Source organism: Agrobacterium sp. CG160-95 (assembly GCF_053521725.1).
Window position 1 is genome coordinate 685,882 of the sequence record NZ_JBNWDU010000002.1, and the last position, 228,024, is coordinate 913,905.

Here is a 228,024-nt window from a genome sequence, read left to right on the forward strand (position 1 = left end):
CCTGGCGATGCATTCAGACGTGGCAAGCCGCGCGGCCTCCTCGGCAATAGCGCTTTCAATGATGCAGCGCGCCTGCAGGATTTCGAAGGGGCCGTGCGCGTCCGGTGCGGGCGACTTTGCCTTGTTAGCCGTGCGGGACGTGTTCACATAAACGCCCGAACCCATGCGGATATGGATATGGCCTTCCACTTCCAAAACGATCAGTGCTTCCCGCACCGTCGGGCGGGACACGCCAAAACGTTCCGCCAGATCGCGTTCCGCCGGCAGGCGCTGACCGTCCGTCAGTTCCCCGCTCTCGATAAGCAAGCGAATTTGTTCCGCGACCAGCCTGTAGAGGCGGCGCGGCTCCAGAGCCACAAACATGATGTCCTCCCAGCGCGAAAGTCTCCCCCCTTCGCGCAAGCGGTAAGATGGTCTTACCAATTTTATTAGGTAGGATTTATGCGGTGCTGTCAATTGGCCGCTAGAGGAAAACTACACGGCGAAAGACTGGAGACCGGTGCGGCAGGCTCAGCGCAATGGATTGGATTTTACGAAACGTGATTGATCCTCGGGACAGACCCGAGGATGACACCGCATGTTTGGATCGGCTTTTCAGCCCTTGTTACTTGTGAGCTTCAAGCCGCCGTCGTCGCCGATGGTGACGTCCAGCTCACCGTACCCACCGATCGAAAGGTGCGGCGTTTCGATGGGATGCGAATGAGTGGCGTTAATGACCACGACCGTTGCGCCCATGCTTTCCCCCGCCAGAATGCCGGCGGGCGCATCTTCGAAGACGACGCAGTCTTCAGGTGCGACGCCGAGCTTCGCAGCAGCCTTTCTGTAACCCTCCGGGTCAGGCTTGCCGTTCACAACGTCCTCGGCACAGATCATCACTGGAGGCGGGGTGAGGCCTGCCGCAGCCAACCGGAGTTCGGCAAGGGCGCGGGCGGCGGAGGTGACGATAGCCCATTTTCCGGCCGGCAATTTCTCAAGAAATGCGGCTGCCTGCGGAATCTGGAGGATGCCGTCAACATCGTCCATTTCCTTTTGCAAAAGCATATCCGCCTGTTCCTGGATATCGAGGCCGGGAACTGCCTCGCGACGCACAACCTCGGATGCGCGCATGCCATGGATGCGCTGCAGGAAAGCCTCCGGCTCTATCCCGTTGTCTACGGCCCATTCGCGCCAGACCCGCTCCACCACCGCAATGGAATTCAGCAGCGTTCCATCCATGTCGAACAGGAAGGCGCCATATTCGCGCGAGGAGATCTGGGCGGTCGCCGGGACTTTGCTGTGCATCGCATTCTTCCGTTGGATGTGTCGGGTTGGCCTCGTGTCTATAGCATCGGCAGGCATAACGGAATCGTTTTTCCGCTCATCAAGCAAATGGCGACCCATCCGCCAGTGGCAGACATCGTGCCGGAATCGGGCAGTTTGCACGGACTGCGACTCGGGGCATGGTCAGGCAGGGGAGGCGGCGTCCGCATACGGTCATGCGGGCGTCAGGTTGCAGCAAGGATCAACTGCTATTGTGAGTTTTCGAAAGAAGTCAAAGTTCGCAAAATCAAAAGCTAAACGGAGCTTATGAATGTTGTGCATGAGATTTTTCGCAGCGGAATTCTCTTAACGAAACCGTCGTTTAAGGGGTGTTGTTAACCATTTGTTAACCATATTCGAGGTACCTAATTGTCAACGATTTGTTTACCAAGATGACCAAAGTGCTAACAGACCAGCGTTCGATCCGTATCAAAGGCCGCTCCTTCCTCGCGGTCGTTCTGTCCCCTGAAGCTCCGCTCGATCAATGGCTGGAACGGCTGGATGATCTTGCTGCACGTTCGGCCGGGTTCTTCCTTTCGCGTCCGGTGGTTCTGGATGCGTCTGAACTGTCGCTGGACAAGGCAGGGCTGAAGGCTCTGCTGGCAGCGCTGACGGAACGTAATGTCGGCATCATGGGGATCGAAGGTGTTCGCCCCTCGATGATCGAGCCGGGCATGCCGCCGTCGCTGAAGGGCGGAAAGCCCGCTTCAGATGTCGAGGTCGAGCCCGTCGCCATCGCTGCCGAATTGCCGGAAGAAAAGCCGCGCGCTTCGGGCGAGGTTCGGGCCGTGGTCCAGTCGCTGGTCATCAACGAGCCGGTGCGCTCCGGCCAGTCGATCATGTTCCCCGAAGGCGATGTGACCGTCATCGGTTCGGTCGCCTCGGGTGCGGAAATCATCGCGGGCGGGTCGGTGCATATTTACGGGGCGTTGCGCGGTCGTGCCATGGCCGGTTCGCTTGGCAATGTCTCGGCGCGCATCTTCTGCCGCAAGCTGGAAGCGGAGCTACTGGCAATCGACGGCGTCTACAAGGTTGCCGAGGACATTGACGACAAGCTGCGCGGCCAGCCCGTTCAGCTGTGGCTGGAAAACGATACGATAAAGGCCGAAAAACTTGGCTGACGACATAGAGAAAACAACACAGGAACAGGAGAGCCGTATGGGGAAGGTAGTCGTTGTTACTTCCGGCAAGGGCGGGGTTGGCAAGACCACCTCGACCGCAGCGCTTGGCGCCGCATTGGCGCAGAACAAGCAGAAGGTCGTGGTTGTCGATTTTGACGTCGGACTGCGTAACCTCGATCTCGTCATGGGTGCTGAACGCCGGGTGGTTTACGATCTCGTCAACGTCATCCAGGGCGACGCCAAGCTGACGCAGGCGCTGATCCGCGACAAGCGCCTTGAGACGCTGTTCCTGCTGCCCGCCTCGCAGACACGCGACAAGGACAATCTGACGCCCGAAGGCGTGGAATGGGTCATCGCCGAGTTGAAGAAACATTTCGACTGGGTCATCTGCGACAGCCCGGCCGGTATCGAACGCGGCGCGACGTTGGCCATGCGCCATGCGGATGTGGCCGTCGTGGTCACCAATCCGGAAGTCTCCTCGGTGCGTGACAGTGACCGCATCATCGGCCTGCTCGATTCCAAGACGCTGAAGGCCGAACGCGGCGAGCGCATGGAAAAGCACCTGCTTCTGACGCGCTATGATTCGGCCCGTGCCGAGCGTGGCGACATGCTGAAGGTCGACGACGTTCTGGAAATCCTCTCCATTCCGCTGCTCGGTATCATTCCCGAAAGCACGGATGTGCTGCGTGCTTCCAACGTCGGTGCACCGGTTACGCTCGCGGATGCCCGTTGTGCACCTGCCATGGCTTACTTCGACGCTGCCCGCCGCCTGTCAGGCGAGGACATTCCGGTGGTCATTCCGGGCGAAAAGCGGGGTATCTTCTCCAAGATCTTTGCTAGGAGGGCTGCATGAGCATTTTCGGCCTGTTCCGTAAACAAAAGTCGGCACCGCTTGCGCGCGAGCGACTGCAGGTGCTGCTTGCCCACGAAAGGGCGTCGTCGGGAACCGATCTCGTCGCCGTCCTCCGGGAAGAAATTCTCGCCGTCATCGCCAAGCATGTACAGATCGATAACGATCGGGTGCATGTGAAGATGGATCGTGACGAGCATGTCTCCATACTGGAGATCGATGTCGAGATACCGTTGAGCGCCGACCTGCGCGCCGCGTGATGTTTTCTCCGAATACCGCCGCCCCTTGCAGGGCGGCGTTTTTCTTTACTCTGCCGTCGTATCGACCGGCATTCTAAATGCCTCGGCCAGATCGTCGGGAAGCGGGCGCTTGAGGTTTATGCCGTTCGGCGGGATCGGCGCGTTGAACCACTTGTCGTAGATCGCGTTGATTTCGCCGCTTGCATAAATTTTCCCAAGGGCTTCGTTGACGGCGTTCTTGAAGGCGGTGTCGCCCCGTCGGAGCATCAGGCCATAGGGCTGTGGTGGGGCGAGATATTCGTTCGAGATGGAATAGTCTTCGGGCTTGCCCGTTTCAGCGACGAAGGACCTCAGAAGAATATCGTCCATGACGAAGGCCGAGGCTCGATCTTCCGTCACCATGTCGAAACTGCCTTCCGTACTGTCATTTTGCAGGACGGCGATGTTCAGTCCCAGTTTGCGGTTAAGCACATTCAGCTGACTGATATTGATCGTTCCCGTCGTCACCACCACGGTTCGCCCGGCAAGATCGCTGACGCTTGTCATGTTGCTTGATTTCAGGGCGACATAACGCGTGCCGGTGATGAAGTGGCTGTAGGAAAACCAGACGGCCTTGCGTCTTTCCTCCGTATTCGTACTCGCCACGCATTCCATGTCGATTGTGCCGTCATTGAGAAGCGTGATGCGGTTGCTGGGGGTGCGCTTGACGAAATCGATTTTCAATTCCGGCAGGCCCAACTTCTTCTTGATGGAATCCGCCACCTTCAGGCACAGTTCGATGCTGTAACCGATCGGCTCCGGACCAATTCCCATATAGGAAAAGGGAAGATTTCTGTCGGCAAAGCCGAGCCGGATGGTGCCGGTTCTGGCAATGGTTTCGAGTGTAGGCGGTTGGGTCTCGTCGGCGGCTGCAATGGTGGGTAAAAGACTAAAAACCCCAAGCATGAGCCACAATGTCGATCTCTGCATCGCGCATCTCCAGCCAAAATTATCTGTCAAAACATTTTCATAAAATAGAGTTGGGGTTTTTACGCCCTCAGTCCCGGTATTCGCTCGGATGGTCATAGGCTTGTTTCAAGGAGGCGGTCATCGGCAGGTTCAGGTTCATGCCATTGGGCGGAATGGGTTTGGTGAACCATTTTTCGTAAAGGCCGTGAATGGTGGGACCGGTGAAGATCTGCCGCAGGCTTTCGTTGACCGCCGCCTTGAAGGCCGGGTCGTTGCGCCGAAACACCAGGCCGTACGGTTCGGGTGCGCTCAGCGTTTCGTCCGAGAGCGCGTAGAGGTCGGGATTCTCCGATGTTGCCGCCAGCGCCGCCAGCAATATGCCATCCATGACGAAAGCAGAGGCCTTGCCGGCAACGACGAGTTCGAAGGCTTCCTCATTGGTTTTCGTGGGCATCACCGAGATATTTAGGTTCTTTTCGCGGTTCACCGCATTCAGCTGCTCGATGTTGACCGTGCCGGAGGCGGATGTGACGGAGCGTCCGGCCAGATCGGCAAGGCTCTTTAGATTGTCCTGTTTACGGGAGAGAAATTGCGTCGCGGTCATGAAATTCGGATAGGAGAAATCCACCATTTTCCGACGTTCGCTGTTGTTGGTCGTCGCCGCGCATTCAATATCGATCTTGCCGCTACGGACGAGAATGAACCGCGTTGCGGGCGTGGCCTTTACATATTCAATGTCGAGTTTGTCCAGCTTCAGTTGCGTGCGGATGTCCTCGCTGATCGCACGGCAAAGATCAGTCGAGAAGCCGGTCACTTCTCCGTCGGGCAGCTGATAGGAAAACGGCGGTTCGGCCTCACGATAACCGATGCGGATTTTCGCGGTCTTGGCAATCTGCCGAAGCGTATCGCCTTCGCCGGCGGCCTGCACCGGAGCTGTGGGGATAAAGCATGTGAGGAAAAGGCAAAATACTGAAATGCGCATTTTATGTCCTTTTGGCTGTCAGCCGCGTTCTCAAATCGCTTTTTGTGGCGGGTAATAGGTTTCCTGCATCGGTCGTCCGACGTCGCTATATTCGTCGTTTCCGGTTTGGGCGATGACGGCACGGTTCTTGAGTATCCGGGCAAGCGGCGCCGGCTCGGCAAAATAATAGCCCTGTGCCTCGTCGCATCCGGAAAGCTTGAGGGCCTCGACCTGTTTCTTGTCTTCCACGCCCTCGGCGGTGACTTTCAGGCCGATCTGTTCTGCCATGTCGATGATGGTGTTGACGATGGCCGAGCACATTGGATTTTCCGGCAAGCCGGAAACGAATTCGCGGTCGATCTTGATCTTGTCGAAGGCAACATGCGTCAGCGTGCTCAACCCGGCATAACCGGTGCCGAAATCATCAAGCACGAGGCGGACGCCCATTTCCTTCAGCAGCTTTAAAGCCCTGGCGCTGTTGTCGCGCTCCAGCATTGCCGTTTCCGTCACTTCAAGCTCGAGCCGCTCGGCCGGGAAGCCGGAGGCTTTCAGCGCGCCGTCAACGATCGGGACAATATCGTCATTGCAAAGCTGCACGGCGGAAAGATTGACGGCAAGTCGGATATCCCTGGGCCAGGTCATGGCGTCCATGCAGGCCTGCGCCAAAACCCATTCGCCCAGAGGTTTGATGAAATTGTTTTCTTCGGCAAGCGTTATGAAGCGATCCGGCGTGATGATGCCAAGCTTGCTGTGCCGCCATCTGGCAAGGGCCTCGTAGGCGACAATGCGGCCGCTCTCCAGATTGACCACTGGCTGGTAGTACAGCTCGAATTCGTGGTTCTCGAGCGCGGATTTCATGTCTATTTCGAGCGCGTGCTTGTGCTGCGCCGCCATGTCCATGCCGGGCTCGTAAAAGACAAAAAAGCCGCATCCCATGGATTTCGCCCGGTAGAGACCAAGGTCCGCATGTTGCAGAAGCTGGGTCGCGGAGTTGCCGTGATCGGGAGCGCAGGCGATGCCGATGCTGGTATCGACGCTGATATGGCTGCCTTCGAGGCTGAAGCTGCGCGAGACCGCGTGCACCACGCGCTTTGCCAGCGCGCCCGCATCCTCGCGACAATTATCGCTCACCGCCTGTATGATCGCAAATTCGTCGCCGCCGAGCCTGCTCACCATGTCGTTTTCACCGAGCACGGAGGAAATCCGCGAGGCCACGGCCACCAGCAGGGCGTCGCCTGCCGCGTGTCCCAACGTATCGTTGACGGCCTTGAAGCGGTCGAGATCGAGCAGCATGACGTTGAACGGCTGGCCTGACGTGGAAAGATGTTCGAGACGGTTCTCCAGCGTCTTCATCAAGAGCACGCGGTTGGGAAGCCCCGTCAGCGCATCATGATGGGCCATATGTTCCAGTTGCTGCGCCATGTCGCGTATCTGCCTGAGCCGTCCACGTTCCAGAACGGCCTCCCGCAGGGTTTCGATGGCGGTGGCCATGTCGCCGATCTCGTCCCGTCGATCCTGAAACGGCGTGACGACATCGGTTTCCTCACGGGCGATCCTGAGTGTCGCCTGCACCAGCGCCGGAACGGGTTTCAGAAAATGCCTGGCAATCAGCGTCACGAGAACGCCGGTGACGGTCAGAACAACGATCAGGGCGACGAGCGAATTGTAGATGAGCTTGCGCTGCGCGCCATAAAGCGCGTCCGAACCGCCGATGCTGACGGCGACCGCGCCAATCGGTTTTTTCGTTTCCGTGCTGATGATCGGCAACAGGCCGATATAATGGCTGGAATCGCCAATCGTCGCAAAGCCGGTGGCAAAACGCGCGGCGACCGCATCTCTGGAGAAGATGGGATCGGTGGCAATCGGTTTTTCGGCGTCGTCGGTGGCGTTGTCGAAGGCCGCCGCGATTTGACGGAATCCGGAATCGGCCTCATCGTAGCGGAATAGCCAGACGGCATTCTTGGTCTGCGCACCGATGAGGGCGAGAACGTCGCTGGGGTTGAAGCCCGTAACGAGGATGGAAGCGTCGTCGCCAATCGGTTTGTCGGTCAAGATGCCGTTCACCTGTCCGTCCGTGTCGGCGGTGACGCTAACATAGGTATAGATGCTGCGCAGGGTGGCGCTGGCAATCTGTGAATTGACGCGGGCCTGGTTGAGCCATTGCTCGCTGGCTGCGGCAACGAACATGTACCAGCCGACGAGCGCCCCGATGCTGTAGGAAAAGATTACGCCGCCGAGAAATATCAGGGTTATCTTGCTGGCGAGCGAACGCCGCCGCGAAAAGCGGCCCGGTACCGGCTGCGTCGTTGAGCGAAGCGTGTCACCGGTTTCAGTCTGTCTATCTATCCCCCGATAGGCAGTCTCTTCCATTCGCGATATTCCCCCGCGATGTCGCGTTATGATTGTTTTATGGAATTTTTATAGGGCATGTATTTCAATGGTGTCTGCTAAATAATTCAACAAAGTTTAGATGCGATTAAGAATTAATCCGTCTTTTTATAGTCGACGCTTATATAAGGCGCCGAAAATATGTACCTCAGGTTGAAATATTCGATGGCTTGTGATGGGACATCGACGCCAAATACGCCGATGCATTGGGCCCCCTTTTCGCGCTCATCAACCGGGCTTTATGGTTGCAATGGTACCGCGATTGACCTTGCCAAGCTGCCGATAAACGGCATGTTGTGCGTAACATGCCGGTTTCAGGGAACATATCATGGCTCACAAGGGCAAAAACATCGCGCAGCTTTCCATTCTCATCCAGAGCGGCCATCTTGATCCGCGCGCCTTGGCGGAAGAGACCCTTGATGCAATCGGGAAATCGGAAGACCGGGCGATCTTTGTCGGCTTGACGGCGGAGCGGGCCATGGCAGAGGCGGAAGGCGCCTTGAAACGCATTCGCGAGGGTCGATCCTGCGGCGTGCTCGACGGCATTCCGGTCGCCTGGAAGGACCTTTTCGATCTCGAAGGCACTGTGACCACGGCTGGATCGACGGTGCTTTCGAATGATGCGCCTGCGTCCCGTGACGCGGATGTGGTGAGCGCGCTGAAGGAGGCCGGGATGGTCTGCATCGGCCGTACCAATATGAGCGAGTTCGCGTTTTCCGGCCTTGGCATCAACCCGCATTACGGAACGCCGCGCAATCCCGCTTCCACGGATGGCCACCGGCTGCCGGGCGGCTCTTCTTCCGGCGCGGGTGTCGCGGTTGCGGCCGGCCTGGTGCCGGTGGCAATCGGTACGGATACCGGCGGATCGGTGCGCATTCCCGCCGCCTTCAACGGTGTGGTGGGGTACAAGGCGAGCCGCGGCCGTTACTCGATGCGCGGCGTCTATCCGCTGGCTAAAAGTCTCGATTCGCTCGGCCCACTCACTCGCACTGTGCAGGACGCTGTGTGGGTAGATGCCGCCATGCGTGGCAAGGCGGCTGTTGATGCGGCGCGCGCGTCTCTGTCCGGCTTGTCGCTCGTCGTGCCGGAAACAGTGTTTTTCGATGGTATCGAGGAGGGCGTCGCGGTCGCTTTTGAGCAGGCAGTGGAACGGCTTTCCCGGGCCGGCACTTCTGTACGGCGGCAGGCATTCCCGGTCTTTTCGCAATTATTCGATCTTATCAAGGAAAAGGGTGCGCTGGTAACGGCGGAAGCCTTCGCCCTGCACAAGGCGCGGCTGGAAGGTGCTGATGCGGCTCGCATGGACCCGCGCGTGGTTGCGCGAGCCAGACTGGGCGCGAATATCTCCATGCCGGATTACATCGCCATTATCGAGGCGCGCGAACGCATGACGGCGGCTTTTTCGGGCATGATTGGCAAGAATGAGCTGCTGATATCGCCGACATTGCCTCATGTCGCGGCCAAGGTCGCACCGCTTGTGGAGAATGATGAGACCTTCTTTGCCATGAATGCCAAGACCCTGCGCAACACCCAGATCGGCAACTTCTTCGATCTCTGCGGCGTTTCCATTCCCTGCGGCACGGGTGAGGCGGGCATGCCCGTTGGCCTGCTGCTATCAGGCCTGCACGGCACGGATGACCACGTTCTGGGTGTGGCGATGGCTGCGGAAGAGATTATCCGGGGCTGATGATAAAGAAAAAGGCGGCCTTGTTTGGCCGCCTCTCAATGCACGCTTTAACGTGCCGCCCAGTTGGCGCCGCGGCGGAACATGGTTTTCATCTGCGGCACGGAAAACTCCTTGGCCTGATGGCCGAGCGCCGAATAGAAGACGCGGCCCTTGCCGTATTTGCGTTTCCAGACCACCGGCATCACTACACCGTTGATCCACCAGGCGTGGTCGCCGGTGAATTTTGTCGTCGCCAGCACCTCGTTGGAGGGATCGACATGCATGTAGTATTGCTCCGATGTGTAGGGGAAATCGGAAATTCCCTCCATCAGCGGGTCGTCGGGGCGGGTGATGTTGACGTGATAGTCGATGATATTGCCGGGATGGGCGACCCACTGGCCGCCGATCATGAACTGGTACTCGACGCAGTCGCGGAAACTGTCGCCTGCACCACCGTGAAAGCCGGCAATGCCGACGCCGTTTTCGACGGCGGCGGTGAGATTCTTGATCTCTTCCTTCTCGATCTTCGACATTGTCACGATCGGCACGACAAGGCTCAGATCATGCACGGAAGGATCGGCGAACGCCTCCGTGCTGTGTTCGACATAGACCTTGAAACCATCCTCTTCGAGAATGTCCTTGACGATGGTGGCGCATTCCTGCGGCTCGTGGCCGCTCCAGCCGCCCCAGACGATGAGTGCTTCGCGCATTTATTTCCTCCTCGGGATTATTTGCCGAGCTGGCCGTCGACCAGCGAAGTTTCAAGGGGAGCAGGGCGCTCCACCTCGGTGGTGATGGAAACGGTGGTGCCGCTGTCCGATGCCGTCTGGAAGGCTTCCATGACCTCCAGCACGTGCAAGGCAAGATCGCCATTGGCGCGGTGCGGGCGGTTTTCGCGGATCGCATGGGCCATGTCGGCCACGCCGATGGAGCGGTAGTTGCCGTCAGCATAGGGCGAAGACAGTGCCTGCGGCTCGAACTGGCCGCCCTTTTTCAGCAATTGCACCTCACCGCCGAAATGATTGGGGTCGGGCACGATCAATGTGCCTTCCGTTCCGTAGATTTCCAGCGGTACATGTTTGTGGCCCGCCACATCAAAGCTCATGCCCACCTGCACCACCGCGCCGTTCTTGAATGCCAGCACGCCGGAAACATGGGTGGCGACATGGACTGGGATTTTCTCGCCATTCTTAGGTTCGCTGGTGATGAGGCGTTCGTTGCGCGGCGCGATGGCGAAACCTGCCACCTTGGCGACCGGGCCGAACAGGTTGACGAGATCGGTGATGTAATAGGGTCCCATATCCAGCATCGGCCCGCCGCCGACTTCGTAATAAAAGGCGGGGTTGGGATGCCAGCGCTCATGGCCGGGGCACATGAAGGTAGCCGTTCCGCCAACCGGCTGGCCGAGCACGCCTTCGTCTATCAGGCGGCGCGCGGTCTGGTGCCCGCCGCCGAGGAAAGTGTCCGGTGCCGAACCGATGCGCAGGCCCTTTGCCTTTGCCGCGTCCGCAAGCCGTTTACCCTCCGCGAAATTGATGCCGAGCGGCTTTTCCGAATAGGCATGTTTTCCCGCCTCAAGTGCGCGTAGGCCCACCTCCACATGCGCCTTGGGAATCGTCAGGTTGACGATGATTTCCACGGAGGGGTCATACAGAAGTTCGTCGATACTTCTTGCCTGAAAGCCGAACTCGTCTGCCCGCGCTTTTGCTGCCTCCTCGTTCATATCCGCCAGTCCGCGAATGTCGAGAATGGGAAACGACGCCATCGCCTTGAGATAGGCGCTGGAGATGTTGCCGCAGCCGATGATGCCGATACCGACCTTGTTCATGTGATTTCCTCCCGTAAATCAGAAATGCCTAAGCCCACTCTCAACCTTGCCGGCTAGAGCGCCGGCCCTGTCGTGTTCCATGGCGATTCGTAAAGCTCGTAAAGTGCGACAGCTGCCGCCCCCTGCGCCCACAGTTCGTCGCTTGCGACGTCGAAAACCAGCTCTGCGACGCCTGCCAGCGATGGCGGCACGGCGGCGTTGTAACTGTCGCGGATGCTGGCAATGAAGGGCTCTCCGAGCTCGAGACTGGAGCCGGTGATGATGACCCGTGGCGGCGCAAACAGCGTGACGATATTGGCAAGCGTCAGGCCAAGGGCTGCACCGGCGCGCAAGGCTGCCGCTATAAGATCGTTGTCTTCCGCCGCAATCAGCGCATGGGCATGCTGCATGCCGCGACCAAGCCGGATAGCTTCTGCAAAACGCCCGTCCACGGGGCGGGAACCGAGAATGGCGTTCTCGCCCGCCTGGCTCGCCAGCCGCACGGTTCCTTCACTGGCAAGGCCGATCACGAGGTCGCCGAGATTGTGGCTGAGGCCGCCTGCACCACGAAACAGCTGGTTTTGATGCATCACGCCAAGCCCAAGTGTCTGCTCGAGCGAGATCAGCACCATGTCCTCCAGATCGCGCGCATGGCCGAACCAGTGATGGGCAAGCGTGATGGCGTGGGCGTCGCTTTCGATGATGGTGGGGGAATTCAGCCGTGAGGTCATTTCCTCGGCAAAATCGACGTTCACTTCCCGCAGGATAGGGCTGCTGCGGATCCTGCCGGTGCGATGTTCGATGACGCCTGGCAGGCCAAGGCAGACCATGTCCACATCTTCCAGCGACAGTCCGGCATCGACCACGCAACGCCGCACCCCGTCTTCCACCAGATCGGCAATGACGCCGATCGGTTGGCGGTCTACACGGATCGGCAGGGCGAGGGTGGACAGCACGTTGCCGCAAAAATCGGTGACGACGAAGACCATGCGGCTTGCCGCAATCTTGGCGCCCACCACGCGGGCCGCATCCGGGTTCAGCTCCAGCATCACCCGCGGCCTGCCGCGTGCGCCCTCCGTGCGGATATCGCCGATATGGCGGGTAAGGATAAGCCCGTCATCGAGCAGCGATGCGGTGATGGCCGATACGGTGGTGGTGGAAAGCTGCGTTCTTTCGCTGATTTCCACCCGGGAGATCGGTCCGTGGCGGCGGATGCTGTCCAGCACGCTTAGCCGGTTGATCGCGCGCATCAGTTCTGGGTCTGCGGTCTTCATGGGTTCCTGCTGCGATCAATGCCGGTTCGAAAACCAATTTATGTCGGATTGCGGATTAAATAACGGTGTCAGGGAGGGGTGTGTCAAGCCGTTCGCTCAAAAAATCGGCATGGCGCCTTGACAATGAGCGAGTGCTAAGGTGAATTAATCCGCATTGGGGAATAAATGAGGAAATCCCCGAGGGAGGATCACGATCATGACGATTAGGCACGCAGGCGCAAGCCTGAGCGGCAGGCTGATAGGCTTTGCCACAACGACAAGCATTGCTCTCATGCTCGGCGCCGCAAGCGCCTCGGCCGCAACGGTCGTTAAATGGATGCATGTGGAGTTGGACCCCAAAGCCGTGGCCGTCTGGGAGGAGATTGCCAAGGAATATGAGGCCAAACATCCTGACGTGGACGTGCAACTGCAGTTTCTGGAAAACGAGGCGTTCAAGGCAAAATTGCCTACCCTGCTGCAGTCCAACGACGTTCCCGATTTCTTTTATAGCTGGGGCGGCGGCGTCCTTGAGGAACAGTCAAAAACCGGCGCACTCAAGGATTTGAGCGAGGTTTTCGATGCCGATGGCGGCAAGCTGCGGCAGGCCTATAACGCGGCGGCAATCGACGGCCTCTCCTTTGACGGCAAGGTCTGGGCAGTGCCCTACAAGGTCAGCCTCGTCAGTTTCTTTTATAACAAGGAGCTGTTTGCCAAGGCGGGCGTAAAGGCGGAAGACATCAAGACCTGGGACGATCTCGGCGCCACCGTCAAGAAAATCAAGGCAGCCGGTATCGTTCCGATTGCCGGTGGTGGCGGTGAAAAATGGCCGATCCATTTCTACTGGAGCTATCTCGTCATGCGCAATGGCGGGCAGAGCGTGTTCGACGCCGCCCGCAAGGGCGAGGGTGAAGGCTTCATGGATCCCTCCATCATCAAGGCGGGCGAGCAACTGGCCGAGTTCGGCAAGCTCGAACCCTTCCAGCCCGGCTATCTCGGCTCCACCTGGCCCCAGGCGCTCGGCGTCTTCGGTGACGGCAAGGCCGCGATGATCCTGGGCTTTGACAATACTGAAGCCAACCAGCGCAAGAATGCCGGTGACGGCAAAGGCCTTGCGGCAGACAATATCGGTCGCTTCGCCTTTCCCGCCGTCGAAGGTGGTGCTGGCAAAGTCACTGACACGCTGGGCGGTCTGAATGGTTGGGCAGTCACGAAAAACGCTTCCAAGGAAGCGATCGATTTCGCGACCTTCCTGACCAGCAAGGAAAGTGAAGAAAAGATGGCGGCTGCGGGCATGATACTGCCGGTTGCGACGGGTGCGGATGGAGCGGTCAAGAACCCGCTGCTGGCGGATTCGGCCAAGCAGCTTGCAAGCTCTACCTGGCACCAGAACTTCTTCGACCAGACACTGGGCGCTGCCGTTGGCCGCGTGGTCAACGATGTCTCCGTCGAAATCGTTTCCGGCCAGATGAGCGCCGAAGAGGGTGCCAAGCAAATTCAGGATGCTTTCGAGCTTCGCTGATTTCGGTTCCATGACGGCGCCGCGCGGGACGCGGCGCCGCAGTATCTGCCTGAATGAAAGCGGATAGAGATGACGGATATTTCCATGACTTCTGCGTCCATACCGGCGCGCGGCGCGTCGAAGACGAAGCGCAAGCAAAGCTCAGTCGCGCATGACCGTGCGCTGACCCTGCTGGTCTTCCTTCCGCCCGCATTGCTGCTCTTTACCCTGTTCGTCATCCTGCCCATGGGCGAGGCGGCATGGTACAGCCTTTACCGCTGGAACGGTTACGGCACGCCGACCGATTTCGTGGGCTTGAAGAATTTCCAGGTCCTGTTCGGCAATGCCGCCTTTTCTCAGGCTCTGCTCAATAACGGCCTCATCATCCTGATTTCCGTGCTGATCCAGATCCCGCTGGCGATCTGGCTTGCCATGATGCTGGCGCACCGCCTTCCGGGCGTCGTTGCCTTTCGGCTGGTTTTCTTCCTGCCCTATGTCCTTGCGGATGTCGCGGCCGGCCTGATCTGGCGCTTCGTTTATGATGGCGATTACGGCCTTTTCGCTGCCATCTCCAATTTCTTCGGCTTCGCCAATCCTTACGTGCTGGCCGACAAGGATGTGGCGATCTACGCCGTGCTTGGCGTCATCGTCTGGAAGTATTTCGGTTTCCACATGATGTTGTTCATCGCCGGCCTTCAATCCGTCGACAAGAACGTGCTGGAAGCTGCCGAAATCGACGGCGCCTCCGGCTGGCAGAAGTTTCGATACGTCACCTTGCCGATGCTCGGCTCAACGGTGCGTCTGTCCGTCTTTTTTGCGGTGATCGGCTCGCTACAGCTGTTCGACATGATCATGCCGCTCACCGGCGGCGGTCCGTCCAACTCCACGCAAACCATGGTCACCTTTCTCTACACCTACGGCGTCATGCGCATGCAGGTGGGGCTTGGCAGCGCGGTGGGTGTCGTTCTCTTCGTTATCTGCGTGACGCTCGCCTTCGGTTACAAAAGGATTTTCATGCGCCATGACTGAACCATCCACTTCCGTCCGCATGCCGCTGCAAACAAAGCTCTATCTTTATATATCGCTGAGCCTGATAGCGGCCATCGTGCTCATCCCGCTTCTGACGACGGCGCTTGGCGGCTTCAAGACGCTGGGGGATCTGCGCGTCAACCCGTTCGGCTTGCCAGCCGAGTGGCAATGGGCCAATTACGGCGATATCCTCTTTGGCAAACGCTACTGGCTGCAGATATTCAATTCGCTGGTGATTGCGCTGTTGACGGTCTTTTTGACGCTGACCGTCTCGGCCATGGCCGCCTTCACCTTTGCGCATGTGAAGTTCTTCGGCTCTTCTTTCCTGCTGAATTACTTCCTGCTGGGACTGATGTTCCCGGCGGCGACCGCCATCCTGCCGCTGTTCATCCGCATCCGCGATCTCGGTCTGCTCGATACCTATTGGGGCGTGGTTCTGCCTCAGGTGGCTTTCGGGCTCGGCATGAGCATCCTTCTGTTTCGCAATTACTTCCGCAATCTGCCGGAAGAATTGTTTCAGGCCGCTTTCGTGGATGGTTGCGGCTATCTGCGCTTCTTCTGGCACATTTCGATGCCGCTCTCACGACCCATCGTGGCGACGGTTGGGATCGTTTCCTTCGTCGGCAGCTGGAACAGCTACATTCTGCCGCTGATTATGCTGAACTCGGAATCGAAATATCCCTGGCCACTCGGCATCATGGTCTATCGCGGCGAATTCGGCACGGAATGGCAGCTCGTGCTCGCCTTCATCACGCTGACGATCCTGCCGACCGTCATCGTCTTCTTCCTCGCACAGAAACACATCATCGCGGGCCTGACGGCCGGTGCCGTCAAATCGTGACTTGAAAGGAGCAAAACATGGCTTCCGTCGAACTTAGGGATATCCGCAAGTCCTATGCCTCGCTCGATGTCATTCACGGCATCTCGCTCGATATAACCGATGGCGAATTCATTGCGCTGGTCGGGCCTTCGGGCTGCGGCAAATCTACCCTGCTGCGCATGATCGCCGGGCTGGAGGAAATCACCGATGGGGATATCCTCATTGGCGGCACCGTCGTCAATTCCATGACGCCGCGCGAGCGCAATATCGCCATGGTATTCCAGTCCTATGCGCTTTATCCGCATATGACGGTCGCCGAAAACATGGGCTTCAACCTGAAGCTTGCCGGGCAGCCGAAAAACGTCATCGATGAGCGCGTGGCGGAAGCCGCACGCATGCTCGATCTCGGCAAGCTTCTGGACCGCAAGCCCTCGCAGCTTTCTGGTGGCCAGCGCCAGCGCGTCGCCATGGGCCGCGCCGTGGTGCGCAACCCGGCCGTCTTCCTGTTCGATGAGCCGCTGTCAAATCTGGATGCCAAGCTGCGCGTGCAGATGCGTAGCGAAATCAAGGCTCTGCATCAGAAAGTCGGTACGACCTCCATCTACGTCACCCATGATCAGATCGAGGCAATGACGCTGGCCGACCGGGTGGTGGTGCTCAATCACGGCCGTATCGAGCAGCAGGGCACGCCGCTCGAACTTTATAAGACACCTGCCAATCTTTTCGTTGCCGCCTTCATCGGCTCGCCGGCCATGAACCTCATCGAAGGCGTGGTCGACGGCGAGGGCGATCAACCTGCCGCCCGGCTGAAGGACGGGACGGCGATCCGCATTGCCGCCTCAAGAAATGTCAAGCGCGGCCAGTCGGTGACGATCGGATTGAGACCGGAACATATCGGTTCGACCGTCGGCGGCGATATTTCGCTGTCCGGCAGGACGGTGTTGGTCGAGCCGACAGGCGCGCAGACGCATGTGGTCTTCGAACTGGCGGGCGATCAGGTTACGGCGGTGGTGGATGGCGAGCAACTGGTCAAGGTCAACACCCCCTTTGCCGCCACCGTGCATCACGAGCGTGTACATGTGTTCGACAGGGCAAGCGGTCTGGCGCTTTAGACGTGTTTCGTTTTTTAGTGGAATAACGAAATTCTCTCGCTCCCCGGCATTTGGGGCTTGTCTGAAAATTATGAGCGGTTAGCTTGGCAAATTGGGAGCCAAAGCGGTTTTACCGCTGAACTGTATCGATACAGGAGGAGATTTTTATGAAAACGATCAAGGGACCGGGTCTTTTTCTCGGTCAGTTTGCCGGTGATGCTGCGCCTTTCAATACATGGGACGGCATTACCAAATGGGCGGCAGAAAAGGGTTATGCCGGCGTGCAGGTTCCCACCTGGGCCGGGCAGTTGATCGATCTGAAAAAGGCTGCGGAATCCAAGGATTATTGCGATGAATTTGCGGGTGTCGCCCGCCAGAACGGCATCGAGGTAACCGAGCTTTCCACCCATTTGCAGGGCCAGCTGGTTGCCGTTCACCCCGCCTATGACGAAGCCTTCGATGGTTTTGCAGCACCTGAAGTGCGCGGCAATCCGAAGGCTCGCCAGCAATGGGCGGTGGAACAGGTGAAGCTTGCCCTGAAGGCTTCGAGAAATCTCGGCATTAACGCACATGCGACCTTTTCGGGTGCTCTTGCCTGGCCCTTCATCTATCCGTGGCCGCAGCGCCCGGCCGGTCTGGTGGAAACCGCCTTTGACGAGCTGGCAAGACGCTGGACGCCGATCCTCGATTACGCCGATGAGCAGGGCGTGGATGTCTGCTACGAAATCCATCCCGGCGAAGATCTGCATGATGGCGTGACTTTCGAGATGTTCCTGGAGCGTGTGAAGAACCACAAGCGCGCCAACATGCTCTACGACCCGTCGCATTATGTGCTGCAATGCCTTGATTATCTTGACAATATCGACATCTACAAAGACCGTATCAAGATGTTCCACGTCAAGGACGCTGAGTTCAATCCGACCGGCCGCCAGGGCGTGTATGGCGGTTATCAGGGTTGGGTCAACCGTGCGGGCCGCTTCCGCTCGCTGGGTGACGGGCAGGTGGATTTCGGTGCGGTATTCTCGAAAATGGCTGCCAGTGATTTCGACGGATGGGCAGTGGTTGAATGGGAATGCGCGCTGAAACATCCTGAAGACGGTGCCCGGGAAGGGGCCGAGTTCGTCAAGCACCATATCATCCGCGTCACGGAAAAAGCCTTTGATGATTTCGCATCTGCCGGCACCGATGATGCGGCCAACCGGCGCATGCTTGGGCTTTAAAAGCATTTCCAGGAAAAGTGTGAAGCCGTTTTCCGTGTGGGAATGCGCTTAGAAAATGCCGAGGAGACATTATGGCTATTGAAGGAAAGACAACCGACAAGGCGAACACGCGGATTCGCCTGGGCATGGTGGGTGGCGGTTCGGGTGCATTTATCGGCGGCGTTCACCGCATGGCCGCGCGGCTCGACAACCGCTTCGATCTCGTGGCCGGGGCCTTGTCCTCGACACCGGAAAAATCCCTCGCCTCCGGCCGCGAACTCGGGCTTGCTCCAGAGCGTTGCTATGGGTCATTCGAAGAAATGGCAGAGAAGGAAGCGCTTCGCGAGGATGGTATCGAGGCGGTAGCGATCGTCACGCCCAACCACGTACATTATCCTGCGGCGAAGGCGTTTCTGGAACGCGGCATCCATGTCATCTGCGACAAGCCGCTGACCTCCAATCTGGAAGATGCCAAAAAGCTGAAGGACGTGGCGGACAAGGCGGACGCACTATTCATCCTCACCCATAACTACACCGGTTATCCTATGGTGCGGCATGCGCGTGAACTGGTGGAAACCGGTGCGCTCGGGAACATCCGCCTGGTGCAGATGGAATATCCGCAGGATTGGCTGGCTGAGCCGTTGGAGCAGACCGGTGCGAAACAGGCCGTCTGGCGCACCGATCCGGCGCAATCCGGTGTCGGCGGCTCCACAGGGGATATCGGCACCCATGCCTATAATCTCGGCTGCTTCATTTCCGGTCTGGAAGCCGATGAACTGGCAGCGGATGTACATACCTTCGTGGAAGGTCGCCGTCTGGACGACAATGCGCATGTGATGCTGCGCTTCAAGCCAAAGGACGGCAAGCAACCAGCCAAGGGCCTGCTTTGGTGCAGCCAGGTGGCTGTCGGGCATGAAAACGGGCTGAAGGTCCGCGTTTACGGCGACAAGGCAGGCATCGAGTGGACGCAGGCTGATCCGAACTATCTCTGGTTCACGAAGCTTGGCGAGCCGAAACAGCTCATCACCCGCGGCGGTGCTGGCGCCGGTGCCGCGGCCGCGCGTGTCACGCGCATTCCCTCGGGCCATCCGGAAGGATATCTCGAAGCCTTCGCGACCATCTATACCGAAGCGGCACACGCCATCGAAGCCCGCCGCACCGGTTCGGAGCTCGACAAGGCGGTCACCTATCCGACCGTCGATGACGGTGTCAAAGGCGTTGCTTTTGTCACCGCCTGCATCGAATCCGGTAAAAAGAATGGCGGCTGGGTGAAGCTGTAAGATCGACATGGCGTCGCGGCGCATTTCTTCTCCCTTGGGGGGAGAAGGGCCGGATGAGGGGGCAAGCTCTCGGCATATCTCTGCCTGCTTCCCCTCACGACCCACCTGAAGACGTGATCAATTTGCGCGTGTCATCTGCTGCTGCATTCGTTCAGTCACGGGGCAACCGTCCTGTATTCTCGTCCAGGATGAGACGTTGAGTTTCATTTCGCAGCGCGCGAGATAGGAGCCGCCATCGACCCTCAGGCAGGATGTCTGGCCGAGTTCGAACATGACACCGCGATTTCGGCATTTGCAATTGTGGGCATCCGCCAAGGTGGGGATCAGGGCCAGGGCTAGACCAATTACGAGCACTCCAAAACGCATGGCTGAGGCTCCAAAAGACAGGCCACCAGATTATACCTGTCCGACGGTATAGTCAAAACAGCCACCTTCAACGATGCGCACCGCAAGGCCATAACAGGCTCGAACTCTCCTGCTTTCACCCGATCAAAATCGCCCTGATATCATTCACATTCGTCAGCGTCGGACCGGTAACGACAAGGTCGCCAACCGCCTTGAAGGCGGTGTAGCTGTCGTGTCCCACCAGCGACTGGCGCGGATCGGCACCGGCGTTGCGCATACGCGCAAGCGTATCGGGCGTCACCAGTGCGCCTGCCGCATCCTCAACGCCGTCTATGCCGTCGCTATCGCCGGCAATGGCCCAGATACCGTCTGCACCCTTCAGCGTCAGTGCAAGGCTCAGCAGAAATTCCGTGTTGCGCCCACCCTTGCCGGCCAGCCCTTTGCCGATCGTCACCGTGGTTTCTCCGCCGGAAAGCAGCACGGCCGGGCCTTTGACTGGCAGGCCCTTGCGGCTGGCGGAGAGGGCGATACCCGCCATCACCGCGCCGACATCCTTTGACTCGCCCTCCAGCGAATCCCCGAGGATGAGCGGCGTAAGGCCAAGCCTCACCGCCTCGTCCGCCGCCGCCTGTAGGGCGAGCGAGGGTGTCGCGATCAGCCTGATGTCCTCTTCTATATCGCCTGTCTTCGGCGTTTCCTCGCCCTTTTCCAGCACTTTGCGCACATTCTCGGGAAGATCGAGCGCATAACGGGAGACGATTTCCCGCACATTGTTGATATCGCTCGGATCGGCAACCGTGGGGCCGGAAGCGATTTCGGAGGGATCGTCGCCCGGTACGTCTGAAATCAACAGCGAAACCACTCTGGCCGGTTTGGCGGCCAGCGCCAGTCGTCCGCCCTTTATGCGGGAGAGGTGCTTGCGCACGGCATTCATCTCGGAAATCGTCGCACCGCTGGCGAGAAGCGCGCGGTTGACGGCCATCTTGTCCGCAAGCGTCATGCCTTCGGCAGGTGCGACCATCAGTGCCGAACCGCCGCCGGAAATTAGCGCGATCACCATGTCGTCTGCGGTCAGCCCTTCAACGGCGGCAAGAATGCGTCTTGCCGCTTCCGCACTCATGTCGTCGGGCACGGGATGGGAGGCCTCGATGATTTCGATGCGCCCGGCCGGAACGGCATGACCGTAACGGGTTACGACGATACCGGAGAGGTTCACATCCGCCCAGGCCTTATCAAGCGCTGCGGCCATGGCAGCCGAGGCCTTGCCCGCGCCTACCACCACGCACCTGCCCTTGGGCGGGGAAGGAAGATGATGTTGCAGCACCTTTGCGGGATCGGCACTCGCCACTGCCGCCATAAATATGCGGTTGAGGGCGTCTTTTGCGCGGAGATCGTTCCATGCGGTCATAGGTTCATACTCCGATCCAAAGGAAGCCGAGCGCAAACAATGCCGGCAAAGCCTGAATGAACAGGATTTTCATATTGGCGGTAATGGCGCCGAAAATGCCGGCTATCAGGACACAGGTGAGGAAGAAGACCTTGAAACTCAGTCTTTCATCGCCCTGCGTGAGCCCATAGATCAATCCGGCTGCCAGAAAACCATTGTAAAGCCCCTGATTGGCGGCAAGCACCTTCGTCTGTCGCGCAAAATCCGCAGAGAGGCCGAAGGCCTTGCGGCCGGCCGGCTTTTCCCACAGCAGCATTTCCAGAATGGTGATGTAAACATGGATGGCCGCAACCACGGCAATCAGAATGCTGGCGATCATCGGCGGTTTCCTCCAAACCCTGATGTCCGGCGCGTCAATTATCCGCAAAAAGGGAGAGGCCGACCGGATAATCCGTTTTAACGGTGGTACACATGGCCGCAAGGCCATAATCCCTCTCTTCCCGCGCAAACCTGTTGAAGAGCCGCACAGCATTGCTTGACTCTTTGCTGAAATAAGAACAAAACAGGAACAATAAAACTGAAAAACCGGAATTGAAACCTGTCATGCCATGCAAAAGCGCGCGGAACAGTTGCTCGTTGTCGAAGAGCTGCGTGAAAGGCTGGAAAGGATCGGTGGCGGTCCTCACCGCCTGCACGAGGCCTTGCCTTTCGGCGTGGATGCCATCGATCACCATTTGCCTGGAGGCGGGCTGAAGCTCGGTTGCCTGCATGAGGTGAGCGGCGGCGGCAATGGCGCCGCCGATGGTGCGGCAGCGGCGCTTTTTGCGGCCGGTGTGGCAGCAAGGCTGTCCGGCAAGGTCTTATGGTGTGTTACCCGCAGGGATCTGTTCATGCCGGGATTGACGCAGGCGGGCCTGTCGCAGAACCGCGTCATCATCGTCGAATGCCGCGATGAGAAAGGCGTGCTCGACTGTTTCGAGGAAGGCTTGCGCTGCAACGGTTTTGGCGCCGTGATGGGCGAGCTTGCGAAGTTGCCGATGAATGCCTCGCGACGGTTGCAACTGGCGGCGGAAACCTCTGGTGTCACCGGCATCGCCATTCGACGCTTCCGGCGCCCGGCCGATGCGGCGTTGTTTGGCGAGCCGACGGCCGCTGTAACCCGCTGGCGTGTCTCTGTCCGGCCATCTTCGCCCCTGCCGGTGCCGGGGGTCGGCAGGCCACGCTGGTTTCTGGAACTTTTGCGATGTCGCGGCGGCCAAAGCGCTGCATTTGAAGTGGAAGCCTGTGATGCAAAGGGTCGTCTCGCTTTACCTGCCGACATGGCCGACGGATCGCTACCGGCGTCTTTCGGGGCAGAACGCGCCGCCGGTTGAAAAGCCGCTGGTCATGATCGGCCGTCAGGGCAGCCGCCGCCTGGTGCTGGCGCTGAACAAGGCAGCAAAGGCGGCGGGCATCCGGCCCGGCACACCCGTCAGCAAGGCGCAGGCTTTGGTGCCGGATCTCGTTGTCGAGGATATGGATGCGGCGGCGGATGCCCGCGCCCTGCAACAACTCGCTTTTCATTTCCTGCGTATCTATGCCCCGATCGTCGCCGCAGATCCGCCTGATGGGCTGGTGCTGGATACGGCAGGTGCGGACCATCTGCACGGCAATGAGACGCTGATGTTGAGCGGCATGGTGAACTGCCTGCATACCGCAGGCTTCGCCGCCCGCGCTGCCATTGCCGATAGCTGGGGGGCGGCCCATGCGCTTGCCCGGTTTGGCCGTGAGGAGATCAGCATCGTATCGCCGGGCGGGCAGCGGGCTGCGATCAGCGGGCTGCCGCTGGTGGCGCTCAGGCTGGAGGAGCGTATCGTTTCCGGATTGAAGGTGCTCGGTTTTCGCACCATAGGCGAACTTGCCGAGGCTCCACGGGCGCCGTTGACCCTGCGTTTCGGCCCGGAAGTGGTCAGGCGGCTCACCCAGGCTTTCGGCGAGACTGGCGAACCTATCGAGCCGGTGCGCATTGCCGAACTGGTGGAGGTGCGCCGCGCCTTTCCCGAGCCGATCGCGGCGGCGGAGACAATTGCCCGCTATGTGCAAAAGCTGGTTGCTGAGCTTTGCGTCTCGCTGGAAAAGCGCGGCCTTGGCGCACGTCGCGTCGATCTGGTGCTGCACCGGGTGGATAGCGGCTTGCAGGCCGTGCGGGCCGGCACCTCCAGACCGGTGCGTGATGCCAAACAGCTTGTCCGGCTTCTGACCGACCGTATCGACACCATCGATCCCGGCTTTGGCATCGAGATGATGGTGCTGACCGCCACCCATGCCGAGCCGCTTGTCGCCGCGCAGGCCCGGTCCTCGCTTCTGGAGGAAGGGCGTGCGGAAATCGCCGATACGGTCGATGTCATCCTCAATCGTGGCCACAGGGTATATCGTTATGCGGCGGTGGCAAGCGACGTGCCGGAACGTTCTCTTGCCAGCGTTGCGGCGCTGGCACCTGAGGATACGCTCGGCTGGCCTTGCCACTGGCCGCGCCCGGTCAGGCTTTTTGCAAGGCCGGAACCCATCGAAACTCTGGCGCTGCTTCCGGATCATCCGCCGCGTTATTTCATCTGGAAAGGCGTGCGCCATAATGTGCGGCGCGCTGATGGGCCGGAACGGGTGTTTGGCGAATGGTGGAAACGCGACCGCGAAAAGGCCGCCGTGCGCGATTATTTCACTGTCGAAAACGAAAGCGGCGAGCGTTTCTGGATTTTCCGCTCCGGTGATGGCGAACATACCGAGACGGGCTCGCAGGGCTGGTTCATCCATGGGGTCTTCGCATGAGCACGCCGCGCTATGCCGAGCTTCAGGTGACCACGCATTTCTCCTTCCTGCGCGGTGCAAGTTCCTGTGATGAACTGTTCGAACAGGCAAAAAATCTCGGTATCGAGGCACTCGGCATAGTCGATCGCAATAGCCTTGCGGCCATTCCCCGCGCTTATGAAGCGGCCGATAATCATGGCATCCGGCTCGTCATCGGCTGCCGGCTCGATCTGGATGACGATCTTTCCGTGCTTGTCTATCCCATGGATCGCCCGGCTTACGGGCGGCTTTGCCGGCTGCTTTCCGTCGGCAAGAAGAGGGGTGGCAAGGGTAAGTGTCGGCTCACATGGGACGATCTCGTAGCTTATGGCGAAGGCCTTATCGTGGTGCTGCTCGCCGATCTGGCTGACGATCTCTGCGCGCTTCGCCTGCGCCGGTTGAAAGCTGCTTTTGCTGACCGGGCCTATATGGCGCTGAGCCTGCGAAGACGACCCAACGACCAGATGCGGCTTTTCGAATTGTCGAATATGGCTGCAGCCGCTGATGTGCCGACTGTTGTTACCAATGACGTGCTGTTTCATGTGCCCGAGCGTCGCATGCTGCAGGATGTCGTTACCTGCATCCGGCACAATTGCACCATTGACGAGGCGGGTTTCCGGCGCGAGCGGCATGCCGACCGCTATATGAAGCCGCCTCAGGAAATGCACCGGCTGTTTGCTAGCTACCCGGAAGCACTGGCCCGCAGCCTCGAAATCGCGAAGCGTTGCACCTTTTCGTTGAAGGAGCTGGTCTATCAATATCCTGAAGAGCGCAGCCTGCCGGGGCTGACGGCGCAACAGGCGTTGGAAAAGCTCGTCTGGGAAGCGGTGCCGGGGCGTTATCCGGATGGTCTGCCGGAGAAGGTTGAAAAGGCGCTGCATCATGAGTTGGATGTTGTCGGCAGATTGCAATATGCGCCCTATTTCCTGACCGTGAGTGCTATCGTCCGACAGGCTCGCAAAATGGATATCTTGTGCCAAGGACGCGGTTCTGCGGCAAACTCGGTTATCTGTTTTGTACTTGGTATCACTGCCATTGATCCTGCTCGTTTCAGCAATCTCGTCTTTGAACGTTTTGTTTCCGAAAACCGGGGTGAACCGCCTGACATCGATGTGGATTTCGAGCATCAGCGTCGTGAGGAGATTATTCAATGGGTCTACAAAAACTATGGCCACGATAAAGCGGCGCTTTGTTCAGTCGTCACCCGCTACCGTGGTCGAGGGGCATTGCGAGATGTTGGTAAGGTACTAGGTCTGCCGGAGGATTTGACCAAACTTCTGTCCTCGCAAGTCTGGCGCTGGAGCGAAGGAGTGGGCGAAAAAGAGGTGAAGGAACTGAACCTCAATATGGAGGATCGTCGCCTTAAACTGGCTTTCGAGCTTGCCAACCAGCTTGTTGGCACACCGCGCCATCACAGCCAGCATCCGGGCGGCTTCGTACTTTCCCATGATAGGCTGGATGAGCTCGTGCCAATTGAACCAGCCGCCATGGACGGTCGACAGATCATTGAATGGGATAAGGACGATATCGATATCGTCCGGTTCATGAAAATGGATTGCTTGGCGCTTGGAATGCTTTCCTGCATGAAGCGTGGCTTCGACCTGCTGGAGGCTCGTACAGGAGAAAAATACGATCTTGCCGCGATGCCACCGAATGATCCTGCAACATTTGCAATGATCCAAAAAGCCGACACGTTAGGCACTTTCCAGATCGAAAGCCGGGCGCAGATGTCGATGTTGCCGCGTTTGAAGCCTGCCGAATTTTACGATCTTGTTATTCAGGTCGCTATCGTTCGTCCCGGTCCCATTCAGGGAGATATGGTCCATCCATATTTGCGGCGCCGTCAGGGAAAAGAGCCCGTTCGATATGAAAAACCAGAGCTTAAAAATATTCTCGAAAAGACGCTGGGTGTCCCGCTATTCCAAGAGCAGGCCATGAAGATTGCCATCGACTGCGCCGGTTTTTCTCCCGGCAAGGCGGACCAGTTGCGCCGCGCGATGGCGACTTTCAAGAATGTCGGCACGATCTCCAAGTTCCAGCAGGATTTGATCGATGGCATGGTGGAACGCGGCTATGACGAGGACTTCGCCAAACGCATCTTCAAACAGCTAGAAGGGTTCGGCAGTTATGGTTTCCCGGAAAGCCACGCGGCGTCCTTCGCGCTGATTGCCTATGCTTCCGCATGGCTGAAGTGCCATCATCCGGATATTTTCTGTGCCTCGCTTCTGAATTCGCAGCCCATGGGCTTTTACGCCCCGGCGCAGATCGTGCGCGATGCGCGCGATCATGGGGTGGAGGTTCGCCCGGTTTGCGTCAACAACAGCCGTTTTGATTGCACGCTGGAGCCCACGGGCAAGAAGAATGCGAATGGTAAAGAGCGCTACGCCGTGCGGCTTGGCCTGCGCATGGTGAAGGGGCTTTCCAACGATCATGCAGCAAAAATCGTCGCCTGCCGTCAGGATCGCGATTTCGTTTCCGTGGACGATCTCTGGCGGAGGGCAGGTGTTCCCGCCGCTGCCCTAGTCTGTCTCGCCGAAGCCGATGCATTTCTGCCGTCGCTGTCGCTTTCCAGACGCGAGGCGCTGTGGGCCATCAAGGCGTTGCGGGATGAGCCGCTGCCGCTTTTTGCTGCCGCTGCCAGTCGGGAAAACGCTGTGGTGGATGAGCTTTCCGAACCCTCCGTCGCGCTGCGGCCCATGACTGATGGCGGCGAGGTGGTGCAGGATTATGGTCATGTGGGGCTGACCCTGCGCGAACACCCCATGTCCTTCCTGCGGCGCGATCTTTCCCGCCGGCGCATCGTCAGCTGCGCGGAGGCGGTGCGCGTCCGTGATGGAACGTGGCTGGAAACGGCGGGGCTGGTTCTGGTGCGCCAGCGCCCAGGCTCGGCAAAGGGAGTGATCTTCATGACTCTGGAGGATGAGACGGGTATTGCCAATGCGGTTCTGTGGGTAAAGACCTTCGAAAAATACCGGCGCGTGGTGCTTTCCGCCGGGATGGTCGGCATTTACGGCAAGATCCAACGGGAAGGCGAGGTGGTGCATCTGGTCGCACACCGGCTGACCGATCTGTCAGAGGCGCTGGCAAGCGTGGGTGAGCGCAACCACCCCTTTCCTCTGCCGCATGGGCGCGGCGACGAGTTCCACCACGGTATTCCGCCGGACGATCATCGCAACATCAGGAAACGCCCACCGCCTGCGACCCAGGATGGAGATGAGGTGGAGCGGATAAAGGTCATTTCCCGCAATTTCCATTAGAGCATTTCCAGTAAAAGTGCGTAGCGGTTTTACGTCCAGAAAATGCGTAAAAACAAAGAGATAGAGCGCGTCCAAAGATTCTGTTTAAGCCGGACGTGCTCTAAGATGCGCTCTATGCCGCATCTTCCAGACCAGAGGTGTCCTTCCTGCGGAACTGGCTGGGCGGCGCGCCGATCACGCGTTTGAAGGCGCGGCTGAAGGATGCCTCGGAATCGTAGCCGAGCTTTTCCGCCGCCAACGTGACACGCATACCCTCGCGCAGCCACAGTCGCGCCTGATGCATGCGTATGCGAACGACATAACGGGCTGGGCTTTCACCCACCACACGGGTGAAGCGTTCTGCAAAACTCGAGCGGGATGCACCCATCAGGGAGGCAAGCTCTTCCACGCTCCAGTCTTTCTCGGGGGTAAGGTGGATCGCTGCAAGCACCCGTCCGAGTTCGGGATTGCGCACGGCGGCAAGCCAACCGCTGGAATCGCCGCAACCATATTCTACCCATGTGCGGATCAGTGTTGCCGTCAAGACATCGGCAAGCCGCGCCAGAATGCCACCGGCACCAACGCGGTTCAGTTCCACTTCGCGCGCCATGGCTTCCAGGAGATGCGGAATGGCCGGATCGCTTTTGGCGAGATCGCTGGTCAGCATCACATCCGGCATCAGTTGCAAAAGCGGATGCAGATTATCCATGTTGAAACGCATCGAGGCGGTAAAGGCTACCGTGTCGCCGCCGGCACCGGCACATTCCATGTCGAAAATGCCCTGACACACTTCCTTTTTACCGAACCGGTCGAAGAGGGCAGGCGTTACATCCTCGCCGCTGCCCAGCACATGGGCGTGGCCACGGGGAAGAAGCACTGCATCGCCGCACGTAAGCGTCAGCCATTCTCCGGAAGGTTTGCGTAATTTTGCCTGGCCCACGCCGATAAAATGAAACCGCGCCGCCTCCTGCTCGGGAAAGGCCGTCGCCCAGGGCGTTGCCATGCGGCAGCGGCCATATTCCACGCCGTCAAGCCGCAGACCACGCAGCATTTCCGTCAATGCATCATTCATGGCAACTCACAAATTCGGACGTTTGGTTAAGGAATGCGGATTTTTTAGCATGGAAACGCCGAGCTGTCACGCGTAGCTTACGACCATCGATTTGTGAGGCGACGCACCGGGCTCCCACCGGCTTCATCGTTTTGCCATTCCGTTTCAGGGCTCGTTCCCAGAATGCGCATCAGGAGATTTTCATGAATAACCGAACAATCAACGAACTTGAATATGCACCACACAGACAAGAGCCGGATGCGAAGTGGGCGGCGGTGGTTTCGCTTTCGCTTGGTGTCTTCGGGCTGGTAACGGCGGAATTCCTGCCGGTCAGCCTTCTGACGCCACTGTCGACCGATCTCTCCATCAGCTCCGGCATTGCCGGCCAATCCATCACCGTCACGGCACTGGTCGCAGCGGTTGCCGGTCCCGGCGTCGTCATCGGCACGCGCAGCATTGATCGCCGGTGGACCCTGCTTGGCCTCACGACGTTGCTGATCATTTCCAGCACATTGGCCGCTTTTGCCAACGGTCTTTTCATGCTGTTTACATCGCGCGTTTTGCTCGGCATCGGCCTCGGCGGCTTTTGGGCCATGTCGGCGGCGCTGGCGCTAAGGCTTGTTCCGCTGGATAAGATGCCGCGCGCCATGGCCATCATCCTAACCGGCGTTTCGGTTGCCACCGTTTGCGCAGCCCCTGTCGGAGCGTGGATCGGCGCGACGCTTGGCTGGCGTGCGGCCTTTGCCGTCGCCGGCGTGCTGGGTGTCATCGCACTTGTCGTGCAGTTGCTCACCGTTCCCTCGCTGCCGCCGGCCGGTGCGCCCGGCCTGTCCACCATGTTCCGGCTATTGCAGCGCCCGCAGGTCAGGATCGGCCTTCTGACGACGCTATTCATCGTTGCGGGTCACTTCGCCGGCTTCACCTATGTTCGCCCCTTCCTCGAAGACGTGCCGCAGCTTGGCGTCGAAGCGATCTCGCTCGTTCTTCTGGCTTACGGCGTGGGCGGTTTTTTCGGTAATCTCTTCGGCGGCTTCCTCGCCGAGAAGAACACGGCATGGGCCGTGACATTTGCCGCCACCCTGATTGCCGCATCCGCTTCCGTGCTGGTGATTGCCGGTGCATCTCCCGTTGTCGCTGGCTTTGCCATTGCCTCCTGGGGTTTCGCCTTCGGTGCGCTTCCTGTCAGCGTGCAGAGCTTCATCACCCGCGTCGCCTCAGACGAGGCCGAAAGTGCGGGCGCGTTGCTGCTCACCACCTTCCAGATCGCCATTTCCAGCGGCGCTGTTCTGGGCGGACTGCTGATCGACCTTCAGGGTGCGACGATGGTCTTCGTTTTCGTCAGCATTGCAGCACTCCTCGGCGCATCGCTCATGGCATCGCGCCGTGGCGTGGTGCCGCAGATTGAAGCGTCGCAGGGGTAAGATACTTGCCGGAAGGAAAAGGACCCGCATCCGTGCGGGTCCGAATTTTATGATGAAAAGCCACCCCCTCCGTCATGCCGGCATCAGGCCGGGGGTGACAGAAGGGATGTCTATAGGCTTTTCGCCCTCAAGGTGTCTTGATTGCCTTTCGCGTCCGGTCCTTGCCGACCTCGATTACATGGCGCATGGCTTTCACGGCGGCGTCCGCATCACGGGCGGCGATGGCGTGCACGATCCGCAGATGGTTTGCGGCGATCTCGGCGATGGTTCCGGGCGACGAGGCCGGGGACGAAAGCTGGAATGAGATCGCAAGGGCGGCTTCGATCAGCCCGCTTGCCGAACGCATGAAGGGATTGCCGGACATGTGCGCCACGGCGAGGTGGAATTCGAGATCGACCTTGGCGATGGTTTCCGGCGTATGCTGCGGATTGTCGAACTTGGCGGCAATCACATAAAGGGAAACGATATCGTCATTCGATGCCTGAAGCGCGGCAGCTGCCGCTGCCGCCGGTTCGAGCGCGAGGCGGATTTCCGCCAGATGTGTCACGAATTCCTGGTCTATTCCGGCTTCGCAGCGCCAGCCCAGCACATCCGGGTCAAAGAAGTTCCAGCTCGAACGGTCGAGAACGCGGGTGCCGACCTTTGCCTTTGGTTCGACCAGCCGCTTGGCCGCCAGCGTCTTCATCGTCTCGCGCAACACGGTGCGCGAGACCCCGAAACGGAGCGACAGTTCGGCATCGTTAGGCAGCAGGGATCCCTCCGCAATCCTGCCCGAGACGATGGCGCTGCCGAGTTCGGAGACCACATGCGCGTGGCTGTTCCGGCGTTTTCGCCCGCTTATCGTCGTTTCGAGCAGCCCCAATAAAGCCTCCGTGTTGGTTATGCCGGATGTGGTCCGGCCAGTCTCCTGTTTGAATACCAGATGATTGCGCGCTGCAACACGATGAAGACAAAAAGCAGCACGCCAATAACGATTTTGGTCCACCAGGATGACAGGGTTCCGTCAAAAACGATGTAGGTCTGGATCAACCCCTGGATCAGCAGTCCGACGAAGGTTCCCGCCACCAGCCCCATTCCACCCGTTAGAAGCGTTCCGCCAATGACAACAGCTGCAATAGCGTCCAGCTCCACGCCCACGGTCGCCAAGGAATAACCCGATGAGGTGTAGAGCGTGTAGACGATGCCGGCGAGGCCGGACAGGAACCCGGAAAGTGCGTAGATGCCGATTGTCGTTGTACCGATCGGCACACCCATCAGTTCGGCCGATTGCGGGTTACCGCCAAGTGCATAGACATTGGCGCCGAAGCGGGTGCGGCTGGCAATCAGCATGCCGGCGGCAAAGACGAGAAGCATGACAATAGCAAGTGCTGTCAGCCTGCCGCCGCCGGGAAAGCGGAAATAAAATCCCTGTATCGCATCGATGAAGGGATGCGAGATCGGTACGGATTGCGTCGAGATCAGATAGGCCGCGCCACGCGCCAGGAACATGCCCGCCAATGTCACCACGAATGGCGGGATCGACAGGAAGCGTATCATCGCCCCCATCATGCAGCCGAACAGCGTCGAGATCACGAGCACGATGGCGAAGGCCAGCAGCGGGTGAATATTATAGGTGCCGACCATGACAGCTACGAAAACGCTGGTGAAGGCGATGACGGAGCCGATGGACAGATCAATGCCACCCGACAGGATCACGAAAGTCATGCCAACGGCAGCGATGCCGAGAAAGGCATTGTCGGTCAATAGATTGCCGATCACCCGTGTCGACAGGATCGCCGGATATTGCAGCACGCAGAGAAGATAGGCGATGAGGAAGATCGTCAGTGTGGTGAGGAACGGAAGATTGCGGCTGTGGATCATCGCGCGGTACCTTCCTTGGTCATTCCGTTGGCGGTGGCCGGTTTTGCGTGTGGCTTTGGCGTTTTGACAAAGCCCAGAACCGCCATGATTGCCGGCGATTGCAGTGTCAGTACCACCATGATGATACCAGCCTTGATGATGAGGTTGAATTCCGGCGGGAAACCGGAGACCAGAATGCCGGTATTGATGGTCTGGATGATGAGCGCGCCGATCAGCGATGCGGTGATGGAGAAGCGGCCGCCATTCAGCGATGTACCACCGATCACCACCGCCAATATGGCGTCCAGTTCCAGCCACAGCCCGGCATTGTTGGCATCCGCGCCGCGAATGTCGGCGGTCACGATCATGCCGGCGATGGCCGCGCAGAGACCGGAAACGGCGTAGACGAAAAACAGCAGGAAGCGTGCCCGCACACCGGCAAGTGCCGCCGCGCGGCGATTGATGCCGGTTGCCTCAATCAGAAAGCCGAGCGCGCTCTTGCGCACCAGAAGGCCGATTACCAGCGCCGCCGCCAACCAGATGATGACGGGCAGGGGAATGCCGGCGAAGGAGCCGGAGCCGATGGCGGAAAAGCTGTCGTCGTTGAAGGTGAGAATGACACCTTCGGTGATGAGCTGGGCGATGCCGCGCCCCGCCACCATCAGGATCAGCGTGGCGATGATCGGCTGGATGTCGAGAAGGGCGACCAGCACCCCGTTCCACAGGCCGCAGGCAATGCCAACAGCAAGCGAGATGGCGATGACGGTTGGGATGGAATGGCCGTTGCTGATGAGTGTTGCCGCCACCGCGCCACAAATGGCGATAACAGCACCGATCGACAGATCGATGCCCTTGGTAGCGATCACCAGCGTCATGCCAATCGTCAGGAGCGCCACGGGTGCGGCACGCACGAGAATATCCATCAGACTGCCGTAAAGCCTGCCGTTCTGGAACGAAACATGCAGAAAGCCCGGCGAAACGATTGTAATCGCTGCCAGAATGACGAAGAGGGCGATCAGTTGGGGAGCAAGCCTTTTCAGGCGCCTTGTCACAGCCACCATCATGCCGCCTCCGTTCTGGCCGCATCCGCAATTGCCCGCATGATGTTGTCGGCCGTCACCTCGCCGCCCTTCAATTCGCTGACATGCCGGCGGTCGGACAGCACGACGACCCGGTGGGCAACGGCGGTCAGTTCTTCCAGTTCGGACGAGATGACGACGAGCGACATGCCCTCGGTGCAGAGTTTTTCGATCATTTTGAGGATTTCCGCATGGGCGCCGATATCGATACCACGGGTCGGCTCATCGAGGATCAGAAGCCGGGGATGGGTTGCAAGCCAGCGCGCCAGAATGGCTTTCTGCTGGTTGCCGCCGGACAGGAATTTTATCGGCCGGTCAGGATCGGCCGGGCGGATGTCCAGCGATTTGATGAAGCTTTCGGCCAGTTCCACCTTCTGCCGGCGCGAAAGCGGCCGCGCCCATCCCTGGCGGGCCTGGAGAGCCAGAGCAATATTGTCGGTCACGGAAAAGTCGCCGATGATACCGTCAGTCTTGCGCTCCTCCGGGCAGAAACCGAACCCGGCCGTGATTGCGGCTTCAGGCGAAGAAAGAGCGATGGTCTTTCCGTCTATCGTGGCCTTGCCGGTATCGGGCTTGTCGATGCCGAACAGCAGGAAAGCCGTTTCCGTTCGTCCCGACCCCAAAAGACCGGCGACGCCGACGATCTCTCCCGGACGAATGCCGAGGTCGAAGGGGGCGATGCTGCCGCGTTTGCCGTACCCCTCGAAACGGATCGGCGGTTCGCCCTCGGCAACCGTGTCGTCAGTGGCCTGATGCTCGTGGGTGATGTGCTGAAGCTCGCGACCAAGCATCATCGCAATGAGTTCGGACCTCGGCAGGTTGCCGATGTCGCGCGTGCCAACGAGGCGGCCGTTGCGCAGAACCGTCACCCGGTCGGCGATATCGTAGACCTGGTTTAGGAAGTGGGTGATTATGACGATGCCGATACCCCGCGCGCGCAAGTTCCGCAGCACACCGAACAGCATCTCGACCTCATGGGCATCGAGGCTGGCGGTCGGCTCGTCCAGCACCAGCACCTTGCCGGAAAGATCGACGGCGCGGGCAATGGCGATGATCTGGCGGATAGCCACGGAATAGCTGGAAAGCAGGGCGTTGACGTCGATCGAAAGCCCGTATTGGGACAGCAGCGCCTGCGATTGTCTCTGCATCGAGGCTCTGTCAATGAGCCCGAAGCGATGCGGTTGGCGGCCGAGAAAGAGGTTTTCGGCAACGGTCAGATTTTCGAGAAGGTTTACTTCCTGATAGACGGTGCCGATACCGAGGGCCTGCGCTTCGCCGACATTGGTGGGCGATATCTCGCTACCTTCCAGAAAGATGGAGCCGCTGTCGCGGTGGTAAACGCCGGTCAGTATCTTGATGAGTGTTGATTTCCCCGCGCCGTTTTCGCCGAGAAGCGCGTGAATTTCACCGCGCCCGAGCGAAAAATCGACGCCGTCCAGCGCCGTTATCCCGAGAAAGGATTTACCGATGGCGCATGCTTCCAGAAGTGGTGCCGTTTCGGACATTGCGCAGGCCCTGCATGAAAGAAGCTGTGACGGAGCGGCACGCATGACATGCCGCTCCTTCCGAAGATAAGGGGTCTATTAGTAACCCAGACCCTTCTTCGCCTCGTAGACCTTCATCGGGTCGTCAGACGCTGTGTAGAGCTTGGATTCGGTCTGAATCCACTTCGCCGGTGCCTTTTTGTCTTTCAGATAGGCTTCGAGAGCGTCGAAGGCAGGACCGGCCATGTCAGGTGTCAGTTCCACCGTCGCATTGGCTTCACCGGCGGCCATGGCCTTGAAGATGTCAGGTACGGCATCGATGGACACGACCTTGATGTCGGATCCCGGCTTCAGGCCGGCTTCCTTGATCGCCTGGATCGCGCCGACGGCCATGTCGTCATTGTGAGCGTACACGGCACAGATATCCTTGCCGCCGCCTTCGGCCTTGATGAAGCTTTCCATCACTTCCTTGCCCTTGGTACGGGTGAAGTCACCCGTCTGTGAGCGCACGATCTTGATGTTCTTGTGCGAAGCGATGGCTTCTTCGAAGCCCTTTTTACGGTTGATGGCGGGCGAAGAGCCGGTCGTGCCCTGCAATTCGACAACCTTGCAGTCCTTCGCGCCGACATCCTTGACGAGCCAGTCGCCGGCAACCTTGCCTTCGTGAACCTGATCCGAGGTGACCGCGGTCAGGTAAAGATCATCCGGCGCTTCGATCTGGCGATCGAGCAGGATGACAGGAATTTTTTCTTCCTTTGCTTCCTTCAGCACGGCGTCCCAGCCGGTTGCGACGACAGGTGCGATCAGGATTGCATCGACGCCCTGCGCGATGAAGCCGCGAACGGCCTTGATCTGGTTTTCCTGCTTCTGCTGTGCGTCGGCGAATTTCAGCGTAACGCCGCGCTTTTCGGCCTGCTGCTTGGTGACAGTGGTTTCAGCGGCGCGCCATCCGGATTCGGAGCCGATCTGCGAGAAGCCGACGGTCAGCGATTGTGCGGAAACACTGGATGCAAGGCATGCGGAAACGGCGACAGTGATTGCCGCAAGAGCTTTTCTCATCTTATCCTCCCAGAAATGATGTCAGCGTGACGACGTCACTATGAGCATATAGTAATACTCTTGAAAAGGGGTTTTTTAGCGGATTTCCAATTCACGTCATGCCGATTTTATGGAGTTGCAGCATTAAACAGTTATAAATCAATGGCTTATTGTGTATATTCTAATTTCTGCGCCGCGCAAAACTCGCCCGTAATATCGTCTGATCCGGCTTGACAGGCCGCGCCGCTATCTAATAGTAATACAAATAAGCAAGTCAGGTCGTGACGGAATGTGGGGCCTCGGGGTCAGTTACAATCCGGCAAGGCAGGGAGGGAAGAGGCCATTGCGCAACGTCGGTATGGTCGTAAACACCGAAAAATATTCGGCTAAAGCTGAAGAACGGCTCCAGGTCACTCGTCTGGCGCTCGTCTGTCGGTTATGCGTGCTTCCGAGAAGCTGATTCCATTTTCCTTGCGCACAACATAAGCTTGTCGCATTTCGTAATATTTTACCGTTGGCCACTTCCGGCTGGAGACCGCATCATGACCAAATCCGACAATCTGCCCGCAACCCAAGGCAAGCTTCGTTCGCGCGCGTGGTTCGATAACCCCGCAAACGCTGATATGACCGCGCTTTATCTCGAGCGTTACATGAACTTCGGTCTCAGCCAGGCCGAGCTTCAGTCCGATCGCCCTATCATCGGCATCGCGCAGACCGGCTCGGACCTTTCGCCCTGCAATCGCCACCATCTGGAGCTGGCGCATCGCCTGCGCGAAGGCATTCGTGAAGCGGGCGGCATTGCCATTGAATTTCCGGTGCATCCGATCCAGGAAACCGGCAAGCGCCCGACGGCGGGTCTCGATCGCAACCTCGCCTATCTCGGCCTCGTGGAAGTGCTTTACGGCTATCCGCTCGACGGCGTTGTTCTGACCATCGGCTGCGACAAGACCACGCCTGCCTGTCTTATGGCGGCGGCCACCGTCAACATTCCGGCCATCGCTCTTTCCGTCGGCCCCATGCTGAACGGCTGGTTCCGTGGCGAGCGCACCGGTTCCGGCACCATCGTCTGGAAAGCGCGTGAACTGCTGGCCAAGGGCGAAATCGATTATCAGGGCTTCGTCAAGCTCGTCGCTTCTTCCGCACCTTCCACCGGCTATTGCAACACCATGGGCACGGCGACGACGATGAACTCGCTTGCCGAAGCACTCGGCATGCAGCTGCCCGGCTCGGCCGCCATTCCGGCGCCTTACCGCGACCGTCAGGAAATCTCCTATCTCACCGGCCTTCGCATCGTCGAAATGGTCAAGGAAGACCTTAAGCCTTCCGACATCATGACCAAGGATGCCTTCATCAACGCCATCCGCGTCAACTCGGCCATCGGTGGCTCCACCAACGCGCCGATCCATCTGAACGGCCTAGCACGCCATGTCGGCGTTGAACTGACGGTCGATGACTGGCAGACCTACGGTGAAGACGTGCCGCTGCTCGTCAACCTGCAGCCGGCCGGTGAATATCTCGGCGAGGATTATTACCATGCCGGCGGCGTTCCGGCTGTCGTCAACCAGCTGATGACCCAGGGGCTCATCATGGAAGACGCCATGACCGTGAATGGCAAAACCATCGGCGACAATTGCCGTGGTGCCATCATCGAAGACGAAAAGGTCATCCGTCCCTATGACCAGCCGCTCAAGGAGCGCGCCGGTTTCCGTGTTCTGCGCGGCAACCTGTTCTCCTCTGCCATCATGAAGACGAGCGTGATCTCGGAAGAATTCCGCAAGCGTTATCTCTCGAACCCGAACGACCCGGAAGCCTTCGAAGGCCGTGCCGTGGTGTTCGACGGTCCGGAAGATTACCATCACCGCATCGACGATCCGTCGCTGAAGATCGACGCCAACACCGTTCTCTTCATGCGCGGTGCCGGTCCGATCGGTTATCCGGGTGCGGCAGAAGTGGTGAACATGCGTGCGCCTGACTATCTCTTGAAGGAAGGCGTCAATTCGCTGCCCTGCATCGGTGACGGCCGCCAGTCCGGCACGTCTGGCAGCCCGTCCATCCTCAACGCTTCTCCGGAAGCAGCGGCAGGCGGTGGTCTGGCCATCTTGCAGACGGGTGACCGCGTTCGTATCGATGTGGGTCGTGGTAAGGCCGACATCCTGATTTCCGGCGAGGAACTGGCCAAGCGTTACGAAACGCTCTCCGCCGAGGGCGGCTTCAAGTACCCCGATCACCAGACGCCATGGCAGGAAATCCAGCGCGGCATCGTCAGCCAAATGGAAACCGGCGCGGTTCTGGAACCGGCCGTGAAGTATCAGCGCATTGCGCAAACCAAGGGTCTGCCGCGCGACAACCACTAAGGCAGGGCCGTTTACGGCTCTTTGATGGAAAGGGCTTTGCCCTTTCCATCGTCATGCCCGGGCTTTGTCCAGAGCATCTGCAAATATTTGATTGTTCGAGATTTTGTAAATCCTCGGGTCAAGCCCGAGGATGACGTTGCATGTTTAAAGTGTACGTCACGGATCGACTGTTTCACCGTGTTTAAGGCTACGCTGAACACATTTCGGCTCAAGGCCGCAGGACGGGAAAACGACGTTTCAACCGCCCCGTCAGCCTGCGCTTAAAAAATCAAATCACAGGATAAAGCGACCAGAAGAACAGTTCGTATTCCTGATCACGGTCGTCATCGTTGGACTGGTCGTCCGGTCTGCGTGGCGTCCTGTCCTGCAAATCCTTCTCGACCCGCTCGTTTATGGCGGGCGTTCTTCGGCCGATGCCAAAGAGGTCAAAGGAGAGCATGTTGAACCCTGCTACCATGGCCATTTCCCTTCTTCACGCGAGTTAACAGTGCGTTAAGTTTCGCGCGTTGCCATGATTTCGTCAAGATTGACCAAGGAATTTGTCTACCATTTTTAACAACAATGGCGTGACTGACGTTCCGCCAGCACCCGATTTCGCGCAACGAACGTTTATCGGCGCTGTCAGAGACCCTTCGAGGAGGTGCCGGAATAGCTTTTTTCGGCCGCTTCCAGCGCGGAATCGGTATCTGCGGCATGGCCGAGGCTTCTCAGGGCGCTTGAAACAGCGGTGATATTGGCTTGCACCGAATCCTGGTTGGCGCGCCGGCCGGTGTGATTGAGCCTTATCAGCCGTTCCGCACCGGGACCGACACCGCCCGAGACATCCGCACCTTGCTCCCTGGACGCAGCCGCCAGAAATGCGCCGGCATCCACCGTGTCCGGCAAGATCGCTGTCGAAACCAGAGCAGACGCGTCAGTCTCCTCCACCCACGTCGACATGCCAAGGGCCCTGATGCCGTTACGAGTAGCTGTCGCCGCTCGTTCGTGGCGTTCATTGGCGGATGCCAGACCCTCTGCCTCTATCCGGTCGAGCGCCGCCTCCAGCGCATAGAATTCCAGCGGCGCAGGTGTTCCCGGGAGCGCGCCGCGGCCGGTATCGAGCCAGAGTTTCTTCTGGTCGAGAAGTGAAAGCATGGAGTTCTCAGGTGCATTGCCATGTGAAAGAAGTTTCCAGGCACTTTCGCTGACGGAGATGGCGGATAAGCCCGCCGGGCCTGCCAGCGCCTTTTGCGGGCCGATGACCGCAATATCTATGCCGAGCTGGTCAACCTCGAAGGCATGGCCGCCGATGGAAGCGACGGCATCGACGACCGTGACGACGCCTCTGTCTTTGGCGAGCGCGGCAATGGCGGGCAGGGGGTTGAGAATGCCGCTTGCGGATTCCGCGTGCACGATAGCGAGAAGATCAAAACCTGGCCCTTCGTCCAGCGCTCTCTCGACCTCGTGAAGTGATATCGGCTTTGCCGGAGCGGTGGTCAGGTTGCGAACCGTTGCGCCGCCACGCTCCAGCCAGCCCCCAAACCACGCGCCATAGGGACTAGTGACGATATTGAGCGTTCTCAGACCAGGCCGCGCGAGGCTGGTGGCCGCAGCTTCAAGCGCAAGCACTGCTTCCGCCTGTACCAGAAGCACATCGTTATTCGTGCCCATCAGCGCCGCCAGCCGGTCGGCGAGAGCGGCGTAACGGTCTGCTGGAAAGGCGGGCGGGTCGAGCAGCAATGCGTAATCCGGGGCGGGCATGTCTTATCCTTGCGTGGTGATGGTCAGGCGCGGCGCAGCCTCGATCAGGGTTCTGGCGGTCGAGGATTGCGGCGTGGAAACGATGTTTGCTGTCCTGCCGATCTCGACGATCCGACCCGCCTCCATGATGGCGACGCGGTGGCAGACGGCGCGGATGACCGCGAGGTCGTGGGAAACGAAAACACAGGCGACGGCCGTCTCTCGCTGTATTTCGACCAGCAGTTCGAGAATTTGCCTGCGTACGGAGACATCGAGCGCTGAAACGGCCTCGTCCAGAATGAGAAGGGGTGGTCTGAGTGCGATGGCTCTGGCAATTGCGACGCGCTGCCGCTGGCCGCCGGAAAGCTCGAACACCGAGCGGCCGGCATAGCTGGCGGGCAGCCCGACTCGCTCGAGAAGGCGGCGGATTTCCGCCGGGCGTTCGCGTTGTTCGACGATGCGATGAATACGCAGCGGTTCGCCTATGGCATCCTCGACGCTGGCGCGCGGGTTGAACGCGCCATGCGTATCCTGAAACACCATCTGCATATGCCGCCGCGCCGCGCGCAGTTCGCCGCCATCAAGCGCCAGCCAGTCGCGATTTTCGAAACGGACCGTGCCTTCGTCGGCCGGGATCAGCCGCATCAGGATGCGTGCCAGTGTCGATTTTCCGCAGCCGGAGGGGCCGGCAAGCCCAAGCGTCTCGCCGGGCTGAAGCGAAAAGGATATATCGGACAGTGCTTCCACCGTGCGTGCGCCTGTCCGGTAGGTTTTCGAGAGGTTCTCTACGCTCAGAAGGGCTTCGTTCATGATGCGGCCTCATTGATCAGAGGCGGTGTCGAAAGGTCGAGATAGTCGGAGAGCAGTGCGCGCGTATAGTCGTGCGCAGGCGCGGATAACACCCGCCTGATGGTGCCGTGCTCCACCAGCCGTCCGGCATGCAGAACGGCGATCTCGTCGGCAAGGCCGGAAGCAAGACCAATATCATGGGTGATGAAGACCAGCGTTCTTTCTTCTTCACGCACCAGCCCATCCAGCAGTGCGGCAATGGCGGCCTGGCTTACCGTGTCGAGCGCGCTTGTCGCCTCGTCGGCGATCAGGATTGCGGGGTGCGCGGCAATGGCGGCTGCAATCGCCACACGCTGTCTTTGCCCGCCGGAAAGCTGGTGCGGATAGGCGCCGAGGAGATGGGTGGGATGCGGCAACCGCACCCGTTCCAGAAGATCGCGGGCAAGATCTCGTGCCTGCTTCCATGAAAGGCCCAGATGCCGGACAGCGCCTTCCGCCACCTGTTCACCGATGGTGAGAACCGGGTTCAGCGTCGCACCGGTATCCTGAAAAATATAGCCGATATCGCGACCCGGCTGCGGCCTGTCTGTGAAAAGACCGCTGTCGCGGCGCCAGGAAATATCGCCGGAAACCCGTGCGCTCACAGGCAGGAGCCCGGCAATCGCCTTGGCGAGCGTCGATTTGCCCGAACCGCTTTCGCCGATGATCGCCAGCCTTTGTCCCTGCCGGATCGTCAGCGAAATATCCTGCAGCGCCGGTCCGTCGCCGGCCGCATAGCGGACGCTGAGATCGTCGATCCTGCAGAGTGCATTGCCGCTCATGGCGTTTCTTTCCTCGTCGCCATCGCTTTGTTGATTCCCTCCGCGAGAAGATAGACGCCGAGAACCGTGACCAGAAGACCGATGCCGGGGATGACGGAGAGAAACGCCGCCGAGCGCAGGACGTTGCGTCCTTCCGCGATCATCGAACCCCAGGTGACGATATTCGGATCGCCGAGGCCGAGGAAGGACAATGCCGCCTCGGTTAGGATAGCGGCGGCGACTATGATGGCGGCGAGCGCCAGAACCGGCGGCAGCGCATTGGGAAGTATTTGCCGAAACGCGATCTCCAGCGGATACATGCCGATGGCGCGGGCGGACTGCACGTAATCCCGCTCGCGGATACTCAACACCTGCGCCCGCATCAGCCGCGCTGGATCCGCCCAGGCGCCAAGCGCAATCGCAAGGATGACGATGGGCATGGATGGGCCGATGGTGCTGACGAAGGCGAGCGCCAGAAGGAAATTCGGCACGATCTGGAAGGCGTCGGTAACACGCATCAGCGCCTCATCCACTAGGCCACCGGCAAATCCGGCAATTGTGCCGACGACGGTGCCGATCATGAGGGCGGCAGCGGCAGCGCCGATGCCGACGAGCAGGGATGCCTGCGCACCGTGGGCAAGTCCCGCCAGTACATCGCGGCCCAACCGGTCGGTGCCGAGGGGGAAGGCGGCGTCGGAGAAGGGCGCGATGAGCGGCTGACCGACGATCGACAGCGGGTCACCGGGAAACAGAAGGGGAGCGGCGAGCGCCGTCACAGCTAGCAGTGTCAGGATGATGGCACCTGCCACACCTTCGAAACTGCGCAGGAGCCGGAGGGTGAAACTCATGTCTGTTGCTCCCCGCTGCCGATGCGCGGATCGAACACGGCATAGAGAATATCAACGACGAGATTGATCAGGATAACGAAAACGGCGCTTGTCAGAATAATGCCCATCAAGAGCGGTGTGTCGCGGCCGCTGACGGCTTCCTGCGCAAGCCGGCCAAAACCGGGAATCGCAAAAACGCTCTCGATCACCACGCTGCCGCCGAGCATGGTAGCCGCTTGCAGGCCAAGAACGGTGACGAGGGGCAGTGCGGCGTTGCGTGCGACATGGCGCAACACGATCCGCCGTCTCGAAAGCCCCTTGGCCTTGGCGAAGAGCACGAAATCCAGCGGCCAGACCGCCGCCATGGCAGTACGCATGACGCGCAGGAAAAGCGCCAGATAGATCAGCCCGAGACTGGCGACCGGCAGGACAAGATGGCGGGCAATATCGAGCGCCCTTGCAAATCCCTGTTTTCCGGATGCGATGGTTTCGATGCCGGATGTTGGCAGCCACCTCAGTTGCACGGCAAAGATGATGGCGAGCACAAGGCCGAGCCAGAAGCCCGGCGTGGCGTAAAGCGCCAGCGACAGGGCCGAGAGTACCCGGTCGGTCAACCCGCCGGGACGGGCGCCCGCCAGGATGCCGAGCGCGGTGCCGGTGATGAAAGCAAGTGCGGTGGCACTGCCCATCAGGAGCAGCGTGTTCGGCAGCCGTTCGAGTATCAGCCCCAGCACCGGTCGGTCAAACGCAAGCGACCAGCCGAAATCAAGTCGCAGCACCGAGCTGGCGTAAAGCCAGAAACGGGCCAACACCGAACCGTTCAGACCATATTGCTCGCGCAGGGCATCCCGCAGTCCGGCGTCGCCGCCGCCGATGGAGACGAGATAGGCGTCAACCGCGTCACCGGATGCGTTTTCAAGCAGCACGAAGGTAAAGACCAGAACGATCAGCAGCACTGGAATGGCGCTGATCACCCTTCGCCGTAGCAATGTCGCCGCGCGCCTCACGGCGCTTCCTCAGGTGCCGACCACCGTATCCGCCCAGTTGGAAACGGCCCAGCGTGGATTGCTGGCGACGTGTTTGACAGTATCGCGCGCAACCGTGATGAAACCCCATTCGGCGACATTGATCAGCGGCAGATCGGCGGCGACCTGCTTCTGGAAATCCTTGTAGAGTACCGTGCGGGCTGCCGTGTCCACGGTTTCCGCCGCCTTGTCGATCAGTGCATCGAGCGCCTTGTTCTCATAGCCGCCCTGATTGGAGAAGCCGACGCCGGCAGGAATGCCGGAGCGAACGAGAATGGTGGTGGAGATCGCCGGATCGCCACGGAAGACCGGGGGCGCGATGGCGAGATCGAAGGCATGGTCGGTATAGACGGCCTTCTGGTGCGCGGCGGCATCATTGTTGACCAGCTCAGCATCGATGCCGATTTCCTGTAGCGCCTGGCGAAGATAGGAACCGAATTGCTTGGTTTCATTGAAGTAAGGCGCCGGCAGAAGCTTCAGTGAAAATCGCGTTCCGTTCGCTCCGCGTGCATAACCCGCCTCGTCCAGCAGGGCGTTCGCCTTGGCGACGTCGAAATCGTATGTCTCGACGTCTCCCGTGTAAAACTGGGGTGCATTTTTCGGTACGGGGCCGGTCGATGCTGTGGCGTAACCGAGGAAGACCTTGTCGATGACGAATTTCTTGTCGATGGCGTGGGCGATCGCCTTCCTGACCTTGAGGTCGGCCAGCTCCTTGCGGCGGTGGTTAATTTCCACGACGAGCTGATAGGTGAGGGCTTCGTAACCCTCCGGGATGACCTTGATGCCCGGCTCCTTCGCGATGCGGGCAAGATCGGCAAGCGGCACGGCGGAAAAGGCAGCGAGGTGGATTTCTTCGGCTTCAAGCGCAGAAGCGGCGCCCGCCCGGTCGGGCAGAACGCGATAGATGATCTCATCGAGTTGCGGCTGGTTCTTGCCCCAGTAATTGGGATTGCGAGTCAGGCGGTAATATTCGCCGGGCTTATATTCCGCAAAAACGAAAGGTCCGGTGCCGACTGGTTTCGTATTGGCCGGATTGGTGGCGATATCGTTGCCTTCATAAAGATGTTTCGGCACGACGCTGGTGACAACCGGCAAAGCGTTGCGGATGAGCTGGAAGGGTGTCGGCTTGGAGAAGCGGAAAATGGCCGTGTGGTCATCAGGCGTATCCACTTTTTCAAGATTGGCAAAGACCAGCCGCCCAAGGTTTTGCAGCGGCTTCCAAACAGAAAGTGCGGAAAAGGCCACATCTGCAGAGGTGAAGGGTTTGCCGTCATGCCAGGTCACTCCTTCGCGCAGCTTGAACGTGGCACTCAAACCGTCCTCCGATCCATGCCATTCCGTCGCAAGCCTTGGTTCCAGCCCGTCCCTGCCATTGAAGGAGGCTTCCGCCAGCGGCTCAACGATCTTGCTCGAGATATAGAACACGCCGTTGGAGGCAACGATGGCCGGGTTGAGGTTCTTCGGCTCCGAATCGGCCGCAACGATCAACCGCCCACCGGGCTTTGACTGCTGCGCGGCGGCAATGCCCGCAAGTCCGGTGGTTGCGGCAAGAAGGAGCGAGGTTTTGAGAAGCGAGCGGCGGGACAGGTGGACAGGCGACATGAGGTTCACTCCGGAATGAGGGCGGGCGGGCCTTTCCGCTGGGCCGCGGCCTGCTCGATCTTAAGACTGCAACCGCAGCAGTGTCCACGTTAATTCACGGGCTTTACAGCAATGATTTTACGTTGCGCGACCGCTTGCGGAAACAATATGCTTCAAGGCGCCACTCCCCTTTTCTTAAGCCGCGCCCGTTGCCGTAAAACGGCGATGAAAAACTGATTTAACGCAATAAATATAGAGGCTTGGAGTGCCGATTCCTTGCTGGTGTATGTCACGTCTCACCTGTGGCTAAAGCGAAATTCTGCCTGCGTGACCCGGTTTGGAAAGGGGTAATTAACCTTTATTTTCTATTTCAGGGAGACCGAAATATGTACGTTTATGATGAGTGTGCACGCTGCCATGAGCTTCTCCCGATCCAGATTCCAGAATTCGTCCAATAGCGTAGGGGAGGGGAGCGATAAGGCTCGTCATGCCGGCGGCAAGGCCGTTGCCGGTCAGGACCAGGCCGCGGCAATGAAGGCGGGTGTTGTGCCCCGGCCGAATGCCGATGTCAGTGCTGCCGACGCCATCGAAGGCCGCGCTGAAATGCCGGGCTGGCAGAATGCTTTCGTGCTTGGCCCCAATGTGCGTTTCACCCGCACGCCGGAAAGCGCCTTTAGCCGGCGCATGCCGGTTGAGACGCCGCATCTTGCGGAAGAGGAGGCACCCGCCGACATCCTGTCTGAAACTGCCGAGCCTGAGATGGTCGTGCAGCCGGAGGCTACTGTACAGGAGCCTGCACTTGCGACGGTGGTAAAGTCGCCGGAGCCGCGCATTCAACCGCCACGCATGCCGTTTCTGCCGCAGCCGCCGGATGCGCGGGGCGCAAGGGCGCTGACCTACAAATTGCGACTGGAGCTTGCGCGCAAACAGGCGGAAGAAGCCGCTGCAGCAGCGCTGATGCCGCCTCAGCCGGTTGATGCAGCCGCCGTCTTCGAAGCGCCGGTACCGGGAACCGATTCACCTGTTCAGCCGCTGCCCGCCGCGTCGGTCGCATCTGCCGAACAGGTTGCAACGCCGCAGGCATCCATTCCCGCCTTTGCCGCCCATCTGCCGGATGAGCTTTTCTGGGAAGTGATGACGCTCGATCTGCCGGATGACGCCGGCGAAGGCCTTCCCGCATCTGCGCGCACCGTTCTCGCAAACCCGTTGCTGACAGCGCCTGCGATTGCCCCGACGCTGGCATCCGCATCTCCGGCCGCTCCGGCAATCCGGCTTTCGGCCGTACCGCCGGTCATCAGGATTCCGGGTGGTTCAGCGATCAGGCTTTACCGCGAAATCGGCGTGCATCATCCTGCAATTCCAGTCCCAACTCAGGTCGTTGAACCAGAGATCGTTCCGCAGCCGGTCGTGGAGACGGTCGCAGTTGCTGAGCCGCAGAGACCTGTTGAGCAGGTTCAGCTGGCGGAAAGAGTCCTTGCCGAGCCGCGTTTCACGCCCCGCGCGCCCATCCAGGCCTCGCAGCCGATGTTCCGGGAAGCGCCGGTCTTTGCAGACGGCGAATATGAATACCCCTCCATCGATCTTCTGCAGCAGGCCCGCGTCCAGCAGACCACGACCATGACGCCAGAGGCGCTCGAGCAAAGCGCCGGCCTGCTGGAAAGCGTGCTGGAGGATTTCGGCATCAAGGGCGAGATCATCGATGTGCGCCCCGGCCCAGTTGTGACGCTTTACGAATTCGAGCCCGCCCCCGGCGTGAAGTCCTCGCGCGTTATCGGCCTGTCGGACGATATCGCCCGCTCGATGTCGGCACTCTCGGCGCGTGTCGCCGTCGTGCCCGGCCGCAATGTCATCGGTATCGAGCTTCCCAATCCGGTGCGCGAGACGGTCTATCTGCGCGAGCTTATCGAAGCGACCGATTACAGCGAGACCCGCCAGAAGCTGGCCCTTTGCCTTGGCAAGACCATTGGCGGCGAACCTGTCATCGCCGAACTGGCGAAGATGCCGCATCTGCTCGTTGCCGGTACCACCGGTTCGGGCAAGTCGGTCGCCATCAACACCATGATCCTGTCGCTGCTCTACCGGTTGAAGCCGGAGGAATGCCGGCTGATCATGGTCGATCCCAAGATGCTTGAGCTTTCGGTCTATGACGGCATTCCGCATCTTCTGACCCCTGTCGTCACCGATCCGAAGAAGGCGGTCATGGCACTGAAATGGGCCGTACGCGAAATGGAAGACCGCTATCGCAAGATGTCGCGTCTCGGTGTGCGCAATATCGACGGTTACAACGCAAGGGCCGCTGCCGCCCGCGCCAAAGGGGAGACGGTGTTCTGCAACGTGCAGACCGGCTTCGACCGCGCAACCGGCGAAGCTGTCTACGAGCAGGAGGAAATGGACCTCACCGCCATGCCCTATATCGTCGTCATCGTAGACGAGATGGCCGACCTGATGATGGTCGCAGGCAAGGAGATCGAAGGCGCGATCCAGCGCTTGGCGCAGATGGCGCGCGCTGCCGGTATCCATCTCATCATGGCCACCCAACGCCCCTCGGTCGATGTCATCACTGGCACGATCAAGGCCAACTTCCCCACCCGCATTTCCTTCCAGGTGACCTCGAAGATCGACAGCCGCACCATCCTTGGCGAACAGGGTGCCGAACATCTGCTCGGCCAGGGCGACATGCTGCACATGATGGGTGGCGGCCGCATCTCCCGTGTCCACGGTCCGTTCGTGTCGGACGAGGAAGTGGAAAAAGTCGTGGCGCATCTGAAGACCCAAGGTCGGCCTGAATATCTCGGCACCGTTACGGAAGACGCCGACGAGGCTGACGACGAGGCGGAAGAGGAAACGGCGGTCTTCGACAAGACATCGATGGGCGACGACGATAGCGACGATCTCTATGAAAAGGCCGTTAAGGTGGTGATGCGCGACAAGAAATGCTCCACCTCCTATATCCAGCGCCGCCTGTCGATCGGATACAATCGTGCCGCCTCCCTGGTCGAGCGTATGGAGCAGGAAGGCATTGTCGGTCCCGCCAACCATGTCGGCAAGCGCGCCATCATCGCCGGTGAGCGCGACACCTACGAGGCGATTGGCGGCGACGACTGATTGATCCATTCGGGGCGCGATATTCGATTGCAAAAACGCGCCCCGTGACTAGCTTGTGCGGCATGGATTCTGGAATCGGGAGGTTCCCCTGATGTCGCACAGCAATGAAAATGTCACCGTCCTCGCAAGGCTGGATGAACTGGAGCGGTTTTGCCGTTCCGTTTTCCTGGCTGTCGGCACCGATGATGAAACCGCCGATGCGGCGACCCGCGCCATGATGCATGGCACACGGCTGGGCGTAGACAGCCACGGCGTTCGGCTTCTTGCTCACTACATCGCAGGACTTGAAGGCGGGCGTCTCAATCCGCGGCCGCAGATCAGCCGCGTGTCCGGTTTCGGCGCGGTGGAGACGATCGATGCCGACCATGCCCATGGCGCCCGCGCTACCTATGCGGCCATGGACAGCGCCATGGCGCTTGCTGGGAAATTCGGCATCGGCGCCGTTGCGATCAGGAATTCCTCGCATTTCGGCCCGGCCGGCGCTTACGTGCTGGAGGCGGCGCGGCAGGGGTATATCGGCATTGCCTTTTGCAACTCCGACAGTTTCGTGCGCCTGCATGACGGCGCGATGCGTTTCCACGGCACCAACCCCATTGCAGTCGGCGTGCCGGCAGCCGATGACATGCCCTGGCTTCTGGACATGGCCACCAGCGCCGTGCCCTATAACCGAGTTCTGCTTTACCGCAGCCTGGAACAGCAATTGCCGGAAGGAGTTGCGTCTGATGGCGACGGTATCGACACGCAGAACCCCAATGCCGTTGAAATGCTGGCTCCGCTGGGCGGTGCCTTCGGTTTCAAGGGAGCGGCGCTTGCGGGAATGGTGGAAATCTTTAGCGCCGTTCTCAGCGGCATGAAGCTCAGTTTCGATATCGCCCCAATGTCGGGGCCAGATTTTTCCAAGCCGCGCGGGCTTGGGGCCTTCGTCCTAGCGTTGAAGCCCGAAGCCTTCCTTGAGCGCGAAGTGTTCGACGAAGGCATGAAACGCTATCTCGAGGTACTGCGGGGATCGCCAGCGCGGGAGGACTGCAAGGTCATGGCGCCGGGCGATCGGGAATGGGCGGTAGCGGCAAAGCGGGAGAGGGAAGGCGCGCCTGTCGATCCCGTCACGCGTGCTGCGTTTTCGGAACTTGCGGCAAAATTCTCGATCATTCCGCCAGCATATCACTAAGACGGGGCCTGTCGGTGACGGCGGCTTGCCACCGCCATCGCATCATCAGGCGGGGCGCTGTAGCATTTTGGGCTGCGGGTAGGGGGTAGTCGCCACGTTCAGCCTTTCGGCGACGACCGGGCGTCCGATATAATAACCCTGCGCATAATCGATCTCTAGCTGGCGCACGAGCCTCAGCTGCTCTTCCGTCTCCACGCCTTCGATCAGGATCTTGTGGCCGCGATTGCGGATGAGACGGATCATGTCCTGCAACATCGCCCGGCCGCGGGGTGTCTTGCTGTCATGCAGGAAGGAGCGGTCAATCTTTACGGTATCGAAATCCGTCATCCGCAGCCAGGAAAGGCCCGCAAATCCGGTTCCGAAATCATCCAGCCATATATTGATGCCGAGCGTCTTCAGATCGTTCAGACAGCGTAATACATCCGAATGCATCTCCATATCCAGACCCTCGGTGATCTCGAAGGCCAGCCTGCCGCCGCCAATCCCCGCCTCAACGAGGATCGCTGCGACCGAAGTGGCAAAACCAGGATTCTTCAGCTGCATCGGCGATACGTTGACGCTGACCACCGATACCTTGTCATCGGCGAGTATCTGCCGGCAGGCGGTCTTTATGGTCCAGAGACCGAGCTCCATTATCGTGCCGGTGCGTTCGGCAATCGGGATAAAGGTGCCGGGCGAAACGGAGCCACCGTCGAGCAGGCGAAGCCGCATCAACGCTTCGGCTCCTGCCGTCTCGTTGGTCGATATGTTGAGGATCGGCTGATAGACGAGAGAAACGAGGTTTTCCGCGACAGCGATTTTCAGAAGTGCGGCGATATTTTCGGTTTCGTCGCTGGTCTGCGGATCGTCCGGATCGAACAGCTTCATGCAATTGCGGCCATTGGCCTTGGCGATATAAAGCGCCCGGTCGGCCTCGTTGATGATCTTTTCGAGCTTGCCATCCGGATTGGGACGGGTGAAAGACGCGCCAATGCTGACGGTGACGATGAAGGTTCCGTCCCGGCGCTGATCGTGCGAAAGCGACAGGTCTTCGACGGTGTGGCGGATGGTTTCGGCAAGCTCACCCACCTGCTGTCTGGACTTGAACGGAGCGAGTACGATGAACTCCTCACCGCCATAACGGCCGATGGAGGCGCCATGGTCGATGATCGCGTCCTGCAGGGCGTTGCCCACTGTCACGAGGCACTTGTCGCCTTCCTGGTGGCCGTAGCGATCATTGTATTTCTTGAAGAAATCCACGTCGATCAGAAAGACGGCGAAACCTTCCCCCTTCTTGCTCCAATTGTCCCACAACAGGCGCAGATGCTGGTCGATGGCGCGGCGGTTCTGCAGGCCTGTCAGGGAATCGGTATTTGAAAGCCGCAACAGCGCCTGCCCGCGCTCGTCCGCCGCTTTCTGCTGGGCCTTGGCTTCCAGTGCGTTGAGAAAGACGTGGTAGCGTTCCCGGTTCAGGTTCCAGTTCACGTAAGAGGTGAAGACGAAGCAGGAGATATAGAAGGTGCCGAAAGCGAGCTTGTAGAACGCATCTTCGGGAAACTGCGTCGCCGCCAGAAAGTAGGTGACGAGAATGATGCCCGATGACACGAGCGAAAGATGGAAGCGGAAGGTGAAAAACAGATTGGCGCCCATCATGAAAATCGCCCCGAAAACCATGTAATAGGACATGTTTTCGAGATTGTCGGTCAAGAGCGAGGGCACAAGCCAGCCAATATAGCCCATGACGAGCGCAGTGGCGCAGGTGAGGTCAAGTGCTGCGGTGCTCGCGCCCATGCGCAATTGAATTTCGAGCGTCAGCAGGGACGTCAGGACGACGATAACTCTTGCGATTATGGTGTAAAAGGCGACGTCGGGCACCAGAATGATGTCGGTAATGGCAAATAGCAGATAGATGAAAACAGCCGTCCACAGGCCCCGCCTGATCGAACCCCGGCGGCTACGCTCACCTTCCTGCTGGTAAAGGGCAAGAAGTTCATCAGAAAACCGGGCGTCCGGCCGCCGATATTCTTGCTGTCCACTCACCTCGCCTAACGTGTGCTTCATGCACTTTCCCATAGTGTTGCGTATACTTTATCAAGTAACTGCTTATTCGACCTTTGCGTGTACTTTCACGCTAAGCGCGATTTCCTGCCGATTTCTCTCCATGCGGGCGGAAACATGAAAAGCAAGAGCGCATCATACGCTCGCAACATTAAGTTTCACTAAATCGCGTATCCGCTTTCTCCTCCGGTCCACGAGTGTGACCAAAAAAATACGCTAATAAACTAATGTATCCCTACACTGCTCAAAAATCGAAAGCGAGTGGCCTTCCGTCTGCCAGAAACGTATAGTTAACAATGTGTTAATACTGGAGGCTGAAGTGAGGCAGGTAAAGAAAAGAAATCTGGACGGGGCAAGTCTGATCACTCCTGATACTGTCGCAAAAGAGATTTTTGCACGGAAAACGGAAGCGTTCGATGAGCATTTCGCAGTTGCGAAAGCAGAGATCGCGATCATTCTCGAATTGGCACAACAGCAGTTCGAAAATGGTGTTTCAGCACATGAGATAATACATCGAACGGCAGGCGCACTGCATGGCCTGCGCGAAAAGCTCCACTCAAGCGTGTGGGCTGAACTGATTCCCCTGGTGCAGAATCACTCCGTGTCGGACTATTTTCTGGAAGATCCCTTCACGCGCTGGTCGTTCGAAAAGCCGCGGGGCTATTCGGGCGATGCGCAGCTTCTCGACTTCATCTACGGTCACGACAGCGTTGCCGATAAGGTGAAGAACGCAACGCCGCTTGGCGCGGCTCTCTACAATTATACGAAGGACGCCAGTTCCTCGGTCGCTGTCCGCGAGCGGCGGGATTTGCTGACCCGGTTTGTTGACGAGACTGCGGCCCGGCATGGAAGCGAAACGGAAATCCTCACCATTGCATCGGGACATCTGCGCGAGGCGGATGCATCCGTGGCCTTGACAGAGGGCAAGATCCGGCGCTGGGTGGCGCTCGATCAAGATCCCCTGAGTGTCGGTTCCGTTGCCCGCGATTTCAACGGCAGCTGCATCGAGGCGATTGACGGTTCGGTGCGTGACATCGTCCTGCGTTCGCATGAGCTCGGCAAATTCGATCTGGTATATGCCGCCGGTCTTTACGATTACCTGAACGACAAGGTGGCGATCAAGCTCACGCGGCGCTGCATGGAGATGCTGAAGCCCGGCGGAATGTTCCTCTTCGCCAACTTCTCCGAAGACATTGTGGTCGATGGCTACATGGAGACCTTCATGAACTGGGCGCTGCTGTTGCGTTCGAAGGCGGATATGTGGCGGATCGTCAACGCCAGCGCCGATCCCGCAAGTATCGAGGCGGAGGTATTTTTCGGCGAAAACCACAATATCGTCTATGCCACGATGCGCAAAAAGGCCTGAGCCCAACCTCATTTCGCATGTCCGCGCGAAATAGGCCGCCCGCATTTTACCATGCGGGCGGCAAGGCTTGTGCACGCCAATAATTATTTGATTAAACGTCGCTACAGGCCTAAGAATTCGCGCGAAATGCGTTGCAGAATGGAATGGCTGAAATGAAGAAATATTATTCGGATATGGGCGGTCTGCCGGGGCAGACGGAACTGCTGTCGAGCAAGGCTGTTTTCAAGACTGCCTATGCGGTCATCCCCAAAACCGTCATGTCCGATATCGTGACGAGCGTGCTCCCCCACTGGACAGGGACCCGGGCCTGGATCATCGCCCGGCCGATGACCGGTTTTTCCGAGACTTTTGCGCAATATATCGTTGAAGTGCAGCCCGGCGGCGGCAGCGAGCGGCCGGAGCCGGACGCAAGGGCGCAAGCGGCGATCTTTGTCGTTGATGGTGAAATGACCGTGGAGTTTGAGGGCGTGCAGCATGCATTGCGGACCGGCTCCTTCGCCTTCCTGCCCGCCGGCTCGCGCTGGCAGCTGCGCAATTCCGGCACGGCACCGGTCAAGTTCCACTGGGTCCGCAAGGCGTTTCAGGCGGTGGACGGGCTGGAGCTGCCGCCGGCTATCTTCACGCATGAAGATGAACACGCTCTGTCGGCGATGCCCGATACGAACGGCAAATGGGCGACTACCCGGTTTATCGATCCCGACGACGTGCGTTACGACATGCACCTCAACATCGTCAGCCTGGAGCCGGGCGCTACCATTCCTTTCATGGAAACCCATGTCATGGAGCACGGTCTTTACGTGCTGGAAGGCAAGGCGGTTTACCGGCTGAACGAGGATTGGGTGGAAGTGCAGGCGGGTGATTTCATGTGGCTGCGCGCTTTTTGCCCGCAGGCTTGCTATGCAGGCGGGCCGGGCCGTTTCCGCTACCTGCTCTACAAGGATGTGAACCGCCACGTGAAGCTCTGGTAACGGGCGGAATCTTGGCGAAACCGAGATTTATCGCGCAATCCGTTGGCTTGCGCGATAAAGGCTTGCGTTGGATCGAATATCCCTAATAAATCCAGATATGCGGTCAGTCATCGCTGTCTCGCACGATTTCGGCATTCGGCATCCGCCCTTATTATCCTGAAGAAGACTGCCCGTATGATTGAAACGATCGATACCAATATCTTCAATCTTGCCCCTGTGGCGATGTGGATCGAGGATTTCAGCGAGGTGAAAAGCCAGTTCGACATCTGGCGGGCGCAGGGCGTCGAGGATATCCGGGCGTTTTTGCTGGAAGATCTGTCGCGGGTGGCGGCGTGCTCGCAAAAAATCCGCGTCGTTCAGGTTAATGCCAAGACACTTGAACTGTTCGAAGCGCGGGACAAGGCGCATCTGATCGATAATCTGCACCGGATTTTCCGCGATGACATGCTTGAAAGCCATGTGAACGAGCTTTCCGAGCTTTGGGCTGGAAAAACAGAATTCATCAGCAACGCCGTCAATTACTCGATTGGCGGAAAGCGGCTGGATATCCAGCTGCGCGGTGCGGTCATACCCGGCTACGAACAGACACTCGGGCGGTTGCTGCTGACCACAGAGGATGTGACGGAACGTGAGGAGGCTCGCCGCAAGGAGCTTTTCAACCGCCGTTATGCTGAAGGCATGTTCCAACATTCGCCCGTTTCCCTGTGGGTGGAGGATTTCAGCCGGGTTCGGCGTCTGATCGAGGAGGTCAGGGAACGCGGCATCATCGACTTCCGGGTGTTCATGGATGTGCATCCCGAATTCGTGCGCCAATGCATGAGCGAAATCCGCGTGATCGACGTCAACCGGGCAACACTTGACCTGTTTTGTGCGCCGGACCGCCAGGTTCTGTTGCAGCGGCTTGGCGATATTTTCCGGGGTGAAATGGAAAAGCCCTTCCGCGAACAGCTGATGGAGCTGTGGAACGGCAATCTTAACCATCATCGCGAAGTGGTGAACTACGCGCTGGATGGTTCAGAGCGGCACGTGCTGCTGCATTTCTCCGTTTTTCCGGGCCACGAACGCGACTGGTCACTGGTGCAGGTGGCGCTGACTGATATTACGGCGCGGAAAAAGGCGGAAGCCTATCTCGAATATCTCGGCAAGCACGATGTGCTGACCAAGCTGCACAATCGCGCCTTCTATTCGGACGAAATGAACAGGCTGGAACGCAGCACGATCCGGCCCGTTTCGGCCATCGTCATCGATCTCAATGGCCTCAAGGACGCCAATGACAAGCTCGGGCACGACGCAGGCGACGCGCTGTTGCGGCGCCTTGGCGAAGTCCTGAACGGTGTCGTTACTGCGCCGAACCATGCTGCGCGCATTGGCGGTGATGAATTCGCGATCCTTTTGCCCGGCGCAGACAAGCAGATCGCCGCGGCGATGGTGGATACCATTTACGAACTGCTGAAGATCAACAACCAGTTCTACTCCAATGCGCCGCTTAGTCTTTCGCTGGGCGTGGCAACCAGCGAGGCCGGAGAGACAATGGAATCGCTGGTGCGCCGTGCAGACATGCATATGTACGAGCAGAAAAACGCCTATTACGCCGCGATGCGCAACAGGTCTGCCGACAACAGCGATACAACGAAGGCCTCCCCGCAACCGGAAGCCAGCTCCCTGAAGCGCCTTCTCTAGCCACAGGCATCCCGTGTGTGCCTTGCCTCACTGAGGATTTCCAACGCTCTGTGGGACCATGGCCGCCTATTTTTTAGCCTTTAGGCACCATCGTCCTGGTCAAATTTGAGTGTATTCTAAAAGACCAGCGAAATTTGCTTTACGTACCTCAAAACGGACGTTAGCTTCTTCCCAAGAGCTTTGGGAGGAGTTCGTGCATGATGATTTCAAGTAAAATCGAGGGGCAAGATCCGTTCATTCGCACCGGGTACCGGTGACGACACATGGCTTTTGCTGAGGAATCTCCAGATCAGGTCCTTATACGGACTGTCGGGTTGTCCAAGTCTTTCGGTCCCGTCCAGGTTCTGAAGGATATAGAGATTGCCGTGCGCGCCGGTGAAGTTCACGCCATCATTGGCGAGAACGGCGCTGGTAAATCGACGTTGATGAAACTGCTTGCGGGCAATGAGAAGCCTTCGAGTGGGGAAATCAGGATCGATGGCGAGGCAGTTACGCTGAGCGGACCTGTCGACGCCGAACATCGCGGCATCGTTCTCGTGCATCAGGAAATATTGCTGGCCCCGGATCTGACGGTGGCTCAGAACATCTATCTGGGCCGCGAATTATGCAAAGGCCCGATGATGGACGACCGCGCCATGCGTGCCGGCGCCCTGAGGGCTATCGCCGATCTCGGCGGTACGATCGATCCCGATGCCGTCGTCGGCAGCCTGTCGATTGCCCAGCGCCAGCTGGTGCAGATAGCCCGCGTTCTGCTCGTGCCGCATCGCGTCGTCATTTTCGACGAGCCGACCGCAAGCCTCACGCCCATTGAAACCGATGCGCTGTTGAACGTTATCAGGGACATAAGGGCAAAGGGCGTGGCCGTGCTCTATATTTCGCACCGCCTGCCGGAGGTGAAGGAGATTGCCGACCGTGTGACCGTTCTGCGCGATGGCAGGTTGGTCGGCTCCCACCCGATATCGGCGCTTGAGCCCGCCGATATGGCGCGGTTGATGGTGGGACGCGATGTCGCCAAGCTCTATCCGGACAGGAACGCCGGCGGCGAGCACGAGCCTGTCTTGCAGGTGGAGCATTTCACCGTTCCCGGCTATGCGCAGGATGCCGGTTTCAGCCTGCGAAAGGGCGAAATCCTCGGTTTTGCTGGTCTCGTCGGCGCGGGCAGAACGGAGCTTATGGAGGGCGTGCTTGGCCTGCGTCCAGGGCGGGGGACGATCCGCCATCTCGGAAAGCCTGTGCATTTTGCAAAGGCGGAAGACAGTCTGAAGGCCGGTATCGTTTATCTGAGCGAGGATCGGAAGGGCAAGGGATTGCTGCTGACGAAGGACTTGCGGGTCAATCTCACACTCGCCTCGCTGAGGAAATTCAGCCGCCTGTTCCAGATCGATATCCGTCGAGAGAAGGCAGCGCTCGATGATGCGGTGCGTGATTTCGATATTCGCACGGGAAGTAAGGACTTGCTCGCGGGCCAGCTGTCCGGCGGTAACCAGCAAAAGCTGCTGCTCGCCAAGATGATGCTGCTCGATCCATCGATCGTCATCATCGACGAGCCAACACGCGGCATCGATATCGGCACCAAGGAACAGATCTACCGTTTCATAGCAAAGCTTGCAGACGAGGGCAGGTCGATCATCGTCGTGTCTTCGGAGATGCCGGAACTGATCGGCATCTGCGACCGCGTCCTTGTAATGCGCTCCGGCAGGATCGTCGGCGAGGTGACGGGGGAACGCATGACCGAAAACGATATCGTGGCACTCGCGACTGGCGTGCACACGCAGGAATTCGCTTGAGGGCTGATGTCCCGGCAGATTGGCCTGAAGAAAAGACAATTGAGGGGAAATATGACTGAGGCCGCACTTGATAACGGCAAAACGCCGAAGACCTCGAAAGACTGGGACCTGCGCGCCGTTGCGCCCTTTGTGGCGCTGGCTTTGCTGCTGGTTCTCGGCGCCGTCGCCAATCCGAATTTCATCGGCATCGACAATCTGCTGAACGTGGTTACCCGCAGCGCCTTCATCGCCATCATTGCGCTCGGCGCCACATATGTCATCACATCCGGCGGACTTGATCTCTCCGTCGGCGCGATGGTGGCTTTCGTTGCCAGCCTGATGATCCTGTTCATGAACAGTGGCGTTATTGCCAATCCGCTGGTGATGCTACTGGCCGCCATGGCGCTGGCTATCGCCATCGGCGCCGCTTGCGGGCTTGCAAACGGCCTCATCACCACCATCGGCCGCATCGAGCCCTTCATCGCCACGCTCGGCACCATGGGCATTTATCGTGGGCTGACCACCTGGCTGTCGCAGGGTGGCGCGATCACGCTGCGCAACCCGGAAATCCAGACGCTTTATCGCCCGGTCTATTTCGGCAATGTGATCGGTGTGCCGGTGCCGGTCATCGTCATCTTCGTCACTGCCGCCATCGCCGCTTTCGTGCTTTACCGTACCCGTTACGGCAGGCATCTGACGGCGGTAGGTTCCAGCGAGGATGTGGCGCGTTACTCCGGTATCTCGGTCGCTCGAGTCCGCACGATTGCCTACGTGGTTCAGGGGCTTTGCGTCGCCGTTGCCGTCCTGCTTTACGTGCCGCGTCTTGCCTCCACTTCGGCCACTACAGGCATGTTGTGGGAGTTGCAGGCCATCACCGCCGTCGTCGTCGGCGGCACGGCGCTACGGGGTGGTGTGGGCCGCATCTGGGGTACGATTTGCGGCGCCTTCATTCTGGAAATCGTGGGCAACATCATGATCCTGTCGAACTTCGTCAGCGAATATCTGATCGGTGCCATTCAGGGCGCGATCATCATCATCGCCATGCTGGTGCAGCGTTCGCTCAGCCGCAGATAGCCGGACGATCGATGAGACATCTGGCCGCGCAATCTGGGGCATGCGCGGTTTAAACAGGAGGAACGCCCCGGTCTTGGGAGGAAATAGACTATGCGTAGAAAATTCATCGGCGTGGCATTTGTCGCGCTGGCTGCCGTTCTTGCGGGTTCTGCCCATGCGCAGGAGAAGAAGGTAACGATCGGGGTATCCATTCCGGCGGCCGACCACGGCTGGACGGCGGGCGTCGTTTACCATGCCGAACGGGTGGCAAAGCTTCTGATGAAGGAGCATCCGGGTCTGAACGTCATCGTCAAGACCTCGCCGGATGCCGCCAACCAGGCAAACGCGCTTCAGGATCTTGCCGTGCAGGGGCTGGACGCATTGGTCGTGCTGCCGTCTGATCCCGATCCGCTCGTCAACGCCATCAAGGAGATCAAGGACAAGGGCACCTTTGTCGCGCTCGTCGACCGCGCGCCGAGCGTCAACGACAATTCGATCCGCGATCTCTACGTTGCGGGTAACAATCCGGCACTCGGACAAGTGGCAGGCGAATACATCAAGAAAACCACGCCTGATGCGGAAGTGGTGGTCATTCGCGGTCTGCCGATTCCGATCGACCAGCAGCGCCAGGATGGTTTCGACAAGGGTATTGCCGGCTCCAGCGTCAAGGTTCTCGACCGCCAGTACGGCAACTGGAACCGCGACGACGCCTTCCGCGTGATGCAGGACTACCTGACCAAATACAAGAAGATCGACGTGGTCTGGTGTCAGGACGACGACATGGCGGTTGGCGTGCTGGAGGCAATCCAGCAGGCGAAACGCACCGATATCAAGTATATCGTTGCTGGCGCCGGTTCCAAGGACATGATCAAGCGCGTAATGGACGGCGACAAGCTAATTCCGGTCGACGTGCTCTATCCGCCGGCGATGGTGGCGACCGCCATGCAGCTTACGGCAGGTCATTTTTACGATCAGGTGCCTGTTGCTGGCGAGTATATTCTCGACGCTACGCTCATCACCAAGGACAATGCCAAGCAGTTCTACTTCCCGGATTCGCCGTTCTGATAAGCCGTTTCCGGCTAAGCAACGCCCGCTGAAAGGCAGGCGTTGCATCCGCACTCCTGCACCCCGGACCAGATTCGGGGTGCAGCGCGATCAGGTCGTTGATCGCGATAGAGTCCTTCATAGCGCGGGCGCGCCGCGGCTCGATGCCGGATTAAATACGGCATGACGAGGGGAAGGTCGGCGGAAACTATACCGCTCCCCCGCTCTTCATCCATTTTTCCTGAACCACGCCGAGAGATAATCCACGAAGCTGCGCACTTTGGCGGGAAGGTAACGGCGGTGGGGGTAGACGGCATATATGCCGCGGTCTTTGGAAATATAGTCGTCGAACAGGGTCACAAGCTCGCCGGACTGGATGAAGGGTCTTGCAATGAAGTCCGGCACCATGGCGATGCCAAGCCCTGCGCGGGCGGCCCGGAGTGTCGCCTGCGGGCTGTTCACCTCGATCGGTCCACTGATGGTAACGGAGTTCGAGCCGCCATCCGCTTCAAGATAACGCACGGTGTTGTGGAAGCGGGTGTTGGTGTCGATGATGAAGGGCACGCGGGAAAAGTCCTGCGGACCATTGAGCGGGCCGTGTCTGGCGACAAAATCCGCCGTCGCCACTGCATAGACCCGGAAATCGGAGATCTTGCGGGCGATGAGGCCTGAATCTTCCAGACGCGTTATGCGAATCGCAAGGTCGAACCCTTCCTCGATCAGATCGACGAATCGGTCATCGGCGACGATTTCCAGAGACAGTTCCGGATTTTCCTTGGCGAAATCGATGAGGCTCTGGCCAACATCGGCGTCGATGAAGGTGCGCGGAACGGATATTCTGAGCTTGCCCTTCAGATCGGCATTCTTCTCGCGCACCAGATCGGCGAGGTTGTCGATCTCCTTCAAAATGTCGGAGGCGGTGCGATAATACGTATGGCCGGCCTCCGTCAGCGAGAATTGCCGGGTGGTGCGGTTGAGAAGCAGTGCACCGAGATCATCTTCCAGTTCCCGGACATATTTGGACAAAAGCGCTTTGGAACGCCCTGTCTTGCGGGCAGCGGCGGAAAAACCCTCCGCTTCGACAACGTCGATAAAGGCGCGGATGCGGGTGAGCGTGTCCATGAAAATCCTCCGGTTCGTTCTATATAATTGAACGCTGAGCCGTGACTGTTCAACCCGCAAAATGGTTGCCGAAAAAATCCGCTATATGGTGAAAAAATCCTCTTGATTATGACGGCGAATATTCTTATCTCCCGTGCTGCCCAAAGTCGCACGTGCCCATGTGTGTCCGCCGAGTCCTCGATGTGGTGAGGAGTTCGGTAAGGTACCTGGAACTAACCCCTCCAGTCGCTATTCCGGCCAACCGGGAAATGCGAGGACATATGAAGCAACGACGGTGCGGGCCTTTCTGGTTCTCTGCCGGCTTTCCATCAGCCGGGGTACTGAAGAGGCACACCATCATTGCCTGAAGTGCGGTCGGGTCATTCCCTCCAATCGATGGCAGACAAAGCCGAATGATGCTCTGGCAGGGCGTCATTCATATTTGCGCCTTGAGCGTATGCTATCGATTCTGCGCCTCCACCGGCTGATTCGTATGCATATCTCGAGCGTCCTTTGTCCTCCGGATTTTCCGGAGCCGGTTTTATAGGGAATATATCGATGACGACTGCACGCATTCTCGATTTCATCAAGACCCGACGTCCCGAAGGCCCTTGCCTCGTCGTCGACCTCGACGTCGTGCGCGACAATTTCAACGCGTTCCGGCATTCCCTGCCGAACAGCGCGATCTACTATGCGGTCAAGGCAAACCCGGCTCCCGAAATCCTGAAGCTGCTTGCTTCGCTCGGCTCGAACTTCGATTGCGCCTCCGTGGCTGAAATCCAGATGGCGCTTGATGCAGGTGCAACGTCCGACCGGATCTCGTTCGGCAACACCATCAAGAAGGAACGCGATGTCGCCCGCGCTTACGCGCTCGGCATCGATCTCTTCGCCGTCGACAGCCATGAGGAAGTCGAGAAGGTTGCCCGTGCCGCTCCTGGCGCGCGCGTGTTCTGCCGCGTGCTGACGGACGGTGAAGGTGCCGAATGGCCGCTGTCGCGCAAGTTCGGCTGCGTACCGCAGATGGCTGTTGATGTTCTGGTCTACGCACATCAGCTGGGCCTCGAATCCTACGGCGTTTCCTTCCATGTCGGTTCGCAGATGATGAATCTCGACGCATGGGATGCAGCGCTGGGCGATGCCAAGCGCGTTTTCGCTTCGTTGTCCAAGCAGGGTATTCACCTGCAGATGGTCAATATGGGCGGTGGTTTCCCGACCAAGTACCTGCGCGACGTTCCTGCTGCCGAAGAATACGGCCAGGCTATCGACACGGCGCTGCGCAAGCACTTCGGCAACCAGATCCCGAAGACGATCATCGAGCCGGGCCGTGGCATGGTGGGTAACGCTGGCGTCATCAAGGCGGAAGTTGTTCTCGTGTCGCGCAAGTCCGACAACGACAACCATCGCTGGGTGTTCCTCGACATCGGCAAGTTCGGCGGTCTCGCCGAGACGATGGATGAGGCTATCCGCTACCCGATCCGCACCGAGCGCGATCAGGACGAGATGGAGCCTTGCGTTCTGGCCGGTCCGACCTGCGACAGCGCCGACGTGCTGTACGAAAAGAACATGTACCCGTTGCCGGTCTCTCTGACCATCGGCGACGAGGTTCTGATCGAAGGCGCAGGTGCCTATACGACGACCTATTCGGCGGTTGCCTTCAACGGTTTCGAGCCGCTGAAAGCCTACGTCATCTGATCCGAACGCCGCCCGCTGAGTAAGGCGGCGTCTCGAACAAGCTTCCGTTCCGGCTTTGCCGATTGTGCTGTTGCGCAAATCCCTGCTTGCTGCTCCTCTTCCAGCCGAGGAAAGCGTGTCGGCGGGCCGGAACGGCTCCACCATTTTTGATCAAGGGCCGCGTGTGGGCGGTTGTGTGATGGAGGGCCGAGAGATGGCCGCTCTTCTGAATTCGGTACGTGCATTTTTCACCCCGCAGACATTTCATGTCGATCAGGAAAATCCGGGCGATGTCGTTGCCCGTGAAAACCTGCTCGACCGCGCCATGGGCGCTGGCCGCCGCCGCAAGTCTTCCGAAAAGCTGCGCGCCGGCCGCGTGCCAGCGGAAGGTCTGGCGCTCGTTGCCCGTGACGAGGACGGCCATGTCATCGGCACGGTGCGCCTGTGGAATGTCGAAGCTGGCATTTCGCGCGAAGGCCGCGCTGTCGAAGCGCTGCTGCTTGGCCCGCTTGCGGTTGATGCTGCCCATGAGGGCAAGGGCATCGGTTCGGCGCTGATGCGTGCGGCAATCTCCGAGGCAACCAAACGTGGCCATGGCGGCATTCTTCTGGTCGGCGACGCCGCCTATTATGAGCGCTTCGGCTTTTTTGCCGATAAGGCCCAGCACCTGATCATGCCTGGCCCGTTCGAGCGCAGCCGTTTTCTGGCGCTTGAACTCAAAGCCGGCTGGCTGGAAGGTGCGGCTGGTATGCTGGTCGCAAGCGGCCGCAGGCTCTCTGCCTGAGACGAGCCCTGTCACTGATATGAAACCCCGGCTTATTGCCGGGGTTTTTCTTTCTACCCTGTGGCCTGGCGGACGGCCTTTGATTGCCGATAATTTCCGAACATCTCTTGCGCAGTAGAATTTGCGGGTATATACCCGAGACAAATGCCAAACGATAGTTGTCACTGCATCCTGCTGCGCAAAGCATCCCGTAAGGTCTCGTCCTATTACGATGAGGCGCTGGCGCCGCTTGGCGTCAATATCGGCCAGTTCAGCCTGTTGCGGAACATCAACCGCATGGCGCCGGTGTCGCTCACCGATCTCGCCGCGCGGGTAGAACTGGACCGCTCTACCGTTGGCCGTAATACCAAGGTGCTGGCCCGGATGGGGCTGGTGGCCATCGGCCATGGCGAGGATCAGCGCGAAGCGATGCTGACTGTGACGGAGCAAGGGCAGGAGATACTGAAAACAGGCGCGCCCCTCTGGGACGGAGTACAGGACGAAATCGAGGCCAGGCTTGGCCCGGAAAAGACCGCTCAATTGCAGGAACTACTCGCAGCCCTGTAATTTTTTTGATGATAAAACGGGTATCTGCCCGCAATACAGGGTATATACCCGTAAAATTTCGGCCGCTGGCCGCTGGAAAGGGATTTTGAACATGCTCTCCACACGCCTTGCCAGCTGGATGGCCGACAGAAACATACATTATGGCTGGCTTGTTGCCGCAACCACCTTTTTGACGATGCTGGCAACCGCCGGCGCGATGGGATCGGCCGGGGTGATGATCCAGCCGCTGCATCAGGAGTTCGGCTGGGATATTGCCGATATTTCATCTGCCATGGCGGTCAGGCTGGTGCTCTTCGGCCTGCTCGGGCCCTTTGCCGCTGCCTTCATGAACCATTTCGGTATTCGCCAGGTCGTGTCGACGGCCCTTGCGCTGATCATGGGCGGCATCGTCGCCTCGTTCTTCATGACTGAGGTGTGGCAGCTGTTGCTGTTATGGGGCGTGGTGATCGGTGTTGGCACCGGCATGACGGCACTGGTGCTGGGCGCGACCGTGGCATCGCGCTGGTTTTCAAAGCGCCGGGGACTGGTGATCGGCCTGATGACGGCCAGTAACGCCACCGGCCAGCTGGTTTTTCTGCCTTTGCTCGCGGCACTGACGGAGGCCTATGGCTGGCGCACCGCGCTGACGCTATCCGTTGCGGTGATTGCGATCGCCATGATTCTCGTGCTGCTCTTGATGCGTGACCATCCCGCCGATGTCGGCCTGCCAGCCTATGGCGAGACGGTGGTGGTAAAACCGCCGAAACAGGACCACAAGTTTCTTGCAACACTGGCATCCCCGATACTGACGTTGAAGAGCGTGTCCGGAAACCCGGTTTTCTGGGTGCTTTTCGGCACGTTCTTCGTCTGTGGACTTTCCACCAACGGCCTTATCCAGACACACTGGATTTCCATCTGCGGTGATTTCGGCATGGCGGCGGTCACGGCGGCCGGCACGCTGGCTTTGATCGGCATTTTCGATTTCTTCGGCACCATCTTCGCCGGCTGGCTTTCCGACCGTTTCGACAATCGCTTCCTGCTCTTCTGGTTTTACGGTCTGCGCGGGCTGTCCCTGATCTATCTCTCCTTCTCGGGCTTCAGCTTCGTGGAGCTGTCGGTCTTCGCCGTATTTTACGGGCTGGACTGGGTGGCAACCGTGCCGCCAACGGTGAAGCTTGCCGCTGAGAGTTTCGGCCGCGAAAAAGCGGGCCTGGTTTTCGGCTGGGTGTTTGCGGGGCATCAGTTGGGGGCCGCCACCGCTGCCTTTGGCGCAGGTTTCTTCAAGAGCGACTTCGACACATACATGCCCGCACTGCAGATTGCCGGCGTGATGTGCATGATCGCTGCTGTCTCGGTACTGCTTCTCAAAAAGCCTGGTTCCGCGACTTTGGCACCGCAGGCCGCCTGAGATTGCAAAGGAGAAGGCTTGTGAAACAGGCCAACTTCCGACTGCCGGGCCCGCTATTTTGACCGTTGTCATGGCTATCCGTTGCGTATTTGTCACACCAAGCACCGGCTAGCTGCCCTGGCTTATCGTTCGCCTTTCGGTTTGATCCATCTCAATCCGCTCACCTCTCCCTTGGCGATAGTGGCCGTAGCGGCTGCGGCAAGCGAGGATTCGCGAATGCCCGCCGCCATCAGCCGGTTTCCCGGGCTTGCCCGGCTGCGGCGCGCGATAGGAGAGATGGAATGACGAACAGGAAGAAAAAAACCGCCTTGCTTGCCAGTGTGACGGTGAGCGTCGCGGCGATGCTGATGTCGGCCAACGCGATGGCGGCAGATCTGGCCCCGCCGGCACCAGCCCCCACCGCTGAAGAGGCGATTGCGGCGGCGAGCCCATGGATGCTGCGCGTGCGTGGTCTCGGGGTCATTACCCATGACAGCGGCAGCGTTGACGGTGTGCCGGGTGCAGGTCTCTCCTATTCGGATACGGTCATTCCTGAACTCGACATCAGCTATTTCTTCACCCCGAATATCGCTGCCGAACTCATCCTCGGCACCACATACGCCAAGATCAACGGCGAGGGTGTGCTGGCCGGCACGCCGGTGGGCAAGACATGGTTGCTGCCGCCGACGCTGACCCTGCAATATCACTTTACTGATTTCGGCGCCTTCAAGCCCTATATCGGCGCGGGCGTGAACTATTCGATGTTCTACAACCAGTCCGAAAAACCCGGCTTCAGCAATCTTGATGTCAAGAACAAGTTCGGCGCGGCCGTGCAGGTGGGTTTCGACTATATGCTGGACGAACATTGGGGCGTGAACTTCGACGTGAAGAAGATTTTCCTGAAGACCGACTGGACCGCAGAACTTGGCGGCACGCCAATCAGTGGCAAAGCGAAACTCGATCCCTGGTTGATCGGTGCGGGTATCACCTATCGCTTCTGACCCCTTGGCCTCGCGCCGTCGCTGCCTTTGACGGGCGGCGCTTTCTGAGCTATATGGACGGCCACGGGCAGAAGAGCCCCGGCCGTCCGCAGGCGTTTACGCCCTTGGTGAAGCTCTTTTTGGAATAACGGTCATCCCCATGTTTTGCATGTCGTCGATGGCAACGCGGACCCCTTCGGAAAAATACGGCATGCGCATGTTGGAGAACCGTTATGAACGTGTCCAAACCGCTTCCCGCGCTTGAGGGATTGAAAGAGCAGGCAAAACGGCTGCGCGCCGCCCTTGAAGGGCAGGGGCAGGCAATCACCCATTCAAAGGCGCTTGAACTCATCGCCGCGCAATATGGCTTCCGCGACTGGAACACCCTGCATGCCACGGCGGGAAACCGTCCCGCATTCAATCCCTATCTTCTTGGTTCGCGGGTGGAAGGCCTCTATCTAGGCCAGCCCTTCGTGGCCTCCGTTCTGGGCGTGCAAACGCTAGGCGGCGACCCGGAACGCTACCGGCTGACCCTGCATCTCGACGATCCCGTGGATGTGGTGACCTTCGAAAGCTTCTCGGCTTTCAGGAAGCGTATCCACTGCAATATCGATACGTCCGGACGCACGGTGGAGAAAACCTCCAACGGTAGGCCACAGGTTGAGCTGGTCTGGTAGTCCGAGCACCCGCCGAGAGGCGGGTGTCTCCTTGTCCTTCGTAAGACCCTAAATCCGCTTCCCCGCCGCATCGAACAGATGGAAGTCCTTCGTCTGGGCGGCAATCCGCAGGTTCTCGCCGATACCAAGCTGCGAGCGGCCGGGAACGCGGAAGACGATGGTGGTGCCGTCTGTGAAGGAGCCATGCACGTAGCTTTCCGCGCCCACCAGTTCCACGGCGTCCACCCGCACGGTGCCAGTGAAAGCGGCATCGGGAGCTTCTGTTTCCGCGAGCGTGATGTCTTCCGGACGGATGCCCAGTGTTGCGGTGGTTTGCGGCAGCGCGCCTGATCCATTCACCGACCACCCGGATGCACCGTTAGCCGATGGGGTGCCGTAGGGCAGGAGGTTCATGGAGGGCGAACCGATGAAGGTGGCGACGAAGGTGGTGGCCGGTTTTTCGTAAAGCTCGATCGGAGTGCCGATCTGCTCGATGCGGCCGGCATTCAGCACCACGAGGCGGTCGGCCAGCGTCATGGCTTCCATCTGATCATGGGTTACGTAGACGCTGGTGGTGGCGAGAGAACGTTGCAGGCGGCGGATTTCGACGCGCATCTGCACGCGCAGCTTGGCATCGAGGTTGGACAGCGGCTCATCGAACAGGAATGCGGCGGGCTTGCGCACGATGGCACGGCCCATCGCCACGCGCTGGCGCTGGCCACCCGAGAGCTGGCGCGGCCTGCGCTCCAGATATTGTTCGATTTCCAGCGCCTTGGCTGCCTCGGTGATACGCCGGTCGATCTCGTCCTTCGGCGTGTTGCGGTTCTTGAGGCCATAGGCGAGGTTCTGCCGCACTGTCATATGCGGGTAAAGCGCGTAGTTCTGGAACACCATGGCAATATCTCGGTCTGACGGTTCGAGATCGTTGACGACGCGGTCGCCGATGACGATCTCACCGCCCGATATGCTTTCCAGCCCGGCGATCATGCGCAGCAATGTTGATTTTCCGCAGCCGGAGGGGCCGACCAATACGATCATCTCGCCATCGGCTATATCCATCGATACGCCCTTGATGGCGTCGACATTGCCGCCGTAAACCTTGCGGACGTCTTTCAGCGCAATTTTTGCCATTACTTCTCGGTCTCCACCAAACCTTTGACGAACCAGCGCTGCATCAGCACCACAACGATAATCGGGGGGATGATGGCGAGGATCGCCGTCACCATCACATAATTCCAGGGCGTCGAAGCGTCGGTGAAATCCACCATGCGCTTGAGGCCGATGATGATCGTGTTCATCTTGGCGTCGTTGGTCACGAGCAGCGGCCAGAGATACTGGGTCCAGCCATAGATGAACAGGATCACGAAGAGAGCGGCGATATTGGTTTTCGACAGCGGCAGCAGAATATCGCGCATGAAACGGAACGGCCCTGCATTGTCGATACGAGCCGCCTCGACCATTTCGCCGGGAATGGTCAGGAAAAACTGCCGGAACAGGAACGTCGCCGTCGCGGACGCCATCAGCGGAAGCGTCAGTCCCGCATAGGTATCGATAAGCCCGAGGTCGACGATGACCTTGTATGTGGGCAGGATGCGCACCTCGACCGGCAGCATGAGCGTGATGAAGATCATCCAGAAGAAGCCCATGCGAAATGGAAAACGGAAAAATACGATTGCGAAAGCCGACAGGAAAGAAATGACGATCTTGCCGATGGCAATGGCGAGCGCCACCACGAAGCTGTTGAACAGCAGCCGTTCAAGGCTGACGCCGACCACTCTTTCGACGCCGCCGACCATGGCATCTGTATAGTTTTCACCAAGATGGTCGCCGGGCAGCAGCGACATCGGTGGGCGAATGATGTCATTCGACGTCATGGATGACGCGATGAAGGTGTAGTAGATCGGGAAGGCCACGATGATGATGCCGAGAACCAGCATCAGATGGGCGATCACGCGGGCGACCGGGCGATTTTCAATCATCAGGAAATCCTCAGCCGTAGTGCACGCGCTTCTCGACGAAGCGGAACTGGAAGGCGGTCAACGCAATGACGATCACCATCAGGATGACGGATTGCGCGGCGGAAGAGCCGAGGTTCAGGTTAACGAAGCCATCATTGTAGACCTTGTAGACCAGTGTTTCTGTCGCCTTGGCAGGGCCGCCGCCAGTAACTGCGTGGATGATGCCGAACGTATCGAAGAAGGCATAGACGGTGTTGACGACCAGCAGGAAGAATGTTGTCGGCGCCAGCAGCGGGAAAACGATGGTCCAGAAGCGCCGCGAACCGCGTGCGCCGTCAATGGAGGCCGCCTCCAGCAATGATTTCGGAATTGCCTGCAAGCCTGCGACAAAAAACAGGAAATTGTAGCTGATCTGCTTCCATGCGGCGGCTGCGACCACGAGCAGCATGGCCTGATTGCCGTTGAGCAGCGGGTCCCACATGATGCCGTTGCGGCGCAGGATATAGGAGAAGGTTCCCATGGCCGGATTGAACATGAACAGCCAGAGCATGCCAGCGACGGCGGGTGCCACAGCATAGGGCATGATCATCATGGTGCGGTAAAAACCCTTGCCGCGCACCACGCGGTCTGCCGCCGTTGCCAGAAGCAATGCCAGCCCCATCGAGACGAGTGCGGTCAGGACGCTGAAAATGACCGTGACGTGCAGCGCGTTCAGATAGCTTTCATCCGAAAGTACGGCGGAAAAATTGGCCAGCCCGACGAAATTGCTGTTCAGCCCGAAGGCATCCTCGCGCATGGTCGACTGGTAGAGCGCCTGACTTGCGGGCCAGAAGAAAAAGATCACCGTCAGGATGATCTGTGGCGCGACCAGCAGATAGGGCAGGATCTTGTTGGGGAATACGACGCTTTGCACGGCGATCTCCTGATGAAATGGGAATACCGCCCGCACCGGGTAAGGATGCGGGCGGGGGCAGGGATCGTTTAGTTGCCGGTTGCCTGCTTGATGGCCGCATCACCGCGCGTGACAATCTTGTCGAGTGCGGATTTCGCGTCCTGCTTGCCGGCCAGCATCGCCTCGAACTCTTCGTTCATGATGTCGCGGACCTGCGGCAGGTTCACGAGGCGCACGCCCTTGGAGTTTTCTGTCGGTGGCTTGCCCATCATCTGCAGAAGCGGCGTTTCGCGGCCGGGATTCTTGTCATAGAAGCCGGATTTCTTCGTTTCCTCATAGGCCGCGATCGTTACCGGCATGTATCCGGAGACCTGATGCAGACGAGACTGGATCTTGGTCTGGGAAAGGAAATGGAAGAACTCGGCCACACCTTTATATTCGGCATCGCTCTTGCCGCCGAAGACCCAGAGGCTCGCGCCGCCGGGAATGGTGTTCTGCGGACCATGACCCTCGTAATAGGGAAGCTGGCCGATACCGTAATTCATGCCAGTCTTGATGATATCGCCAAGGCCGCCGGAGGATTCGGTAAGGATGCCGCATTCGCCGGACATGAACAGCTGCTTGGCTTCCGAAGTGCGCCCGCCGTAACGGAAGACGCCGTCTTTCGCAAGGTCGGCAATGGCCTGGAAGTGTTCGACGAAGAGCGGCGCGTTGACGGCAAGCTTCACATCGGTGCCGCCCAGCCCGTTTTCATTGCTGCCATAGGAGACGTTGTTCCATGCGGCAAAGTTTTCGGTCTGGATCCAGGTCAACCATGTTGAGGTGAAGCCGCATTGGGCAGCACCGCTTGTCTTGATCTTCTTGGCAGCTTCGAAAACCTCCGGCCAGGTCTTCGGCGGATTTGCCGGGTCAAGGCCTGCCTTCTGGAAGGTGTCCTTGTTGTAATACAGGATCGGTGAGGACGAATTATAGGGGAAGGACAGCATGGTGCCGTCAGGCTTGGAATAATAGGCGACGATGCCGGCCAGATATTCGTCCTTGTTGAAGGTGTAGCCACCTTCCTTCAGTACTTCCGCCACCGGTTTGATTGCGCCGGCAGCACCCATCATTACGCCGGAACCGGCGTCGAAGACCTGAATGATCGCCGGCGGCTGCTTGGCGCGGAAGGCCGCAATGCCTGCATTCAGGGTTTCCGGATAGGTGCCCTTGAAGACGGGCATGATCTTGTAGTTTGTCTGGCTATCGTTGAACTCTTTCGCGAGCGCGTCCACGACCTCGTTATTGGCGCCGGTCATGGCATGCCACCACTGAATTTCCGTCGCGGCGAACGCGTTCGATGTGACAAAAAACGAAAGCGCAGATGCCGCAGCAAGACGGTAGCTGAGTTTTTTCAAGGCGATTCCTCCCATTTTAAAAACAGTAAAAGATACAGCCCCTTATTGCAGCCTATCCTCCTCGATATAGCTGCGGGCGAGCTTTTCTGTATTAGCGGCCTGATTTAAAGCGAACTCTAATGAAAATGCAATAGATGGTGGAACGAAAAAAACGAAAGTGAATGAAACGGTTTTATTATTCCATTTTGGGTCCGCTTTGGTTTTTTCGTGTGCTTGTGTGCATGGCTCGGGACGGGATACCGGAAGCAGTCTGCGGAGGCCATGTTCAAGAGCAATTCCTAACAAGAGGTATTGATATGTTATTACATTACGTATTAAGTCTCTCCAAGATTTGTTGCTTAAAGGTGCGGATGTGTTCGGAATGAAGCGGAAGAAGGCGGTTGCACCAGAAGACGTCTCGTCCGTCACCCCATCCACCGGAACGGTGCCTGTCACACTGCTTACCGGCTTTCTGGGGGCGGGCAAGACCACGCTTCTGAACGAGCTTTTGAGCGAACCGGAAATGCGTGGTGCCGCCGTCATCGTCAACGAATTCGGTTCGGTGCCCATCGATCACGGCTTGGTCCGCACCGGTTCGGAGCGTTATTTCAGGACCACGACCGGCTGCATCTGCTGCACCGCCACCAGCGATATCCGCACCTCGCTTTACGAGTTGCATCTGGCCTTTCTGGAAGGGGTGGTGCCGGAAATATCTCGTGTCGTCATTGAAACCACCGGCCTTGCCGATCCTGCGCCGATCATCAACAGCCTGATTCCCGGCGGTACGCCTGCCGCCGGCCTGCGCGACCATATCGTCGCCCGCCACTTTCATCTCTCCGGTGTCGTTACTGTTTTCGACATTACCTCCGGCCAGGCGATGCTCGACAGTTTCATCGAGGGCTGGAAACAGCTTGCCTTTGCCGATCACATTGTTTTGACCAAAACCGATCTCACTGACGGGGCGGAGATGGGCTGTGAGAGCCTCTCCGATCTCAATCCTGCCGCGCGTCTGCATGACCGCAACGCGCGCGACTTCAATCTGATGTCGCTGTTTGCGCCGGCGGATTATTCGTTACGCAACAAGCCGGAAGACGTAACGGGCTGGCTTGCCGCCGACAGGCTGAGCCTGCATGCGGCGCACGGGCACGATATCAATCGTCATGGTGCGGGGGTCGAGGCGTTCGATTTGACGTTCGATGGGGCTTTCGATCCGCAGGCGATCGTTACCTTTCTCGAACTCGTCACCAGCAATGTGCATTCCGGTCTTCTGCGGCTCAAGGGAATTTTCGGTGCTACGGATGATCTGGACCGTCCAGTGGTCGCCCATGCCGTGCAGCACCGGCTTTATCCGCTGAGCCGTCTTGAAAGCTGGCCAGATGGCATCCGTGCAACCCGTGTTGTCCTCATCGGCATGGATATGCCGCAGCAGCCGATCCGCGATCTTTTCGAGGCATTGGCCTCGCAGGCAGCAAGAAAGGTTTCCCGATGACGGCAAGAGCAAATCCGCTTGCACGCAGCGGCTCTGCGATAGTCTCTAAGGCCCGTCTTCTGAAACACTGGACGCGGGAACTGCTTGCCCTCCGCGAAGACGAGATCGTTTCCGTCAACGAGATTGCCTGCGTACAGCCGGATTGCCCGCCGAAGGAAACGGTAATCCTCGTTTTGTCCGCATCCGGCAAAACCCGGCAATTCTCAATTCACCAGGCGCTGCTGGATATAGAGCGTGATGATATCGTCAGAGCCGTCGCCGCCAATCCTCCGTAAGGCCGTCTGTATCGAACGCCATGGCGCTTGACGACAGGTGTCGTCATCCGGCACTTCAGGAGCAGCGGGATTCGCTAAAGGTGAAGGGTACGGAATGGCCGATCTGGCGGTATATGCGGGTTTGTTTCTGACGGCTTTTGTCGCGGCAACCATCCTGCCCATGCAGTCGGAGGCCGCACTTGCCGGCCTGATCCTTTTGAAGTCCCAGCCGGTCTGGCTGCTGGTTACTGTTGCCAGCGCCGGCAATGTCGCCGGATCCCTCGCCAACTGGCTGCTCGGCCGTGGCATCGAACGCTTCCGGCATCGGCGGTGGTTTCCTGTGGGGGAAGCCGCGCTGCAACGTGCCCAGAACTGGTACAGGCGTTACGGCAAGTGGTCGCTGCTGCTCAGCTGGGCGCCGCTTATCGGCGATCCGCTGACGGTTGCGGCCGGCATCATGAAGGAGCCGCTGCCGGTCTTTCTTTTGCTTGTTACCATTGCCAAGGTTGGGCGTTATCTTGTGCTGACGCTGGTGACACTGAATTTTCTTTGAATTGCGTTGCCGATACCTTCTCCCCGGCGGGGAGAAGGCGAAAGAGGCATGCACTGGTCAAAAAGGTCGGAGTTGAGAACCAATCAAGCCGCCTGCCGGTCCCAGCTGGCGAAGGGGTCGGGCAGGTGTCGCCATGCGTCCGGGGTGAAGGCATCTGTGTCAATCAGGCATGCATCGAGCTGCGCGCGGATGCGCGCTTCGCTCATGGGATCGGAACCGATGAAGACGATTTCCTGCCGACGGTCGCCAAAGACCGGGTCGAGATAGGGCTTCATCATGTCGAGGAACTGCTGCTCGCGCGGCCATTGCTCGCTCGGCACGGCGGACCACCAAAGGCCCATCTTGCCGGTGCGCACCAGTGCGCCGGCCTGGCTTATCTCGCCGACATAAGCTGGCCGCGTGGCCAGCCAGAAGAAGCCTTTGGCGCGCACCACACCGGGCCAGGCGCGGTCGATAAAACGTTGGAACAGCACGGGATCGAAAGGCTTCCTGGCGCGGTAAACGAAGGAGCGGATGCCATATTCCTCGGTTTCGGGAATGTGGTCCTTGAAACCGTGCAACTCCTTGAACCACAGCGGGTGTTCTTCGGCCTTGGCGAAATCGAAGCGGCCGGTGCCCAGCACCTCCTTCAGTTCCACCTTGCCGAAATCGGCCTCAATGAGTTTCGCATCCGGGTTCAGCCCGACGATGATCTTGCGGGCGGCGTCCCGCTCATCCGGCGTGGCAGTGCCGATCTTGTTGAGGACGACGACATCGGCAAATTCGATCTGCTCGACCAGGAGGTCTACGATGGTTCGGTTGTCGCCTTCGCCTGCCGTCTCACCACGGTCGGCAAGAAAGTCAGAGGAACCGTAGTCGTTGAGAAGATTGGCGGCATCCACCACCGTTACCATCGTGTCCAGATGCGCGACATCGGAAAGGCTGCGACCGTTTTCATCGCGAAAATCGAAAGTGGCGGCCACTGGCAGCGGCTCGGCGATGCCGGTGGATTCGATCAGCAGATAATCGAACCGGCCCTGCTCGGCGAGCGCGCGTACCTCATTCAGAAGGTCGTCGCGCAGCGTGCAACAGATGCAGCCATTGGTCATTTCCACAAGCTGTTCCTCGGTGCGCGAGAGATTGGCGCCGCCATCTCGCACAAGCGCCGCATCGATATTGATCTCGCTCATGTCGTTGACGATCAACGCGACCCGCAGACCGTCGCGGTTGGCGAGAATATGGTTGAGAAGCGTTGTCTTTCCGGCACCAAGAAAGCCGGAGAGGACAGTGACGGGAAGTTTTTTCGACATGCGGGCCTCGTTTTATTAGCGGTGGTAGCGTGGGAGTCATCGTCGTCACGACTTGCGGTAGAGAACGACGGGGCTGGTGGTCACATCGCTTGTTGCGTGTAACGTAATAACATTACATAAGCGCAACGTGTCAACTGGCTTTAGGAAGATTGCTTGCCGGATGCTTCCTTCGGCTTGTCCTTGGAATCCAGAACCTGGCACGACCATACCCCCGAGGTGATCCTGGAGGTTTCGTCCAATGTGAGATGGAGCCTACCTTTCCGATAGTTAATGTTATTTCATTACATATTTGTTTGACGAATGTAATAACATTACATATGAGGGGGTCATCAAATGACATCATGCCCCGGAGGGATCGATGAACGATCCGTGCCTTGCCTTTAAAAATCTGACACTCGGATATGCCGGCCGCGCGGCGGTGCATCATCTGGATGGCGATATTGCCAAAGGGTCGCTCACGGCGGTGATCGGCGCCAATGGGTCGGGAAAATCGACGCTGATGAAGGGCATCGCCGGCATTTTGAAGCCACTTGGCGGTGAATGCCGGGTTACTCCAGGCGTTTCCGTCGCCTATCTACCGCAGCAGTCTGAACTCGACCGTTCCTTTCCGGCACAGGTGCGCGATCTGGTCGCGCTTGGTCTCTGGCCCAAACGCGGCCTGCTCGCTCGCCATCGCCAGTCGGACCGGGCGGCCATGGCCCATGTGCTGGAAGCGGTCGGACTTTCCGGCTTTGAAAAACGCAATATCGATTCACTCTCCGGCGGCCAGATGCAGCGCGCCCTTTTTGCCCGCGCCATGTTGCAGGATGCGCAGCTGATTTTGCTGGATGAGCCCTTCAACGCTGTCGATGAGCGCACCGTCGCCGATCTAATGGTGCTGATCAAAGCATGGGTTGCCGAGGGGCGCACGGTTCTGGCCGTTCTTCATGACTACGAGCTGGTGCGTCAGCATTTTCCGCAAACGCTTCTGCTTGCCAGACGGTTGGTGGGCTTTGGCCCGACACGGGAGGTTCTAAGGCCCGAAATGATGCAGCAGGCACGACGGTTTCACGAGGCATGGGACGGCGACGCCCCATGGTGCGAACCCGCAGCAGCGACGGTGAACGCCGACCTGGCGGAAAAGCCGCAGGATTTCCACAAACACTCGCAGGCGCATTCGCATATCCATGTCTGATTTATTCATCGAGCCATTCATCCAGTATGTCTTCATGCAGCGTGCGCTTGCCGGTGCCTTGATCCTTGCTGTCAGTTGCGGGCCGGTCGGGGTGTTTCTGATGCTGCGCCGCATGAGCCTGACGGGTGATGCCATGTCGCACGCCATTTTGCCGGGGGCGGCGGTGGGCTTTCTGTTTTACGGGTTGGAGATTTTGCCGATGACCATCGGCGGGCTGGTCGTCGGTCTTCTGGTGGCACTGGGTGCCGGTGCGGTTTCGCGCTTCACCATCCAGAAGGAGGACGCCTCGCTTGCAGCCTTTTACCTCATTTCTCTGGCACTCGGCGTGCTGCTCGTCTCCTGGCGCGGCTCCAGTGTCGATCTCATGCATGTGCTTTTCGGCACGGTGCTGGCACTGAACAATGAAGCGCTCGGCCTCATCGGCGGTATCTGTGTCGTCACACTGACGGTGATGATGGTTTTCTGGCGCGCGCTGCTGGCGGAATGCCTCGATCCCCTGTTTCTGCGCTCGGTCAGCAACTGGGGGAGCCCCGTGCACTTCCTCTTCCTCGCCATCGTCGTCCTCAATCTGGTCGGCGGGTTTCAGGCGCTCGGAACCCTGCTTTCGGTTGGCCTGATGATGCTGCCCGCTGCCGCCAGCCGCTTCTGGTCCAATCGCGTCGCGCCAATGTGCTTCATCTCGATCGGCATCGGCATGGTCTCGTGTTTTGCAGGCCTGCTTCTGTCCTATCACGCGTCGCTGCCATCAGGTCCGGCGATCATCCTGTCCGCAGGCGTCATCTATGTCCTGTCCATCGTCGTCGGCACACGCGGTGTGCTTCGCGATCTTCTCGGTTCCGGTCGTCACAGAACGGCCTGAAAACAGCGTTTGAAAAAAGGAGAACCCTTCATGTTCCAAACCCTACGTCTTGCTACCTGCGTAAGCCTTCTCTCCCTTTCCCCAGTCCTGATGGCGCAGGCTTCTGCGGCTGAACTCAAGGTCGTGGCCAGCTTCTCGATCATTGCCGACTTCGCGAAGAATGTCGGCGGCAACCGCGTCGAAATCACCACGATCGTCGGACCTGACGGCGACGCGCATGTTTACGAGCCGCGCCCGGCCGATGCCGTTGCCGTCAGCAAGGCGGATGTTGTGCTGGTGAACGGCCTTGCATTCGAAGGCTTCCTGAAGCGGCTGATCGATACCAGCGGCACAAAGGCGCCGGTGGTGGAGCTGACAAAGGGCGTGAAACCCCTCAGGATTTCCGACGAGCCAGCCGGTCACGCACATCCGGAAGCCGAGGAAGAGGCGGGTCACGACCACAAGGCAGAGGAAGCGCATGACCATGAGGGACACAATCACGGTGAATTCGATCCGCATGCCTGGCAGTCAATCAAGAATGCGGAAATATACGTGAAGAACATCGCTGGCGCATTTTGCGAGGTCGACAAGGCCGGTTGCGCAACTTACACCGCCAATTCACAGGCCTATATCGCCAAGCTCGCGGCTTTGAACGAGAAGGTGAAGACCGAGATCGCCGCCATTCCGCCGGAAAAACGCAACATCATCACCTCACATGATGCCTTCGGTTATTTCGAGCATGCCTATGGTCTCGAATTCCTGGCGCCGGAAGGTATCTCGACGGATTCCGAAGCGTCTGCCGCCGACGTCGCCAAGCTGGTGGATCAGATCAAGCACGACAAGGCTTCGGCGATCTTCGTCGAAAACATCACCGACAAGCGGTTGATGGACCAGATTGCCAAGGAAACCGGCCTGAAAGTTGGCGGAACGCTTTATTCCGACGCGCTCTCGACAGCCGACGGCCCGGCCGCAACCTATATCGATATGGTCAACCACAACATCGATACCATCAAGTCGGCCGTGCTTAGCCAGTAAGAAGACAAAACGGGCGAGGGTGGCACCAGCCACCCTCAGACACCTGACTAACGTATCCCCACACTCGATGTCATCCTCAGGCCCATTCCGAGGATCCAGTCACGTATCGTAAAATCAATAGCTGGCAGATGCTCGCGATAGGCCCGAGCACGACGGAGGAGAAGTTTTTTCCTTCTGTCCTAGGCCCTACGGTCGATTGTGCCGTCTCGCAAATTTTGCCCAGCCGGTAAGCCTTCTCCAGCGTTACCAACGCCCAAATCTCTAATTTCCTTCTATTTTTCCCCGAATACGCGGTTCAACAGGGATGTGATCTCCCTGTTTAGGCTGCTTGCGTTCCCCGTTGACAATCGATCAGCCGTTTGAAATGGTAAGATGTCAGACCAATTCAAAGGGTAAGTCTTGGATAGATCCAGCCGCGAACTGATGCAGCCTATTCCACCCAGCGACCGTGTGCGCCAAGTCGAGGCGGCACTCTCCGATTACGTCGAGAGGGCGGGACTGAAGGCTGGAGATCGGTTGCCGGCCGAGCGAGAGCTGATGGTGGCGCTGGGTGTCGGCCGTTCCACCATTCGCGAGGTCATCCGTAAGTTTCAGGCGCTGGGCGTTATCGACAGCCGCAAGGGCAGCGGCAATTATCTGCTTAAGCCGATTTCCGCCGCAACCGTGCATATGCCTATCTCCATCGATGCCGAAAGCCTGCGCGATGCGTTGTTGATGACGTTGGAAGTCCGGCGTGGCATCGAGGTTGAGGCCTCGATGGCTGCGGCGCGCCGGCGCACGGTGGAGGATATCGCCACGATGGAAGCGCGGCTCGATGAGATGGAGCGGGTGCATCTGGCTGAAGGCACGTCCGGCAAGGCCGACCTTGCCTTCCACCTCTCCATCTATGACGCCACGCATAATTCGCTGTTCAAGCAGCTGCTCGAGCAGATGCGCGAAGGTTTCGAACGTTTCTGGCTGAAGCCTTTCGACCGGCCGGACTTTGCAAGCCGCTCCTTCCCCTTTCACCGCACGCTGTTCAACGCCATCGCCGCCGGCGATGCGGAGACCGCCCGTGAAGAAACACTGAAAATCCTCGCTGTCGTCGAGGAGGATATCAAGGACATGTCGAAATGAACCAAGGCAACGATCTCTTCGATCCCGCCTCCCTGATCGTCGCCCATGACGAGACCCACGCTTTCGAAGCTGTGGTGCCGCCCCTTGTGCAGACTTCGCTTTTCACCTTTTCCAGCTACGACGAAATGGTTTCCACCTATCGCGGCGAAAAGGTGCGGCCGGTCTATACGCGAGGGCTCAACCCGACCGTCAGGATGTTTGAGGAAATGCTGGCAAAGCTTGAGGGCGCGGAAGATGCGCTTGGCTTCGCCAGCGGCATGTCGGCCATTTCCTCCACCGTTCTCTCCTTCGTTTCGCCGGGTGACCGCATCGTCGCGGTGCGCCATGTCTATCCCGATGCGTTTCGCCTGTTTGGCACCTTCATGAAGCGCATGAATGTCGAGGTGGTCTATGTCGACGGCCGCGACGAGGCGGCGGTTGAAAGGGCTATGCCCGGCGCGAAGCTCTTCTACATGGAAAGCCCGACCAGCTGGGTGATGGAGGCCCATGATGTCGGTGCGCTCGCCGCGATCGGCAAGCGCCATGGCGCCGTCACCGTCATCGATAATTCCTGGGCAAGCCCTGTCTTCCAGCAGCCGATCTCGCTCGGTGTCGATCTCGTCGTGCATTCGGCGTCGAAGTATCTCGGCGGGCACAGCGATGTGGTCTCCGGCGTGGTTGCCGGTTCAAAGGCAATGATCGACCGCATTCGTGCAGAGACCTATCCCTATCTCGGTGGCAAGATGTCGCCCTTCGATGCGTGGTTGCTCATCCGCGGCTTGCGCACCCTGCCGCTGCGCATGAAGGCGCATCAGGCATCGGCGTTGGATATTGCCAGCCGCCTGCAGGCGCTCGATGTGGTGGAAAAGGTTTGCCATCCGGGATTGGCGAACCGCCTGCCGCCCGGCCTCAACGGTACGTCCGGCCTGTTTTCCTTCATTTTCAAGGAAGGGGTGGATGTGCGCGCTTTTGCCGACCGCCTCAAACTTTTCAAACTGGGTGTTTCCTGGGGTGGGCATGAAAGCCTGATCGTCCCGGGTGAAGTGGTGCTTGAACAGAAGGCGCAGCCAAACTCCGCCCACACGTTCGGCATCAGCGCGCGTTCCGTGCGCCTGCATGTCGGACTGGAGGGCACAGAAGCGCTCTGGAACGATCTCGAACCCGCGATCAAGGCGGCCTCGGCCGTCTGACGCGTCTTAAAACTGACGACAAAAAGGGGAGAACGACATGAAAAAACTGGTAGCAGCAGCAATCTTTACCGCCCTGATGACCGGAACGGCGCTGGCGGATACGACCTTGAAACTGGTCGAGGTCATTACAAGTCCCGAACGGACGGAAACGCTGAAGGGCATCGTCTCGAAGTTCGAAACTGCCAATCCCGGCACCAAGGTGGAGATCATCTCGCTGCCCTGGAGCGAGGCCTTCCAGAAATTCGCCACGATGGTCTCCGCCGGCGATGTGCCTGATGTCATGGAAATGCCTGACACCTGGCTTTCGCTTTATGCCAATAACGGCATGCTCGAAAGTCTCGAACCCTACCTCGCCAAATGGGAATACACCAAGGGTCTGAGTGAACGCACGCTGGAACTCGGCCGTGACGTGAAGAACACGGCCTATATGCTTCCCTACGGCTTTTATCTCCGGGCCATGTTCTACAACAAGAAACTGCTGGAACAGGCTGGCGTGAAGGAGCCGCCGAAGACGCTCGACGAATTCGCCGATGCCTCCAAGAAGGTCGCAGCACTTCCCGGCAAATACGGTTATTGCCTGCGTGGCGGGCCGGGCGGACTTAACGGCTGGGTCATGTTCGGCGCGTCCATGGCGGGATCGAACGAGTTCTTCACCAAGGACGGCACCTCCACCTTCGACAGCCCTGGCTGGGTGAAAGGCCTGACCTATGTGATCGATCTCTACAAGAACGGGTTGGCACCGAAAGACAGCGTCAACTGGGGCTTCAACGAGATCGTCGCGGGCTTTTATTCCGGCACCTGCGCCTTCCTCGATCAGGATCCGGACGCCCTTATCGCCATTGCCCAGCGCATGAAGCCGGAAGATTTCGGCGTCATGACCATGCCGAAGGGACCTGACGGCAAGACCTTCCCGACCATCGGTTTCGCCGGCTGGTCGATCATGTCGGCATCCGCCAACAAGGACCTCTCCTGGAAACTGGTCGAGACGCTGGAAGGGCCGGAAGGCAATATCGAGTGGAACAAGAAGACGGGTGCGCTGCCGGTGCACAAGTCGGCGGAGAAGGACCCCTTCTACGCCAGCGAGCAGTTCAAGGGCTGGTTCGACGAACTGGCGGACAAGAACGCCGTGCCGACGAAGATGCCGACCTATCTTGAGGAATTCGCATTCTTCAAGGATTCACTGGTTATCAAGACATCGCAGGAAGCGCTTCTTGGCGATATCTCACCGGAAGACCTCGCCAAGCAATGGGCTGACTATATGACAAAGGCGCAGCAGAAGTTCCTCGCCTCCAAATAAACCACACGGTTGGCCGCGCGAGGTTTGAACCCGCGCGGCCGTTCTTGCGGGCTGTCACAAACGGCAGGCCCCATTTCAAAACGTGCGGACCGGCTGGCCAGAAGCGTTAGAAAAACCTGTCCGCCCCGCCGTCCGATCAGGAGCGATCAATCATGTCCTATGCCCATGGCGCCGGACCCGTGGCCGCGCGCAACCGCGCCGGCAAGCCGGCAATGCAGCGTTTTGCCGACTGGGCCGAACCCTGGCTCTATAGTGCGCCGGTTCTCGTGCTCATTGTTGCCGTCATGCTGGTGCCGCTGGTGCTCGGCCTGTCCTATGCGTTTCGCGACGTGCAGCTGCTCAATCCTTTTTCCGGCGGTTTCGTTGGCTTGAAACATCTGGAGGCACTGTCGCAGGATGCGGCCTTTTACCGGGCGCTGAAAAATACGCTGTGGTGGACGGGGGCTTCGGTATTCCTGCAGTTTTTCTTTGGTCTCATTCTGGCGCTGCTGCTGGACAAGCCGTTCGCGGGCAGGGGGCTGGCCCAGGCGCTGGTGTTTCTGCCATGGGCCGTGCCAACCTTTCTTGCCGGTCTCAACTGGGCGTGGCTGTTCAATCCGGTCATAGGACCGTTGCCGCACTGGATGGTCTCGCTCGGGCTTCTCTCCGCGCCCAACAATATTCTTGCCGATCCGCAGCTTGCCATGTGGGGGCCGATCATCGCCAATGTCTGGTGGGGCATTCCTTTCTTCGCCATCACATTGCTTGCCGCACTTCAGGCGATCCCGCGTGATCTTTACGAGGCCGCTTCCATCGATGGAGCAAACCCGTTGCAGCGCTTCACCTCCATCACCCTCCCATTTCTCGCACCCACCATCGCCATCACCGTTTTGCTGCGCACCGTCTGGATCGCCAATTTTGCCGATCTCATCATCGTCATGACCAATGGCGGACCGGCAGACCGCACCCAGATCGTTGCGAGCTACATCTTCACGCAGGCCTTCCGGCGGCTTGATTTCGGTTATGCCTCGGCCATCGCGCTGGTACTTCTGGTGCTGCTTCTGGCCTATTCCATGCTCATCGTGCTCCTGCGCCAACGCCTTATCGAGAAGGACTGACCGATGACATCAAGGATATTCCTCACCCTTGCCCATCGCCTGGCGATCCTCGCCTATATCGTCTTTGCGCTGTTTCCGCTGTTCTGGCTGCTCAAGGTCTCGGTCACGCCGAATGACCTGCTTTATAGCGAAGGCGTGCGAATGTGGCCGTCGCACGCGACGCTCGATCATTATCGATATGTCATAGAAAACAGTGCCTTCCCGACATTTTTTAAGAACAGCGTCATCGTTGCCGGCTCCACGGCACTTGCCGTGACGGTGCTCTCGTCACTGTCCGGTTATGCGCTGTCGCGGTTCCGCTTCAAGGGCAAATACTGGATCGTGGCGCTGATGCTGATTACCCAGATGTTTCCGCTGGTCATGCTGGTCGCGCCGATCTTCAAGATGCTGTCGCCGCTCGGCCTCACCAACAGCCTGACGGGTCTCGTCATCGTCTACACCGCCTTCAACGTGCCGTTTGCCACTTTCCTCATGCAGTCATTCTTCGACGGTATTCCGAAGGATCTGGAAGAGGCGGCGATGATCGACGGGGCAAGCCGCTTCACGGCATTCCGCCAGATCATCCTGCCGCTGACATTGCCGGGCATCGCTGCGACGCTGGGCTTCGTCTTCACCGCCGCGTGGAGCGAGTTGCTGTTTGCGCTGATGCTGATTTCGGGCAACCAGAGCGCCACATTCCCGGTCGGGCTGTTGACCTTCGTTTCAAAATTTTCCGTCGATTTCGGGCAGATGATGGCGGCGGGTGTTCTGGCGCTCATTCCGGCCTGTCTCTTCTTCCTGCTCATTCAACGTTATCTCGTGCAGGGCCTGACGGCCGGCGCGGTGAAAGGATAATCCCATGGCTTCCATCGAGCTGAAGAATGTCGGCAAGACCTATGGCGACCTTGCGGTCCTGCACGGGGTCGATCTGAAGATCGAGGACGGCGAATTCATCGTCCTCGTCGGCCCTTCCGGCTGCGGAAAATCGACACTGCTGCGAATGATCGCCGGTCTGGAGGAGATTTCAGCGGGCGAATTGACCATCGACGGTGAGCGCGTCAACGACCGCAAGCCGAAGGACCGGGATATCGCCATGGTGTTCCAGTCCTATGCGCTTTATCCGCATATGAGCGTCGCCGACAATATGAGCTACAGCCTGCGCCTGCGCCGCAGCACCAAGGAAACAATCGCGGCGGCCGTTGCCGGTGCTTCGGCGAAACTCGGTCTCGATCCCTATCTGGCACGCCGTCCGAAGGCGCTTTCCGGCGGCCAGCGCCAACGCGTCGCCATGGGCCGGGCCATCGTGCGCCAGCCTAAGGCCTTTCTGTTCGATGAGCCACTCTCCAACCTCGATGCACGGCTTCGCGAGCAGATGCGGGCCGAAATCAAGCGCATGCATGCTGATCTTGGCGCTACCTCGGTTTATGTCACCCATGACCAGATCGAGGCGATGACGCTTGCATCCCGTATCGTCGCGATGAATGCCGGCCATGTGCAGCAGATCGGCGCACCGCTCGATCTCTACGATCGCCCAGCCAATCTGTTCGTCGCTGGTTTTATCGGTTCGCCGGGCATGAATTTTCTGGAAGGACGGCTCGGGCGGGAGAATGGCGGTAGTTTCGTCGTGCTCGGCGATGGCACACGCCTCGAACTCGGCCGCGACGTGAAGCTTGCCGATGGTGAGCCGGTCACACTCGGTATCCGGCCGGAACATGTCACCGTCTCGCCTGCGGATGGTGCTGTCGAGGCGACCGTCGATCTCGTCGAGCCGACGGGTCTCGGCATCATCCTGCACCTGACCGTGCATGGATTGCCCTTCAAGCTGTTTTCGTCTGATCGGGCGCTGTTGCAGCCGGGCAAGTCCATGCGGGTCGGTTTCCCGCAGGAACGGCTTCATGTTTTTGACCGAAACGGTGTCAGGATCGACGAGGCCTGAACTTAAGGCGTCATATCGCGATGCCCTTGTCATCGAACCTGTGGATTTTGGCATCATCTGGTGTGATGAAGACGGTATCGCTGTGTTTGCATTCGAATTCACCGTCGGTTCTGGCGGTGATGGGGCCGATGCCGGGGACGTCGAGGTGGAGGAAGGTGTCGGAGCCGAGATGCTCGGCGACCGTGACCTTGCCCTGCCACAGGCCGGTTTCTTTCGACAGCGTCAGGTGCTCGGGCCGCACGCCGGCGGTGGTCGCACCCTTTTGCCGGGCGTAATCGCCGGTCACCAGGTTCATGCGCGGCGAGCCGATGAAGCCGGCGACGAAGAGGTTGGCGGGCGAGCGGTAAAGCTCCATTGGTGAGCCGACCTGCTCGATATTGCCGCGGTTGAGGACCACGATCTTGTCGGCCATGGTCATGGCTTCCACCTGGTCGTGGGTGACGTAGATCATCGTCGTCTTCAGCGTGTTGTGCAGCTCGGAGATTTCCAGCCGCATGGTGCCGCGCAGCGCCGCATCGAGGTTGGAGAGCGGCTCGTCAAACAGGAACGCCTTCGGTTCGCGCACGATGGCGCGGCCGATGGCGACGCGTTGGCGCTGGCCGCCGGACAGTTGCGAGGGCCGGCGTTCGAGATAATCGGTGAGGTTGAGGATACGGGCGGCATCGTCGACCTTCTTGTCGATGACGGCCTTGTCGAGTTTGGCCATCTTCAGCGGGAAGGCGATGTTGTTCCTGACACTCATATGCGGATAGAGCGCATAGGACTGGAACACCATGGCAAGGCCGCGCTCGGCCGGGGCCTTTTCGGTGGCGTCGTTGCCGTCGATGACTATTCTGCCGCCGGAGACGTCTTCCAGCCCGGCAATCAGGCGCAGCAGCGTTGACTTGCCGCAGCCGGACGGGCCGACGAAGACGACGAACTCGCCGTCATGGATATCGAGATCGATCGACGGGATGACTTTTGCCTCGCCGAAGAGCTTGGACACGTTCTGAAGGGAAATGCTGCCCATTATTGTCGTTCCTTATTTCACGGCGCCAAAGGTGAGGCCACGCACGAGTTGTTTCTGCGAGAACCAGCCAATGACGAGAATGGGGGCGATCGCCATCATCGAGGCGGCCGAGAGCTTGGCCCAGAACAGCCCCTGCGGTGAGGAGAAGGAGGCGATGAAGGCCGTCAGCGGTGCCGCATTGGTGGTCGTCAGCCGGATGGTCCAGAAGGATTCGTTCCAGGCAAGAATGACGTTCAGGAGCAGCGTCGAGGCAATGCCCGGAACCGCCATTGGGGTCAGTACATGTACGATCTCGTTCCAGAGCGAGGCACCATCCATGCGGGCTGCCTCGAGGATCTCGCCGGGGATTTCGCGGAAGTAGGTATAAAGCATCCACACCACGATCGGCAGGTTGATGAAGGTGAGCATGACGGTCAGCCCAATGCGGGTATCGAGCAGGCCGGCATTGCGGAAGATCAGGTAGATCGGCACCAGCACCGCCACCCCCGGCATCATCTTGGTGGAGAGCATCCACATCAAAATGTCCTTGGTGCGTTTGGTCGGCGAGAATGCCATGGCCCAGGCGGCGGGAATGGCGATCATGAGCGCGATGATCGTCGAGCCGAGCGACAGCACGACCGAGTTCATGAACGGCTTGAAGTAATCGCGCTGGGTCTGCACGGTGATGTAGTTTTCGAGCGTGCCCGAGGGAATGAGGCTGAAGCCTGCGATCGCCTCCGGCTCGGTCTTGATCGAGGTGAGGAAGGCGTAAAGGATCGGGAAGAACAGCAGCAACGCCACGGCCCATGCCGCGATGGTGAAGCCGATCTTTGCGCGTGTCGTTGTCTTGCGGGCCATGATCGCTTCTCCTTAACGGTCGAGGTTCTTGCCGACGGCGCGCATCAGGAAGATGGCGACGATATTGGCGAGCACGACGGCGATGATGCCACCGGCCGATGCGCCGCCGACGTCGTAGCCCAGAAGCGCCGTGCGATAGATGAGGAAGGCAAGGTTGGTCGAGGCATAGCCGGGGCCGCCATTGGTGGTGACGAGGATTTCCGCGTAAACGCCGAGCAGGAAGATCGTCTGGATGAGGATGACGACGGTGATGGCGCGGGCAAGATGCGGCAGCGTCAGGTAGATGAAGCGGTTGATGAAGTTGGCGCCATCCATCTCGGCCGCTTCCTTCTGCTCGCCATCGAGCGACTGCAGGGCGGTGAGCAGGATCAGCGTTGCAAAGGGCAGCCATTGCCAGGCGACGATGATGATGATGGAGAGCAGCGGAAACTGCGCGAACCAGTCGACCGGCTGCAGGCCGAAGAAGCGCGACAGATCGGCAAGCACGCCGTAACCGGGATGCATGATCATGTTCTTCCACACCAGCGCCGCAACAGGCGGCATGACGAAGAAGGGCGAGATGATCATGATGCGCACGATGCCCTGACCGAAGATGTCCTGGTCAAGCAGAAGCGCAATCGCAATACCGCCGATGACGGTGATCAGAAGCACGCCGCCGACGATGGCAAGCGTGTTGAAGATCGACTGGAAGAAGGCCGGATCGGTGTAGAAATACTGGTAATTGAACAGGCCCGCGAAGCTGACATTGGCAGGGTTGAGGAGATTGTAGTTCTGGAACGAAAACCACAGCGTCATCGCCAGGGGCACGATCATCCACACCAGCAAAAGCAGCACCGAAGGCGCAAGCATAACCCGCGCCAGACCGCTCGTGTTTCGTGTTGCCATTGGTAGTCCCCTCCATGACCGATACCCGCAACGTCTCCGCCGGGGCATCCGAATTTAACTTGACGATTGTCTTAGCCGCGACCTTCGCCCGTCGCCGCATGGTAGGTTGCCAGCACCTGATCCACCGCGGCGATCAGAACCTCCTCCATATCCTTGCCTGCAACCGTGGCGAGCGGCAGCTCGCCGAGGTATTGGCGCAGCAGGGTTTCGGGAATTGTCTTCCCGTCAAGCGCCTTATGCAAGGCGGAAACGGCTGCGAGCGCCTCGGGCCTTGTCCAGTAATAGCGAATGCGGTCGCTGTAGCTGTAGTGACGCTGCAATCTGAGCGTGATGTCATCACCATGGTAATGACCCTGCCAGTCGCCGGGCGCGCCGAGCATCAGCTGTTCCATGGTCCGCGCCAGCGGCCGGTCGCCATAGTCGCCGACCATCTCGGATGCGATCATATCGAGAGCGTAGAGTGCTTCGCGGTAAGCGAAGGTCAGCCCCGGACCGACTTTCAGGATCGGATATCCGTCGCGCACAAGGGCGCCAAGCGCTGCTCTCGTTTGATAATCCGTCGAGTGTGCCTCAAAGACCAGTTGCGGTTCGCCGTCGAGTACGGCGCTGAGCGCCGTGGCCGCATCCGGATTGTAAGCGACGACATTGTCGCTGCCGAATTCCACGCCGGGCTGCACGACAAAGGCGATGACCCGTTCGAACGCATCGGAAAGACCGTGCTGCGCGAATATCTCACGGTGCAGGTCAATGGTCGTGCGCGCCGCCTGCGGCTCGGTGGGTGCCACCGTGTCGAGCACGTGATCGGCGCCGCCCGGCACCGGCACTTCGGTGCCGAGAATGTAAAGCGGTTTTGGCAGGCCCGCCTCGGCGGCTGCCTTTTCGGCGACAGCCGCGAGTTTTGCCGCGCGATTGGCAATGATCACGTCATCCAGTGCGGCCGGCTCACCGGCGCAGCCCATCGACGCATCCAGATGAATCTTGCGAAAACCGGCTGTGACATAGGCTTCGACCATGGTGGCTGCTTTTGTCAGCGCGTCCTCGGCTTTTTCCTTGCGCCAGGGATTGGGACCGAGATGATCACCGCCGAAAATCAGGAGCTCGCCGGGCAGTCCTTCTTCCTGCGCAATGCTGTTGACGAAGGTAACGAAGTCGCGCGGCGTCATGCCGGTATAACCGCCGAGATGATTGACCTGGTTGCAGGTGGCCTCGATCAGCACGGCTGTTTGACCGGCAGCGGCGCGGCGGATTGCGGCGCGCAGGACAACGGGGTGGGCAGAGCAGACCGAAGTGATGCCTGCCGGCTTGCCGGCACGGCGCGCGGCGGCGAGATTTTCCAGAATGGCGGTCATAGGACTTCCTCCGACAATAGCGCGGTCATGAAGGCGTCAAGTTCGGCAAGGCTGGCAGCGCCTTCCATGGGGCCGCGCTTTATGACGTTGTGCGCGCCGGATGCATTGGCATAGGCGAGCGCTCTTTCGGGATGCATGCCGAGGCGGCGGCAGGTGAGGTAAGTTGCGCCGAAACAGTCGCCGGCGCCGGTCGGATCAATTTCCGAGACCGTCAGTCCGGGGGCGTCGATGCGGCCATAGGCGCGGCTGAAGTGGCTGGCGCCTTGCGCGCCGCGCTTCAGCACGATCTCGCCGATACCGGAGGCGAGGAGCTTTTCTATCGCTGCGTCCTCGTCATCCAGACCGGAGGCAGCTTGAAGTTCTTCGCCGGAAGGCAGCAAAAGGTCGGTGACATCAAGGAGATCATCGATCAGCTTGCGGCCCTCGTTACCCTGCACCAGTTCCTTGCGGATGTTCGGATCGAAAGACACCGAGCCGCCGCGCGCCTTGACGCTTTTGATCGCCTCGAGAATGATCTCGCCGATACCGGCAATCGCAAACGCCGATCCCATGACGTGCACATGGCCCGCCTGTTCGATGAGAGCCTGCGCCTTATCAGTCATGTGCGTTTCGCGCGCTGCCGAATGGGCAATGTTGAAAACGAAATCCCGTGCGCCGTTTTCCCTGTAGCGGACAAAAGCACTGCCGGTCGGCCGGTCCGCAATGGTGGCGATGGCCGATATGTCCACGCCGTCACGGCGCAGCCGCTCGATGTTGAGGCGGCCGAAATCGTCATCGCCAACAGCCGCGATAATGCCGGCGCTGCCGCCGCAACGCGCGACCTGATCGATGAAAATGGCGGGCGCGCCGCTTGGAAAGGGGCCGATCAGCGTTTGCGGCTCGAGAAAGCCGTCGCCCACTGTCGTCGCCATGATTTCCACGAGGATTTCACCCGCCGTAATGGTCGGGCCTTTCGCGTGCGGCGCCAGTGCGGATACCTGCCTCATCGTCTCCTCCATATGCATTCGGCTCCCACCTTTCCGGTGGGTGCAAATCCCCGGCGTCCCGGCTCTGTTATTTTCCGGATATCAGTTAAAATTTACGCGCGTCAAGATATTTTTTGATGATACTTTTGTTGCGATGCAGCAAGTAAAGCTGATCATACAATTATTTTTGATGACATTATCGACTTTAAAACAGCGAGTTATAGCAATATATCCAAGAGTGCTCACGTCACAGTCTATTTTTGGATGTTGACAAATGGCGCGATTTTGCGAGATAAAAATTTACGCATGTATTGTTATGCGTGGACATCCGTAAAGGAGGAGCGGGTCTCATGAGCAAATTCATTGGAATTCTGTCGTCGTCTGTGGTTGGAGCGGGCCTTTTGGCCGGACTTGCGCAGGCGGAAGAAATCAACATCGCCACCGTCAACAATGGCGACATGATCATCATGCAGAAGCTTTCCAGCGCCTGGGAGAAGGAAACAGGAAACAAGATCAACTGGATCGTGCTGGAAGAGAATGTTCTGCGCGAACGCGTCACCACCGATATCGCCACCAATGGCGGCCAGTTCGACATCATGACCATCGGCGGTTACGAAGCGCCGATCTGGGGCAAGCAGGGCTGGCTGGCTCCGGTCGATGATCTCGGCGACGATTACGATTACGCCGATCTGCTCGATCCGATCAAAAAGGGCCTGACGGTGGACGGCAAGCTCTATGCCGTGCCGTTTTATACCGAAAGCTCGTTCACCCTTTACCGCAAGGACCTGTTCGACGCGGCCGGCCTGAAAATGCCTGATAATCCGAGCTACGACCAGATCAAGGACTTCGCGGCCAAGCTGACGGACAAGTCGAAACAGCAATATGGCATTTGCCTGCGCGGCAAGCCTGGCTGGGGCGAGAACATGGCTTTCCTCGGTACCATGATCAATACCTATGGTGGACGCTGGTTCGACATGGACTGGAAGCCGCAGCTGACGAGCGAGCCGTGGAAAAAGGCGATCTCGGATTATGTTGCGCTGATGACCTCCTACGGCCCGCCCGGTGCGGCCACCAACGGCTTTAACGAGAACCAGACGCTGTTCGCATCCGGCCATTGCGCCATGTGGATCGACGCCACCTCGGCTGCGGGACGTATCTACGATCCCAAACAGAGCCAGGTTGCCGACAAGACCGCTTTCACCCGTGCTCCGGTAGAGGCAACGCCGAACGGATCGAGCTGGTCGTGGTCATGGAACCTTGCAATTCCGAACACCACGAAGAAGCTCGAAACCGCCAAGTCATTCGTTAAATGGGCGACCTCGAAGAACTATGTGAAGACGGTCGGCGAAAGCGAAGGCTGGGTCGCCGTGCCGCCCGGTACGCGCAAATCCACCTATGATCTGCCAGAATACAAGAAGGCCGCACCCTTTGCGGATACGGTGCTGAAAGCCATCATGTCCGCCGATCCGTCGAAGCCGACAAAAGATCCGGTTCCCTATACCGGTGTGCAGTTCGTCGCCATACCGGAATTCCAGTCGATCGGCACGATTGTCGGCCAGCAGATTGCGGCAGCACTCTCCGGCCAGCAGACCGTCGATACGGCGCTCGAAGGCGCCCAGAAACAGGTCGAGCGTGACATGACCCGCGCGGGCTACATCAAGTAGCCGCGTCCTCCCGGCGTGCCGCCCGTTCGTCACTTTGGCGGCGGGCGGCATGGGTGGGGCTGGCGCACCCGCCGCCCTCATTCCTGTGCTTGTCACAGGAATCCAATCAGCCCAAGCCCTTGGCTGAAAAGGACTCTCTCGCCACGCAGACGCGCGTCGGCTGTATTCCTGTGACAAGCACAGGAATGAGGGGAGTGAGAAAATCGCATCTAACACAAACGCGCATGGCCGAGTTCATCCATTACCCGCCATGCATCACGGAGATCGACATGAGATTGAAGAACAAGGTCGCGCTGATTACCGGCGCCGCCCGCGGCATCGGCCTTGGTTTTGCACAGGCTTTCGCCGATGAGGGTGCAAAGGTCATCATCGCCGATATCGATATTGCCAGGGCGACCGCTTCTGCAGCCGCTATAGGCCCATCCGCCAAGGCCATCCGTCTGGACGTGACTGACCTTGGTCAGATCGATGCGGTTGTAAAGGCGGTCGATGAGGAATTCGGCGGCATCGATATTCTCGTCAACAATGCCGCGATCTTCGATATGGCGCCGATCAACGGCATTACCGAAGAGAGCTATGAGCGGGTTTTTGACATCAATCTCAAGGGGCCGCTTTTCATGATGAAGGCCGTCTCCAATGTCATGATCGCGCGTGCGCGCGGCGGCAAGATCATCAATATGGCGAGCCAGGCCGGTCGGCGCGGTGAGGCGCTCGTCACGCTTTATTGCGCTTCCAAAGCGGCGATCATTTCCGCCACGCAGTCGGCGGCGCTGGCGCTCGTCAAACACGGCATCAACGTCAATGCGGTTGCGCCGGGTGTCGTGGATGGCGAGCATTGGGAAGTGGTCGATGCGCATTTCGCCAAATGGGAAGGCTTGAAGCCGGGTGAGAAGAAGGCGGCGGTGGCCAAATCCGTGCCGATCGGCCGTTTCGCCACGCCTGATGACATCAAGGGCCTTGCAGTTTTCCTCGCCTCTTCCGACAGCGACTATATTCTCGCCCAGACATATAATGTCGACGGCGGCAACTGGATGAGCTGAAAAGCCGGAGATGACCATGCGTGCGATTCAATTCGTCGAGAAGGGACGAGCCGTGCTTACGGACGTGCCCGTCGCCGATCTGCCGCCGGGGCATGCCCTTGTCCGGGTCAAGGCTTCGGGGCTGTGCCATACCGATATAGACGTGCTGCATGCGCGTTACGGTGACGGTGCCTTTCCCGTCATTCCCGGCCATGAATATGCCGGCGAAGTTGCGGCGGTGGCGGCAGATGTCACAGGCATCAAGGTCGGCGACAGGGTTGTCGTCGATCCCAATCTGCCCTGCGGCACCTGCCCCAGTTGCAGGAAAGGGCTTACCAACCTTTGCAGCACGCTGAAGGCCTATGGCGTTTCCCATAATGGCGGTTTTGCGGAATTCAGCGTGGTGCGCGCCGACCAACTGCATGGCATAGGTTCCATGCCCTATCACGTGGCAGCACTTGCCGAACCGCTCGCCTGCGTCGTCAACGGCATGCAGAGCGCGGGCATTGGCGAGAGTGGGTCGGTGCCGGGCAATGCGCTTGTTTTTGGCGCCGGCCCCATCGGCCTGCTGCTCGCCCTGTCGCTGAAATCACGAGGCATTGCGACGGTGACGATTGCGGACATCAACGAAAGCAGGCTGGACTTCGCTGAAAGTCTTGGACTTCAGACGGCGGTTTCCGGGTCTGAGGCGCTGCTGCGGCAACAGAAGGCGTTCGATTTCGTGGCGGATGCGACCGGCATCGCAGCTGTTGCGGAAGCAATGATCCCGCTGGTCGCGGATGGCGGCACGGCGCTGTTTTTCGGTGTCTGCGCGCCCGATGCCCGTATCTCGGTTGCGCCTTTCGAAATCTTCCGGCGGCAGCTGAAGCTTGTCGGCTCACATTCGCTGAACCGCAACATACCGCAAGCGCTTGCCATTCTGGAAACGGATGGCGATGTCATGGCGCGGCTGGTGTCGCACCGGCTGCCGCTTTCGGATATGCTGCCGTTCTTTATGAAAAAGCCGTCCGATCCGGCCACGATGAAAGTGCAATTTGCAGCCGAATGATCGTTTGGCCGTTGATAACCGTATTCGACCGGCTTTTCGTGCGAAGGCCGGTCGATATAGAGTACCACATGTAATATTTCATGGGGGCAAGCACTTTGGCCAAATCTATCAGGACGATGGAAGAGTTCTCGGAATTCGTCGGCCTTTCCCGCCCGACTGTTTCGAAATACTTCAATGATCCGGCCTCGGTCCGCAAGAAGACGCGGGATGCCATCGAGGATGCGCTGAAGAAATCGGGCTTCCGACCGAATATCTTCGCTGTCAACCTCAACCGCCGCCGCTCCAATATCATCGGCATCATTATTCCCAACTCAACCGACCCGTTCTACATGGCGCTGACGAGCCGTATCGAACTCATCGCCAACGAGGCGGGGTTCCTTGCCTTCGTGCTGTCGTCCGACGGCAAGGCGGAAATCGAGGATCGGGCCATCCGCACCTTCAAGTCGATGAATGTCGCGGGCGCCATCATCGCTCCGCTCGGCGTCAAGTCCCATCGCGCCACGCTAGAGCAGCTGGCGGCCAGCATACCGATCGTCTATGTCGATTCTCCACTCGACGAAACCTCGGCCTTCGTCGGCACCGACAACCGCCAGAGCGTCGGGCTGATGGTGGATTATCTCTGCCGTTCGGGCGAGCCGCCCTGTTTCTTCGACATGCCGCAGGTAAATACCAACGCCGCAACGCGCCGCACGGCCTATGAGGAGGCGATGCAGCGTCTTGGTTTCGAGCCGCATGTCATCGGTGTTCCCGGCACCGTAACCTGGGATTTCGAGCGTTTCGCCTTTGATGAAGCGACCCGGTTGCTGGATGGAGCAGGGCATTTGCCCTCGCGCACTATTTTATGCGCCAATGACCGTATCGCCTTCGGGGTCATCGCCGCCGCCTTCCAGAAGGGCATCAGGGTCGGCCATGGCACGGATTACGATCTCAGGGTCGCCGGCCATGACGATCATCCGCTTTCGCGTTATGCCTGCCCGCCGATTACTACGGTGGCGCAGAATTACAACGAGATCGGCAGGCTATCGATCGAACTTCTTCTGCAGAAGTTGAACGAAGAGGCGGATGACACGACACGGATGCGCGAGCGCATTCTCCTCAGTGCCGATCTGATGCTGCGCAAATCAGCTTGATAGTTTGTTAGAAAAATTAAAAGAAAAATCTGTTTTTCTAAATAGAACTAATATTTGAACGCTCCTAGTCTGTTCCCAGGGTTGCTTTGGGAGGCGACCGCGGGAGCCGGCGCAAGTGTGTGCCGGGATCCGGGAGGAACGCAGAAACGTCATGTCTTCGGTGCCGCGAGGGTTAACCCTTCGTAGCCTCGGTATCGCATGGCCTTCGCCGGGCTGACTGGGCACTCTCGCCAGCAATTTCCCCAGCGAAGGATGTCAAAACATGAATCTATATTCTCTTCTGTCGCAGCGCGCAGCCGGTGGCAAGCCCGTCAGGGTGGGTCTCATCGGTGCCGGCAAGTTCGGTTCCATGGTTCTGGCGCAGGCGCAGCGCATCGCCGGTTTCCACATGGTCGCCGTCGCTGATCTCAATGTCGGCAAGGCGCGGGAATCGTTTGACCGCGTCGGCTGGCCGAAGGAGCGTTATGACGCGACGAGCTGCGCCGATGCGCTGAAGAGCGGCAAGACCTATGTGACTGACGATGTGAACGAACTGTTCGCCTGCGGCGAGATTGAATGCGTGATCGAGGCGACCGGCCATCCGCTGGCTGGCGCGCGCCATGCGCTCGGAGCCATCGACCACAACAAACATGTCGTCATGGTCAATGTGGAGGCCGATGTGATGGTCGGGCCGATCCTGGCCGAAAAAGCGAGGGCCAAGGGTCTTATCTACTCCATGGCTTACGGTGACCAACCGGCCCTGATCTGCGAATTGGTCGATTGGGCACGCGCCACCGGCTTCGAGGTCGTTTCCGCCGGCAAGGGGATGAATTTCGAGCCGCGTTACCGGTATTCGACGCCTGATACTGTCTGGAGCTACTTCGGCTGGACTGACGAGGAAGTGGCCAAGGGCGACTTCAATCCGAAAATGTACAATTCATTTACCGACGGCACCAAGGCGGCGATCGAAATGGCGGCGGTCGCAAACGGCACGGGGCTGGATTGCCCGGATGACGGTCTGGCCTTCCCGCCCGCCGGCCTGCACGATCTCGCCCGCGTCTTTCGCCCCGCTGCCGATGGCGGCCGCATGTCGCGCTCCGGTCTCGTGGATATTGCCGCAAGCCAGGAGCCGGATGGTCGCGAGGTGTTTAATAACATCCGTTACGGCGTTTTCGTCACCTTCAAGGCGCATAACGAATATGCCCGCGCCTGCTTCAAGCAATATGGACTGCTGACCGATCCTTCGGGCTGGTACGCCTCCATGTGGCGTCCGTTCCATATCATCGGTCTGGAAACCTCGATCAGTGTGCTGTCCGCGGTGCTGCGCAACGAGGCCACCGGTTGCTCGAAGGAGTTCCGCGGCGATGCGGTTGCGACGGCCAAGAAGGACATGCAGCCCGGCGAAATGCTTGACGGCGAGGGCGGTTACGCGGTCTGGGCCAATGCCATCCCTGCCACCCGCAGCCTCGACATCAAGGCGCTGCCGATCGGCCTTGCCCATAATGTCAAGCTGAAGCGCGCCATCAGGAAGGACCAGATCGTCAGCTTCGACGATGTGGAACTGGTGAGCGACCTGGATGTGGTGAAGCTTCGCCAGGACATGGAAAACCAGTTCCGTCCGCAAAAAGACGCTGCGGCGTGATGGACGGAGAACGGGACATGCCGAATGGAGCTTTCGTGGTAATCGCGGAATTCCGGGTCAAGCCTGACGCGATGGATGCCTTTCTTAACGCAGCGCAAGATGATGCCACCCATTCGGTTCAGGATGAACCGGGTTGCCGCCAATTCGATGTGGTGCGGCCGGAATCCGGAAACAACGTGGTGTTCTATGAGGTCTATGACAGCCGCGAAGCTTTCGACGACCATCTGAAAACACCCCATCTCGACCGGTTTCGCGAGGCGTTTCCCGCCCTCATCGAAGAAGAGTTGCCGGTTCGTTTCCTCAACCGGCAATGGATTTGAAGGGTGGAAAAAATGCAGGACATCCGCGAAATCGCTGTCATCGGAACGGGCATCATGGGTGCACCCATGGCGGCGCGTCTGGCTGAGGCCGGTTTTTCCGTCAAGGCCTGGAACCGCAGTGCTGAAAAAGCTGCGGTTCTGGCGGCAAAGGGCGTGCAGCCGACGGCCACGGCTGCCGAAGCTGTAGCCGAAGCCGATGTCGTGCTCTGTATGCTGAGTTCCGGGCCGGTCTGCGACCAGGTTCTGCTCGGCGCCTCGGGTGTCGTTTCCACCATGAAGCCTGGTGCATTTCTGCTGGTGATGAGTTCGATTCCGGTCGACAGCGCACGGGAACAGGCGGAGGCGGCAAAGGCTCATGGCGTCGCTTATGTCGACGCACCGGTTTCCGGCGGTGAAAAGGGGGCGACTGAGGGAACGCTCGCCATCATGGCCGGCGGTGAGCAGCGGGACGTGGACGCATTGCGGCCACTCCTCAATTGCCTCGGCCGCGTCACCCATGTCGGTCCGGTGGGCTGCGGTTCATTGGCCAAGCTGGCCAACCAGCTGATCGTCGCCTCGACGATCTGCGCCGTAGCGGAAGCTTTGACGCTGGTTGAAGCGGGGGGAGCCGACCCGGCGCAGGTGCGCCAGGCTTTGCTTGGCGGTTTTGCCGAGTCCACCGTCTTCCGCCAGCACGGCAAACGCATGGTGGAAGGCGATTTCCGCCCCGGCGGGCCGGCGAAATATCAGCTGAAGGATACGTCCACGGCGCTGGCTTTCGCCAAGAGCCGTGGCCTGAAATTACCGGTCGGCGAGGAGGTTGACCGGCTGTTCCGCTCCATGGTCGAGCATGGCGCGGGCGAGCTTGATCACAGCGGTGTGATCCTTGAAGTTAAACGCATGAATGCGTTCGGAGGAACGCTCGAAACTGTTTAGAGACAACAACGGGAGGAACACATGAAAATTTCAAAACTTTACGGGCTGGCTCTTGCCGCCACCATGCTTGTTGCATCGATCGCGCAGGCGGAAACGCTCACGCTTTCGACGCCGGATTCCGATACGTCGGAAATCACGCTCGCGGCCAACAAGTTCGCCGAGATTGTTTCGAAGAAGACCGACGGCAAGCTCAAGATCAAGGTGTTTCCGAACGGCACGCTTTATGGCGGCGATCCTTCGGCGGGCGTCAAGCAGCTGGCCGGCGGTTCGCTCGACATGCTCTTGAACTCGACATCGCTTTACGCAGTGTTCAATCCGAAATTCACGGCCATCGCCATTCCCTATCAGTTCCGCGATATCGACCAGTTGCGCGTCTATCTCGACAGCGATCTTGGCAAGGAGCTTTCCGGCGATCTGAGCAAGATCGGCATTCTCGGGCTCGATCTCTGGTCTCGGCCGTTGCGCCAGATCACCAACTCCAAGGCGCCGATCAAATCGCCTGCCGATCTCAAGGGCATGAAGCTGCGTGTGCCGAACAATCCGCTCTGGGTCGAATTCTTCGGCACCATGGGTGCTGCCCCGACGCCGATGGCCTTTGCGGAAGTCTATAACGCGCTCCAGCTGAAAGTCGTCGACGGGCAGGAAAATCCGGTCAACGTGCCTGTCAGCGCCAAGCTTTATGAAGTGCAGAAATACCTGACGATCAGCAACCACATCGCTGACGCCTGGGTGCTGGGCATGAACCCGGCCCGTTTCGAAGGCCTCGACGAAGGCTTCAAAACGGCGTTGAGGGACGCGGCCACGGAAACCGAGGCGTGGAAAGCCGAGAACGATGCTGCCGATATCGACAAGTCGCTCGCAACGCTGAAGAAGAACGGCATGGAGGTCAACACGCTGACCGATGACGAGCGCAAGGCTTTCGTGGCTGTCGCGACTGGTCTTTCGTCAAAATTCTCCGCCCTCGTGAAAGATCAGGCGTTTTTCGACAAGACGCAGGCTTTCCTCAAGACGAACTGACGCCGCCAGTGAAAGGAGGGCCGGGGTTGCACCGATTAGCAACCCGGCCGCTCCCATCGTCAGCAAGGGTTGCCTTGCCGTCGCGGCAGGGTGGCATTCGTTTTACCGGATATCCGGTTTCAGCAGTGGAAGGGTATTGTCATGCGCGATACGAAACCGTCGGTGCTCGGCACCATCGTCAAGGTCATCGCTGATGTCGCCGCCGGGGCGGCCTGTTTCGGTATTCTTGTCGTCGTTCTTCTCCAGGTCATTGGCCGCCTCATCGGCAGCCCTCTTCCCTGGACCGAGGAGGCGACGCGCTTTCTCTTCATCTGGATGGTGTTCCTCGGCCTTGCCGCCGGTTTCCGCACTGTTGAAAGCGCGCGGGTCGTGGTGTTTCTGGTGCTGTTCCACCGCCTGTTCACGCGGTTGGCGGTGCCGATCTATGTCGGTTCTTCGGTGTTCTTCTTCGGCATGATGGGCTGGACGGGCTTCACCCTGGTGCGCCAGCAGATCATGATGAACGAGACCGCCGCGACCTTGCCCATCCCCATGTGGACCATCGGCATGGTTCTGCCTGTCTCGGCCGTCATCGCCGTGCTGGCCATCATCGAATCGCTGCGCAGCAGGCGGGACCTGATCGCGCTCCCCGAGATCGGTATCCCCGCGGACGAGATCGCCCACGCCGATATCTCTATTTCAGCAGGACATTGAGCCATGTCGGTCTTTCTTCTCATCGCTTTTTTCGGTCTCAGCATGCTGGGTGTGCCGCTCGCCATCGCTTTGGCGCTCGCCAGTGTCGGCACGCTGTGGCTCTTCACCTCCATGCCCATGGACCTTCTGTCGCAGACGATGTTCTCGTCGATGAACTCTTTCCTTCTCGTCGCCGTGCCACTCTTTATTCTGGTCGGTACGGTGATGGAGCGCGGCCGTGTGGCGGAGCGCATCTTCGATTTCGCCGAGGCGATGGTCGGCTGGCTTCCCGGTGGACTTGGTCACGTCAACGTCATTTCGTCGGTCATCTTTTCCGGCGTCTCTGGCTCCTCAGTCGCCGATATCGCCTCTGTGGGCGCAATCGAAATCAAGGCTATGGAGCGACACGGATTTCCAAAGGGTTATGCCGTCGGCATGACGCTCTGCACCTCCACGCTCTCTTCCATCATCCCGCCGTCGATCCTGATCGTGATTGCAGGTTCCATCGCCAATGTGTCGATCGGTACGCTGCTCATTGCGGGTCTGGTGCCTGGCCTCTTCATCGCCTTCGCTTTTCTTGTCTTTAACCACTTCTATTCGGTGCATTACGGCTACAATCCGCCGACGCCCTTCAATTTCCGTCTGGTTATCGTCACCGGCCTTCGCGCCATCCTGCCAATGCTCACGCCGCTGATCCTCATCATCGGTATCGCCAGCGGCCTGTTCACGCCGACGGAAGCCGCGGCCATCGCGGTTGTTTATGTGGCCGTATTGGGTGTGCTGGTCTTTCGCACGCTGCCGGTTCGCGAATTGCCGGAAATACTGATCTCCACGGCCCGCATTTCCGGCACCATCCTGTTCATCGCCGCCACCTCGCAGCTTGCCGCCTGGGTCTTCACCTTCGACGGCCTGCCGGAACAGGTGGCCGAGCTTTTGAAGGCGATGAACCTTGGGCCGATGTCGGGCATGCTGGTGATCTTCGTTTTTCTGCTGATCATCGGCATCTTCATGGAGGCTATCCCTGCCATGTTCATCCTCATTCCGGTGCTGATGCCGCCGGTGGAGGCGCTGGGCATCGATCCGATCCACTTCCTGATCGTGACTGTCATGACGCTGACACTTGGCCTTGTGACGCCGCCGGTCGGGGTCTGCCTGTTCGCGGCAGCACAGGTGGCGAACATGAAGATCGAAGACGTCATTCGTGGTTCGCTGGCGCCGATGACGGTGCTGACGCTCGCCATATTCGCACTCGTGCTTTTCCCGGTGCTGACGCTCGGGCCGATACGGTTGATGGGTCTTTATTGAGACTGAAACAGGAAGCCTGAAGCATCAGACAACGCGACGGGCACGCCACTCGTCGCGTTGTTTTCGCATCCACTCCAGAAACAGCGTCACTTTTCTCTGACGCAGGTGGGAATGCGGGCAAACGATCCATTGCGTGACGAGCTTGATGCGGGGCGCATCGGCCACGGCCGGGATCAGCATTCCGCGTTGCAGTTCCTGCTCCATCATCAACGTGCTTTCCAGCGCCACGCCGATGCCCAGAACGGCGGCGTCGATGGCCATGTGGCTGCGATCGAACAGAACGCGACGCCAGCGCTTTTCAGCCGTCACGCCGGAAAGCGGGAACCAGTGGTTCCATTGCGCCTGCGCCTTGACCGAGTGGATAAGCCGCTGGTTCTGCAAATCTTCGGGCAGGAATGTACCGGCACCGGGCATATCCGGTGAACAGACCGGCAGGAACTCCTCTTCCACGAGCCCTTCCACAAACAGGCCCGGCCAGCGGCCATCGCCATGGCGCAGCTCTATGTCGACAAGCTCCTGCGAAAAATCGGTCGGCTCGTTGGTGCCGTCAAGGCGCACTTCCAGTTCGGGATGCTCCTCCAGAAAGGAGCCGAGACGCGGCAGCAGCCATTTGTTGGAAATGGTCGGGGTTGCCCTGATTGTCAGCGTGGTCACCGAGCGGAAGCCGCGAATACTGTCGGTGGCATCGCTGATCTGCTCGATCTGTGCGGTGATCATCGAGAAGTACCGCTCGCCCGCCTCCGTCAGCGTCACCTTGCGGCCGGTCCGCGCCATCAGCGTCGTGCCAAGCTGGCCTTCGAGCAACTGGATCTGCTGGGAAACGGCTGAAGGCGTCACGCTCAGCTCTTCCGCCGCCCGCGAAATGCTGCCCGCCCTTGCCGCAGCATGAAAGACGAGGATCGATTTTATCGGTATCTGCATGTGGCTGGTCTTCGCTCAACGAATTACGGCAGTCACCGTGATTATCACAGGTGACTGCCGTGACGAAACGCTTGAGAGCGAAGGGTCTTTACCGGTGGCTCGGCAACTTTGGCAAAAGCACGGTCAACAGGCCGAGCAGCGGCAGGTAGGAGCAGATGCGATAGACAAACTCGATGCCTTCCTTGTCCGCATAGATCCCGAGAACCGCGGCCCCGATGCCACCGAAGCCAAAGGCGAAACCGAAGAACATGCCGGCGATGAGACCAACGCGCCCGGGTACCAGTTCCTGCGCGAACACGACGATTGCCGAGAAGGCGGAAGAGAAGACGAAGCCGATGACGACGACGAGAACAGTCGTCCAGAACAGGTTCGCATAGGGCAGCATCAGCGCGAAGGGAATGACGCCGAGGATCGAGAACCAGATGACGACGCGCGAGCCGAAGCGGTCGCCGATCGGGCCACCGAAGAAAACGCCCGCCGCAGAAGCGCCAAGGAAGAGGAACAGCAGAACCTGCGCATCCTGCACGCCCAGCCCGAACTTCTCGATGGTGTAGAAGGTGAAATAGCTGGAAAGGCTAGCGAGATAGGCGTTCTTGGTGGCGGTCAAAACCACCAGCACGGCAAGCGTCATCATCACGGTGCCGCGTGCCAGCGGAAGTGCGCGGCTGGCCGGAGCCTTGCCGACATTCGCGCGGCGGTGGCGGGTATACCAGACGCCGACCCAGGACAAGACGGCAAAGCCCATCAGCGCGATCAGTGAGAACCAGCTGAGGCTGGCTTGACCGAACGGGATAACGATGAAGGCGGCCAGCAGCGGGCCGATGGCCGTGCCTGTATTACCACCAACCTGGAAGAAGGACTGTGCCAGACCGTGGCGACCACCGGATGCCAGACGGGCAACGCGTGACGCCTCCGGATGGAAGATCGCCGAGCCGACACCGATCAGGCAGGCGCCGATCACGAGCACCTCGAAGCTGTGAGCGAATGCGAGCGTGATGAGGCCGGCACAGGTGGAGAGCATCGCGACTGGCAGGGAGAAAGGCATGGGCCAGCGATCGGTCACCATGCCGACGACCGGCTGCAACAGCGATGCCGTGACCTGAAAGGCGAAGGTGAGCAGCCCGATCTGCATGAAGTCGAGCGCATAATTGGCCTTCAGCAGCGGATAAAGCGACGTCAGTAGCGATTGCATGATGTCGTTGAGCATGTGGCAGAAGCTGGCTGCTGCAATAATTGAAAACGCCGTGCGTTGCGGGCTGAACCCGGTGCTGGTGACGGTGGCCATGATGTATCCTCTCCAGATTCCCCGCGAGAGACGGGAAACGTGTCTTTATTTCTTCCCGCTTTTATTCATATTGTTTCTGGCCTGCTTTCGTGTTCTGGACGAGTTTCTTTGTGAATGGGCCAAATGGCAAAAATCAAATCGCTAAAACCCGCCCGTCTGGCGGATGACGACCATGAGCGCAGCCTGAAATTGATCGACGGCACCAACGAGCCGGTGCTGGCGCTTCACCGTGCCTATCCGACAGGACACCGTACCCCGGTCCACAGCCATGGCCGGGTGCAGATATGGTGCGCACGCCAGGGCGTCGTGCTGGTCAGCACCGCCGCAGGGCGCTGGATGATACCGCCCGGTCACGGGCTTATCATTCCAGCCGGGCTGAAACATGAGGCTGAGATCATCTCAACGGTGGAGATGCATTCGATCTACGTTCACCCCGATCTGTTTCAAGCCGGGGCCCCAAGGGTGGTGGAAATTACCGCCCTTGCCTCCAGCCTGATTTCGGAATTGCTGGGCGAGGAGTTGCAACCCGCCGCTTTTCACCGGCAGGGACTGGTGCGGGCGCTTCTGCTCGATGAGGTCAACCGTCTGCCGGAACGCCCGCTGGGATTACCCTTTCCCGATAACCAGCGTCTTGCCGGTCTTTGCCGCGAGTTCCTGAAAAAGCCTGTGGCCAGAGTGGAAATCGATGACTGGGCCGCCGCCATGGGCATGAGCCGGCGCTCCTTTACGCGGTTATTTCGTAAAGAGTTGGGGGTGAGTTTTGTCACCTGGCGCCAGCAGGCCTGCATTTTTGCGTCTTTGCCGAGGCTTGCCGCGGGCGAGGCGGTGACCAATGTGGCGTTGGATGCCGGTTATGAAAATATTCCGGCTTTCACCACCATGTTCCGGCGAATGCTCGGCAATTCGCCCCGCGCCTATCGCAAGGCGGCAGGTCAGCGCAGTGCCGGCTACTCCGATTTTGAAGAGGCGGAAAATTAAGCCGCCGTCGCGCGCATATCGCGGCGGAAATCGGAAGGCGACATGCCGGCGATCTGACGAAACGCCTTGTTGAAGGCACTGACGGAGCCGAAGCCGCTTTCCATGGCAATCTGCAGAATATTGTCCTTGCCGTTCATCAGCATCGCCTGGGCGCGGGAAAGCCTGAGCAAGGTCAGATATTTGATCAGCGTCATGCCGGTGGATTTGCGAAACAGGTTCATCGCATATTTCGGATGAAGCGAGGCGGCGCGGGCAATTTCGGTCGCGTCGATGTCGTCTAGAAAATTGGCGGCAATGAAATCGCACATGCGCACCACGCCGATTGAGGGCGCCATGCTCTCGTCGTTCTCTTCCCGTTTGCCGCTGACGGCGGAGGATATGACGGTATAGGGCTCGAGGAACATGCGCTCCACCCGCAGCAGCAATTCCTCCACCGCATGCTGCGCCTTGGCCGGATCACCCGAAGTGACGTAACGGAACCAGCGGCCGAAATTTTCCTCGTCGGCCCGGTCCGTCTGCGCACTCACCATCGTTGCGCCGCCCATCAGCAGGCTGGAAACCGCAGCCGGCAGCCGCATGCGGAAAAAATGGACGAGCGGCAGATGCGCGCCCGCATAAATCGAATCATCGGAGGAACGGTCCATCTGGTGCGGCTGGCCGCCCCAGAAAATGCACATCTGGCCGGCATCGAGCGAAAGGTCGTGGTCGCCCATCCGGTAATGTACGGATCCCGACATCACATAGTTCACCTCCACCTGCGCATGCCAGTGCGGCCTGAGCATGATGGGCGGGTGGTTGTAAAAAAGCTGGAGCGTGGTCGGCATGCCTTCGATGCTGCTTGCACCCGGCTGGTAGAAGGCTCTTTCGGCAATCTTACTTTCCGCCAAATCGATGTTCCCTTTGTACGAGACAGATTTCCTGCCGCCGGTAATGTGCCCATGTTCGCTAAAGAACGGCAATTGAAAAAAGGGAGGTTTTCAATGTGCTTTAAATTTCTTGGCGCGTCGACGGCTCTGGTGCTCCTTGCGGCACCGGTAATGGCGCAATCCGAGACCTTAACCATCTGGAGCTGGAATGTCGCCGCATCGGCGCTTAAATCCACTGTCGAAGGGTTCAACAAGCAAAATCCTGACATCAAGATTGTTGTTGAAGACCTTGGAAACGATCAGGTTTTCGACAAGACGCTGGCGGCTTGCGCAGCGGGTGGCGACGGCCTCCCGGATATTGTAACGGTCGAAAATTTCGAGGCGGAACTGTTCTGGAGCCGGTTCCCGGATTGTTTCACGGATTTGACTGCACTTGGCTATACGCCTGAAAAACAGGCGCTTTTTCCTGACTTTAAGCGCACGGAACTGGAGGTCGATGGCGTAGCTTATGCGGTGCCTTGGGATTCGGGTCCGGTGGCCGTTTTTTACCGGCGCGATTTCTACGAAAAGGCTGCTGTCGATCCGGCCACCATCAAAAGCTGGGATGATTTCATCGCGGCTGGCAAGAAGGTCATGGCCGCCAATCCCGGCACCGTGATGGCGCAGGCCGATTTCAACGGCGACAGCGAGTGGTTCCGCATGATCGCCAACGAGCAGGGATGCGGTTACTTTTCGACCGACGGCCAGAACATCACCATCAACAAACCTGCCTGTGTCGCGACGCTTGAAAAGATCAAGCAGATGAAGGATGCCGGCATCATCACGGCTGCGATCTGGGATGAGAAGATTCAGGCCAATACTGCCGGCAAGGCCGCGAGCCAGATGTATGGCGCCTGGTATGAAGGCACGGTTCGCTCCGGCTCTCCCGGTCTTTCAGGCAAGTGGGGTGTCTATATGATGCCGAGCCTTACGCCCGACGGCCCGCATGCAGCCAATCTAGGTGGCTCTTCGCTGGCAATAAGTTCGGCGTCCAAGCACAAGGAAGCCGCCTGGAAGTACATTGACTACGCGCTGACCACCAATGAGGGGCAGGTGACGATGCTGAAGTCCTTCGGCCTCGTTCCCTCGCTTCTCTCCGCCATCGATGATCCTTTCGTCAAGGAAAAGCAGCCCTATTGGGGTGGGCAGGCGGTCTGGACCGATATTCTGGCGACCCTGCCGAAAATCGTGCCCAGCCGTGGCACCGCGTTCCAGTCGGATGCAGATGCGATCTACAAGGCGACGCAGACCAAATATTTCGCGGGTGGTTATACCGATGCGAAAGCAGCTCTCGACGATGCCGCAAAGCAGATCGAAACGGCCACGGGGCTGCCGGTCGCGGAATGAAGCTCTCGGATGGCCGGCCTTGCGGTTTAGCATGACCGGCCTCTCCAAGCTTTCCAACCATCGCATCTGGAGGTCGTCATGCCGTCAAGGAACAGGATCGCTTATGCGTTCCTTGCGCCCTATCTTCTGATTTTCGCGACGTTCTGGGTCTGGCCGATCGTCAGCTCGTTCATGCTGTCGTTTCAGAACACCCGCATCAATCCCTGGCGGTTTGCGCCCTCCATGAACTGGGGGAGGCTGGTCTCCGATCCGGCGTTTTATAACGCGCTCTACAATACGCTCATCATTCTGGTCATTCAGGTGCCTGTCATGATCGCGCTTGCGACCGTCATGGCGGTACTTCTGAACTCGCCACTGTTGAAGGTACGCCCGCTTTACCGTTTTGCCTTCTTCGCACCCGTCGTCGTCGGAGAAGTCGCTTATGCGGCAGTTTTCCGGCTGATGTTCAGTGCCGATTTCGGCATCATCAACAAGCTCATCACTTCCGTTGGCCTTTCGCCCATCTCGTGGTTCGACAATGCCAATGCGGCCATGGCGCTGGTCATCATCGCCGTCACATGGCGCTGGGCGGGGTATAACGCCATCATCATTCTGGCCGGCCTGCAATCCATCCCCGGCGATGTCTATGAGGCGGCGACACTGGACAAGGTGAACAAGCGGCAGCAGTTCTTCCACATCACACTGCCGCTGTTGAAACCCATCATCCTTTTCTGCGTGGTCCTGTCCGTCATCGGCACCATGCAGCTTTTTGCCGAGCCTTTCCTCATCACCAACAGGGGTGGGCCGGGCGGCGGTACGGAAACGCTGGGGTTGTTCCTTTACCGGCAGGGCTTCACTTCGCTCAATTTCGGCTACGCCTCAGCCATCGCCTACACCATGGCGGCGCTCGCCATCGCCATTTCGCTTCTTAATCTCTGGGTCGGGAGGGAGCCGAAATGAGATCGAAATCCAGATCGCTTCTCTGGCAGAAGATCGCGCTGCATGCGACGCTGACGCCGCTTGCCCTCATCTGGCTATTTCCGCTGTGGATGATGTTCGTGTTCTCGACTATGCCTGATTTTGGCATTTTCAGCCCCGACATCGTGCTCGTCCCGTCCACCAATTTCATCGAGAACTTCAAAAACCTTCAGGCGGATACCAACTTCCTGCGGGCGATGTTCATATCGATCACCGTTGCGGTCATCTATACGGTTTTCTCGGTGTTTCTGACCTCCATGGCGGGCTGGGCGCTGGCGCGCTATCGTTTTGCCGGACGCTCGGTGGTGATCGCCATCATTCTCGGCACCATCACCTTGCCTTTTGCAGTTGTCGTCATTCCCCAGTTCATCATGGTGGCGCGCGAATTCAAGCTCGCCAACACCTGGGTGGCACTCATCGTGCCTCCACTGTTTAACTCGCTCGGCGTGCTGTTCATGCGGCAATCCTTTTCCATGATGCCAACGGAGCTTTTCGATGCGGCAAGGGTCGAGGGCGTCAAGGAATGGCAGATATTCCTGCGCATTGCTCTGCCATTGGCGCGCCCCACCATGGCGGCGCTGTCCATCATCCTCTTCCTCGCTTCCTGGAATAATTATCTCTGGCCGCTGCTGATCAACTCCCGCCCGGAAATGATGACCGCACCCGTGGCACTTGGCACCCTCATCGGGCTCACCAAAGTGTCATGGGGCGGCATCATGGCCGGTGCAGTTCTGCTCACCGCACCCATTCTCATCGTTTTCGTGGCTTTGCAGCGCCACTTCATCGCCGGCATTTCCGCCGGGGCAGTCAAGTAAGGGGAGAGACCGCATGGCGGAACTTTCGCTCAAGAATGTCGTAAAGCGCTACGGTGCGCTGAAAGTCATCCATGGTGCAGATCTCGATATTGCCGATGGCGAGTTCGTGGTCTTCGTCGGCCCGTCCGGCTGTGGCAAATCAACGCTTCTGCGTATGATTGCGGGGCTGGAGGATATATCGGGCGGCGATATCAGTATCGGCGGCAGAACGGTCAACGATGCCGATCCGGCCGATCGCGGCATCGCCATGGTGTTTCAATCCTATGCGCTTTATCCGCACATGACGGTTGCCGAAAACCTGTCCTTCGGCCTCAGGATGAACGGTAATCCCAGGGCCGATACGGAAAAGCGTGTCAGCCGCGCCGCCGAAATCCTGCAGATCAACGAGTTGATGGAACGCCGGCCAAAGCAGCTTTCCGGCGGGCAGCGGCAGCGTGTCGCCATCGGCCGCGCCATCGTGCGCGAACCGCAGGTGTTTCTGTTCGACGAGCCCTTGTCGAACCTCGATGCGGAACTTCGGGTGCAGATGCGGGTGGAAATCTCGCGGCTGCACAAGCAGCTTGGCACCACGATGATCTATGTCACCCACGACCAGACCGAGGCGATGACGCTGGCCGACAAGATCGTGGTTTTGAGGGCGGGCAATATCGAACAGGTTGGTGCCCCGCTCGATCTTTATGACGACCCCGCCAACCGTTTCGTTGCCGGTTTCGTCGGTTCGCCGAAGATGAATTTTCTGGAGGCGACCGTCATCGGTACGGGTGGACAAAGCGTCACGCTGTCGCTCGACAGCGATCCTGCCGTGCGGCTGACCCTGCCGATCAAGGACCGGCTCGATGAGGGAAGCAAGGTCTCGCTCGGTATCCGGCCCGAACATTTTGCTGATGTCGGGCAGGGCGATGCCGATCTCACCGTCCACGTCGATGTCGCCGAGCACCTCGGCAATACCAGCTATGTCTATGCCCGTACGGAAGGCGGTGAGCAACTCGTCATCGAGCGGCCGGAATCGCGAGACGTCGCCAATCGTGACCGGCTGACGGTCGGTCTTTCCGCCCGCAAGGCATTTCTTTTCGACAGTCAGGGCAATCGCCTGCGCTGAACCCTTTCCCAAGCACGCAAGTCAAGACGAGGATTTCATGACGACCGACCAACCGATCCGCTGGGGCATTATCGGCCCGGGCACCATCGCCAAGACCTTTGCGGACGGCATTGCCCATTCCCGCACGGGTAAGCTCGAGGCTATCGCCACCCGCAATCCGGACAAGCCCGGCCTTGCTGACGCCTTTCCCGGCGCGCGCATCATCCACGGTTACGATGCGCTGCTTTCCGATCCCCATATCGACGCCGTCTATATCGCCACGCCCCATACCGGCCATGCGGAATGGGCGATCAAGGCGATCCGTGCGGGCAAAAACGTGCTGGTGGAAAAGCCCATCGCGCTTTCCGCCTATGACGCCGACGCCATTTTCCACGAAGCGAAAAAAGCTGATGTCTTCGCGGGCGAGGCGTATATGTACCGCCTGCATCCGCAGACGGCAAAACTGGTAGAGTTGATCAGGAACCGCGCCGTTGGCGATATCCGCATCATCCGCTCCAGTTTCGGTTTTAACATGGGGTCTTTCCGTGCCGACCATCGTCTGTTTTCCAATGAGACGGCAGGCGGCGGCATTCTCGATGTCGGCGGTTATCCCGTATCCATGGTGCGGCTGATTGCCGGTGCAGTCGATGGAAAACCCTTTGCTGAACCCGAAAAGATTGTAGGTGCGGCCCATCTCGGCCAGTCGGGCGTCGATGAATGGGCTTCGGCCGTTCTGAAATTTTCGAACGGTATCGTTGCCGAAGTCTCCTGCTCGATCATGGCAGGCCAGGACAATGTGCTGCGCATCATCGGTTCGGAAGGCCGTATCGAAGTCAAGGATTTCTGGTTCGCCGCCGGCCACAAGGGTGGCACCGGCCGGATCGATATTTTCAGGGGCGACAAGGTCGAAACCATCGAATTGCCGGAAGACCGTTGGCTCTATTCCTTCGAAGTCGATGCGGCAGGTGAGGCGATAAGGCAGGGCAAGCAGGAATTCGGCGCGCCCGGCATGGGCTGGGCCGACAGTCTCGGCAATCTACGTGTCATGGACCAGTGGCGTGCCGCCGTTGGCCTGGAATACAGCGTCGAAAAAGCAACTTCTCGCATCACGAATATTGCCGGTGGCAAGGTTGTGGCAGGCAATGCGGTTCCGAAGCGGCAGATACCCGGCCTCACCAAACCCGCTTCGGTGGTTGCGCTCGGTTTCGAGTTCTTCCCCAATTTCGCCTCCGCGTCCCTGACGCTCGATGCCTTTTATGAGGCGGGCGGCAATCTGTTCGATACGGCTTATGTCTATGGCGGCGGCAAGACGGAAGCCATATTCGGTGACTGGCACACCAGCCGCAACGTGCCGCGCGAAGAAATCGTGCTGATCGGCAAAGGCGCGCATTCGCCCCTCTGCTATCCGGACATGATCGCCAAGCAGCTCAACCAGTCGCTGGAGCGTCTGAAGACGGATTATGTCGATGTCTATTTCATGCATCGTGACAATCCCGACGTGCCGGTCGGCGAATTTGTCGATGCGATGGATGCCGAAGTCCGGCGTGGTCGCATTCGGGGCATTTTTGGCGGATCGAACTGGACGCGCGAGCGTATGGACGAGGCCACCGCCTATGCGCAAGAGAACGGCAAGCAGGCGCCGGGCGCACTTTCCAACAATTTCTCGCTTGCCGAAATGCTCGATCCCATCTGGGCGGGGTGTGTGGCGGCATCGGACGATGAGTGGAAGGTATGGCTCCAATCCCGCCAGATCCCGAATTTCGCCTGGTCGAGCCAGGGGCGCGGCTTCTTCACCGACCGGGCGGGGCGGGACAAGCGAGATGACGAGGAAATCGTCCGCGTCTGGTATTCCGACCGCAACTTCGACCGCCGCGACCGGGCGATCGAGCTTGCCCGGAAACTCGGCCGCCATCCGATCCACATCGCGCTCGCTTATGTCATCGCCCAGCCTTTTCCGGTCATTCCGCTGATCGGGCCGCGCAACATTGCCGAACTGGAGGACAGCCTTTCTGCGCTGGATATCAAGCTGACGGCTGAGCAGGTTAAGTGGCTGGAGGCGTGACACGACACGAGACGGCGGGTTTTCCGCGGTCTCCGGATGGATGATAAAGTCGGCTACCTCTCCTGCGTCATGCCGGGCTTGACCCGGCATCCGGCCACGGTGTGCCAGCGCCGTGGCCGGAGTCTTTTGCAATCAAGGAATTGACCGTGCTGGACCCCGGACCTCGTCAGGGTGACGGAATGCGGATGCTGTGGTGGTGCTAAAGCACTGTTTTATAGAAGGACTATCCCCAACCTCCTACCTTATCTTGTTTTCTTGCTTCTTTCTCTCAGCAGCCGCTGATAAATCGGGATCTTGATATTATTGCGCCCGCCTGAAAACACGGCGGGTGAAACAATCTACCGGGGTTCTTATGGGCGATATCGATCGAGGCCGTGCGCAGCAGTTGATGGGTGAGGCGGGCATGGATGCGCTGGTGCTTTTCCAGCCCGAAGCCTTCCGTTATGCGGTTGGAGCACATGCGGGCGTTGCGACGATGTGGGGCAGGGCGGGGTCGGCGATTGCGCTTGTCCCAGCCGATGCTGCGTCCGGGCTTGCCGCCGTCGTCAGCGATCACGCCGCACCTCTTGTCGAGAAGGCCGCGCCTGATGTCGATCTGCGCCGGCATCGCATCTGGATCGATATGGTCGATATGTCGGGTGTCGAAAACGTCTCGCAGGTAGACGGTGCCTATCGCCGAAACAATTCCGGCGGACAGAGGCCGGAGACATTCGATCGCGCCGCCTGCTTTGTTTTGCTGGCCGACCTTCTGCAGGAACGCGGGCTGTCTGCGGCGCGTATCGGTGCCGATCTCGAATTCATGCCGGCCGCCGATTTTTCGGCTCTTCGTGAGGTGACGCCCGCTGTGACCTGGGTTGATGGCTCGACGGTGCTGAAACGTCTGCGTGCGGTGAAATCCGTGCGCGAGATTGAACTTCTCAGGCGGGCCGCAGCGGCCGCTGAGGCCGGGCTGGTCGAGATGGCGGCGGCCGTGCGGCCGGGCTTGGCGCTCAGCCAGCTTTCCAACGCGTGGAAAGCCGGCGCTCAGTCGCATGCCCTGAAGTCGGGTTTTTCGCTTAGCGGCCATTGGGACTATATATCGGTCGGTCCGGCCCTGTCGGATATGACGGCGGTCGTCGCGCCCGGTGCCCTGATCAAGGCCGATGTTGGCACGCTGGTCGATGGTTATTCGTCGGATGGCGCGCGGACGTTTTCATGGGGTGCGGTCTCTCCGCTCGCGGCCAATATTTTCAAAGCGCTGGAGGCAGCTTTTGCCAGCGGGCTGGAAGCGATTCGTCCCGGCAATACATTCGGTGCGGTGCACGCCGCCATGCTGGCTTCGATGCGCAAAGACGGATTCAGCGAATATTATCGCGGTCATTTCGGCCATTCCGTCGGCGGCGGCGTGGGCATCGAGGAATGGCCGTTTTTTTCCCATGACAATGAGGAGGTCATTCTTCCGGGCATGGTCGTGGCACTTGAAGCGCCGTTTTACGGCGAAGGTCTAGGCGCGCTGATGATCGAGGACCAGTTTCTCGTTACCACAGCAGGGGCAGAGTGCATGAACAGCCTGCCACGCACCCTGCGGGATTTGTCCCGGGCCTGAGGCCGGCCAGGTTCAGAGAAAGTCGTCGCGGCGCGGGGTGAAGCAGTCGATCAGCTCGCCCTCTTCCAGGCAGAGGCAGCCGTGCTCGACATGGCCGGGAATGATGAGGCTGTCGCCTTTCTGCAGGTCGTAGGCTTCGCCATCGCGGTAAAAGCGGAAACTGCCGCTGGCGACATAGGTGGATTGCACATGCGGATGGTTGTGCAGCTTGCCTTCGGCGCCGGTCTTGAAGCGGAACGAAACCACCATCAGCTCCGGCGCTTCGGAAAGCACGGTGCGTTCAACACCATCGTCGGGTGAAACGGTGGGGAATGTCGGAAGCTGCTGCATGTCGTTCTCCTCGGTCATGCGATGTCGTTCAAGCTTGAAATTCAGCGCGGCGCGCGCAGCATGGCGCGGTAACGCGTCTGGCTGCTTTTCAGGTGGTGGCGCATGGCGCTTCTTGCCGCCTCTTCGTCGCCGTTCTGTATAGCAATCAGGATCGCTTCGTGCTCACCGACAAGCCGGTTGAGGTCAGCGGGTGAAAGCACGGTTTCCTTGCCGTTTTCGGCAACGGCGCGGCGCGGAATGAGCGTGGGGCCAAGCACCTGTAGAAACTCGCTGAAGCGCGGATTGTTGGTTGCGTCGGCAACGGCCAGGTGAAAAGCGAAGTCGGCCTCTGCTGTCGGAATGCCCTTGGCGGCGCTGGCGCGGAAGGCATCGAATGCTTCGATGATTTTCTCCTCCTGCGCCGGGGAGCGGCGAACGGCGGCAAGACCGGCGGCATCACCCTCCACGGCGGTGCGCAGTTCGAGCATTTCGATCAGGGACGAGACGCGGGCAAGATCGACATTATGGAACGGCCGTCGCTCGACAGGCGCTGGCTCCAGCACGAAGACGCCCGCACCCTGACGCGGCTCGACCAGCCCGTCGGACCTCAGTGAGGCGATGGCCTCGCGCACCACGGTGCGGCTTACGCCGAATTCCTGCGTCATCTGCGCTTCGGAAGGCAGGCGCTCGCCTGTCTTGTAACGGCCCTTGGCGATCTGGCTGCGGAGCTCCTCAGAAACCTTCATCACAAGCGTCTTGGCTTGCGGAGCTGCCGGTTCGGAGGTTATCGCTTTTGTCATTGTCATCGCCGTTCTAAAAAAGGGTGCAGGTTAGCGTCCGGTATTCCTCGATACGTCATTCGCGGTCCGGCTTGCAATCCCGCTGCACGCGCAGGAAAGACCGGTTATCATGCCTGTCGGTCCCGATTGGCATTTCAAGTCGCCTTGAAGATCGGATTGTCGATGAAAACGCCGCCCTGAAAACGCGCCACCGCATCTTTAGGGTCTGGTTGCGGTGTTGTCTCGGCAATGTGCTGCCGGAAAGTCTCGGCGTTGTCCTTCGGTTTCCAGCCAAGCCAGCCGAGGTGGGAATTGTCCCACCAGCCCGCGTCATTGGCCGATGCGCCCCAGATGACCGGGCAGCCGAGCACCGGCGCGCGGAAAACCGCCTCGATCAGCGATACGAAATCATCCTGCGAAAACCAGGTCGACAACATGCGGTGATTTTGCGGTTCCGGCGTGCAGGAGCCGATGCGGACCAGCGCCGTTTCCTGGCCGAATTTTTCGAAATACATGCGGGCGAGGCTTTCGCCGAAACATTTGGACACGCCGTAAAGACCGTCCGGCCGGAAGGGAACGTTGGGGCCAAGCCGCTCTGTCTGGGAATAATAACCGATCGTGTGATTGGAGCTGGCGAAGACGATTCGCGGCTGCCCATGGGCGCGGGCCGCCTCATAGAGGTTATAAAGCCCGATGATATTACCGTGAAGGATCTGCTCGAAAGGCCGCTCCACCGATATGCCGCCAAGATGGACGATGCCGTCACAATCGGCGACCATCGCATCGACGGCGCTGGCGTCGGCCAGATCGCATTGCACGCATTCCTCGTTCGGTCCGGCAGGATCGAGCGGCGAAAGATCGGCAAGACGCAATATCTCGGCCATGGGTGCGAGGCGCTTGCGCATGACGCGGCCGAGCTGGCCAGCCGCACCTGTAACAAGAAGCCGTTTCATTGCAATTCTCCCTAAACGAATGGACTGCGGATCATCGAGGCTGCGGGAAACCCCATTCAACGTCTCCGGCGTGGTCGAGATATCCAGGTTCCTCTTGACCTTGTCATACAGATCGTACAAAAAGCGGATAACATATATTATGTCCTATACGCAACAATCATGAAGGATGAGTTTGATGCTGACCGTCGAAACAAGGCAGGCCGTCAACCCGGAATATGCAAAAACGCTCGATACCGAAGGGCTTCGCAAGCATTTCCTCGCCAACGACATGTTCCGTTCCGGCGAAATCAGGCTGATCTATACCCATTACGACCGTTTCGTCATGGGCGGCGCGGTGCCTGATGGTGCCCCGCTGATGCTGGACAAGGTCGAGGAAACCAAGACGCCGTCGTTCCTTGACAGGCGCGAGATGGGCATCGTCAATATCGGCGACACCGGCACCGTCAACGCTGGTGGCGAGACGTATACGCTCAATCGTGGCGACGTTCTGTATCTCGGTGCGGGCAGCGGTGCGGTGACCTTCGATGGCGCGGGCCGGTTCTACATCACCTCATGCCCGGCGCATCGCAGCCTGCCGGCAAAGCTCGTCAGCCTTGCCGACAGCAAGGAGGTCAAGCTTGGTGCGACCGAGACCTCCAACAAGCGCACAATCAACCAGTTCATCCACCCACTCGTCATGGAAAGCTGCCAGCTGGTGCTCGGCTATACGACGCTGGAGGACGGCTCCGTCTGGAACACCATTCCGTCGCATATTCATGATCGCCGCATGGAGGCCTATCTCTATTTCGGCATGGATGAAAAGTCGCGCGTTCTGCACCTGATGGGTGAGCCGCAGGAAACGCGGCATCTCTTCATTTCCAACGAAGAGGGTGCCATTTCTCCGCCCTGGTCGATCCATTCCGGCGCTGGCATCGGCTCTTACACGTTCATCTGGGCCATGGCTGGGGACAATGTCGATTATACCGACATGGACTTCATTCAGCCGGGGGATCTGAAATGAAAAATCCCTTTTCGCTTCAAGGGCGTAAGGCGCTGGTGACGGGTGCCAATACGGGGCTTGGTCAAGCAATCGCCGTCGGCCTCGCCGCGGCCGGCGCGGAAGTTGTCTGCGCCGCCCGCCGCGCGCCGGACGAGACGCTGGACATGATCGCGAAGAACGGCGGCAAGGCCGCCGCATTGTCGATTGATTTTGCCGATCCACTCGCCGCCAGGGACAGCTTTGCCGACGCCGGTTTCGATATTCTCGTCAACAATGCCGGCATCATTCGCCGCGCCGATTCCGTGGAGTTTTCAGAGCTCGACTGGGATGAGGTGATGGACGTCAATCTCAAGGCGCTGTTTTTCACCACGCAGGCCTTCGCCAAGGAATTGCTGGCGAAAGGTCGTCCGGGCAAGGTAGTCAATATCGCCTCGCTACTGTCGTTTCAGGGCGGCATCCGCGTGCCGGCTTATACGGCGGCGAAGCATGGCGTTGCGGGTCTGACCAAGCTTCTGGCAAATGAGTGGGCCGCGAAGGGCATCAACGTCAATGCCATTGCGCCCGGTTACATCGAAACCAACAATACCGAGGCGTTGCGGGCGGATGCTGCCCGCAACAAGGCCATTCTCGAGCGTATCCCGGCAGGCCGCTGGGGGCATTCTGAAGACATCGCCGGGGCGGCGGTTTTCCTCGCCTCGCCGGCGGCCGACTATGTGCATGGCGCCATCCTCAATGTCGATGGTGGCTGGCTGGCGCGCTAATGCGCGCCGGTTTTCAAAATTCATCATATAACTTGTATGATGACTTGTTGACAAATATGCGGCAAGCGGTTTAGGTGGCTTCCAGTCAGTGAACTTGCAGAGGAATACGGATTATGAACCCTGAACAAATCAAGGCGGCGCTTGGCTCCGGCCTGCTCTCCTTCCCGGTAACGCATTTTGATTCCGAGGGTCGTTTTGCGGCCGATAGCTACAGGGCGCATGTCGAATGGCTTGCCGGTTACAAGGCGCCGGTGCTGTTTGCCGCCGGCGGTACGGGCGAGTTCTTCTCGCTGAAGCCGGATGAAATCCCTGCTATCGTTTCGGCTGCCAAGGAAGTGGCCGGTGAAACGGCAATCGTTTCCGGCTGCGGCTACGGCACCGAGGTTGCGGTTGATATTGCACGCTCGGTGGAAAAAGTCGGTGCTGATGGCATCCTGCTTCTGCCGCATTACCTCATCGATGCGCCGCAGGAAGGCCTTTACGCGCACATCAAGAAAATATGCCAGTCGGTCGGCATCGGCGTCATGGTTTATAACCGCGACAATTCGGTGCTTCAGGCGGATACGCTGGCGCGTCTCTGCGATGAGTGCCCGAACCTCGTCGGCTTCAAGGACGGCACCGGTGATATCGGTCTCGTTCGCCAGATCACCGCCAAGATGGGTGACCGCCTGATGTATCTCGGCGGCATGCCGACGGCGGAACTGTTTGCCGAAGCCTATCTCGGCGCCGGTTTCACGACCTATTCCTCGGCCGTCTTCAACTTCGTGCCGGGCCTTGCCAACGAGTTCTATGCGGCGCTGCGGGCCGGCGAGCGCGCCACCTGCGAACGCATCCTGACGGAATTCTTCTATCCGTTCATGGCGATCCGCAATCGCGCCAAGGGTTACGCTGTCTCCGCCATCAAGGCTGGCGTTCGCCTGCAGGGCTTTGATGCGGGTCCGGTGCGCGCGCCGCTGAAGGATCTGACGAATGAGGAAATCGGCATGCTCGATGCCCTGATCGGCACGCACAAGCGCAAGGTGTGATCAAGGTATAACGGGAGGGGAACGATGAAGATCACAGCGGTGCGCACGCATCTGCTCGAACATCGGCTGGCCACGCCGTTTGAAAGCGCATCCATGCGCTTTGACCGGCGTGCCCACGTTCTGGTCGAAATCGAATGCGATGACGGGACCGTCGGCTGGGGCGAATGCCTCGGTCCGGCGCGACCGAACGCCGCCGTGGTTCAGGCCTATTCCGGTTGGCTTATTGGCCAGGATCCCCGCCAGACCGAAAAGATCTGGGCTGTGCTTTACAATGCCCTGCGCGACCAGGGCCAGCGCGGCCTCAGCATTACAGCCCTGTCCGGCATCGATATAGCGCTGTGGGATATCAAGGGAAAGCATTACGGCACCTCCATCTCCATGCTGCTCGGCGGGCGCTGGCGCGAAAGCGTGCGCGCCTACGCCACCGGCAGCTTCAAGCGTGATGGGGTCGACCGCATCTCCGACAATGCCAATGAGATGGCTGAGCGCCGTGCAGAGGGTTTTCACGCCTGCAAGATCAAGATCGGTTTCGGCATCGAGGAGGATCTTGCGGTCATTGCCGCCGTGCGCGAAGCGATCGGGCCGGATATGCGGCTGATGATCGACGCCAATCACGGCTATACCGTTACCGAAGCCATCGCGCTCGGCAATCGTGCGGCTGAATACGGCATCGACTGGTTCGAGGAGCCGGTGGTTCCCGAGCAGCTCGATGCCTATGCGCGCGTGCGGGCAGGCCAACCAATCCCGGTTGCGGGAGGCGAGACCTGGCACGGGCGTTACGGCATGTGGCAGGCGCTTTCCGCCGGTGCCGTGGATATTCTCCAACCAGACCTCTGCGGTTGCGGCGGCTTTTCCGAAACGCAGAAGATTGCCACGCTTGCCACGCTGCACGGCGTGCGCATTGTGCCGCATGTGTGGGGCACGGGCGTGCAGATCGCCGCTGCCCTGCAGTTCATGGCCGCGATGGTGCCCGATCCGGTGCGGGTAAACCCCGTCGAGCCGATCATGGAATTCGATCGGACGCATAATCCGTTCCGTCAGGCCGTGCTGCAACAGCCGGTAGAGGCGGTGAACGGTGTCGTCGCCATTCCCGATGGTCCCGGTCTCGGCATCGAGATCAACCGCGACGCACTCGTTGAATTCAGGATGCCACAGCCATGAGCGAACTTGTCAGAAAACTAAGCGGGACACCGCCGCAGCCAGCGTTTCCGAAAGGGGCGGTCGATACTCAGATGCATATGTATCTGCCCGGATATCCAGCCTTGCCGGGTGGGCCGGGCCTGCCTCCGGGTGCGCTGCCGGGGCCTGAGGATTATCGCCAGCTCATGCAATGGCTCGGCATCGACCGCGTCATCATCACCCAGGGCAACGCCCAACAGCGAGATAACGGCAACACGCTGGCCTGCGTGGCAGAAATGGGCGAGGCAGCCCGCGCGGTGGTGATTATCGATGAGAAGACGACTGAAAAGGACATGGAACGACTTGCCGCTGCCGGTGCCGTGGGCGCCCGTATCATGGATTTGCCTGGCGGCGCGGTGAACCTATCGGAACTGGAAGCGGTGGATCAGCGTGCCCATGCGGCCGACTGGATGGTGGCGGTTCAGTTCGACGGCAATGGGCTTCTCGATCATTTGCCGCGCCTTGAAAAAATCCGTTCGCGCTGGGTCTTCGACCACCATGGAAAATTCTTCAGGGGTATCGACACGGATGGCCCGGAAATGGCGGCACTTTTGAAGCTCATCGATCGCGGCAATCTCTGGTTCAAGTTTGCCGGTGTTTATGAAAGTTCGCGCGACGCCTGGCCCTATGAAGATGTTGCAGCCTTTTCGCGCCGTATCGCTGCCCATGCTCCGGAGCGGATCGTCTGGGGGACGAACTGGCCGCACAATTCGGTCCGTGAGACGGCTGCCTATCCGGATGATGCCCGCCTTGCGGAGCTCACACTCGGCTGGCTGCCGGACGATGCGGCCCGTCACCGAGCGCTGGTGGAAAATCCAGAAGCCCTGTTCAAGCTGCCGCCACTCAAGGCGGTGTAGTTTCAATTCGGGATAGTTGGGGAAAGGGAGGTCCCCATCATCCTTTGCAGATGAAAGGTCTTTGCATGCCGGCCCGGATGGGCGTGAAAAATTCGGTCCGTTAGCCTTGGAGGGGTGGGGCCGTTGTTACAACGGAGGAGGAAGAAATGAAAAAGATTGCAAGTATGATGTGCATCGCGATGGGGGTCGCGCTGTCAGGCGTTTCCGCCAAGGCGCAGGAAATCACCCTGCGCTCGGCCGATATTCATCCCGACGGTTATCCGACGGTTGAAGCCGTGAAATATATGGGCGAACTTCTGTCGGAACGCTCCAATGGCCGCATCAAGGTGCAGGTCATGAACAATTCGGTTCTCGGCGGTGAGAAGGATACCATCGAGCAGACCCGCTTCGGCGTCATCGACATGAACCGCGTCAACGCTGCGCCTTTCAACAATCTCGTCAAGGAAACCACCGTTCTCGGCCTGCCTTTCCTGTTCCGTTCGACGGAACACATGCACAATACCGTTGACGGCCCGATCGGCGATGAGGTTCTGGCAGCTTTCGAACCGCACGGCCTGATCGGTCTTGCCTTTTACGATTCCGGTGCGCGTTCCTTCTACACAACCAAGAAGCCCATCGAAAAACTGGCGGACCTGAAGGGCCTCAAAATCCGCGTGCAGCAATCGGATCTGTGGATATCGATGATGCAGGCGTTTGGCGCCAACCCTACGCCGATGCCGATGGGCGAGGTTTACTCCTCGCTTGAAACAGGCGTTGTCGATGGTGCGGAAAACAACTGGCCGTCCTACGAATCCGCCCGTCACTATGAAGTGGCGAAGAACTATTCGCTGACGGAACATTCCCTCAATCCGGAAATCCTCGTCATCTCCAAGATTTCCTATGACAAGCTGTCGCCGGAAGATCAGAAGCTGCTGCGTCAGGCAGCCAAGGATTCCGTTGGCAAGATGCGTGAATTGTGGAGTGCGCGCGAAAAGGCCTCGGAAGAAAAAGTACGCGCCGGTGGCGCCAACGTCATCAAGGTCAATAAGGAAGAGTTCGCCGCCGCGATGGGGCCGGTCTACGACAAGTTCGTCACCGATCCGAAAATGAAAGACCTTCTTGAGCGGGTAAAAGCCGTCAAGTGACATAGGGAAAACCGGCTCTGGCAACAGGGCCGGTTTTCTTTTGTCGTCATTGGTCTGAGGTTGGAGGAGGAAGGCAAATGCGAAACTTCATGCGGGCGATCCGCCCATTTCTCGGCGCGCTCAGCCGTGCGTCACTTTACATCGCCGGCGTCGGCATGGTCGCCATGACCCTTATCGTCGGCTGGCAGGTGTTTGCCCGTTATATCCTGAATGATTCACCAAGTTGGTCCGAGCCGCTGTCGCTTCACCTTATGTCATGGTTCATCATGCTGGGGGCGGCGGTGGGCGTGCGTGAAAGCGTGCATCTGGGGCTGGATATTCTGCGCTATATGATGCCGCCGCGCATACAGGCGGCGATGGACCTGACCAGTCTGGCACTGATCTTCTTTTTCGGGGTTGGCATGTGCTGGTACGGAACCGTCCTCTCTGCCGGAACATGGACGGCGACGATCCCTGTTCTTGGATGGCCGGGCGGCATGGATTTCTTCCCGCTGATCGGTGGCGGTTTTCTGATCGCGCTGTTTGCAGCCGAACGCTTTATCGATCTCGTCATCGGCGAGGAAATCGCGGCGGATGTGTTTGTGCAGGAGGCCGCGTAAATGGCTTACACTATCCTCTTCGGTGTCTTCACCCTTCTGATGCTGATCGGTACGCCGATTGCGTTCTGCCTCGGCATTGCCTCCTTCGCCACCGTTCTTTATCTCGGCCTGCCGCCCATCGTGGTCTTCCAGCAGATGAACTCCGGCATGAACGTGTTTGCGATGATGGCGATCCCGTTCTTCATCTTCGCGGGTGACCTCATGGTCCGCGGCGGTATAGCCCATCGTCTGATCCGTTTTGCGGCCGGTCTTGTCGGTCATCTGCGCGGCGGTCTGGGGCAGGTCAACATCGTCGCTTCGACATTGTTCGGCGGCATTTCCGGCTCGGCTGTCGCCGACGCCTCGGCCGTTGGTGGCCTGATGATCCCGCAAATGGCCAAGCGCGGTTATGACCGGGATTACGCCGTCAACGTCACTGTCAACGCCGCCATCATCGCGCTGATGATCCCGCCTTCGCACAATATGATACTTTATTCGATCGCGGCGGGTGGCAATGTTTCGGTGGCCGATCTCTTCACCGCCGGCATCATTCCAGGCCTGCTGCTTGCTGCGGCCCTGATGGTCACCGCCTATATCGTCGCGCGGCGCAAGGGTTACCCGTCCGAGCCGTTTCCCGGCTTTTCGAAGCTGATGTATTATCTTCTGGCGTCCTTTCCCGGCATTCTGTTGATCGGCATCATCTTCGGCGGCGTTCGTTCGGGTATCTTCACCGCGACGGAGAGTTCCTGCATTGCCGTTCTCTATGCCTTCCTTGTCGCCATGCTTGTCTATCGTGAGCTGGACTGGAGCGGTTTCGTGGAGGCGGTGATGGGGGCGGTTCGTACGACAGCGATGGTTCTGCTCGTCATCGGCACGGCTGCGTCGTTCGGCTGGTTGATGGCGTTCCTGCAGGTACAGACACTGATGATCGCGACAATCAGCGCGATTTCGGACAATCCGATTATCGTGCTTCTGGTCATCAACGTCATTCTGCTCTTGCTCGGCACTTTCATGGATATGGCGCCTATGGTCATCATTTCTACGCCGGTGCTTCTACCTGTCGTGAAGGCCTTCGGCATCGATCCCGTGCATTTCGGCGTTGTGATGATCCTGAACGCCGGTATCGGTCTCAATACGCCGCCGGTCGGAACGGTGCTCTTCGTGGGATGTGCGGTTGGCGGCATAACGATACGGGAAGCGATGCGAACGATCTGGCCGTTCTTCGGCGCCAGCATAGCCGTGCTGCTCGCCGTCACCTATATTCCGTCGCTTTCACTCTGGCTGCCGTCACTATTCCGGTAGTTCCAAAGCTTTATCGCAAGAAGGCCCCGCTATGCCGGGGCCTTTTCCATTTCGGTGGCAAGCAGCCTCTGCTGTTCGTGCTCGTCAAACGCCATCAGATTGCCGTGCCTGCTGCGGCGTATCCTGTTCATGTGGTCGCGGGGACTCAACCCCAATGTGCGCTTGAACATCCGCGAAAAATAATAGGGATCTCCATATCCCACTTCTGCCGCCGCAGCCGCAACTGAAAGCCCGGCTTCAAGAAAATGCATGGCACGTTCCATGCGTTTGAATTCCTGATATTTCCTCGGCGTGCGCCCCACCCGTTTCTGGAACTCACGCAGGAAATAGTCGCGATTATAGGGGGCTGCGTCGGTCGCCCTTGCGGCGATTTCAGGGTCGAGCGGATTGGCGGAAATCATCGTGATCGCTTTCATGACAGCCAGATCCAGGGCTTCCGCACCTTCCGGCTGGAAACTCGGACGGTCAACCCATCCGAGAAATGCATCATCGATAAATGCGATCAGCAACACCATGAACAGGTGATGCTGGCCAAGCGTGACAGAGGAGGGGGGAGCGCTCTGCCGATAGTGGCGCACCAGCGGCTCCAGCAGCGGCCAGCGGCTCAGCGAAAGTTTCGGCTTGAGGTCCATCTGCGCGACAAGGTTGTGGCGACCGTAAATATCCAGCGTGAAATGCTGTGCCACTCCCCGATAGGTGACGGCCTGTTCATTCCAGCCGATAAAATGCTGCCCCCTGAAAATCAGCATGGCGTCGCCAGGCTCCAGCACCCGTGCTTCACCGTCCACGAGATAATGCCCGCGACCCTCCAGGCAGATAATGAGATCGTCCACCTGATTGGATTTGTCGATCTGCCAGGTGCGGGAGTGCTCCATCTTGATCGTGGCGCGCGTGAGATTAAGCGTGAGCGCCGCAGGCGGAACGGACGAGAGAATGCCACCTTCGATTTCGTCCATCTTTTTCCTCGTCTTTGTTAATTCACCTTGGCTTGGAAATTTGGTTTTGTCACCTCACAAACTGCTAATGCGCGCCGTATCAATGAGGGAGGAGATCGGCTGCGGCGAGAAATCGCGCCATCATGCGCCCGCCGTCAGCCGTTCCGGGAGAATCACTTGCACGAAATTGTATTCTGTTATCCGCGCCTTTCCGGGGTGGGGGAGGAGCGTCATGAAATCTAATCGCTTCCTCGGGCTGGGATATCTGACGCCCTACATCATCGGACTTCTGGTTTTCACGGCGATCCCGTTTCTGGGTTCCCTGTATCTCAGCTTCACCCGCTACGACCTGATGAGTGACCCCACATGGGCGGGACTGGCCAATTACGAGCGGCTCTTCACCCGTGATCGCACGTTCATGAAATCCCTGAACGTCACCCTGTTTTATGTGTTTCTGACGGTGCCGTTGAAGCTTGCCTTCGCGCTGTTCATCGCAGCGATACTCAATTACAAGCTGCAATTCATCAATTTTTTCCGCACCGCCTTTTACGTTCCGTCCATCCTCGGCGGTTCGATCGCGATTGCGGTGCTGTGGCGCTACATCTTCGCCAGCGAAGGGCTGGCCAACATGGCGCTGGCGGCAATCGGCTTGTCGCCGGTGGACTGGTTTGGCGATCCCGCCAATGCGCTTTTTACAATCACGCTGCTGCGCTGCTGGCAGTTCGGTTCGGCCATGGTGATCTTTCTCGCCGCGCTGCAATCCATCGACAAGTCGCTTTATGAGGCAGCGGCAATCGACGGCGCAGGAAAGGTAAAGACGTTCTTCTTCATCACCCTGCCGCTTCTGACGCCGGTCATCTTTTTCAACCTGATCATGCAGATGGTTCAGGCATTCCAGGAGTTTAACGGGCCTTACATCATCACCCAGGGCGGGCCGTTGAAGTCTACCTATCTGCTGCCTCTCTATATTTACGATGAGGCTTTCAAGAAGTTCAACATGGGCTATGCCTCCGCCATCGCCTGGGTTCTTTTCACCATCATCACCGTGCTGACCCTCGTGGCCTTCTGGTCCTCGAAAAAGTGGGTCTATTACGCCGGCGACAAGCGGAATTGATGCCATGACCGATATCGCAACCTTAAACGACATGCAGGCCGCCCGCCGGGCAAGGCTCCGGCTGTTATCGACCTCTGTCCGGTACACGCTGCTGTTCGCGGTCGGCTTCATCATGCTCTATCCGCTGATCTGGCTGGTCGGCGCAAGCTTCAAGACCAATTCCGAGATTTTTTCCGGCGCAGGTTTCATTCCTGAGACTCCAACACTGGACGGTTACATCCGCGGCTGGGAGACCTCCACGCCCTACACCTTCGGCCGGTTTTTCTGGAATTCGTTCCTGATCATCCTGCCGAAGGTCATCGGAACGGCGATTTCCTGCACCATGGCGGCCTATGCCTTCGCGCGCTTCGATTTTCCGCTGAAGAAGATCCTGTTTGGCTCGGTCATCGCCATCCTGCTTTTGCCCAATGTCGTAACCCGCATTCCGCAATATATCCTGTTCCGTGACCTCGGTTGGCTGGATAGTTTCCTGCCGCTATGGGTTCCCTCGGCACTAGCCGGTGATGCCTTCTTCGTCTTCATGCTTGTGCAGTTCCTGCGCTCGCTGCCCTCGGATATGGAGGAAGCCGCCCGTGTGGATGGCGCCAACAGTCTGCAGACGCTGGTCTACATCGTCGTGCCGATGCTGGCCCCGGCGCTGATCTCGGTCTGCCTTTTCCAGTTCATGTGGACGATGAACGACTTTCTGGGACCGCTGATCTACCTGTCCTCGGTCGATAAATATCCGGTGAGCCTGGCGCTCAAACTCTCCATCGACACCACCGAAGCCTTCGAATGGAACCGCATCCTGGCGATGTCGGTGCTGACGATCGCGCCTGCGCTCGTCGTGTTTTTCGCGGCGCAACGGTATTTCATTGAAGGGATCTCGTCTGGCGGGGTCAAGGGCTGAAAATGGCAAGCGTTCAACTTAAAAATCTCGAGAAAGTCTATGGCGGCAGCTTCAAGGCCGTGCACGGCATCAATCTCGAAATCGAGGACGGCGAGTTCATGGTCTTCGTCGGCCCGTCCGGCTGCGCCAAATCCACCACGCTGCGCATGGTGGCGGGGCTGGAGGAAATCACCGGCGGTGAAATCCTCATCGGAGATCAGCGCGTCAACGACCTGCCGCCCGGCAAGCGCTCCATTGCCATGGTGTTCCAGAACTATGCGCTCTATCCGCATATGAAGGTGCGCGGCAATCTTGCTTTCGGCCTCAAGATTGCCGGTGTTGCCAAGCCCGAGATCGAGAAGGCAATCGACAATGTCGCGCGCATTCTCGAAATCGAACCCTTGCTGGATCGCCTGCCGAAACAGCTTTCCGGCGGGCAGGCGCAACGTGTTGCTTTGGGCCGTGCCCTCATCAAGAAACCGGGCGTGTTCCTGTTCGATGAGCCCCTTTCGAATCTCGATGCGAAGCTGCGCGCTTCCATGCGTGTGCGCATTACCGATCTGCATCGCCAGCTGAAGGCGGAGGGCCTGTCTTCGACCGTCGTCTACGTGACGCACGATCAGACGGAAGCCATGACCATGGGCGACCGTATCTGCGTCATGCAGGCCGGGCGCATCATGCAGGTCGCCACGCCGAAGGAACTCTACAACCGGCCCGCCAATCTGTTCGTCGCCGGTTTCATTGGCATGCCGGAAATGAACCTTGTGGATGTGGCGATCGACGGGGCGGAGTTCGTCATCGGCGGGCAACGTCTTCCGATAGGCGACCATCTGGAAAAGCGGCTTTCAGCCAGACCGGCGGACGCCGTCATCGGCATCCGTCCGCAGCATCTTTCGCTTGCCGGTGAGGCCGATGGGCCGGCGCTGCAGGCGAAACTGACCAACGCCGAATTCATGGGGCACGAGGTCTATCTGCATGCCGATCTGGGCGGACAGAAGCTCGTGAGCGTGGTGGGAGCAGCCGAATTCGAGGCGCTTGGGCGCGACGGCATTCTGCGACTGAAGCCGGACCCCGAGAAGCTGCATATTTTCGACAAGGCCGATGGCCGCAATGTCTCGCTGTGAGGAGGGGACGAGCGTGCCTGATTTTTCGAGGAGGAGAAGAACAATGAAGATGACGACGATGACGAGAACAATGGCGATGCTGGCCGGTGCTGCCTATCTGGCCACGGTGGCTGCGCCTGCGGCGGGTGCCGCGGAACTGCGTATGTCGTGGTGGGGCGGCGAAAGCCGTCATGTCGCCACTCAGAAGGCGATTGCCGCCTGCGGTGAAAAATACAGCCACACGGTCAAAGGTGAGTTTACCGGCTTCGATGGATATCTGGAAAAACTGACCACGCAAATGGCAGGCAAGACGGAGGCTGATATCGTTCAGGTGAACTGGCCATGGCTGCCGCTGTTTTCCAAGAATGGCGAAGGTTTTGCTGATCTGCGTCAGCTGAAACCTCTCGATCTTTCGCAATGGGCCGAGACGGATCTGGAAGCGGGTTCTATGAACGGGGTGCTTCAGGGCCTTTCAGTCTCCACCACAGGCCGCGTGTTTTTTTTCAACGCCACCACCTTCGAGAAGGCTGGTGTTGAAATCCCCAAGACATGGGATGAATTCTTCACGGCAACAAAAACCATCAAGGAAAAGCTCGGCAAGGATCATTACACCTTCAATGCCGTAAAGGAGACTGCCCAGCTTCTCGTGACACTCGCCGTGGTGCAGAAAACCGGCAAGGATCTGGTCGACCCCAAGACCAACCGTGTCGCCTGGACGCCGGAGGAACTGGCGGAAGGCATCTCGTTCGTCGGCAAGCTGGTGGAAACCGGCTCCATTCGCTCCCAGAAAGAGGAAGCGGCCGATGGCAACGTCAATCTTTATGAAAAGCCGTCCTGGTCCGAAGGCCGTATCGCTGGTTCCTATGAATGGGATTCAACCTATTCGAAATATGCCGATCCCCTGAAGGATGGGCAGGTGCTGAAACCCGTGCCGATGCTGAAGCTCGCCGATGCCGTAACGGAAGGCGTTTATCGCAAGCCTTCCATGGTCTTTTCTATCTCGAAAAACTCGAAGAACCCTGAAGCGGCAGCGCAAATCCTGAACTGCCTGCTGAACGAGCCTGAGGGCATCGATGCGCTTGGGACGTCTCGCGGCCTGCCTGCTTCCAAAGCTGCGGCGCAGCGTCTGGGCGACAAGGGTGAGCCGGAAGTCCGCGCCGCCAATGCCATCGTCATGGCGGCATCGGGACCGGTAGTTTCGCCCTTCAACGAACATCCGGAAATCCGCTCCGGCTTCATCGATACGCTCGAGGAATATGCCTATGGCCAGCTGACGGCGGAAGAGGCGGCTGAGCAGATGATCGATACCACCAACGACGTTCTGGCCAAATTCGATTGACGACAATGGCCCGCCGCCCCTGCGGCGGCGGGCTCTTTATCCGGTTGCCGGGTGACATGGGCATTCCAGCCGATTGTTTTGGCGGGGCATGCACGAACAACGAGAAACGAGCATGAACGAACCCTCTATCATCGCGCTTTCGGCGCGAACGGCGGCGCTTTGCCTCGCCGTACCCGGTGCGCGATATCACCTGCCGCAGACGGCATGGCGGCTGACTTCGCAAGATGGTGATTTACGAACCGGAAAAACCGCCACCGTGGTGACGCTGCTGCATGATCTGCGTCCAGATACGCGTTATGTGTTCGAAGCGGATGGGTTCGCAAGCCTGGAGTTCAGGACAGCGCCCTGCGCGGGGCTTGTCGAGGCGACGGCATTTTCGCTGACGCCGGATATTGCGCTTGACGACGAAGCCGGCGCACGCGCCAACGCCCGCGCTCTGGAAGAGGCAGTTGCCGCCGTGCCTGCGGGCGGCACGTTGCGATTTGCTGCCGGCCTCTGGACAGCGTTTCCCGTGCGGTTGAAAAGCGACATGACGTTTCATCTTGCGGAAGGGGCCGTGCTGCGCGCACCCTCCACCCGCAATGGCTGGCCGATCCTGCCTGCCCGCGATGAGACGGGCCGCATGCTCGGCAGTTGGGAAGGGCTACCGGATGCCTGTTTCGCTGCGCCGGTCCATGCCATCGGCGCAGATAATCTCGTGATCGAAGGCACAGGCGTCCTCGATGGTTCCGGCGACAGAGGCGACTGGTGGAGCTGGCCGAAAGAAACCCGTGACGGCGCGCGCCGACCGCGCGGCCTGCATCTCGTCTCCTGCCGCAATGTCGGGCTTTTCGGTTTCACCATTCGCAATGCACCGTCCTGGACGGTCCATCCACAAGGGTGCGAGACCCTGACAGCGGCGGGTCTCACAATCAGCGCTCCGCATAACAGCCCCAATACCGATGGTTTCAACCCGGAAAGCTGCCGCAACGTGACGATATCAGGCGTGCGCTTTTCAGTGGGCGACGATTGCATTGCTGTGAAGGCAGGCAAACGCGGGCCGAACGGCGAGGACGACCATCTGGCGGAAACACGCGGCGTCAGCGTGCGCCATTGCCTGATGGAGCGCGGCCATGGCGGGCTGGTGATCGGCTCGGAAATGTCGGGTGGCGTGCATGACGTAACCGTAGAGGACTGCGACATGGTTGGCACGGATCGCGGCTTGCGTCTCAAGACGCGGCGGGGCCGTGGCGGTTCAGTCAGCGATATCACCATGCGCCGCGTGTTGCTGGATGGCGTGCATACCGCGCTTTCCGCCAATGCCCATTACCATTGCGATGCCGATGGGCATGACGGCTGGGTGCAGTCGCGAGACCCTGCACCTGTCGACGACGGGACCCCGTTTATCGACGGAATTACTGTCGAAGATGTGGAAATCCGCCATCTGGCACATGCCGCCGGCGTCTTTCTCGGTTTAGCGGAGGCCCCAATCCGCAATATCGCCATTCGCAATCTCACAATCGTCTCGCGTGATCCTGTAGCCGTGGCCACACCGCCGATCATGGCCGATGGGGTGCGCCCCATGCTGCATGAGGGGATCGTTTTCGAACAGGCTGAAATCATTTGCGACGATCCTGCGCTGCTGAGCGCCTCTGCCGTTTCCCACTCACAGATTTCAATCGAGAAAACCCATGAAAGCCACTGATTATTTTGATCAATTCTCCAGCCGCTATAGGCACTACAAGGGCGGGAGCTGGTGTTATGAGGATGGCTGTGTTTATCGGGGTTTGCAGCACCTGTTCGAAGCGACCGGCGACCGGCGCTGGAACGAACATCTGCATCGTCTGGCTGACACCCAGATAGCGGCAGACGGAGTGCTCGCCGGTTACGATCCGCAGGAATACAATATCGATCACATCCTCGCCGGTCGCATTCTGTTTCCTCTGGCAGCGGAAACGGGCGATCCACGTTATCTCGCTGCGGCGGAACATCTTGCGGGCCAACTCCGCAGCCATCCGCGTACGGGCGCCGGTAATTATTGGCACAAGAAGCGTTATCCGCATCAGGTCTGGCTGGATGGCCTTTATATGGGACTTCCTTTCCAGATCGAATATGCGCAGGCGACTAGTGACGCCGAACTTATCGACGATGCGCTACAGCAATTCTCAACCGCACTCACGCTGACGGCGGATGCCGGTGGGCTCTATGTCCATGGTTATGACGAAAGCCGCAACCAGCGCTGGGCCGATCCCGTGAGCGGCCAATCCCCGGCGGTATGGGCCCGCGCCGTCGGCTGGCTCGCCATGGCGCTGGTCGATGCGTTGGTGATGTTGCCGGCTGATGGCGCAACGATCGGACTTCGGGAACGCGCGGGCCTGCTTCTGGCCGGTATTGTTGCCCGGCAGACTAAAACCGGTCTCTGGATGCAGGTTCTGGACAAACCGGATCTTGCCGGAAACTACGAGGAAACCTCCGCTTCGGCGATGTTCGCCTATGCCTTACTGCGGGCTGCGCGGTTGGGGCTTTTGCAGGGAGAGGAAGCAAATGCGGCTCTTTCGGCGGGCCGGTCCGCGCTTGAGGCCCTGCTTGAGAGACAGCTCAAGGTGGACGAAAAGGGTATCGTCCGTCTCACCGGCATCGTGCATGTCGCGGGCCTCGGCGGTTTCGAGGGCAATTATCGCGATGGGTCTCCGGATTATTACCTGACCGAGCCGGTTGTATCCGATGACGCCAAAGGCGTCGGGCCGCTGATGATGGCCTATGCCGAAAGCCTGCTTTTGGCATGACGGCGCGGTCATCTTAACGGGCACAGGGTGTTTTGTGGCATGAGATCATGCCACTTTTGCCAAGATCACCGTCTGGATCAGGCCCTGTTTTTTGTGGTTCGCGATTGTGATCGTGCCACCGAAGCGCTCGATGATTTCTCTGGCGATGGCTAGACCCAACCCCACACCAGGGATCGACTTTCGCCGCCCGAGATCGACCCGAAAGAAGGGCTCGAAAACCCGGCCGATCAGTTCCTGCGGAATGCCAGGGCCTTCATCGCGGATTGTAACGACGACCTCGCTCTCGTCCTCGGTTAGATCGATCCGTGCCGTTTTGCCATGGGTGACGGCATTGAGGATGAGGTTGCGCAAGGCTCTTTTAAGCGCAAGTGGAGCGGCCTTGATGATCATGGCGGCTTCCGGTTTCATAAAGTCGAGCGCATCAGCGTCACCGAGATCAGAAAGTTCGCTAACGATTTCGCCGAGAAGCCTGCCGATATCGATCATCTTGACGGTATCCTGGCTCACTTCCTCGCGCACAAGCAGAATGGCGCTATCCGCGATGGCGTTCAGTTCCTCGAGGTCCGCCAGCCATTTGCCCCGCTCTTCGTCGTTTTCGATGAATTCTGCCCGCAGACGCATGCGGGTCATTGGGGTTCTCAAGTCATGGCCAGCGGCTGCGACGAGGCGCATTCGGCTTTCCATTGCCGCCTTCAGGCGGCGGGCGAGTTCGTTCAAGGCCCGCGCCGTGGCGCGGATTTCACCCGGACCTGTTTCCGACAAATGGGGTAGCGAACCATCGGGTCCGATGCTTGCAGCGGCGTTTTCCAGCATGTCGAGGGGGCGGGTGATCTTTCTGGCGGCGAAGATGGAAACAGCAGCACTGCCAAGAATGATCAGCCCGATCCACATGCCGAAAATCTTCCAGCCGCCCGGGGGAGGACCCATATGCGGAATTTCCGCGACCAGCCATCCGCTTTTTTCCAGCGCTATAGCCGCCACCGGGGCATTACTTCCAGGCGCGCGGATCACAATTGCGGTGCGCGGCTCGCCAACCTGTGCAAGGGCCTTTTCTAGAAACTCCGAAAGCATTCCGTCAAGATCACCTTCAGGCGGCTTCTGTTCAATGCGGAAATAGCCGGGTTGTTGCAGCGAGGGGTCGCGTTCGGCCATGGTCACGGCAAAGGCAAGGCTGCGGGCAACGGGCTCGATGGTGGCATCTGGCGGCGGCGGCTGCAATGTCTGATCTGCCACCACAGTTGCAAGCGCGATGACCGCGATGATGGAGACGATCAACAGTGCGGCGATACGGTTTCTGAGCGAGCTCATCGATGCACCGGCAGGGTTCTGACCTGAACCGTCATCTGGTAACCGCCATTGCGAACGGTTTTGAAGATCGGAGCCCGGGCATCGGTTTCGAGCTTCTTGCGCAACCGGCTCATCAACACGTCGACGGAGCGGTCGAACGGTCCGCGGTCCTTGCCCTGCGTAAGATCGAGCAGCTGATCGCGGGAAAGAAGCCGGCCGGGCCTGTCGAGGAAGACTTTCAGCAGATCGAACTCCGCCCCCGTCAGCTCGATCCTCTCACCGCTGGCGTGGATGACGGAGCGCTGTTCCGGATCGGCGGTGAAGTCCGAAAAACCATAAGCGGTGGATGAGCCGCGAGGTACTTCCTGAGGTACTGCGCGGCGCAGCACGGCCTTGATCCGCGCCGTCAGTTCTCGCGGATTGAAGGGTTTGCCAAGATAGTCGTCGGCGCCAATTTCCAGCCCAACGATCCGGTCGACATCCTCCTTGAGCGCTGTCAGGAGAATGACGGGCGTGCGCGGCCGGCGGCCTTGGAGATCGCGGCAGATATCGAGGCCGGAACCATCCGGCAGCATCACGTCGAGCACGATGAGATCGGGATCGGAGCAGGCGAACTGTTCTTCGAACTCACGCCTGTCGGCTGCCATAGAAACGCGAAACCCCTGCGAGCCGAGATATTTCGCGAGCAATGTACGTATCTCCGGATCATCATCCACGATCAAAATATGTGTCACCGAAACTGTCGCCATATCATCCAACCTTTTGATGCCACTATACATAAGCGGAGCAAAGAAACGGCGGATTTTTGCAACGAAAGCTTGCTGCGGCCGCTCTGGCAACATTCGGTTACAAATAGGCCGCGCGTGGAACAAGACCCGCAACATTGGGACCAAAGCCGGAAACGCTTAGCTCCTATCGTCTTCTCAGGTTGGAAAACGAAAAGGAAGGTAAGATGAGAAACGCTCTAATCGCCACCGCCGTCGTCGTGACAACTGTTCTTGGCGCTTCGGCCACCTCCCGGGCTGCGGAGCAGGGTGAACCAGTGCCGCAGGCATCGGAACAGGCCATGCCGCCGCTGGCCAGTCCTGACTTCGGTTCGAATAGTGGTCCGGAGCAAAGGCTGCCGCATGGCCGCAAGATGGCCGGGCCTGAGATGCTACGCCCGGATATGATGGGGCCGGATATATTGGGCCCGGATATATTGGGGTTGGCGACGAAACTTTCGGCAGCGGAAATCTATCTCGGCGTCACACCTGAACAGCTTGGTCCGTGGCGCGCCTATACCACTGCGCTGATCGATCTTGTTTTGCCCACTTCGGAACTCAAGCCATTGCCGCCGAAGGGACCGGGTGCGACGGGGCTAGAGCCTCGTCTTGCCGGTGAGGAACTGGCCGGCATCACAATGAAAAAGGCAGAACAGGCTAAAGCACTTCAGGACGCAGCGGCTACGCTGAAACCAAAACTTTCGCCGCAGCAGGTGCAGAAGCTTGCTGAACTCGAACGCGCATTGATGCCGCCTCCGCCTCCCGTCCCGCATGATGGCCGTGCACGAGACCGTCGCATCGAGCCTCCGCATGGCGACAGGATGCCGCCGCTGCCTCAGGCAGAGCGGGGCTGACGCCACTCTTCAAAGTTTCCTCCTTTAATAGCCCCCCAGCAAAGGAGGAAATCAGCCGGAAACGGCTGAAGCCGGGGGATCGCTCGCCTGCGATCCCCCGCGTGATTTTCAAGCGAGAAGATGATGATGAGATATTTCTACCTGATGCTGGCGACGGTTTTTGGTTTGAGCTTCGTCTGGTCGGTCGCTGCGGCCGGTGACAGGCCGATGCGAGATCCGGCGGCGAAATCCCGGCAGGAAGAACAGTGGCACCAACCCGTCTGTGCCAAGGAACGGCGCGAAAATGCACACGGCAAGCGTCGTCACGACACCTGCCGCAAGGCATCCGCCAGAAAGTCTGTTGCCGCCTATGAATGGATCGAAGCAGACAACGGCTTCATCCTAGTGAAACACGACATGAGGTCGGTTTCTTCTTTTGAGTAGACCGGCCGGACAGGACAGGACGATGAAAATGGTTCGCAAAGCAGGTGTGGCGCTGACGGTTGTCGCGCTCGTCCTGGGTGGCTACTGGTTTTCGTCACAATATACGCGGGCCGCAACGCCCGGTTATATCACCTCGTCTGTGAAGCGCGGTGATATCGAGCAGACTGTTCTGGCGACTGGAACGCTCAAACCCGTTCGTCTGGTGGCCGTCGGCGCGCAGGCCTCCGGTCGCATCACCGCCGTCAAGGTCGCACTTGGAGATACGGTCAAGGCGGGCGATCTCATTGCCGAGATCGATTCCGTTACCCAGAATAACAGCCTGCGCACGGCGCTGGCAGCGCTTGCAAACGTGAAGGCGCAGCGGGTGGAAAAGCAGGCGACACTTGTTCTCAACCGCCAGAGCCTTGTCCGCCAACAGGAAATGGTGTCGAAAAATGCCGCCTCCCGTGCGGATTTCGAAAGCGCCACTGCAGCGCTCGCAGTCACCCAGGCGCAGATCGAAGCGATCGACGCCCAGATCGAGGAGGCACAGGTCGCTGTCGAAACGGCAAAGGCCAATCTCGGCTATACGAGGATCACCGCGCCCATCGAAGGCACTGTTCTGTCTATCGTCAGTCAGGAAGGGCAGACCGTCAACGCCACGCAGTCCGCGCCGACAATCGTGATCCTAGGCCAGCTCGACCGGATGACGGTGCGCACGGAAATCTCCGAAGCAGATGTGACGCGCGTAAAAGCCAGTTTGCCAGTTTACTTCACGGTGCTGGGTGAGCCGCAGCAGCGTTACGACGCGACGCTTACGTCCATTGAACCGGCGCCTGAATCAGTGCGCAGCGACTCCAGCTTCAGCTCCTCGACGTCTTCCTCGACCACATCGTCCTCTTCCAGCACCTCGTCGTCGGAGGCGATCTATTATAATGGCGTGTTCGAAGTGCCGAACCCGGACGGCAAGTTGCGCACCTATATGACGGCGGAGGTCCATATCGTCCTTGGTGAAGCCAAGGACGTGCTAACCGTTCCGGCGGCGGCCCTTGGTAGCAAGGGCGCCAACGATGACTATGCCGTGCGTGTGCTAGACACCGATGGCAGAATTTCCGAACGCAGGGTCCAGATCGGTCTGAACGACAAGGTAACGGCGGAAGTACGTTCCGGCCTTGCCGAGAACGAGCGCGTGGTGACCGGCGAACTTTCCATCGACACCACCAAAAACGCCGTGCCGGGGCCTGGTGGCCCGCCGATGGGTTTTTGAACAATGGCTGATCCTCTGATTTGCCTTAAATCCGTGCGGCGGGATTATCCGTCCGGTGAAGGTACGATTACCGTACTCAAGAATATCGACCTCATCATCGAGGCCGGCGAGATGGTGGCGATCGTTGGCGCTTCCGGATCGGGCAAGTCGACGCTGATGAATATTCTCGGTTGCCTCGACCGGCCGACCTCAGGGAGCTACATCATCAGGGGCCGGGAGACGGGCGATCTCGATGCAGACCAGCTTTCGGAATTGCGGCGAGAAAACCTCGGTTTTATTTTCCAGCGTTACCATCTGCTTGTCGAACTGACAGCGCTCGGCAATGTCGAAATTCCGGCGATCTACGCCGGAAAGTCACAAAGCGATCGCAGGAGCGATGCCGCCAGGTTGCTCGGTCGCCTTGGCATGGCGGACCGCCTCGATCATCGTCCGGGCCAGCTTTCCGGCGGCCAGCAGCAACGCGTTTCCATCGCGCGCGCCCTTATGAACGATGCCGAAATCATTCTTGCCGACGAGCCGACCGGTGCGCTCGACAGCGCGAGCGGCGACGAGGTGTTGCGCATCCTCGACGAGCTGCATGCCGAAGGGCGCACTGTCATTATCGTCACGCACGATATGTCAATTGCACGACGTGCCGAACGGATCATCGAAATCAGCGACGGCGCCATCATTTCCGACCGCGGGGCGGATGCCGCGCCGGTTCGGAAGGGTGACGCCAAACCCTCTATGGTTTCCGGCGGGGCCTCCAGTCTCGCTGGTCTCGCATCCTCGCTGCGGGAGGCATTGCGCATGGCGCTCCTGTCGATGCAGGCGCACAAGCTGCGCAGCTTTCTCACCATGCTCGGTATCATCATCGGCATCGCCTCGGTCATCAGCGTCGTGGCGCTGGGGCAGGGGTCACAGCAGCGCGTGCTGCAGAATATCTCAAGCCTCGGCACCAACACGCTGGAAATCTTCGCGGGCAAGGATTTTGGCGACATAAGGTCGGGCAAGATCACCACGCTGGTCGTCTCCGACGCCGAGGCACTTGCCAAACAATCCTATGTCGCGGCTGTGACGCCCACGGTCTCGACCTCCAGTACGGTGCGTTTCGGCGCGAAGGAGGCGAATGCGCTTGTGAATGGTGTCAGCGAGCGGTATTTCGTCGCCAAGGGCACGAAGCTGTCACAAGGGCGCTTTTTCGATGCCGCAAGCGTCGCGCAGAAAGCCCAGGAGGTGGTGATTGATGAGAACACCCGCAAATCGTTGTTTGCGGATTTCGACGGCAGCCCCATCGGTCAGGTCATTCTCATCGGCAAGGTGCCGGCCCGCATCGTCGGCATCACGCAGGCGCAGCAGGGCGGTTTCGGTTCAAGCCAGAACCTTTCACTTTATCTGCCTTATACTGCCGTCCAGTCACGCTTTCTCGGCAGCCTGTCGCTGCGCAGCATCACGGTGCAGGTGAGTGACGATATTGACGCCGCAATTGCCGAACAGGCGGTGACGGTTCTTCTCACCCAGCGGCATGGAACGCGGGATTTCTACATTCTCAACACTGACGATATTCGCCAGACCATCACCAGTACAACACAGACCATGACGCTGCTGGTTGCGGCGATCGCGGTGATTTCGCTTCTGGTCGGCGGCATCGGGGTGATGAACATCATGCTCGTTTCCGTTTCCGAACGTGTGTCCGAAATCGGCGTGCGCATGGCAGTCGGCGCACGGCGCAGTGATATACTGCGCCAGTTCCTGATCGAGGCAGTGCTCGTCTGCATCATCGGCGGAACGCTGGGAATTTTGGGCAGCTTCGGCTTCGGGGCGCTTTTCTCCGCCTTCAGCAGCAATTTCGCCATGGTCTATTCCACGGTGTCGATCATTGCTGCCTTCGTCTGCTCGACACTGATAGGCGTCGTTTTCGGCTATCTGCCGGCCCGCAACGCATCGAACCTCGATCCTGTTGCGGCCCTGTCGGCGGGTTGATATCCGCCGCTGCCGGTCAAGCCTTGTTTTTTTCGATGAAGCGGATGGCGTCGCCAACGGTCAGGATTGTGCTTGCGGCCGAATCAGGGATTTCCACTCCGAATTCTTCCTCGATTTCCATGACAACCTGAACCACTTCGAGGGAATCGGCACCGAGATCGTCGACAAAATTGGCGTCATCGACAACCGTGCCGGGATCTGCGCCAAGCTGGTCAACGATGATTTTTTTAATACGGTCGGCGATGGTGGACATGGTGGGACTCCGCGAAAGTTGTTTGCCGCCGAACAACCCGTTTGAATTTGCGCCCAGGACACTTGCTAAAATCGAAACCGGTTTTTGCGAGGCGTGGTACACAGAGTCAGAAGGTTAAAGCATCGATGACATTCGGACGTAGCATGCCTTTGACGGCTGCGAAAGAGCGTGGCTCATGGGGAATTGCCCATAAGAATTCGGGGTATGTTTGACGTTGAACAGTTTTTGACTGGATGCGATGAACCGCTGCGCTGTAAACCTCGTTTTCGTGAAGTAATTATAATCCAGTCCTGTCGAGCATCAACGCCCATGGTCCAGTCTTCCCCGGAACGCTTCATATTGCTCGATGGCATAAGGGGCGTAGCTGCGCTCTTCATCGTACATCGCCATGCCGAACAGTTTTTCGGGAGAGACGACGCTTCGAGCTATCTCGCCGTCGATTTGTTCTTCGCCTTGAGCGGTTTTGTGCTGGCGCATGCCTACAGCATGAAACTGCGCGAAGGGGCGATTACGCCGGGCTTCTTTATGAAGGCGCGCCTTGCGCGACTTTATCCATTGTATGGGCTGGGGCTGGCGTTGATGGCGTCCTATTTCATCTGCCTCTACCTGTTGGGCCTGCCGACGCCGATCGATGATCTTCATCGCCACATCAATCCCGGCGAACTGGCGATCGCGTTGTTGACTGGACTTCTTTTTGTTCCGGCACCCTTCACGCTTACATTGAACGGCGCATTGTTTCTGGTGAGCCCGGCATGGTCGCTTTTCAACGAGCTGGTGGTGAATGCGGTTTATGGCCGGTGGGGTGTGCGGGCGACTACGAAACAGACAATCGTGGTGCTGGCTGTCAGCGCCTGCGTCCTTGTCGTGGCGGCTGCTGAGTTTGGGAAGTTGCATGCGGGGTTTCGATGGCACGAAATGTATGCCGGCATGGGAAGGGTGTTTTTCTCGTTTTTCGCAGGCGTGCTGGTTTACCGCTTCCGCAATCGCATAACCGAGCTGAAGCCCATCCAGGCGGCCCTCTGTCTTATGCTGGTCTGCGTCATCCTCGCCGTGCCAATTTCGCGTGAGCTTCGGCCTTTCTTCGATCTCGCGGTGGTTCTGCTCGTCTGGCCGACGGTATTGTTCGTAGCCAGCAGGATAGTGCCGGGTCGCAGGGTGGGAATCTTGTCGACGTTTCTCGGCACAGCTTCCTACGCCGTCTATGTGCTGCATATTCCGCTGCTGGCCTGGACGGATTTTCTGATGCCTGCCGTTGATAGGGAAAACATCGCTTTGCCGGTCGGTGTCGCTTTCCTGATAGGGACGACGTGTCTGTCATGGTACCTGACGGTCCATTTTGATCAGCCAGTGCAGACATGGCTCAAAGGTCGCCTGAGAAAGCGGGCAGGGGTCGGGCAACCCGTGTGATCGCGTCTTGTCGCTGCAGGCTTCAGTAATGCGCGAAGATTGGAGCCGTGATAACAAAGGCCGCGACGAGACTGATGATCGTCAGTTTCGCGGCACGCATGCGGCGCATTCTGCGGCCGCTCCAGTCATACGTCATACTCACCCTCCACGCAGACGCAAACTCTCGGACTGATGTCCGACTAAATCAGTTTCTCCTGATATATCTCATTTGCCAAGTCATTATTGTTACCAGTGATTTTGGCGAACACCGTCCGCTTCGGGAGGCGCTTCAGGGGAAAAGCCGGATAAGTTGATTGTCTTTGAGTTTCAGGCGGCTTGCCTCATCGGAAGAAATGCAATGCTCTATGTTCTTTCGCAAGTCGTCGGGAACTATCGGCCCGCCTGCCTTCAAAAGCTTTTCGGTCATCGAAAAAAGAATGCCGAACTGGGTCTCGCATTCGGCCGATGTCAGAAGCAGCGGTAGCGACGGAACGGTGTTCGCCGTAAAGACGCTATCCGCCGTATCGTACATGGTGACGAGGTACCAGGTCAGAAATAGCCCCAGCCACAGGCCGGTGCTGACCATGATATATTCGCGCATCTGCTCTCTCCCCTCAATGGCGGTGGTAAAGCAGTGGCAGGCCCTGGATTGCATATCGGGGGAGCGGCTTCCACGGCTTGATGCGGTCGTGTTTCTGCACGCCGAACAGGAAACGCATTTCGTCGGTGAGGTCTGCCGGATCGGTCAAACCATCCTGATATAATTCAATAACCTTGCGGGCGGCTCTGTTATGGAGCTTTTTGTCATCATCGTCGGAAAGGTGATTAAAACCGATGCTCTCGAGGACCAATTGGAGCATTTCGAGATCTTGAGAGGAGATCAGGCAGTTACGGGGCGCAGAAGACATGATGGCCTCTTCTCTTACTGGTTCAGAAAGCCGAAGCCTCGCGCGCGCCCTTAAAAGGCTGCACGGGACGCTCCAACGCTTCGAAACGATACGCCGGTGCGGTCGATGACCGTTGCCGGTTTTCGGGGGGCATGTGCCTCAACGCGCCCTGGGAAATTCCGCACGGGGCGCTGTAGACGGGAGGCATGTGCAAATGGGGCTTGAGACGGCAAGGATGCCTGACGGCGGTAACGCCCTTTAAGTACCGATGGGGAAGGGTGCGCTTTTTGCGCGCAATAGGCAAGTTAATTCCATAGCCCCTGACGAGTATGTGACCGGTGCGGCGACATTCTTTATCTCACCAAGGCAGACAACAAAAAAGGCCGGGGCAATATTGCACCGACCTTCCTCATATCGCCATTAACACCAGTGCCAGTACATCCGTGGTCAAAAGTCTAAAGCGACGGAAACAACTGCGAACGACATATTTTGCGCTCACCAGCAGTTGCTGTATGAACTTTCTAGAAGAGCAATGTGGCCAAAACAAGTCCGCATTTCCATTATATGTTTTATTTGTCGCGACCCTTTGTGTATCGGGTCGCGGTTTGGCAATTCGTGCCGGGGCGTCGCGCTGTTATGAGCGGGCTGTCCGGAACAATCCTACTTCTTCTTGCCATCCGCAGTTGTGGAGTTTGCGAACTTGACCTGCGTGCCGGCAGCTGGTGCCGCAGCCGGAGCTTTCGTCTTGTCCTTCTTCGGTTTGCGGACTTCTTTGTTGCTGCGTACTTGACCCTTGGCCATGGTGTCCTCCTGGTATTGAACAGATATTGGATATTGTGTGGTCCGGGGCATGATCGCGCGCCGCAGGCAGGCTGCGGGGCGGTTTCATCGTCAGGGGAAAGGCAGTCCGTTAAGCGGAAGTTTCCCGAAGGGAAGGGTCGGTTTGGAGAGGCGGATACGCCCTGCGTAGAAGGTTCTCCGCACCATGTCGGGCTGGAGGCCAAAATCAGGAAACGCCGCAAAGCCGGAGGATGCGCCGCGATCCTGATCTAGGCGCATTGCTGTTTCTTCGGCGGCACTGAGAAGCAGGCGAAGCGATGCGTTTTCCCGGTAACCCAAACCGCCGGTGCGGACGAGGTTCCGTGAAAGGCTTGATGAATAAAAGTCGGAAGACATCTCGTCCTCCTTTCGTTTGGGGGCGAGGACACTCTGCCCTCAAACACCAGCACTCTTCAGCGGATTGCTGACAGGCGAAGCGTGCGCCTGTTGCGTATCAGGTTCAAGAAGTTTTTCGGAAAGGCGACGTCAAAAAGTGCAACCGGGTTATTTCTTGCCGGATGACTTTTTGGTGCGGGTGGGTGGAGGGGCGGCGATTGCCGCCTCCTGAGCTTCGCGAAGTTGGCGAAGCCGTTCCGTCTTCTTGGCGCGCTGGTCGGATTCGGCGGTTATGATCTGTTTCGCCGCCTTGTCCGTTATGGATGCCTTGTCCTGCGAGGACAGCTTTCCGGGTTTGAAAACAGCCTCTTTAGTCGCGGTCATGGCATTCTCCTTTGCGGAGCGAATTGAAAGTTATCGAGCGCGGGCAACCTTTTTGGGAGCAGGAAGCAATCCCTCGCGCTGCAATTTTTTCTTCGCCATCTTGCGGTGGCGGCGCACAGCTTCGGCTTCTTCGCGGATACGCTTTTCCGACGGCTTTTCGTAAGATTCCCGTGCGCGCATCTCACGGAAGATACCCTCGCGCTGCATCCTCTTTTTCAAGACGCGGAGGGCTTGCTCTACATTGTTATCCCTGACGAGTACCTGCAACTTATCTCCTTAACGCAGCCATCGCTGCTATTTTTTGATTCTGATCGTATTCGAATTGATCCAGCTCGATCCCGCAACGCGCGAAGACGAGCCTTCGATTTCCACGGGCCGCGATGAAGACGCAACCACATCGATTTCATCGAGCGCTATATTACGTTCGAAGTTCTCGTGCTGGAAACGCACCCTGTAGCGAACCGCACCTTGTTGTGTCTCTGGCAGAGCCGTTACGACCCGGCCTGGACCTTTGGGCTGGTTGGCCCCAAGTACGCCCGCCTTCAGAAAGATAGCATCGCCGGAACGATAAGGATTTTTGCGCATGAGAGCCTCCCCATGGCCAAAAAAAACAAAAGGCCGGGATTTAACCCGACCTCTCACAATCACTCAGCGCCACTGCTGGTACATGCGTAGCCAGCGGGGCCGATGACAAATCAAGCTGCGCGAAGGTTGTCAGCGGAGCTCTTGCCGGACTTGCGGTCCTGCACGATGTCGTAGGTGATCTTCTGGCCGTCGTTCAGCGAACGCAGACCTGCGCGCTCAACAGCCGAAATGTGAACGAAAACGTCCGTGCCGCCGTTGTCAGGCTGAATGAAGCCGAAGCCCTTGGTGGCGTTGAACCACTTTACAGTACCAGTGTTCATAACGATTTCCTTTCGTAGTAATCGTTGTTGGTTTCCGCGATACCTTGCGGAATTAGATCGATTATTTGAGAGGAAATCCGACGGGAACGTAGAGTCCCAGGAGCGACGTCACAAGCAATTGTCGATTTGCCGAATATAGCCTCAATTTTTGATTTTGCAATGGGCCGATGCGGAAAAATGCGCCATCTGGCGATTGCACTTGCCGGTTCCGATGTCTCTTCCTGCGTCAGCGGCGCGATTTCGGTTTTTTCTCTTCCCTGTTCATATCACGCCCCACCCATTTGAAAAAAAGGATCAGGCTGGTGCCGATGATGATGAGCGGAATGAAGGATTCGAAACTGGACATGATTAACTCTTTCTTCCCCCGATCGTCGTTTTACCGGTATGGAGGAAGCGCGTAATCTGCAGAATGTTATCCGTTCTTTTTTGGCAATTGCGGCCTGCGGACCGACGTTGAAAGCACCGCAGGCCGAAAATATCTAGATGGGCAGGGATTTCACCGCCGCTGCACCACCCTCGCGGGCGCTTTTCAATGCGGCTACGCCGCAGAGCACGGACATGGCGCCGGCGCGCGAACCCGCCCGCTGCCGCAGCCGGTCGTTCGAACCGGGCTTGAAGATCATGTCGCGCATGCGATTGTCGCCGCCATAATGGCCGCCCGGCTCATGCGGCACCCAGATACGCTCGACACCGCCACCGAAACTTTTTACCAGCAGTATTTCGTCGGCTGGGGGCTCAGTCCACGGCTGCTTTTCATATTGGCGCATCTCGATGCGTCCTTTATGGCCGTTAAACGCGATGTGGTGTCCCTCGATCGGCATATAGGTATTGAGCGAATAGGAGACCTGCACGCCGTTCGCATAGCGAATCGAGGCACTCATCGTGTCGGGGATGTCGATCTCCTCGCGAAAGACGCAGGCGTCACGCATATAGCCATCCACAGTCGACGGGTCCTCGTAAAGCGCGTCCAGGAACGGGTCGGCCCCGAGATCCATGAAATAGTCGCACTCGTCCTTGTGCGGACAGGTACGACAGCGCGTTCCCCGGAACGGTCCGTTCTTGCCATAATGCAGCAATTGCCCAAAGCCCTTCACTTCCACCGGGTCGGAATCGAGATACCAATTCAGAAGATCGAAGTGGTGTGTGGCCTTGTGGACGAACAGGCTGCCTGAATGTTCGGTGAAAGCGTGCCAGCGGCGGAAATAATCCGCACCGTGCTGGTTATCGAGATACCAGTGGAAATCTACCGAGGTAACGGTGCCGATCGCGCCGTCGTCGATCAGCTCCTTGATGCGCGCCGCCGTCGGTGAAAAGCGATAATTGAAGGAAACGTCGACGCGGCGGCCGCTTTCGGCCTCCGCCGCGCGGATGCGGTCAATCTTTTCCGGGGTGGTGGTCATGGGTTTTTCGCTGATGACATCGGCACCGCCCTCGAGCGCGCGGATAATGATGTCGTCATGAGTATCGTCGGGCGTGCAGACGATTACCAGTTCCGGGCGTTGCTCGGCCATCATCCGGTCGAAGTCGTCGTAAAGCGGAGCGGCCGACCCCATCATGGCGCGGGCCCGTTCTGCGCGCATCAGGTTCAGGTCGCAAATGCCGACCAGTTCGACATAGTCGCTCCACCCGGCCAGAAGTTCGCGCCCCCACATGGTGGTGCCACGATTGCCGGTGCCGACCAGTGCATAACGTTTGCGTTTCACCCTTTCAGGCATTTCCTTACTCCCGAACCCAATCAACAAACGGTTTTAAAACGCTCGACGACGGTGGACAGAACCTCGTCCACCGGGCGTGCCTGCCAACGATGCGAAAAAATCTCGACTTCCTGCGGACCGGAAAAGCCGGCGGCCTCGATCATGGCGCGAAATGCCTTCAGGTCAATCACGCCATCGCCCATCATGCCGCGATCGTTGAGCGGATCGGTGGTCGGCACCAGCCAGTCGCAGATATGGTGTGCCAGTATCTGCCCGTTTCGCCCGGCGCGCGCCACCTGTTCCTCCAGCTCCGGGTCCCACCAGACGTGATAGACGTCGATGGCCACACCGGTTCCGGCACCCAGCCGGTCGCAGAGGTCGAGCGACTGTTTCAAAGTGTTGAAGCAGGCGCGGTCGGCGGCATAAAAGGGATGCAACGGTTCAATGGCGAGCGGCACGCCGGCTGCCCTCGCATAGGGAAGAAGTTCGGCCATGCCGTCCTCCACCATCTGCCGTGCACCTTTCAAGTCTCGAGAACCCGCGGGCAGGCCGCCCACGACAAGCACCAGGCAATCTGCCTTCATGGCGGCGGCTTCGTCCACGGCGCGTTTATTGTCCTCAATGGCGCGGCTGCGGCCTTCTGCATCGGGGGCGGGGAAAAAGCCGCCCCGGCAATGGCCGCTGAGACGAAGGCCGTTCTGCTCGACAATGCGTGCTGCTTCAGCAAGGCCTGCAGCGTGAACCTGCTCGCGCCAGGGCGAGATGGTGGTGATGCCATGCGCAAGGCATGCATCCACGATTGCCCCGAAGGAACGTCCCTGCCGCACGGTGGCAAAATTTATTGAAAGGCCCTCAACGCCCATAACGGTACTCCTCCCTTTTGCGAAGGCCTCCAGCCACCTTCGCTCTCGCGCTTAACCAATGCCTCTGACAGCCAGAAACTGCTTCATGCGATGCGTCGCCACATCCGGTTCGGCAAGCACATTGGCCTTGTCCGCCAGCCGGAAAAGCTCGGCGAAATGCCGCGTGGAGCGGGCGCTTTCCTGCCCGCCAACCATGGTGAAATGGTCCTGCAAGCCGTTGAGATAGGCGAGAAACACCACGCCGGTTTTGTAAAAGCGGGTCGGCGCCTTGAAGATATGGCGTGAAAGCGCCACCGTTGGCTCCAGAATGTCGAAGAATTCATTATCCGCACCGCGCTTCAGGCTGGCGAGCGCCTTGGATGCCGCCGGAGCAATGGCATCGAAAATGCCGAGCAACGCGTCCGAATGACCTTTTTCGTCACCGGCGATCAGCTCGGCATAATTGAAGTCGTCGCCGGTATACATGCGAACACCAGCGGGCAGGCGACGGCGCATGACGATTTCCTTTTCCTTGGATAGAAGCGAAATCTTGATGCCGTCGATCTTGTCTGCATTCTCCTCGATCATGGCAAGGCAGGTGTCCATCGCCGCCATATGGTCGCGGGCACCCCAGTAGCCCTCAAGCGCAGGATCGAACATTTCTCCCAGCCAGTGGATAACCACCTTGTTCTCGGCACGGGAAAGGACCCTGGCATAGGCCTTGAGATAATCGTCCGGGGAGCGGGCGGCAGCGGTGAGCGCCCGGCTTGCCATCAGGATCACGCGCCCGCCTTCTCCCTGAACAAAATCAAGCTGTTCCAGGTAGGAGTCGATAATCTGGTTCAGGTCATATCCGCCGCCCTCAAGATGATCCGTGCCGACGCCGCAGGCGATCAGCGCATCCTTGCGGGTGGCCGCTTCCTTCAGCGAACGGGAGATCAGTTCCTGCGCCTGCGGCCACGCCAGTCCCATGCCGCGCTGGGCCGTATCCATGGCCTCCGCAACACCCAGGCCGAGGTCCCAAAGGCGGTGGCGGAAGCGCAGGGTAGCGTCCCAGTCGATGGCGGGCGTCAACCATGGATCGTTGTCGGCGAGGGGATCGGCCACCACATGGGCGGCGGCGAAGGCGACACGATTGAAATCCGCCGCACTTCGTTTCTCAATGGCGACCGGCGCGCCTGATAGCCTGTAGACCTCGATGCTGCGGTCGTCCTTTGGAAGCTTGAGTTCGCTCACTGTCGCCTCCTCAGGAAAGTGCGGGAACGTCGAGCCAGCGGCGTTCCTTCCATGATCTCAGCCCCAGTTCGGCCAATTGCACGCCCTTCACGCCCTCCATCAGCCCATAGGGCCATGGGTCGTTGTCGACGAGGTGACGCACGAACATTTCCCACTGCGCCTTGAAACCGTTGTCATAAGTGACGTTGTCAGGCACTTCCTGCCAGGTCTTGTAGAAATCGATGGTCTGGGGCTGGTCAGGGTTCCACACCGGTTTCGGCGTATTGGTGCGGTGCTGGGTCCAGCATTTGGTGAGACCCGCCACGGCCGAACCATGCGTGCCATCAACCTGAAACGTGACGAGATCGTCGCGGCGCACACGCACCGCCCAGGAAGAGTTGATATGGGCGATGGCGCCGCCTTCCAACTCGAAGGTGGCGTAGGCGGCATCATCGGCATCCGCCGCATAGGCGTGGCCCTGTTCATCGAAACGCTCGGGGATATGGGTGGCGCCGAGGCAACTTACGGATTTCACCGGTCCGAATAGATTATCGAGCACATAACGCCAGTGGCACAGCATATCGAGGATGATACCGCCGCCGTCCTTCAGGCGGTAATTCCACGAAGGACGCTGCGCCGGCTGCCAATCGCCTTCGAAAACCCAATAGCCGAACTCGCCGCGCACCGAGAGGATCTTGCCGAAAAAGCCGCTGTCACGCAGCATTGCCAGCTTGCGAAGGCCGGGCAGGAACAGCTTGTCCTGCACCACGCCGTGTTTGATACCGGCGCTTTCGGCCAGTCTGGCAATTGCCAGCGCCTCTGCTACGCTGTCGGAAATCGGCTTTTCGCAATAGACGTTCTTGCCCGCCTTGATGGCTTTTTCGAGCAGGCTGCCACGCATCTGCGTCGTGCCGGCGTCGAAGAAAAGCGTGTCATCCGGGTTCGCAAGGGCGGCGTCGATGTCGGTCGTCCAGCGCGCGACATTGTGCTTTTTAGCGATTTCCTCGATTTTCGCACCGTTTCGGCCGACCAGAATGGGGTCGAGCATGACCTTTTCGCCGCTCTTCAAAACCACGCCGCCCTGATCGCGAATGGCGAGAACGGAGCGCACGAGGTGCTGGTTGTAACCCATGCGGCCGGTGATGCCGTGCATGATGACGCCGATACGTTTCATGAATTTCCTCCCAAGGCGGCCTTTTCCCGAAAGCCGCTTCCGTCAAACATGGCAATTTGTAACCATTTGGTTATTTGTGATCGTGAAGGATGCGATCTGTCAAGGTGTTTTTGGCAGGAAATTCACATGCACTTGCGGCGGCAGAAATCACGGGTTTGTGCCGCGCCGCAAAAGGAAAAGACGCGCTTCGCGGATGCGAATGGCGCGTCGTCGCTGTTGTTAAAGGGAAATTCGGTTTTTAAGGCTCAGACCGGCCGCACCGCAGCAAGCAGGGTATCGACGATATGCTGGCCCCAGCGTTCAAGTTCGGCGGGGTCGGTCAGGTCGCGCTGGAAGATCGTCGACAGCGTGAATCGGTTCGAAAGATAAAAGGCGCCGAGCGAGGCGATCGTCAGATAGACGTCGATCGGATCGAGACCGTCACGGAATTCGCCAGTATCGCGGCCGCGCCGCAGCACGTCCTCAAGCTCGGAAATGAAGTTCGAATGCATTGCCGCAATCGTAGCGGATTGCCTGAGATATCGGGCTTTATTGAGGTTTTCTGTTGCGAGAATGCTCAGAAATTCCGGGTGATCCAGAAAATAATGCCAGGTGAAAAGCGCAAGTTCCCGCAAGCCTTCCGAAGGCGCCTTGCGGGTCAGGTCCAGCCGCCGTTCGGTGTGGCGGATGTGGCGATAGGCGTCCTCCAGAACGGCGAGATAAAGCGCGTCCTTGTCGCCAAAATAATGGTAGATCATCCGCTTGTTGGTGCCGGCACGCCGCGCCACGACATCGATTCTCGCGCCCGCCAGGCCCTTCGCGGCCACCTCGCGGCGGGCGGCTTCAAGAATGGCGGCGCGTGTTCTCTCCGGGTTTCGCACCTGTGCCGCCCCGCGTTTGCGCTTGGGGGCAGGCGTTTCCTCGACGGCCGGATCGGGCAGCTGGTTTTTCGTCGTTTCGTCCATCTTAGCACCCGCTTGACAATGTTGGCGATCGGTGTTCCCATGTAACCAATTAGTTATAAAACGGCAATAGTCGTTTACCCCCATCATCAATTTGGCAGTCAATTAGGGAGGAGTTGCCAATGCCCGTGATGCTTCACAGGAGAAGTGTGCTTTCAGCAGGGCTTGCGGCCCTTTCACTCGCAACATTGGGAGGTGGCTCGGCGCAGGCTCAGGCCGCGCGGCTGCGTATGTTGTGGTGGGGATCGCAGGAGCGTGCGGATCGCACCAACAAGGCGATCGCCGCATATAAGCAAATCAAGCCGGATCTCGATATTGCCGGGGAATTTGCCGGCTGGAGCGACTACTGGCCGCGCCTTGCCACGCAGGTGGCAGGCCGCAACGCGCCTGATCTGATCCAGATGGATTATCGCTACATCTTCGAATATGGCCGGCGCGGCGCCCTTGCTCCCCTTGATGAATATATTGGCAAGGGCCTGAAGATAGAAGATTTCGGCAAGATGAACATCGACTCCGGTCGGGTCGACGGCAAGCTTTACGGGGTTAATCTTGGCGTGAATTCCAGCGCTGTCTTCTTCGACAAGGCGGCCTGGGAAAAATCCGGCGCGACCCCGCCAGCGATCGGGCAGACCTGGGAAGAGTTTGCCGAAAACGCCGCCAAGCTCAGCAAGAACAAACCCAAACCCGGTTACTACGCCACGGCCGATGCCAGCGGCGTCGAGCCGAGCTTCGAGAACTGGCTGCGTCAGAACGGCAAATCACTCTACACACAGGATGGCGGTATCGGTTTTGATCCGACCGACGCGACCAAATGGTTCACCATGTGGGCGGATTTGCGCAAGAGCGGTGCATGCGTGCCGGCCGATATTCAGGCGCTCGACCAGTTGAATATTGAAACCAACGCGCTGACGACGGGCAAGGCGGCAACGGCATTTGCCCATTCCAACCAGTTTGTCGGTTATCAGGCACTCAACAAAGCCAAGCTGGCGATGACCTCCTATCCGAAAAGCAAGAAGGATGGCCCTTCCGGTCACTACCTGAAACCATCCATGCTCATCAGCGTCGCCAATGGCAGTGCCGGCATCGAGCAGGCGGTCGGTTTCATCAACTTTCTCGTTGCCGAACCACAGGGCGTCGATGTTCTGGGTGTGGAGCGCGGAGTTCCGGCATCGGAATCGATGCGTAACGCGCTGACCGCCAAGCTCGATGCCGTCAGCAAGAGCATGGTGGAATATATTGCCGAGATTACCCCCGGCGTTGGCGATCTGCCGCCCGCACCCCCTCCGGGTGCAGGCGAATTCGCCTTCGTCCTGAAACGTACAGCGGAAGAGATCGGCTTTGGCAAGATTTCGGCGGCTGAGGGTGGTGACCGGCTCGTCAAGGAATCCGAAACCGTCATTAAACGGAAGTGATGGCAGATGGCCTTTCGATCTGAAACTCTCGTGGAGGAGAGCCGTGGCGCGGCTCTCCCGAAGCGGGCAGGCGTGAAGCGGCTTTTGGACCGCAACGTTCACGCGTACCTGTTTCTCCTGCCGTGGCTGATCGGTTTCTTCGGTCTCACCCTCGGGCCTGCGCTGGTGTCGCTTTATCTGTCCTTCACCAATTATGACCTGCTTCAATCCCCGGACTGGGTGGGGGCGGCTAATTATGTGCGCATCGCCACTGCCGACCCTAAATTCGCCGCCGCCATGCAGGTCACCTTTACCTATGTGCTGCTTTCGGTGCCGTTGAAGCTGATCTTTGCACTGCTGGTGGCGCTCGCCTTCAATCGCGGCATAAAGGGGCTCACGCTTTACCGGGCGATCTTCTATCTGCCGTCGCTGCTCGGTTCCAGCGTGGCGATCGCTGTTCTCTGGCGGCAGCTTTTCGCGTCCGATGGCCTCGTCAACATGGTCCTGTGGCAGGTTTTCGGTTATGAGGGGCCGAGCTGGATTTCCAATCCGGACTACTCGCTCTACACGCTGGTGATCCTGTCCGTCTGGCAGTTCGGCTCGCCAATGATCATCTTCCTCGCAGGGCTCCGGCAAATCCCGCAGGATATGTACGAGGCCGCCGATATCGACGGCGCGAGCAAGATGCGGCAGTTCTTCCGTATTACGCTGCCGCTGTTGACGCCGGTGATCTTCTTCAACGCCGTGATCCAGACGATCGATGCCTTCAAGGCCTTCACGCCCGCCTTCATCATTTCCGAAGGCACGGGCGGGCCGATCAACTCGACGCTGTTCTACACGCTCTATCTCTATCAGGAAGCATTCGGTTTCTTCCGCATGGGATATGCCTCGGCGCTTGCCTGGATTCTCGTGATCATCATCGCGCTGTTCACGGCCTTCTCGTTCCTCAGCGCGAAATACTGGGTGCATTACGATGACTGACGCTGTTACCGCTCCCCGGCCGGGACAAGGCCCGCAACGCTCACCGCTAATGTCGGTTTTGCTGCATGCGGTGCTGATCCTTGCCTCCTTTGCGATGCTTTATCCGATCCTGTGGATGATTTCGGGCTCGTTCCGCCCGCAGGATGAGCTGTTCGGTTCCTCCTCGCTCATTCCTTCGTCGGTTGATTTCGGCGGCTATATTCGCGGCTGGACCGGGCTTCAGGTCAGTTTCGGGCAATTCTTCTGGAACTCGTTCTTCATCTCGGTGCTCGCCACCATCGGCAACGTCGTTGGCTGCTCACTTGCCGCCTTCGCTTTCGCCCGCCTGCGGTTCGGTGGGCGCAATTTCTGGTTCGCGCTGATGCTCGGCACCTTGATGCTGCCCTATCACGTTGTGCTCATCCCGCAATATATCCTGTTTCTGGAAATGGGTTGGGTGAATACGTCGCTGCCGCTGATTGTGCCGAAATATCTGGCAACCGACGCCTTCTTCATCTTCCTGATGGTGCAGTTCTTCCGGGGTATTCCGCGTGAGCTGGATGAGGCAGCGGTGATGGACGGTTGCTCGCCCTTCCGCATTTACTGGAAGATCATGCTGCCGCTCTCGCTGCCGGTTCTGGCAACGGCCGCGATCTTTTCCTTTATCTGGACCTGGGACGATTTCTTCGGTCCGTTGATCTATCTGAACGACATCAACACCTACACCGTGCAGCTCGGCCTCAGATCCTTCGTGGATTCCACCGGCAGCTCGGATTGGACGTCGCTTTTCGCCATGTCCAACCTGTCGCTGGTACCGGTCTTCCTGTTCTTCCTGTTCTTCCAGCGGCTGCTGATTGAAGGCATCGCTACCACCGGAATGAAACGCTGAACGGACGAAACGGGACCGAAAACGAATTGCAGAACATCAACACCGTCGCGGCTGCCTTGTCTGCAGCGCGACGGTCGGGAGAAACAGCATGGCAAGCAGCATTACTCTGGAAAAAATCGTCAAGCGGTTCGGCGCTTTTCCGGTCGTCCACGGCATCGATCTCAAGATCGAGCCGGGCGAGTTCACCGTTTTCGTCGGCCCCTCGGGCTGCGGCAAATCCACGCTTCTGCGCATGATCGCCGGTCTGGAGGAAATCTCCGAGGGTGATCTTCGCATCGATGGCGAAAGGGTCAACGAAACAGCCGCTTCCAAGCGCGGTATCGCCATGGTGTTCCAGTCCTATGCGCTTTATCCGCATATGAGCGTTTACAAGAACCTCGCTTTCGGGCTGGAGACGGCGGGTTACAAGAAACCGGAAGTCGAGGCGCGGGTGCAGAAAGCTGCCGATATCCTGCAGATCGGTCCGTTGTTACAGCGCAAGCCGAAGGCGCTTTCTGGCGGCCAGCGCCAGCGTGTCGCCATCGGTCGGGCTATCGTCCGCGAGCCGAAAATCTTTCTGTTCGATGAACCCCTGTCCAACCTCGATGCGGAACTGCGCGTGCAGATGCGTGTCGAAATTGCCAAGCTGCACCAGACGCTCGGCAGCACCATGATCTATGTGACGCATGACCAGGTGGAGGCCATGACGATGGCCGACAAGATCGTGGTCCTGCGTGACGGCCGCATCATGCAGGTCGGCCGCCCGCTTGATCTCTACAACAATCCGGCCAACCAGTTTGTGGCGGGTTTCATCGGTTCGCCAAAGATGAACTTCCTTTCCGCGAAAGTGGCTTCAGGCGACAGCTCCAACCGTACCATCGAGGTCGCCGGCCAGCGCATTCTGCTCGAAAAGCCGGTCGCGGCTGAGGAAGGCGAGCCACTCACTTTCGGCATTCGTCCCGAACACGTAAACCCACAGGCGCAATCGGCCTCGCTTGGCGATGCGTCCATCCAGCTCGTTGAACATCTCGGCGGCTCGACGGTGGTTTATACCAGCACCCCAGATGGCCAGCCTGCTACCCTGCTGCTGGACGGCCAGCGCCATATCCGCATCGGCGAGACCATTCCCTTTGCGTTTGATCTGGCGAAGACGCATCTGTTCGGGGCGGATGGGCGGCGAATATAAGAGGAAAAACCGGGGGGGAGGAACAGACCTTCCCTTACTCTTGTGCTTGTCACAGGAGTCCAGCTGACGCGTCTGCGCGGCGAGAAAATCAATCAGCCCAAAGACTTGGGCTGGCTGGATCCCTGTAGGGGGTACAGGGATGAGGGCAGCGGGCGGTTGTGATTGATAGCGAATTTAGTCCGCCGCGTCGGTTTTCGATAAAAAACAAGCGGTTCTAAGAGCCAGCGAGAATCTCGCTCAGCACCGCCGCATCTTCCGAGAACTGGGCGACGTTGTCACCTTTGACGAACTCCAGCATCGCATAAGCCGGTTCTATCCAGTCGCTTGCTGGCAAGGCATCAACGCAAGCCCGCCAATAGTCCGCGCGCTCGCCGAGCGGCAGGCGGCTGGCATCGGCGAGCCAAGCGAAGACGTGCAGGTGGCAGATGCGCGAGCCGAGCGCGGATATTTCCGCAAGGGCGTCATCCAGCGGTAGACCTGGGGCTGGCTGCCAGTAAAAGAACAGGTTAGGCATCGGCAAATCCTGCATGAGCTGCAAGGCCGAGAGCGGCGTGTCGGTCAGCGAATTGGGGTGATATTCAAGGCCGATTGTCATTCCGTAGTCGTCTGCCCGCCGGGCAAGTGCCGCCAACGCGTCGGTTGCCGCACGGCGTTCCTCTGGTGAATAATCCGCGGATGGGCGTTTGCGGCTGCCGGGCCAGATGCGGATATGGCCGGTGCCGAGCGCTTTCGCGGTTTCCAGAACTGCGGTCACATCCTCCGGCGCAAAATCCGGTGCGAAAATGTAGGATCCGTAGGAAGAGACGGTAAGACCGGCTTTCACCGTACGCGCCGCCACATCCCTTGCATTTTCTAAGTCGCCAGGTGGCACATGGATATCGGCACCCCATTCTATCGCCTTGATGCCATTTGCAACGGCAAGGTTAATCACGGCCTGCGGCGTCATGGACCTGAAGGTGACAGAGCAGAGGCCCGGCTCGAAAATTCTCATGCGATCAGTTCCAGATGTTCCGGACGTACCTGCTGTTGCAATGGTTCTGCGCGGCAGAAGCGTTCGATCTCGGCAATCGCCATGTCGCCGAGCCGGGCGCGTTCAAGGCCGACGGCGCCGGCGATATGCGGCGTCAGGAACACGTTCGGAAGGCTGTAAAAGGGCGAATCCGGTGACGGCACTTCCGGATCGGTCACGTCGATGACGGCCTCTATGCGTCCGGTTTTCAGTTCCGCCAGCAGGGCGTCTTCGTCCACCAGCGCGCCGCGGGCCGTGTTGATCAAGGTCGCTCCGTCCTTCATCAGGGCAAGCGCGTCGGCGCCGATCATGTGCCGGGTTTGCGGCAGGGATGGCGCGTGCAGGGAAATGACGTCGCTTACCGCCATGAGCTCGCGGAGCGATACGAGACGCACACCGAGCTTTTGTGCCTCCACCGCGCTTAAAAACGGGTCGAAAAGGATAAGATCGAGATCGAAGGGCTGCAGCAGATTGATGACCCGACGCCCGATGCGTGACGCCCCGACAATGCCAACGGTCAGGCCGAGATTGCCGATGACCTGCGACTGCAGGCGGTCGACGTTTCGCCGTGCGCGATCCTCTCCGTAGATGCGCCGGAAACCGAAGGTACGCTTGCCGGACAGCAGGATCATTGCCAGCGTAAACTCCGCGACCGGCTGCGCATTCGCCTCGGCCGCGCTGCAAACCGTAACGTTTCGTTCGAAAACCGCCTGGGACAGGAAGTATTTTACCGTCCCGGCGGCATGTGAAATCAACCGAAGGTTCGGCATCATTGCCAGTTCCCGCATGTCGATCTCGGGACAACCCCAGCCAGTCAGAAGAATATCTGTTCTCTCCAACTGGGCAGTCACAGCTGGGTCGTGAAAATCGTAGACCGGCCGGGTGTCGAGGATGTCGACGCTCTGCGACAGCTTTTCAAGCGCCTGTGGCGTCAGCACATGCTGCGTCCGCTCCGGGTCCATGGCAAGGCTGAGACGCGGACGCGGGCTCATCATTGCGGTTCTCCCGCCGCCGCCATACTGCTTACGGGAACACCGCGCTCAACAAACAGGCGGTCAAGCGCTTCCATGTCCGGAAGTGCGGGAACTGTCGCCAAAGCTGTTTCGCTTTCTGGTCCCGCCAGTCCCACAAAGACGGCGCAGGCGAGCACGGTTTTGCCCGCTGGAATGTCGCCCCGCAATTGCGGCACCGTGGTTTTGGCATTGATGAGATTGGTATTGGGCAGCGCCTTCAACGCCACGCCCTGGCGGGATGCGCTGGAGCCGAGATCGATGATGGCGGATATGTCGGTACCGCAATCGGCCGTTGCCCGGCCGCTGTCTTCGGTCACCGCATCGCGGTCGCCATCGTTGCGGTTTATCGCAAAGCCGCCTTCGGTGACCAAAAGTGGCCGCGCGGAAGTAATCCGGTGCAACCGGATATGCCACTCTCCCGCGGCAACCAGCGTCGTTTCGACCTCGACATCGGGGAATGGGTTCCAAGTCGCTCGAAGATTGGTGCCGGCCAAGAGCACAGTGCGGTTGGTTTCGCGCACCCGGTAGTGGCGGCCATCTTCGGAAAAGGCCAGCATATTGTCGAAACCATTGGTCTTGAAACCGCGCTCGTCCACTTCCACGCCGAAAGCGTAACGCGAGGAATAGGCGAATTTGGCGTATTTTTCCGGCCCGCCGCGCATGGACAGGTTTTCCTGCCCACTCGTCAGCGCCGTGACGTTGCTCTTACTACGCATCATCACCATGCCGGGATGAACGAGCGGCCGTGGTTTTGTGGATGTGTCTGGCAGCTTTTCCTCCGCCTGCCAGAAGGGGTGGCTTTCCGGCAAGGCGAGCGGCAGGAAAGCCTTGAAGGCCCAATAGGGCGAACCCGCCGAATTATAGCTTTCCGACATGGTCAGTTGCGGATAGGCGTAACCGATGGAAAGCACGCCGTCGCGGTCGGCAATCGGCTTTCCCGCCCACCAGCGCAGATGTTTCAGATAAAGCCCCTTGATCTCCCCCCAGGGCATCGCTTCCTCATCCGCGAAGGCGAGGGCACCCCAGAAGCCGCCGCAGGCGAAACGGTAGGTCATGGAGCGGCCAAAGGCCAGCGCGCCACCATCCTCATCGAACCAGCTTGCGAAATCCCCGGCAAACAGGCGGGCACGTTCCCGGTAGCGTTCGGCGTATGCATCATCCGGTTTGCTGATTTTCGCGTAGATCAGCCCGTAAAAATGCATGGCGAAGGCGATGTAGTGGTCGATGCGGCGATAGTTGCCGTCGCGATACCAGCCGTCGGCGATGTAAAATCCGTCCAGCTCTTTCAGATATGTTTCGGTGAGGCTCCGGTCGAATTCGATACCGAGATGATCGAGCGCCGCATCGACCATCACCCGGAAAAACTTCCAGTTATTGTCGGCATAGATGCGCTCCCGCGCCGCCAGGAGATAATGGCGCACATTCGCCTTTTGCGCTTCGGACAAGGGTTCCCACAGATGTTGCGGCGCAAGCCGAAGCGCAAAGCCCAGGGCGGCCAGCTCCACCAGCCGCTGATCCTTCTGCCGCACATCGCCCCAGTAATCGGCATGGGCGGGATCGGTGCCATTGGCGATGCCTCTGGCCAGAAGCGGCCAATGGGCGAAGGCATCGCCGCTGAGCGCAAGCGGCGCGATGCCCCAGAGTGGTCGCGCAAATCCTTCCAGGTCGGCCGCTGCCCGGTCGAAATGCGCGGCGGTGCCGCTTAGCGTCACTCTTGCGCCGCTCTCTGAGAAATAGGGAAGCAGCGGTGCGAAACTGTCGTCCAATGCCCGTCTGACGTCGGCGCGGGTCTTGAGTGGATTGCCGTAAAGCGGATTGAAGCGGGTCATTGGATCATGGTTTGCTGGCTCATGCATCGCGCGCCGCCTTTCCCGTCTTTTTTGCTCGACCGGCGGTCTGTCCTTCCACAAGCTGTACACCCAGCTGAACCTGCCGGGCATTGGCCGATGGCTCCGCCAGCCGGCGGCGCATCAGCTCCACCGCCTCGCGGGCAATCTCGCGGCGGTCTACCCGGATTGTGCTGAGCCGGGGAGTGGAAAGTTCGGCGAAGGGCAGGTCGTCGAAGCCGATGATGGAAAGATCGTCCGGTACCCCGAGACCAAGCTCTTGTGCTGCTCCCAGCGCGCCGAGCGCGATCGCATCGTTCATGCAGAAAATGCCAGTCAGACCGGGGTTTTTGGCCAGCAGCTGACGAACCGCATCACCGGCTTGCCCGAAGCCGCTATCCGCCGTGGAAAGCAGAAACTCTTCATAGGTGGCACCCTCTTCCTCGATGATAACCTGCCGAAAGCCCCGCATGCGCTCTCTTATGGTGTGACGGTGTTGCGGACCGATATAGGCGACCTTGCGGTGCCCCAGTTCCAGCAGCCGCCGCGCCGCCATCGCCCCGCCGTAAAAATTGGAGGGCGAGACGCAATCCAGCATCATCGAGGGATCGGCGCTATTGACGAGAACCGGTTGCAGCACACCCTGCGTGATGCGGTGGATGATCTCCTCTTCGGGGTCAAGACCAATGGCGAGAAGGCCGTCGACCTCGCAGACCCGCTGTGTAAGGGCGTCGTCGATCTGCCTCTGGTGCAGCAGCCGGATATCGAGTTCGAAACCCTCTGTCTGGGCAAGGCTGCGCAGCATGTCGAAAATATCGTGATAAAAGGCGCCGATATCGCCGGTCGCTCGTTCGGCGGACATGAGGGCGAGGATTTTCTTGCCCTCCAGCGAGATGCCGCCGGTCTGGCTGGTGACTGGCCGCAGCGGATAACCAAGTTCCGCCGCCACGCCCAGAACCTTGGTCTGGATCGATGCGCTGATGCCTTTTTCCCCGGCGAGAACCCGTGAGACCGTGCTGATGGAAACCCCTGCACGCTGGGCGATATCCGACTGGCGCGGGCGGCTGATGTCGGGCGTATCGTTCATGTCGTCTCCTGCGCTTGCAAAAAATTCTATTATGATGCAAATATTGCAAATAATGAAAATTTGCAAGAATTTAAGTGATGAATGAGAAACTTGCAAAACGCGGGAGGAGCAGATGCAAACTATCGACAGACGTGGATTTTTGGTGACGGCGGCACTGGCAGGTCTTGGCGCGGCGGCGGGCGGTTTCCGCGCGATGGCAGCCGAAACCCGGCTTCGTTGCGTATGGTGGGGTTCGGCTGACCGCAACAAGCGCACCAATGATGTGATTGCCCTCTACCAGAAGGCAGATCCACAAACGGTAATCAGCGGCGAGATGATCGCCGGTTCCGACTATTGGACCAAGCTTGCGACGTCCATGGCGGGACGTAACGTCGCCGATATCTTTCAGCTCGAGCCTTCCACCATTGCCGATTATTCCGGCCGTGGCGCCTGCATGGAACTTGACCAGTTTGTCGGCTCGTCGCTTGATCTTTCCAATTTCGGCAAAAGCGAAGTGGATCTTTGCCGCATCGACGGCAAGCTTTACGGCGTCGGTCTCGGGCTGAATTCGTTCTGCATGATGTATGATGCAGAGACGCTGAAGGAGGCCGGCGTCTCCGTGCCGAAGGAGCAGATCACCTGGAAGGCGCTGGCGGAACTGGCGCGCGATTTCAAGAAGAACGCTCCGGCGCGTCGTAATTATTGGGCGGTGCCCTATGGCGCCCGTTATCACTACGTCTTCGATGTCTGGCTGCGCCAGCGCGGCAAGCTCCTGTTCCAGGACGGCACCATCGGTTTCAACAAGGAAGATGCCAAGGAATGGTTCGCCTATTGGGAGGATCTGCGCGAGAACAAGCTTTGCGTCTCTGCCGATATCCAGACGCGCGATGACAATACCATCGAATCCAACGCGCTGACCCTTGGCAATTCCGCAATCGGCTTTGCCTATTCCAACCAGCTTGTCGGTTACCAGGCGCTCAACAAGAAGACGCTGTCCATTGGCATGCTGCCGGGTGAGGGGCCGGGAAAACCGACCGGGCATTATTACCGGCCGGGGCTTATCTGGTGCATTTCGTCCACCTCCACCACTCCGGAAGCTGCGGCGAAGTTCATCAACTTCTTTGTCAACGATCTGGAAGCGGGTAAGGTTCTTGGCGTCGAACGCGGCGTGCCGCCGGCGAAGAAGGTACGCGAAGCTGTGTTGCCAAGCCTCAACGAGACTGAACGCAAGACGGTCGATTACATCGAGAGCCTGTCCGGCAAGCTCGATACCTATCCGGAGCCTGCCCCCATCGGCGCCAATGAGTTCGACCGTGGGGTAATGCGTCCGATTGCCGACTCACTCGCCTTTGGCCGCGCCACTGTGGATGAGGCAGCGCAGAATCTTGTCGATACCGGCACCCGCACGTTGCGCAAGCGCGGGTAAGGAAAAGAGGTAGCGCATGCGGTATCGAAACCGCCTGCGCTGCCTCCATTCGCAATCATTCCTTGCGTGTCTGACTTTGAATATATCGACCCGACAAACAATGCTGGACAGCATAAAATATTTAAGCCAGAAATTCTGATCTAGATCGCTAAATCTGAAGATTAGACAATGGCTCCCAATTTCCTGCTTATTGACGCTGAAAAAGAATTCGATGTTTTGAAGGCGGCGGCGTCGCTGGTCCGTGTGCAGATATTGAAGCTGCTGCACGAGGCCAACGGTCTCAATGTCAACGAGATCGCGCAGAGGCTGGACCTTCCCCAGTCCACCGTGTCGGCCGGTGTGACCGTTCTTGAAGAGGCGGGGCTGCTGCGAACCGAAACGCGCAAGGCGCGCAAGGGCAGCCAGAAAATCTGTTTTGCGACCTGCGACGAGCTTATCGTTTCGTTTCGAAGCCCCGAGACGCCGGCTGTATCCAACTACATTGCCGTCGCCATGCCGCTCGGCCTCTATACGCAGAGTTCGGTGACCGCGCCTTGCGGCATCTGTTCGCCGGAGGGCGTTATCGGACTTCTGGATGTCCCTGATACCTTCATGGATCCCGACCGCATGAAGACTGCACTTTTGTGGTTCACATCGGGTCATGTCGAGTATCAATTCCCCAATAATGCCAAGATTCAGGGGCGAAACGTCGAGGAAGTCGAGTTTTCGATGGAGGTCAGTTCCGAGGTGCCAGGAACGCACAGCAACTGGCCGTCAGACATTACCCTCTCCGTCAACGGCAAGGAGATCGGGGTCTGGACCTCGCCCGGCGATTTCGGCGACAAGCGGGGTACGTTTACGCCCGACTGGTGGAAACTGTCCGGCTCGCAGTATGGAATGCTCAAAACCTGGCGTATTACTGCCCAGGGAACCTATGTCGATGGTACGCGCATTTCCGATGTGACGCTTGCGGACATCGATCTGTCCAGCCACCGCTCAATCCGCTTGCGGATCGAGGTAAAGGCGGATGCAAAGCATCCGGGCGGGCTCAACATCTTCGGCCGGGGCTTTGGGAATTACGATCAGGACATCGTATTGCGTCTACGCACCGCAGACTGATCGGGCCAATTTCATAAAGTATGATTTTCGCGGTTGACAGGCGCGGCTTCCATTGGCAACTATATTATGAAATATGGTTTATATCATATTTTAAGATATAAATGCGCATGGGAGGAGAGCCTATGAAAGCGCGGGTTTCAGTCCACCGGGACTTCCAGATTGGGCGTATCGACGATCGCCTCTATTCCGCCTTCATCGAACATATGGGGCGGGCGATCTATGGCGGGATTTACGAGCCCGGCCATCAGCAGGCGGATGAAAACGGCTTTCGCAAGGATGTGTTGAAATTCGTGCAGGATCTGAAAATTCCGGCGATCCGCTATCCCGGCGGCAACTTCGTTTCGGCCTATCGCTGGGAAGACGGCATCGGCCCCCGTGACAAACGGCCCGTGCGGCTTGATCTTGCGTGGCGCTCCAAGGAAACCAACCAGATCGGCGTCAACGAGTTCGCAGACTGGGCGTCGATGGCAGGCATCGAGATGATGCTCGCCGTCAACCTCGGTTCCCGTGGTCTGGATGATGCCCGCAACTTTCTCGAATACGTGAATTTCCCCGGCGGCACCGAGCTTAGCGACCTTCGCCGCAGCCACGGCGCCGAAAAGCCGCATGGCGTGAAGATGTGGTGCCTCGGCAACGAGATGGACGGCCCCTGGCAGATTGGCCACAAGACGGCGGTGGAGTATGGCCGGCTGGCCAACGAAACCGCGAAAGCCTTCAAGGGTTTCGACCCCACCATCGAGGCAATCGTCTGCGGAAGTTCCAACGACGGCATGCCGACCTATCCCGAATGGGAGCGCGAGGTGCTGGAAGAATGCTACGAGAATGTGGACCACATCTCACTGCATAAATATTTCGGCAATAACAGCCGCGACACGCTGAATTACTTCGGCAAGATCGAAGAAACAGGGCGTTACATTCAGACTATCGCCGGTGTCATCGATTACGTGAAAGCCAAGAAGCGCGCCAAGAACGATGTCTCCATCTGCTTCGACGAGTGGAATGTCTGGTACCATATCCGCGAAGACGACGGTAAACGCATCAAGAGCTGGGACTGGCCGGAAGCGCCTGCACTTCTGGAGGAAACCTACAATTTCGAGGATGCTCTCTTCGTGGCCGGGTTGCTCAACGAGTTCATCCGTCGCTCGGACAGGGTGCGCATCGCCTGCATTGCCCAGCTCGTCAATGTCATCGCCCCCATCCGCGCTGAAAAGAACGGACCGGCATGGCGCCAGACCATCTATTACCCCTATCAGTTCGCCTCGCTTTATGGTCGCGGCGTTGCACTGAACATTGCTGTCGATTGCCCGACCTACGACTGCAACGCGGCCGATGACGTCAAATATCTCGATGTCGCCGGCGTGTTTGATGAGGACGAGGGCGTGGTGACGCTGTTTGTCCTCAATCGTCATCTGACCGAAGCAGCAGAGCTCAATGTCGGTCTCACCGGCTTTTCGCCTGTGTCACTCAGCCTGCATCTTTCCATGGCGGGATATGATCTGAGGATCGGCAACGGTCCGGATCAACCTGACCGCGTCGTGCCAGTGCCGGGCAGCGGCATTGGTGTCGAGGATGGGGCGCTCAAAGGCTCTGTGCCGGCGCTGTCCTATCATGTTCTGCGCGTGAAGGTTCAGTGAGGCGGTGATGGGTGTCCGTCTCAGCAATATCGCCAAGTCCTTCGGCTCCTTTGCAGCCATCCGGGACGTTTCGATGGAGATTCCGACGGGCAGCTTCGCGGTTTTCGTGGGGCCATCCGGTTGCGGAAAATCCACCCTGTTGCGCATGATCGCCGGTCTTGAGGAAACCAGCGGCGGTCACATCGCCATCGACGAGCGCGACGTCACCGCTGTCGAGCCGGCGGATCGCGGCGTTGCCATGGTCTTCCAGAATTATGCGCTTTACCCGCATCTGACGGTGTTCGAGAACATGGCTTTCAGCCTGCGTCTCGCCCGCCGTCCGAAAGCGGAGGTGAATGAGAGGGTGGGGGAAGCTGCCCGCATCCTCCAGCTCGAGGACAATCTGCACAAGAAGCCATCGCAGCTTTCCGGCGGCCAGAGGCAGCGCGTGGCCATAGGCCGCGCGATCGTGCGACAGCCGAAGGTGTTTCTCTTCGATGAACCCCTGTCGAACCTGGATGCGGAGCTGCGCGTGCAGATGCGGCTGGAACTGACCCGGCTTCACCGCAAGCTCGGCGCCACGATGATTTACGTCACGCATGACCAAGTGGAGGCCATGACGCTTGCGGACAAGATTTTCGTGCTGAAGGGCGGCATCGTGCAACAGGCCGGCGCGCCGCTCACCCTTTACGACGATCCGGACAATCGTTTTGTCGCTGGCTTCATCGGATCGCCCGCGATGAATTTCCTTGCTGCCGACATCGTCGGGCAGCGGGACGGCATCGTTATGCTTGCGCCTGAAGGTGGTGAAAAGCACCTCGAAGTCCGGCTTTCGCATCCGGTGTCCCCCGGTCAGCGGGTCGAAATCGGCATAAGGCCCGAGCATCTGGTGATCACGCAAGAGGGTGCTTTGCCTGTCAATGTCGAGGTGGCGGAGGAGCTTGGCGACCTTTCCTATCTCTATACCCGAACGCGTGCCGGGAAAGAACTTGTCGTGCAGCGGCAGGGCTCGCGCGAGCGGCTGGATGGCCGGTCCGTCTCACTGAGCGCTTCGCCCGATCACATCATGGTTTTCGGCAGCGACGGCAAAAGGTTGCGATAGGCGCGAGGAGGCGCCTTTCGATGCAGTAGCAGACCGCCCCTTGAACGGGGTGTTTCCAACAAACGGGAGGAGTGAACGATGCGACTGATCAAGACATTGCTTGTTGGTACGGTTCTGGGCCTGAGCGCCCTGCCGGCACTGGCGAAGCAGGATATCGTCTGGTGGGACTTTCTGTCGGGCGGCGACGGCGTGCGCATGAAAGCGCTGATTGCTGCCTTCAACAAGGAACACCCTGACATTCAGATCAAGGGAACGACGCTAGAGTGGGGCGTTCCGTTCTATACAAAGGTGCGCACGGCGTCGGCCGTGGGTGAGGGGCCTGATGTCATGACCTATCACCTGTCGCGCGCGCCGCTCGGCCTTGATGAAAAAGTATTGAGCGAAATTACCACAAAAGACCTTGATGATGCCGGGTTGAAGACCAGCGACTTTTTCAGCGCACCCGTCGAGGCAGCAACCCACGACGGCAAGCTTTATGCGGTGCCGTTCGATATCCATGCCCTTATTCTCTATTACAACGCCGATCTTCTGAAGGGGTCTCCCTATCTCGATGCCGAGGGTAAGTTGACCGGTATCAAGACGATGGAGGATTTCGAAAAGGCGTTGGCCTGGGGGAAGGACAAGGGTGTTCAGACGCCGGTTACCTATCAGTCGGGTGGCGAAGCCGGTGTCTGGCGTGTCTTTTATACACTGTTCTCACAACAGGGCGGCGAGCTGGTCACCAATAACGAGGTGCTTGCCGGCGACAATGCCGAAAAGGCTGCCAAAGCGATCGATACCATGTCGAAATGGCGGGAAAACGGATGGGCGCCCGAGCAGGCGGAATATCCTGCGTCCGTTGCTCTCTTCTCCGCTGGCAAATCCGCCTTCCAGCTTAATGGCGTCTGGGAAGTTCCGACCTACAAGGATCTGGAAAAGAACGGCAAGCTCGGCTTCAAATGGAGCGCTGTGGAAGTTCCGCCTTTCATGGGCAAGCGCGCCACCTGGGCGGATTCGCACGCCTTTGCGATCCCCAATCAGGGTGACAAGACCGTTTCCGGCGAGAAACGCGCCGCTGTCATGACGGTTATTGGCTGGATGGAAAAACACGCCATCAGCTGGGCCGATGCGGGGCATATTCCGGCCTATAAATCGATCACCGAAAGCAGCGAATACAAGGCGATGCAGCCGAATGCCACATATGCCTCGCTGGCGGAGGCGGCAGTGTTCGATCCGAAGACCACGATTACCGGAGTTGCCTCACCCGCTTACGATGCGGCGCTTAATATCATCGCTCCGGCCATCCAGGGCTACATGAGCGGCGCGGATGCGGTCGAGCAGATCAAGTCCGAGCTTCAGGGTAAGCTCAAGTAATCCGTGACTGCCCTCTGGCTGTCAGCCGGAGGGCAGCGTGCAATGCGGGAGGTCCCGGAGGCATTCCATGGCTATGATTGAAAACCGGCGCAAGAAGTCGCTGATCGCACTGTCGATGGTGACGCCATTCATCGTGGTCTTCGCCACGTTCTTTCTTTACCCCCTGATCGAGATGATACGCATCAGCTTCACGGATGCGCCGCTTATCGGCGACGGCAACTGGGTCGGCCTGCAGAACTACATAAAATTGCTGAGCGACCGCCTGTTCGTCACCTCGCTCAAGAATAACGGCTATTTCGTGCTGCTGACGGTGGTGCCAACAACGGTCATCGCCCTGTTGATTGCGCTTGCGGTCAGCCGATTGTCCGGCATCAAGCAGACAATCGCCATGAGCCTGTTTTTCCTGCCTTATGTCCTGCCGGTTTCGGTCGTCACTGAGATCTGGGCCTGGATGCTCGACTTGCAGTTCGGCATTCTCCAACCGGTCATTTCGTTGCTGGCGGGCAAACCCGTCGCGGTTTTCAAGAACCCCAATTGGGTCATGCCGATGGTCGCTGTCGTCACCATCTGGTGGACGAACGGTTTTAACGTTCTGCTCTTCATTGCCGGCTTGCGAAACATTCCGACCGAGCTTTATGAGGCCGCAGCTCTTGATGGCGCAACGACATGGCAAAAGTTTCGGCGCGTCACATGGCCGCTTCTGTGGCCGGTGACCGCGCTGATCCTGACGCTGCAATTGATCCTGCAATTGAAGATATTCGACCAGATCTACCTCTTGAGCGGCGGCGGACCCTTCAATTCCAGTTTCGTGCTTCTCCTCAAGGTCTACCGGGAAGCCTTCCAGATGAACAATGGCGGTTATGCATCGGCCGTGGCGACCGTGCTCTTCCTGTTGATCGTCATCGTATCCGTTCTCCAGTTCCAGTTGCTACGCATCCGGAGGAATTCATGAGCCTGACCAAAAGACTTGAGAACGTCGTCCTGACCCTGCTGACATTTTCGGCAGCACTGGTATGGATTTTCCCGCTTTACTGGGGGTTCGTGACGTCGTTGCGCTCGGACGAGAATGTTGCGGGCAACACGTCGCTACTGCCTGATGAGTTCCAGTTTGGTGCCTATGTGAATGCCATCTTCAATACGCGGCTGTTGACCTGGTACGTGAATTCCATTGGCACCGCCGCGATCGTCACGGTCTCTGTGCTCATCATTTCGATGTTATGCGCCTATGCGCTATCGCAGATCCGCTTTCCGGGACGGCGACTGCTCTATGGCATCGTGCTCGCGAGTTTCATGGTGCCCGCGCAGACGCTTGTCGTGACACAGTTCATCCTGATGAAGAACCTCAACCTCATCAATACCTGGGCGGGCATCATCCTGCCGCAGCTGATCACGCCAATCGTCATCATCGTCTACAAGCAGTTCTTCGACAGCGTGCCCAAGGAGATGCGGGAGGCGGTGGTTCTGGATGGTGGCGGCGAATACACGATCCTGTTCAAGGTGTTTCTGCCGCTGAACTGGGGCATTACGACCGCCATGGCGATCGTGACCTTCATTACGGTGTGGAACGCCTTCTTCTGGCCTTTCCTCGTCATCACGTCCGAAAACATGATGACGATCCCCGTCGGCATCACGCAGGTCAACGACACCTTCGGCATCGTTTATGCACGCCTGATGGCGATTGCCATGCTGGCGGCTCTGCCGGTCATCGTCGCCTACGTCATCTTCCAGCGGCGCGTGACGGAAGCCATCATGATTTCGTCCGGCGTGAAAGGGTGAGGGCGGCGAAAGATGCCGGTGCCGGTCAGATGACGTGAGCGTTGTGTAGGGCAGTCAGCACCTCGTTCTTGAGGGTGGCGAGTTGCGGCGACCTTCTGTCGCGCGGGCGCGGCTCGTCCACTTCTATCCGCTGCTGGATACGGCCGTCATGGGCACCCATCATGTAAATGCGGTCACCGAGATAAAGCGCCTCGTCAATATCGTGGGTGACGAGCAGGAAGGAAATGCCGCGCTGTTCGACGAGTTTCAGGACTAGGTCCTGCAATTTCATCCGCGTGAAAGCATCGACCGCGCTGAAGGGTTCGTCGAGCAGCAAGATGCGCGGCCGGGTATAGAGCGCTCTTGCTATGGCGACACGCTGCGCCATGCCGCCTGAAAGGGCTTTCGGTAACGCGCTGCCATGGCCGCTCAAGCCCACATCGTTGATCAGTCCTTCTACCCGCTCGACATCATATTTCTTGCCGGCCGCATAACCGATGTTTTCGGCAACTGTCAGCCACGGCATCAGGCGGGGTTCCTGAAAGACGAAGGCGATGGGCGGTGAGTCCGATGCCTGAACTTCCTTTGCCTGCTGAACCTTCACAGCGCCTGAGAAATGCCGGTCGAGGCCGGCGGCGATGCGCAGCAAGGTGCTTTTCCCGCACCCACTTGGTCCGAGAAGAACCGCCGCTTCACCATCGCCGAGCGTCAGGTGAATATCCTGAAGGACAACCGTGTCTCCGAAGGCTTTTTCGCGAACATCGACATTGAGCAAACTCATCGCAGGCGCCCTCCTTGCTGAAGGGGATAAGTGTCGCGCCATCTGAGGCAACGTTCCTCGACTATCTTGAAGAGGCTGTCGGAAATCTTGCCGAGGACGGCAAGGCAGATAATCGCTATCATCACCAGATCGGGTCGGGAGAGTTCGCGCCCATCGGATAGCATGTAGCCGATGCCCTCGGAAGCCGCCAGAAGTTCCGCTGCGACAACGCTTAGCCAGGCCAGCGACAGGCCGTAACGCAAGCCCGTGAACAGATGCGGCAAGGAGGCGGGAATGAAAATCCGCCAAACCAGCACTGGCAGCGGCTGGCGATACATCTCGCCCACTTCCACCAACTTGCGGTCGACATTTCGGATGCCGGAGAAGAGGTTGAGATAAACAGGGAAAAACGCGCTTTTGGCGATCAGCACTATTTTCGAGGTTTCGCCAATGCCGAACCAGATCATCAGCAGCGGCACCCAGGCGAGGCTCGGAACCGCGCGTAGCGCCTGAAACGTCGGTTCAAGGTAACGCTCGGCGGCAACGACCAGCCCGACCAGCGAACCGACGACGATTGCAAGAAGGGAGCCAATGACGAAGCCGACAAAGACACGGGCGGTACTGGCTGCGACATTCGTCCACAAAGGACCCTCGGCGAGCCTTAGAAACGTGTCATAAAGCTCAGAGGGCGGCGGCAGCACATAGGGGCTTACCCAGCCCACGCGCACAAAGAATTCCAGCAGCAACAATGAGCCGACCGGCACGATCGCGCCGCGCAGGTCGAACCGTCCCAGGAAATTCCCCACTCTTTGCACGAACGGCAGTCGGGCAGGGAGTTGTTTCGTAGTCTGCTTCACGCGCTGAAATTCGCGCGGATGAGAATTCATGCTCCCAGCGCCTTTTTCGCCGGTGCCGGATCGATCAGCGACGATAGGACGCTGTCGACATTGACGCCAGGACGCAGCACATCGTCGCCAAGCAACGGGGTCACGATACGGATCGAGTTCAGCAGTTCCTCGCCCGGAACGGGATCCTTCCAGTCGCGCTTTTCGATCGTCAGCTTGGTGATCTGGGGATCGTTGCCGGTGACCTTCGTGACGAAATCGATGAATTCGCCGTTGTTTTCACGGATCCATCTTTGTGTCTCGACCCAGACACCAAGGAGGCGTTCGACCGCTTTCGGGTATTTCGCCAGAAACTCCTCGGAAACGCTGAAGACGCTGCCGTCACGCCAGCTACGCTCATCGAAAATCGCCCTGTCACCGGCAAGTTCTGCCTGAGAGGTATGTGGATCGATGCCGACCCATGCATCAACCTGTCCCTGCTGAAGCGCGTTGAATCCTTCCGGATGCTGCAGGTTCACGACCTTGAGGTCATCGATCGAAAGCTTGTTTTGGGCAAGGGCGCGCAGGAGGGTGAAATAGGGCGCGGTACCCTTGGTGACTGCAATGGTTTTGCCCTTGAGATCGGCGACGGTCTTGACCGGCGAATCCGGGCGAACCTGTATGATGGAAGAACCGCCCCAGCTTGCCACATAGATCACCTTCAGCGGCACACCATTGGCGCGGGCCAGAAACGCGGAAAGTGCTGCCGAACCGGCAAAATCCGTCGAGCCGACCTTCAGGAATTCGAGCGAATTGTTGCTTCCGCGGGATTGTACCCAGGTGATCTTGGTGCCGACATCCTTGAACGCTTCCTCAAGCCAGCCCTTGTTCTTTATCAGCAGCGTGTGTGAGGAGTAAAATCCCCAATCCAGCTTCAGCTCAGCAGGAAACTCCTGTGAGCTCTGGGCCAGCGCGCTGCCCGTGGCAAAGGGTGCTGCGAGAGCCCCGGCAATGCTGAGTTTCAGGATCTGGCGGCGAGAATGTTTAGCCTTCATAATAGTGTACCTAATTTATGTAATTTGTGTATTTGAAGGGTATGGGCCGGCGTTTATGAGGTCAATCCAGCCTTCTGGAACCTCATGCCAAACTTCAGGGCGGGCGTGGAAAATCTCCCTACCGCTGGCCGGATCGGCGCGACGGCGCGTTATTCAGGGAAAAAACGATTGGCCGGGCGTTGCAAACCGAGATGATCGCGCAATGTCGTTCCCTCATAGTCCTTTCTAAACAGGCCGCGCCTTTGCAGTTCGGGCACAAGCAGGGTCGTGAAATCGTCAAGTCCGGCAGGCAGGAACGGGAAGGTGACGTTGAAGCCATCCGACCCCTCTTCGTATAGCCATTGTTCCATCTCGTCGGCGATGGTTTTTGCCGTGCCGACAAATGCGAGACCCCCATAGCCACCCAGCCGCTGCGCCAGCTGGCGCACCGTCAGCCCCTCGCTCCTTGCAAGTTCGATCACCCTCTCGCGGCTGGATTTGCTTGCATTGGTTTCGGGAATGTCAGGCAAGGGGCCATCGGGATCGAAACTCGAAGCATCGTGGCCGAGCGCAATCGAAAGCGAGGCTATCGCGCTTTCATAATGGACGAGGCTGTCGAGCCTGGCGCGTTTGGCCTTGGCTTCTTCCACGCTATCGCCGACCAGAACGAAAGCGCCCGGCAGGATGACAATGCCGTCGCGGGAACGGCCTGCCGCAACGGTTCGGTCCTTGACGTCCCTGTAGAACGCTTTTCCCGCCGCAAGCGTGGGTGTTGCCGCAAAAACGACCTCGGCAGTTTCGGCTGCAAGCTGGCGCCCCGGCTCTGAAGCCCCGGCCTGAACGATGACGGGCCAGCCCTGCACCGGACGCGCTATATTGAGCGGACCGCGCACGGAAAATTCCGGTCCCTTGTGATTAAGCACATGCATTTTTTCAGGGTCAATGAACAACCCGCTATCGACATCCCGGAGAAAGGCATCATCGGAAAAGGAATCCCACAGCCCGGTAACGACGTCGTAAAATTCCCGCGCTCTTCCATAACGCTCCGTGTGGTCAGGCTGTTCGTCCCGGCCGAAATTAAGCGCCGCATCCGGATTCGCTGTGGTGACGATGTTCCAGCCGGCGCGACCATTGCTGAGGTGATCGAGTGAGGCGAAACGCCGCGCTACGTGGTAGGGCTCATCGAATGTTGTGGAGGCGGTGGCAACCAGCCCGATGCGGGAGGTGACGGCGGCGAGCGCCGAAAGCAGGGTGAAGGGTTCGAACGACGTGACGGTATGGCTGCGGCGCAGTGCTTCCGTCGGCATGTTCAGCACCGCCAGATGATCGGCCATGAAAAATGCATCGAATTTCGCGGCTTCAAGCTGTTGCGCAAATCGCGCCAGATGGCCGAAATTGAAGTTCGCGTCCGGGAAGGATCCGGGATAACGCCACGCACCCGTGTGAAGACTGACGGGCCGCATGAAGGCGCCGAGATGCAGTTTGCGATCGTTTGCCATTGGGCTTCACTCTTTCGTTGAAGTTTTGACCCGAGCGTTTTGTCTGTCGGCCGCCAAGGATCGAAGACCGGCTCGGTCCTCATCGCGACGATAGCCTTGCTGGCGGCTCGGTGCGGCAAAGACTATTGCGATTATGATTTCCAAACAGAAAGATTTTTCCTGAAATCATTCATTTCGCAAGATCGCTTTGCCTGCAACGGGTTTGCCTCATCGTATTGACGTGATATCCGGCAAGCGATGTGCTTCACGTTGTGATCGCCAAGCAAATTTCGACGTATTTCGCGCAATGATTTTAATGAGAAAATGGCGTGAATTCAAAATATTGGTCGATATAGCTAATGTACTGGATGATTTCGAAATCGTCGTTCGAGATCGAAAACGTCGTTTGGAGATCCGGCGTGGTTGGGACACCCCCAAACCGCGCCGGACTGATCCGTGCTCAAACGTCCGCCATCAAACTGCCAGCAGCTTTTCGTTGCCGATGCGGGTTGTCTCGACGGCACCCTCCGTTTCGATGCGCTTGCCGGTGGCCGGATCGAAAAAGTGGAGGTGGGCCGGGGGCAGTTCGAAGTGGATGCGCTGGCCGGGTTTGACCAACAGATCTTCGCCGATGGCTGCGGAGAAAGTTTCGCCGGCGATTTCCGCATGTACGATGCGGCCGGAACCCAGCTCTTCTACAAAGTCCACGGTTGCGGGCACGCCCGCACCCTCGATGCTGACCAGGCATTGTTCAGGGCGAATGCCGACTGTCACGTCGCGCCCGCGCAGCTCCAGCGCGGTCTCGGGGAAGAGTTTCACCGGCTGGCCGCCCAGCATGACGGATGGAGATTCGACCTCCACCCGCGTGTTGAACAGGTTCATCGCCGGTGAGCCGATGAAGGAGGCTACGAAGGTGCTGGCGGGGCGGTGATAGATATCGAGCGGATGACCGACCTGCTCCACATTGCCCTTGTTCATCACCACCAGCCGGTCGGCCAGCGTCATGGCTTCCACCTGATCATGGGTGACGAAGACGGAGGTGGCCGACAGGCGCTGGTGCAGTTTGCGGATTTCGGCGCGCATCGTCACACGCAGCTTTGCATCGAGGTTGGACAGCGGTTCATCGAACAGGAATACCTGCGGTTCGCGGATGATTGCGCGGGCCATGGCCACGCGCTGGCGCTGGCCACCGGAAAGGGCGGCGGGCTTGCGTTCGAGATAGTCGGAAAGGCCAACGATCTTGGCCGTTTCCTCGATGCGGCGAAGACGTTCAGCCTTGGGAACGCCTGCGACCTTCAGCGCATAACCGATATTGCCTGATACCGTCATATGCGGATAAAGCGCGTAGTTCTGGAACACCATGGCGCAACCGCGCTCGCGCGGCTCCAGCGTGTTGACGACGCGCCCGCCAATGGCGATTTCACCTGACGTGATATCCTCCAGCCCAGCGATCATTCGCAGAAGTGTGGACTTGCCGCAGCCCGAGGGGCCGAGGATGACGACGAATTCCCCGGTTTCGAAAGTGAGATCCACGCCGTGCAGGGTCGGGGTCTTGCCATAGGATTTGCGGACCTGCCGAATATCGATCTGAGCCATGATATTAAGAACCTTGTTGTTGAGAGCCACGCGTCGCGTCGTCACTTGTCGGATGACACGAGACCGCGCACGAACCAGCGTTGCAGGAACGCCACGACGAGAAGCGGCGGCATGATGATGATGAGGGAACCGGCAAGCGTGACGTTCCAGTCCGGCGTGCCGTCCTCCGAAGGCAAAAGGGCACGCAACGACATCATCACCGTCTTGTAGGAGGGATCGGTGACCATCAGCAGCGGCCACAGATACTGGTTCCACGAGGAGACGAAGAGAATGGTGGTGAGGGCCAGCATGTTGGTGCGCGAGAGCGGCAGCAGCACGTCGAAAAAGAAACGCACGGGGCCGGAGCCATCCATGCGCGCCGCCTCCGCAAGTTCATCAGGCAGGGTCATGAAAAACTGTCGGTAGAGAAAGGTGCCGGTGGCGGTGGCGACAAGCGGCAGCGACAGGCCCGCATAGGAATTCAGCAGGTTCCATTCGACGTTGACTTCGACACCGCTTACCAGCGCTATAAGGTAACGGAACGGCTGGAACACATCCGCTGCCACGGCATAGGTCGGAACGGCGCGAATTTCGAGCGGCAGCATCAGCGTGATGAAGACGGACCAGAAAAACAGGTGTTTCAGCGGTGAGCGGAAAAACACGATGGCGAAGGCGGTCAGAGCGGAAAGGGCTACCTTTCCCGCAGTGACCAGCGAGGCCATCACCAGACTGTTGAACATGGCGTTGCCCAGATTGGCGCGGTTCCAGGCGGTGCTGAGATTTTTGAAAAGCTCGCCCTGCGGCATGAAGCTGAAGGGCGTGTGGTTCACCTGCTGCACCGTCTGGCTGGCGCCTGCCAATACCACGATGAAGGGGCCGATAAGAAGCAGAAGTCCCGCGACCATGACCACATAGGTAAGGGCGTCGGCATAGGGCGTGCGCTGTATCATCTCTCAGGCCTCACTTGTAATGGACGCGCCGCTCGATGAAGCGGAACTGGATGAAGGTGAAGACCATGATGAGGCCGATGAGGACGATGGTTTGTGCCGAGGCGCCGGAATAGTTCAGCCCTTCGAAGGCCTCGGTGACGATGCGGTAAACCATCACATCGGTGGCGCGGTTGGGGCCGCCCGCTGTCAGCGAATGCACGATGCCGAACGTGTCCTGGCCGACGAAACCCTCGGTCATCATCGTCACCATCAGGAAGAACAGCGTGGGTGCGAGCAACGGCACCTGAATGTCTATGGCGCGGCGGATCGGGCCGGAGCCATCCATCGCCGCAGCTTCCGTCAGCGAACGGGGCACGGATTGCAGGCCGGCAAACAGGAAGATGAAAGTGTAGCCCGCCCATTTCCAGATAAAGATGGCGATGACGAGCGCCAGTGCATGTTCGCCGTATTTCGCCGGGTTCCAGATATCTGGCCAGGCGGCGTTGAGTGAAGCGGCCAACCCGCGTTCCGGCGACAGGATGAAGCGGAAGGCCATGCCTGCGGCGGGACCTGCGATGGCGAAGGGCAGGATATACAGAACCCGGAAAAATCCGGAGCCGGGAAGCTGGCGGTCGACGGAGAGCGCCAGGGTGAGGCCGATGAGGATGGCGACGAAGGGGCCGACGGTCGCGAAGATCAGGCTGACGGTAACGGAATGCCAGTAGAATGGATCAGAAAAGACTTCCTGGAAATTGGCGAAACCAACGAATTCCGCCGCGCCGCCGAAGGGCGGCTGGAGGGTAAAGGCCCAGTTGATCACCGCCGCCACGGGCCAGTAGAAGAACAGGAGGATCAGTGCCAGCTGCGGTAATGCGAACAGCAGCGGCAACCATGTGCTTTTGAAAACGGCGCGCTTTTCCATGAAATATCCGAAACAGAAAATGGCATTAAGGGTTTGCCCGCGCGGAGACGGGCAAACCCAGGCGAAAAGGACCGCTTAGTTCAGCTTGGCGCCGGCATAGGTCTTTTCGAAGCGGCGCAGGCCGGCATTCGAGCGCTCGACAGCCTTGTCGAGTTCGGTCTGAATATCGGCGTTCTGCATGAAGATGGCTTCGAGCGAGGTCGAGACTTCCTTGCGGATCTGCGTGAAGCCGCCGAGGCGGATGCCGCGGGTATATTCGGAAGGCGGCGTAAACGTGAGGCTTTCGATTGCCTTTTCACGGCCCTTATAAGGCGCCTTGTCGTAGAAGCCGTTGGCCTTCATGGCGTCGAAGCCGGTCTTGGTGACCGGGATGTAGCCGGTAACGGTCGACCACCACTCAACCATATCAGGCTGCGCGATGAAGTTCAGGAATGCGGCCGCACCCTTGTATTCAGCTTCCGGACGACCAGCCATGACCCAGAGCGAAGCGCCGCCAACCAGCGAGTTGTGGCGCTCGGTGCCCTTCCAGATCGGCAGCATGGCGACGTCCCACTTCACGCCCTCAGGCATGGTCTTGCCGACGGTCCCGTGGCCCGCAATCGAGGACATGAACATCTGGCAGGTCTGCGAGGTGAAAGCGGGCAGGATGTCCATGCCGAGCTGCTTGGTCTTGACGACGAACAGCTTCTCGTCCTGCATCTTCTTGAAGAATTTGACCTGATCAACGAACTTCGTCTTGTTGATCGTCAGTTCGGCGTCGAGGCCCTGATAACCGTTGCCCTTGGTGGCGATTGGCTGGTTGTGGATGGCAGAGAACTGTTCCATCAGCATCCAGGTGTCGAAATTAAAGGCCAGCGGGCATTCGAAACCGGCCGTCTTGAGCTTCCGGGCGGCTTCTTCAACCTGTTCCCATGTGTCGGGCTTGAAGGTGATGCCGGCTTTTTCGAAAGCGGTGACATTGTAATAGAAGACCGCAGTGGAGGAGTTGTAGGGGAAGGAGTTCAGCTCGCCGTCAGCCGTTGCATAATAATTGGCAATGCCGGGGAAATAGTTGTTCCAGTCGATTTTGTAGCCGTTGTCGGCCATCAGCTTCTTGGCGGGAACGAAAGCCTTGGACAACATCATGTCCAGCGTGCCGGCATCGTAGATCTGGGTAATGGCGGGCTGCTTCTTGGCGCGGTAGGCGGCAATGGTGTTCTGCAGCGTGGCGTCGTAGTCGTTCTGCGACGTGCAGACGATTTCGAATTCAGCCTGGGAGTCGTTGAACTTCTTGCAGGTTTCCTGAACGCGGTCGCCGAGATCGCCGGAAAGGCCGTGCCAGAATTCGAATTTGGTCTTTTCTGCGTGGGCAGCCGTGGCGCCGAAGGCGGCGGCAATGGCAACGCCTGCCACGAAAGAGGTCAGAGCGGAAGATTTCATAAGTTGAGCCCCGTTGATGGAGTAATGGCATGACCGGCGAGGACGTCACGTCCCCAACACGAAGCCACGGGCTCTGCTAGCAGCCGTCTTTGACGGATCGCTTACACTTTGTTGAACGTTTTGTGATGAGTGAAGATACAGGTACGCATAGGCGTCCAGGGAAAATCAGATAAACGGGTTTTATCTGATTTTCCGTTGCTTTTCAGTTCTTTACTTAAAATGTCTTTCTTCGCTACTTGTCGCTGAATGACTTGTTAGCATCAACCTCGACGTGCCGCTTCGATGGTGGCGACGTCGATTTTCTTCATATCCATCATTGCCGCGAAGGCACGTTTGGCCTCGGCGCCGCCGGCAGACATTGCTTCCATCAACACCCGCGGGGTGATCTGCCAGGAGATGCCCCATCGGTCCTTGCACCAGCCGCAGGCACTTTCTTCTCCGCCGTTGCCGACGATGGCATTCCAGTATCGGTCCGTCTCTTCCTGATCCTCAGTCGAAATCTGGAACGAGAAAGCCTCGGTGTGCTTGAATGTCGGCCCACCGTTGAGGCCGATACAGGAGACGCCTGCCACCGTGAATTCCACCATCAGCACGTCCCCCTCCTTGCCGGAGGGGAAATCGCCCGGCGCCCGATAGACGGAATTGACGGTGCTGTCGGGAAAGGTCTCGGCATAAAATCTGGCTGCGGCCTCGGCATCCCTATCGTACCAGATGCAGATCATGTTCTTCTTCACGGCGTGTTCCTCCCAAAAGAAAGCCCCATTCGGTAAACAATGTCGCCATGCGCCGATCGTTCCGAAAGGAGGCGGGAAGGTGCAATTTTGCAAAGGAATAAAGGTTGTGCGTCATGACGGTGCCGGCGCGATGATCAAACACGACGCGCATGGATATTTAAATCCAGCGCCTCACCCTTCGGCGATAGGCATCATGCCGGGCCCAGCCGCGCCCGTTCTGAAGAATAAATATGAAACAATGTCTCTTTGTAACGTGAAGAGCGTGCTTGACCCAATATGCAGATTTTTGCGGCAGGAAGACGCGTATTGCCCAAATTTCGCCCTTACCATCAACTCGCGTGATCAAGGTCAAGATTATCCTTAAATATTATTTAATAATGTAATCATATTGTTGGTGAACGATTTTCAGTAGAAACTGTCCAGCTGCCATCGGAGGATCGCGCGTGAGTTTTCTTGATCGTGGTGCCAATGCTTTCGCGGTTCTTGCCGCGCTCTCCAAATCTCAAGCCATCATCGAATTTGATATGGCCGGAAAGATTCTCGCCGCCAACGAGAATTTCTGTCGTGCGCTCGGTTACGAGCTGGCGGAAATAGTCGGCAGACATCACAGCATGTTCGTTGAACCTGAAGTCGTGTCATCGCAGGACTACAAGGCCTTCTGGTCAAAGCTTTCGGCCGGCCAGTTCGATCAGCGGCAGTACAAGCGCATTGGCAAGGGTGGCAGGGAAGTCTGGATCGAGGCCTCCTATAATCCGGTGTATCGTCGCGGCAAGCCGGTGAAAGTGGTCAAGATCGCCACGGATATTACCGAGCGCAAGCTGAAGGCGGCGGAAGATGCGGGCAAGATCGACGCCCTGTCGCGGGCGCAGGCCATCATCGAGTTCTCTCCTAACGGCGAGGTCCTGACGGCCAACGAGAATTTTCTGGCGGCGCTCGGCTATTCGCTCGCCGAGGTGCAGGGAAGGCATCATTCGATGTTCTGCGAACCCGCCTACACACAGTCCCCGCAATATGCGCAATTCTGGAAAAGGCTTGCCGGCGGCGATCTGGTGGCGGATGAATTCATGCGGCTTGGCAAGGGCGGTCGCAAGGTTTTCATTCAGGCCTCCTATAATCCGATCTTCGATTTGTCCGGCAAGGTGTTCAAGGTCGTCAAATTTGCCACCGACGTGACTGGACGTGTTGAAAATGTCGAAAAGCTCGCGCAGTCCCTGACCAATCTGGCTGACGGTGATCTTTCGCAGAGCATCGACAAACCCTTTATCCCCTCGCTTGAAAGATTGCGGTCCGACTTCAACGCAGCCTCGAAAAAGCTCAAGAAGGCCATGACGCTGGTCTCTGAAAATGCCGGCGCCATTTCTTCGGGGTCGAATGAAATAAGATCCGCGGCCGACGATCTCGCCAGACGTACGGAACAGCAGGCCGCCTCTATCGAGGAAACGGCTGCAGCCCTCGAGGAAATCACCACCACCGTCAATGATTCAAGCCGCCGGGCGGAAGAGGCTGGAAAAATCGTTGGCCGTGCCCGCGACCATGCCGAACATTCAGGTCAGGTTGTGCGCGATGCGATCAGTGCCATGGACCAGATCGAAAAATCGTCGCGTGAGATTTCGAATATTATCGGCGTTATCGACGAGATTGCCTTTCAGACCAATCTGCTTGCGCTGAATGCAGGCGTGGAAGCTGCCCGCGCAGGCGAAGCAGGCAAGGGTTTTGCCGTGGTCGCGCAGGAAGTTCGCGAACTTGCGCAACGCTCGGCGACTGCCGCAAAGGAAATCAAGAGCCTGATCAACGCGTCTGGCACGCAGGTTGAAAACGGCGTTGGCCTTGTTACCAAAGCGGGCTCTGCCTTGCAGGAAATCGCGGAACAGGTGCGCGACATCAACACCAATGTCGTAGCGATCGTCGATGCCGCGCGCGAACAGTCGACCGCGCTCGCCGAGATAAATCAGGCAGTCAACACCGTTGACCAGGGAACGCAGCAGAATGCCGCGATGGTTGAGGAGCAGACGGCTGCCAGCCACAGCCTTGCACGGGAAGCGGCAGCGTTGTTTGAGCTTTTAGGGCAATTCCGGTTCGATGACGCATCGCACTCGACATCGTCGTCGCGGAGCGGCTTCGAGCAGCAGGCTACCTTTGCCACTCCGCGTCGCCCGGCATCCCGCCCGCTTGCGGTGCGCGGTTCCGCTGCAGTCGCCGTCGAACATGAGGATTGGCAGGACTTCTAAGCACACAAGATGGCCTTGCCGACGCGGAAATGCGACCTTTATTCTGGACGCATGGAAGCCTCGGCAAGGCCCAAACCGAAGCTTCCATTGAAGAAGAGCCGTAGGTCTGGGCATATCTTGCAGAATGCCTGATAATCGGCGTATCGGGCGTGGGATTTGCGGGGAGTTTTGCTTGGCGGGGATATCGACACGCTGCGTGAGTCTTGCTCTGTGGTTGCTGGCGCTTGCCAGTGGCACGACCGGGGCCGAGGAGAAGGCCGATGGCAAAGTCTCCTGCACCTACACCCATGATGTCGCGCCGGAATTGTGCATCCGTGTCGAAAGCTACAATAACGACCTGTGTCACGCCATCGAGGTTCTGGCCGGGCGCCACGCCGTTCCGCCGGATTATTTCGCCCGGCTCATCTGGCGGGAAAGCCTGTTCCGGGCCAATGCGGTCAGCCCGAAGGGCGCGGAAGGCATAGCACAGTTCATGCCTGGAACCGCAAAGCTGCGCGGTCTCAAAGACAGCTTCAACATAATCGCCGCACTCGAGGCCTCTTCCCGGTATCTGTCCGAGCTGAATACGCAGTTTGGCAATTTCGGTCTCGCCGCCGCAGCTTATAATGCGGGCGAGGCGGGATTGCGGAATTTTATCGCGACCGGTCGGCTGCCGACGGAAACCCGGGATTATGTGTTTGCGATAACGGGATATCCGGTTGAGAAATGGAAGGACAATCCGCCGGAAAAGGCGGCCCCGGCATTGGATGAGACCCGCTCCTTCATCGATGCCTGTCTGCGTCTGGCCGATACGCGAACGATGAACGATCCTGTCCTCATCTCGTCGGCCGACTGGGCGCCCTGGGGCGTGCAGCTTGCCGCCCATTATAATCCGGCGGTGGCGAACCGGCTTTTTACCCGCGCCATTGGCCAACTATCCGGGCCGCTTAATGCCGAGCGGGCTTTGATCGTGCGGCAGCGAGGCGGCAATTTCGGTTCGCGCCCGCGTTATGCCGCCCGCATCGGCCGCAATACACGCGCCCAGGCCAACGAGCTTTGCGGCGAAATCCGCCAGGCCGGCATTCCCTGCACCGTGTTCCGCAACAGATGAGAACACCTGTATGACCCTGTCGATCATAACAAGTTGATCAGCATCTGGGTCGCACCTCCTTTCAGAGCAAAATTATCGAGCCTAGATTGCAACGCTGACGACGGAACGTGTCGGCTGATGGTATTCTGTGAGGGAAGAAAACTGAAAATGAGATGGCTTGAAACGGGATGTCTGGTCGGCGTGCTGGCCGCCATTTCTGGGTGCGCCACGACCGGGCAGACGGACGCATCGCAAACGGTGGCGAGCCTCGTGGGCCAGCCCCTGGATGCGGCTATCGCCAGACTCGGCCGTCCTAACAAGGTGATCATCGACAAGGGCGCGACGGAATCCTATTGGCTGAAGGTGGATGTTGAGACCTATGCCGGCCTCTCCAACAAGCGGGAAATCCGCACCTTGAACGGGCAGGTGCGGATATCGGAAACGGAAGGCATGAAGATCAAGGAGCATCGCCGCGACTGCATCATCAAGATCACCGCGGATCCCGCTTCCACCATCAAGACCAGCGAAATCATCGGCAATCCGGCCAATTGCGAGAACATTATCAATCGCCCAAACACCTGAGGCGGTCGCATTCGAGACTGTTACATCGCTTCGAACGACCGAACCACCGTAAGAGGTGGATTGTGGGCGATCTCCTAATATGCGACCATCCGTGCCGGAGGATGCGTGCATGGTATCGACGCTGTCGCATATACGAGAGATCGAACGTGTCGGCATGGGCGCGGTCAGCCCCCGTGATACGCCGGTCATCCAGTCCTGGCTGCGCTGCCTCAATGACTACAAGCTCGACCCAACGATCGCGCAGGAAGCCTATATCGTGCCCGAGCTGAAGCTTCGGGAGCATCGCGAGCAGGCCGAGGAGCTCATCCGTATCGGCCGCTCCGGTCTCGAAGCCCTGTTCAACCAGATTGCCGAGCAGAATTACGTCCTGTTGCTGTCGGATGCCCGCGGCGTTACCGTCGATTTCATGGGCGACCCGACCTTCGACAACCAGTTGCGGAGGGCGGGGCTTTACCTTGGCTCGGAATGGTCGGAAAACCGGGCCGGTACCTGCGCCGTTGGCGCCTGCCTCGTTTCCGGCGAGCCGGTGATCATCCATCAGGATGACCATTTCGATACCAGCCATATCGGGCTGACCTGCACTGCGGCGCCCGTCTTCGATACGCTCGGCGATCTCACCGCCGTGCTCGACATTTCCCAGCTGCGCTCGCCGACGGCCAAGGCCAGCCAGCAACTGGCGCTGCATCTCGTTGCCTCCACCGCGCGGCGCATCGAGCTTGCCAATCTCATGACCCGCACCCGCAATGACTGGGTGTTGCGTCTTGCCCGTTCACCTGAGTTTCTTGACGTCGATCCCGATGCGGCGATCGCCCTTGATGGCAGCGGACGTATCACCGGCATGACCCATGGTGGCTTCGGGGCGCTGGCGCGCTCCATGAACATGCACGGCCTTGCCACCCGCGATTTTCTCGGCCAGCCGATTTCCTCGGTCTTCGATATCGATGTGGACGACCTGCCGCGCTTTATGCGCGGGCGGCCGAATGGCGAGCGGCTTTTGCGCGCCCGCAACGGTCTGGTGCTTTTTGCCAGCGCGATCGCGCCCGCCGTCAGCATTCGCGCTCCTGTCACGCCTGAGCCACGCTTGCCGCGAGCGCTGAGGGACATGAGCAACGGCGATCCGGCGATGGAAAAGGTGCAGGCACGGGCAGCAAAGCTTGCCGCCCGCGATATTCCCATCCTCATTCAGGGTGAGACGGGCAGCGGCAAGGAATATCTAGCACGGGCGATCCATGACAGCTGCAACAGCGACGGTAATTTCGTTGCCGTCAATTGTGCGGCAATCCCGGAGCATCTGATCGAATCCGAATTGTTCGGTTACACACCCGGTGCCTTCACCGGCGCCAGCCAGAAGGGCAAGCGCGGTCTCATCGAGGAGGCAAGTGGCGGCACTTTGTTCCTGGATGAGATTGGCGACATGCCGCTCTCTCTTCAAAGCCGCCTGTTGCGCGTGCTTTCGGAAAACGAGGTGCAGCCGGTTGGCGCATTGAAAGCCAAGCCGGTGCGTCTGAGAGTACTGTCCGCATCGCACCGCGATCTTGCCGAGCTGGTGAAGGAAGGCCGTTTCCGGCAGGACCTCTATTATCGCCTGAACGCCGCAACGGTGACGCTGCCGGCGCTGCGGGAGCGCGAGGATCTCGGCTGGCTGATCGATCAGTTTCTCCGCCGCATCGAGAAGGAAAACGGCGAGACCTACAGGATCGATAAGGCGGCACGGGCAATTCTGCTTGACCATGACTGGCCGGGCAATCTGCGCGAACTCTTCAATGCACTGCGGGTTGCAGCCGCGCTTTCCGATGGCGGCAAGATCGATCCGGGTAGCCTGCCTGAACACCTCTTTGCCGAAGTCGCCACCGATGATGCTTTGCGCGATGACGACGATCTGCGCCGGGCGCTGAAGGACTGCGGCAACAACGTCTCGGCGCTGGCGCGAAGCCTCGGCGTCAACCGCTCCACCATTCACCGCCGTCTCAAACGCCTGAATTGACTGCGTCCGAACCGGTGCGACCATTGCAACACCTGTTGCACGGAACCTGTTGCATTCTGCCGGCGAGCCTCAGAGCTGAATTTGTAACCAATTGAAAATACGTCAAGATATGGCGCAAGCCATTCTGGCATGCCGCTTGCTGATCCTTCTGTGCAAGAACTACAGGAGGAAATGCAATGAAGGCACTGCGCTTTCACGCCGCCAAGGACCTACGCATCGAGGATGTGGATACGCCACCCGAGCCCGGTCCGGGTGAGGTGCTCGTCGAAAACAAGTTCTGCGGCATCTGCGGTACGGACCTGCACGAATATGCCTATGGCCCGATCTTCGTGCCGAAGGAGCCGCATCCTTTCACCGGCGCGCACGGGCCGCAAATTCTCGGTCATGAATTCGGCGGTGTCGTAAAGGCCGTAGGCGAGGGCGTTAGCCATGTAAAGCCCGGCGACCGGGTATCGATCCAGCCGCTCATCATGCCGCGCCATGGCGACTATTATGCTGATCGCGGTCTTTATCACCTGAGCACAAATCTCGCTCTCGCCGGTCTGTCCTGGCATTCCGGCGGCATGGCGCAGGCCGCTCTTCTCAACGACTATAACGTCCAGCCGATACCCGATGCGCTCTCCGATCAGGAAGCGGCCCTCATCGAGCCGACGGCAGTCGCGGTTTATGCCTGCGACCGTGGCGGTGTCACGGCCGGGAGCAGCGTGCTTGTGACCGGTGCCGGGCCGATCGGCATTCTCGTCGCCATGGCGGCCAGGGCGGCCGGTGCCTCGCAGATATTTCTTTCCGATCTCAACGACACGCGTCTGGCGCTGGCGCGGGCGGCGCTTGGCGAGGTGCGCACGATCAATCCCAAGACGGAAAAAGTGGGCGATGTCATCCGCGCCGAGACCGAAGGCAATGTTGGCTGCGATGTCGCCATCGAATGCGTCGGCAATGAATATGCGCTGAAGAACTGCGCCGATGCCGTGCGCAAGCAGGGCGTTGTGGTGCAGACCGGCCTCCACCCCGGCGAAAACCCGCTGAACTGGTTCGACGTGACCTTCAAGGACATCGATATCCGCGGCTCCTGGGCCTATCCGACTCACTACTGGCCGCGTGTTGCCCGGCTGATCGCCAGCGGCCAGATCCCGGCGAGCCGGATCGTTACCAAAAACGTCTCACTCAGCGAGGCGGTCACGGAAGGGTTCGACCAGCTGCTCGACCCGGCCGGCAAACATCTGAAGATCCTGATCGACCTGTCGCGATAGGCCGATTTGAAGTGCGGGGCGGTTGAGGAGCCGTCCCGTTTCCACATTGAGCAGGAGGAGGAATACATGCTCGACAAGCCCCCCACCACCCGCCTTCAGGCGCTTCTCGATACGTTCGGGGCAGCACTCGAAGCTGGCCGCATCGATGATGCCGTTAATCTGTTTGCCGAGGATTGCTACTGGCGCGACCTCGTTGCCTTTACCTGGAACATCAAGACCGTTGAAGGTCGCGATCAGGTGCGCGACATGCTGCAGGCGCAGCTTTCGACGGCCAGACCCACAAACTGGCGCATCGCTACCGGCGAGGAGGCAACGGAGGCGGATGGTGTGCTTGAAAGCTGGATCACCTTCGAGACGGCGACAGGGCGCGGCTACGGCCTCGTGCGCTTCAGGAACGGGCAGATATGGACGCTGCTGACGGCGCTTTCCGAACTGAAGGGCCATGAGGAAAAATCGGGCTTCACCCGCCCGCTCGGCGCAAGGCACGGCCAGAACCTTGGTGCCAAAACCTGGATGGAGGAGCGCGAGGAGGAAGCGCGCACGCTCGGTTATGACAAGCAGCCCTATACCGTCATCATCGGCGGTGGACAGGGCGGCATCGCGCTCGGCGCCCGGTTGCGCCAGCTCGGCGTGCCGACGATCATACTCGAAAAGAACGAGCGGCCGGGTGACAGCTGGCGCAAGCGCTACAAGTCGCTCTGCCTGCATGATCCGGTCTGGTACGACCATCTGCCTTACATCGATTTTCCGAAGAACTGGCCGGTCTTTGCTCCCAAGGACAAAATCGGTGACTGGCTCGAATTCTACACGAAGGTGATGGAACTGAACTACTGGACCCGCTCCACTGCCAAATCCGCCAAGTGGGACGAGGCGGCGAAGGAATGGTCGATCGTCGTCGATCGCGACGGCGAGGAAGTCGTGCTCCGGCCAAAGCAACTGGTCTTTGCCACCGGCATGTCCGGCAAGGCTAATATTCCGGATTTCAAGGGGCGCGAGCGCTTCAACGGCGATCAGCACCATTCCTCGCAGCATCCGGGGCCGGATGGGTACAGGGGCAAGAAGGTCGCCGTGATCGGTTCCAACAATTCGGCCCATGATATCTGCGCCGCACTCCACGAAGCGGGTGTCGATGTGACCATGATCCAGCGCTCGACGACCCATATCGTCAAATCCGACACGCTGATGGATATAGGGCTCGGTGCGCTCTATTCCGAACAGGCCCTGGCGAATGGGGTGACGACGGCGAAGGCCGATCTCATCTTCGCGTCGCTGCCCTACCGGATCATGCATGAGTTCCAGATCCCGCTTTACGACAAGATGAGGGAGCGCGACGCTGATTTTTACGCCGCACTGGAAAAAGCCGGGTTCCAGCTAGACTGGGGTGCGGATGGCTCGGGCCTCTTCATGAAGTACCTGCGGCGCGGCTCCGGTTATTATATTGATATCGGCGCCTCGCAGCTGATCATCGATGGTAAGGTGAAGCTTGCCGCCGGTCAGGTGGACGAGATCACCGAAAATTCGATCAAGCTCGCTGACGGCAAGGAGATTCCTGCTGACGTCATTGTCTATGCGACGGGATATGGTTCGATGAATGGCTGGGTCGCCGATCTCATCGATCAGGAAACGGCAGACAGGGTCGGCAAGGTCTGGGGTCTCGGTTCGGATACGCCGAAAGACCCGGGGCCGTGGGAAGGCGAGCAGCGCAACATGTGGAAGCCGACGCAGCAGGAGGCACTGTGGTTCCACGGCGGCAACCTGCACCAGTCGCGGCATTATTCGCAATATCTCGCCTTGCAGTTGAAGGCGCGTATGGAGGGGCTTCCTACACCTGTCTATGCATTGCAACCGGTTCACCACACACGCTGACCACGGGTATTTCGATCGATAACGGTAATGTACAAAGGGGGCGGAACATTCCGCCCCCTTTCTGAATCCAATGCGGGCAATGCCAAACGGACGCCGCCCGGTTTCTGTGGATCACGGCAACCGCTGTTGTTAGTGTGAGCCTCTGCGCATATGTTGGAAAACTCAATATCGATTTCCGGCCAAAGCGGACAGAAGCACAATGACCTCCCAGTTGGATTTTTTCGCTTCCGCGACGGCGCGGCTTCCTCAGGCTGAGCGCGGGCGAAAAGCGGATGGTCGTGAAACGACGCTGAAATCGGTTCCTGACGATGAGGCTCTGGCCGCACATCTCGAATCCACAGGCAATTACCGCGTCCTGCGCAAGTTGCAGCCGCGCGCGATCTGCGAGCAGCCCCGACCGGGGTTTCCACGTCAGGGCGTGATCCTCGACACCGAGACCACGGGCCTCAACCACCGAACTGACGAGATCATCGAAATCGGCGTCATTACCTTCACATTCGACGATCAGGGCACGATCGGGGATGTCACCGGGGTCTATGGCGGTCTGCGACAGCCGGGCACTTCCATCCCGGAAGAAATCACGCGCCTGACGGGTATCACCGATGAAATGGTTGCCGGACAGACGATAGACATCGACCGGCTGACCTCCCTTGTTGAAGGTGCTGATCTGATCATTGCCCACAATGCCGGCTTCGATCGTCCGTTTTGTGAGGCCTTCTCGCCGATCTTCCGCAATAAGGCCTGGGCCTGCTCCGTTTCTGAGATTGACTGGAGTGGTCGGGGTTTTGAGGGCAGCAAGCTCGCCTACCTCATCGGGCAATCCGGCTATTTCCATGACGGCCACCGAGCAGTCGACGATTGTTTCGCTCTGCTGGAGGTGCTGGAACAGGTACGCGCCGGCCAAAGCGGGACGCCCTTCATGGAACTCCATGAAGCCAGCCAGCACTCCCGGGTTCGCATTTACGCGGAGAACAGCCCGTTCGACATGAAGGATCATCTGAAAAAGCGGGGCTATCGCTGGTCTGATGGTTCCGATGGCCGGCCGAAATCCTGGTGGGTGGAACTGGCGGAGGAAAAGCTCGAAGAAGAGCTGCATTTCCTCCGAACCGAAATTTACCGCTGGGACGCCGATCCCACGGTCAAGTATCTGACGGCATTCGACCGGTTCAAAGCCGGCTAGAAAGAAACCGCGACGGCCGTACCGTCAAGTTTGCACAGCTCTGCGTTTTTTTTGGTGTTTGTCGATTTTCTTGCTCAAAATTTGAGCGAGTAGGCGCGAGCTTTTTCGCGGCATTTTGATTTTAAAACAATATCTGTTCTGGCACGGGCTTTGCTTTCAGTCTTGTATGCAAGATTTACATACCAAGCAGGACCGTCAGATAAACATCGAAGAAGCCATCGTTTCCGGCATTCTTTCGGCGCGCATCCGGCCGGGCACGCGGCTCAGCGAAAATCAGCTGGCTGGACTCTTCTCCGTTTCACGTACGCGGGTACGGGAGGCGATGATGCGGCTGGAAACACGTGGCATCGTCCATGTCAGCGCGCGGCGAGGGTGGTTCGTCGTCGAGCCCTCCGCCGAGGAGGCGATGACCATCTATGAGGCGCGGCGGATTATCGAATCCGGATTGCTTCGCAGCATGCGGATGCTGTCGGAGGAGGGGCGCAAGGTCCTCGTCGCGCATCTTGAGGAAGAGAAAGTCGCAATAGCCGCAGGTGACCGCCAGCGCCTTACCTGCCTCATGGGCGATTTTCATATCCGCATCGCCGAGCTTTGCGGCAATGCCGTGCTCATCGAGCTGCTACGCGATCTGACCGCCCGGACAATTCTGATCTCCATGCTCTACCAGTCGGAGTTTCATGCCCTCCAGTCCCATGAGGGGCATTGCCGTATCTTCGACGCGATGGCTGCGGGCGATTTCGTGAGGGCGGCGGAGCTTTCCATCGAGCATCTGGACGAGGTGGAAACCGGCCTCGACCTCACACGACGCCCCGATCCTCTCGCCGGCCTTCGCCGGTCGCTCGCCCTACCGGAAATGAATGGCGGCGATCCGGATAAAATTCACATGCAACACAATCAACACAAGGAGAATGACATATGATCTTCAGACGGACCCTCATCGCTGCCGCCGCCATGGCTGCCGCCTTTGGTCTTTCCGCGCCCGCCAAGGCGGATGCCCTTGCCGACATCACCGCACGCGGCACGCTGCGTGTGGCCGTACCGCAGGATTTCCCGCCCTTCGGTAGCGTTGCTGCTGATATGACCCCGCAGGGTTATGACATCGACATGGCCAAGATGATCGCCGACAAGCTGGGCGTGAAGGTGGAACTCATCCCGGTCACCAGTGCCAACCGTGTTCCCTATCTCCAGACCAACAAGGTCGATCTCGTTATCTCCAGCCTCGGCAAGAATGCAGATCGTGAAAAAGTTATTGATTTCTCTGATGCTTACGCGCCTTTCTTCAACGGCGTTTTCGGCCCGGCCGACGTCGCGATCTCCAAGGCCGAAGACCTTAAGGGCAAGACCATCGCCGTCACGCGCGGTGCCGTCGAGGACCTGGAACTGACGAAGGTCGCGCCTTCGGACGCCACCATCAAGCGTTACGAGGACAATAACGGCACCATCTCTGCCTTCCTTTCGGGCCAGGTGGAAGTTGTCGCGACAGGCAACGTGGTTGCAGCCGCCATCCTCGCCAAGAACCCCCCGAAGCGTCCGGAATTGAAGTTCCTCATCAAGAACTCTCCCTGCTACATCGGCCTCAACAAGAACGAGCCGGCCTTACTGGAAAAGGTCAACGCCACCGTAGCTGCGGCCAAGGCCGACGGCTCGCTGAATGCGATCGCCACCAAGTGGCTTGGCCAGGATCTGCCGAAAGACCTTTGATCATCGTTTGCCATGGTCATCCCGGATCCGCCGGGATGACGCCTTTCTCCACCGGCGCAAGGGGACTGTTTCTTGAGCTATCAATTTGATTTCCTGTGGCTTGGCGAATATTGGCCACAAATTGCCAAAGGCATCGCCATTACCAGCCAACTCACGCTGGTCGGCGGCGTGGTCGGCGTTTCACTTGGCATCGCCTGCGCCTGGGCCCGGGCGCTCGGACCTTCATGGTTGAAGCCCATCGTCGGCACCTATGTGGAGCTCATCCGCAATACGCCTTTTCTGATCCAGTTGTTTTTCATCTTCTTTGGCCTGCCTTCACTTGGTTTCAAGCTTACAGAGCTGACCGCGGCCAATCTGGCGATGATCGTCAATCTGGGCGCCTATAGTTGCGAGATCATCCGCGCCGGTATTCAGGCGACGCCGAAGGGCCAGTTCGAGGCGGGCGCGAGCCTTGCCATGACGCGCTTCGAAACGTTTCGCCATGTGGTGCTCACACCTTCGCTGCAACGCATCTGGCCGGCGCTTTCCTCGCAAGTGGTGATCGTCATGCTCGGCTCGGCCGTCGTCTCGCAGATTGCGGTGGAAGACCTGACCTTTGCGGCGAACTTCATCCAGTCGCGCACGTTCCGCGCCTTCGAAGCCTACATCCTGTCAACTGTCATCTACCTGCTGCTCGCCATCTTGTTGCGGCAGGGCATGCTGGCGCTCGGCAGCTTTCTTTTCCCGAGGAGGGCGGCACGATGACTGAATTCACCTTTTGGGACATTCTGCGCAACCTGCTGCTCTCCACCCGCTGGACGCTGTTGCTATCGCTCGTTTCCTTCATCGGCGGCGGTATGGTGGGCATCGTGCTTCTTTGGTTGCGCATCAGCCCGCGCCGGGCTTTGAACCGCGCTGCCCGCATCTATATCGAAGTCTTTCAGGGCACCCCGCTGCTAATGCAGCTTTTCATCGCTTTTTTCGGCCTCGGTCTCCTCGGGGTTGATGTTCCGGCCTGGCTTGCCGCTGGCGTGGCGCTTATCCTCTGGACCGCTGCCTTCCTTGCGGAAATCTGGCGTGGCTGCGTTGAGGCGATTGCGAAGGGCCAGTGGGAGGCGTCCGCCAGCCTTGCCATGGGCCGCCTGCAACAGATGCGTTACGTCATCCTGCCGCAGGCGCTCAAGATCGCCATTCCGCCAACGGTCGGTTTTTCCGTGCAGGTCGTCAAGGGCACAGCACTCACCTCCATCATCGGTTTCGTTGAACTGTCCAAGGCCGGCACGATCGTCACCAATGCCACCTTCCAGCCCTTCACCGTCTATGGGCTGGTTGCTCTCATCTATTTCGCCCTCTGCTGGCCGCTGTCGAAATCCAGCCAGTTCCTAGAAAGGAAGCTCAATGTCGCTCATCGAAATCACTGAAGTCCACAAGAGCTTTGGCGACAATGAGGTGCTGAAGGGCATAAATCTGGATGTCGAACCCGGCGAGGTGATCGCCATCATCGGCAAAAGCGGCTCTGGAAAATCGACGCTGCTTCGCTGCATCAACGGACTGGAGACGATCAGCGCCGGCTCGATCCAGGTGGCAGGTGCGCAGTTGCTGGACGATGAGCTGCATCTGAAGGCATTGCGGCTGAAGGTCGGCATGATCTTCCAGCAATTCAACCTCTTTCCGCATCTGACGGCCGGCGGCAATGTCATGCTTTCGCAGATGGTGGTGAAAAAGGTCACCAAGCCGGAGGCCGAGGTGACGGCGCGCAGGATGCTGGAGCGTGTCGGGCTGGCGCACAAGTTCGATGCCTATCCGGATGAACTGTCCGGCGGCCAGCAGCAGCGCGTGGCGATTGCCCGCGCCCTTGCCATGCAGCCTATCGCCCTTCTCTGTGACGAGATTACCTCGGCGCTCGACCCCGAACTCGTGTCTGAGGTGCTAGCCGTCGTGCGCGAACTGGCAAAGGAAGGCATGACCCTGTTGATGGTGACGCATGAAATGAAGTTTGCCCGCGACGTCTGCTCGCGCGTCGTCTTCATGCATCAGGGCCGCGTGCACGAGATCGGCCCGCCGGAAGATGTTTTTGCCAATCCCCAGACGCCGGAACTCAAGCAGTTCCTTGGCATGATCTAAGCACAGTACCGACGCACGCGACCGGAGCGGTGCGTGCGTCGGCAGTAGCCTTTGTGTTGTGTTTGCCGGGAAAATGTCCGCCATTCCAGTGGTGTCAGCCAGTTCGTTTCGATGGCACTCTTTTCCCGATTTCATGTTTCGCTGTCGGTCGCTCAGATCGCATACAATTTCCGCACCAAATCGAAAACAATCGATGTAAATTTGAGCAGGCCGGTGACGGGACCGGTGGGCACATCGAAATTCCCTCTTTATATCAATGGCAAAGCCGATTGGCACGGCTCCTGCATGACAAAGACGTCGCAGGAGAGTGTTCATGAGCAAAGCCGCAGCAATCGACATCGCTTCCGTTTCCAAGATTTATGGCAACACCACCGCGGTGCATGCCATAAGCCTCAAGATACCGGCAGGAAGTTACTGCTGCCTGCTTGGTCCTTCGGGCTGCGGCAAGACCTCGACACTGCGAATGATCGCCGGCCACGAAAGCATTTCAAGCGGCGATGTCAGGCTTGGTAATGTGGTCGTCACCGATCTGCCGCCCGCCAAACGCGGCACGGCAATGATGTTCCAGTCCTATGCGCTGTTTCCTCATCTCGATCTCGTCGACAACGTTGCCTTCAGCCTCAAGATGAAGGGGGTGGACAAGGAAGCGCGCCGCGCCAAGGCGCTGGAGATGCTGCGGCTGATGCAGCTCGAACCCTATGCCACCCGGCGCCCGGCCCAGCTTTCCGGCGGGCAGCAGCAGCGCGTGGCGTTGGCTCGCGCGCTTATCACCGACCCCGAGGCGTTGCTGCTGGATGAGCCGCTTTCGGCACTCGATCCTTTCCTCAAGATCCGTATGCGGGCCGAGCTGAAGAAGCTGCAAACCTCGCTCGGCATCACCTTTGTTCACGTCACACACAGTCAGGAAGAGGCAATGGCGCTGGCCGACGTCATCGTCGTCATGAATGACGGCCGCATCGAGCAGGCAGCGACACCGCGCGAGTTGTTTGAGCGCCCGGCCACCGCTTTCGTCGCCCGCTTCATGGGCGATCACAATGTCATTTCCGGCCGGTTCAAGGAAAAGAACGGCGATCTCGTCACGCTGGAGGTTGCAGGCGGCGGCACCTTCACGGCGGGCGGCGTTGCCCCGGATGACGGCGCGGTCGATATCGCCGTTCGTACCGACCGTGTGCGCGTCGGCGAGGCGGATCAACCCGGTTTCGGTTTTACCGGCATCGTCTCGAATGTCGAATATCGCGGTGCAAGCGTGAAGATCGCCGTGACCGGCGCGGGCATTGAGGATTTCAACGCCATCCTCAGCGACGTCGCCTTCTTCGAAAAGCCGGTAAAGACCGGCGACGCCATACCGCTTTCATGGAATGCGGCCGATGCCATCGTGCTCGGCCGGGTAGAGAAGTGACCCCAAAAATAACCAGAGGAGAACTTTGAAATGACCGACAACTCCAACAGCAACAAGGGCCTGTCCCGCCGCGGCCTTCTAAAGGCAGGTGCCGCGGCAACAGGCGCGGCCATCGGCTCCGGCCTTGTCACCGGTTTCCCGACCATATGGGCGCAGAACCCGATCACGATCCGCCAGTTCGGCACGGGTGTTTCGAACCTCAATGCGATTGCCGAAAAGTGCAAGGCTGATCTCGGTATCACGCTGGAGATGACGGCGACGGATTCGGATGCGGCCGCGCAGCGCGCCGTGACCCAGCCGAACTCCTACGATATCGCCGACATCGAATACTGGATCCTGAAGAAGGTCTACCCGGCGGGTGTCATTCAGCCGATGGAAATCAAGAAGCTGAAATATTACGACAAGATCGTTCCGCTGTTCAAAAACGGCAAGCTGACGCCCGATAGCGTCGTGGCCCAGGGTACCGCCCCGCACACGGTCGGTTTCGTCGAAAAGCCCGGCGACAAGAAGTTTGCGAAAAGCGAAACCGATTATTTCACCATGGTTCCGACCATCTACAATGCCGATACGCTCGGCATTCGCCCCGATCTCGTCGGCCGCGATATCACCAGCTGGGCCGATATCATGGACCCCAAGTTCAAGGGCAAGGCCTCTATCCTCAACATCCCCTCCATCGGCATCATGGATGCGGCGATGATCATGGAAGCCATGGGCAACATCAAATATGCCGACAAGGGCAACATGACGAAGGAGGAGATCGACAAGACCATCGACTTCCTCATCAAGGCCAAGAAGGACGGCCAGTTCCGTGCCTTCTGGAAGAGCTTCGATGAAAGCGTCAACCTCATGGCGTCGGGTGAAGTCGTGATCCAGTCCATGTGGTCGCCCGCCGTCGCCGCCGTTCGCTCCAAGGGCATCGCCTGCAAATACCAGCCGCTCAAGGAAGGTTATCGCTCGTGGGGCGGCGGCCTTGGCCTTGCCAAGCACCTCTCCGGTGCCAAGCTGGATGCGGCTTACGAGTATATCAACTGGTACACGTCCGGCTGGGTCGGCGCCTACCTCAATCGTCAGGGCTATTACTCCGCCGCCATGGATACGGCCAAGGAACATATGTCGGCCGACGAGTGGGGTTACTGGGTCGAAGGCAAGCCCGCGCAGGGCGATATCATCGCGCCTGATGGCAAGGTCATGGAAAAGGCCGGTGCAGTGCGCGACGGCGGTTCGTTCCAGGAGCGCATGGGCAAGGTCGCCTGCTGGAACTCCGTCATGGACGAGGACCGCTACATGGTTCGTCGCTGGAACGAGTTCATCGCGGCCTGATCTTCTCACCTTTCGCAGACATGAGGCCGCGCCGACGCGGCCTCTCTTTCACAGGCAGCCAGCAGGAGAAAAGCCTTGGTGACAGTCAGATTCATCGGCGTGAGCGAAAAAAAGGACAAGCCGTCCCGCAGCTTCGCCCTGCCGCAGAAGCTTGTGTCCTATATTCAGGCCACACCGCTTTTCCTGATCCTCGGCTTTTTCCTGCTTTTACCGATCGTCATGATCGCCGTCGTCAGTTTCTGGGATTATGATTTTGCCCAGATGTATCCGGGTTTCGTGACCTTCAACTATACCGAGACGCTTGGTTCCTGGGTCACGTGGCAAACCTATATCAACACGCTGAAATTCGCCGCCATCGTCTGGGCGATCACGCTGTTCTGCGGTTTCTGGGTCGCTTATTTCCTCGCTTTTCATATCCGCACCACCACCATGCAGATGGTTCTGTTCCTCGTCTGCACCGTGCCTTTCCTGACGTCGAACATCATCCGCATGATTTCCTGGATTCCCGTTCTCGGGCGCAACGGTCTGGTCAACAGCGCGCTGGTCAGCGCCGGCATCGTACCTGCGCCAATCGAATGGCTGCTCTATTCGGATTTTGCCGTGGTGCTGGCCATGGTGCATCTTTATACGCTTTTCATGGTCACACCCATCTTCAACACGCTGATGCGCATCGACAAATCGCTGATCGAAGCGGCGCGCGATGCCGGGGCCACTGGCTGGCAGACCCTCTGGAACGTTATCATTCCGCTTGCCAAACCTGGCATGGCGATCGGCAGCATCTTTGTCGTGACGCTTGTCATGGCCGATTTCTCCACGGTTCAGGTGATGTCCGGCGGGCAGAGCGCGTCGGTGGCACTGATGATGAAGAACCAGATGTCGCTGCTGCAATATCCCGCGGCGGCCGCAAATGCCGTCATCCTGCTCATCCTCGTTCTTCTGATGGTCGCGGGCATCCTGCGCATCGTCGATATCCGCAAGGAGCTGTGACCCATGCATTCGGAAAAACGCGGCCGTGAATTCTATGTCCTCGCCTTCTTTTTTCTGCTCTTCGTGCTGTTCCTCTACGGCCCGCTGTCGGCAATCCTCATCCTGGCCTTTCAGGGGCCGAATGGCGGACTGACCTTTCCACTCAACGGTGTTTCGCTGCACTGGTTCGGCAATCTTTTCGAACAGCAGGCGGTCGGCGATTTTGGCGGCGCGTTCCGCCGTTCCTTCGGGCTTGGCGTCATGGTCATGGTCGTCACGGTGCTCGTCTCGCTTTTGGCGGGTCTCGCTTTCCGGCGCAAATTCATCGGCGCGACGCCGCTATTCTATCTTTCCGTCGCAAGCCTCGTGGTGCCATCGATCATCATATCACTCGGTATCGGCGTTCTTTTCCAACAACTTGGGCTGGAACCTTCATGGTATACATCAGCATTTGGCGCGCATCTGACCTGGACGCTGCCATTCGGCGTGCTCATCATGTTGGCGGTTTTCAACCGTTTTTCTCCATCCTATGAAGAAGCCGCCCGCGATCTCGGGGCATCCGCCTGGCAGACCTTTGCCCATGTGGTGCTGCCGATGATTGCACCGAGCCTGATAGGCGTCGGCCTGTTCGGCTTTACGCTTTCCTATGACGAATTTGCCCGTACGCTGATGACGTCAGGCACCTACAACACCCTGCCGCTGGAAATCTACGGCATGACCACCAACGTCACGACGCCAGTGCTTTACGCGCTCGGAGCCGTCACTACCCTTTTCTCCTTCCTGGTTATTGCGGCCACGCTTGGCCTGATCGTTACTCTGAACCGTCGCCATTCGCGTTGATGAAAAAACAGAACATGCGCATCCTCGTCATTAATCCGAATACGACGCAATCCATGACAGCGACGATCGCCGACGCGGCGACGCGGGCGGCCAGTTGCGATACGGAAATCCTGGCAGTGACCTCTTCCATGGGGCCTGTCTCCATCGAAGGATATTACGATGAGGTTTTCGCGGTACCCGGCCTGCTGCTCGAGCTTGCCAAGGCGCCGACGCTTGGTGCCAGGGCAGCCGTCATCGCCTGTTTCGACGACACCGGGCTCGATGCGGCCCGCGCGCTCGCCGACATACCCGTAATTGGGATTTGCGAAGCGGCGGTTTCAGCCACGGCATTCATCGCGCAGAGGTTTACGATCGTTACGACGATGGAGCGTTCGCGGCTGCCGCTCGAACATCTCGTTCACCGTTATGGCATGTCTGCCCGCTGCAATGTGCGTGCCGCCGATATTCCCGTCCTGTCGCTGGAAGATCCGGCATCAAATGCCAGGGAGAGGCTGCGGGAAGAGATTTCACTGGCCCTGCGTCAAGATCGCGCCGAAGCGATCGTGCTTGGCTGTGCAGGTATGGCGGATCTGACCGCCGAGCTGCGCAGCGAATTCGGCGTGCCTGTTATCGATGGCGTCGCTGCGGCGGTGAAACAGGCGGAATCGCTGGTATCGATGGGGCTTTCGACCGCCAAGCGCGGCGCCTACGCCACGCCACTCGCCAAGCCCTATCGCGGATTGCTTGAAGCGTTCGGGCCGGACAGGCTTTCCGGGGTGTCTGTGGACGGTTGAAACAGCCGTTCCAATGTGTTCGGGCGGTGACGCGGTCTGCCGTAAAATGCACGCGAATATTTCCCAGAAATCGGCGACGGATTTTGCGCGGGTCTGCGTTAAAGTGGCAAGGTGCGGGACATCCTCACTGAAGCCGCCGTCATTCCGCATGGATTTCGCCCGTGTCCGACAGGACAGTACGGAGACAAAGCCCGATACATGGTAAGCGATCCGGATGCAGATTTGGTGGCGGATGTCGCTGCGGGAGATGTCCGCGCGATGCAGGCTCTGGTGACGGCCAAACTGCCGAGGATCATGGCGCTTGCCACGCGTATGCTGGGTGATCCGGCAGAGGCGGAAGACATCGCCCAGGAGACCTTCCTGCGCATATGGAAACATGCAGGCACGTGGCGGCAGGGGCGTGCGAAATTCGACACATGGATCCACCGGGTGGCGCTGAACCTCTGTTACGACCGGTTGCGAAAGCGCCGGGAAATATCGGTTGCTGAGCCGCCCGAACAGATTGACGGCAGTGTGCTGCCCGATGCCGCCCTGCCATATGATGGTGACGAGAGCGGTGCCGTGGCGCGCGCCTTGCAGGCCATACCCGCGCGACAAAGGGAGGCGATCGTTCTGGTCTATTATCAGGAGATGTCGAACCGCGAGGCGGCTGATGTCATGCATGTCAGTGTGGACGCACTGGAAAGCCTTCTGGCGCGTGGCCGCCGGGCACTCCATGCGATTTTGAATGAGGGCGACCAATGAACGGGGCGAAGAAGACGCTCATGGATAACAAGGTTTTTTCCGATCTTGTGGCTGCCTATGGTGCCGATCCACAACGCTGGCCGGAAGACCGGCGGCTGGAGGCCATGGCTTATGCGGAGACGGCAGACGGCAGGCGCCTGATTGCGCAGGCGGCACCTCTCGATTTTATGCTGTCGGCATATCGTCTTCGCGACCCTTCGGCCATGCTCAACGCGAAGATCATGGCGCAGGCAAAGGCGCAGACCACCAGACGCAGATGGATCGTCCGGTACGGGCTGGGTGCGGGCATGATCGGCATCAGCCTTGCGGGCGCGCTGACGGGAGCGGTTGCCGTCATCAACCTCACGCCACCGCCCGCCCTGACATTGGGCGATACGTTGACCGCGTTCGGAAACCTGCAAACCGAAAACGAAATGACCGAGGAGACGAAATGAGCGATCAGAATTTCCGCTGGATAGTCGTTGTCCTTCTCGTCGCGAATACATTTCTTGTCTGCGCGCTTGCCGGCGCAGGGTTCGTTTATCTGCGGAACGACCCGGCCGCTGCCGCTGCCCGCATGCCGCTTGCGGGCGAACAATTGCCAAAGACCGAAAGGGAGGCCTTCCGGCGCAGCCTTAGCGATGCACGCAGGACCATGCGTGAAACCTCCGCCGAGGCGCGCCAGGCGCGTATCGAGGCGGCGTCCCTGATGGGGGCAGAAACGCTTGACCCGGAGGCATTGTCCGCAGCGCTCGAGCGTGCCCGCAAGGCGGAATATGAGGTACGCGCCGCAACCGAGATGCAGGCCGTGGAGTTCGCCCGCACATTGTCACTAGAGGCGCGGCGCCGGCTGGCGGAAGGCTTGCTTGCCCGTGAGGCGCCGAAACCGGCCACGAAATAATCACATTTCAAAAGCGACGGATTTTGGCCCTGGCGCCCGTTGAAAGGTCGATAACGAAACGGAGTTCGTATCGGCCATGTCAAATTCCAGGGAATTGGATGCAGCACTCTGTCTGTGGCGTTTCGGCCTCGGCGCGCGTGAAGGCGATATCCAGGCGATCAAAGACGACCCACGCGATCTGTTGCGGCTGGAAATTACCGAACGCGCCACACCAATTCCTGTCGGCGCACAGCTTCATTCCAGCGCCGATCTTCTGATATCGCTGATGGCGTATAACAAGGAGATCAAGGCCGAGCGTGAAAAACCTGCTGTCCTTGCCGTCGCGGCCACCACCGGCGCCGCGGGTGCGACCGCAGGGGCCATGAGCCCACCATCGCCGGCAATGGCAATTGCCGCAAACGCTATGGACAATGCGGGCATGGTGCCGCCTGCCAGTGCTTCACAGGACAAGAAGCCGGACGTGCCGGACACCAGGCGCCCCTATTTTCCCCAGCAGATACTGCTTGCGGAGGCGGACGCCCGCTTCAACGGCACGATACGCCAGCCGCTGATCGGTTTTGGCGAGCGGTTGGCAATGTTCTGGGCCAATCACTTCGCGGTTGCCACCGGCAAGGGCGGTGATGTGCACATTCTCGCCGGCGCTTTCGAGCGTGAGGCGATCCGTCCGCATGTCTTCGGCAATTTCGAGGATATGCTGGTCGCAGTCGAGACCCATCCCGCCATGCTGTATTTTCTCGACAATCAGCAATCGATCGGACCGAATTCGCAGGCCAACAGGAACGGCAAGCGCGGGCTCAACGAAAACCTCGCGCGCGAAATCATGGAACTGCATACGCTCGGGGTGGATGGCGGCTATAGTCAGGCCGATGTTACAGCACTTGCCCGCATCATCACCGGCTGGAGCGTCTATCGCGACGAGAAGCGTCCGGGTCCGCTTGGCCGATTTTCCTTCAACGCCAACAACCATGAACCCGGCGACCATGCCGTGATGGGCATCACCTATGGTGAAGCGGGGGTAGAGCAGGGGCGGCGGGCGCTGCGAGATCTCGCGCATCATCCGGCGACGGCCAGCCATCTCGCTTACAAGCTGGTACGGCATTTCGTCAGCGACCATCCACCACCGGAACTGGTGGCGAAACTTGCTGCCGCCTACACCAAGAGCCACGGCGATCTTTCCGCTACCTATATGGCGCTTATCGAGGCTGAACAGTCTTGGAGCCCGGCGCTGACCAAGCTCAGACCCCCGTTAGATTTCGTGACGACCGTCATCAGGGCGAGTGGAATAGTGCCAAAACCCGAGCAGGTAATTTCAGTGCTCAACGCATTGGGTCAGCCGCTGTGGAACCCCTCCGGACCGAACGGTTTTGCCGATGTCACCGATAGCTGGGGTTCTTCCGAGGGCCTGGCGACGCGTATCGATGCCGCCAGTCTGTTCGCTCATCAGGTTGCGGGTTCAATCGATCCGCGCGACTTCGTCGCAGACCGGCTGGGGCCGCTTTTGTCCGAGGAGACGAAAAAGGCCGTGCAGCGGGCTGAGAGCAAACCGCAGGGACTGACGATTGCTTTCCTTTCCCCCGAATTCCAGAGGCGTTGACCATGCTGTGTGAACATCTTTCCCCCACCCGCCGCGCTCTTCTTGGCACAGGCGGCGCGCTTTTTGCCTGGGCCTTCATGCCGCGTTTTGCTTTTGCTGCCGGCGGGCGCGACCCACGTTTCGTCACCATCATCCTGCGCGGCGCGCTCGACGGGCTGACCGCCGTGCCGCCCGTCGGCGACCCCGACTATGAGGCGCTAAGGCAACAGATCGCCATGCGCACTGAAGGCGACAATCCAGCCCTAGCGCTGGATGGTTTCTTTGCGCTCCATCCATCCCTTCGCAATTTCCAGCGGCTGTACCGGAAGGGCGAGGCAGCGGTGGTCCATGCCAGCGCTACCGGTTATCGTGACCGTTCGCATTTTGATGGCCAGGATGTGCTGGAATCGGGTTTTCCGACCCCCGGCCATGTCGAGACGGGTTGGCTGAACCGTCTGCTCGAACAGTTGCCGGCGGGTGAAACCATCAATCCAGCTGCGGCCGGGCAGCGGGTGAGCGGCCTTGCCATTGGCGCCAGCGCTCCGCTTGTCATTCGCGGCAAGGCACCGATATTGGGATGGGCGCCATCCGTTCTCAAACCCGCCGATGGCGATCTCGCTCCGCGCCTTGCCGATCTCTACGGCCAGACGGACCCGATGCTGGCGGCATTGCTTGCCGAGGGCATCGAAACCGGCAGGATCGCCTCCGGCGTCGATATCAAGGCGCGCGGTGGTCCGGGTGATCCCGTTGGCATGGAGCAGATGGCGCGCGGTGCAGCACGGCTGATTGCGCACCCGGAAGGGCCGCGCGTTGCGGCGCTGGCCTTCGAGGGTTGGGACACCCATGCCCATGAGGTCGACCGTCTTTCAAAATTGTTGAGCGGGCTGGACAATGCGCTTGCCGCCTTCGAGCAGGAGCTGGGGCCGGTCTGGAAGGATACGGCTATATTGGTCGCCACGGAATTTGGCCGCACCGCCCGTATCAACGGTACCGAAGGAACTGACCACGGAACGGCAACAACGGCCTTTCTCGCCGGCGGCAGCATCCGTGGCGGGCGTGTCATCGCCGATTGGCCCGGCCTCAAGCTCGCGCAGTTGCGGGATGGGCGGGACCTTGCGCCCACGACGGATATTCGCGCGATCATCAAGGGCCTCGCGGTCGATCATCTCGGCGCAAGCGCTGCCATGCTCGACAAGGCGGTCTTTCCCGGTTCGGAGGCAATCCGGCCCATGAAGGGACTAATCGTCTGAGGCTCGAAAAGGCGTGAAACGAAGATATGGCGCGCGTCGAACGATCCCGTTCATCGAGGATGCGCTTCCGCCTCTTCATATCCCTGTCATAATAGTGTCTGATATCGATATCGTTTTTGATACGGACATTGTGTAGACGAACAGCCGTTGCACGCTCAGGGAGCTTTTTCGTGAAGTCGTCAACGCAAACCATCCGCACTGAAGCGGCCACCCCTCGAGGCGGCACGCCCGGCGAAGTTTTTACGGCGTTCCTGAAGCTCGGGGTCACCTCCTTCGGCGGTCCCATCGCCCATCTCGGTTATTTTCGCGATGAGCTGGTCGTGCGGCGCAAATGGATCGATGAGGCGGGTTATGCCGATCTCGTGGCGCTCTGCCAGTTCTTGCCGGGGCCGGCCTCCAGCCAGGTCGGTTTTGCCCTTGGGTTGCTGCGGGCAGGGCCGCTCGGTGCGCTGGCGGCCTGGACGGCCTTCACCCTGCCATCCGCTATCCTCCTGCTTCTCTTCGCCATGGTCGCCGCGTCGATAGAAGGGCCGGTCGGCAATGGCCTGTTGCATGGCCTCAAGATCGTTGCGGTCGCCGTGGTGGCGCAGGCCGTCTGGGGCATGGCAAAGAGCCTTGCTCCAGATAGACAGCGTGCCAGCATCGCGCTCGTCGGCATCATCTGCGTCGTGTTTGTCGCGGGCGCTTTTGGCCAGATTCTGGCGCTTGCCTTGGGTGCCATTGCGGGGCTTTGCTTCTGCCGCAGCGAGGCCGCGCGTCAGGCATCCCATCTCGCATTCCGGGTGCCGAAAAGTGTCGGATACATTGCGCTTGCCACTTTTGCGCTCCTGCTGGCCTTCCTGCCGGTCTTCGCGGCGATGGCGGGCTCGCAAGGCCTCTCATTGTTCGATGCGTTCTATCGTGCCGGCGCCCTTGTCTTTGGTGGCGGCCATGTGGTGCTGCCGTTGCTGCAATCGGCAGTGGTTTCCACGGGCTGGGTGACGGAAGATGCGTTTATCGCCGGTTACGGTGCAACCCAGGCCGTTCCCGGCCCGCTGTTCACCTTCGCGGCCTACCTCGGCGCTGTGGTGGGGCCGCAGCCGAACGGTATTGCGGGAGCAGTCATTGCGCTTGTCGCGATCTTTCTGCCGGGCATGCTACTGCTCGTCGGTGCGCTGCCCTTCTGGGAGGGCTTTCGCAAGCACCTTCTGGCGCAGGCTGCCATGCGCGGCGCAAATGCCGCCGTCGTTGGCATTCTCGGGGCCGCGCTTTATGATCCGGTGTGGACAAGCGCCATATTCATGCCGAAGGATTTTGCACTTGCGCTGACGGGTTTCATCCTGTTGACGGTGTGGAAGACGCCGCCATGGATCGTGGTGGTCATCTGCGCGATTGGTGGCGTTCTGCTCGCCCTGTCATAGGCCGTCTTGCGCAGGACCGATATTGGTAAACATCCAGTCCGAGAAGGCCTGCATGGCTGGTGTCGGCGGCTTTGATTGCAGCCTCGTCAGCCAGTAGCTGCCAAGCGATATGGTGACGGGGAAGGGCTGGACGATAGTCCCGGATGCCAGATGCCGCGAGAACATCGATGGCGGGGCGAGCGCCACGCCGAGCCCTTGCAATGCGGCCTCCATCATGCCGAGCGAGGTATCGAAAACGATGCCGGCATTCACCTGCGCCACCGGTGTTACGCCAGCCGCGGCAAACCACGTGGCCCATTCGTCAGACCTGTAGCTGCGCAACAGCGTGGCGTCCGCGAGATCAGTGGGGGATTTCAGTGTCTCCGCCAGTTTCGGCGTACAGAGAGGCGAAAGGGGCGCCTCGAAAAGCCGGAATGCATCCGTGCCATGCCAGGAGCCCTGGCCGAATCGAATGGCGAAATCGAGGCCTTCGGCGGCCATGTCCACGCGGTTGTTGTTGGTGGAAACGCGCACGTCGATGAACGGGTGCCGCTTTTGAAATTCCCTCAGCCGCGGCAGCAGCCAGCCCACGGCAAAGGTTCCCACGACGCCTAGAAACAGCAGTTCGCGCACCTGACCGGCTTCGATCCTGTCGAGCGTGATCGCCATCTGGTCGAAAGAGCTGGTGACCGTCGGTAGCAGGGCTTCGCCTTCCGCGGTGATTTTCAGGCCTCTTGGAAGCCGTTGAAAAAGGGAAACCCCCAGTCGTTTTTCGAGGCCCTTCACCTGTTGGCTCACAGCCGCCTGCGTCACGCAGAGTTCTATGGCCGCGCGGGTGAAACTGAGGTGCCGCGCTGATGCCTCAAATGCCCTCAAGCCGTTCAGTGGAAGAAATTGCCGAACCATTCAAGACCTAGATTTTATTATGCCTCGTCCGAGATATCATGATTTGTTCGTGCAATGTAGGGCGGTTAAACGTCTTTCGCTGGGGACGGCGCAGGCGCCGAAAATCCACTTGAGGTTTTGGAGAACGCGAAAGATGAAACTTAATCGCAGACATATTGCATTGGCCACATTGATCTCGACGAGCCTGTTCACGCAGACTTTTGCCGCTGATGATGCCAGGCTGAAAGCGATAACGGATGCAGCGATCAAGCCGGTGATGGAGAAGAACGGTATTCCGGGTCTGGCCGTTGGCATCAGTGTCGATGGCGAAAATCACGTCTTCACCTACGGTGTCATGTCCAAAAGTACGGGCCAGCCGGTTACCCCGCAGACGCTTTTCGAGCTGGGTTCCATCAGCAAGACATTTACGGTCACGCTCAGTACCTATGCGGAGACGCAGGGGAAACTGTCACTATCAGGCAAGGTCGAAGACTATCTTCCCTCCATGAAGGGCAAGCCGTTTGGCGATGTCACGCTGATGCATCTTGGCACCCACACCGCCGGCGGCTTTCCGTTGCAGGTGCCGGACAATGTCGAGACGGAGCCGCAGCTTTTGGCCTATCTCAAGGCCTGGAAGCCCGCATACAAGGCGGGAACGCACAGAACCTACGCCAATCCCAGCATCGGAATGCTCGGATACGTCACCGCAAAGGCCATGGGCCAAAGCTATGACAGCGCAATGCAGGACGTACTGTTTCCGGCGCTTGGATTGAAGAGCACCTTCACCGTGGTGCCCAAGGCAAAGATGGCCGATTATGCGCAGGGTTATAAGAGAACCGGCGAACCGGCCCGCATGACGCCAGCCATTCTCTCATCGGAGGCTTACGGGGTCAGATCGACGGCGACCGACATGATCCGTTTCGTCAATGCGAATATGGGGCTGGAAAAGCTGGACGGAAAACTCCAGCAGGCGATCGCCAACACTCATACGGGATATTTCAGCGTTGGCGCGATGACGCAGGATATGATTTGGGAGCAATATGCCCACCCGGTCGCGCTGAAAACACTGATCGAAACGAACTCCGGCGCCTTGCTCAAGACGGTGCCGGTATCGGAAATTTCGCCGCCGATGAAGCCGCGTGGCGATGTCTTCATCAACAAGACCGGCTCCACCAACGGTTTCGGCGCCTATGTGGCGTTCATACCGGAGCAAAAACTCGGTATCGTCATTCTGGCCAATAAAAACTATCCCAATGAGGATCGTGTTGCCGTGGCCTACGAGATTTTGAACGGACTCAAAAGCTTCGAATGATGTCAGTGCTGGCGTAAACGCGTACAGGACAAGGGTGGCATTTCGGTCGTAATTCATTTGCTCGCCTGCATTGTCATCCTTGCCTTGAAAGCATGCATTCCCGACCCTGAAAATCGGCGTATGCCCATATTTTGAGCGCTTGTAATCAAGGCTCAAAAATGGGCTTGACGTCTGCCGAAATTTCTCACCAAATGAACCAATGTTCGATTGGTTCACACAAATGGTGCGGCTTGGCGACAAACCCTAACGACAATTCAAACTACGCTCTGGCGAAGCTTCGCGAGTATATTCAGACGAAGAATCTCGCGAATGACGGCCGTCTGCCGACGGAGCGGGCATTTGCCGAGACCTTCAATGTCGGCCGTCGGTCAATCCGCCGTGCTCTGGAGGTTTTGGAGGCCGAGGGTCTTATCTGGCGTCGCCAGGGGGCCGGAACCTTTGTGGGTGAAAAGCCGGACGATTGGTCCACCCAGGTGACCGAAATGGTCGCCAGCACCGATATCATGGAAATCATGGAAGTCCGCCTGCGCATCGAACCGCAACTGGCGCAGCTTGCAGCCATGCGCGCCAAGCCCGCCGAGGTGGAGCGCATGCGCGCGCTCGTCAAGAAGACCGGCGAAAGCACGGATGCCGATGCCAAGGAATTGTGGGACGGCTCGCTCCACCGCCAGATAGCCCAGAGTGCTGGCAACAAGCTGTTCCTGTCGATCTTCGATGTCGTGAACCGTATTCGCCAGGACGATGCCTGGCAGTCGATACGCGAACTCGCCCGGCGCAGTGGCACGAATGGCAAGGCGTCTTTCGAACAGCATGTCGCCATCGTCGATGCCATTGCCGATCGCGATCCGGCGCGTGCCGGAGAGGCGATGCGCCAGCACCTTCTCATGCATCAGGAACGATTGATCCGCGCCACTTCGCTCGGCTTTCAGGAGGAGACGGCTGCGGAAGACCGTGCGGCGAAGAGCATCAACGAAGCCGACAATCCGCTTACTCCGGCCTCATAGGCCGCGGACGAAAATCCGCCGGTCCTTCGGGGCCGGCCAATGACAAAAGTCAAAGAAAACCAGACCAGAGGATCGAACATGAAGAAAATCTACACACTGACTGCGGCGCTGTTGGCAAGCGCGTTTCTGACCGCACCAGCCATGTCTTCCGAATTGCGCATCGGCCTCAACGATGACGCGGACGTGCTTGATCCCGCGCAATCGCGCACCTTCGTCGGCCGTATCGTCTACACCTCCATGTGCGACAAGCTGGTGGATATCTCGCAGGACATGAAGATCGTTCCCCAACTTGCCACCGAATGGGCTTGGTCCGAGGGTGGCAAGGTGCTGACGATGAAAATTCGCGACGGCGTGAAGTTCCACGACGGCGAGACGCTGGATGCGGCCGCCGTCGTTGCCACCATCGAGCGCAACATGACCCTTCCGGAATCCCGCCGCAAGAGCGAGTTGTCCTCGGTTGAAAAGGTTGAGGCCACCGCGCCGCTGGAAGTCAAGTTCACGCTGAAGACGCCCGATGTCACGCTGCTTGCCCAGCTTTCAGATCGCGCCGGCATGATCGTCGCGCCGAAGGCCGCCAAGGAACTGGGCGCGAATTTCGGCTCCAAGCCGGTTTGCGCCGGACCGTTCAAATTCGTCGAGCGCATTCAGCAGGACCGTATCGTCCTCGAGAAATTCGCGGATTATTGGGACAAGGACAAGATCAAGGTCGACAAGATCGTCTACCTGCCAATTCCCGATACAACTGTGAAGCTTGCAAACCTCCGCTCTGGCGATCTCGACATTGCCGAACGTATCTCGGCGTCCGATGCGGAATCCGTCAAGAATGACCCCAAATTGACCTATGCGGACGTGATCGGTCCGGGCTACATGGCCATGTATGTCAACATCAACAACGGCGCGCGCGCTGACAATCCGCTCGGCAAGGACAAGCGCCTGCGTCAGGCCTTCTCCTATGCGATTGACCGCGAAGCGATCGGCCAGATCGTGTTTGAGGGTACGTCCAAGGCCGGCAATCAGTCATTCCCGCCGACAAGCCCATGGTTCAACCAGAACCTGCCGGTGCCGCCCCGCGACATCGACAAGGCCAAGCAGCTGATGAAGGAGGCTGGCTACGAGAAGCTCGATATCGAACTTCAGCACGCCAACAACACCACGCAGACGCAGATGATGCAGGTGATCCAGTCCATGGTGGCGGAGGCTGGCTTCAACGTGACGCTGAAGGCCACCGAATTTGCGACGCTTCTTTCCGAACAGACCGCCGGCAACTATCAGCTCAGCCGTTCCGACTGGTCTGGTCGTATCGATCCCGATGGCAATCTTCACCAGTTCGTCACCTGCAAGGGCGGCATCAACGATGTGAAATATTGTAATCCTGAAGTCGACAAGCTGCTGAACGAAGCACGCGCCTCGACTGAAGATGCGGTCCGCAAGGAGAAATACGATGCGGCAAGCGTCATCCTAAACGACGACATGCCGATCATCTATCTCGGCCACCAGCCCTATGCCTATGCCATTTCCAAGAAGGTCAAGGGCTGGGAGCCTTCGCCTGATGGCATGATCCGCCTTCTCGGCGTCAGCAAGGACTAAGCGCTTCAAATCCGCCGCACGGCTTGCCGTGCGGCCCTCCAGAACGTGCACGAACGGGGGCAATGCCATGCCTGTCTATATCGGCAAGCGACTGCTGGTCGCGATCCCGACGCTTTTGATCATCTCCATCTTCGTCTTCTCGCTGCAGAAACTGTTGCCGGGTGATCCGGTTCTCGCCATGGCGGGTGAGGAGCGTGATCCGGCGACGATTGAATTCCTGCGGGAGAAGTATCGCCTGAACGACCCGGTGCCGCTCCAGTACATCAACTGGCTGGGCGGCGTGGTGACCGGCGATTTCGGTATTTCGCTGAGGACCAACCAGCCGGTGCTGGAACTGATCGGCCAGAAGCTGCCGGTCACCATCCAGCTGGCTGTGATGGCGATGTTCTTTGCGATGGTCATCGGTATTCCGATCGGCATTCTGGCCGCCGTCAAGAAAAACACATGGATCGACTACACCGCCAATATCGTGGCGCTTTCCGGCCTGTCGATCCCGAATTTCTGGCTCGGTATCATGCTGATCCTGCTGGTTTCAGTGAAGCTCGGCTGGCTGCCGGCATCCGGATATGAATCGATATTCGTCGACCCCGTTCGCTCCATCGAGACGATGATCATGCCCGCCTTCGTGCTCGGCAATGCGCTTGCGGCAACGTTGATGCGCCACACGCGTTCGGCAATGGTCGCGGTTTTGAGTTCAGACTATATCCGCACCGCCCGCGCCAAGGGGCTTTCGCCGCGCGAGATCATCCTGTCGCACAGTTTTCGCAACGCGCTTCTGCCCGTCATCACGCTGTTGGCACTGCTTTTCGGTGAGTTGCTGGCCGGTGCGGTTCTGACGGAGCAGATATTCACCATTCCCGGCTTCGGCAAGATGACCGTCGATGCGGTCTTCACCCGCGATTACGCCGTCGTCCAGGGCATCGTGCTCTGCACCGCGGTCGGCTTCATCCTCATGAACCTGCTGGCGGACATTGCCTATGTCCTGCTTAACCCTCGCCTCAGGGCGACGATCTGAGGCCTGATATCATGACCGCTCTCGATCAAAACCTGTCCGTACCGGTGCCGCGGCAGGAAAGCCGCGCCTGGAAGAAAATGAAGCGCAACAAATCGGCGCTCGCCGGTCTGATTATCGTGCTTTTCTTCACGGTACTTGCCGTTGCAGCACCGATCCTGCCGATTGCTGACCCTATTGCGACCAGCTGGTCGGCCATCCGCAAGGCGCCGTCCGCCGCCCACTGGCTCGGCACCGACGATCTTGGCCGTGATATCCTTTCGCGCATGATTTATGGCGCGCGCGCCTCGCTGATGGCGGGTGTTGTCTCCGTCATGATTGCGGTGGTCATCGGCGTGCCCTTCGGATTGATCGCCGGTTATTTCGGTGGCTGGGTGGATATGGTCATATCGCGCATCACCGAAGCGCTGCTGGCTATGCCGTTCCTCATCATGGCTATTGCCCTTGCGGCCTTCCTTGGCCCGAGCCTTACCAATGCGATGATCGCCATCGGGCTTTCCGCCATGCCGATTTTCGTTCGGTTGACCCGTGGTCAGGTGCTAGCGGTCAAGATGGAAGATTATGTCGAGGGGGCAAGGTCGATTGGCCTCAACCACTTCGACATCATGACACGATACATCCTGCCAAATGTCTTTGCTCCCATCATCGTGCAGGCGACCTTGACGGTTGCGACGGCCATCATTGCGGAAGCGAGCCTGTCCTTCCTCGGCCTTGGCCAGCAGGCACCGGCGCCGTCGTGGGGTTCCATGCTGAACACCGCGAAGAACTTTCTGAGCCAGGCGCCGTGGATGACGATGTGGCCCGGCATTGCAATTTTCCTCGTCGTCATAGGCTTCAATCTCCTGGGCGATGGCCTGCGTGATGCGCTCGATCCGCGCGAAGCATGATTTCTCATAAGGAACTGACTGAATGACCGAATTTACCACACGCCCCGAGATCCTTGGCACATTCGGCGTCGTCACCTCGACGCACTGGATCGCATCGGCCGTGGGCATGGCAATCCTCGAAAAGGGAGGTAACGCCTTCGACGCAGCGGTTGCCACCGGCTTCGTGCTGCAGATCGTCGAACCGCATCTCTGTGGCCCCGGCGGCGACATGCCTGCCGTCTTTTATTCAAAGAAGAAGGACAAGGTCGAAGTCATCTGCGCGCAGGGGCCTGCTCCGAGTGGCGCCACCATCGAGCACTATACCTCGGAGGGGCTTAAGCTGATCCCCGGCGATGGTCTGCTTGCAACCGTCATTCCCGGAGCCTTCGATGGCTGGATGTTGATGCTGCGCGACTACGGCACGATGAGCGTGCGCGAGGTGCTGGAACCAGCCATCTATTATGCCGAATACGGACATCCGACTCTGCCGCGCGTTTCCGCCACCATCAAGGGGCTGGCGGAATTCTTCGAGAAGGAATGGCCGACATCCTACGAGACCTGGCTGCCGGGTGGTGCCGCACCCGAGCCGCACGCCCTTTTCAGGAATCCTGTACTTGCGGAAACCTACAAGCGGATCGTCACTGAATCCGAAGCGCGTTCGGGTCGCGAAAACCAGATTGAAGCCGCACGCGACGCTTTCTATCGGGGTTTCGTTGCGGAAGCCATCGACACTTACGTCAAGACCGCTGAAGTCATGGATGCAAGCGGCACCAAGCACAAGGGCGTGCTGACGGCGCAGGATATGGCGGACTGGAGCGCGACCATCGAAGCGCCGCAGACGCTTGATTATCATGACTGGACGATTGCAAAGACGCCTGCCTGGGGGCAGGGACCGGTTTTGTTGCAGTCGCTCGCCCTGTTGAAAGGCTTCGATCTTGCGGCCATGGACCCGTCCGGCCCCGATTTCATCCACACCATCGTTGAGGCCATGAAGCTCGCCTTTGCCGACCGTGAGGTCTATTACGGCGATCCTGATTTCGGCCAGATTCCGACGGAATATCTTCTCTCTGAAGGCTACAATGCCGGGCGTCGTAAACTGATCGGCACCGAGGCATCGCTCGATCTGCGTCCCGGCATCGTGCCGGGTTACGAGAAGCAGGTGGACGCCACCATGGCCATGCTCGCCGAAATGAGCGGCAAGGGCACCGTCTACGAGCCCACCATGTCGCATCTTACCGAAAAACGCGGCGATACCGTGCATATCGATGTCATAGACCGCTGGGGCAACATGGTCTCAACCACGCCGTCCGGCGGCTGGCTGCAATCATCGCCAATTGTTCCGGCATTGGGCTTTGCGCTCAATTCCCGCGCCCAGATGTTCTGGTTGAAGGAAGGCCTGCCGACCTCGCTCGCACCTGGAAAACGCCCGCGGACCACGTTGACACCCTCGCTCGCGCTGCATCAGGGACGCCCCTCCATGGTGTTCGGTACTCCGGGCGGCGATCAGCAGGATCAGTGGCAGCTGCCCTTCTTCCTGCGTTATGCACATCACGGCAAGAACCTGCAGGCGGCCATCGACATGCCGCTGTTCCATACCTCGCATTTTCCGGGCTCGTTTTATCCGCGCACCAGTTCGCCGGGCGAGATCATGGTGGAAAGCACCGTGGGTGATATCACGCTGCAGGAGCTTCGCCGCCGCGGACACAAGGTCACCGTTGCCGATGCGTGGTCGGTGGGGCGCCTGACTGCCGCAAAGCGGGATGCCGATGGCCTGCTGCGGGCCGCCGCAACCCCGCGCCTGATGCAGGCCTATGCTGTGGGACGATGACATCATGAATACGACACCTGTTCTCTCCGTTAGAAACCTGACCACTTCTTTTCTCGTCGATGATGCTTGGAAGAGCGTCGTACGTAACGTCTCCTTCGATGTCGCTCCGGGCGAAACCGTCGCGATTGTCGGCGAGTCCGGTTCGGGAAAGTCCGTCACCTCGCTGTCCATCATGCGCCTGCTTAGCCCCGCTTTCAGCCGGATTGAGGGTGAAGTTCTCTTGAACGGGCGCAATCTTCTGGCGCTTTCCGAGAAGGAAATGCGGGGTGTGCGGGGCAACGACGTCTCGATGATATTTCAGGAGCCTATGACGTCGCTCAATCCCATCTTCACGATCGGCCGCCAGATTTCCGAGGTCCTCATCCGGCACAAGGGCTTTTCGAAGCAGCAGGCAATGGCGGAGACGGTCCGGCTTCTCGAAAAGGTTCGTATTCCCAACGCGGCCGGTCGCTTTGACGAGTATCCGCATCAGTTTTCCGGTGGTATGCGCCAGCGCGTGATGATCGCAATGGCGCTCGCTTCCCGGCCGAAACTGCTGATCGCCGATGAACCGACGACCGCGCTCGACGTCACCATTCAGGGCCAGATTCTCGATCTGATCAAACTGCTTCAGGAAGAGGAGGGCATGTCGGTCCTCTTCATTACTCATGATATGGGCGTCGTGGCGGAGATCGCAGACCGCACCATTGTGATGTTCCGGGGCGATGAGGTCGAGACCGGACCAACCGGGGATATATTCCAGCGCGGCAAGCATCCCTATACGCGGGCGCTGCTTTCGGCGGTGCCGAAGCTCGGCTCGATGCGCGACCGGCAGTGGCCGACGCGCTTTCCGGTCCTCGACATGAAAACCGGCCTGTCGACCGAGCCGGTAGAAGTGGCCGAAACGGTTGCGAGCGGACAGACACCTGTCCTGTCGGTCAAGAACCTCGTGACGCGGTTTCCCATCCGCTCCGGCCTTTTGGCCCGGCAGACGGGTGCGGTTCACGCGGTCGAAAACGTCTCCTTCGATCTGTTTCAGGGGGAGACGCTTGCACTGGTCGGCGAGTCCGGTTGCGGAAAGTCGACGACCGGCCGCTCGATCATGCGTCTTGTCGAACCGACGGCCGGCGAGGTTTCGCTCGATGGTTACGATGTGATGCGGCTCGATACCATTGGCCTGCGCAATATGCGTAAGTCCGTACAGATGATCTTTCAGGATCCGTTCTCGTCGCTCAATCCGCGCATGACGGTGGGTACGGCGATTTCCGAACCCTTCATCAAGCACAAACTGGGCACCACGAAGCAGGCGAAGGAAAAGACTGCCGATCTCCTCGAAAAGGTTGGTCTAACCGCCGACATGGCGAGCCGCTATCCTCACGAATTTTCCGGCGGCCAGCGCCAGCGCATCGCGATTGCCCGTGCGCTTGCCCTCGATCCGAAGGTCATTGTTGCCGACGAAAGCGTGTCAGCTCTTGATGTTTCGATCAAGGCGCAGGTCTGCAACCTGCTCCTCGACCTGCAACAGAGCCTCGATCTCGCCTTCCTCTTCATCTCCCACGATATGGCGGTGGTGGAGCGCGTCAGCCATCGCGTCGCGGTGATGTATCTCGGCGAGATTGTGGAGATCGGCCCGCGCGCTGCTGTTTTCGACAATCCGCAACATGCCTACACGAAGAAACTCATGGCGGCAGTGCCGGTACCCGATCCGGCGCGACGCGGAATAAAGCGCGGCATATCCAACGATGAACTGAAAAGCCCGATACGGCCGATGGGATTTCAAACGCCGACGCGAAACTATAAAACCGTTTCCCCGGGCCATCTGGTTCAGGTTGTTTAAGGCAATTCTGGCATTCCGGGTTGAAAAACCGTGAAGTTTCGCACCGCTATCCGCTATTCTGAGCGGAATATTTTTTACAGCCTCGCTCAACGCGCGTCGTCAAAAGTGGTTCCCATATGAATCGAAAATAAAACGTTCGATTCAATGCGCCGCATATTCTAGTTTGCGCGCGAATGAGGTGCATGCCGGGAATTTACAACTGTGATTAGTTTTTCGCCTTTTGCTCAGCGAAGCCTGTTTATGCTCGCTGTAGGTGTTGCAATATTGACCGGAATGGTCGCCACTTCGCTGTGGCTGGTGCAGGTGAACAACCGGTACTCGCAAGAAACAGCCGAGTTGCGCCGCGTGCGGGCTGCCATTCTCGATATCCTGACGTCGATGCAGGACATTGAAACGGGGCAGAGGGGTTATCTGCTGACCAACAACATCGAGTATCTGAGCCCATATCAGGAGGCCTTGAGCCTGTTGCCGCAGAGGCAGTCCAGACTTCTCGAAGTGCTGAAGGACCAGAAGCAATACGAGCAGGATCTGACGGATCTCGGTAATGCCGTCGCCAACAAGCTGGCTGAAACCCAGGAAACCATCGATCTGCAAAAGGCAGGACGCATCACCGAGGCAGTCGAAGTCGTCCGTGAGAATGACGGCAAACGGTTCATGAACGAAATCAGGGCGATCTTGTCGAAGCTGCAATCGCAGACCGACGATCGGCTCCGCATCATCGTCGGAGACCAACTTGGCGCCGCCAATACATTGCAATGGGTAACGCTCGGCGGCACGCTGGCGATCCTGCTTGTTGTCGGCGGTTCAATCTTTCTGGTCTTCACATATATCCGTGCGTTGAACCGGTCTCGGGAAGATGTTGACGAGCTAAATCGCCATCTGGAAGAGCGGGTTGAGGAAAGAACCCGTGATCTTCGCAGCGCCAATCAGGAAATTCAGCGCTTCGCCTATATCGTCACGCATGATTTGCGTGCGCCGCTCGTCAATATCATGGGGTTCCTCTCCGAATTCGATACGTCCCTGAAGCCGGTCACCGCCTATGTGCTCGCAGACGGCAAAATGCCTTCCGACGACGTGGTTCGGGATGCCAGACTGGCTGTCGAGGAGGATCTTCCCGAGGCGATCAGTTTCATCCGCTCTTCGACACGCAAGATGGACCAGCTGATCAATGCGATCTTGAAGATATCGCGCGATGGTCAGCGAAAGCTGCAACCGGAAAAAGTCGACATAGAGACATTGCTGTCATCGCTCTCCGAGACGGTTCGTCACCAGATCAATGCCAATGGCGGCGAGATCAGTGTCGAGACATCAAAGCTGACAGTCGTGACGGATCGTATCTCTCTCGACCAAATCCTTGGCAATCTTTTCGACAATGCGGTGAAATACCAGATGCCGGGACGACCGCTGCGATTGACTGCCCGTGCTTATCCGTCCGGGCGGGGTGCCATCAGCATCGAAGTCAGCGACAACGGGCGTGGCATTGGCGAGCATGATCTGGAACGGGTGTTCGAACTCTTTCGCCGCGCCGGTGATCAGGATCAACCGGGGGAAGGCATCGGCCTTGCCCATGTTCGGTCGCTAATAAGAAGTTTAGGAGGAGACATTAAGGTGAGTTCCGAACTTGGCAAAGGCAGTACATTTACATTGCTGTTGCCGAGCGATCTCAGAAAAGTGACGAAAGAAGGCGAAAAATGAAGGCAACCGGTCAAGAGGTAACGATCATTATGATCGAGGATGACGAAGGTCATGCTCGGCTGATCGAGAAGAACGTACGTCGCGCAGGTGTGAATAACGAGATCATGCCCTTTACGCTCGGTGCAAAGGCACTCGACTACATCCTCGGTGAAAACCGCGATGGCGTTGTCAGCAAAGATCGATATCTTCTCGTTTTGCTCGATCTTAACCTCCCTGATATGTCGGGTATCCGAATTCTCGAGGAGATCAAGAGTAACGAATATACGCGCCGTTTGCCGGTGGTCGTTTTGACGACGACGGATGACGAAACCGAGATTCAGAAATGTTATGACCTTGGTGCAAATGTCTATATAACCAAGCCGGTCGACTACGAAGGCTTTGCGAGTGCGATAAAGAACCTCGGCCTGTTCTTCTCCGTAATTCAAGTACCTTGAAGGCATGATGGCATTGCGCGTTTTGTATGTTGATGATGATCCGGCTCTGGCGCGGCTTTCCAGCCGGATTCTTGGTCGTCACGGAATGGAGGTGGTCCATGCCGCATCCGTGGCGTCCGGGCTCAAGATGTTTCAAGACGAGCAGTTCGATATCGTCGTTCTGGACCATTACTTCCAGACATCGACGGGAATGGAGTTCCTTGCCGCGATTCAGTCCTTGCCGGGGCGGGTTCCCGTTCTTTATGTAACGGGATCGAACGAAGCCCAGATCGCGATCGACGCCCTCAAGGCGGGTGCCGCCGACTACGTCATAAAGAATGTCGGTGACGACTTTTTCCCGCTGTTGCTTACGGCTATCGATCAGTCGCTGGAAAACCATCGTCTGCGTCAGACGAAGGAGGAATCCGACCGGTTGCTGGTAAAGGCCAAGGAACATGCGGAAATGATGGTGAAGGAGATGAACCATCGGGTCGCCAACAGCCTCTCGCTGGTATCCGCCATGATTCGCCTGCAGATAAACACCATCAAGTCTGAGGAAGCCGAAGTCGCCTTGCTGGAAACCCAAAGCAGGATTTCGGCGATCGCCGGCGTTCACCGCAGCCTTTACAATACCGACAATATAGGTCTGGTATCGCTCAATTCGTACCTGACGTCGATCATCGATGGGTTGTTTCAGGCGGTTCCCGGATCTTCGTCCATTACCGTCGAAACATCGCTTTGTGACATCAGCCTCAAGGCAGACCATGCCGTAGCTCTGGGTGTCATCATCACCGAGCTGCTGACCAACGCGCTGAAATACGCTTATCCAGATCAATCCGGCACGGTTCGCGTCGAACTTTCGGAAGAAAATAGGCAATTTGTTCTCGTTGTCGAAGACGATGGTGTGGGTTCAAAGCCCGACGCATCTCCGCGTGGTACTGGCCTCGGAACAAAGCTGATTATGGCAATGGCTCAGAACATTGGTGCTCGCGTCGAGCAAACGCATACGCACCCGGAACAGGCCAAGGGAACGCGTTACACGATGACCTGGAGCGAGACGTAAACGCCGATAGCTTCGGTTTTTAAATATAATTCTAATTTAGTGATTTAATACAATTGGCGCCGCGCTTGGGCAGCTGGAACGTAAGCTTGCCTGGGAGTTGACAGGCATGCAACAGCTCAAGGCCCGGCGTCTGTATATACCGGGATGGTCAGGAAGCCGTCTGATGCGAATTGGCTTCAGGCACCTGTTCTGACGATGCCGTCAAAACCATCATCGTGCACGGGCACGCTTGGCAAGAAGAGCGGATGTCGCAGAAATGCGATCAGACTGTTCCTTTGCAAGACGTGCTTCCCGCAGCCGCAAGGTCTTGGCGTCGCGGGATTGCGTGATCGAATCAAGCTCGTCGAGCGCTTTATCCTTTGCGAAGAACGGCGTCTGGATGTTGCTGAAGGCAACCTCGGCCTTCTGGCGCGAGATACTGTATTTTTCTGTCATGGGTGTTCCGGTGGTAAGGCTCGGCATGCGAGCGGAAAACAAAAGGCCAGGCAATTTGCCTGGCCTTGATTGGTTCGGGGTGCTTCCGGCAGTGCCAGTACATCCGTGGTCAAAGGGAAGCAAAACCCGTTAGGCAGCCTGCAGATTGCAGGCCGACATTTTGCCGGACTTGTTGTCGCGTTCCAGGTCGAAGCCGATCTTCTGGCCTTCGACGAGTTCGCGCATACCAGCCCGCTCAACGGCGGAGATATGAACGAAGGCATCTGTGCCGCCGTTGTCAGGCTGAATGAAGCCGAAGCCTTTAGTGGAATTAAACCATTTAACTGTGCCAGTGGTCATGATGAACCCTTTCATAGCGATAGAGGACCCACAGCACTGAGAAGCGCTGCGAACATTGATAGCGATTTTGAAAGGAAAGGTTCGTTCAGAACGCGGTGCCAATCGCGCAACAAGCAAAGCTAAGCAAGCAAATTCGATGGTTCGTTATAGCGTGCTTGCACGGTTGCGTCAACTATTAGTTTTTCTAATTTTCGCGTCTCGACAAAAAGTTGTGCTTGGCCATCCCTTTTACTCGCTCTGCATTGTTTTTAGCGGGAAGGTCTTCACGCAGTATCGCCGTGCGGGCGGATCCCGCACAGGCGTTTTGCCGGACTTTTTTATTGGAGCTCATGCCGCGGTTCAAGGTCTCCCGCTTCTGACACGAGACGTAGGCCGATATCGATCCTGTTTCCCAACAGTGACATTGATCGCTCCTGAACAGGAAAGCTGACAGGTACGGTATCGAGACAATGGTATGTTGTAGGCCCCCGCAAATAGCTGCAGGGGCCATGCGACATCAGATGAGGTCGCGTTTGTAGCGCTCATCCCACTTCCGGGTTTTGACGAGGCTGCCATTTTCGAGTGCCGAAAGTTCTCCGGTCAGGTAGAAATTTTCCCTGTCGGAGCGCATCTCGGTGCGGCTCTCGATCTTGATGCGCCACCCATCCCGGCCAATTTCATATGTCTGGGTGAGGACGTATTTCGCGGAGAGGGGATCTCCGTCGCGAATGGTCAATTCACGCCGCAGACTATGGCTGAGTTCGGTGCCGATGTCGTCAAACCGCAACACGCCCTCGCCGAACAAGCCGCCCACGCCTTCCGTGACATAGGTGTTGATACCCGTCTCATGGTCCTGTTCGGTCCAGCGGCGGACCGTGCCTGGATCGACCTGCGTCATGGGTGTCGATGGGCCGTGGGCAGGGGCCTCGAAACGCACAGGCTTGTCGTCACCGGTGGCACGCACGGGCAGGTCAAGCGCGCTTTCTGCAACGGAAACGCTGATCGTCGCATCGTAAGGCGATGTCCATACCATCGGCCAGTAGGCCGTGGCGATGGCGAGTTGCAGCCGGTGCCCTTTGGCAAAACGATAACCGCAATCATTGAGCTTGATTACGACATCGTAAAATTTGCCGGGTTCCAACGCTTCCGGATTTTCGTGGCTATCGCGGTGGGTCAGGTTGAAAACCTGATAACTGACACGTGTGACACGGCCATCCGGCAGGACGTCGTTGAGGCGCAGTGAAATCTGCGCGACTGGGCAATCTGCGGCAATGCGCAGACGCGCTACCGGCGCACCGAGAATATCGAAATCCTCTTCCATCAAGGCGGTTTCGAAAACGAGCGCGCCACCGTTGTCGAGCCGCTGATCGGTTGGATGTTCGCCGGGGCATCCGGTCGCCATCCATTCCCCGCCCGCCTTGCCGTGGCTTTGCGGCGAACGAATGCTGAGAATTGCCGGTTCGCTTGCCGTATCGCGCAGTTCCTTCGCTGCACCGGGGTAAAGCGAGCGGGTTGCAATTTCGGGCGAAGGCCATGTTGCTTCGCCCACCCAGCGGCCTTGCGTCGTCGTCCGCGTACCGGTCGGTTCGATCGTGTCGCTGACGAAGGCGCGCAGCATCGGCTCGTCCATGACGCCGGTTTCCTTGCCTTTCAGCCAATGGTCCCACCAGCGCGTTGCTTCCTGCAGGAAGCCAATTGCGGGACCGGGAACACCATCTTGGGGGTAGATATGGCCCCACGGACCGATGATGCCGCGACGCGGGACCTGAAGGTTCTCCAGAAGCCGCGGGACGGCATTGGTATAGCTGTCCGCCCATGCGCCGATGGCAAGGACCGGGCATTCAATTGCGCTCCAGTCTTCGCAGACCGAGCCGTGTTTCCAGTAATCGTCGTAACGTTGGTGTTCCAGCCAGAGTGCGGGAAAGAAGGGGAGCTTCTCCAGGCGCTCGATCCAGCTGTCGCGCCACGTGTCGCCGACGATCTCCGGATCGAGCGGACGGCTCTGATAAGCAAGCATGATGGTGCCCCACCACAGATTGTCGTTCAGCAGCAGGCCGCCCATGTAGTGAATGTCGTCGGTATAACGGTTGTCGGTCGAATAGGCGGTGATGACGGCTTTCAGTGCCGGCGGACGGCGGGCGGCGACCTGCAGGCCGTTGAAGCCGCCCCAGCTCTTGCCCATCATGCCGACATTGCCGCTGCACCACGGCTGGCGGGAAATCCAGTCGATCACCTCGAGTGCGTCGTCCTGTTCCTGCTTCAGATATTCGTCTGCCATGTGGCCATCGGATTCGCCTGTGCCACGCATGTCCACGCGAATTGCGGCATATCCCTGGCTGGCAAAATAGCCGTGCATCGGCTCGTCGCGCCCGCGGGTTCCGTCTCGCTTGCGATAGGGAATATACTCGAGAATGGCGGGAACCGGCGATTGTTCCGCGCCCTCCGGCAGCCAAAGGCGAGCACCAAGGCGTACGCCATCGCTCATGGGAATCCAGATATGTTCTTCAACACGTATTGTCATTTGGGGTATTCCAGTCGGGTCATTTGAAGCGGGCATCGCTTTGCCGGGAGACAACAATGAAAGAATGCGAGGCGACACCCATCAAAGAGTGAACCGCCCCGCAGATCATGCGGCGGGGAGGCCACGTTTTGCCAGCACGCCATCCAGCCAGTCGCGCCGCAGTTCGGGGACCGAGGTGATGAGCTGTTCTGTATAGGGTTGGTAAGGAGGTGCAAAAACCTCCTTGGTCGTGCCGGTTTCGACAATGCGGCCATGCTGCATCACCATCGTCCTGTCGGCGAGCCGGCGAACGACGCCGAGGTCATGGGTGATGAACAGATAGGAGACGCCCAGTTCATCCTGCAACGAGCGCAACAGTCTGAGAATTTCTTCCGCCACGAGAGGATCAAGTGCCGATGTCACCTCGTCGCAGATGATAAGGTCGGGTCTTGCGGCAAGTGCGCGTGCGATACACACGCGCTGCTTCTGCCCCCCGGAAAGCGCTTTTGGCAGGCGCTCTGCAAACTCCCGGGGCAGACCGATCAGGTCCAGCAACCGGTTCACCTCGGAGGCGCGCTCATCTTCATTCATTCCGAAATAGAACGACATGGGACGGCCAATGATCTCGCCGACGGTGTGGCGTGGATTGAGCGCCACATCCGGAAGCTGGTAGACGAGCTGGATGCGGCGAAGATCTTCGCGCGAACGCCTGGAGTACTTGTCCGCAAGCCGGTGTCCAGCCAGCGAAATGACTCCGGAGGATTGCGGCGGCAACCCGGCAATAACCCTGGCCAAAGTGGATTTTCCCGAACCGGATTCACCCACGACTGCCAGTGTTTCGCCCTTTCGGATTTCGCAGTGAACGTTGTCCAGCACCTTCTTGCGACCGTAGTAGGCGGTGACGTCACGCGCTTCCAGCAGGATTTCACCACCCCTGTTCTGGACGGATTCGCCGGACATGCTGGCTTGGCGTTCGGAAACAAGGCGGCGCGTATAGTCTTCCTGCGGGTGCTCGAGAATATCCTCGGCAGAACCGGCTTCTACCTTTTTGCCATGGCGCAAGACCATGATGCTGTCAGCAATCTGCGCGACGACGGCAAGGTCATGCGTGATGTAGAGGGCGGCGGTATTGTAGCGCTGGATGAGGCTGCGGAGCAGGGCCAGAACCTCTATCTGCGTGGTGACATCGAGTGCCGTTGTGGGTTCGTCCAGCACGAGTATGTCAGGGCGGCATGACATCGCCATGGCCACCATCGCGCGCTGTAACTGCCCACCGGAGACCTGATGCGGGTAACGGTTGCCGAAATTCTGATAATCGGGAAGTTGCAGCGCTTGCAGCAGTTCCAGCATCCAGGCTTCGGCTTCCCGCCGGTTCATGACGCCGTGGTAAAGCGGCCCCTCGATAATCTGTTCGCCAATCTTCATGGCAGGGTTGAACGCCGCAGCTGCACTTTGCGCCACATAAGCGATGCGCGCACCGCGCGCCGCCTCACGACCGGCGCGATCCACCGTCATCAGCGAAACGCCATTCACGACGATTTCTCCACCAACGATTCGGCAACCGTTTCGGCCATATCCCATGGCGGCAAGCCCGATGGTGGATTTACCGGCGCCGGATTCACCGATCAGCCCTTTGACCTCACCGCGCTTGAGATCCAGATCGATACCATCAACCAGAATTGCTCCATTCGGTGCAGCAACTTTCAGGCCGCGAATTTGCAAGACCTCATTGTTACTCATCGGTCTGCTCCCTGAATTGCGCTGCGGCCAGCCAGCAGCCAGTCCACGACGAGATTGACGCCGATGGTGAGAACGGCGATGGCAGCGGCCGGATAAAGCGGTGCGTAGAGGCCATAAAGAATGGCCTGCTGGTTGTCCTTCACCATGCCGCCCCAGTCTGCGAAAGGCGGCTGAACGCCAAGCCCGAGAAAGGACAGACCGGCCACGAACAGAAAGGTGAAGCAGAAACGCAAGCCGAATTCCGCAATGAGCGGCGGCAGGGCATTGGGCAGTATCTCCCTGAACACCAGCCAGATCAGGCCTTCTCCGCGCAGGCGCGCGGTCTCGGCATATTCCAGCACATTCACGCCCTGGGCGACAATGCGCGCCAGACGGAAGACGCGGGTGGAATCCAGAAGCGCAATGGTCACTATCAGCACGGGGATGGACGAGCCTAGCGCCTGCAGCACGACAAGAGCCGAGATCAGCACTGGAATACACATGACAGTGTCGACGATGCGCGAGAGAACCATATCGAGCCAGCCGCCGAAGATAGCCGCGATGAAACCAAGCGTGATGCCGATTGTGAAGGAGAGCAGGGACGCCGCCAGCGAAACGCCGATGGAGATTTGCGCACCGGCCAAAAGGCGCGACAGCATATCGCGTCCGTTCTGATCAAGGCCAAACCAGTGCATTGCCGAAGGCGGATCGAAAGGCGAACCGACGATCTCCTCCTGCCCGAAAGGCGCGATATGCGGACCGGCTGCGAACAGGACGATGTTGACCGAAATGATGAAAAGACCGACCCATGCGGTTGGGGTGATGGTGCGGAGCATTTTCATCGGGGATGCCTCAGGCGCGGGTTAAGCGCAATTGCCGACACATCGGCAATGATGTTTAGAATGACGTAGGTTGCGCCGAAAACGAGGGCTGCCGCCTGTACCAGTGGAAGGTCCCGCTTCGAAACGGCATCGACCATGAAACGGCCAAGGCCGTTATAGTTGAACACGGCCTCTACCAGCACCACACCGGTGATGAGATAGGCGATGTTGAACGATACGACGTTGACGATCGGGGCCGCGGCGTTGGGAAGCGCGTGGCGAAGAACCACGCGTTTGGTCCGCAATCCCTTGAGATAGGCTGTTTCGACATAGGCCTGATCCATCACCGCAAGAACGGCGGTACGGGTCATGCGCAGCATCTGCGCCACAGTCACCAGAACCAGCGTCAGAGCAGGAAGCGTGGTGGCTTTCAGCCAATCCGCAAAGCCCATGCCCGGATAGGTGTCGGCTAGGCTCGGCAAAAGATTGTACTGCACGGACACGAAAAGGATCAGCAACAGGCCCAGAAAATACTCCGGAAGGGAAACAAAGCCCAGCGCAACGATGTTGACAGCCCGATCGAACAGGCTGCCGCGCCAGATGGCACTGAACAGACCCAGAAGTACGGCAACCGGAACGGACACGACGGCGGCATACAGCGCCAGCGCCATGGTGTTCCAGAACCGCGGCCATAGGAGAGCTGCGACAGGCTGGTGGTTTGCCAGCGAATTTCCAAGGTCGCCGGTTACGAAACCGCCGAGCCAGGAAAGATAACGTTGCAGAAGGGGCTGCTCCAGACCGAGATCGGCGCGCAGCACGGCGAGAGATTCAGGCGTCGCATTCTGTCCGAGTATTGCCGACGCCACATCTCCGGGAAGAAGCTGAGTGCCGGCGAAAATAAGCGCCGACACCAGCAGAAGCGTCAAAATACCCAAAGCAATGCGCTTCAGGATAAGCTTAGTCATTATGCGTCCAACCAGACCTTTTCAGCGAGACGGGCACCCATGAAGTTGAACATCGGATGCGTGGTCACGCCCTTCAGTTTCTTGGATGTCGCATCCAGATAATCTCCGAACATCGGGATCATGGCGCCGCCCTCATTGGAGATGAGCGCCTGAAGCTCGGCATAGATTTCCTTGCGCTTCGCATCATCGAGAAGTGCACGCGCCTCGATGAGTTTCCTGTCGAAGTTTTCGTTCTTCCAGTGCGTATCATTTTGCGCCGAGGTGGACTGGTAAGCGATGGTCAGCATCTGGTCTGCTGTTGGGCGTCCGCCCCAGTATGACATGCAGAATGGAGCTTTCATCCAGACGTTGTCCCAGTAGCCATCGGCGGGTTCGCGCTTGATAGAAACATCGATGCCGCCCTTGGCCGCACTCGTGCGGAAAATCGCCGCTGCGTCCACAGCGCCGGAGAAGGCGGCGTCGGAAGCGGAAATCTCTACCTTGAGCGTATCGAGGCCAGCCTGCTTCAGATAAAACTTCGCCTTCTCGGGGTCGTAGGGCCGCTGCGCCAGATCTGCGGCATAAAAGCGGTCAGAACTCGGGATCGGATGATCGTTTCCGATGCGGCCGTAGCCACGCAGCGCGGTTTTCAAAAGCTGCTCGCGGTCGATGGCGTGCTTGATGGCAAGGCGGATATTGTTGTCCTTGTATGGCGCCTGCGTGCAATCCATCAGGAATGTGAAGTGCTGGCCGCCAGCCGATTGGACGATATTAAGGTTGGGGTTACGGCGCAGCAGGTCTACTGTCTTGAAGTCAAGTTGGTTGATCGCATGGACCTGACCCGACATCATGGCATTGGTGCGTGCGGCGATATCGTTGATGACGATGACTTCCACGGCGTCAACGTGAGCGGCATTCGGCTTCCAGTAATTCGGATTACGTGTAAAGCGCGAACGAACGCCCGGATCGTAGCTTTCGAACACGAATGGCCCGGTGCCGACAGGTTTGCTGAAATCCGTCCAGCCTTCGGGCACAACGAGGAAATGGTAGTCGGACAAGATGTAAGGAAGGTCGGCATTGCCGCTTTCGAGGACGATTTTGACCTCGGTGTCGGAAAGCTTGTCGACGCTCTTAAGCGCAGACGCAACCGAGCGTGCTGCAGAGGTGGTTTCGCCACGGTGCAGGTTGATGGAGTAGATGACGTCTTCCACCGTCAGGGTCTTGCCGTTGTGGAAGGTGACACCCTGCCGCAGCTTGAAGACCCACTCCACGGCGCCGGGCTGCGCTTCCCAGCTTTCGAACAATTCAGGCGCAGCGTGATTGCTGGCATCGATCTCGACAAGGCCGTTCATGATCATGAAGGCCTGATTGACCGGCACCCAGTCCTTCAGGATGCGGGGATCGAGGTTATCCGTGGTGCTGCCGCCGCCGATACCCAATTTCAAAACGCCACCCTTCTTCGGTGTGTCCGCGCCTTGCGCACTGGCGTCTGTGATGAAACCGGCAGAAAGCGCCGCGAGGCTGGCCGCGCCGGCAAGAAAATGCCGCCGGTCGAGCGAGAAGGAAAAGGGGGAGGATGTCATGTTTGGGTTCCCTGTTTTTTATCGGGGCCGGACGAGGCGCGGCTGGCAGTGGCGTATCGTACTCGACGGTTCGGCACTAGATACCGATGCGCGCAGGGGGGTATGATTTTTGCGCATGGGGTCATGAAATCTGAGCGCATCCGGTTATCTGCGAAGCGGAGTAAAGGGATGCGCCGGAGCGGGTCCGGTGTAGCAGGCGCTCGCCGGGCGGGCGTGTTTATGGAGTGGATACAAATGGGGCTAGCGGATCTTGTCGGCCTTGCAGGAGCGTTTTTTTATCTGTTCGCCTATGCCCTGTTGCAGCTAAGACTTCTGACGATAGAAGACTGGCGCTACACTCTCTTAAATGTTCTGGGTGGCGTATTTCTGATCTACTCGCTGATATGGAATTTCAACCTCGGCTCGCTGATTTCACAGGTCGCCTGGCTGCTGTTCACCATCATCGGCTACGCGCGGTTCCTCCTGGACCGGCGCCGCAAGACACCTCCTGCGCAGGCATGACGGGTTTCAGCGCGCGGTTTTATGGTTGTCTGCAATCAGCCAATCGGACACCTCGCGCACAATTTTACGCTGGTGGCGATCTGCCGGTCGCATCAGGTAAAATTTGCCTTCCGAGCGCATGGCATGGGAGTGCACAGGAACGAGCGCTCCGCTGTCCAGTTGGTCGCGGATGAGCCAGGTCCACCCAAGCGTTGCACCAAGCCCCTGCGATGCCGCCGCGACGCAGAGGCCATAGTCTCCGAGTTTCCACTGGATTGCATCCTGTGGCGGCAACAGGTGTGACGAGCGCCACCAGTCGCTCCAATCCTGCCATTCCCGCATCGAATCTTCGATGGAGATCAAAACCGGTGCCCTCTGCTCCATAAGATTGGTCATGCCGCGGGCAGAAACGGGGACGACCTCCTCCTGGCCGAGTTCCGATAGCCAGACGCCAATCGGTCTTTCCTTGCGATAGAAAATAGCCAGGTCGAATTCATCCAGACGCAGATGTGCCACATCGTCAGTTACCCGCACCCGCAATTCGATGCCGGGAATATCGCGTTTCAGTTTCTGCAGGCGAGGCATGAACCATTGATCCGCAATCCCGCGAGAGCAGGCGATGGTGATTTGGCTGGCGCCGGTCCACGAGCGGACGCCGTCCGTGACACTTGCGATATCGAGGATCAGCCGCGATATATCGATCGAGTAGTTTTCGCCGATGGTCGTCAGTCGCACGCCTGTCGGCACGCGCTCGAAAAGCTTGGAGCCAATGAACGCTTCCAGCTTGCCGATCTGCCGGCTGACGGCGCTCTGCGTCAGGCCCAGCTCGTTGCCCGCGCGGGAGAAGCTGCCCAAACGGGACGCTGCCTCAAAAACAACAAGCGCCTCCAGCGGCGGCAATCTAAAAGACGGTTGCATTCAGGTTCCCAAAAACAGAGTTTGCGATCCGATACACCGCCGCCGCAAACTCTTCAATTTTTTTGGGATTCCATGCTGCGCTGAGGCTTTGCCACTAGCGCCTTTCTGTTACCCAAGATTAGGGCTGACGGTCCGGCATTATCAGCCAGAACAATTGCACGAGGTCGCGCCAGGTTCGAGCCAGATCCTCGGCCGTCGATGTCAGCTCCCTGTAAATATAGATGCCCGCAAGCGCAAGAACGGCTGCAAGCGTTAGAACGGCCAACAGCACCCAAGGACAGATGAGGCGTTTGCTCTTTGGCTTTGGTTCGGGCTTTGTGTCCAGATTGGGGTTCAATCACCGTCTCCTCATTCGCTTGAGGACTATGACGAAAACCGCGGGACTGCAACCGGAGGGGATACACCGCGCCCCTTCAACCCACTGGCACATAAAAGAATAACAGGTCTGCATTGACTGGGGCGGGGCAGTGAGCCGCGCCGCTTTGACGCCGCTTAACCCTTTCGCAGTGATCGAAACGCGAAGCCGGCATCTGCCACAATTGTGGAGTTTTTGCCACGAAAACATCAAGATTCATTCAGCCACAGTTCACCGGCAAGGGCGCTAAATCCCTCCATCCCGGAAGGAGGGAGATGAAATGCGTAAGATGATTTTAAGCGCTGGAATAATTCTCGGTGCCCTGTTCGGCAGTGGCGCGAACGCGATGCCTGTCGGTCAACCGGCCGCACCCCTGGCATCCAACGTGCAAAGTGTGGACTATGCTTGCGGACGCGGCTTTCATCTATCGCCGCGCGGATATTGCCGGCCCAATGGACCGCCGAGATATGAGCGCGGCTGGGACAGACGTGATCGCTGGGAAGCCCGCAGGGAGTGGCGTGAACGTCAGGCCCGCAGAGAATGGCGCGAGCGCAGAGATTGGCGCGAACATCGCGAATGGCGAGACCGTCGCGACTATCGATGGTAATGAAAACGGGCCCTCTCCGAACCGGGAGGGCCTTTTCGTCTGGGTGCGTCTTGAGTTTTTAGCGACGATCTTCAACGCATAGATTGATCGGTTTGCGCCAATTGCCGTCATCAGTCATTTGGGCCGAACTCTTCCCAAATGATCCACGGTTTTGACTCGTTTGCCGGGAGTGCCACAGAACTGGTCGGTGGAAGTTCGACCTTTACTATCTTCCGTCATAATGGGGGCAATGGACCAAGAAGGTGCGGTCATTCCATAGCCCGTTATTCTAGTTTCCCGGTGCTGCGGCTGATCCTGCAAGAATGCCGCCATCGATGTTCAGTTCGGCCCCAGTCATATAAGTTGCCTCGTCAGATGCGAGCAGGACTGCGAGTGCGGCTACCTCCTCGGCCCTGCCAAAGCGTTGCATGGGCGTTTCTTTGACCAGCGCGGCTTTACGATCTTTGCGATCCGGGCCATTTCCCAACATCGGCTCCCACATCGGTGTCATCACAGCCGCAGGGTGAATTGAATTGCACCGGATGTTCAGGCCCTGACCGGCGCAATAAAGGGCCACGCTCTTGGTGTGGTTGCGGATGGCGGCCTTGGATGAGGCATAGGCCGCTGCCATTGGAATTCCGACAAGCCCTGAGCGCGAGGAAATGTTGATAATCGACCCCGCACCATTTGCTCGCATGGCGCGGATTGCATAACGGCAGCCCAGAAAGGTGCCATCCAGGTTGACCGCATGGACCTTGTGCCAATCAGCAAGTTGGGCATTTTCTGGATCATGGGCTGGCGGGGCCCCTTCGAATGGTCCTTCAAAGCCTGTTATTCCCGCATTGTTGACGACGACGTCCATCTTGGGAAATTGACTGGCAATTTTCGCCCAGTCTGCCTCGCATGCGACGTCGAGACGGACAAACCTCCCGCCGATTGAGCCTGCGGTCAACAAGCCGCCATCCACGTCTATATCGGTAACGATGACCTGTGCCCCCTCGTCAGCAAACGCTTGGGCGATAGCCGCACCAATTCCGCGCGCCGCGCCGGTCACGAGTGCGGTCTTTCCAGAAAGTCTGGGCATGAATGTTCCTTTGATGCAAATGCTGAGCTAGCCAACGCGTCGTTTTAAAAAGACTGCGCTGTCATCGACGTAAGTCCGGATTATCGGCGATCTTTGTCCATGGTCATAAACTCCCCATCAGCATCCTTTATTTACCCACCACTGTCTTATTGGTCAAGAAATGCGCCGTATTAGTCCGCCGATGGCTTCAATGGACGAACTCCACCGGCGCGCATAAGCCCTCCAGCATCTGTCATGCGCAGATGCTCCAGTCAGGTTTCGACAAAGAGCTTTTCGATCGCAAAATCGATGAAGGCGCGCAGCCGCGGCGCCATGAAGCGGGCTGATGGCCAGACAATTGAAAACTGGCCTGGTGCGGCGAGATGTTCGTTCAAGACCGTCTCGAGCAGGCCATCCCTGATGGCGTCCGTCGCCAGGAATTCAGGCATGTAAGCGAGCCCCATCCCGTCAATCGCCGCCGCCCTTATCGCCTCCATATTACCGCAGGTGAGGGCGATACGCATGCTCGACAGGGGGTTGTCGCCGTTTTCCAGCAGCCATTCCTGAAACCTGCCGGAGGTCGGAAAGCGGAAGCGCAATGCTTCATGCTCTGGCAATTGGTTGGGGTGCCGGGGCGTGCCCATTCGTTGAAAATAGTCCGGCGACGCGCATAAAATGAAGCGGAATGGACCAAGACGCCGCGCTATCAGGCTGGAATCATCAAGCTCGCCACTGCGGATTGCAGCATCAAAGCCGCCCTCGATCAGATCGACGCGCCTGTCGTTAAAGTCGAGTTCGAGATCGATATCGGGATAACGCCGGCGAAATTCAGGCACGATCGGCAGCAGAAAGCGGTATCCGATTGTCGGAAGCGTCACGCGCAGACTGCCGCGGGGCAGGGCCAGATTGTCCGTGACTGCTTCATGTGCGTCGCGCAGATCGGTCAGGATGGACCGATACCGCTCAAACAGCATTGCCCCTTCATTGGTCAGGGAGACCTGCCGGGTGGTGCGATTGAACAGCCGTACGCCCAGAGATGCCTCCAGTCGGGCAACGCTTTTTCCGACAGCAGAAGGTGACAGCCCCAGGCTCTGCCCGGCCTTGGCAAAATTCAGCCTTTCGGCAACCCGGACGAAGGCATCGATCTCGCTCAACTTATCCATTGTCACTGATTAGAGAATTTTAATCCGCAATGAAAGGCCCGTGAGGCCGATTGTCGAATTCATGTCGTCTGATGAGGATGGATGCCGATACGCGACCTTGGTGTCGCGATGCCATTTCACGATTGGAGTTCGCATGAACGACGCCCCTCATAGATCCTCAGCCAGCCGGAATTCGGTATTGGTGGCGGTGTGTCTTGCCGCCTTGACCCTTCCTTTGAACTTCTCCGCCGGTGCGGTTGCCACACCGGCTATCGGGCAGGACCTCGAGGGATCGCCTGCATCCCTCACCTGGATCACCAATGCCTTCATGCTGGCTTTCGGAAGTCTTCTGATGGCGGCAGGCGCGCTGGCAGATCGATATGGCAGAAGGCGGGTGTTCTTGATCGGCCTTGCGCTGTTTACCGGCTTCTCCTTTGCGCTTGGATTTGCGCCTTCGGTGTGGATCATCGATCTGCTACGTGCCGGTCAAGGCGTGGGCGCCGCCGCGGCCCTGGCCGGAGGTACGGCCGCACTTGCGCAGGAATTCGACGGCCACGCTAGGACGCGTGCCTTTGGGTTGCTTGGAACGACCTTCGGCGTCGGTCTTGCATCTGGTCCGCTGCTGACGGGATTGATGATCGAAACGGTCGGATGGCGGGCAATATTCCTTGCCGGCGGCCTGATCGGCCTCCTTGCCCTGATCCTCGGCCCGCCACGGATGCGTGAAACGAGGGATCCCAATGCGGCGGAACTCGACTGGCTGGGCGCTGCAAGCTTTACCCTCACACTCACCCTCTTCACCGTTGCGATGATCGAACTGCCTGTTCTCGGGTCTAACGGTCTCATCGCTTTCAGCACAGGATTTGCGTTTTCGCTTGCAGCGTTCGTCTTGATCGAAATGCGGGCGGCGCGACCGATGCTGGACTTATCGCTGTTCCGTTATCCGCGGTTCGTGGGGGTGCAGCTATTGCCAATCGCCACCTGCGCCTGTTTCGTTGTTCTTCTTGTTATCATTCCGTTGCGCCTCATCGGTATCGAGCAACAAGGAGCAATCGGGGCGGGGTTCATCATGTTGGGACTGTCGGCTCCGATGCTGGTGGTGCCTATAGTCGCGACGATGTTGGCGCGTCATGTTTCCCCGGGCATGCTCTGCGGCATCGGCCTGCTGATCGCCGCCTCTGGCCTCGTCTGGCTTGCCGGCTTCACCGCAGAGGATGGAGCCATGATCGTTCTGCCCATGCTCGTCATCGGGGTGGGCGCCGGCCTGCCATGGGGCCTGATGGATGGCTTGTCCGTTGGCGTCGTGCCGGTGGAGCGTGCGGGAATGGCGACCGGCATATTCAGTACCGTGCGGGTCGCCGGTGAGGGCATCGCGCTTGCAGTCGTCAGCGCCGCCCTGTCGGCATTGACCTCGGCATCCCTCGGACGGCTGGCGCCTTTGTCTACGCCCCTCTTGAATCAGACAGGTCAGCGTCTGGCAGTGGGCGACTTGGCGGGTGCAGCGGCAATATCGTCCCACATCGGGGACGACCTGTTGCGGGATGCCTATCAGACTGCGTTTTCGACACTTTGCTGGTGGCTTGCCGCGGTGACGACGCTATGCGCCATCGCAGTCCTTTTCCTGCTGCCCAATAGTGCTGCGGTCGCCGACAAGGTGACGGCTCCGTAGATTATCGGGAACGAACACGGTGTTCCCGGTTGGGCATGGAGTTAGAGAGTCCAGTGATGCGGCCGAAGAACATTTGCGGGCATATCCTTTGATATGCTCCGCCGGCCCGCCTTCCGGGCGATCTCCTACTCATGTGCCGTTGTTCAATGAACTAGACTACGGGAGCAGGCAAGATCGCCTCTTTCACAGCCAGCTCTGCCATGGCGAGGGCGGCATCGCGGGTTTTGGCGGCGGCAATAAACCGGCCATTGTGGCAGAAACTCGCGCCTTCAATGCCACAAACGGCTTCCAGATCGCCATTTGTAAGGCCCGCCCATGCCGCAGGCAGGTCTGCCCGCAGTTCAAAGCCTTCATCTGCGCGACGGATACCGGTCAGACACCAGTCCTTGTCACGCGGGTGAACGACAAACAGCAGATTGTCTGCGCCCGCCTTCACAATGGCGGGCCGAAACGGCATGCCCATCGGCAATTCCAGAATATGACCTTCACCGGCATCGACGATAGCCTGCATTACAAGCGCCTCGGCGCGCAGTTTCGCAGCGCTTTTGGCTATTTTCGCCTCGACGAAGCTGCGGGCAATGACGAGCGCCGCGTGGAAACTGCGATCATCGGCTTCGGGGTCGGTCTCGTCAAAAACAGGTTTCAGAGTTTCCAGCAGGACAGGTAGCGTCAGCGCAACCAGCGGCCCGGCGACGGAGGGGCTGACCGCACCATTGTCGACCAGATCGACCGGCAGCACAAAGCTACCATCGAAAGAGGTATGGACGGTTTCGACATGTTCATAGGGGATGCCGAAGGCGGCAAGATAGTCCCGGCCGAAATGCTTCCAGATCAGTCCGAATGAACTATATGGCTGACCGTCATCCCTCAGCGGCGCGCCGCGCTGATGGTGATCGAATATCCTGCTTGTCGCGTCATAGGCGCCGCCGACATCGTAGATGATGCGGTCCACGCCGGGGGTGATCCATTCCGGCGCCCGGCTGCGGACGATGCGGGCCTGCGGGAAAAGTCGGGTCAGGATGACGCTGGACAGCAGTTCGTCGGCATGGAAGCCACCGGAATGGGTGACGAGAAAATCCGGGATCATGTCAGGATAAGCCTTGTTGCTTGCGGGAGGTCCGCCTGGAATTGAGGCACCTGATACCCTTTGCCCGACGCCATCTCAACCCGTCATTCGCCGCTTCTGTATCATATTGCCGGTGTGGGACTGGCTCCACTCGAAGCGGAAGGTAACGCCGCTCCCCTTATCGCCTTCTTGCACTACGTTTGTTTCCGTGTTTCGTATGTACTGGAAAACCCATACGTATTGCAGTCGGGGAGGAGCGGCATTTGCCTCTTCGTCAGGCGGCATCCAGAGAGAGGGTCAGGTCGGCGACCAGATCGTCGGGATGTTCGATGCCGATTGACAGCCGGATCGTGGAATCAAGCACACCAATGCGCTGGCGGATATCGGCCGGAACACCCGAATGCGTCATCGTTGCAGGATGGGAGGCGAGAGATTCCGTACCGCCAAGGCTGACCGCGAGTTTGAATATCGTGAGAGCGTTGAGGAATTTGAAAGACG

At 58.8% G+C, this 228,024-nt stretch carries 212 protein-coding genes and 1 pseudogene (2 of these 213 cut by a window edge); 126 read left to right on the forward strand and 87 right to left on the reverse strand.

Features of this window, described 5'->3' with window-relative positions; all coding sequences use genetic code 11:
- Positions 1-363 carry the 5' portion of a FadR/GntR family transcriptional regulator gene (locus ACQZ63_RS09760; protein ID WP_019564618.1) on the reverse strand. 354 nt of this gene lie to the left of the window's left edge, so only the first 363 of its 717 coding nucleotides appear in the window; it begins with the start codon at positions 361-363; its stop codon lies off the left edge, out of view.
- Positions 364-594: 231 nt separating this feature from the next.
- Entirely contained in the window at positions 595-1,281 is a 687-nt protein-coding gene (locus ACQZ63_RS09765) for an HAD family hydrolase (RefSeq protein ID WP_019564617.1), read from the reverse strand.
- A 410-nt stretch (positions 1,282-1,691) separates the two neighbouring features.
- Between ACQZ63_RS09765 and minC the strand changes: the two genes are divergently transcribed.
- From minC to minE, 3 genes are read left to right on the forward strand one after another with little or no spacing between them, the layout of a single operon-like run.
- Positions 1,692-2,420: a septum site-determining protein MinC gene (gene minC, locus ACQZ63_RS09770; protein WP_003510754.1), complete on the forward strand. Its 729-nt coding sequence runs from the start codon at positions 1,692-1,694 to the stop codon at positions 2,418-2,420.
- A 37-nt stretch (positions 2,421-2,457) separates the two neighbouring features.
- Entirely contained in the window at positions 2,458-3,273 is an 816-nt protein-coding gene (minD, locus tag ACQZ63_RS09775; protein WP_003510752.1) for a septum site-determining protein MinD, read from the forward strand.
- Positions 3,270-3,530 (forward strand): cell division topological specificity factor MinE, encoded by a 261-nt coding sequence (minE, locus tag ACQZ63_RS09780; RefSeq protein WP_003510750.1) that lies wholly within the window; start codon positions 3,270-3,272, stop codon positions 3,528-3,530. Before minD ends, minE begins: the two co-directional genes overlap by 4 nt.
- 45 nt (positions 3,531-3,575) lie before the next feature.
- Here the strand turns inward: minE and ACQZ63_RS09785 are convergent, their stop codons facing one another.
- From ACQZ63_RS09785 to ACQZ63_RS09795, 3 genes are all read right to left on the reverse strand, one after another.
- Positions 3,576-4,478 carry an amino acid ABC transporter substrate-binding protein gene (locus ACQZ63_RS09785; protein WP_003510747.1) on the reverse strand — a complete coding sequence of 301 codons (903 nt, stop codon included), beginning with the start codon at positions 4,476-4,478 and terminating at the stop codon, positions 3,576-3,578.
- A gap of 67 nt (positions 4,479-4,545) precedes the next feature.
- A complete protein-coding gene (locus tag ACQZ63_RS09790; protein WP_013761515.1) occupies positions 4,546-5,439 on the reverse strand; it encodes an amino acid ABC transporter substrate-binding protein in 894 nt (297 codons plus the stop codon).
- A gap of 30 nt (positions 5,440-5,469) precedes the next feature.
- Positions 5,470-7,788, reverse strand: a complete 2,319-nt coding sequence (locus ACQZ63_RS09795) for an EAL domain-containing protein (RefSeq protein WP_003510743.1) — start codon at positions 7,786-7,788, stop codon at positions 5,470-5,472.
- A 346-nt stretch (positions 7,789-8,134) separates the two neighbouring features.
- Between ACQZ63_RS09795 and ACQZ63_RS09800 the strand changes: the two genes are divergently transcribed.
- The gene (locus tag ACQZ63_RS09800) at positions 8,135-9,493 is read left to right on the forward strand and encodes an amidase (protein ID WP_113555711.1); all 1,359 of its coding nucleotides are present in this window, start codon (positions 8,135-8,137) and stop codon (positions 9,491-9,493) included.
- A gap of 47 nt (positions 9,494-9,540) precedes the next feature.
- Here the strand turns inward: ACQZ63_RS09800 and ACQZ63_RS09805 are convergent, their stop codons facing one another.
- From ACQZ63_RS09805 to ACQZ63_RS09815, 3 genes are read right to left on the reverse strand one after another with little or no spacing between them, the layout of a single operon-like run.
- Positions 9,541-10,182, reverse strand: coding sequence for a ThuA domain-containing protein (locus ACQZ63_RS09805; RefSeq protein WP_112674623.1), 642 nt, complete (start codon positions 10,180-10,182; stop codon positions 9,541-9,543).
- A 17-nt stretch (positions 10,183-10,199) separates the two neighbouring features.
- Positions 10,200-11,300, reverse strand: a complete 1,101-nt coding sequence (locus tag ACQZ63_RS09810) for a Gfo/Idh/MocA family protein (protein ID WP_113555712.1) — start codon at positions 11,298-11,300, stop codon at positions 10,200-10,202.
- A 53-nt stretch (positions 11,301-11,353) separates the two neighbouring features.
- Positions 11,354-12,553 carry an ROK family transcriptional regulator gene (locus ACQZ63_RS09815; RefSeq protein ID WP_060642279.1) on the reverse strand — a complete coding sequence of 400 codons (1,200 nt, stop codon included), beginning with the start codon at positions 12,551-12,553 and terminating at the stop codon, positions 11,354-11,356.
- A gap of 196 nt (positions 12,554-12,749) precedes the next feature.
- Here ACQZ63_RS09815 and ACQZ63_RS09820 point away from each other — a divergent pair, with 196 nt between their 5' ends.
- From ACQZ63_RS09820 to ACQZ63_RS09845, 6 genes are all read left to right on the forward strand, one after another.
- On the forward strand, positions 12,750-14,051 hold the full coding sequence (locus ACQZ63_RS09820; RefSeq protein ID WP_113555713.1) for an extracellular solute-binding protein: 1,302 nt from the start codon (positions 12,750-12,752) through the stop codon (positions 14,049-14,051).
- Positions 14,052-14,120: 69 nt separating this feature from the next.
- Positions 14,121-15,059 carry a carbohydrate ABC transporter permease gene (locus tag ACQZ63_RS09825; protein ID WP_003510729.1) on the forward strand — a complete coding sequence of 313 codons (939 nt, stop codon included), beginning with the start codon at positions 14,121-14,123 and terminating at the stop codon, positions 15,057-15,059.
- A complete protein-coding gene (locus ACQZ63_RS09830; protein WP_003510727.1) occupies positions 15,052-15,900 on the forward strand; it encodes a carbohydrate ABC transporter permease in 849 nt (282 codons plus the stop codon). Before ACQZ63_RS09825 ends, ACQZ63_RS09830 begins: the two co-directional genes overlap by 8 nt.
- 17 nt (positions 15,901-15,917) lie before the next feature.
- Entirely contained in the window at positions 15,918-16,991 is a 1,074-nt protein-coding gene (locus tag ACQZ63_RS09835; RefSeq protein ID WP_003510725.1) for an ABC transporter ATP-binding protein, read from the forward strand.
- 146 nt (positions 16,992-17,137) lie between these two features.
- Positions 17,138-18,190: a sugar phosphate isomerase/epimerase family protein gene (locus tag ACQZ63_RS09840; protein ID WP_448799126.1), complete on the forward strand. Its 1,053-nt coding sequence runs from the start codon at positions 17,138-17,140 to the stop codon at positions 18,188-18,190.
- Between the two features lie 71 nt (positions 18,191-18,261).
- Positions 18,262-19,449 (forward strand): Gfo/Idh/MocA family protein, encoded by a 1,188-nt coding sequence (locus tag ACQZ63_RS09845; RefSeq protein ID WP_013761506.1) that lies wholly within the window; start codon positions 18,262-18,264, stop codon positions 19,447-19,449.
- A 117-nt stretch (positions 19,450-19,566) separates the two neighbouring features.
- Here the strand turns inward: ACQZ63_RS09845 and ACQZ63_RS09850 are convergent, their stop codons facing one another.
- The 3 genes from ACQZ63_RS09850 to ACQZ63_RS09860 form a co-directional block, all read right to left on the reverse strand.
- Positions 19,567-19,815, reverse strand: coding sequence for a hypothetical protein (locus ACQZ63_RS09850; protein ID WP_038493930.1), 249 nt, complete (start codon positions 19,813-19,815; stop codon positions 19,567-19,569).
- Between the two features lie 115 nt (positions 19,816-19,930).
- Entirely contained in the window at positions 19,931-21,202 is a 1,272-nt protein-coding gene (locus ACQZ63_RS09855) for a glycerate kinase type-2 family protein (RefSeq protein WP_003510718.1), read from the reverse strand.
- Positions 21,203-21,206: 4 nt separating this feature from the next.
- On the reverse strand, positions 21,207-21,560 hold the full coding sequence (locus ACQZ63_RS09860; RefSeq protein WP_003510716.1) for a DUF1304 domain-containing protein: 354 nt from the start codon (positions 21,558-21,560) through the stop codon (positions 21,207-21,209).
- Here ACQZ63_RS09860 and ACQZ63_RS09865 point away from each other — a divergent pair.
- The 4 genes from ACQZ63_RS09865 (at position 21,547) to ACQZ63_RS09880 (ending at position 27,261) form a co-directional block, all read left to right on the forward strand.
- Entirely contained in the window at positions 21,547-21,720 is a 174-nt protein-coding gene (locus ACQZ63_RS09865; RefSeq protein ID WP_003510714.1) for a hypothetical protein, read from the forward strand. The two genes, ACQZ63_RS09860 and ACQZ63_RS09865, sit on opposite strands and share 14 nt — an antisense overlap.
- Before the next feature lie 69 nt (positions 21,721-21,789).
- Positions 21,790-22,554 carry an ImuA family protein gene (locus ACQZ63_RS09870; RefSeq protein WP_003510711.1) on the forward strand — a complete coding sequence of 255 codons (765 nt, stop codon included), beginning with the start codon at positions 21,790-21,792 and terminating at the stop codon, positions 22,552-22,554.
- Positions 22,469-23,986: a Y-family DNA polymerase gene (locus ACQZ63_RS09875; RefSeq protein ID WP_448799127.1), complete on the forward strand. Its 1,518-nt coding sequence runs from the start codon at positions 22,469-22,471 to the stop codon at positions 23,984-23,986. The genes ACQZ63_RS09870 and ACQZ63_RS09875 overlap by 86 nt, the downstream gene beginning before the upstream one ends.
- Positions 23,983-27,261, forward strand: a complete 3,279-nt coding sequence (locus ACQZ63_RS09880; RefSeq protein WP_113555714.1) for an error-prone DNA polymerase — start codon at positions 23,983-23,985, stop codon at positions 27,259-27,261. The genes ACQZ63_RS09875 and ACQZ63_RS09880 overlap by 4 nt, the downstream gene beginning before the upstream one ends.
- Before the next feature lie 112 nt (positions 27,262-27,373).
- Here the strand turns inward: ACQZ63_RS09880 and ACQZ63_RS09885 are convergent, their stop codons facing one another.
- Entirely contained in the window at positions 27,374-28,312 is a 939-nt protein-coding gene (locus tag ACQZ63_RS09885) for an AraC family transcriptional regulator (protein ID WP_013761499.1), read from the reverse strand.
- A gap of 182 nt (positions 28,313-28,494) precedes the next feature.
- Between ACQZ63_RS09885 and ACQZ63_RS09890 the strand changes: the two genes are divergently transcribed.
- A complete protein-coding gene (locus ACQZ63_RS09890) occupies positions 28,495-29,712 on the forward strand; it encodes an MFS transporter (RefSeq protein WP_003510707.1) in 1,218 nt (405 codons plus the stop codon).
- A gap of 127 nt (positions 29,713-29,839) precedes the next feature.
- On the opposite strand, the gene ACQZ63_RS09895 is transcribed toward ACQZ63_RS09890, so the two are convergent.
- The 5 genes from ACQZ63_RS09895 to ytfQ all read right to left on the reverse strand — a co-directional run bounded on the left by ACQZ63_RS09895 (position 29,840) and on the right by ytfQ (position 35,173).
- Positions 29,840-30,574, reverse strand: a complete 735-nt coding sequence (locus ACQZ63_RS09895; protein WP_013761497.1) for a FadR/GntR family transcriptional regulator — start codon at positions 30,572-30,574, stop codon at positions 29,840-29,842.
- 17 nt (positions 30,575-30,591) lie between these two features.
- A complete protein-coding gene (gene yjfF, locus ACQZ63_RS09900) occupies positions 30,592-31,572 on the reverse strand; it encodes a galactofuranose ABC transporter, permease protein YjfF (protein WP_081308475.1) in 981 nt (326 codons plus the stop codon).
- Positions 31,569-32,612: an ABC transporter permease gene (locus ACQZ63_RS09905; RefSeq protein ID WP_003510702.1), complete on the reverse strand. Its 1,044-nt coding sequence runs from the start codon at positions 32,610-32,612 to the stop codon at positions 31,569-31,571. The genes yjfF and ACQZ63_RS09905 overlap by 4 nt, the downstream gene beginning before the upstream one ends.
- The gene (locus ACQZ63_RS09910) at positions 32,612-34,135 is read right to left on the reverse strand and encodes a sugar ABC transporter ATP-binding protein (protein ID WP_113555715.1); all 1,524 of its coding nucleotides are present in this window, start codon (positions 34,133-34,135) and stop codon (positions 32,612-32,614) included. Before ACQZ63_RS09910 ends, ACQZ63_RS09905 begins: the two co-directional genes overlap by 1 nt.
- Positions 34,136-34,213: 78 nt before the next feature.
- The gene (ytfQ, locus tag ACQZ63_RS09915; RefSeq protein WP_003510698.1) at positions 34,214-35,173 is read right to left on the reverse strand and encodes a galactofuranose ABC transporter, galactofuranose-binding protein YtfQ; all 960 of its coding nucleotides are present in this window, start codon (positions 35,171-35,173) and stop codon (positions 34,214-34,216) included.
- Between the two features lie 521 nt (positions 35,174-35,694).
- Here ytfQ and ACQZ63_RS09920 point away from each other — a divergent pair.
- Complete coding sequence (locus ACQZ63_RS09920) at positions 35,695-37,506, forward strand: IlvD/Edd family dehydratase (RefSeq protein WP_003510695.1); 1,812 nt, start codon at positions 35,695-35,697, stop codon at positions 37,504-37,506.
- A 268-nt stretch (positions 37,507-37,774) separates the two neighbouring features.
- Here ACQZ63_RS09920 and ACQZ63_RS09925 read toward each other — a convergent pair whose 3' ends face one another.
- The 7 genes from ACQZ63_RS09925 to ACQZ63_RS09955 form a co-directional block, all read right to left on the reverse strand.
- Entirely contained in the window at positions 37,775-37,969 is a 195-nt protein-coding gene (locus ACQZ63_RS09925) for a hypothetical protein (RefSeq protein ID WP_013761494.1), read from the reverse strand.
- A 158-nt stretch (positions 37,970-38,127) separates the two neighbouring features.
- Positions 38,128-39,246: a pyridoxal-phosphate-dependent aminotransferase family protein gene (locus ACQZ63_RS09930; RefSeq protein WP_065687723.1), complete on the reverse strand. Its 1,119-nt coding sequence runs from the start codon at positions 39,244-39,246 to the stop codon at positions 38,128-38,130.
- Between the two features lie 3 nt (positions 39,247-39,249).
- Positions 39,250-40,035 carry an ABC transporter ATP-binding protein gene (locus ACQZ63_RS09935; protein WP_113555716.1) on the reverse strand — a complete coding sequence of 262 codons (786 nt, stop codon included), beginning with the start codon at positions 40,033-40,035 and terminating at the stop codon, positions 39,250-39,252.
- Positions 40,032-40,835, reverse strand: coding sequence for an ATP-binding cassette domain-containing protein (locus tag ACQZ63_RS09940; protein WP_111789825.1), 804 nt, complete (start codon positions 40,833-40,835; stop codon positions 40,032-40,034). The genes ACQZ63_RS09935 and ACQZ63_RS09940 overlap by 4 nt, the downstream gene beginning before the upstream one ends.
- Positions 40,832-41,662 (reverse strand): ABC transporter permease, encoded by an 831-nt coding sequence (locus tag ACQZ63_RS09945; protein WP_112153963.1) that lies wholly within the window; start codon positions 41,660-41,662, stop codon positions 40,832-40,834. Before ACQZ63_RS09945 ends, ACQZ63_RS09940 begins: the two co-directional genes overlap by 4 nt.
- Positions 41,659-42,648, reverse strand: a complete 990-nt coding sequence (locus tag ACQZ63_RS09950; protein WP_112153962.1) for an ABC transporter permease — start codon at positions 42,646-42,648, stop codon at positions 41,659-41,661. The genes ACQZ63_RS09945 and ACQZ63_RS09950 overlap by 4 nt, the downstream gene beginning before the upstream one ends.
- A gap of 9 nt (positions 42,649-42,657) precedes the next feature.
- Complete coding sequence (locus ACQZ63_RS09955) at positions 42,658-44,268, reverse strand: ABC transporter substrate-binding protein (RefSeq protein ID WP_113555717.1); 1,611 nt, start codon at positions 44,266-44,268, stop codon at positions 42,658-42,660.
- Positions 44,269-44,643: 375 nt separating this feature from the next.
- Between ACQZ63_RS09955 and ACQZ63_RS09960 the strand changes: the two genes are divergently transcribed.
- Positions 44,644-47,352, forward strand: coding sequence for a DNA translocase FtsK (locus ACQZ63_RS09960; RefSeq protein ID WP_113555718.1), 2,709 nt, complete (start codon positions 44,644-44,646; stop codon positions 47,350-47,352).
- A 91-nt stretch (positions 47,353-47,443) separates the two neighbouring features.
- Entirely contained in the window at positions 47,444-48,520 is a 1,077-nt protein-coding gene (locus tag ACQZ63_RS09965; protein ID WP_003510674.1) for an Ldh family oxidoreductase, read from the forward strand.
- A gap of 45 nt (positions 48,521-48,565) precedes the next feature.
- Here the strand turns inward: ACQZ63_RS09965 and ACQZ63_RS09970 are convergent, their stop codons facing one another.
- Positions 48,566-50,560 carry a putative bifunctional diguanylate cyclase/phosphodiesterase gene (locus ACQZ63_RS09970; protein WP_019564592.1) on the reverse strand — a complete coding sequence of 665 codons (1,995 nt, stop codon included), beginning with the start codon at positions 50,558-50,560 and terminating at the stop codon, positions 48,566-48,568.
- Between the two features lie 316 nt (positions 50,561-50,876).
- Here ACQZ63_RS09970 and ACQZ63_RS09975 point away from each other — a divergent pair, with 316 nt between their 5' ends.
- The 6 genes from ACQZ63_RS09975 to ACQZ63_RS10000 all read left to right on the forward strand — a co-directional run bounded on the left by ACQZ63_RS09975 (position 50,877) and on the right by ACQZ63_RS10000 (position 58,455).
- The gene (locus tag ACQZ63_RS09975) at positions 50,877-51,923 is read left to right on the forward strand and encodes a class I SAM-dependent methyltransferase (RefSeq protein ID WP_113555720.1); all 1,047 of its coding nucleotides are present in this window, start codon (positions 50,877-50,879) and stop codon (positions 51,921-51,923) included.
- 143 nt (positions 51,924-52,066) lie between these two features.
- Positions 52,067-52,891, forward strand: coding sequence for a bifunctional allantoicase/(S)-ureidoglycine aminohydrolase (locus ACQZ63_RS09980; protein ID WP_111802565.1), 825 nt, complete (start codon positions 52,067-52,069; stop codon positions 52,889-52,891).
- 174 nt (positions 52,892-53,065) lie between these two features.
- Positions 53,066-54,571 carry a sensor domain-containing diguanylate cyclase gene (locus tag ACQZ63_RS09985; RefSeq protein WP_003510668.1) on the forward strand — a complete coding sequence of 502 codons (1,506 nt, stop codon included), beginning with the start codon at positions 53,066-53,068 and terminating at the stop codon, positions 54,569-54,571.
- A gap of 263 nt (positions 54,572-54,834) precedes the next feature.
- Positions 54,835-56,358 carry a sugar ABC transporter ATP-binding protein gene (locus ACQZ63_RS09990; protein ID WP_003510667.1) on the forward strand — a complete coding sequence of 508 codons (1,524 nt, stop codon included), beginning with the start codon at positions 54,835-54,837 and terminating at the stop codon, positions 56,356-56,358.
- A 51-nt stretch (positions 56,359-56,409) separates the two neighbouring features.
- Complete coding sequence (locus ACQZ63_RS09995) at positions 56,410-57,411, forward strand: ABC transporter permease (protein ID WP_112199101.1); 1,002 nt, start codon at positions 56,410-56,412, stop codon at positions 57,409-57,411.
- 90 nt (positions 57,412-57,501) lie between these two features.
- Positions 57,502-58,455, forward strand: coding sequence for a substrate-binding domain-containing protein (locus ACQZ63_RS10000; RefSeq protein ID WP_003510665.1), 954 nt, complete (start codon positions 57,502-57,504; stop codon positions 58,453-58,455).
- A gap of 207 nt (positions 58,456-58,662) precedes the next feature.
- Here ACQZ63_RS10000 and ACQZ63_RS10005 read toward each other — a convergent pair whose 3' ends face one another.
- Positions 58,663-59,556, reverse strand: coding sequence for a LysR family transcriptional regulator (locus tag ACQZ63_RS10005; RefSeq protein WP_003510664.1), 894 nt, complete (start codon positions 59,554-59,556; stop codon positions 58,663-58,665).
- Between the two features lie 537 nt (positions 59,557-60,093).
- On the opposite strand from ACQZ63_RS10005, the gene odc2 reads away from it, so the two are divergent.
- The 6 genes from odc2 to ACQZ63_RS10035 all read left to right on the forward strand — a co-directional run bounded on the left by odc2 (position 60,094) and on the right by ACQZ63_RS10035 (position 65,559).
- The gene (gene odc2 / locus ACQZ63_RS10010) at positions 60,094-61,227 is read left to right on the forward strand and encodes an ornithine/lysine decarboxylase (RefSeq protein WP_003510663.1); all 1,134 of its coding nucleotides are present in this window, start codon (positions 60,094-60,096) and stop codon (positions 61,225-61,227) included.
- Between the two features lie 193 nt (positions 61,228-61,420).
- Positions 61,421-61,990, forward strand: coding sequence for a GNAT family N-acetyltransferase (locus tag ACQZ63_RS10015; RefSeq protein ID WP_013761478.1), 570 nt, complete (start codon positions 61,421-61,423; stop codon positions 61,988-61,990).
- A gap of 144 nt (positions 61,991-62,134) precedes the next feature.
- The gene (locus tag ACQZ63_RS10020; protein ID WP_003510658.1) at positions 62,135-62,536 is read left to right on the forward strand and encodes a MarR family winged helix-turn-helix transcriptional regulator; all 402 of its coding nucleotides are present in this window, start codon (positions 62,135-62,137) and stop codon (positions 62,534-62,536) included.
- A 91-nt stretch (positions 62,537-62,627) separates the two neighbouring features.
- Positions 62,628-63,923, forward strand: a complete 1,296-nt coding sequence (locus ACQZ63_RS10025; RefSeq protein ID WP_113555721.1) for an MFS transporter — start codon at positions 62,628-62,630, stop codon at positions 63,921-63,923.
- Positions 63,924-64,204: 281 nt separating this feature from the next.
- The gene (locus tag ACQZ63_RS10030) at positions 64,205-64,903 is read left to right on the forward strand and encodes an OmpW/AlkL family protein (protein ID WP_019564584.1); all 699 of its coding nucleotides are present in this window, start codon (positions 64,205-64,207) and stop codon (positions 64,901-64,903) included.
- 212 nt (positions 64,904-65,115) lie between these two features.
- Positions 65,116-65,559 carry a glyoxalase superfamily protein gene (locus ACQZ63_RS10035; RefSeq protein ID WP_113555722.1) on the forward strand — a complete coding sequence of 148 codons (444 nt, stop codon included), beginning with the start codon at positions 65,116-65,118 and terminating at the stop codon, positions 65,557-65,559.
- Between the two features lie 48 nt (positions 65,560-65,607).
- On the opposite strand, the gene ACQZ63_RS10040 is transcribed toward ACQZ63_RS10035, so the two are convergent.
- From ACQZ63_RS10040 to ugpB, 4 genes are all read right to left on the reverse strand, one after another.
- Positions 65,608-66,669, reverse strand: a complete 1,062-nt coding sequence (locus tag ACQZ63_RS10040) for a sn-glycerol-3-phosphate import ATP-binding protein UgpC (protein ID WP_013761452.1) — start codon at positions 66,667-66,669, stop codon at positions 65,608-65,610.
- Positions 66,669-67,517 carry a sn-glycerol-3-phosphate ABC transporter permease UgpE gene (gene ugpE / locus ACQZ63_RS10045; protein ID WP_003510648.1) on the reverse strand — a complete coding sequence of 283 codons (849 nt, stop codon included), beginning with the start codon at positions 67,515-67,517 and terminating at the stop codon, positions 66,669-66,671. Before ugpE ends, ACQZ63_RS10040 begins: the two co-directional genes overlap by 1 nt.
- Positions 67,518-67,527: 10 nt before the next feature.
- Positions 67,528-68,409, reverse strand: a complete 882-nt coding sequence (gene ugpA / locus ACQZ63_RS10050) for a sn-glycerol-3-phosphate ABC transporter permease UgpA (protein WP_003510646.1) — start codon at positions 68,407-68,409, stop codon at positions 67,528-67,530.
- A 68-nt stretch (positions 68,410-68,477) separates the two neighbouring features.
- Entirely contained in the window at positions 68,478-69,788 is a 1,311-nt protein-coding gene (gene ugpB / locus ACQZ63_RS10055; protein ID WP_448799147.1) for a sn-glycerol-3-phosphate ABC transporter substrate-binding protein UgpB, read from the reverse strand.
- Positions 69,789-70,143: 355 nt separating this feature from the next.
- Here ugpB and ACQZ63_RS10060 point away from each other — a divergent pair, with 355 nt between their 5' ends.
- From ACQZ63_RS10060 to ACQZ63_RS10070, 3 genes are all read left to right on the forward strand, one after another.
- On the forward strand, positions 70,144-71,250 hold the full coding sequence (locus ACQZ63_RS10060; protein WP_162763608.1) for a CobW family GTP-binding protein: 1,107 nt from the start codon (positions 70,144-70,146) through the stop codon (positions 71,248-71,250).
- On the forward strand, positions 71,247-71,525 hold the full coding sequence (locus tag ACQZ63_RS10065) for a hypothetical protein (RefSeq protein ID WP_112650710.1): 279 nt from the start codon (positions 71,247-71,249) through the stop codon (positions 71,523-71,525). Before ACQZ63_RS10060 ends, ACQZ63_RS10065 begins: the two co-directional genes overlap by 4 nt.
- Positions 71,526-71,619: 94 nt before the next feature.
- Entirely contained in the window at positions 71,620-72,057 is a 438-nt protein-coding gene (locus ACQZ63_RS10070; protein ID WP_003510639.1) for a YqaA family protein, read from the forward strand.
- A gap of 83 nt (positions 72,058-72,140) precedes the next feature.
- Here ACQZ63_RS10070 and zigA read toward each other — a convergent pair whose 3' ends face one another.
- A complete protein-coding gene (gene zigA / locus ACQZ63_RS10075; protein ID WP_003510636.1) occupies positions 72,141-73,346 on the reverse strand; it encodes a zinc metallochaperone GTPase ZigA in 1,206 nt (401 codons plus the stop codon).
- 358 nt (positions 73,347-73,704) lie between these two features.
- Between zigA and aztA the strand changes: the two genes are divergently transcribed.
- The 9 genes from aztA to ACQZ63_RS10120 all read left to right on the forward strand — a co-directional run bounded on the left by aztA (position 73,705) and on the right by ACQZ63_RS10120 (position 82,987).
- Positions 73,705-74,520: a zinc ABC transporter ATP-binding protein AztA gene (aztA, locus tag ACQZ63_RS10080; RefSeq protein WP_038493871.1), complete on the forward strand. Its 816-nt coding sequence runs from the start codon at positions 73,705-73,707 to the stop codon at positions 74,518-74,520.
- Positions 74,513-75,379: a zinc ABC transporter permease AztB gene (aztB, locus tag ACQZ63_RS10085; protein ID WP_029658870.1), complete on the forward strand. Its 867-nt coding sequence runs from the start codon at positions 74,513-74,515 to the stop codon at positions 75,377-75,379. The genes aztA and aztB overlap by 8 nt, the downstream gene beginning before the upstream one ends.
- 30 nt (positions 75,380-75,409) lie before the next feature.
- Entirely contained in the window at positions 75,410-76,393 is a 984-nt protein-coding gene (gene aztC / locus ACQZ63_RS10090) for a zinc ABC transporter substrate-binding protein AztC (protein WP_113555725.1), read from the forward strand.
- Between the two features lie 423 nt (positions 76,394-76,816).
- A complete protein-coding gene (locus tag ACQZ63_RS10095; RefSeq protein WP_003510624.1) occupies positions 76,817-77,509 on the forward strand; it encodes a FadR/GntR family transcriptional regulator in 693 nt (230 codons plus the stop codon).
- Positions 77,506-78,678, forward strand: a complete 1,173-nt coding sequence (locus ACQZ63_RS10100) for a PLP-dependent transferase (protein WP_113555726.1) — start codon at positions 77,506-77,508, stop codon at positions 78,676-78,678. The genes ACQZ63_RS10095 and ACQZ63_RS10100 overlap by 4 nt, the downstream gene beginning before the upstream one ends.
- 37 nt (positions 78,679-78,715) lie before the next feature.
- Positions 78,716-79,975: an ABC transporter substrate-binding protein gene (locus tag ACQZ63_RS10105; protein ID WP_003510621.1), complete on the forward strand. Its 1,260-nt coding sequence runs from the start codon at positions 78,716-78,718 to the stop codon at positions 79,973-79,975.
- Between the two features lie 152 nt (positions 79,976-80,127).
- Complete coding sequence (locus ACQZ63_RS10110) at positions 80,128-81,072, forward strand: carbohydrate ABC transporter permease (RefSeq protein WP_003510618.1); 945 nt, start codon at positions 80,128-80,130, stop codon at positions 81,070-81,072.
- 3 nt (positions 81,073-81,075) lie between these two features.
- Complete coding sequence (locus ACQZ63_RS10115; RefSeq protein ID WP_003510396.1) at positions 81,076-81,906, forward strand: carbohydrate ABC transporter permease; 831 nt, start codon at positions 81,076-81,078, stop codon at positions 81,904-81,906.
- Between the two features lie 4 nt (positions 81,907-81,910).
- Entirely contained in the window at positions 81,911-82,987 is a 1,077-nt protein-coding gene (locus ACQZ63_RS10120) for an ABC transporter ATP-binding protein (RefSeq protein WP_025595914.1), read from the forward strand.
- A 10-nt stretch (positions 82,988-82,997) separates the two neighbouring features.
- Here ACQZ63_RS10120 and ACQZ63_RS10125 read toward each other — a convergent pair whose 3' ends face one another.
- From ACQZ63_RS10125 to ACQZ63_RS10145, 5 genes are all read right to left on the reverse strand, one after another.
- Complete coding sequence (locus ACQZ63_RS10125; RefSeq protein ID WP_448799128.1) at positions 82,998-83,996, reverse strand: ABC transporter ATP-binding protein; 999 nt, start codon at positions 83,994-83,996, stop codon at positions 82,998-83,000.
- A gap of 12 nt (positions 83,997-84,008) precedes the next feature.
- Positions 84,009-84,833, reverse strand: coding sequence for a carbohydrate ABC transporter permease (locus ACQZ63_RS10130; RefSeq protein WP_003510506.1), 825 nt, complete (start codon positions 84,831-84,833; stop codon positions 84,009-84,011).
- A gap of 12 nt (positions 84,834-84,845) precedes the next feature.
- Positions 84,846-85,718: a carbohydrate ABC transporter permease gene (locus ACQZ63_RS10135; protein ID WP_013761441.1), complete on the reverse strand. Its 873-nt coding sequence runs from the start codon at positions 85,716-85,718 to the stop codon at positions 84,846-84,848.
- 71 nt (positions 85,719-85,789) lie between these two features.
- Positions 85,790-87,067, reverse strand: coding sequence for a D-tagatose-bisphosphate aldolase, class II, non-catalytic subunit (locus ACQZ63_RS10140; protein ID WP_038493857.1), 1,278 nt, complete (start codon positions 87,065-87,067; stop codon positions 85,790-85,792).
- Positions 87,064-88,071 carry a tagatose kinase gene (locus ACQZ63_RS10145; protein ID WP_162691763.1) on the reverse strand — a complete coding sequence of 336 codons (1,008 nt, stop codon included), beginning with the start codon at positions 88,069-88,071 and terminating at the stop codon, positions 87,064-87,066. The genes ACQZ63_RS10140 and ACQZ63_RS10145 overlap by 4 nt, the downstream gene beginning before the upstream one ends.
- Before the next feature lie 311 nt (positions 88,072-88,382).
- On the opposite strand from ACQZ63_RS10145, the gene ACQZ63_RS10150 reads away from it, so the two are divergent.
- The 10 genes from ACQZ63_RS10150 to ACQZ63_RS10195 all read left to right on the forward strand — a co-directional run bounded on the left by ACQZ63_RS10150 (position 88,383) and on the right by ACQZ63_RS10195 (position 98,743).
- Complete coding sequence (locus tag ACQZ63_RS10150) at positions 88,383-89,696, forward strand: ABC transporter substrate-binding protein (RefSeq protein WP_111800387.1); 1,314 nt, start codon at positions 88,383-88,385, stop codon at positions 89,694-89,696.
- Between the two features lie 269 nt (positions 89,697-89,965).
- Positions 89,966-90,736: a galactitol 2-dehydrogenase gene (locus ACQZ63_RS10155; RefSeq protein ID WP_113556282.1), complete on the forward strand. Its 771-nt coding sequence runs from the start codon at positions 89,966-89,968 to the stop codon at positions 90,734-90,736.
- Positions 90,737-90,752: 16 nt separating this feature from the next.
- Positions 90,753-91,763, forward strand: coding sequence for a D-altritol 5-dehydrogenase (locus tag ACQZ63_RS10160; RefSeq protein ID WP_038495775.1), 1,011 nt, complete (start codon positions 90,753-90,755; stop codon positions 91,761-91,763).
- Between the two features lie 116 nt (positions 91,764-91,879).
- The gene (locus tag ACQZ63_RS10165) at positions 91,880-92,893 is read left to right on the forward strand and encodes a LacI family DNA-binding transcriptional regulator (protein WP_019566487.1); all 1,014 of its coding nucleotides are present in this window, start codon (positions 91,880-91,882) and stop codon (positions 92,891-92,893) included.
- Positions 92,894-93,155: 262 nt separating this feature from the next.
- On the forward strand, positions 93,156-94,514 hold the full coding sequence (locus ACQZ63_RS10170) for an NAD(P)H-dependent oxidoreductase (RefSeq protein WP_035199360.1): 1,359 nt from the start codon (positions 93,156-93,158) through the stop codon (positions 94,512-94,514).
- A gap of 17 nt (positions 94,515-94,531) precedes the next feature.
- Positions 94,532-94,834, forward strand: a complete 303-nt coding sequence (locus ACQZ63_RS10175; RefSeq protein ID WP_113556281.1) for a putative quinol monooxygenase — start codon at positions 94,532-94,534, stop codon at positions 94,832-94,834.
- A gap of 12 nt (positions 94,835-94,846) precedes the next feature.
- Complete coding sequence (locus tag ACQZ63_RS10180) at positions 94,847-95,749, forward strand: NAD(P)-dependent oxidoreductase (RefSeq protein WP_113556270.1); 903 nt, start codon at positions 94,847-94,849, stop codon at positions 95,747-95,749.
- Positions 95,750-95,770: 21 nt separating this feature from the next.
- Positions 95,771-96,766 carry a DctP family TRAP transporter solute-binding subunit gene (locus tag ACQZ63_RS10185; RefSeq protein ID WP_113556269.1) on the forward strand — a complete coding sequence of 332 codons (996 nt, stop codon included), beginning with the start codon at positions 95,771-95,773 and terminating at the stop codon, positions 96,764-96,766.
- Positions 96,767-96,907: 141 nt separating this feature from the next.
- Positions 96,908-97,459: a TRAP transporter small permease gene (locus ACQZ63_RS10190; RefSeq protein ID WP_113556268.1), complete on the forward strand. Its 552-nt coding sequence runs from the start codon at positions 96,908-96,910 to the stop codon at positions 97,457-97,459.
- Between the two features lie 3 nt (positions 97,460-97,462).
- A complete protein-coding gene (locus ACQZ63_RS10195) occupies positions 97,463-98,743 on the forward strand; it encodes a TRAP transporter large permease (protein ID WP_113556267.1) in 1,281 nt (426 codons plus the stop codon).
- A gap of 24 nt (positions 98,744-98,767) precedes the next feature.
- Here the strand turns inward: ACQZ63_RS10195 and ACQZ63_RS10200 are convergent, their stop codons facing one another.
- Entirely contained in the window at positions 98,768-99,664 is an 897-nt protein-coding gene (locus ACQZ63_RS10200) for a LysR substrate-binding domain-containing protein (RefSeq protein ID WP_113556266.1), read from the reverse strand.
- An 88-nt stretch (positions 99,665-99,752) separates the two neighbouring features.
- Complete coding sequence (locus ACQZ63_RS10205) at positions 99,753-100,949, reverse strand: MFS transporter (RefSeq protein ID WP_003517947.1); 1,197 nt, start codon at positions 100,947-100,949, stop codon at positions 99,753-99,755.
- A gap of 123 nt (positions 100,950-101,072) precedes the next feature.
- On the opposite strand from ACQZ63_RS10205, the gene ACQZ63_RS10210 reads away from it, so the two are divergent.
- The gene (locus ACQZ63_RS10210) at positions 101,073-101,927 is read left to right on the forward strand and encodes an AraC family transcriptional regulator (RefSeq protein ID WP_013761429.1); all 855 of its coding nucleotides are present in this window, start codon (positions 101,073-101,075) and stop codon (positions 101,925-101,927) included.
- On the opposite strand, the gene ACQZ63_RS10215 is transcribed toward ACQZ63_RS10210, so the two are convergent.
- The gene (locus tag ACQZ63_RS10215; RefSeq protein ID WP_013761428.1) at positions 101,924-102,814 is read right to left on the reverse strand and encodes a helix-turn-helix domain-containing protein; all 891 of its coding nucleotides are present in this window, start codon (positions 102,812-102,814) and stop codon (positions 101,924-101,926) included. The genes ACQZ63_RS10210 and ACQZ63_RS10215 overlap by 4 nt on opposite strands.
- Before the next feature lie 93 nt (positions 102,815-102,907).
- Between ACQZ63_RS10215 and ACQZ63_RS10220 the strand changes: the two genes are divergently transcribed.
- The 6 genes from ACQZ63_RS10220 to ACQZ63_RS10245 all read left to right on the forward strand — a co-directional run bounded on the left by ACQZ63_RS10220 (position 102,908) and on the right by ACQZ63_RS10245 (position 110,676).
- Entirely contained in the window at positions 102,908-104,179 is a 1,272-nt protein-coding gene (locus ACQZ63_RS10220) for an ABC transporter substrate-binding protein (protein ID WP_019566481.1), read from the forward strand.
- A 78-nt stretch (positions 104,180-104,257) separates the two neighbouring features.
- On the forward strand, positions 104,258-105,118 hold the full coding sequence (locus ACQZ63_RS10225) for a carbohydrate ABC transporter permease (protein WP_013761426.1): 861 nt from the start codon (positions 104,258-104,260) through the stop codon (positions 105,116-105,118).
- On the forward strand, positions 105,115-105,951 hold the full coding sequence (locus ACQZ63_RS10230) for a carbohydrate ABC transporter permease (RefSeq protein WP_013761425.1): 837 nt from the start codon (positions 105,115-105,117) through the stop codon (positions 105,949-105,951). Before ACQZ63_RS10225 ends, ACQZ63_RS10230 begins: the two co-directional genes overlap by 4 nt.
- 13 nt (positions 105,952-105,964) lie before the next feature.
- Positions 105,965-107,050, forward strand: coding sequence for an ABC transporter ATP-binding protein (locus ACQZ63_RS10235; protein ID WP_038493838.1), 1,086 nt, complete (start codon positions 105,965-105,967; stop codon positions 107,048-107,050).
- Between the two features lie 37 nt (positions 107,051-107,087).
- On the forward strand, positions 107,088-109,091 hold the full coding sequence (locus ACQZ63_RS10240; RefSeq protein ID WP_112178617.1) for an aldo/keto reductase: 2,004 nt from the start codon (positions 107,088-107,090) through the stop codon (positions 109,089-109,091).
- A gap of 352 nt (positions 109,092-109,443) precedes the next feature.
- Positions 109,444-110,676, forward strand: coding sequence for a M24 family metallopeptidase (locus ACQZ63_RS10245; protein ID WP_113556265.1), 1,233 nt, complete (start codon positions 109,444-109,446; stop codon positions 110,674-110,676).
- Positions 110,677-110,688: 12 nt separating this feature from the next.
- On the opposite strand, the gene ACQZ63_RS10250 is transcribed toward ACQZ63_RS10245, so the two are convergent.
- The 3 genes from ACQZ63_RS10250 to ACQZ63_RS10260 form a co-directional block, all read right to left on the reverse strand.
- Entirely contained in the window at positions 110,689-111,006 is a 318-nt protein-coding gene (locus ACQZ63_RS10250; RefSeq protein WP_003517929.1) for a cupin domain-containing protein, read from the reverse strand.
- Positions 111,007-111,047: 41 nt separating this feature from the next.
- Positions 111,048-111,785 (reverse strand): FadR/GntR family transcriptional regulator, encoded by a 738-nt coding sequence (locus ACQZ63_RS10255; protein ID WP_111804080.1) that lies wholly within the window; start codon positions 111,783-111,785, stop codon positions 111,048-111,050.
- A 134-nt stretch (positions 111,786-111,919) separates the two neighbouring features.
- Entirely contained in the window at positions 111,920-112,717 is a 798-nt protein-coding gene (locus tag ACQZ63_RS10260) for an NAD-dependent epimerase/dehydratase family protein (protein WP_065705287.1), read from the reverse strand.
- A gap of 175 nt (positions 112,718-112,892) precedes the next feature.
- On the opposite strand from ACQZ63_RS10260, the gene kduI reads away from it, so the two are divergent.
- From kduI to ACQZ63_RS10300, 8 genes are all read left to right on the forward strand, one after another.
- On the forward strand, positions 112,893-113,717 hold the full coding sequence (kduI, locus tag ACQZ63_RS10265) for a 5-dehydro-4-deoxy-D-glucuronate isomerase (RefSeq protein WP_013761418.1): 825 nt from the start codon (positions 112,893-112,895) through the stop codon (positions 113,715-113,717).
- On the forward strand, positions 113,714-114,457 hold the full coding sequence (gene kduD, locus ACQZ63_RS10270) for a 2-dehydro-3-deoxy-D-gluconate 5-dehydrogenase KduD (RefSeq protein WP_038493824.1): 744 nt from the start codon (positions 113,714-113,716) through the stop codon (positions 114,455-114,457). The genes kduI and kduD overlap by 4 nt, the downstream gene beginning before the upstream one ends.
- A 113-nt stretch (positions 114,458-114,570) precedes the next feature.
- On the forward strand, positions 114,571-115,482 hold the full coding sequence (gene kdgD / locus ACQZ63_RS10275) for a 5-dehydro-4-deoxyglucarate dehydratase (RefSeq protein ID WP_003517921.1): 912 nt from the start codon (positions 114,571-114,573) through the stop codon (positions 115,480-115,482).
- Positions 115,483-115,506: 24 nt separating this feature from the next.
- Positions 115,507-116,643, forward strand: a complete 1,137-nt coding sequence (locus tag ACQZ63_RS10280) for a D-galactarolactone cycloisomerase (protein WP_065688902.1) — start codon at positions 115,507-115,509, stop codon at positions 116,641-116,643.
- Entirely contained in the window at positions 116,640-117,518 is an 879-nt protein-coding gene (locus ACQZ63_RS10285) for an amidohydrolase family protein (protein WP_013761415.1), read from the forward strand. The genes ACQZ63_RS10280 and ACQZ63_RS10285 overlap by 4 nt, the downstream gene beginning before the upstream one ends.
- A gap of 146 nt (positions 117,519-117,664) precedes the next feature.
- Complete coding sequence (locus tag ACQZ63_RS10290) at positions 117,665-118,642, forward strand: TRAP transporter substrate-binding protein (protein ID WP_448799130.1); 978 nt, start codon at positions 117,665-117,667, stop codon at positions 118,640-118,642.
- A 77-nt stretch (positions 118,643-118,719) separates the two neighbouring features.
- Entirely contained in the window at positions 118,720-119,241 is a 522-nt protein-coding gene (locus ACQZ63_RS10295; RefSeq protein ID WP_013761414.1) for a TRAP transporter small permease, read from the forward strand.
- Positions 119,242-120,522: a TRAP transporter large permease gene (locus ACQZ63_RS10300; protein WP_003517912.1), complete on the forward strand. Its 1,281-nt coding sequence runs from the start codon at positions 119,242-119,244 to the stop codon at positions 120,520-120,522.
- 29 nt (positions 120,523-120,551) lie between these two features.
- Here ACQZ63_RS10300 and ACQZ63_RS10305 read toward each other — a convergent pair whose 3' ends face one another.
- Positions 120,552-121,478, reverse strand: coding sequence for a helix-turn-helix domain-containing protein (locus tag ACQZ63_RS10305; RefSeq protein ID WP_003517910.1), 927 nt, complete (start codon positions 121,476-121,478; stop codon positions 120,552-120,554).
- 211 nt (positions 121,479-121,689) lie between these two features.
- Between ACQZ63_RS10305 and ACQZ63_RS10310 the strand changes: the two genes are divergently transcribed.
- The 6 genes from ACQZ63_RS10310 to ACQZ63_RS10335 all read left to right on the forward strand — a co-directional run bounded on the left by ACQZ63_RS10310 (position 121,690) and on the right by ACQZ63_RS10335 (position 128,646).
- A complete protein-coding gene (locus ACQZ63_RS10310) occupies positions 121,690-122,571 on the forward strand; it encodes a carbohydrate ABC transporter permease (protein ID WP_003517909.1) in 882 nt (293 codons plus the stop codon).
- A gap of 4 nt (positions 122,572-122,575) precedes the next feature.
- Positions 122,576-123,460: a carbohydrate ABC transporter permease gene (locus ACQZ63_RS10315; RefSeq protein WP_019566471.1), complete on the forward strand. Its 885-nt coding sequence runs from the start codon at positions 122,576-122,578 to the stop codon at positions 123,458-123,460.
- 2 nt (positions 123,461-123,462) lie between these two features.
- Complete coding sequence (locus ACQZ63_RS10320; RefSeq protein WP_035199333.1) at positions 123,463-124,563, forward strand: ABC transporter ATP-binding protein; 1,101 nt, start codon at positions 123,463-123,465, stop codon at positions 124,561-124,563.
- Positions 124,564-124,612: 49 nt separating this feature from the next.
- On the forward strand, positions 124,613-125,881 hold the full coding sequence (locus ACQZ63_RS10325; RefSeq protein WP_113556280.1) for an ABC transporter substrate-binding protein: 1,269 nt from the start codon (positions 124,613-124,615) through the stop codon (positions 125,879-125,881).
- A 112-nt stretch (positions 125,882-125,993) separates the two neighbouring features.
- Positions 125,994-127,565 (forward strand): polygalacturonase PglA, encoded by a 1,572-nt coding sequence (gene pglA / locus ACQZ63_RS10330; RefSeq protein WP_113556263.1) that lies wholly within the window; start codon positions 125,994-125,996, stop codon positions 127,563-127,565.
- Positions 127,552-128,646: a glycoside hydrolase family 88/105 protein gene (locus ACQZ63_RS10335; RefSeq protein WP_019566467.1), complete on the forward strand. Its 1,095-nt coding sequence runs from the start codon at positions 127,552-127,554 to the stop codon at positions 128,644-128,646. The genes pglA and ACQZ63_RS10335 overlap by 14 nt, the downstream gene beginning before the upstream one ends.
- A gap of 45 nt (positions 128,647-128,691) precedes the next feature.
- Here the strand turns inward: ACQZ63_RS10335 and ACQZ63_RS10340 are convergent, their stop codons facing one another.
- On the reverse strand, positions 128,692-129,954 hold the full coding sequence (locus tag ACQZ63_RS10340; RefSeq protein WP_113556262.1) for an ATP-binding protein: 1,263 nt from the start codon (positions 129,952-129,954) through the stop codon (positions 128,692-128,694).
- Positions 129,951-130,682: a response regulator gene (locus ACQZ63_RS10345; RefSeq protein ID WP_193559229.1), complete on the reverse strand. Its 732-nt coding sequence runs from the start codon at positions 130,680-130,682 to the stop codon at positions 129,951-129,953. The genes ACQZ63_RS10340 and ACQZ63_RS10345 overlap by 4 nt, the downstream gene beginning before the upstream one ends.
- A gap of 203 nt (positions 130,683-130,885) precedes the next feature.
- On the opposite strand from ACQZ63_RS10345, the gene ACQZ63_RS10350 reads away from it, so the two are divergent.
- The 4 genes from ACQZ63_RS10350 (at position 130,886) to ACQZ63_RS10365 (ending at position 135,182) form a co-directional block, all read left to right on the forward strand.
- Positions 130,886-131,551 carry a hypothetical protein gene (locus tag ACQZ63_RS10350; protein WP_038495766.1) on the forward strand — a complete coding sequence of 222 codons (666 nt, stop codon included), beginning with the start codon at positions 130,886-130,888 and terminating at the stop codon, positions 131,549-131,551.
- A gap of 126 nt (positions 131,552-131,677) precedes the next feature.
- Positions 131,678-131,974, forward strand: coding sequence for a hypothetical protein (locus ACQZ63_RS10355; RefSeq protein WP_038495763.1), 297 nt, complete (start codon positions 131,678-131,680; stop codon positions 131,972-131,974).
- A gap of 22 nt (positions 131,975-131,996) precedes the next feature.
- Positions 131,997-133,220 carry an efflux RND transporter periplasmic adaptor subunit gene (locus ACQZ63_RS10360; protein WP_019566463.1) on the forward strand — a complete coding sequence of 408 codons (1,224 nt, stop codon included), beginning with the start codon at positions 131,997-131,999 and terminating at the stop codon, positions 133,218-133,220.
- 3 nt (positions 133,221-133,223) lie between these two features.
- Positions 133,224-135,182 (forward strand): MacB family efflux pump subunit, encoded by a 1,959-nt coding sequence (locus tag ACQZ63_RS10365; protein WP_019566462.1) that lies wholly within the window; start codon positions 133,224-133,226, stop codon positions 135,180-135,182.
- 16 nt (positions 135,183-135,198) lie between these two features.
- Here ACQZ63_RS10365 and ACQZ63_RS10370 read toward each other — a convergent pair whose 3' ends face one another.
- A complete protein-coding gene (locus tag ACQZ63_RS10370) occupies positions 135,199-135,435 on the reverse strand; it encodes an acyl carrier protein (protein ID WP_003517889.1) in 237 nt (78 codons plus the stop codon).
- Positions 135,436-135,744: 309 nt separating this feature from the next.
- Here ACQZ63_RS10370 and ACQZ63_RS10375 point away from each other — a divergent pair, with 309 nt between their 5' ends.
- Complete coding sequence (locus ACQZ63_RS10375) at positions 135,745-136,842, forward strand: acyltransferase family protein (protein WP_019566461.1); 1,098 nt, start codon at positions 135,745-135,747, stop codon at positions 136,840-136,842.
- Positions 136,843-137,110: 268 nt separating this feature from the next.
- Here the strand turns inward: ACQZ63_RS10375 and ACQZ63_RS10380 are convergent, their stop codons facing one another.
- The 13 genes from ACQZ63_RS10380 to ACQZ63_RS10440 form a co-directional block, all read right to left on the reverse strand.
- On the reverse strand, positions 137,111-137,422 hold the full coding sequence (locus ACQZ63_RS10380; protein ID WP_003517885.1) for a hypothetical protein: 312 nt from the start codon (positions 137,420-137,422) through the stop codon (positions 137,111-137,113).
- 13 nt (positions 137,423-137,435) lie between these two features.
- Entirely contained in the window at positions 137,436-137,729 is a 294-nt protein-coding gene (locus ACQZ63_RS10385; protein WP_013761399.1) for a hypothetical protein, read from the reverse strand.
- Between the two features lie 639 nt (positions 137,730-138,368).
- Positions 138,369-138,509, reverse strand: coding sequence for a hypothetical protein (locus tag ACQZ63_RS10390; RefSeq protein ID WP_003517881.1), 141 nt, complete (start codon positions 138,507-138,509; stop codon positions 138,369-138,371).
- Positions 138,510-138,599: 90 nt separating this feature from the next.
- The gene (locus tag ACQZ63_RS10395) at positions 138,600-138,884 is read right to left on the reverse strand and encodes a hypothetical protein (RefSeq protein WP_003517879.1); all 285 of its coding nucleotides are present in this window, start codon (positions 138,882-138,884) and stop codon (positions 138,600-138,602) included.
- A gap of 147 nt (positions 138,885-139,031) precedes the next feature.
- Positions 139,032-139,247: a hypothetical protein gene (locus ACQZ63_RS10400; RefSeq protein ID WP_003517878.1), complete on the reverse strand. Its 216-nt coding sequence runs from the start codon at positions 139,245-139,247 to the stop codon at positions 139,032-139,034.
- Positions 139,248-139,277: 30 nt separating this feature from the next.
- The gene (gene rpsU, locus ACQZ63_RS10405; protein ID WP_003517876.1) at positions 139,278-139,514 is read right to left on the reverse strand and encodes a 30S ribosomal protein S21; all 237 of its coding nucleotides are present in this window, start codon (positions 139,512-139,514) and stop codon (positions 139,278-139,280) included.
- A 27-nt stretch (positions 139,515-139,541) separates the two neighbouring features.
- Positions 139,542-139,832, reverse strand: a complete 291-nt coding sequence (locus ACQZ63_RS10410; RefSeq protein ID WP_019566459.1) for a hypothetical protein — start codon at positions 139,830-139,832, stop codon at positions 139,542-139,544.
- A gap of 110 nt (positions 139,833-139,942) precedes the next feature.
- Complete coding sequence (locus ACQZ63_RS10415; RefSeq protein WP_003517872.1) at positions 139,943-140,152, reverse strand: cold-shock protein; 210 nt, start codon at positions 140,150-140,152, stop codon at positions 139,943-139,945.
- Between the two features lie 479 nt (positions 140,153-140,631).
- Positions 140,632-141,867 carry a Gfo/Idh/MocA family protein gene (locus ACQZ63_RS10420; protein WP_019566458.1) on the reverse strand — a complete coding sequence of 412 codons (1,236 nt, stop codon included), beginning with the start codon at positions 141,865-141,867 and terminating at the stop codon, positions 140,632-140,634.
- A gap of 20 nt (positions 141,868-141,887) precedes the next feature.
- Complete coding sequence (locus ACQZ63_RS10425; protein ID WP_013761396.1) at positions 141,888-142,709, reverse strand: sugar phosphate isomerase/epimerase family protein; 822 nt, start codon at positions 142,707-142,709, stop codon at positions 141,888-141,890.
- Positions 142,710-142,760: 51 nt separating this feature from the next.
- Positions 142,761-143,924, reverse strand: a complete 1,164-nt coding sequence (locus ACQZ63_RS10430) for a dihydrodipicolinate synthase family protein (RefSeq protein WP_019566457.1) — start codon at positions 143,922-143,924, stop codon at positions 142,761-142,763.
- A gap of 10 nt (positions 143,925-143,934) precedes the next feature.
- A complete protein-coding gene (locus ACQZ63_RS10435; RefSeq protein ID WP_003517858.1) occupies positions 143,935-145,077 on the reverse strand; it encodes a Gfo/Idh/MocA family protein in 1,143 nt (380 codons plus the stop codon).
- A 245-nt stretch (positions 145,078-145,322) separates the two neighbouring features.
- Complete coding sequence (locus ACQZ63_RS10440; RefSeq protein ID WP_003517856.1) at positions 145,323-146,021, reverse strand: TetR/AcrR family transcriptional regulator; 699 nt, start codon at positions 146,019-146,021, stop codon at positions 145,323-145,325.
- A gap of 119 nt (positions 146,022-146,140) precedes the next feature.
- Here ACQZ63_RS10440 and ACQZ63_RS10445 point away from each other — a divergent pair, with 119 nt between their 5' ends.
- The 4 genes from ACQZ63_RS10445 to ACQZ63_RS10460 all read left to right on the forward strand — a co-directional run bounded on the left by ACQZ63_RS10445 (position 146,141) and on the right by ACQZ63_RS10460 (position 150,423).
- Positions 146,141-147,430 carry an ABC transporter substrate-binding protein gene (locus tag ACQZ63_RS10445; RefSeq protein ID WP_113556261.1) on the forward strand — a complete coding sequence of 430 codons (1,290 nt, stop codon included), beginning with the start codon at positions 146,141-146,143 and terminating at the stop codon, positions 147,428-147,430.
- Positions 147,431-147,436: 6 nt separating this feature from the next.
- On the forward strand, positions 147,437-148,390 hold the full coding sequence (locus tag ACQZ63_RS10450) for a carbohydrate ABC transporter permease (protein ID WP_003517854.1): 954 nt from the start codon (positions 147,437-147,439) through the stop codon (positions 148,388-148,390).
- Entirely contained in the window at positions 148,383-149,258 is an 876-nt protein-coding gene (locus tag ACQZ63_RS10455) for a carbohydrate ABC transporter permease (protein WP_025595962.1), read from the forward strand. The genes ACQZ63_RS10450 and ACQZ63_RS10455 overlap by 8 nt, the downstream gene beginning before the upstream one ends.
- 88 nt (positions 149,259-149,346) lie before the next feature.
- On the forward strand, positions 149,347-150,423 hold the full coding sequence (locus tag ACQZ63_RS10460) for an ABC transporter ATP-binding protein (RefSeq protein WP_003517850.1): 1,077 nt from the start codon (positions 149,347-149,349) through the stop codon (positions 150,421-150,423).
- Positions 150,424-150,637: 214 nt separating this feature from the next.
- Here ACQZ63_RS10460 and ACQZ63_RS10465 read toward each other — a convergent pair whose 3' ends face one another.
- Genes ACQZ63_RS10465 through ACQZ63_RS10480 form a run of 4 tightly spaced genes read right to left on the reverse strand, consistent with a single transcriptional unit; the run spans position 150,638 to position 155,358 of the window.
- On the reverse strand, positions 150,638-151,414 hold the full coding sequence (locus ACQZ63_RS10465; protein ID WP_113556260.1) for a TIM barrel protein: 777 nt from the start codon (positions 151,412-151,414) through the stop codon (positions 150,638-150,640).
- Entirely contained in the window at positions 151,411-152,427 is a 1,017-nt protein-coding gene (locus tag ACQZ63_RS10470) for a hydroxyacid dehydrogenase (RefSeq protein ID WP_113556259.1), read from the reverse strand. Before ACQZ63_RS10470 ends, ACQZ63_RS10465 begins: the two co-directional genes overlap by 4 nt.
- Positions 152,424-154,301 carry a DUF2264 domain-containing protein gene (locus ACQZ63_RS10475; protein ID WP_113556258.1) on the reverse strand — a complete coding sequence of 626 codons (1,878 nt, stop codon included), beginning with the start codon at positions 154,299-154,301 and terminating at the stop codon, positions 152,424-152,426. Before ACQZ63_RS10475 ends, ACQZ63_RS10470 begins: the two co-directional genes overlap by 4 nt.
- Positions 154,294-155,358, reverse strand: coding sequence for a LacI family DNA-binding transcriptional regulator (locus tag ACQZ63_RS10480; protein WP_035199315.1), 1,065 nt, complete (start codon positions 155,356-155,358; stop codon positions 154,294-154,296). Before ACQZ63_RS10480 ends, ACQZ63_RS10475 begins: the two co-directional genes overlap by 8 nt.
- Positions 155,359-155,470: 112 nt before the next feature.
- On the opposite strand from ACQZ63_RS10480, the gene ACQZ63_RS10485 reads away from it, so the two are divergent.
- The 7 genes from ACQZ63_RS10485 (at position 155,471) to ACQZ63_RS10515 (ending at position 163,705) form a co-directional block, all read left to right on the forward strand.
- On the forward strand, positions 155,471-156,763 hold the full coding sequence (locus ACQZ63_RS10485) for an ABC transporter substrate-binding protein (RefSeq protein WP_003517844.1): 1,293 nt from the start codon (positions 155,471-155,473) through the stop codon (positions 156,761-156,763).
- A 168-nt stretch (positions 156,764-156,931) separates the two neighbouring features.
- Complete coding sequence (locus ACQZ63_RS10490; RefSeq protein ID WP_113556257.1) at positions 156,932-157,861, forward strand: ArsR/SmtB family transcription factor; 930 nt, start codon at positions 156,932-156,934, stop codon at positions 157,859-157,861.
- A gap of 122 nt (positions 157,862-157,983) precedes the next feature.
- Positions 157,984-159,495: an arabinosylfuranosidase ArfA gene (arfA, locus tag ACQZ63_RS10495; RefSeq protein WP_112681988.1), complete on the forward strand. Its 1,512-nt coding sequence runs from the start codon at positions 157,984-157,986 to the stop codon at positions 159,493-159,495.
- 7 nt (positions 159,496-159,502) lie between these two features.
- Complete coding sequence (locus ACQZ63_RS10500) at positions 159,503-160,576, forward strand: ABC transporter ATP-binding protein (protein ID WP_112681987.1); 1,074 nt, start codon at positions 159,503-159,505, stop codon at positions 160,574-160,576.
- A gap of 78 nt (positions 160,577-160,654) precedes the next feature.
- The gene (locus tag ACQZ63_RS10505) at positions 160,655-161,929 is read left to right on the forward strand and encodes an extracellular solute-binding protein (RefSeq protein ID WP_113556256.1); all 1,275 of its coding nucleotides are present in this window, start codon (positions 160,655-160,657) and stop codon (positions 161,927-161,929) included.
- A 67-nt stretch (positions 161,930-161,996) separates the two neighbouring features.
- A complete protein-coding gene (locus ACQZ63_RS10510) occupies positions 161,997-162,881 on the forward strand; it encodes a carbohydrate ABC transporter permease (RefSeq protein ID WP_003517835.1) in 885 nt (294 codons plus the stop codon).
- Complete coding sequence (locus ACQZ63_RS10515; RefSeq protein WP_113556255.1) at positions 162,878-163,705, forward strand: carbohydrate ABC transporter permease; 828 nt, start codon at positions 162,878-162,880, stop codon at positions 163,703-163,705. Before ACQZ63_RS10510 ends, ACQZ63_RS10515 begins: the two co-directional genes overlap by 4 nt.
- A 25-nt stretch (positions 163,706-163,730) precedes the next feature.
- Here ACQZ63_RS10515 and ACQZ63_RS10520 read toward each other — a convergent pair whose 3' ends face one another.
- The 10 genes from ACQZ63_RS10520 to ACQZ63_RS10565 all read right to left on the reverse strand — a co-directional run bounded on the left by ACQZ63_RS10520 (position 163,731) and on the right by ACQZ63_RS10565 (position 173,510).
- Positions 163,731-164,465, reverse strand: a complete 735-nt coding sequence (locus ACQZ63_RS10520) for an ABC transporter ATP-binding protein (protein WP_013761384.1) — start codon at positions 164,463-164,465, stop codon at positions 163,731-163,733.
- The gene (locus tag ACQZ63_RS10525) at positions 164,462-165,331 is read right to left on the reverse strand and encodes an ABC transporter permease (RefSeq protein ID WP_112751699.1); all 870 of its coding nucleotides are present in this window, start codon (positions 165,329-165,331) and stop codon (positions 164,462-164,464) included. The genes ACQZ63_RS10520 and ACQZ63_RS10525 overlap by 4 nt, the downstream gene beginning before the upstream one ends.
- Positions 165,328-166,323, reverse strand: coding sequence for an aliphatic sulfonate ABC transporter substrate-binding protein (locus ACQZ63_RS10530; RefSeq protein WP_003517827.1), 996 nt, complete (start codon positions 166,321-166,323; stop codon positions 165,328-165,330). The genes ACQZ63_RS10525 and ACQZ63_RS10530 overlap by 4 nt, the downstream gene beginning before the upstream one ends.
- 149 nt (positions 166,324-166,472) lie before the next feature.
- Positions 166,473-167,801 (reverse strand): LLM class flavin-dependent oxidoreductase, encoded by a 1,329-nt coding sequence (locus ACQZ63_RS10535; protein WP_113556254.1) that lies wholly within the window; start codon positions 167,799-167,801, stop codon positions 166,473-166,475.
- A gap of 453 nt (positions 167,802-168,254) precedes the next feature.
- Positions 168,255-169,376, reverse strand: a complete 1,122-nt coding sequence (locus ACQZ63_RS10540) for a sn-glycerol-3-phosphate import ATP-binding protein UgpC (RefSeq protein WP_113556279.1) — start codon at positions 169,374-169,376, stop codon at positions 168,255-168,257.
- Between the two features lie 41 nt (positions 169,377-169,417).
- Positions 169,418-170,305: an ABC transporter permease subunit gene (locus tag ACQZ63_RS10545; RefSeq protein ID WP_113556253.1), complete on the reverse strand. Its 888-nt coding sequence runs from the start codon at positions 170,303-170,305 to the stop codon at positions 169,418-169,420.
- 10 nt (positions 170,306-170,315) lie between these two features.
- Positions 170,316-171,206 (reverse strand): carbohydrate ABC transporter permease, encoded by an 891-nt coding sequence (locus tag ACQZ63_RS10550; protein ID WP_003517818.1) that lies wholly within the window; start codon positions 171,204-171,206, stop codon positions 170,316-170,318.
- Between the two features lie 75 nt (positions 171,207-171,281).
- Positions 171,282-172,625, reverse strand: a complete 1,344-nt coding sequence (locus tag ACQZ63_RS10555) for an extracellular solute-binding protein (protein WP_003517816.1) — start codon at positions 172,623-172,625, stop codon at positions 171,282-171,284.
- Positions 172,626-172,885: 260 nt separating this feature from the next.
- The gene (locus ACQZ63_RS10560) at positions 172,886-173,359 is read right to left on the reverse strand and encodes a VOC family protein (protein WP_026330970.1); all 474 of its coding nucleotides are present in this window, start codon (positions 173,357-173,359) and stop codon (positions 172,886-172,888) included.
- Positions 173,325-173,510 (reverse strand): hypothetical protein, encoded by a 186-nt coding sequence (locus ACQZ63_RS10565; protein ID WP_019566439.1) that lies wholly within the window; start codon positions 173,508-173,510, stop codon positions 173,325-173,327. The genes ACQZ63_RS10560 and ACQZ63_RS10565 overlap by 35 nt, the downstream gene beginning before the upstream one ends.
- Before the next feature lie 292 nt (positions 173,511-173,802).
- On the opposite strand from ACQZ63_RS10565, the gene ACQZ63_RS10570 reads away from it, so the two are divergent.
- From ACQZ63_RS10570 to chrA, 23 genes are all read left to right on the forward strand, one after another.
- On the forward strand, positions 173,803-175,587 hold the full coding sequence (locus tag ACQZ63_RS10570) for a methyl-accepting chemotaxis protein (RefSeq protein ID WP_003517811.1): 1,785 nt from the start codon (positions 173,803-173,805) through the stop codon (positions 175,585-175,587).
- 196 nt (positions 175,588-175,783) lie between these two features.
- A complete protein-coding gene (locus ACQZ63_RS10575; protein WP_026330969.1) occupies positions 175,784-176,677 on the forward strand; it encodes a lytic transglycosylase domain-containing protein in 894 nt (297 codons plus the stop codon).
- A gap of 147 nt (positions 176,678-176,824) precedes the next feature.
- Positions 176,825-177,238, forward strand: a complete 414-nt coding sequence (locus ACQZ63_RS10580) for a hypothetical protein (RefSeq protein WP_019566437.1) — start codon at positions 176,825-176,827, stop codon at positions 177,236-177,238.
- A gap of 109 nt (positions 177,239-177,347) precedes the next feature.
- Positions 177,348-179,222: a sigma-54-dependent Fis family transcriptional regulator gene (locus ACQZ63_RS10585; RefSeq protein WP_019566436.1), complete on the forward strand. Its 1,875-nt coding sequence runs from the start codon at positions 177,348-177,350 to the stop codon at positions 179,220-179,222.
- A 176-nt stretch (positions 179,223-179,398) separates the two neighbouring features.
- Positions 179,399-180,472, forward strand: a complete 1,074-nt coding sequence (locus tag ACQZ63_RS10590) for a 2,3-butanediol dehydrogenase (RefSeq protein ID WP_112681980.1) — start codon at positions 179,399-179,401, stop codon at positions 180,470-180,472.
- A 66-nt stretch (positions 180,473-180,538) separates the two neighbouring features.
- The gene (locus ACQZ63_RS10595; protein ID WP_113556252.1) at positions 180,539-182,338 is read left to right on the forward strand and encodes an NAD(P)/FAD-dependent oxidoreductase; all 1,800 of its coding nucleotides are present in this window, start codon (positions 180,539-180,541) and stop codon (positions 182,336-182,338) included.
- Between the two features lie 199 nt (positions 182,339-182,537).
- Entirely contained in the window at positions 182,538-183,518 is a 981-nt protein-coding gene (locus ACQZ63_RS10600) for a 3'-5' exonuclease (protein ID WP_112681978.1), read from the forward strand.
- 166 nt (positions 183,519-183,684) lie between these two features.
- A complete protein-coding gene (locus ACQZ63_RS10605; RefSeq protein WP_003517798.1) occupies positions 183,685-184,437 on the forward strand; it encodes a GntR family transcriptional regulator in 753 nt (250 codons plus the stop codon).
- Positions 184,434-185,219, forward strand: a complete 786-nt coding sequence (locus ACQZ63_RS10610; RefSeq protein ID WP_113556251.1) for a transporter substrate-binding domain-containing protein — start codon at positions 184,434-184,436, stop codon at positions 185,217-185,219. The genes ACQZ63_RS10605 and ACQZ63_RS10610 overlap by 4 nt, the downstream gene beginning before the upstream one ends.
- A 72-nt stretch (positions 185,220-185,291) precedes the next feature.
- Positions 185,292-185,963, forward strand: a complete 672-nt coding sequence (locus ACQZ63_RS10615) for an amino acid ABC transporter permease (RefSeq protein WP_003517793.1) — start codon at positions 185,292-185,294, stop codon at positions 185,961-185,963.
- A complete protein-coding gene (locus ACQZ63_RS10620; RefSeq protein ID WP_019566432.1) occupies positions 185,960-186,619 on the forward strand; it encodes an amino acid ABC transporter permease in 660 nt (219 codons plus the stop codon). The genes ACQZ63_RS10615 and ACQZ63_RS10620 overlap by 4 nt, the downstream gene beginning before the upstream one ends.
- Entirely contained in the window at positions 186,597-187,322 is a 726-nt protein-coding gene (locus tag ACQZ63_RS10625) for an amino acid ABC transporter ATP-binding protein (protein WP_019566431.1), read from the forward strand. The genes ACQZ63_RS10620 and ACQZ63_RS10625 overlap by 23 nt, the downstream gene beginning before the upstream one ends.
- Positions 187,323-187,635: 313 nt before the next feature.
- Complete coding sequence (locus ACQZ63_RS10630) at positions 187,636-188,721, forward strand: ABC transporter ATP-binding protein (protein ID WP_019566430.1); 1,086 nt, start codon at positions 187,636-187,638, stop codon at positions 188,719-188,721.
- A gap of 30 nt (positions 188,722-188,751) precedes the next feature.
- A complete protein-coding gene (locus ACQZ63_RS10635) occupies positions 188,752-190,041 on the forward strand; it encodes an ABC transporter substrate-binding protein (protein WP_003517786.1) in 1,290 nt (429 codons plus the stop codon).
- Between the two features lie 75 nt (positions 190,042-190,116).
- On the forward strand, positions 190,117-191,028 hold the full coding sequence (locus tag ACQZ63_RS10640; RefSeq protein WP_019566429.1) for an ABC transporter permease: 912 nt from the start codon (positions 190,117-190,119) through the stop codon (positions 191,026-191,028).
- Between the two features lie 3 nt (positions 191,029-191,031).
- Positions 191,032-191,847, forward strand: coding sequence for an ABC transporter permease (locus ACQZ63_RS10645; RefSeq protein ID WP_113556250.1), 816 nt, complete (start codon positions 191,032-191,034; stop codon positions 191,845-191,847).
- Positions 191,848-191,861: 14 nt separating this feature from the next.
- On the forward strand, positions 191,862-192,620 hold the full coding sequence (locus ACQZ63_RS10650) for an aspartate/glutamate racemase family protein (protein WP_025595993.1): 759 nt from the start codon (positions 191,862-191,864) through the stop codon (positions 192,618-192,620).
- Between the two features lie 198 nt (positions 192,621-192,818).
- The gene (locus ACQZ63_RS10655; RefSeq protein WP_019566427.1) at positions 192,819-193,364 is read left to right on the forward strand and encodes an RNA polymerase sigma factor; all 546 of its coding nucleotides are present in this window, start codon (positions 192,819-192,821) and stop codon (positions 193,362-193,364) included.
- 20 nt (positions 193,365-193,384) lie between these two features.
- Positions 193,385-193,798, forward strand: a complete 414-nt coding sequence (locus ACQZ63_RS10660; protein ID WP_233283675.1) for a hypothetical protein — start codon at positions 193,385-193,387, stop codon at positions 193,796-193,798.
- The gene (locus tag ACQZ63_RS10665; protein ID WP_003517770.1) at positions 193,795-194,244 is read left to right on the forward strand and encodes a periplasmic heavy metal sensor; all 450 of its coding nucleotides are present in this window, start codon (positions 193,795-193,797) and stop codon (positions 194,242-194,244) included. The genes ACQZ63_RS10660 and ACQZ63_RS10665 overlap by 4 nt, the downstream gene beginning before the upstream one ends.
- A 76-nt stretch (positions 194,245-194,320) precedes the next feature.
- Complete coding sequence (locus tag ACQZ63_RS10670; protein ID WP_113556249.1) at positions 194,321-195,838, forward strand: DUF1800 domain-containing protein; 1,518 nt, start codon at positions 194,321-194,323, stop codon at positions 195,836-195,838.
- Between the two features lie 2 nt (positions 195,839-195,840).
- Entirely contained in the window at positions 195,841-197,067 is a 1,227-nt protein-coding gene (locus tag ACQZ63_RS10675; protein ID WP_025595996.1) for a DUF1501 domain-containing protein, read from the forward strand.
- Between the two features lie 170 nt (positions 197,068-197,237).
- Complete coding sequence (chrA, locus tag ACQZ63_RS10680) at positions 197,238-198,467, forward strand: chromate efflux transporter (protein WP_113556248.1); 1,230 nt, start codon at positions 197,238-197,240, stop codon at positions 198,465-198,467.
- Here chrA and ACQZ63_RS10685 read toward each other — a convergent pair.
- Positions 198,462-199,352, reverse strand: a complete 891-nt coding sequence (locus tag ACQZ63_RS10685) for a LysR substrate-binding domain-containing protein (RefSeq protein ID WP_025595998.1) — start codon at positions 199,350-199,352, stop codon at positions 198,462-198,464. The two genes, chrA and ACQZ63_RS10685, sit on opposite strands and share 6 nt — an antisense overlap.
- Before the next feature lie 133 nt (positions 199,353-199,485).
- Here ACQZ63_RS10685 and ampC point away from each other — a divergent pair, with 133 nt between their 5' ends.
- From ampC to ACQZ63_RS10735, 10 genes are all read left to right on the forward strand, one after another.
- Positions 199,486-200,643, forward strand: a complete 1,158-nt coding sequence (ampC, locus tag ACQZ63_RS10690) for a class C beta-lactamase (RefSeq protein WP_025595999.1) — start codon at positions 199,486-199,488, stop codon at positions 200,641-200,643.
- Between the two features lie 191 nt (positions 200,644-200,834).
- Positions 200,835-201,647: a FadR/GntR family transcriptional regulator gene (locus ACQZ63_RS10695; protein WP_065705354.1), complete on the forward strand. Its 813-nt coding sequence runs from the start codon at positions 200,835-200,837 to the stop codon at positions 201,645-201,647.
- A 78-nt stretch (positions 201,648-201,725) separates the two neighbouring features.
- A complete protein-coding gene (locus tag ACQZ63_RS10700; protein WP_112751746.1) occupies positions 201,726-203,234 on the forward strand; it encodes an ABC transporter substrate-binding protein in 1,509 nt (502 codons plus the stop codon).
- 67 nt (positions 203,235-203,301) lie between these two features.
- On the forward strand, positions 203,302-204,249 hold the full coding sequence (locus ACQZ63_RS10705; RefSeq protein WP_003499573.1) for an ABC transporter permease: 948 nt from the start codon (positions 203,302-203,304) through the stop codon (positions 204,247-204,249).
- Between the two features lie 11 nt (positions 204,250-204,260).
- Positions 204,261-205,133, forward strand: coding sequence for an ABC transporter permease (locus tag ACQZ63_RS10710; RefSeq protein ID WP_013761355.1), 873 nt, complete (start codon positions 204,261-204,263; stop codon positions 205,131-205,133).
- 22 nt (positions 205,134-205,155) lie between these two features.
- Positions 205,156-206,940, forward strand: a complete 1,785-nt coding sequence (locus ACQZ63_RS10715; protein ID WP_448799131.1) for a gamma-glutamyltransferase family protein — start codon at positions 205,156-205,158, stop codon at positions 206,938-206,940.
- Positions 206,941-206,944: 4 nt separating this feature from the next.
- Positions 206,945-208,756 (forward strand): ABC transporter ATP-binding protein, encoded by a 1,812-nt coding sequence (locus tag ACQZ63_RS10720; protein ID WP_448799132.1) that lies wholly within the window; start codon positions 206,945-206,947, stop codon positions 208,754-208,756.
- Positions 208,757-208,996: 240 nt separating this feature from the next.
- Entirely contained in the window at positions 208,997-210,451 is a 1,455-nt protein-coding gene (locus ACQZ63_RS10725) for a sensor histidine kinase (protein WP_038493699.1), read from the forward strand.
- Entirely contained in the window at positions 210,448-210,885 is a 438-nt protein-coding gene (locus ACQZ63_RS10730; protein ID WP_003517744.1) for a response regulator, read from the forward strand. Before ACQZ63_RS10725 ends, ACQZ63_RS10730 begins: the two co-directional genes overlap by 4 nt.
- A 4-nt stretch (positions 210,886-210,889) precedes the next feature.
- Positions 210,890-211,927, forward strand: coding sequence for a sensor histidine kinase (locus ACQZ63_RS10735; RefSeq protein ID WP_038493696.1), 1,038 nt, complete (start codon positions 210,890-210,892; stop codon positions 211,925-211,927).
- A 210-nt stretch (positions 211,928-212,137) separates the two neighbouring features.
- Here the strand turns inward: ACQZ63_RS10735 and ACQZ63_RS10740 are convergent, their stop codons facing one another.
- Together ACQZ63_RS10740 and ACQZ63_RS10745 are read right to left on the reverse strand one after the other, a co-directional pair.
- The gene (locus ACQZ63_RS10740) at positions 212,138-212,362 is read right to left on the reverse strand and encodes a hypothetical protein (protein ID WP_003517740.1); all 225 of its coding nucleotides are present in this window, start codon (positions 212,360-212,362) and stop codon (positions 212,138-212,140) included.
- Positions 212,363-212,491: 129 nt separating this feature from the next.
- Positions 212,492-212,701, reverse strand: a complete 210-nt coding sequence (locus ACQZ63_RS10745) for a cold-shock protein (RefSeq protein ID WP_003517737.1) — start codon at positions 212,699-212,701, stop codon at positions 212,492-212,494.
- Positions 212,702-212,925: 224 nt separating this feature from the next.
- On the opposite strand from ACQZ63_RS10745, the pseudogene ACQZ63_RS10750 reads away from it, so the two are divergent.
- Positions 212,926-213,131 (forward strand): annotated as a pseudogene (locus tag ACQZ63_RS10750) (type II toxin-antitoxin system VapC family toxin); the annotation flags it as partial.
- Between the two features lie 66 nt (positions 213,132-213,197).
- Here ACQZ63_RS10750 and ACQZ63_RS10755 read toward each other — a convergent pair.
- The 5 genes from ACQZ63_RS10755 to ACQZ63_RS10775 form a co-directional block, all read right to left on the reverse strand.
- Positions 213,198-215,201 (reverse strand): CocE/NonD family hydrolase, encoded by a 2,004-nt coding sequence (locus tag ACQZ63_RS10755; RefSeq protein ID WP_448799133.1) that lies wholly within the window; start codon positions 215,199-215,201, stop codon positions 213,198-213,200.
- A 105-nt stretch (positions 215,202-215,306) separates the two neighbouring features.
- Positions 215,307-216,920, reverse strand: a complete 1,614-nt coding sequence (locus ACQZ63_RS10760; RefSeq protein WP_038493687.1) for an ABC transporter ATP-binding protein — start codon at positions 216,918-216,920, stop codon at positions 215,307-215,309.
- Positions 216,917-217,741, reverse strand: coding sequence for an ABC transporter permease (locus ACQZ63_RS10765; RefSeq protein ID WP_019566413.1), 825 nt, complete (start codon positions 217,739-217,741; stop codon positions 216,917-216,919). The genes ACQZ63_RS10760 and ACQZ63_RS10765 overlap by 4 nt, the downstream gene beginning before the upstream one ends.
- A complete protein-coding gene (locus ACQZ63_RS10770; protein WP_003517729.1) occupies positions 217,738-218,685 on the reverse strand; it encodes an ABC transporter permease in 948 nt (315 codons plus the stop codon). The genes ACQZ63_RS10765 and ACQZ63_RS10770 overlap by 4 nt, the downstream gene beginning before the upstream one ends.
- Positions 218,685-220,247: an ABC transporter substrate-binding protein gene (locus tag ACQZ63_RS10775; RefSeq protein ID WP_113556245.1), complete on the reverse strand. Its 1,563-nt coding sequence runs from the start codon at positions 220,245-220,247 to the stop codon at positions 218,685-218,687. Before ACQZ63_RS10775 ends, ACQZ63_RS10770 begins: the two co-directional genes overlap by 1 nt.
- A 123-nt stretch (positions 220,248-220,370) precedes the next feature.
- Here ACQZ63_RS10775 and ACQZ63_RS10780 point away from each other — a divergent pair, with 123 nt between their 5' ends.
- Positions 220,371-220,748, forward strand: a complete 378-nt coding sequence (locus ACQZ63_RS10780) for a CBU_0592 family membrane protein (protein WP_272448189.1) — start codon at positions 220,371-220,373, stop codon at positions 220,746-220,748.
- 6 nt (positions 220,749-220,754) lie between these two features.
- Here the strand turns inward: ACQZ63_RS10780 and ACQZ63_RS10785 are convergent, their stop codons facing one another.
- Both ACQZ63_RS10785 and ACQZ63_RS10790 read right to left on the reverse strand, forming a co-directional pair.
- Positions 220,755-221,645, reverse strand: a complete 891-nt coding sequence (locus ACQZ63_RS10785; RefSeq protein ID WP_013761341.1) for a LysR substrate-binding domain-containing protein — start codon at positions 221,643-221,645, stop codon at positions 220,755-220,757.
- A 118-nt stretch (positions 221,646-221,763) separates the two neighbouring features.
- Positions 221,764-221,982: a hypothetical protein gene (locus ACQZ63_RS10790; protein WP_448799134.1), complete on the reverse strand. Its 219-nt coding sequence runs from the start codon at positions 221,980-221,982 to the stop codon at positions 221,764-221,766.
- A gap of 298 nt (positions 221,983-222,280) precedes the next feature.
- Here ACQZ63_RS10790 and ACQZ63_RS10795 point away from each other — a divergent pair, with 298 nt between their 5' ends.
- Positions 222,281-222,607 carry a GCG_CRPN prefix-to-repeats domain-containing protein gene (locus ACQZ63_RS10795; protein ID WP_013761339.1) on the forward strand — a complete coding sequence of 109 codons (327 nt, stop codon included), beginning with the start codon at positions 222,281-222,283 and terminating at the stop codon, positions 222,605-222,607.
- Positions 222,608-222,875: 268 nt separating this feature from the next.
- On the opposite strand, the gene ACQZ63_RS10800 is transcribed toward ACQZ63_RS10795, so the two are convergent.
- Both ACQZ63_RS10800 and ACQZ63_RS10805 read right to left on the reverse strand, forming a co-directional pair.
- Complete coding sequence (locus ACQZ63_RS10800; RefSeq protein ID WP_113556244.1) at positions 222,876-223,670, reverse strand: SDR family oxidoreductase; 795 nt, start codon at positions 223,668-223,670, stop codon at positions 222,876-222,878.
- Positions 223,671-223,921: 251 nt separating this feature from the next.
- Entirely contained in the window at positions 223,922-224,812 is an 891-nt protein-coding gene (locus ACQZ63_RS10805; protein ID WP_111810063.1) for a LysR family transcriptional regulator, read from the reverse strand.
- A 133-nt stretch (positions 224,813-224,945) separates the two neighbouring features.
- On the opposite strand from ACQZ63_RS10805, the gene ACQZ63_RS10810 reads away from it, so the two are divergent.
- Positions 224,946-226,460, forward strand: a complete 1,515-nt coding sequence (locus tag ACQZ63_RS10810) for an MFS transporter (RefSeq protein ID WP_448799135.1) — start codon at positions 224,946-224,948, stop codon at positions 226,458-226,460.
- Positions 226,461-226,611: 151 nt separating this feature from the next.
- On the opposite strand, the gene ACQZ63_RS10815 is transcribed toward ACQZ63_RS10810, so the two are convergent.
- Entirely contained in the window at positions 226,612-227,547 is a 936-nt protein-coding gene (locus tag ACQZ63_RS10815; RefSeq protein ID WP_025596011.1) for an MYG1 family protein, read from the reverse strand.
- A 253-nt stretch (positions 227,548-227,800) separates the two neighbouring features.
- Positions 227,801-228,024, reverse strand: partial view of a cystathionine gamma-synthase family protein gene (locus ACQZ63_RS10820; protein WP_025596012.1) — the 3' portion only. Its footprint extends 1,060 nt past the window's final position; only the last 224 of its 1,284 coding nucleotides appear in the window; the start codon falls outside the window, past its right edge; its stop codon occupies positions 227,801-227,803.

Coding starts and splice junctions, on each gene's coding strand:
- ACQZ63_RS09945 (WP_112153963.1), bottom strand. CDS start 41,662: ATGAGTTTCACCCTCCGGCTCCTGCGCAGTTTCGAAGGTGTGGCAGGT.
- ACQZ63_RS10725 (WP_038493699.1), top strand. CDS start 208,997: ATGCTCGCTGTAGGTGTTGCAATATTGACCGGAATGGTCGCCACTTCG.
- ACQZ63_RS10145 (WP_162691763.1), bottom strand. CDS start 88,071: ATGCATATGGAGGAGACGATGAGGCAGGTATCCGCACTGGCGCCGCAC.
- ACQZ63_RS10200 (WP_113556266.1), bottom strand. CDS start 99,664: ATGCAGATACCGATAAAATCGATCCTCGTCTTTCATGCTGCGGCAAGG.
- ACQZ63_RS10800 (WP_113556244.1), bottom strand. CDS start 223,670: ATGCCCAGACTTTCTGGAAAGACCGCACTCGTGACCGGCGCGGCGCGC.
- ACQZ63_RS10165 (WP_019566487.1), top strand. CDS start 91,880: ATGGAAGAGTTCTCGGAATTCGTCGGCCTTTCCCGCCCGACTGTTTCG.
- ACQZ63_RS10150 (WP_111800387.1), top strand. CDS start 88,383: ATGAGCAAATTCATTGGAATTCTGTCGTCGTCTGTGGTTGGAGCGGGC.
- ACQZ63_RS10620 (WP_019566432.1), top strand. CDS start 185,960: ATGACTGAATTCACCTTTTGGGACATTCTGCGCAACCTGCTGCTCTCC.
- ACQZ63_RS10175 (WP_113556281.1), top strand. CDS start 94,532: ATGCCGAATGGAGCTTTCGTGGTAATCGCGGAATTCCGGGTCAAGCCT.
- ACQZ63_RS10295 (WP_013761414.1), top strand. CDS start 118,720: ATGCGAAACTTCATGCGGGCGATCCGCCCATTTCTCGGCGCGCTCAGC.
- ACQZ63_RS10670 (WP_113556249.1), top strand. CDS start 194,321: ATGTCAAATTCCAGGGAATTGGATGCAGCACTCTGTCTGTGGCGTTTC.
- ACQZ63_RS09870 (WP_003510711.1), top strand. CDS start 21,790: ATGCAAAAGCGCGCGGAACAGTTGCTCGTTGTCGAAGAGCTGCGTGAA.
- ACQZ63_RS09865 (WP_003510714.1), top strand. CDS start 21,547: ATGCTGGCGATCATCGGCGGTTTCCTCCAAACCCTGATGTCCGGCGCG.
- ACQZ63_RS10425 (WP_013761396.1), bottom strand. CDS start 142,709: ATGGGCGTTGAGGGCCTTTCAATAAATTTTGCCACCGTGCGGCAGGGA.
- ACQZ63_RS10110 (WP_003510618.1), top strand. CDS start 80,128: ATGTCCTATGCCCATGGCGCCGGACCCGTGGCCGCGCGCAACCGCGCC.
- ACQZ63_RS10515 (WP_113556255.1), top strand. CDS start 162,878: ATGAGCCTGACCAAAAGACTTGAGAACGTCGTCCTGACCCTGCTGACA.
- ACQZ63_RS10300 (WP_003517912.1), top strand. CDS start 119,242: ATGGCTTACACTATCCTCTTCGGTGTCTTCACCCTTCTGATGCTGATC.
- ACQZ63_RS10805 (WP_111810063.1), bottom strand. CDS start 224,812: ATGGATAAGTTGAGCGAGATCGATGCCTTCGTCCGGGTTGCCGAAAGG.
- ACQZ63_RS10140 (WP_038493857.1), bottom strand. CDS start 87,067: ATGACCGCCATTCTGGAAAATCTCGCCGCCGCGCGCCGTGCCGGCAAG.
- ACQZ63_RS10535 (WP_113556254.1), bottom strand. CDS start 167,801: ATGGCAAACGATCGCAAACTGCATCTCGGCGCCTTCATGCGGCCCGTC.
- ACQZ63_RS10580 (WP_019566437.1), top strand. CDS start 176,825: ATGAGATGGCTTGAAACGGGATGTCTGGTCGGCGTGCTGGCCGCCATT.
- ACQZ63_RS10480 (WP_035199315.1), bottom strand. CDS start 155,358: ATGAACGATACGCCCGACATCAGCCGCCCGCGCCAGTCGGATATCGCC.
- ACQZ63_RS10600 (WP_112681978.1), top strand. CDS start 182,538: ATGACCTCCCAGTTGGATTTTTTCGCTTCCGCGACGGCGCGGCTTCCT.
- ACQZ63_RS10290 (WP_448799130.1), top strand. CDS start 117,665: ATGAAAAAGATTGCAAGTATGATGTGCATCGCGATGGGGGTCGCGCTG.
- ACQZ63_RS09790 (WP_013761515.1), bottom strand. CDS start 5,439: ATGCGCATTTCAGTATTTTGCCTTTTCCTCACATGCTTTATCCCCACA.
- ACQZ63_RS10710 (WP_013761355.1), top strand. CDS start 204,261: ATGACCGCTCTCGATCAAAACCTGTCCGTACCGGTGCCGCGGCAGGAA.
- ACQZ63_RS10435 (WP_003517858.1), bottom strand. CDS start 145,077: ATGAAACGTATCGGCGTCATCATGCACGGCATCACCGGCCGCATGGGT.
- ACQZ63_RS10350 (WP_038495766.1), top strand. CDS start 130,886: ATGAGAAACGCTCTAATCGCCACCGCCGTCGTCGTGACAACTGTTCTT.
- ACQZ63_RS10595 (WP_113556252.1), top strand. CDS start 180,539: ATGCTCGACAAGCCCCCCACCACCCGCCTTCAGGCGCTTCTCGATACG.
- minD (WP_003510752.1), top strand. CDS start 2,458: ATGGGGAAGGTAGTCGTTGTTACTTCCGGCAAGGGCGGGGTTGGCAAG.
- ACQZ63_RS10285 (WP_013761415.1), top strand. CDS start 116,640: ATGAGCGAACTTGTCAGAAAACTAAGCGGGACACCGCCGCAGCCAGCG.
- ACQZ63_RS10645 (WP_113556250.1), top strand. CDS start 191,032: ATGCATTCGGAAAAACGCGGCCGTGAATTCTATGTCCTCGCCTTCTTT.
- ACQZ63_RS09910 (WP_113555715.1), bottom strand. CDS start 34,135: ATGTCCGAAACGGCACCACTTCTGGAAGCATGCGCCATCGGTAAATCC.
- ACQZ63_RS10245 (WP_113556265.1), top strand. CDS start 109,444: ATGGGCGATATCGATCGAGGCCGTGCGCAGCAGTTGATGGGTGAGGCG.
- ACQZ63_RS09810 (WP_113555712.1), bottom strand. CDS start 11,300: ATGAACAAGGTCGGTATCGGCATCATCGGCTGCGGCAACATCTCCAGC.
- ACQZ63_RS10500 (WP_112681987.1), top strand. CDS start 159,503: ATGGGTGTCCGTCTCAGCAATATCGCCAAGTCCTTCGGCTCCTTTGCA.
- ACQZ63_RS10410 (WP_019566459.1), bottom strand. CDS start 139,832: ATGCGCAAAAATCCTTATCGTTCCGGCGATGCTATCTTTCTGAAGGCG.
- ACQZ63_RS10475 (WP_113556258.1), bottom strand. CDS start 154,301: ATGCATGAGCCAGCAAACCATGATCCAATGACCCGCTTCAATCCGCTT.
- ACQZ63_RS10780 (WP_272448189.1), top strand. CDS start 220,371: ATGAAATCTGAGCGCATCCGGTTATCTGCGAAGCGGAGTAAAGGGATG.
- ACQZ63_RS10190 (WP_113556268.1), top strand. CDS start 96,908: ATGCGCGATACGAAACCGTCGGTGCTCGGCACCATCGTCAAGGTCATC.
- minC (WP_003510754.1), top strand. CDS start 1,692: ATGACCAAAGTGCTAACAGACCAGCGTTCGATCCGTATCAAAGGCCGC.
- ACQZ63_RS09940 (WP_111789825.1), bottom strand. CDS start 40,835: ATGAGCGGCAATGCACTCTGCAGGATCGACGATCTCAGCGTCCGCTAT.
- ACQZ63_RS10770 (WP_003517729.1), bottom strand. CDS start 218,685: ATGACTAAGCTTATCCTGAAGCGCATTGCTTTGGGTATTTTGACGCTT.
- ACQZ63_RS10335 (WP_019566467.1), top strand. CDS start 127,552: ATGAAAGCCACTGATTATTTTGATCAATTCTCCAGCCGCTATAGGCAC.
- arfA (WP_112681988.1), top strand. CDS start 157,984: ATGAAAGCGCGGGTTTCAGTCCACCGGGACTTCCAGATTGGGCGTATC.
- ACQZ63_RS10025 (WP_113555721.1), top strand. CDS start 62,628: ATGCTCTCCACACGCCTTGCCAGCTGGATGGCCGACAGAAACATACAT.
- ACQZ63_RS10530 (WP_003517827.1), bottom strand. CDS start 166,323: ATGAAGGCTAAACATTCTCGCCGCCAGATCCTGAAACTCAGCATTGCC.
- ACQZ63_RS09765 (WP_019564617.1), bottom strand. CDS start 1,281: ATGCACAGCAAAGTCCCGGCGACCGCCCAGATCTCCTCGCGCGAATAT.
- ACQZ63_RS10675 (WP_025595996.1), top strand. CDS start 195,841: ATGCTGTGTGAACATCTTTCCCCCACCCGCCGCGCTCTTCTTGGCACA.
- ACQZ63_RS10220 (WP_019566481.1), top strand. CDS start 102,908: ATGTGCTTTAAATTTCTTGGCGCGTCGACGGCTCTGGTGCTCCTTGCG.
- ACQZ63_RS10185 (WP_113556269.1), top strand. CDS start 95,771: ATGAAAATTTCAAAACTTTACGGGCTGGCTCTTGCCGCCACCATGCTT.
- ACQZ63_RS09795 (WP_003510743.1), bottom strand. CDS start 7,788: ATGGAAGAGACTGCCTATCGGGGGATAGATAGACAGACTGAAACCGGT.
- minE (WP_003510750.1), top strand. CDS start 3,270: ATGAGCATTTTCGGCCTGTTCCGTAAACAAAAGTCGGCACCGCTTGCG.
- ACQZ63_RS10685 (WP_025595998.1), bottom strand. CDS start 199,352: ATGGTTCGGCAATTTCTTCCACTGAACGGCTTGAGGGCATTTGAGGCA.
- ACQZ63_RS10385 (WP_013761399.1), bottom strand. CDS start 137,729: ATGTCTTCTGCGCCCCGTAACTGCCTGATCTCCTCTCAAGATCTCGAA.
- ACQZ63_RS10450 (WP_003517854.1), top strand. CDS start 147,437: ATGGCCTTTCGATCTGAAACTCTCGTGGAGGAGAGCCGTGGCGCGGCT.
- ACQZ63_RS10195 (WP_113556267.1), top strand. CDS start 97,463: ATGTCGGTCTTTCTTCTCATCGCTTTTTTCGGTCTCAGCATGCTGGGT.
- ACQZ63_RS09985 (WP_003510668.1), top strand. CDS start 53,066: ATGATTGAAACGATCGATACCAATATCTTCAATCTTGCCCCTGTGGCG.
- kdgD (WP_003517921.1), top strand. CDS start 114,571: ATGAACCCTGAACAAATCAAGGCGGCGCTTGGCTCCGGCCTGCTCTCC.
- kduI (WP_013761418.1), top strand. CDS start 112,893: ATGCTGACCGTCGAAACAAGGCAGGCCGTCAACCCGGAATATGCAAAA.
- ACQZ63_RS10120 (WP_025595914.1), top strand. CDS start 81,911: ATGGCTTCCATCGAGCTGAAGAATGTCGGCAAGACCTATGGCGACCTT.
- ACQZ63_RS10225 (WP_013761426.1), top strand. CDS start 104,258: ATGCCGTCAAGGAACAGGATCGCTTATGCGTTCCTTGCGCCCTATCTT.
- ACQZ63_RS10660 (WP_233283675.1), top strand. CDS start 193,385: ATGGATAACAAGGTTTTTTCCGATCTTGTGGCTGCCTATGGTGCCGAT.
- ACQZ63_RS10130 (WP_003510506.1), bottom strand. CDS start 84,833: ATGGCCCGCAAGACAACGACACGCGCAAAGATCGGCTTCACCATCGCG.
- ACQZ63_RS10635 (WP_003517786.1), top strand. CDS start 188,752: ATGACCGACAACTCCAACAGCAACAAGGGCCTGTCCCGCCGCGGCCTT.
- ACQZ63_RS10105 (WP_003510621.1), top strand. CDS start 78,716: ATGAAAAAACTGGTAGCAGCAGCAATCTTTACCGCCCTGATGACCGGA.
- ACQZ63_RS10030 (WP_019564584.1), top strand. CDS start 64,205: ATGACGAACAGGAAGAAAAAAACCGCCTTGCTTGCCAGTGTGACGGTG.
- ACQZ63_RS10720 (WP_448799132.1), top strand. CDS start 206,945: ATGAATACGACACCTGTTCTCTCCGTTAGAAACCTGACCACTTCTTTT.
- ACQZ63_RS10100 (WP_113555726.1), top strand. CDS start 77,506: ATGAACCAAGGCAACGATCTCTTCGATCCCGCCTCCCTGATCGTCGCC.
- ACQZ63_RS09890 (WP_003510707.1), top strand. CDS start 28,495: ATGAATAACCGAACAATCAACGAACTTGAATATGCACCACACAGACAA.
- ACQZ63_RS10785 (WP_013761341.1), bottom strand. CDS start 221,645: ATGCAACCGTCTTTTAGATTGCCGCCGCTGGAGGCGCTTGTTGTTTTT.
- ACQZ63_RS10325 (WP_113556280.1), top strand. CDS start 124,613: ATGACGACGATGACGAGAACAATGGCGATGCTGGCCGGTGCTGCCTAT.
- ACQZ63_RS10035 (WP_113555722.1), top strand. CDS start 65,116: ATGAACGTGTCCAAACCGCTTCCCGCGCTTGAGGGATTGAAAGAGCAG.
- ACQZ63_RS09785 (WP_003510747.1), bottom strand. CDS start 4,478: ATGCAGAGATCGACATTGTGGCTCATGCTTGGGGTTTTTAGTCTTTTA.
- ACQZ63_RS10465 (WP_113556260.1), bottom strand. CDS start 151,414: ATGAGAATTTTCGAGCCGGGCCTCTGCTCTGTCACCTTCAGGTCCATG.
- ACQZ63_RS09880 (WP_113555714.1), top strand. CDS start 23,983: ATGAGCACGCCGCGCTATGCCGAGCTTCAGGTGACCACGCATTTCTCC.
- ACQZ63_RS10540 (WP_113556279.1), bottom strand. CDS start 169,376: ATGGCTCAGATCGATATTCGGCAGGTCCGCAAATCCTATGGCAAGACC.
- ACQZ63_RS10555 (WP_003517816.1), bottom strand. CDS start 172,625: ATGAAATCTTCCGCTCTGACCTCTTTCGTGGCAGGCGTTGCCATTGCC.
- pglA (WP_113556263.1), top strand. CDS start 125,994: ATGAACGAACCCTCTATCATCGCGCTTTCGGCGCGAACGGCGGCGCTT.
- ACQZ63_RS10520 (WP_013761384.1), bottom strand. CDS start 164,465: ATGAGTTTGCTCAATGTCGATGTTCGCGAAAAAGCCTTCGGAGACACG.
- ACQZ63_RS10115 (WP_003510396.1), top strand. CDS start 81,076: ATGACATCAAGGATATTCCTCACCCTTGCCCATCGCCTGGCGATCCTC.
- ACQZ63_RS09925 (WP_013761494.1), bottom strand. CDS start 37,969: ATGGCCATGGTAGCAGGGTTCAACATGCTCTCCTTTGACCTCTTTGGC.
- ACQZ63_RS10400 (WP_003517878.1), bottom strand. CDS start 139,247: ATGACCGCGACTAAAGAGGCTGTTTTCAAACCCGGAAAGCTGTCCTCG.
- ACQZ63_RS10375 (WP_019566461.1), top strand. CDS start 135,745: ATGGTCCAGTCTTCCCCGGAACGCTTCATATTGCTCGATGGCATAAGG.
- ACQZ63_RS10730 (WP_003517744.1), top strand. CDS start 210,448: ATGAAGGCAACCGGTCAAGAGGTAACGATCATTATGATCGAGGATGAC.
- ACQZ63_RS10060 (WP_162763608.1), top strand. CDS start 70,144: ATGAAGCGGAAGAAGGCGGTTGCACCAGAAGACGTCTCGTCCGTCACC.
- ugpE (WP_003510648.1), bottom strand. CDS start 67,517: ATGATTGAAAATCGCCCGGTCGCCCGCGTGATCGCCCATCTGATGCTG.
- ACQZ63_RS09965 (WP_003510674.1), top strand. CDS start 47,444: ATGTCGCACAGCAATGAAAATGTCACCGTCCTCGCAAGGCTGGATGAA.
- ACQZ63_RS10545 (WP_113556253.1), bottom strand. CDS start 170,305: ATGATACAGCGCACGCCCTATGCCGACGCCCTTACCTATGTGGTCATG.
- yjfF (WP_081308475.1), bottom strand. CDS start 31,572: ATGATCCACAGCCGCAATCTTCCGTTCCTCACCACACTGACGATCTTC.
- ACQZ63_RS09850 (WP_038493930.1), bottom strand. CDS start 19,815: ATGCGTTTTGGAGTGCTCGTAATTGGTCTAGCCCTGGCCCTGATCCCC.
- ACQZ63_RS10125 (WP_448799128.1), bottom strand. CDS start 83,996: ATGGGCAGCATTTCCCTTCAGAACGTGTCCAAGCTCTTCGGCGAGGCA.
- ACQZ63_RS10065 (WP_112650710.1), top strand. CDS start 71,247: ATGACGGCAAGAGCAAATCCGCTTGCACGCAGCGGCTCTGCGATAGTC.
- aztB (WP_029658870.1), top strand. CDS start 74,513: ATGTCTGATTTATTCATCGAGCCATTCATCCAGTATGTCTTCATGCAG.
- ACQZ63_RS09800 (WP_113555711.1), top strand. CDS start 8,135: ATGGCTCACAAGGGCAAAAACATCGCGCAGCTTTCCATTCTCATCCAG.
- ACQZ63_RS10415 (WP_003517872.1), bottom strand. CDS start 140,152: ATGAACACTGGTACTGTAAAGTGGTTCAACGCCACCAAGGGCTTCGGC.
- ACQZ63_RS09860 (WP_003510716.1), bottom strand. CDS start 21,560: ATGATCGCCAGCATTCTGATTGCCGTGGTTGCGGCCATCCATGTTTAC.
- kduD (WP_038493824.1), top strand. CDS start 113,714: ATGAAAAATCCCTTTTCGCTTCAAGGGCGTAAGGCGCTGGTGACGGGT.
- ACQZ63_RS10695 (WP_065705354.1), top strand. CDS start 200,835: ATGAACCAATGTTCGATTGGTTCACACAAATGGTGCGGCTTGGCGACA.
- ACQZ63_RS10070 (WP_003510639.1), top strand. CDS start 71,620: ATGGCCGATCTGGCGGTATATGCGGGTTTGTTTCTGACGGCTTTTGTC.
- ACQZ63_RS10550 (WP_003517818.1), bottom strand. CDS start 171,206: ATGGAAAAGCGCGCCGTTTTCAAAAGCACATGGTTGCCGCTGCTGTTC.
- ACQZ63_RS10485 (WP_003517844.1), top strand. CDS start 155,471: ATGCAAACTATCGACAGACGTGGATTTTTGGTGACGGCGGCACTGGCA.
- ACQZ63_RS10655 (WP_019566427.1), top strand. CDS start 192,819: ATGGTAAGCGATCCGGATGCAGATTTGGTGGCGGATGTCGCTGCGGGA.
- ACQZ63_RS09990 (WP_003510667.1), top strand. CDS start 54,835: ATGGCTTTTGCTGAGGAATCTCCAGATCAGGTCCTTATACGGACTGTC.
- ACQZ63_RS10445 (WP_113556261.1), top strand. CDS start 146,141: ATGCCCGTGATGCTTCACAGGAGAAGTGTGCTTTCAGCAGGGCTTGCG.
- ACQZ63_RS10135 (WP_013761441.1), bottom strand. CDS start 85,718: ATGGCAACACGAAACACGAGCGGTCTGGCGCGGGTTATGCTTGCGCCT.
- ACQZ63_RS10180 (WP_113556270.1), top strand. CDS start 94,847: ATGCAGGACATCCGCGAAATCGCTGTCATCGGAACGGGCATCATGGGT.
- ACQZ63_RS10170 (WP_035199360.1), top strand. CDS start 93,156: ATGAATCTATATTCTCTTCTGTCGCAGCGCGCAGCCGGTGGCAAGCCC.
- ACQZ63_RS10665 (WP_003517770.1), top strand. CDS start 193,795: ATGAGCGATCAGAATTTCCGCTGGATAGTCGTTGTCCTTCTCGTCGCG.
- ACQZ63_RS10565 (WP_019566439.1), bottom strand. CDS start 173,510: ATGCGCGTCGTGTTTGATCATCGCGCCGGCACCGTCATGACGCACAAC.
- ACQZ63_RS10470 (WP_113556259.1), bottom strand. CDS start 152,427: ATGATGAGCCCGCGTCCGCGTCTCAGCCTTGCCATGGACCCGGAGCGG.
- ACQZ63_RS10775 (WP_113556245.1), bottom strand. CDS start 220,247: ATGACATCCTCCCCCTTTTCCTTCTCGCTCGACCGGCGGCATTTTCTT.
- ACQZ63_RS09820 (WP_113555713.1), top strand. CDS start 12,750: ATGACGATTAGGCACGCAGGCGCAAGCCTGAGCGGCAGGCTGATAGGC.
- ACQZ63_RS10230 (WP_013761425.1), top strand. CDS start 105,115: ATGAGATCGAAATCCAGATCGCTTCTCTGGCAGAAGATCGCGCTGCAT.
- ACQZ63_RS10810 (WP_448799135.1), top strand. CDS start 224,946: ATGAACGACGCCCCTCATAGATCCTCAGCCAGCCGGAATTCGGTATTG.
- ACQZ63_RS10205 (WP_003517947.1), bottom strand. CDS start 100,949: ATGGCCACCGTCACCAGCACCGGGTTCAGCCCGCAACGCACGGCGTTT.
- aztA (WP_038493871.1), top strand. CDS start 73,705: ATGAACGATCCGTGCCTTGCCTTTAAAAATCTGACACTCGGATATGCC.
- ACQZ63_RS10525 (WP_112751699.1), bottom strand. CDS start 165,331: ATGAATTCTCATCCGCGCGAATTTCAGCGCGTGAAGCAGACTACGAAA.
- ACQZ63_RS10345 (WP_193559229.1), bottom strand. CDS start 130,682: ATGGCGACAGTTTCGGTGACACATATTTTGATCGTGGATGATGATCCG.
- ytfQ (WP_003510698.1), bottom strand. CDS start 35,173: ATGAGAAAAGCTCTTGCGGCAATCACTGTCGCCGTTTCCGCATGCCTT.
- ACQZ63_RS10610 (WP_113556251.1), top strand. CDS start 184,434: ATGATCTTCAGACGGACCCTCATCGCTGCCGCCGCCATGGCTGCCGCC.
- ACQZ63_RS10740 (WP_003517740.1), bottom strand. CDS start 212,362: ATGACAGAAAAATACAGTATCTCGCGCCAGAAGGCCGAGGTTGCCTTC.
- ampC (WP_025595999.1), top strand. CDS start 199,486: ATGAAACTTAATCGCAGACATATTGCATTGGCCACATTGATCTCGACG.
- ACQZ63_RS10490 (WP_113556257.1), top strand. CDS start 156,932: ATGGCTCCCAATTTCCTGCTTATTGACGCTGAAAAAGAATTCGATGTT.
- zigA (WP_003510636.1), bottom strand. CDS start 73,346: ATGTCGAAAAAACTTCCCGTCACTGTCCTCTCCGGCTTTCTTGGTGCC.
- ACQZ63_RS10585 (WP_019566436.1), top strand. CDS start 177,348: ATGGTATCGACGCTGTCGCATATACGAGAGATCGAACGTGTCGGCATG.
- ACQZ63_RS10795 (WP_013761339.1), top strand. CDS start 222,281: ATGCGTAAGATGATTTTAAGCGCTGGAATAATTCTCGGTGCCCTGTTC.
- ACQZ63_RS09930 (WP_065687723.1), bottom strand. CDS start 39,246: ATGCCCGCCCCGGATTACGCATTGCTGCTCGACCCGCCCGCCTTTCCA.
- ACQZ63_RS10360 (WP_019566463.1), top strand. CDS start 131,997: ATGAAAATGGTTCGCAAAGCAGGTGTGGCGCTGACGGTTGTCGCGCTC.
- ACQZ63_RS10440 (WP_003517856.1), bottom strand. CDS start 146,021: ATGGACGAAACGACGAAAAACCAGCTGCCCGATCCGGCCGTCGAGGAA.
- ACQZ63_RS10510 (WP_003517835.1), top strand. CDS start 161,997: ATGGCTATGATTGAAAACCGGCGCAAGAAGTCGCTGATCGCACTGTCG.
- ACQZ63_RS10210 (WP_013761429.1), top strand. CDS start 101,073: ATGGCAAAAATCAAATCGCTAAAACCCGCCCGTCTGGCGGATGACGAC.
- ACQZ63_RS10305 (WP_003517910.1), bottom strand. CDS start 121,478: ATGGACGAAATCGAAGGTGGCATTCTCTCGTCCGTTCCGCCTGCGGCG.
- ACQZ63_RS10605 (WP_003517798.1), top strand. CDS start 183,685: ATGCAAGATTTACATACCAAGCAGGACCGTCAGATAAACATCGAAGAA.
- ACQZ63_RS10260 (WP_065705287.1), bottom strand. CDS start 112,717: ATGAAACGGCTTCTTGTTACAGGTGCGGCTGGCCAGCTCGGCCGCGTC.
- ACQZ63_RS10155 (WP_113556282.1), top strand. CDS start 89,966: ATGAGATTGAAGAACAAGGTCGCGCTGATTACCGGCGCCGCCCGCGGC.
- ACQZ63_RS09805 (WP_112674623.1), bottom strand. CDS start 10,182: ATGCGCGAAGCACTCATCGTCTGGGGCGGCTGGAGCGGCCACGAGCCG.
- ACQZ63_RS09825 (WP_003510729.1), top strand. CDS start 14,121: ATGACGGATATTTCCATGACTTCTGCGTCCATACCGGCGCGCGGCGCG.
- ACQZ63_RS10280 (WP_065688902.1), top strand. CDS start 115,507: ATGAAGATCACAGCGGTGCGCACGCATCTGCTCGAACATCGGCTGGCC.
- ACQZ63_RS10760 (WP_038493687.1), bottom strand. CDS start 216,920: ATGAGTAACAATGAGGTCTTGCAAATTCGCGGCCTGAAAGTTGCTGCA.
- ACQZ63_RS10095 (WP_003510624.1), top strand. CDS start 76,817: ATGCAGCCTATTCCACCCAGCGACCGTGTGCGCCAAGTCGAGGCGGCA.
- ACQZ63_RS10315 (WP_019566471.1), top strand. CDS start 122,576: ATGACCGATATCGCAACCTTAAACGACATGCAGGCCGCCCGCCGGGCA.
- ACQZ63_RS10255 (WP_111804080.1), bottom strand. CDS start 111,785: ATGACAAAAGCGATAACCTCCGAACCGGCAGCTCCGCAAGCCAAGACG.
- ACQZ63_RS10715 (WP_448799131.1), top strand. CDS start 205,156: ATGACCGAATTTACCACACGCCCCGAGATCCTTGGCACATTCGGCGTC.
- ACQZ63_RS10505 (WP_113556256.1), top strand. CDS start 160,655: ATGCGACTGATCAAGACATTGCTTGTTGGTACGGTTCTGGGCCTGAGC.
- ACQZ63_RS10460 (WP_003517850.1), top strand. CDS start 149,347: ATGGCAAGCAGCATTACTCTGGAAAAAATCGTCAAGCGGTTCGGCGCT.
- ACQZ63_RS10755 (WP_448799133.1), bottom strand. CDS start 215,201: ATGACAATACGTGTTGAAGAACATATCTGGATTCCCATGAGCGATGGC.
- ACQZ63_RS10395 (WP_003517879.1), bottom strand. CDS start 138,884: ATGTCTTCCGACTTTTATTCATCAAGCCTTTCACGGAACCTCGTCCGC.
- ACQZ63_RS10735 (WP_038493696.1), top strand. CDS start 210,890: ATGATGGCATTGCGCGTTTTGTATGTTGATGATGATCCGGCTCTGGCG.
- ACQZ63_RS09980 (WP_111802565.1), top strand. CDS start 52,067: ATGGCTGAAATGAAGAAATATTATTCGGATATGGGCGGTCTGCCGGGG.
- ACQZ63_RS09845 (WP_013761506.1), top strand. CDS start 18,262: ATGGCTATTGAAGGAAAGACAACCGACAAGGCGAACACGCGGATTCGC.
- ACQZ63_RS10160 (WP_038495775.1), top strand. CDS start 90,753: ATGCGTGCGATTCAATTCGTCGAGAAGGGACGAGCCGTGCTTACGGAC.
- ACQZ63_RS10625 (WP_019566431.1), top strand. CDS start 186,597: ATGTCGCTCATCGAAATCACTGAAGTCCACAAGAGCTTTGGCGACAAT.
- ACQZ63_RS09905 (WP_003510702.1), bottom strand. CDS start 32,612: ATGGTGGCTGTGACAAGGCGCCTGAAAAGGCTTGCTCCCCAACTGATC.
- ACQZ63_RS10040 (WP_013761452.1), bottom strand. CDS start 66,669: ATGGCAAAAATTGCGCTGAAAGACGTCCGCAAGGTTTACGGCGGCAAT.
- ACQZ63_RS10235 (WP_038493838.1), top strand. CDS start 105,965: ATGGCGGAACTTTCGCTCAAGAATGTCGTAAAGCGCTACGGTGCGCTG.
- ACQZ63_RS09875 (WP_448799127.1), top strand. CDS start 22,469: ATGCAAAGGGTCGTCTCGCTTTACCTGCCGACATGGCCGACGGATCGC.
- ACQZ63_RS09835 (WP_003510725.1), top strand. CDS start 15,918: ATGGCTTCCGTCGAACTTAGGGATATCCGCAAGTCCTATGCCTCGCTC.
- ACQZ63_RS09955 (WP_113555717.1), bottom strand. CDS start 44,268: ATGTCGCCTGTCCACCTGTCCCGCCGCTCGCTTCTCAAAACCTCGCTC.
- ACQZ63_RS09885 (WP_013761499.1), bottom strand. CDS start 28,312: ATGAATGATGCATTGACGGAAATGCTGCGTGGTCTGCGGCTTGACGGC.
- odc2 (WP_003510663.1), top strand. CDS start 60,094: ATGACGACTGCACGCATTCTCGATTTCATCAAGACCCGACGTCCCGAA.
- ACQZ63_RS10015 (WP_013761478.1), top strand. CDS start 61,421: ATGGCCGCTCTTCTGAATTCGGTACGTGCATTTTTCACCCCGCAGACA.
- ACQZ63_RS09840 (WP_448799126.1), top strand. CDS start 17,138: ATGAAAACGATCAAGGGACCGGGTCTTTTTCTCGGTCAGTTTGCCGGT.
- ACQZ63_RS10705 (WP_003499573.1), top strand. CDS start 203,302: ATGCCTGTCTATATCGGCAAGCGACTGCTGGTCGCGATCCCGACGCTT.
- ACQZ63_RS10630 (WP_019566430.1), top strand. CDS start 187,636: ATGAGCAAAGCCGCAGCAATCGACATCGCTTCCGTTTCCAAGATTTAT.
- ACQZ63_RS10745 (WP_003517737.1), bottom strand. CDS start 212,701: ATGACCACTGGCACAGTTAAATGGTTTAATTCCACTAAAGGCTTCGGC.
- ACQZ63_RS10455 (WP_025595962.1), top strand. CDS start 148,383: ATGACTGACGCTGTTACCGCTCCCCGGCCGGGACAAGGCCCGCAACGC.
- ACQZ63_RS10700 (WP_112751746.1), top strand. CDS start 201,726: ATGAAGAAAATCTACACACTGACTGCGGCGCTGTTGGCAAGCGCGTTT.
- ACQZ63_RS10340 (WP_113556262.1), bottom strand. CDS start 129,954: ATGAGCTCGCTCAGAAACCGTATCGCCGCACTGTTGATCGTCTCCATC.
- ACQZ63_RS10420 (WP_019566458.1), bottom strand. CDS start 141,867: ATGCCTGAAAGGGTGAAACGCAAACGTTATGCACTGGTCGGCACCGGC.
- ACQZ63_RS10250 (WP_003517929.1), bottom strand. CDS start 111,006: ATGCAGCAGCTTCCGACATTCCCCACCGTTTCACCCGACGATGGTGTT.
- ACQZ63_RS09960 (WP_113555718.1), top strand. CDS start 44,644: ATGATGAGTGTGCACGCTGCCATGAGCTTCTCCCGATCCAGATTCCAG.
- ACQZ63_RS10815 (WP_025596011.1), bottom strand. CDS start 227,547: ATGATCCCGGATTTTCTCGTCACCCATTCCGGTGGCTTCCATGCCGAC.
- aztC (WP_113555725.1), top strand. CDS start 75,410: ATGTTCCAAACCCTACGTCTTGCTACCTGCGTAAGCCTTCTCTCCCTT.
- ACQZ63_RS10020 (WP_003510658.1), top strand. CDS start 62,135: ATGCCAAACGATAGTTGTCACTGCATCCTGCTGCGCAAAGCATCCCGT.
- ACQZ63_RS09855 (WP_003510718.1), bottom strand. CDS start 21,202: ATGACCGCATGGAACGATCTCCGCGCAAAAGACGCCCTCAACCGCATA.
- ACQZ63_RS10650 (WP_025595993.1), top strand. CDS start 191,862: ATGCGCATCCTCGTCATTAATCCGAATACGACGCAATCCATGACAGCG.
- ACQZ63_RS10310 (WP_003517909.1), top strand. CDS start 121,690: ATGAAATCTAATCGCTTCCTCGGGCTGGGATATCTGACGCCCTACATC.
- ACQZ63_RS09935 (WP_113555716.1), bottom strand. CDS start 40,035: ATGAACGAAGCCCTTCTGAGCGTAGAGAACCTCTCGAAAACCTACCGG.
- ACQZ63_RS10370 (WP_003517889.1), bottom strand. CDS start 135,435: ATGTCCACCATCGCCGACCGTATTAAAAAAATCATCGTTGACCAGCTT.
- ACQZ63_RS10005 (WP_003510664.1), bottom strand. CDS start 59,556: ATGGACACGCTCACCCGCATCCGCGCCTTTATCGACGTTGTCGAAGCG.
- ACQZ63_RS10380 (WP_003517885.1), bottom strand. CDS start 137,422: ATGCGCGAATATATCATGGTCAGCACCGGCCTGTGGCTGGGGCTATTT.
- ACQZ63_RS10365 (WP_019566462.1), top strand. CDS start 133,224: ATGGCTGATCCTCTGATTTGCCTTAAATCCGTGCGGCGGGATTATCCG.
- ACQZ63_RS09970 (WP_019564592.1), bottom strand. CDS start 50,560: ATGAAGCACACGTTAGGCGAGGTGAGTGGACAGCAAGAATATCGGCGG.
- ACQZ63_RS09995 (WP_112199101.1), top strand. CDS start 56,410: ATGACTGAGGCCGCACTTGATAACGGCAAAACGCCGAAGACCTCGAAA.
- ACQZ63_RS10000 (WP_003510665.1), top strand. CDS start 57,502: ATGCGTAGAAAATTCATCGGCGTGGCATTTGTCGCGCTGGCTGCCGTT.
- ACQZ63_RS09920 (WP_003510695.1), top strand. CDS start 35,695: ATGACCAAATCCGACAATCTGCCCGCAACCCAAGGCAAGCTTCGTTCG.
- ACQZ63_RS10390 (WP_003517881.1), bottom strand. CDS start 138,509: ATGGCCAAGGGTCAAGTACGCAGCAACAAAGAAGTCCGCAAACCGAAG.
- ACQZ63_RS10320 (WP_035199333.1), top strand. CDS start 123,463: ATGGCAAGCGTTCAACTTAAAAATCTCGAGAAAGTCTATGGCGGCAGC.
- ACQZ63_RS09815 (WP_060642279.1), bottom strand. CDS start 12,553: ATGAAGACCGCAGACCCAGAACTGATGCGCGCGATCAACCGGCTAAGC.
- ACQZ63_RS10240 (WP_112178617.1), top strand. CDS start 107,088: ATGACGACCGACCAACCGATCCGCTGGGGCATTATCGGCCCGGGCACC.
- ACQZ63_RS10355 (WP_038495763.1), top strand. CDS start 131,678: ATGAGATATTTCTACCTGATGCTGGCGACGGTTTTTGGTTTGAGCTTC.
- ACQZ63_RS09830 (WP_003510727.1), top strand. CDS start 15,052: ATGACTGAACCATCCACTTCCGTCCGCATGCCGCTGCAAACAAAGCTC.
- ACQZ63_RS10590 (WP_112681980.1), top strand. CDS start 179,399: ATGAAGGCACTGCGCTTTCACGCCGCCAAGGACCTACGCATCGAGGAT.
- ACQZ63_RS10765 (WP_019566413.1), bottom strand. CDS start 217,741: ATGAAAATGCTCCGCACCATCACCCCAACCGCATGGGTCGGTCTTTTC.